The sequence below is a fragment of the Klebsiella planticola genome (assembly GCF_000783935.2).
Taxonomy (GTDB): Bacteria; Pseudomonadota; Gammaproteobacteria; order Enterobacterales; family Enterobacteriaceae; genus Klebsiella; species Klebsiella planticola.
Window position 1 is genome coordinate 1,666,108 of the sequence record NZ_CP026047.1, and the last position, 230,686, is coordinate 1,896,793.

The following is a 230,686-nucleotide window of genomic DNA, read 5'->3' on the forward strand; positions in this document are numbered from 1 at the left end:
GGCGGCTCTGGCAGCCGGTGCCGCCCTGCCGCACGTGTATCTGCAAGGTTTCTGGGACCACTATCTGCTGATTGGCGGCGTGGGTTCAACCTTACCGCTGGCCTTCCTGCTGCTGCGTAGCCGCGTGACGCACCTGCGTACCATCGGCAAAATGGGTATCGTGCCCAGTTTCTTTAATATTAATGAGCCGATCCTGTTTGGGGCGCCGATAATTATGAACCCGATGATGTTTATCCCGTTCGTTTTCGTCCCGATGATCAACGCTATCCTGGCCTATGGCGCAACCCGCCTCGGCTGGCTGACGCAGGTCGTGTCGCTGACGCCGTGGACGACCCCAGCACCGATAGGCGCCTCCTGGGCGGCTAACTGGACCTTAAGTCCGGTCATCATGTGCCTCATTTGCATGGTGATGTCAGCGGTTATCTACCTGCCGTTCCTGCGCGCCTATGAACGCTCTTTAATGAAAACTGAAGAAGAAAAAGCAAAAAATAGCGTACCGGTTGCCGAAACCGTCAGCCAGTAATCAGCGGCAATACCGCTGGCGGAATGTTTTCCGTAAAATTTAAATAATAAAATACCATCATCTCCGAATAATGCGAAAAAGGAATTTTCGCTATATTCTTTAAATAATAAAATTAATCATCTCAGGTAATATTATGATTGATCTAGAAGAAGCGGTAATGGAAATTATCGTGAATGCGGGACAGTCACGCTCATTATGTTTTGAAGCGTTACATGCCGCCCGTAGTGGAAATATTAATGAAGCCAAATTACTCCTGAATGAAGCCGACGGCTACGCCCGCCGCGCGCACCTGATGCAGACCCGGCTCATCGAGCAGGATGCCGGTGAGGCGCGCCAGCCAATGACGTTAATTATGGTGCATGCTCAGGATCATTTAATGAATTCACTGCTAGCGCGTGAATTTTCAGAAGAATTAATTCATTTATACCAGCGTTAATTTATATAAATATTTAACAACTGTACCCAAAATAAATAAACCAGCTTATCCTGGCGGGATGGCTATTATCTGAATATATGAATTATTAAAAGCGAGATAATTATGAAAACTGTAAAAATGCTGCCATTAGCAATGGCGGTCGTCGCCGCGCTGTGCCCAATTTCCGTACTCGCCCAAGATTTTACTCAGGAACAAATTGACGCCATTGTGGCGAAAGCCGTCGATAAGGCGCTGGCGGATCGTCAGGCTAAAATTGATGCCGCCGCCAATAAGAAAGTGGACGTCATTACCAACCCGCAAACCACCGCCGCTTCGCCGGATATGGCGATTCCGTTCGGCCTCAAGTTTAGCGGCTACGCCCGCTACGGCGCCCAGTTCCAGACGGGCGATCAGAAGTTCGTTGGCGTCGATGGCTCCTATAACGGCGCGTCGGCCATCGGCCGTCTGGGCAACGAAGGCAACGGCGGCGAGTTCCAGATTACCAAAGCCTTTAAGAGCAGCCAGGGCGCCATCTGGGACATCAACGTCATGTTCGATCACTGGAGCGACGAAGTTAACCTCAAGAAGGCCTACGTTGGCGTCACCAACGTGCTGGAATCGAATCCCGGCGCTTATATCTGGGCCGGTCGTGATTTCCACCAGCGTCCACAGCAGGGCATCAACGACTACTTCTGGATGAACCACGACGGCCAGGGCGCCGGGGTGAAAAACTTCGATATCGGCGGCGTGCAGTTTGATGTCGCGGCGGTTTCGCAGGTAGAGTCCTGTAGTCCGGAAGTCATGGCCGACGAAGCTAACCCATCGCGCATTACCTGTACCGGCGGCTCCGGCACCGGCGACGACGGTCACTATGCGCTGACCTCGAAAATTCACAATATGAAAGCGGGCCCGATCGACGTTGAGGTCTATGCCAACTACGGTTTTGATTCCAAAGCCGTGGATGACGATGCCCGACTTGACGCCTGGCAGGGCGGCCTGGTGCTGAGCCATACTAACGACAGCGGCGTCAATAAGGTGATTCTGCGCTACTCGGATAACTCGGATAACAGCGTCTATAACAAGACAGACGACCTGACGGCGATTTACGCCAGCTTCGAGGGGCTCCACAAGTTTACTCAGCAGGCGCAGGTGGAATACCTGCTGGCCTTCCACGATTACGATAACGGCAAAGATGATAGCGATAATCGTAAAAACTACGGGGCGATCGTGCGTCCGATGTACTTCTGGAATGACGTGCATTCGACCTGGCTGGAAGCGGGCTATCAACGCGTAGATTACGATCAGGGCGGAGATAACCACGGCTGGAAACTGACGTTGTCGCAGAATATCGCCATCGGGATGGGGCCGGAATTCCGTCCGATGCTGCGTTTCTACGTCACCGGTGGCCAGGTAGATAATAAACGTACCGCGAAGGTGAACGGCACCAAAGACAGCCAGCTGGATTCGCTGAACGTCGGCGGTATGTTTGAGGCGTGGTTCTGATGCCATAGCTTTCCCCGGAGGCAGCGCGTGACGCGCCAGTCCGGTTAACAAAGTGTCCCCCCGGTAAGCGTCACGCTACCGGGGAAATCTTATCTCTGACTCAATCGGCGGGCGATGCGCTCAAGCTTGATCATCAGCAGCAGCGTCACCCCCGCCAGCACGATGGTCAGCGCCGAGCCATCGGCAATATTGCCGCGGTCGGTAAGACTGAAGATGGTGACCGGCAGCGTCGTCCAGCCCGGCGGATAAATCATCACCGTGGCCCCCAGCTCCCCCATCGACAGCGACAGACTTAGCGCCAGCGCGGAGATCATCCACGGCGTCATCAGCGGTAAGGTGACATAACGCAGACGATACCACGGCGAGGCGCCAAGGCTGGAGGCGACGTTTTCAATATCCGGCGAAATACGCGCCAGCCCGGTGGAGACGTTGCTGAAGGTAAATGCCGAAATCAGCACGAAGTGCGCCGCCAGTACAATCCAGAAGGTGCCATTCATTCGCAGCGGCCCCTGGCTGAAAGCCACCAGAATCCCTAGCCCCACTGAAACGGAAGGAATCGCACTGGGCAGATAGAACGCCAGCCCGAGATATTTTTGCAGCCGGGCGCTGAACTGACGCAGAGACAGCGCCGCCCACATGCCGCATAACAGGGCGAACAGACTGGCGCAAAAGCCCACCACCAGGCTTGAGAACAGCGAATCCCAGGCCGCGCCGCGAAACGCATTCACGAAGTGTCCGAAGGTAAACCCCGACGGCAGCAGACCGTTCCACTGCTGGCTGAGGCTGGACATCAAAATCACCGCCAGCGGCAGGAAGAAGAACGCGGCAAATAACACTACCGCCAGGGTTCCCGCCGCCGCGCGGCCTTTATGCGACCAAATTAACATCGTTAGCTCCTCACGCCGGTACGCGCAGCCGCCAGCCGGTAGAGCATAAACAGCCCCAGCGACAGCAGAATATTAATCAGCGCAATCATGCAGGCCACGCTGTAATCGGACTCCAGAATGGCCTTGCTGTAGACCATCATCGGCAGGGTATTTACCCCTTTCGCGCCGATAAACAGTACGATGCCGAACTCATTCGTCGTTAACAGCAGACACAGACTGCCCCCCGCCATCAGCGCCGGCAGCGCCGCCGGGAAGATAACCTGAGCAATCACCCGCAGCGGATGAGCCCCGAGAATGCTCGCCGCCTCCAGCTGGCTTTTATCAATCTGCCGCAGTCCGGCCATCAGCGGACGCATGACCAGCGGCGTAAATACGGTAATTTCCGCCAGAATCACGCCCTGAATCGAATAGAGAAAATCCACCGGCGGCAGCGCAAAATCGAACAGCGACATCAGCGTGCCGTTCAGCAGGCCAGCCGAGCCATAAATAAAGGTGAAGGCGAGGGTGATAAGAAAGGTCGGCAGGGCGATAAAAGTATCAATCACCCGGCTAATCAGCTGGCTACCAGGGAACGGGATAAATACCAGAATCACCGCCATCAGGCTGCCCAGCACCAGACAGCCAAGCGTAGCAAAAACCGCAATTTGCAAAGTATTTAGCAAGGCGCCGATAAAGCGGCGGGACTCCATTACCTGCCAGAACGTCCCGAGGCTCAAATGGCCGCTGGTATCGCGCAACGCCTGTTCGGCGATCAGCAGCAGCGGGTAGAAAAACAGAGTCGCCAGCACCAACAGCGGCAACAGGAGCCACAGGAAGGGACGCAGGTTCGGCAGCGGGCGCGACAGCGTTAACGTCTGCGACATCATGACACCTCAATCAGGACCGCGTCGTCCGGTTCAAAGTAGAGCGCCAGCTTATCGCCCGCGCGCGGCAGCGGATTAACATGCGTCATGACAATACGCACCGATTCGCCGGCCACGTCGCACAGTAGATGGGTCAGATCCCCCTGCCAGTGCACTGACGTCAGCGTGGCATGAAGCCGGTTGCTGGCCGCCGAGCGCGGCGCCAGACTCATATGTTGTGGGCGAATGCACAGCAGCTTGTTATTACCATGCTGTCCGCCCTGGCTGAAAGCCTGGAGTAACCCGCCGCCGCAACTGACGCTGACCAGCCCTGGGCCCGCGCTATCGGTCAGCGCCGTGGCCTGCAGAATATTGGCGCGGCCGAGGAATTCGGCACTGAAGCGGTTAGGCGGATAATGGTAAAGCCGATGCGTTTCTCCATGCGCAATCATTGACCCGTCTTTCATAATGCCAATCTTGTCCGCCAGGGTCAGGGCTTCGGTCTGATCGTGGGTGACGTAGAGAATGGTCAGCTCCGGTAGCTCACGGTGAAGACGGGCAATCTCCTCCACCATGTTATGACGTATTTGCGCATCCAGCGCCGAGAGCGGCTCGTCGAGCAGCAGCACCCGCGGACGCACGGCAATCGCCCGGGCGATGGCGACGCGCTGCTGCTGGCCGCCGGAAAGCTGGTGCGGATAGCGCGTGGCGTAGTCCGCCATCCCGACAATCTTCAGCGCCTCTTGCACTCTGTCGGCAATCAGCGCTTTCGGCTGCTTTTGCGCGCGCAGGCCAAAAGCGACGTTATCTTCCACCTTCATATGCGGGAACAGCGCATAGTTTTGCACCACCATGGCAAGACCGCGCTTGTACGGCGGCAGCCCGGTCACCTCCGTATCACCAATCAAAATGCGTCCACCCGCCGGCTGTACAAACCCGGCAATGGCCCGCAGTACCGTGGTTTTCCCGGACCCAGAGGGGCCAATCAGCGCCAGCACTTCGCCTGGCTCAATGGTCAGCGACAGCGGTTTCAGTACCACGTTGCCGTGGTACGAAACGCGCAGAGAATCGAGGGTTATCCCCGAAGTCCCCGTCATTGACGGGGAGTGGGCAGCAGTCGTTTTCATCAACATCAGGCTTACTCGCTGTCGGTCACTTTATGCCAGCGGGCAATATCCGCCGATAGCGATACGGCCACATCGTCCCAGTTCGGTTGCCAGCTTTTCACGCCGTCGAGCGCCGCTTTTGCCGCCCGATAGTTACTGTCGGTTGGCGTCACATCGCTACGTACCGGCAGGCCCCAGGAGAGCGCGCTGACGCTGCTTTGCGCCTGCTTATCAAGCAGGAAGTTAATCAGCTTTTTACCGTTTTCACTCTGCGGCCCGTTCTGGACCAGACCCACGGTATACGGCAGGGCCAGCGCGCTGCGCTCGCCCTTATCGTCCGCCGGCCAGAAGATTTTCACATTCGGGTTTCGCGCAATTTGCGACAGGTTCATCTGCAGATCGCCGTTCGCCACCAACAGTTCACCTTTATTCACCAACGCAGTCAGCTTGCCGGTAGAGGCGGACGGGCCGACGTTATTGGCCTGCAGTTTCCCGAGATAGGCAAACCCGGCATCTTTGCCACCGAGGCTGTGAAAGGCTTGTAGCATTACCGCAGTACCGTCACCGGCCTGGCCCGGCGTCGAGTACTGCAGCTTGTTTTTGTAGCGACTGTCCAGCAGTTCCTGCCAGCTGGCCGGGGCGGTTTTCAGCAGTTGGCTGTTGTAGATAAAAGTCAGGTAGTTGTTCACCAGCGGCGAGTAACGGGCATTGGCGCCGGGAATTTGTTCGCTGCCCTGCGGGGTAAATTCAGCCAACAGATTTTCTTTGCTGGCACGCTGGATAAACGGCGGAACGGTTACCAGCACGTCGGCCTGCGGGTTGGTACGCTCCTTCGCCAGCCGCTCAACGATTGCGCCAGAGCCGCCTTCCACATACTGCACTTTGATGCCCGTCGCTTTGGTAAAGGCGTCGAACTGGTTCTGATACCAGCTGTTATCGCCGTCATGCAGGCCATCAGCGGAATAAACGGTGACCACCCCATCGGCCCAAACCGGGGAACTGGTCAGCGCGAAAACGGACAGCAGAGCAAGTCGGGAAAGTTTCATCGTGTAAGCCTCATCGGATGGTGATTTTAAATGGTCTATACCAGATTGATTGTCACGCTACCGGGGATTTATGACAAAACGATGAATGAACGGTGTCGAAAGGATGAAAAGCGCAAGGGGGTAGTCAGGGTAAAAGTCGTGCAGGAATTTCCCCTGGAGGCGGCGCCATACGCGCTTTGTCAGGGTGACAAGAGGGTGCTGAACGGGGCCCCGGTCAGCATAATGCCCACCTCACAGGGCCAACAAAATCAGTGGGTATCGACTTCGATGCGCAGGCTATCGTGGCGCCAGTACTCAATATCGTAATCCAGGATACGCCCATGCTGATCGTAATTCAGACGGCGCAGCAGCAGGGCCGGACGCCCTTCCATCACCCCCAGCGCCTCCGCCGCCTGCGGTGGCATGGAGGTTGGATAGAACGACAAATGCATACTGGTATATATCAGGTCGTAATGGGCCTGATAAATCTCGGTCAGGCTGCCGTTCAGATCGTGGCGCAGCAGCTCCGGCACCCGCGCCGGCAGGCAGTGGTTTTCGCTGTAGCAAATAGCCCGTCCGTCGGCATAGCGCAGGCGCGTCAGGAGATAAACCTGATCGAACGGCTGCAGCGCCAGCGGCGCCATCACATCAAGCGGCACCGCGGCCAACCGACCGTTTAGCAAAACCGTTTTCGGCTCCCGCCCCTGCTCCAGGCACAGCTTATGGAAGTTGGTATTTTGTGTCGGGTCCAGCCACAGACGCTCCGGGGTCACAAACCAACCGCGGCGATCCGCACGATAAATCACGCCGCTGGCTTCCAGCTGCGCCAGGCTCTCGCGCACCGTAATTCGCGTGGTATTGAAAATAGTGCACAGCTCGCGTTCTGACGGCAGTTTATCGCCGCTTTTTAACGCCCCGTTTTCGATACGAGCCTGCAGTTGCGCCTTTATCAGCAGGTATTGCGGCGTTTCGCCAGAGGGTGATTTCATGTTGACTCGCAAGCAGATTTGATAGCGCCATTATACCCATGGAGATGAATTTTTTGTTGCAGCACGATCTTTTCTTTGACCTTTGGCGTCCCTTATCAGCATCATAAAGCCAATCTGGTATAGACCAATGGTGAGATAAATGACTTCACGCAACTACCTGCTGCTGACCCCTGGCCCGCTGACCACCTCCCGTACGGTAAAAGAGGCCATGCTGTTCGATAGCTGTACCTGGGATGATGATTACAATCTCGGCGTCGTACAAACCATTCGCCAGCAGCTGGTACAGCTGGCAACCCCGGCCGAAGGCTACACCTCGGTTCTGCTGCAGGGTAGCGGCAGTTACGCGGTCGAAGCGGTACTCGGTAGCGCAATCGGTCCGCAGAGCAAAGTGCTGATTATCAGCAACGGGGCCTACGGGGCGCGGATGATTGAAATGGCAGAAATGATGGGCGTTGCCTGTCACCCGTATGACTGCGGGGAAGTCGCCCGTCCAGACGTCGCAGCGATCGAACAGATCCTGCAGACGGACCCGGCGATCACTCATATTGCCATGGTCCATAGCGAAACCACCACCGGGATGCTTAACCCCATCGAAGAGGTAGCGGTACTGGCGCAGCGCTATGGTAAACGCTACATCGTTGATGCAATGAGCAGCTTCGGTGGTATTCCGATGGATATCGCCGCGCTGAATATCGATTACCTGATTAGCTCCGCCAATAAATGCATTCAGGGTGTACCGGGTTTCGCCTTTGTGATTGCCCGCGTGAGCGAACTGCAAACCTGTAAAGGCCGCTCGCGATCGCTGTCTCTGGATCTGTATGCCCAGTGGCGATGCATGGAAGATAACCATGGAAAATGGCGCTTTACCTCCCCCACCCACACCGTGCTGGCTTTTGCCCAGGCGCTGAAAGAGCTGGCCGAAGAGGGCGGTGTAGTCGCACGCCACCAGCGCTATAGCGCCAACCAGCGCCGTCTGGTCGCCGGGATGCGTGCGCTGGGCTTCCAGCCGCTGCTGGACGATAGCCTGCATTCACCGATCATTACCGCGTTTTACTCTCCGGACGCGCCGCAGTACCACTTCAAGGCGTTCTACCAGAAGCTGAAAGAGCAGGGCTTTGTTATCTATCCGGGCAAAGTCTCGCAGAGCGACTGTTTCCGTATTGGCAATATTGGCGAGGTTTATGACGCCGACATTACCGCCCTGCTGACCGCTATCGACAACGCCATGTACTGGACTCACTGAGGAACCGCCATGAACCGTATTACCGCACTGATCCTTGACTGGGCTGGCACCACCGTGGATTTCGGCTCATTTGCGCCAACGCAAATTTTCGTCGAGGCCTTTCATCAGGCATTTGATGTCGATATCACCCTGGCTGAAGCCCGTGTCCCGATGGGGCTTGGCAAGTGGCAGCATATTGAAGCGCTGGGTAAATTACCCTCCGTGGACGCGCGCTGGCAGGCAAAATTCGGCCGGGCGATGAGCGCTGCCGATATTGACGCGATTTACGCCGCTTTTATGCCGCTGCAAATTGCCAAAGTTGTCGACTTTTCTGCACCGATTGCCGGTGTTGTCGACACAATTTCCGCATTTCGCGCCGAAGGACTGAAGATTGGTTCCTGTTCGGGATACCCGCGCCCGGTAATGGAGAAGCTGGTGCCCGCCGCCACCGCCCTTGGCTATGCGCCGGACTACTGGGTCGCCACCGACGACCTCGCGGCCGGCGGCCGTCCAGGCCCGTGGATGGCGCTGCAAAACGTCGTTGTTCTGGGCATTGATGCCGTCGCTCACTGTGTGAAGGTGGACGATGCCGCCCCCGGGATCACCGAAGGGCTCAACGCCGGCATGTGGAGCGTCGGCCTGGCGGTTTCCGGCAACGAGTTTGGCGCCACCTGGGAAGAATATCAGGCCATGACGACGGAAGAGATAGCCACCCGCCGCGAGATTGCAGCAAGCAAGCTGTATGCCGCAGGGGCGCATTATGTGGTTGATACGCTGGCGGACCTGCCGGGAGTGATTGCCGAGATTAACGCCCGCCTGGCAAAAGGCGAACGCCCATAGATTTCACTGCCTTTTCCCGGGCGGGGTCATACGCACCTTGCCCGGGTTGCCCTGCCCGTGAAACGTAGTCCCGACTACACCCGGACTTTGCCAGCCACCAGCAGGCCGGTCAACAGCATCAACGCGCCGGAAATCACCAGCGGCGATAGCAGGCCAAGATGGTCCAGCGCCACGCCCCCCACCGCCGCACCACAGGTATTGGCCAGCTGAATGACCGCCACCTGGATTGAGCCGGCCTTCTCAGCCTGGTCGGAGAGCGAGCGGGTGATCCACGTTGACCACCCCACCGGAATCAATGCAAATGCAAAGCCCCAGATAACCGCCACCGCCGACGCTATCACCTGGCTTTCTCCCCACAGCACCAGCGTCGTCGCACAAATCGCCAGCAGCAGCGGCGCAACCGTCAGGGCCATTTTCACCGAATGCTTAAGGATCATCGATGACAGCGAGGTACCGATAAAGCTGGCAATACCGAAGCTCAGCAACACCAGCGTCAGGCCATCAACATCAAAACCGGCGAGGGTCATATAGACCGGACGAATATAGGTAAAGAAGGCAAATTGCCCGGCAAAGGCCATAAAAATGGCGCACATCCCGGCCATCACGCCGGGGCGTTTCAGCAGGCCGAACATATTTTGCTGTTGATGCGGCGCTTCGCCGGGTAAAGAGGGCAGCACCTTCAGCACCCAAAGCGTACAGAGTACGCCCATCACCGCCGCCGCATTAAAGACGTTACGCCAGCCGATAACGCCGCCCAGAAAGCTCCCCAACGGCGCGGCAATCACCAGCGCAATCGACACCGCGCCAAAGATAACCGACAGCGCTTTTGGCACCACCCGCATCGGGACAAGGCGCATCGTCAGCGAGGCGGACATCGCCCAGAAGCCGCCCAGCGCCAGCCCGAGACAGGCTCGGCCCACCAGCAGCAGCGCAAAGCTATTGGCGAAAGAGACCAGCAGACAGGATACCGTTAGCAGAACCGAGAAGAGAATCACCACATAGCGGCGATCGGTACTGCGAATCATGGAGGTGATAAACAGGCTGGCGAACATCGCCACAAACGCCGTGGTGGTGACCGACTGGCCGGCCAGCCCTTCAGAAATCCCCAGATCCTGGGCCATCGGCGTCAGCAAACTCACCGGTAAAAACTCAACGGTAATCAGGCAGGCCACGCAGAAGGCCACCGCGAATACCGCCGACCAGTTTGGCCGCGCATGTTCGCTGGCATGTTGTTTGGCTTCATTCAGAGGAGTCATCAGTTACCTGCAAGGTTGAATGGCGGAAAAGCTGCGCAGTGTAACATTTTGTGTGTGACTAATTTAACGTTTTGACAACTTCAGGCTTGATTATTGTGCGTGAATAAACCCAAGCCCGCCAGTAACGGGCCGCAGCGCGATCAGATATCCGGTGGCCGACAAGGTAATCAGTGCAGCCAGTGCACGCCGTCTTCAGGTAAAAACAGCGCGTTATAGCGCTGCTGCAGGGCGACAATCTCGCTCAGCTCCGGGTCCAGCTCGCGCAGAAATCCTTGTGCCAGACGGATCTGCGCATCGGTAATCGGTGCAGCCAGGCGGGCTTTTTGCATCTGGCGGAACCAGTAGTGCAGGTTCTGTTCACTGCTATCCACAATCCCCACCTGCCAGATCAGCAGGACCTGGGCGGCGTTTTGCAGATGCGCCTCATTGGGGCGCTCAAGGTAATGAAGGTACTCATTTCCGGCGGTTTTTCCCAGCTGATCGATCATCGATTCCAGCGGCACCGGGGTAATGGCTAACCGTTCGCTCAGGCGGCGAATAGCACGGCGTGAATCAGAGGTAAGTACCCGAAATCCGACAACAAAAACTACCACCAGCGTGGCCAATCCTAACCAGATCATGCTTCCTCTCATTCTACCGCAGCCCCACTATCATAATGGGAATTTGCCCGCTGTCGACTCCCGGGCATAGCATAATGTGACTTATCGCGGCTGGGGCCAGCCATGATGAGAGCCGGCTGTCTTAAACAGTCGAAAATAGCGGATGTGTATCACGGAAGTCGGTACGAGAAACGGCTCCGCGAGGTGCGACGAATTAAACCAGTTTTGCCGAGAGAGCCTGGCATGCCTCGCGAACCAGAACGGAGTATCGGGGAATACGGTCTTTGGGCATTTGCAGCTCCACGCCGCTGATGCTGACCGCAGCAATTACTTCCCGAGAGCGGTTAAAGACCGGAGCCGCAATACAATAAATGCCCGGCGAATCTTCCGCGTTGTCAAATGCCCACCCTTGCTCACGAATCCTGGCAAACTCCTGCATCAGAAGGGTTTTACTGGTGATAGTCGTAGCGGTAAAGCTCGGAAGCCTCTCTTCCGGTAACAGCTGGTCTATTTTTTCTGCAGGTAGCCAGGCACATAGCGCTTTCCCCACCCCAGAACTGTGCAGAGGCAGCTTTTTACCCACCCAGGTACGAATTCCGATTGGCTGTGTATTCTCAAGTTTCAGTACATAGATCGGCGCAACTTCATCAAGAATACCCAGATGACAGGTCAGATCGGTTTGTTCTCTCAGCTTTTCCAGCACAGGCAGTGCGACGTTGCGAATATCAAACTGCTCCAGCGAGCGGTTTCCCCACTCATAAAGCTTTAGCCCGAGGAAAAAACGACCTTTTTCCAGGCGCAATAGATGGTGATCAACCAACGCATTGAGCAACGAGGACGTGCTGCTTTTCGGTAAGCCCAAATCCTGCTGAATCTGGCTGAATGTAGCGCCGGGCGAATTGAACAGGTAATCACAGATTTTGACTGTCTTATCGAGGGCGGGTACCGGTGTTGTTATATCCTTGTTCATACGCAAATTGATCTTTTGATTCATACACTCCCATCAGTATACCCCATTCTATTCTCTCCGCGATGAGGCTTTTTTGCACAAATCCGTGACCTCCCTGGCTCTACCGGGCATTCCGTTTTAAATACGACACGAGTCACAATTGTTCATTAGTTCTACAAAAACCGTTGACGAAATGCGCGATGTTTTGCTGTACTTGATTCAACATACAGAACACTAGTTCCATATATAGAACAAAGGAGTTAAAATGACAGCCGCATTTAAGGGTGTATTTCCACCGGTACCGACCATTGTCAATGAACAAGGTGAACTCGATCGCCCAGGCATGGCCCGTATGCTGGATCATGTAATAGCTAATGGCGCTGACGGGGTGCTGATTCTTGGCAGCGGCGGGGAGTTTTCCCATTTATCGAACTGCCAACGTAAAGAGATTGCTGAATTTTGTCTCCAGCATATAAAAGGCAGGGTCCCGGTGCTAATGGGTATCGCCTGTGCCGGTACGGCGGAAACCATTGAACTGGGTTTACATGCCCAGCAGCATGGTGCGGATGGCGTACTCGTCGTCAATCCCTATTATGCCAAATTAAGTGACGAAGCGCGTTATACCCATTATAAGCGGGTCGCAGACGCATTAAACACCCCCGTATTTCTCTATAATTTTCCCGAACTGACCGGTCAGGATATTGGCATTGAGGTTATTACGCGTCTGGCCCAGGACGTGCCCAACATCGTTGGTATTAAAGACACCATTGATAACATCAGCCATACCCGCGAAATCATCAATCGGGTACATGCTTTTCGCCCGGATTTCATCATATTTAGCGGTTATGACGAATACATGCTGGATACCCTGCTGTTGGGTGGTCACGGCGGCATTCCCGCGACGTTTAATTTCGCGCCGCAGATTACGCGAGGGATTTACCAGGCGTTCCTTGATGGCGATATGACTGCTGCCCGTCTTTACCAAAAGCAGCTGGCCAGGCTTTCCCCGCTGTATGCCCTTGAACAACCGTTTTTTGGCGTGATTAAAGCGGCAATAAATTTAAGTGGCCTGGATATTTCTACTGCCGTTGTACCTCCAGCCCTGCCGCTCAATGCTGAGAAAACGGAGTACGTTAAAAACGTTCTGGCCCGCATTAGCCAATAAATTCTAAGAGAGCAATGTCAATGAACACAAACCCTGTACTCAAACTAAATGATAAAGATGATGTCGTCATCGCCAGACAACCGGTCGCCGCCGGTACCTGGCTTCCTGAAGAACAATTGAAAACCCTCAGCGATATCCCCGCCGGTCATAAAATTGCCATTCGTGATATTGCCGCAGGTGAAGCGGTAAAACGCTACGGACAGATTATCGGGTTTGCTACCCAGTCTATTCGTCGTGGTGAGCATATTCATATGCAAAACCTCGGCATGGGCGATTTTGAGCGCGAGTATGGTTGGGGGGAAGACTGTCATACCCTGCCGCCTGCCGGGCACCAGGATACATTTATGGGCATACGCCGGGCCGATGGACGGGCAGCAACCCGCAACTACATTGGCGTACTGAGTTCAGTTAACTGCAGCGCTACCGTTGTCAAAGCCATTGAAGATCACTTTCGGCTTCATGGTCTCGGCGACTATCCCAACGTGGATGGCGTTGTCGCGCTACCGCAAAGTTTTGGTTGCGCCATTGGTTCAAAAAGCGAATCGATGGAGGTCATGCGTCGAACCATGGCGGGTTATGCCACTCATGTCAATTTTGCTGGCGTGATCATCATTGGTCTCGGATGTGAATCCAGCCAAATCAAAGACATGATGAACACCCATGGCTTAAGCGATGGGCCCATGCTGCACAGCTTCACGATTCAGGAGATCGGCGGTACCCGCCATGCTATTGCCAGGGGCATTGAGCTCATCAACGAAATGCTGCCGCAGGCAAACCAGGTACAACGGGAGCCGATTCCAGCGGCAGAAATCATTCTGGCCCTTGAATGTGGGGGGTCAGATAGCTATTCCGGTATCTCTGCCAATCCCGCACTCGGTTACGCGGTTGATAAACTGGTGCAGCAAGGGGGTACCGCAATCCTCTCGGAAACGTCAGAGATCTATGGTGCTGAACATCTCCTGACCCGCCGCGCCGTCAGTCGTGAAGTCGGTGAAAAACTCATCGCTCGTATTCATTGGTGGGAAGATTATTGTCGCCGTACCGGGAGCGAGATGAACAATAACCCCTCAGCGGGTAATAAAGTTGGTGGACTGACCACCATCCTGGAAAAATCGCTTGGGGGAATTGCTAAGGCAGGAACCACAAATTTAACCGCTGTTTATGAATATGCCGAACCGGTAACGGAAAAAGGATTCGTATTTATGGATACTCCCGGGTATGACCCCATTGCGGTCACCGGGCAAATTGCCGGAGGCGCAAACCTGCTGTGCTTCACGACTGGCCGCGGTTCTGCGTTTGGCTCTAAACCCACCCCAAGCCTGAAACTCGCCACCAACAATGCCTTATGGCAACGCCAGCAGGAAGATATGGATATTAATTGTGGCACCATTGTTGAAGGTGAAGAGACAATTGCACAGGTCGGTGAACGTTTATATCAAATGATCCTTGAAATGGCGTCCGGGAAAAAAACAAAAAGCGAAGAGTTTGGTTATGGTAGCCAGGAGTTTGTTCCCTGGACTATCGGTTCCATTATGTAAGTTACCCTGATAATTATAATACCTCGTATCGCCATGCTCATTATTGGGCATGGCAAGGAGCATCTATGTCTCATGTCAATGTCCATACTGAAGAAGAAAAGCTCAAAGCGACAACGGTAAGATGGCGAATATTTATTGTCATGCTTATTCTGGGAGCAATTAACTATATTGACCGCACCTCTTTATCCATTGCCATGCCCTATATTACCGATGAATTCGGTATTACCGACACGCGTGTGGTTGGTGTTATTCACAGTGCATTCTTCTGGGCCTATGCGCTCATGCAAATACCCAGCGGGGTCATTGCTGATAAATTTAAAGCCCGAAATATTATTGCTATCGCCACAATTTTATGGGGTGCATTTCAGGCTATCGCCGCCCTCTGTCATTCTATTTTTACCCTCTCAATTTCACGCATTGGGCTGGGTATCGCCGAGTCCCCCATTATGCCCGCGGGCGCAAAGCTGATGGGGACCTGGCTGACCCCGACTGAACGCGGCCGCGGTTCAATGCTGCTGGATGGCGGTGCGCCGTTAGGTACCGCACTGGGTGCCGTAATCATTGCCGGACTTATTGCTCAGTTTGATTCCTGGCGGATGGCCTTCATCATTGCCGGGGTGGGGACTATCGCTATAGGTTTTCTTGCCTGGTGGTATATTCGTACCTATCCTTCTGAACACCCTGGGATTAACAAAGCTGAACTGGATCATATTACTGAAGCCAATGGAGATTCCACCTCTGGTAAAAAATATCGTCTCGCTGATATCAAACCTTATTTAAAACAACGTAATGTTATTGCGTTAATTTGTGGATGGGTTTGCTATAGCTTTGTCTTCTATGGTCTCATGACCTGGCTCCCGTTATATTTCCAGGCTACCTACGGCTTCGATATTAAGTCTATGGGTGGTGCCATGGCGATTATTTTCCTGCTGTGTTTTGTCGGCCAACTAACCGGGGGCTACATCATGGATAAATGGCGCAGTAAAGGCGGTAAAACCAGCCGCGTTATGCATACCATGCTGTCGATTTCAGCCATTACTGCTGGCATAGGAATATTTCTTTGCGCGCAAAGCAGTACGCCAGGCATCGCGATTACGCTTCTCACTATCGCCCTGTTCCCCCTGCGCTGGGCAAGCGTTTACTGGTCTATTCCGGGCCTTCTCGGCGCTCAATCCGTAGCAGGGACTATCTGCGGCACCATGAACTTTACCAGCAATCTGTTCGCCGCCATCCTGCCGATTTTTATCGGTTTCCTTGTGCAATTCACCGGTAATTATTACGCCGCAATGATGTTCTTCGCCCTCGCAGCGGTGGGGTATCTGGTTTGCTCTTTGTGCATCAATTTCGATAAGAAAATGGAAATTTCAGAGCAGTAACTCTCTCATCCACGGCCTGGCAACAGGCCGTTTTATCCATCAGGAATGCTTGATGTTCAATCTACAAAACTATATTGCCGTGGACTGGGGTAGCAGCAATCTGCGCCTGTGGCTATTTCAGCAAGGTGAAGCGATCTGGACTTATCATAGTCGCGAAGGGGTAACCCACCAACAACCGGGAGCGTTTAAAGAGCTCTGGCTCACCATCCTCTCACGGTGTCCGCATCCCCTGGCCCCTGACACCATTGTCATCATGAGCGGCATGATCGGTAGTAATCTCGGCTGGCTTGCCGTGCCCTATATTCCCTGTCCGACATCCGTTTCAGCGCTCTCCTCAAACCTGACGCCGGTCGAAAATGCCGGGCCTCTACCGGTGTGGATTGTCCCCGGGCTCCAGCTCAACGGCCCGGAACATTTCAACGTGATGCGTGGAGAGGAAACGCAACTCCTGGGCGCACTGAATGTAGAGGAGTGGTATGTCTTTCCCGGCACCCACAGCAAATGGGTACGCATGGAGAGGGAGCGCATCGGTGATTTTCAAACCATCATGACCGGGGAGTTCTTTCACTTGCTAAGCCACTACTCCGTGCTGTCCCAGCCACAAGACGGGCATCGGGAAGATCACCAGGCATTTCTTGATGGCGCACGACTGGGAGCACAAGAGTGCTGCCTGTCGCGAGGAACCTTTGCGCTGCGCGCACGTATGCTCTGCGGCGCCCTGCCTTCTGACGCTCTGCATAGCGCCCTCTCTGGACTGCTGATTGGTCACGAAGTCGCCCGGATGTACGAGCAATACGCCATTTCATCCACGGAAAGCGTAGTTCTGGTCGGTAACGATGCGCTACTGGCGCGATACCAAAGCGTTTTTACCCTTTTTGGCCTCACCTGTCGCCCCTTCAGCGGTGAAGCGGCCTTTCTTAACGGCATCAGGAGACTTCTTCATGACCACATCTGACTCTCTTCCTCTGGTCGCCATCCTGCGCGGGGTAACCCCAGATGATGTACTGGTGCACATGGCGGAACTGTATCGTGCGGGTTTTACGCAGGTAGAGATCCCGCTTAATTCCCCCAACTGGCAACAAAGTATTGTGCTTGCCGTAAAACATTACGGCGACCGGATGCGAATCGGCGCCGGTACGGTAACCACCCCGCGAGAGGTCGCCATACTAAAAGAGGCGGGCTGCGAATTTATCCTTACACCCAATACCGATATCTCCGTCATCAAGGCCGCGACATCTGCGGGAATGGCTACCTGTATCGGCTGTCTGACGGCCAGCGAGGCGTTGACCGCCCTCAGGCATGGCGCCAGCATGCTGAAGATCTTCCCTGCAGGTGATGTCGGGCCTGGCTACATTCGCTCGCTTCGGGCAATACTGCCGTCGAACACCCGACTGTACGCTGTGGGTGGCATCACCGCGACAAATCTCGCAGATTATCTCCGGGCCGGTTGCGAAGGGGCGGGATTAGGGAGCGATCTGTATCGTGCTGAACAGTCCCAGGCGGAAACCGCGGAAAAAGCGCAACGCTTCATCCACGCCTGGCGCGCCTGGCAGGCCTGAAATAAAAAAGCCCGGCATAAATGCCGGGCAACGTTACCCATACTCATCACTCAGGCATTCTGCAGGATGGGTTTCTTTTTCTCGCGACGAATTTTACGTTCTTCAAAGACCGCGACGATGGCCATCAGGCAGATACAGCCGATAGCTGCCGCATCCAGCGCCGCAAAGGTACCCGCCCAGCCAGTCAGGCCAAAGACCGGCGTGCCGTCGGCAATCATCCCCAGTCCCAGTTTGGCAAAGCTGTCGCCTATCAGATAAGCGAAGGTGCCTTTGATACCGTCCGCCGCGCCGATGGCTTTTTTCGGGACGAAGCCCACCGCCGCCACGCCGATCAGCAGCTGCGGGCCAAAGACCAGGAAGCCTAAGGCAAACAGCGACATCAGATAGACATACTGGTTGCTGGCATGCTGGTAAACACCCAGGGTGGCGATGATTAACGCCAGCGCGATACAGGCCACCAGCGCACGACGGCCGTTCGCCAGATCCGACAGCCAACCCCACAGCAGCGTGCCGACCAGCGCCCCGACTTCAAACAGGGTAAAGCCCTGAATCGCCACCTCTTTGGAAAGCTTCAGCTCCTGGAAGGCATAGACCGTCGACCACTGATCGATACCGATGCGCACCACATAGAGGAAGATGTTGGAGAAGCACAGCAGCCAGATGACTTTGTTTTTCAGGACATACTCGACGAAAATCTGCCATTTGGTCATGGCGTTCTCTTCCGTCTCTTTATCCTCTTCGCTGATCTCTTCGCCAAACAGCTCTTCCGCGTTACCGAGGCCGTAAGATTCCGGAGAGTCGCTACCAAAACGCAGACCGATAAAGCCGACAATCAGCGCAATAATCGACGGGAAGATGAACATGCCGATGACGTGGCCGTCGAACAAATAGTTCGCGCCAAACAGCGCCACGCCCGCAGCGCCCGCGCCGCCGAGGTTGTGAGAGATATTCCAGAAGCCGAGGAAGGTGCCGCGCTTACGACGTGGCGTCCATTTGGTAATGGTCGAATAGCTACACGAACCGCCGGTGCTCTGGAAGAAACCGCTCAGCGCATAGAAGGCGATCATCAGGAACAGACTGGTTGAACCGGCCCCCATACTGGCGCTAAAGCCGAGCATACAGATGGCGGAGAGGATCAGCATAAACGGCAGGAACTGCTTGGTGTTTTTACCGTCTGCGTAGTAAGACACCAGCGTTTTACCCACGCCGTAGGTGATCGAGAAGCCAAGGCCAATCATCCCCAGCTGGGTCATGCTCAACCCGTAGGTGGAGATCATATCGTTCTGGGCAATGTTAAAGTTTTTGCGGATCAGATACATCGTCAGGTAGCCAATAAAGACCACCAGATAGGACTGCATGAACGGTTTGAACCACATTTTACGCCGCACATCGAGCGGCAGATCCAGGGTCGGCTTGCGCACCTGGTTTAGAAAGGCCAGCATAGGACACTCCGGGCTAATTTTTATACCTGCGAATGGCAGGCATTGTAAAAAGCCGCGCTGCGACTGGCCTGAGACAGTGTCCAGGCGGAACCGGGAAAATTTCTTAGTTTTGCCTCGCTCGGGGTAAAAAGGAGAGACAGGTCACGCTTCGCTGGCGGTTCTGGGTGCCTGAGCGTTTAAAAATGGCAGCAGCAGCAACGCGGAAATGCCGGCGGCAATAGCGATGACCACGAAAAAACCGCTCCAGTGCCAGATTTCCATAATCTGCGCCAGCGGCCAGCCGGACAGCGACGCCCCGAGATAGGCAAACAGCCCGACAAACCCGGTTGCCGCGCCCGCCGCTTCTTTGTGGGAACACTCCGCCGCCGCCATGCCAATCAGCATCTGGGGGCCAAACACAAAGAAACCGGTGGTAAAGAAGCAGGCCGCCTGCATCACATAGCTGGCGAAAGGCATCAGCCACAAACCGCCGACCGAGAGCAAAATACCGGCGGCGAAAATCAGGTTCATCGGTCCACGGTTGCCGTTAAACAGCTTATCCGAGCCCCATCCCGCCACCAGCGCGCCAATAAAACCACCCAGTTCGAACATCGTTACCGCCGAATTAGCGGTCACCAGATCGACGCCCAGCGTCTCCGACATATACAGGTTGCCCCAGTCGTTAATCGCCGCCCGCACCACGTATACCAGCACGTAGCACAACGACAGCAGCCAGATATAGGGATTGAGCAGTACGTATTTGGTAAGAATCTCTTTGCGCGTCAGACCCGCCCCCTCCTGCTGCTGGGCAATCTCCAGCTCGTCATGCCGCCAGTCGCCCACCGCAGGCAGCCCGACGACCTGCGGCCGGTCGCGCAGTCGCCAGCAGAGGAACAGCCCGGCGAGAATCGCCAGCATCCCGGCAATCATCATCCCGGTACGCCAGCCGTAGTGTAGCGCCGCCGCGCCGACCACCATCGGAATCAGCGCCCCGCCGACGTTATGCGCGGTATTCCACAATGCCCACCAGCCGCCGCGCTCGGTTCGCGAATACCAGGCCGTCAGCAGACGGGCGCACACCGGCGACCCCCAGCCCTGGAAAAAGGCGTTCAGCGCCCACAGCAGGGCGAACGCCCATAGCGAGGTGGAGAAGCCAAACAGAATATTGACCACGCCGGTGGCGATAAGGCCCAGCCCCATAAAATAACGGGCGTTGGAACGGTCGCTGACGATGCCGGAGAAAAACTTCGACAGCCCGTAGGTGATGTAAAACAGCGTCGCCAGCAGGCCAATATCGCTGCGGGTCAGGACGTTGCTGGCGAGAATTTCCGGCACCGCGGCGTTAAAGCTTTTGCGCGTGAAATAAAACAGGGCATAGCCCAGCCAGATGGTCAGCAGAATATGACGCCGCCAGTAGCGATAACGCTCATCCAGCGCCTGCTTATCGGTAACCGGCGCGGCATCGGGCGGGGATTTCAGAAAGCTCAGCATCATGACTCCTCAAACATAACGGCGCGGCAGGCTGACGCAGACACGGGTGCCGTGCGTGCAGGAGATAGTGAGCGTACCGCCCAGCGCCGTCACGCGTTCGCGCATACCGGTCAGACCAAAGCCCTGCTGCCCGGTACCCGGCGGCAGCCCGCAGCCATCATCCTCAAGTACCAGCATCAGCCGTTGATCCTGCTGCCAGCCCTGCAGCGTCACCGCGCTGGCGCTGGCATGTTTGACGATATTATTCAGCCCTTCCTGACAGACGCGGAACAGCGTCACGCGCTGGTTTTCGCTCAAGGCGGCCTCATCAATGCGCCAGTCGAGATGGCTGATGATCCCGCGATCTTCCAGCTCCATTTCGCGCATCAGCGAACGTACCGCCTGTTCAAGGGTCAGATCGTCGAGCTGACGCGGGCGCAGCCGACCCAGCAGCCGACGAACCGAGTCGTAAACCCCTAGCGAAAGCTGCTCAATCAGCTGACCGCTCTGTTTCACGCCGCCGTTTTCCGGCGCCAGACGCTGCACAATCCCGGCCTGGGTGCGAATCGCGGTGATGGTCTGGCCAATATCATCATGCAGCTCGCGCGCCACGTCCCGGCGCACGCTCTCTTCCGTTTCCAGCAGCCGCTCCGCCAGCCGCCGGTTACGCGCCAGCTCGCTTTGCAGCGACTGGTTCAGCTCGCGCAGACGCTGAATTCCGGCGCCAAGCAGCAGCCCGGTCAGGCTCTGCGCCAGCAGTGAGAGCAGCAAATCCACCGGATGATCGTGCCAGGTCTGGCTGGCGATTAACGCGATAGCGTTCATCAGCGCGGCGATCAGCGCCCCCTGCCAGCCGTAATGCCAGGCTAAAGCGATGATCGGCAGCGCCAGGCAGAAAGGGGTAAAACGCGAGAGCTCGGCGGGCAGTCCCAGCTGTAGCCAGAGGCTGACGGTAAACAGCAGCAGATACCAGATAAGATGCCGCCCTCGCCAGTTGACCGGCTGTGAAACCAGCGATGGCCCCAGCGGTCGCCAGACGGTGCTGGTGAGATAGTGCCAGATAACCAGGCAGGTCGGGGCCAGCGTCAGGCCGCCGGTTAACGTCAACAGCAGCGCGTTCAGTCCGTCGCTCCCTTCGCTCATCCACGGCAGTGATTGCAGCAGCGCGGCGGCAATCAGCGCCCCGCCCTGACGCAGCAATGTGAGCCAGTCGCGCTGGTGACGATAGCGTGAAATGAGCGCCACCGGCAGCAGCGCCAGCACGCTACCGATCATCAATATTATCGGATGCGCCAGCGCCACTTCCTGCGCCAGCCAGAAGATCAACAGCCATTCAGCGCCCAGTAACACCGGCCAGTAGCCGCGCGGACACTGCAGCATCAAACCCAGCCGCAGGCCAAAGGGGAACAGCAGGACGGCAAGATCCGGTCGTTCGACCAGGTGCAGGCTGATGCTCCACAGGCAGAACCACGCGGCGGAGAAAATACAGAAGCAGCCAGCCACCGAAAGCAGCCGGGAGAGGAACGGTCTCATTGCCAGCTATCGAACATACGCCGCGCCAGCTCAACATCGTTGCTGACGCCCAGCTTTTCCAGCAGATTGGCGCGATGCACGTGTACGGTTTTTGGCGACAATGCCAGCTCAGCGGCGATCTCTTTCACCGCCATCCCCTGCGCCAGCTTTTCTGCGACCTGCCGCTCGCGGCGGGTGAGCGGATCCTGGCGGCCTGCCGCCAGCTTCATGGCGATGTCCGGCGTCAGGTAACAACCGCCGGCCGCCACCGTTCTGACCGCGGCGATCAGCTCATCCGGGCTACAGCGTTTGGAGAGAAAACCGCGGGCGCCGGCATTCAGCGCCTGTTCCACCAGCGCCGGACTGTCGTGAACAGAGAGCATGATGGTCGCCATGCCTTTAGGCAACTGGCTGAGCAGCTCAAGTCCTGACATATCCGGCATCGAAATATCACAAATACAGACCTGTACGCCGCGCCCGGGCAGCCCCGCCAGCGCTTCGCGGGCGGAACCAAATTCGGCAACCACCTGAAAGTCGGCTTCCAGCCCCAGCAGCTGCGCAAAACCGGAGCGGACGATAAGATGATCGTCGATAAGGGCAATGGTGGTCATGGCGTTTCCTGGCGGGTTAAAAAACGCGCTTACCTTAACGATATAAACGGCATCCTTCAAGCGGCGTCTGCGCTGGTGACATCTGCTTCCCCCAGCCACTGACTTAAGTCAGTAACCGGGGATTCTCAGACTTGCCGCCTTGATGCCACTTGAATGATTTTGTTTATCGCGCGTTGTTGTTCAATCCTTGAGCAGGATTATCCGCCTCAGGCGATACCGGTGGTCACCGTGAAAGTCCGGGTTTGCTGCGGCGCCAGTGAAATCAGGCTGCCATTACGCTGAGCCGCCAGGAATCCCTCGGGCCGACAGGTGGCGGGCAGCGCGAAAGCAGCAACCTGCTGATCGCCGTTATAGAGGATCCAGCGGGTAACATAATTGAACTCGGTGCTAGAGAACCGCGTGACAAACGTGGTGCCATCCGGCGCTATCATGCGAAATTCCGGGCTATCGGTGTAGCGATCCAGCTGATCGGCAAAAAAGACGATTTCCGGGTCGTAATATTGAGGCTCGCACAACGCGGTCAGGGACGCTTCGCCTTGCAGGAGACGCTGATTGAACGCCAGCCACGATTCCGTCGGCTGCACGTGGGCAGGTACCGATTCGCGCAGCGAGAGCGCTTCGTCAGGGATATTCTGGCTGAAGGTCGCCTGCGCCACATAGGCATAGTTCATATGGCACATGTACTGCAGCGGCATGGCGACAGAGGCAAGATTGGTCACCGCCATCTGGATATCAAACAGCGCGCTGGCTCGCCGTAAGGCCACCGTCGGCCGCGCCTCATAGTGATGACCAAAGCCCATCACGTATTCATAGCGCCCCGCCACGCGCAGGCAGTCTGCCTCCAGTTCAAGCCAGGCTTCATCCATGGCCGCACAGGCCATTTCACCATGCAGCGGGTGAGTATCCTGCGGCGACGGACAGCCGTTCGCCAACAGCCCTGAGTGGAAAGCGAAACAGCCATAGGTGGCCACCACCTCCGCTGCCGGCTTCGGCTCGCTGAACATATTGCGCATGGTCAGATCGCGGCCATCAAACTCAGCATCCCAGATCATTTGCCCCAGCCAGGGCAAAATCACCAGATAACCGCGCGCGTTTTCCACCCGCAGCCCCTCTACGCCGCTGGCATAGCGGAAAGCCGTCACCGTGAAGTCATCATTCGCCAGCAGCGTGCGCGGTTGCTCGCTAAAGAGCTGGCGCCATAAAGGTAAGCGTGTCGTCATGATCGTTCTCCTCAGGATGCCGTCGCTTCAGTCAGCGCCCGGCGAACTTTGCATTCGCGCCAGAAATAGATGCCGACATAGATGAAGCACAGCATCGGTACCAGGAAAGAGACCTGCAGCGAGTGGAACATATCGGCGACAAAGCCCTGAATCGCAGGGACGACGGCGGCGCCAATAATCGCCATCACAATGACCGCACCGGCCATTTCAGTGTGTTCGTTATCCACCGTATCGAGCGTACCGGCATAGATGGTTGCCCAGCACGGTCCGAACAGCACGCTCACCAGCACCGCCACGTAGACCGCGCTAAAGCTCGGCGCCAGCGCCACATACGCAAGGAACAGTGCGCCGATAACCGAGTAGAGAATCAGCACCTTTTCCGGCGTGAAGCGGGTCATTAAAATGTTGGCGATAAACTTGCCAATAAAGAAGCAGGCAAAGCTGTAGACCATAAACGTTGAGGCATCACGCTCGTTGATATCACCCAACTCCAGCGCAAGGCGAATGGTGAACGACCAGACGGTAACCTGCATACCGACATACAGGAACTGGGCGGCAATTCCGCGACGAAAACGTGCGTTGGTAGCCAGGTAGCGCAGCGTGTCGGCCGCCGACGGGCGTTTATGGTTCGCCGTCTGCGCAACTTTACAGGTCGGGAAGCGCGTCAGCAGGAACAGCACCATGACCACCACCAGCACCATGATCATGTACTTGTAAGGCTCAAGGGTGTTTTCCAGCATCAGGACTTTAAAGTTATGGATCTGCTCGGCATTCATGCCAGCCATCTGTTTTTCCAGACTTTCGCCATCGGAAAAGACCAGATATTTACCCAGCAAAATACCGGCTGCCGCGCCAATCGGATAAAAGGTCTGGCTGATGTTCAGGCGCAGCGTGGCATGGCTTTTCGGGCCGATCATCGAACTGTAGGTGTTCGCTGCCGTCTCAAGAAAGCTCAGGCCGATGGCAATCGCGAAAATCGCGGCCAGGAACATGGTGTAGGTTGCCATGTGCGAAGCCGGGAAAAAGAGCGTGCAGCCGACGATATACAGCGTCAGTCCGGTGAGAATAGCGACCTTATAGCTGGTTTTTTTAATCACTAACGACGCCGGGATCGCAATTAAAAAATAACCGCCATAAAATGCGCTCTGGACCAGCGCGGAGGCAAAGTTACTTAATGCAAACACGCTTTTAAACTGCGTAATTAAAATATCATTTAAGGCCGCAGCACATCCCCATAAAGGGAATAAGCAGGATAACAAAATAAACTGGAACAGAGGTGTTTTGTTCAGATAGCCGTCAGGCATCTGAATGATGTTTTTATCGTTCATAGTGCTACCTTTTACAGTGCAGAGTGATTATTCGTTTAACGACAGATATTCATTAAACTGCTCGATACTGGGATAAGACGATTGCGTGCCTTTCCCCGTGACGCTAAAGGCGGCAAAGAGAGCGGCTTTTTTCATGGCGGATTCAACATCTCCGCTCTGGACGTAATAGTGAGCAAAACAACCGATAAAGGCATCGCCTGCGCCGCTGGTATCTACCGCGCTGACTTTAAATGCCGGGACATGCACTTCCTGAGTGCGCGTCATCCACAGCGCGCCCTTCTCACCCATGGTCACAATAATATTGTTGAGGCCTTTTTCAACGAGGCTGCGGGCGGCGGCACGAATATTGTCGTAAGTATCAACAGGCAGGCCGGTTAATATTTCCAGCTCGGTCTCATTGGGAACAAAGAAATCACATTTACAGGCATAAGACATATCTAATTCGCGCAACGCGGGCGCCGGATTTAATAACACTTCAATGCCGTGCTTTTTACCAAATTCGATAGCGTGGTAAACCGTTTCCAGTTGAACCTCAAGCTGCAACACAATCAGCTGGCATTTTTTTAAATCCTCGGCGGCGCGATCGATATCTTCAGGAGAGAGGAACTTGTTGGCGCCTTTAATAATAAGAATGCTGTTGCTGGAGTTGGCATTCACAAAGATCGGCGCCACGCCGCTGCTGGTACAAGGGACTTTCTCAACATAAGTGGTATTGATGCCCCAGGACTCAAGATTGCGAATCGTGTTATCCGCAAAGATGTCATCTCCCACCTTGGTCAACATCAGCACTTTCGAATTAAGCTTAGCGGCGGCAACGGCCTGGTTGGCCCCTTTCCCGCCGCAGCCAATTTTGAACGCCGGCGCCTCAAGGGTTTCCCCCTCTTTCGGCATCTGGTTGGTGTAGGTGATGAGGTCCACCATGTTGGAGCCAATAACCGCGATATCCATTTTACTACCTCTCAGAAACAATCACACAACAATGATATTATCGTAACATTATCATGTTACTTTAGTACCATTTGTGACCATGATCGCGATTGCAGTATCATTTCTTGTTTATTTATCATCCAGGAAAATGTGGGCAATCGAGAGGGAAAGAAAAATAAAAATCAAAAACAACAAGATAAGAAACTGAAAATAAAGAGATTATATTAATAAAAACGAGATCGGTCAGACTTTTAATTCTCAAGGGGCCGCAGTATAGTAATGTGAATGCATAATGTTTCAGCAGGGACAAAAATGTTACCAAAGGAACATTTGCCAAATGAATTGCGGAGAGTGTGAATGGAGACCAAGCAAAAAGAACGTATACGTCGTCTGATGGAACTGCTGAAGAAAACCGACCGAATCCATCTTAAAGACGCCGCGCGTATGCTGGAGGTCTCTGTGATGACGATTCGTCGGGATCTCAGCCAGGAAAACGACGAACCGCTGCCGCTCACGCTATTAGGCGGCTACGTGGTGATGGTCAACAAACCCTCATCGCCTTCCGTCACGCCAGCGCTGGCGACAAAACCGGCCCATCATCGCGACGAACTGCCCATTGCCATCCTCGCCGCCGGCCTGGTCAGCGAAAACGACCTGGTCTTTTTTGATAACGGCAGCGAAATGCCGCTGGTCATCAATATGATCCCCGATGACATTACCTTTACCGGTATTTGCTATTCACATCGGGTGTTTATGGCCTTAAATGAAAAGCCCAATGCCACCGCCATCTTATGCGGTGGCACCTATCGGGCGAAGAGCGATGCCTTCTACGATACCGGCAACCCTTCGGCGCTGGATTCACTCAATCCGCGTAAAGTGTTTATCTCCGCCAGCGGCGTTCACGAACATTTTGGCGTCAGCTGGTTTAACCCCGACGACCTCGCCACGAAACGTAAAGCGATGGATCGCGGCCTGCGGAAAATCCTGCTCGCGCGCTACGCGCTGTTCGACGATGTTGCGCCTGCCAGTATAGCGCCGCTGCCGGCATTTGATGTGCTGATCAGCGATCGCCCGTTACCGGCAGACTATGCCACGCACTGCCGGAACGGGTCGGTAAAAGTCATCACGCCGGACTCTGAAAGCGAATAACTGAGCGTCATCCCACCAGGCGTAGATTGTTGCAGCCAGTCTGGACGCGAGCAGCGCGGAAAAACCAGAGCGTACCGCAGTACGTGCACTGCCCATGGCCAAAATGGCAAATAAAATAGCCTGATGGGGCAGGCTCTTACTCAAAGAAGACGGCAATTTTATTAAACATGGAAGGATCGGACTGATTACGCGCCACCTTCTCCACATCTTCCAGTTTTTCAATCTGACTGATCATCTGCCCCAGCCGCTGGTCATCGTTCACCAGCAGCCAGATGCGGCTGTGGTTGCTGTTCTGAATCGGCAAACAGAGAATGCCTTCCACGTTGAACGCGCGGCGGGCAAACAGGCCACAAACGTGGGTCATCACTCCCGGATGGTTGCGAACGGTGAGTTCCAGAATAACGTTGTCATGAGTCTGCTGTTGCATGGTTTATTCCCCCACCATTTCTGTATTTGCCGCTCCCGGCGGAACCATCGGATAGACTTTTTCTTCCGCATCAATACGCACATGAATCAGCGCCGGACCGGGACGATCGATGATCGCCTGCAGCGCCGCCTGCGGGTCAGCTTCGTGATTTAAATCGCAGGTTTGCAGACCAAATCCGGCGGCGATCTGCATAAAGTTAATCATTCCGGGATAGGTGGCAGCAAATACCCCCTGCTGATAGAACAGGCTCTGTTGCTGATAGACCAGCCCCAACGCTTCGTTATTCATCAGGATGATTTTCACATCCAGCTGGTTTTCTGCCGCGGTGGCCATCTCCTGAATGTTCATCATCAGGCTGCCGTCACCGGAGAAGCAGATGACTTTGCGCTGTGGATTAGCCAGCGCCGCTCCGACCGCTGCCGGCAGACCGAATCCCATGGTTCCCAGCCCGCCGGAAGTCAGCCATTGACGCGGGCGATTCAGCGGATAAGCCTGCGCGACCCACATCTGATGCTGACCGACATCGGTGGTGACGATCGCCTCATCATTGACGCAGGCGGCAACGGCGTTGATCAGGCCGTAATGGGTGAGCGGGTCGCTCTCCTGCGGAATCGGGGACGGAAACTCACGCTGCAGATCCGCCACCATCTGGCGCCACTCGTCGCGCGGCTGGGCGGCGACCTGCGGCGTCAGCTGCGCCAGAACGTCGGCCACATCCCCTTGAATCGCCACGTGCGGCTGCTTGATTTTACCCAGTTCGGAACGGTCGATATCAACGTGAATAATTTTCGCGTTCGGGCAGAACTGCTCGGTTTTACCAATCGCCCGGTCATCAAAACGCGCGCCTAAAACAACCAGTAAATCCGCTTCTTGCAGAATAAAGTTGGTGCTGCGCGCGCCGTGCATACCCAGCATGCCCAGCGACAGCGGATGCGCCTTCGGCAGCATCCCCAGCGCCATCAGGGTCATGGTGGTAGGCAGGTTCGCTTTTTCCGCCAGCGCACGCACCTGCTCAGGGGCGTTAATCACGCCGCCGCCCAGATAAAGTACCGGGCGCTTAGCCGCATTGATCATGGCGGCCGCGTCGTGGACGCTGGCGCTGTCAAATGTCGGCGGTGTGGTGCGCGCACCCGGCTCCGGTAACGCCTCCAGCTCGATGGTCGCCGTCTGCACATCCTTAGGAATATCTATCCACACCGGACCCGGGCGGCCGGACTGAGCGATGCGAAAAGCATCGCTCATCACCTGCGGCAGTTCAGCAATATCGCGGACCAGGTAGTTATGTTTGGTGATGGGGATAGAGATACCGTAGGTGTCGACTTCCTGGAACGCATCGGTCCCGATCATCGATGCCGGAACCTGGCCGGTAATGCACACCAGCGGAATCGAGTCCAGACGCGCATCGGCGATGGCGGTGATCAGGTTGGTGGCGCCCGGGCCGCTACAGGCCATACAGACCGCCGGTTTGCCCTCGGTACGCGCCATCCCCTGAGCGATAAAGCCCGCGCCCTGCTCGTGACGCGCCAGAACGTGGCGAATCTGCGTGCTTTGGCTTAATGCGTCATAGATGGGAAGGATAGAGCCGCCCGGGATGCCCGCAACGGTCGTGATCCCCTGGCGTTCCAGTAAATGAATAACTAACTGTGCGCCGGTAAAGCGCATTTTTTCTGATGTTGTGCCCGAACTTGCCATGCTCCAGTCCTTTTATTTTGAGCCGACTTACCGGGCGAGTGTCGAAAAAAAACCCCGCTCGGTTTGCGCCGGCGGGGTTTGGAATCGTGTTGTTCCGGACCCTACGGCGCATTGCCGACGACGACCACCACACGCACGACGACCACCGCGGCAGGCGCGGTTTTTAGTAGAGTCGAAGTCAGAATGGAAGCGTTCATTAGGGACCTGTTGTGTCGAAAATTTAACTGAATTTATACAAACACAGCCGCCGCCATTAAACAACGGATTTATTTTCATCCACGAGGATTTGTGTGAAGGATCACAATTTCTTACCGGTCGAAAAAAACAAAAAACCCCGCCGGAGCGAGGTTTTTCTCAGCATGTTTACGGCTGGTAACCGCAAGTACACTGTATTACGTCAACGCTGAAAGTATACGCGCGCGCAGGCGTTCACGCAATTTTCACCCCGGTTTTTGCCAAAGTAGAGTATGGATGGCGAGCGCAATTTTGTCGAGAAAATACTGTTTATATATACAGTATTTGTTTATACTGAAAACGTTCACGTTGTGTCATTCGGGGCCGCATGTATCACCGGCGCAATAAAGTCCTGGCTGAAACGGGTGGTGCCGTCAGCGCCTTAACCCCGAGAGAGCACACTGTGTTACGTCAACAAATACGCTAATGTCTTCTGGGCACGGCAACGTGTCCCGGTAGTCGGCGTATACCCTGGCTGGCAACAGGCGGCGGAAAGGTACGCCAGCCGGTCGTGCTCCTGTACCAGAGGAGACGCGTATGGGTGCCATGGATATTATTGTTCTTATCCTGAAACTCATGGTTGCCGTGTTGCAACTGCTTGATGCTGTCCTGAAACAGCTGCGCTGATTCAGGTTCAAGTCGCACCTGAGAGGGGCGGGAAACCGCCCCTCTACAGGCGGTTCCCATTAACCTTATGCTGACTTGCTGGAGAAAATCATGCCACCGCTGTTGATTGCCGCCACGACCCCCGACGACCCCGGGTTTCTGGCTTTGCGCAGTGAAAGCCTCGCCCAACATTTCAATATGCTGCGCCGCCTGGCGGAGAACTGGCAAAGCGGGAAAAACCGCTTTAGTGCGCCGGGTGAAAAACTGCTGGGTGCCTTTGTCGGCGGGCAGCTGGTGGGAATTTGCGGGCTGAATGTTGACCCCTTCAGCCCGCAGCTGCGAACCGGGCGCATCCGCCATTTATACATCAGCGATGCCTTTCGTCGGCGGAATATTGGTCAGCAGCTGCTGGTGGCCGTCATCACCCACTCCGGCACCTGGTTTGATTTTCTCAACACTCACGCGCCGTCGTCGGCGTGGCCATTTTATGAATCGCTTGGATTTCGTCCGGTTTATGATGAGCCGCGGGTCACTCATCGCCTGTTCTGCTCACTTTAAGCGCGGCTGGCCGGGTGAAAATGCCCGTGTTACAGTTCCAGGACCCGGCCACTCACCAACACACCTGCCATGACGATAACCGTTTTCTGCGTTCTGCTGTTCGCCGCCCTGCTGCATGCCAGCTGGAATGCTATCGTCAAAGCAAGTGGAGATAAGCTGTACGCGGCGATCGGCGTGAGCGGCTCCGCCGCGCTGACCGCCCTGGTTGCATTGCCTTTCGCGCCGCAGCCCTCCCTGGCCAGCGTGCCGTATCTGGTGCTTTCCAGCGCACTGCAGGTGGTGTACACCGTTCTGGTCGCCAAAACCTACCAGGTCTCCGACATGAGTCAGACCTATCCACTGATGCGCGGCACCGCGCCGCTGCTGGTGGCGGTGATTAGCGTCGCATTCCTCGGCGATACGCTGTCGCCGCTGGCATGGACAGGGATTGGCGTAATTTGTCTGGCGATCCTCGCCATGGCCTGCAACGGCCGGACCCGCTCCGGCTACGGCATCACCCTCGCGCTGATCAACGCCTGTTTTATCGCCGGCTATACGTTGGTTGATGGTACCGGCGTGCGGTTGTCGGATACAGCGCTGGGCTACACGCTATGGTCCTTTTTTATGAACGGCTGCTGTCTGCTGAGCTGGTCGATGATCTACCGGCGCCAGGAAGCCAGCCGCTATCTGCGCCAGCACTGGAAAAAAGGCGCCATCGGCGGCCTGAGTACGATGGGATCATACGGCCTGGCACTGTGGGCGATGACCCAGGCACCGCTGGCAGTGGTAGCCGCGCTGCGAGAAACCTCGATTTTATTCGGCGCCGTCATCGCGTTGGTGCTGCTCAAAGAGAAGCTTATCGCCCTGCGAATCGTCGCCGCCTGCGGCATTGCGGCGGGGGCTATTCTGCTGCGTCTGTCCTAACGCAGAATGGCAACATTTGTTGCCGATTATTGTTTACAAAACCTGCCTGAAATCCCTCTCCAATCATCGTCATATAGTTGTACTGTCATTTTTATGTGGTAGATTCCTCCAGCATTTAAGGGATGTGCCAGTCACATATTCTTCATTTACCCATACTCACAAAGTATTCATCGACATGAAACGGCATAAGAACTTCACTTTGTTGTTGATGCTGGTACTGCTGGTGGCCGTTGGCCAGATGGCGCAGACCATTTATATCCCGGCGATCGCCGACATGGCTATCTCGCTGAACGCCCGTGAAGGGGCCGTGCAGAGCGTAATGGCGGCCTATTTGCTGACCTATGGCGTCTCTCAGCTCTTTTATGGCCCGCTGTCTGACCGCGTAGGAAGACGTCCGGTGATCCTCATCGGGATGTCTATCTTTATGCTGGCGACGCTGGTTGCTATCACCACCCACAGCCTGACGGTGCTGATTATCGCCAGCGCCATCCAGGGTATGGGAACCGGCGTCGGCGGGGTCATGGCGCGCACGCTGCCGCGCGATCTGTATGAAGGTGCCCAGCTCAGGCATGCCAACAGCCTGTTAAATATGGGCATTTTGGTCAGCCCGCTGCTGGCGCCGCTGATTGGCGGTATCCTCAATACGCTGTGGAGCTGGCGCGCCTGCTACGCTTTCCTGCTGATTTTGTGCGCGGGCGTAACCTTCAGCATGGCGCGCTGGATGCCTGAAACCCGTCCGGCTGGCGCACCGCGCTCCCGGCTGGCGACCAGTTACAAAACGCTGTTCGGCAATACCGCGTTCAACTGCTATCTGCTGATGCTGATTGGCGGCCTCGCCGGCATCGCCGTGTTCGAAGCCTGTTCCGGCGTGCTGATGGGCGCCGTGCTGGGCTTAAGCAGCATGGCGGTGAGTATTCTGTTTATTCTGCCCATCCCGGCGGCTTTTTTCGGTGCCTGGTTTGCCGGACGCCCGCATAAACGCTTCCCGACCCTGATGTGGCAATCGGTGATTTGCTGCCTGCTGGCGGGCATTATGATGTGGATCCCTGGCCTGATGGGCATCATGACCGTCTGGACGCTGCTGGTGCCCGCGGCGCTGTTTTTCTTTGGCGCCGGCATGCTGTTTCCGCTGGCGACCAGCGGCGCGATGGAACCCTTCCCGTTCCTCGCCGGGACGGCAGGCGCGCTGGTGGGCGGCCTGCAAAACATCGGCTCCGGCGTCCTGGCCTGGCTCTCGGCGATGATGCCGCAGACCGGTCAAAGCAGCCTGGGGTTATTGATGATGCTCATGGGGCTGCTGATTCTGCTGTGCTGGCTGCCGCTGGCTTCGCGCTTCAGCCGCCACCAGCAGCCGGTTTAAGCACCGGAGTCTCCCCGGATAGCGGCCTGCGCCTTATCCCGCGTCCGGGGAAAATCATTGCGCCAGACTTTGTAGCCAGTGAATAAAGGCGTCTATTTTCGGCCACTGGCGCCCCGCTAACGTGGTCACATAGTAGTGCTGGTGGCATTTCAGCGTCATCTCGCCAAAGGGCGCAATCAGCTCTCCGCTCGCCAGACGCTTTTGAACCAGCCGCTTACGCCCCATCGCCACGCCAACATGATTCATGGCAGCAATCACCGCCAAATCTGAGCGATCGAAACCAATACCCGACGATTGCGGCAAGTTAACCCCAAAGTGCTGCGCCCAGCTAAACCATTCGTCGGTGCCAGAATCATTGCTCCAGGCCTGGCGATCGTGCAGCAGGGTGCAATGTTGCAGATTGTCGGGATGTTGCTGGAGCTGATGCTGCCGGGCATAGTCCGCCGTGCAAACCGGGACGATGGCTTCATCCATCAGATAATGGTGGGTTAATTGCGATGAAGGCAGATCGTCGAAATAGAGCGCCAGATCGATACCCGCTCGCTGCATATTCACGTTATCGTTACCGGTCAGAACAGTCAGCGATATCGACGGATAACGGCGGGTAAAGTCCCCGAGCGCCGGTACCAGCCAGCACTGGGCGATCGACGGACGTGAGTAGACGGTCAGCGTACCTGACAGCTCCTGGTTTTTGATATCCAGAATCTCCTGGTTCAGACTGTCCAGCGAGGATTTCAGCGCCCAGAACACCCGCCTCCCCTCATGGGTTAACTCCACTTTCCGATGAGAGCGTACAAAAAGCTGAATACCCAGCTCTTCCTCCAGCTGATTCATCCGGTGGCTCACTGCGCTGGGGGTCAGCGACAGCTCTTCCGCCGCCAGCGCGAAAGATTCATGCCGTGCGGCGACCTCAAAGGTATACAGCTTTGACAACTGCCAGCCGTTGAGCAGCCGGTTGCCTATCTCTTTAGCGACATCCATCGTTCGGTTCCCCTGATTTTTTACCGCTGATTGTAAGAAAAATGGTCACCCGACATGGATTTAAAGATGAAAAAAAGTGACTCATAACGCAAATAAAAGCCATTTTTAGACTTTAATCACCATTTTGATTCAATCTAATTCACCTTAAGCGCCATTTATATCGTTTGTCAGCCGGTGTCGTTTTTCTGTTCAATAACCCCATCTTATTCACGGGCGAGGTGGGGTATGGAATCTCAGATTTGGGTTGTGAGCACGTTATTAATCAGCATTGTGTTGATTGTTTTGACTATCGTAAAACTGAAATTTCACCCCTTTCTGGCGCTGCTGTTAGCCAGTTTCTTCGTCGGCGCAATGATGGGGATGAGCCCACTGGACATGGTCAACGCCATTGAAAATGGGATCGGTGGAACCCTCGGTTTCCTGGCGGCAGTGATCGGCCTCGGCACCATTCTGGGCAAAATGATGGAGATTTCAGGCGCCGCCGAACGTATCGGCCTGACGCTTCAGCGCTGTCGCTGGCTGTCGGTCGATGTGATCATGGTACTGGTTGGCCTGATTTGCGGGATTACGCTGTTTGTCGAAGTCGGCGTCGTGCTGCTGATTCCGCTGGCCTTTTCTATTGCCAAAAAGACCCACACCTCTCTGCTGAAGCTGGCGATTCCGCTGTGTACCGCGCTAATGGCCGTGCACTGCGTGGTACCGCCGCACCCGGCGGCGCTGTTCGTCGCCAATAAGCTGGGCGCCGATATCGGTACCGTGATTGTCTATGGTTTGCTGGTCGGGTTGATGGCCTCACTGGTTGGCGGCCCGCTGTTCCTGAAGCTGCTGGGCAACCGCCTGCCGTTCAAAGCGGTTCCTGCCGAGTTCGCCAATCTGGACGTTCGTCAAGAAGAGACGCTGCCGTCGCTCGCCGCCACGCTGTTGACCATTTTGCTGCCGATCGCTCTGATGCTGGTGAAAACCGTCGCCGAGCTGAATATGGCCAAAACCGGCACGCTGTATATGCTGCTGGAGTTTATCGGTAATCCGATTACCGCCATGTTTATCGCCGTCTTCGTGGCTTACTACGTCCTCGGCATCCGTCAGAATATGGGCATGGCCACGCTGCTGACCCATACCGAAAAGGGCTTTGGTTCTATTGCCAATATCCTGCTGATTATCGGCGCAGGCGGCGCGTTCAACGCGGTCCTGAAAACCAGCGGCCTGGCTGATTCGCTGGCGGTTATTCTCTCCGGTCTGCATATGCACCCGATTCTGCTGGCCTGGCTGGTGGCGCTGATTCTGCACGCGGCGGTGGGTTCTGCCACCGTTGCCATGATGGGGGCCACGGCCATCGTGGCACCGATGCTGCCGCTCTACCCTGGCGTTAGCCCGGAGATCATCGCCATTGCCATTGGTTCCGGCGCAATTGGCTGCACGATCGTTACTGATTCCCTGTTCTGGCTGGTTAAACAATACTGTGGTGCGAGCCTGAGTGAGACGTTCAAATACTATACAACGGCAACATTTATCGCATCCTTACTTGCACTAGCCTGCACGTTCCTGCTTTCTTTCATCATCTGAGCGCAAAGAGACGTAATATGAAAAACGCTGACATGACCACTTTACTTGCCCGGTTTCCTCTGCTGAAGGATCTGGTTGACCTGAAAGAAACCACCTGGTTTAACCCGGCAACCACTTCGCTGGCGGAAGGTTTACCGTACGTTGGCCTGACGGCTGACGATGTTCAGGACGCCCGTGCCCGCCTTGAGCGCTTTGCGCCGTATCTGGCGCAGGCATTCCCGGAAACCGCCGCCACCGGTGGGATTATTGAATCCGAACTGGTCGCTATCCCGGAAATGAAAGCACGGCTGGAGCAGGCGTTTGCCCGGCCCGTCAGCGGCGATCTGCTGCTGAAAAAAGACAGTCATCTGCCGATTTCCGGCTCCATCAAGGCCCGCGGCGGTATTTACGAGGTGCTGACCCACGCCGAAAAGCTGGCGCTGGAAGCGGGGTTACTGACTACCGAAGATGACTATCGCAAGCTGCTGACCCCGGAATTTAAGCAGTTCTTTAGCCAGTACAGCATCGCCGTCGGCTCCACCGGCAACCTGGGGATGTCGATTGGCATCATGAGCGCATGTATCGGTTTTAACGTCACCGTGCATATGTCTGCCGATGCCCGGGCATGGAAAAAAGCGAAGCTGCGCAGCCACGGCGTAACGGTGGTTGAATACGAACAGGATTACGGCGTCGCGGTCGAGCAGGGGCGTAAAGCCGCCGAAGGGGACCCCAACTGCTTCTTTATCGATGATGAGAACTCGCGCACGCTGTTCCTCGGCTATGCCGTCGCAGGCGAGCGCCTGAAAGCGCAGTTTGCCCGCCAGGGACGTGTGGTCGATGCCGATCATCCGCTGTTTGTCTATCTGCCGTGTGGCGTCGGCGGCGGCCCTGGCGGGGTTGCGTTTGGTCTCAAGCTGGCTTTCGGCGACCATGTACACTGTTTCTTTGCTGAACCCACGCACTCTCCTTGTATGTTGCTCGGCGTCCATACCGGCCTGCATGATGAAATTTCGGTCCAGGACCTGGGTATTGATAACCTGACTGCCGCCGATGGCCTGGCCGTGGGTCGGGCTTCCGGATTTGTCGGCAGGGCCATGGAGCGTCTGCTGGATGGCTTCTATACCCTCAGCGACCAGACGATGTACGACATGCTGGGCTGGCTGGCGAAAGCTGAAAATATCCGCCTGGAGCCGTCCGCGCTGGCCGGTATGGCCGGACCGCAGCGCGTTTGCGCCAGCGAGGCATATCAGCAGATGCACGGCTTCACGGCCGGCCAAATGGACAACGCCACGCATCTGGTCTGGGCGACCGGCGGCGGCATGGTGCCAGAGGAAGAGATGGCGCAGTATCTGGCGAAAGGGCGTTAATACCACGGGCTCAACGGCGAATGATAAGCCGTTGGGCCCGCTTTCCGCTATGTCACATTCTGCAGAAATAACGCGATCTGCCGCAGGTGCGTAGCCGCAAACATAAGCGATAGCGAAAGGACGGCGACGGCAATGAAAAACTTGTCACGTATCGCCTGCGGCTGAACAAAATCACTTGCGTCAACATCCATCAGATTACGGCGCCGCGTATAGCCCCAGAGCACAATAGCCGCTATCGCCAGTACGCCAATCGATAGCCAGAACAGCACCCCCGCGCTATGCCAGTTATGTTTGATCGCCAGCGCCATCAGCGCCGCGTAGCCCAGCAACGTTCGAAACCAGGCCAGCGATGTCCGCTCCGGCTGCAGCCCCGGATCGCTTTCCCGCCGCGCCCGGCGCCTATCCGCCATAGAGCACCAGCGCCATCACCACCCCCACCACGATCATCAATAAGACGCTAATGACCAGCAGCGTTCTGGTATAAGGCAGATCCTGCTTCAGGCGCATCGCTTTTTCGTTACTCAGCCAGCGCAGGTAGCCATAAATTGCCAGGCCGCCGGCAAACAGACATAGCAACAGCGCCAGCACTTCGCGAATCAGCGGCGTGGCAAAATCCGGCGCCAGCTGATCTAAGCCAACCCCGGCGGCAAGAAAACCTAATGCCGTGCGGATCCACGCCAGAAAAGTACGTTCGTTGGCCAGCGAGAAGCGGTAATCCGGCGCTTCGCCGACGCGAGAAATTTTCATCAGGGTTCCTTGTTCGTAGCGCGAGCAGGCTTCAGCATAGCGTAATTTGTTACGAACAGGGGAGCAGCGAAAGAACCGGCACCCGATGGATGCCGGTTGAGGCGAGGATTAATGCAGTTCCGGCCAGTAGTCTTTGTTGGCCTCAATCAGGTCGTCGAGAATCGCTTTCGCGACGGATGCGCTCGGCACGGTTTTCGACAGCGTAATCGCCTGCCACAGCTTGTGATAAGAGCGATGTTCCCAGGCATCCACCACCAGTTTCTCCACCGCCACCTGCTGGCTCATCATCCCTTTCTGGAAGTTCGGAATATCGCCGACCGTCAGCGGTTCCGGCCCGTTATGGCCAACCAGGCACGGAATTTCCACCATCGCATCAGCGTCAAAATTATGGATAGCGCCATTGTTCGGTACGATCAGCAGCATGCGCTCCTGGGTGTTGAAGGCAATGGCGGTGGCCAGATCCACGATGTATGAAGCGTGCTCATCGATCTCCAGATCGCCGGCAGAAGATTTACCCGCGGCAATAATTGCCCGACAGGCGCTAAAGACATTTTTCTCGCGGTGATCCATGACCTCGTTAGCGCGGGTACGCGCCGGGTTGGAGTGCTCGACGACGTAATCCGGGAACAGGTAATACTTCAGGTAGGTGTTCGGCATGGTATCCGGATCCAGCGCCTGCACATCTTTCGCCTTGGCAAAGGTATCGTTCCAGCTGGCTTCAGTATGCGGATCGTTAGAAGGCGGCACATAACCATATTTCGCTACATGTTCGCGCAGTTTCGGCATCAGATCATTACCCTGCAGATCCTCAATCGACGTCCACCAGCCGAAGTGGTTCAGCCCGTAGTAACGCACCCGCATCTGTTTACGATCTTTGAGGCCGACAATTTGCGCCATGCGCCCTTCAATGCCGATCGGCATATCGCAGATATTGAGGATTTTCGCATTCGGACGCAGGCGGCGCGTGGCTTCTGCGACGATTGCCGCCGGGTTGGAGTAGTTCAGCATCCAGGCGTTCGGCGAATATTTTTCCATATAGTCCACCAGTTCCAGCACGCCACCGATAGAGCGCATGCCGTAGGCGATACCGCCAGGTCCGCAGGTTTCCTGACCCAGCACGCCGTGGCGCAGCGGGATTTTTTCATCTTTTTCACGCATCGGATATTTGCCAACGCGGATATGCGCCATAACAAAATCCACGTCGGTAAAGGCCGCCTGCGGGTCGGTGGTATAGCTGAACTCAATTTCCGGCGCCTGCTCTTTAAGAATCACTTTACACGCTTCGGCGATGGTCTCCTGACGCGCGCCGTCGTTGTCATAAAATTTCAGTGCCCGCAGCGGGAAACGGTCCTGGTTTGCTAACAACATCAATACGATACCTGGTGTGAATGTACTGCCGCCGCCTGCGATAACAACTGAGAATTTTTTCATGATACTGCCTCCGTCATGGTGGTTTGTTCGGTCTGTAGAGAATTTTTCATCAGGGATTCCAGCTGGTCGCGAACCTGGGGAACATGCAGGCCCACGATGACCTGAATCCCGTTACCGCGACGCACCACCCCGTGAGCGCCCAGCGCTTTAAAGACGTCGTCGCTTTGTGTTTTCGCCATATCGACCAGCGTGATGCGAAGCCGTGTGGCGCAGTTGTTGACGCATTCGATATTGCTTGCGCCGCCCAGCGCCTGCAGAAAGCCTGCGGCCTGGCCTAATTTCGACTCTGTGGCACCCGCGGCGCTGGTTTTACCACGCGCCGCCTGATAATCCGCTTTGCTGTAGAGCTTGATTTCACTCTCTTCGCGGCCCGGAGTTTTCAGATTCAGACGCAGGATCAGGGCGCGGAAGATAACGAAGTAGATAGCGGTAAAGCACACCCCGATACCTATCTGGATGAACATCATCGAGGCGTGATTGTGAAACATGGGGATCCAGTTTTGCGGCAGGAACTGGTCAAGCAGGCCACCGCCGAAGTTGCCGACGACCCCGCACATATACATCACCGTCGCCATCGTCGCCGCCAGTACCGCGTGCACGGCAAACAGCAGCGGGGAGATAAACAGGAAGGTGAATTCCAGCGGTTCGGTAATCCCCACCAGCATGGCGGTCAGCGTCGCCGGGATCAGCAACCCGGCCACTTTGACGCGGTTTTCCGGCGCGGCGGTGAAATAGAGCGCCAGCGCAATCCCGACCGAACCAAAGACCTTGGAGTTGCCGTGCAGGGCGAAACCGCCTTCCGGGAACAGGGCTTTCAGCGGTTCCGTACTCTGGCTGAACTCCTGCAGATGCTGTGCCCAGTAGACCTGGATACCGCCTTCCACCACCGCCGGGCCAAAAATAAACGGTCCGTAGACAAAGTGATGCAGGCCAGTGGGAATCAGAATGCGCTCAAGGAAAATATAAACCCAGACCCCTAGCGCTCCGGCAGAGCGTAAAAAAGCCTGCAGCGATTCAATGCCCATCTGCACCTTTGGCCACCCCAGCAGCGTTAACCAGGCGCAGGGGATCATCGCCAGGAAGGCAACGATAACGACAAATGAAGAGCCCTGGAAAATACCGAGGAATACCGGCAGCGGTTTATCAAAATAGCGGTTATGTAGCGCGGTGACGATCCCGGAAATCACGATCGCACCGATGATACTGGTATCCAGCGTTTTAATGCCGGCAATCATCGTCAGGCCACTACCGGCGGTGGGGTCGGCAGAAAAATCGACGCCGAAAAAGTGGCCCCAGGTCATGCCCATGGCGTTGATGAAGTAGTTCCACGTCAGGAAACTCACCAGCACGGCAAGGCAAGCTCGTCCCTGCGCCTGTTTCGCGAGGCCAATCGGTAAGCCGACGGCAAAAATCAGCGGCATGTTACGAAATACCGTCCAGCCGCCTTCTTCAATAATGTGAACAATCTGGGCAAATAAACTATCAGGTGCTGTCAGCGCTTCGCCGACAAACATCGGGTTGCGCAGCATAATGGCAATACCCACCACGATCCCGGCGAAAGGAAACAGTAAAACCGGGGTAAACATGGCACCGCCAAAACGTTGTATTTGACTGAGCATTTTAAAATCCTCATTTAACAACCAGTAGGGTAAGAGGCCTTATTTGTCTTGAGTATCGGCCTAAAGCGAGAATAGGAATTTACCCGTCCGACAACATGCGATGGCGTTGCGATTCGTGATCGCTTTCATGGTTTTAATTTCCACAATGTTGTCTACTTTTTTAAGTAAAAATAGACATCATGAATTACGCTGATTAAAACATCAGGGTGAATTAATCATATCTTTATGTATTTAAAGTAATTATTAATAACACCCATTGGTAACAATGCCTTTTGAAAAGTGGAACAGAGGTCTACTGGTGATCTATAAATCTATCGCAGACAGATTGCGCCTTCGGCTGAATTCCTCCGATTTCAATGTCGGCAGCCCGCTGCCGGGAGAGAAAAAACTGGCAGAAGAGTTCGGCGTGGCGCGGATGACAATCCGCAAAGCTATCGAACTGCTGATTAGCTGGGGGCTGGTCGTTCGCCGCCACGGATCCGGCACCTTTGTCGCCCGTAAAGATGTGCATCACGAGACCACTAATCTCACCGGTCTGGCGGAAGTGTTACGCAAGCAAGGTAAAGAGGTGGTCAGCGAGGTGCTGATCTTCGAAGTCATGCCGGCGCCGCCGGCAATTGCCAGCCAGCTACGGATACAAATCAATGAACGGATCTACTTTTCACGCCGGGTGCGTTACGTGGACGGCAAACCTCTGATGCTGGAAGACAGCTATATGCCGGTCAAACTGTTCCGTAACCTGTCGCTGGTGCATCTGGAAGGGTCAAAATTCGATTACATTGAGAAAGAGTGCGGGATAACCATTAGCGGTAACTATGAAAGCCTGACGCCGGTGCTGGCGGACAAGCAGCTGGCCCGGTCAATGAATGTGCCGGAACAGACGCCGCTGCTGCGGATTACCTCGCTTTCCTACAGCGACAGCGGTGAGTTTCTGAACTATTCGGTGATGTTCCGCAACGCCAGTGAATACCAGGTGGACTACCATCTGCGGCGCGTCCACCTGGAGACGCCGTTAACTCATCCCCCAGAACAACACGGCCAGTAGCTGCGGCGTAATGATGCGCAAAAACATCACCAGCGGATAGACCGTGGCATACGAGAGCGCCGCGGCTCCGCTGGTGGCATGCAGATTGTTGGCGAACGCCAGTGCCGGTGGGTCGGTCATCGACCCGGCCAGCATGCCGCACAGGGTCAGGTAGTTCATCTTCAGCAGCAGCCGCGCCAGAATGCCTACCGTTAGCAGCGGAATCGCGGTAATAAAAATGCCGTAGGCAATCCAGCTCAGCCCGTCGCCTGCGGTCAGCGTTTCGACAAAATCACCGCCGGACTTCAGCCCGACGACCGCCAGAAAGAGCACAATCCCCAGCTCACGCAGCGCGAGGTTGGCGCTCGGCGGCATAAACCAGTAGAGCTTCCCGATACTGCCGATTCGCCCGAGGATCAGCGCCATAATCAGCGGGCCACCGGCCAGCCCCAGCTTCAACGCCACCGGGAAGCCGGGAACAAACAGCGGGACAGAACCCAGCAAAACCCCCAGGCCAATGCCGATAAACACCGGCAGCATCTGAACCTGCTGCAATTTTTGCTGTGCGTTACCCAGCTCGGCGGCAACCGCATCAATGGCTTCCGGACGGCCAACCAGGTTAAGAATATCACCGAATTGCAGGCTGGCATGGCTGCTGGCCACCAGCTCAACCCCGGCGCGATTAAGCCGCGAAATTACCACGTCATAACGCTGTTTAAAATGCAGGTCGCGGATCCGCTTACCTAATACCTTCTCATTGGTGACCACCACCCGCTCAACTTTCAAATCGGTGCCGCGGGTTGAAAGCGAGGTGGAAACTTCCTTACCGATAACCAGCTGCGCGTTGTGCAAATCCTCCGGGCGCCCGACCAGGTGCAGGAGGTCGCCGGTTTGAATTAAGGTCCCCGGAGCCGGCACCATCAGCAGATCATCACGTTTAAGACGGGAGCAAATCAGCTTATCGCTGTTGAGCATCGGCACGTCCTGAATCGCCATATTGTTCAGGTTCGGGTTTTCAACCCGGACGTTAATCGTTTGCAGAACCGCGTGTCCGTTCCCGCTGCTCTCATCAAACTGCTGAGCCTCTTTTTCGACGTTAACGCGAAAGAACAGACGCACCAGCCACATGGTCAGCAAAATGCCGCAAATACCAAACGGATAGGCCATGGCATAGCTCATCCCCATCTGATCGACAACGTCAAACGGTACGCCAAGATCGCGCAGAATTTGCTGCCCGGCCCCCAGCGCTGGCGTATTAGTGACTGCGCCGGAGAAAATACCGAGCACCACCGGCAGCGGGATATCAAAGAGCTTATGCAGCACTGCGGTCACCAGCCCCCCAAGGATGACAATCAGGATGGCAAAGAGATTGAGCCGTAGCCCGGAGACGCGCAGCGAGGCGAAGAAACCCGGCCCCACCTGGATGCCGATGGTATAGACGAAGAGAATCAGGCCAAATTCCTGAATAAAGTGCAGCATCGGGCTGCTAAGCGCGATACCCGCCTGGTCCACAAAGTGGCCAACGATAATGCCGCCAAACAGCACGCCGCCAATGCCAAACCCGACGCCGCGAATTTTGACATTGCCGATCCACAATCCGACTACCGCCACCAGCGCCAGAACGCTAACGGTCAATGCTATATCACTCATCGTCTGTTCCCTGTGAATAACATTATCAATATCATGGATTATGGCTTAAGCCTCCGGGCCTGTATGCAGCCTGGCGCACAATAATCGGCGGGTCATCTGAACGGTGTAGATCGGCGGGAAACGACGGGCTGCCCTTTATAACGGCCAAAAAAAAAGCCCCGATCATCGGGGCTTTCTCTGTCGTTTCGACTTAGCTGTCGAGCGCCGGACGCTCGCTAATCGCGATACGCTGCGGGATAACCACTTCCGGCTCGTTACGGGTTAAATCAATGTGCAGCAACCCGTTATTGAATGTGGCCCCGGAGACTTCCATATTTTCAGCCAGGGTAAAGCTCAGGCTAAAGGCCTGACTGACTAACCCCTGGTGCAGCCATTTCGTTTCTTTGTCAGCCTGCTGCGGCGTACCTTTCACGCTCAGGCGCGTCCCTTCCAGCTGAATATCCAGATCTTCCTGACGGAAACCGGCCAGCGCAAGGGTAATGCGATAGTGGTTATCGTCGCTTTTTTCAATGTTATACGGCGGGAAGCTCTGGCTTTCGCTGGTGGTTTGCAGTGCATTGGCCAGTTTGTCAAAACCGATCCATTGACGCAGCAGTGGGGATAAATCGTAGTTACGCATAATGTATTTCTCCTTCTATGAAGCGAGTTAATCTCTGCAAATCCTGTGGATTCGCATTTGCCCCCTGACGGCGAGCAAGTTGGCAGTATCGGGCCGCACGGCGACCCGGATAAAATTAGTTAATTTCGATACGGCGCGGTTTGTCCGCTTCCGGAATCACGCGTTCCAGATCGATATACAGCAAGCCGTTCACCAGGTTTGCACCGCGGATATGGATATTTTCCGCCAACTGGAATTTGCGCTCAAAGTTGCGTTCCGCAATGCCCTGATAAAGATAGGTACGTTCTTTCTGCTCGGTTGCATGGGCGCCTTTGACGACCAACAAATTATCCTGCGCGGTGATCTCCAGTTCGCTCTCGGCAAAACCGGCCACGGCAATAGCGATGCGATAATGGTTTTCATCTACCAGCTCGACGTTATACGGAGGGTAGCCGCCATTACTCTGACTCTGATTGTTTTCTAACAGATTAAAAAGGCGGTCAAAACCAATAGCAGAACGATACAGCGGAGAGAGATCGAAATTACGCATAATAAAAAGCTCCTGAAATCAGCGAGAATTTATGACCTTCCATCATGGACAGGTCGTCATTACCCGGAATACCCCGCAGGCGTATCCTCATCGGGTCACATTTCTAAAATGTGGCTCATTCCGCCGTTTTCAAGCGCGAAAAACCATTTTTTTTTGCAGTTTCCTGTCGATTGCTTAGACTGGGTGGAAAGCACAAAAGGCAAAATGCGATGCCTGCCACAGTGCGGTGCAATAACGCTAGGCATTCATGGAATGGCTCGATATAACCGATATGAAGGTTACCTCAATGCCCGAAACAACGATGGAAGAATGATGAAAAGCGGTCTGTTAAAGCTGGTCCTGTTCAGCGGGATGGTGGGTTTGAGCGGTTGCTCCAGCGTGATGTCACATACCGGTGGAAAGGAAGGAACCTATCCGGGAACTCGCGCCAGCGCTCAAATGCTGGGAAACAGTGATGCCAACTGGGGAACAAAATCCCTGGTCGCACTCGATATGCCCTTCACGGCGGTGATGGACACGCTGCTGCTGCCGTGGGATATGTTCCGTACCGACAGCTCGATAAAATCACGCGTCGAGAAAAGTGAGAAGAGCTCGCTGGCGACCAACGCCGTGATTCCACCAGCGGCCATGCCAGCGCCTTGATTTAAAACTCGACGTCGGTTATCCACAGCTGGCGATAGCCATTCACATCTTGCATCCAGGCAAGGTGTTTCCCGTCCGGTGAAAACACCACAGCATCCGCTGAAGGCGGGTTTTCATGATCGGCAGTCAAAAATGTAATTTCACCGCTCCGGGCATGACAGATAGCCATGCGGTTATCCAGCACAAATCCCAGCCACTCCCCTGACGGGTGCCAGTTAAAAGCCGATTGAATATCATTAACATTGTGGGTTAACTGCCGCAGATCGCGCCCCTGGGGGGAGATCAGCCAGAGTTGCACCACTCCCGCCTCGTCGCGCATCAGGAAGGCAATCTGCGTTGCCTGCGGGTTGGCCCGCACCCAGTGCCGCGGCGTATTGACCAGCCCCGGATAGCGTCGATGGTGAGTAAACGTTAAACGTCGCTGCATCACTCCGGCCGGCGGTGCAGGCATGGTGGTCTCCGTACCGGCCAGCGGCGTATCGCCCTGTTGCTTCCAGCCCCGCTCGCTCTCCGGGAGCGTCACAATAAACAGCTCAGGGATTCTGGCGCCATTGGTCGACAGCGTATCGCCGATAAATGCCAGCGCATGGTTCCCCACCCAGCCTTCTTCATAGGCGCGGTTAATCTCATCGCTGCCCGGCACCGGCGTCGGCGTTGTCCGGCTGACCAGCACGCTCCAGTGGCTGCCGCTATATTCACGCGGATGCTGCCCGTGCGGTGTGACCGGGCCATAAGGGGTCGCGACGCCGACGTTTCGCAGGTCAAGGGAGGCCGAACGTTGGTGCAGGACATGATCGTTATAAGTAAAGCTGACGAACTGCCCGTTTGGGCTATAGACATGGACATGGCTGCCGCCGCGCAGCGCGCCCGGCGTATACGGTGCGGTGATATCCATCGCCTCAAGGTTGTGCGTCGCGCCCTGATACGTCACCACGCCGCGGCGATGGTGAAAATCATACTGCCAGTTTTCATCCGGGTGTTCCGGACCATGTATAAAGACGTATTTATCCATCGCAGGATGAACGGTCACCACACCAACATGCGCCCCGTGTTCCGCACCATAGAGGATCTCTACGGCCCCGGTTTGCACATTAACCCGTTCAATCGTCTTTCCGGTAAAGGAGGCTCCCGACGGACGAACGTCAAAGGCCAGCCACTGGCTGTCCGCAGTCCAGGTGCGCGTGTTGGTTAGCTGATGATGGCGGGGAGCAAAGGTGACTTGTTTCATAGAGATACCCTGATGCACAACGTTCATATCAGGGTATAGCATCGGACAGAATTAACCTACACGTTTAACATCGCCCGCCGGCAGGATACAGGAGTTGCCCCCGGCAACGCGATTGCGGCACTACAGACCAGAACCGGGCCGGGATAACGCGCACAAACCAGGCAAGCGCAGGAAAACGTTGCTTATTCCCGCTTTAGTGGTGTCGAATCGCGCCTGAATATGAGCGGATGTTCCAGCCCGAATGCAGCGACCGACGTCGACTATGGCGATGTAAACCACGAGAGTAAACCGCGACACCACGGTACTTCTGCAGGTGGATTCACAAGGACAGAACCCGACATCAGAAGGCTTCACCGACCTGGAAGTAAAAGCCGCTGCTGCCTTTGCCGATACCATAGTCGAGGCGAATATTCACCCGCGGTTTAAATTCAAAGCGATAGCCAACGCCCGCCGTCGGTAGCCAACGGCCGTCATTCAGAGAATCAACGGAAGGTCCCATCGTCCCTGCGCCAACCCAGGCAACAATGCCATGGCGCCAGGTAAGCTGGCGACGATACTCCAGCTGGGTGCTCAGCACATTTTTATCGCGATAGCGCCCCTGATAATAGCCGCGCATGCGTTCATCGCTGCCGAGAAGCGGCAGCATGCTCCACGGTACATCGCCGTGGGTAAATACTCCGTCGCTCTCCCACGCCAGGACGCTTTTGTCGCTGAGCGCGGTGTAGCGGCTGTAGTGAAGATGCCATTCATCAAATCGGGTATCGCTCCCCAGCCCCGGAGCATAGTGGGTATAGCGGAGGTCCGCATACTGGCCCTGGCGAGGGTTCGGAACAAAATCCCGATCGTCCCAGTTCACATCGATGCTGAAGCCAGAACTGAATACCGAGGGCCCCTGAGGAGTGCTTTCAATTTTGGGCAAATCGTCGCGGTCCGTCTCATCGGCATTCTGGGCGGCCAGTGACCAGCCCACGCCAAGATACATATTGTCCACCAGCTGTCGATATACGGTGGGCCGCAGCGTCAGTACCTGCGCGGTATATTTCTCTTTGCCACCGTCGTTATCGGCGGCAGTGAAACCTTGTCCCCAGTAATACGTTGGCGTATTGGCCAGCGAACCTTCGACAAAGATGCGCCAGAGATCGTCGGCAAAAAAGGCGTAGTTTTTTACGCTAATACCAAATGCGCCGGTGGAACTGGCGTAGCCGCTGAGCGTTAACGTCGAATTTTGACTGACGGTATCGCCGGGATCGGGGCGATACATGCCAACCATTGCGGTGCCGATTCCCAGACCTAGCTCCGGCGTGTAGAACGGCCCGGGCATCACGCCCCAGTCGATCCCTTTCGAAGCATCAAACTGGTCGCTGGCCCCCAGGTTTTTCAGCCAGTCATCAATATGTTCCTGGCTCAACGCCTGCGCCTGCGCCTGCGCCTGCCCGATAAAAGAGCATGCGGTACAACACAGAATGACGCTACGCAGCGTGCTCAAAAACGTTTCTCTCCGAGATAAAGGTGATGACGGCCGGCAATACGAAATCGCGTCGGGTTTGATTATAGTTGGCATCCGGCGTGGCTTTTTCGAGGGCGGTACGGGTTCATCGATATAAGAAGGAAAGCTTATCGAATTTGCAGCAATGAAGGGGAGACTTCTGTGCGGACAGGCGTGCGATGAGGTAAAAATGTCCTAAGCGGTTAATTTAATGCATCATCAAGGCAGAATCAGGCCCGAAAACGCCGGGCCTGAAGATCGGGTCAGGATAAAACGTACTTCTCAATCGCCCAGGCTACACCATCTTCAAGGTTCGATTTGGTGATGAAGTTGGCGGCTTCCTTCACGCTCGGAATCGCGTTATCCATCGCCACGCCGACGCCGGCAAACTCAATCATCGCAATGTCGTTTTCCTGATCGCCAATCGCCATGATCTCTTCCTGCTTGATATTCAGCGCATCGGCCAGAGACTTCACGCCGGTTCCTTTATTGACGCGCTTATCGAGGATTTCGAGGAAGTACGGCGCGCTTTTCAGCACGGTATACTTCTCTTTGACTTCCGCCGGGATGCGGGCGATAGCCTGGTCAAGGATTGCCGGCTCATCGATCATCATCACCTTCAGCAGCTGGATATTCGGGTCCATATTTTCTGCTTCGCAGAAGACCAGTGGAATCGTCGCCACGTAGGATTCATGCACCGTGTAGTAGCTCACATCGCGGTTCGCGGTGTATAGCGTATTGCGATCGAGAGCATGGAAGTGAGAGCCAACATCGCGGGAAAGCTGTTCAAGATAGCGGTAGTCATCATAGCTCAGCGCTGTTTGCGCCACGGTACTGCCGTCGCTTGCCTTCTGTACTAATGCGCCGTTGTAGGTGATGCAGTAGTCTCCCGGCTGCTCCATGTGCAGCTCTTTCAGATAGCTATGCACACCGGCATACGGCCGGCCGGTGGTGAGCACAACGTTGACACCACGCGCGCGCGCCGCGGCAATCGCGGTTTTAACAGCAGGAGAGATGGTATGGTCAGGCAGCAGCAGCGTACCGTCCATATCAATTGCAATCAGTTTAATAGCCATGAGATCCCCAGGTAAGATGAGTCCTGGGCCATGCTAACGCGATTCCGCTCAAAAAACAGCAACAGAAGAAGGGGAAAACGAGGATAGGATCGAAACGAGGAATTCCTCTTTTAGGCCGGAGGAACGCCCGGATAGTGGCGCGAGGCACCCTGTCCGGGCAACATATTCCGCAACCCCGGCCGGCATCGCGCCACCGGGGATCAGAAGATGAGCTTAGATATCGATGTTCGCCGCTTTCAGGGCGTTTTCTTCGATAAAGGCGCGGCGCGGTTCTACGGCATCGCCCATCAGGGTGGTGAACAGCTGATCGGCAGCAATCGCATCCTTCACGGTTACGCGCAGCATACGACGGCTATCCGGATCCATCGTGGTTTCCCACAGCTGATCCGGGTTCATCTCGCCCAGCCCTTTATAGCGCTGGATAGACAGACCACGACGGGACTCTTTCACCAGCCAGTCCAGCGCCTGCTCGAAGCTGGCTACCGGTTGACGGCGTTCGCCACGTTCGATAAACGCGTCGTCTTCGATAAGCCCACGCAGTTTCTCGCCCAGCGTGCAAATACGACGATACTCACCGCCGGTGATAAACTCGTGATCCAGCGGATAGTCGGTGTCCACGCCGTGGGTACGCACGCGGATAACCGGTTCGAACAGATGCAGCTCGGCATTTTCGTGAACATCGAATTTCCACAGGCTGCCGTGCTGCTCTTTCTCATTCAGATCGGTCACCAGCGAATTCACCCAACGGGTTACGGTCTGCTCATCGGACAGATCGGCTTCGTTCAACGTCGGCTGATAAATCAGCTCTTTCAGCAGCGCTTTCGGGAAGCGGCGCTCCATGCGAACAATCATTTTCTGCGTCGCATTGAACTCGGCAACCAGTTTCTCTAATGGTTCACCCGCCAGGGCCGGGGCGCTGGCATTGGTGTGCAGGGTTGCGCCATCAAGGGCGATAGAGATCTGGTATTGATCCATCGCTTCATCGTCTTTGATGTACTGTTCCTGTTTGCCTTTCTTCACTTTGTACAGCGGCGGCTGGGCAATGTAGACATGGCCACGTTCAACAATTTCAGGCATCTGACGGTAGAAGAAGGTCAACAGCAGAGTACGAATGTGCGAGCCGTCGACGTCCGCATCGGTCATGATGATGATGCTGTGATAACGCAGTTTATCCGGGTTGTACTCATCGCGACCGATGCCGCAGCCCAGCGCGGTAATCAGCGTCGCCACTTCCTGAGAAGAGAGCATTTTATCGAAGCGGGCTTTCTCGACGTTGAGGATTTTACCCTTCAGCGGCAGGATTGCCTGGTTCTTACGGTTACGACCCTGCTTCGCAGAACCGCCCGCTGAGTCCCCTTCCACGAGGTACAGTTCGGAGAGCGCCGGGTCGCGTTCCTGGCAATCTGCCAGTTTACCCGGCAGGCCTGCCAGGTCCAGCGCGCCTTTACGGCGGGTCATTTCACGTGCACGACGCGCGGCTTCACGCGCGCGGGCCGCATCAATAATTTTGCCGACCACGATTTTGGCGTCAGACGGGTTTTCCAGCAGATATTCATTCAGCAGTTCGTTCATCTGCTGCTCTACCGCCGTTTTCACCTCGGAGGAAACCAGTTTGTCTTTGGTCTGTGAGGAGAACTTCGGATCCGGAACCTTCACGGAAACCACGGCAATCAGGCCTTCACGCGCATCGTCGCCGGTGGCACTGACCTTCGCTTTTTTGCTGTAGCCTTCTTTATCCATGTAGGCGTTCAGGGTACGGGTCATCGCCGCACGGAAGCCCGCCAGGTGCGTACCGCCGTCGCGCTGTGGAATGTTGTTGGTAAAGCAGTAGATGTTCTCCTGGAAACCGTCGTTCCACTGCAGCGCGACTTCAACGCCAATACCGTCTTTTTCGGTGGAGAAATAGAAGATATTCGGATGGATCGGCGTTTTGTTCTTGTTGAGATACTCAACGAACGCCTTGATGCCGCCTTCGTAGTGGAAATGGTCTTCTTTGCCGTCACGCTTGTCGCGCAGGCGGATAGACACCCCTGAGTTCAGGAATGACAGCTCACGCAGGCGTTTTGCCAGGATTTCGTATTCGAATTCGATGACGTTGGTGAAGGTTTCATAGCTCGGCCAGAAACGCACCATGGTACCGGTTTTTTCGGTATCACCGGTTACGGCCAGCGGTGCCTGCGGTACGCCGTGGGCGTAGATCTGGCGGTGAATCTTGTTGTCGCGCTGAATCACCAGCTCCAGTTTCTGTGACAGGGCGTTAACTACAGAGACGCCCACGCCGTGCAGACCACCGGAGACTTTATAGGAGTTATCATCAAATTTACCGCCTGCGTGCAGTACGGTCATGATGACTTCAGCTGCCGACACACCCTCTTCCGGGTGAATACCGGTCGGAATACCGCGGCCATCGTCCTGTACGGAGACAGAGTTATCGCTATGGATAGTGACAACGATGTCTTTACAGTAACCTGCGAGCGCTTCGTCGATAGCGTTATCCACAACCTCGAATACCATGTGGTGCAGACCGGTGCCGTCATCCGTGTCGCCGATATACATACCCGGGCGCTTACGCACCGCATCCAGCCCTTTCAGGACTTTGATACTGGAGGAGTCATAAGAATTCGACATCAACGTTTCTCGCTCATTTAAACTTAGGTTAATCCGTTATTTTACCCTTTTCCACGGTGAACATCTTCGAATTTTTGTCCGACATGTCCATTACGTGTTCAGCGCCGATCGCGCTGACGAAAACCTGCGACTGCGTGGCTTTTAAGCGGCTGGCAAGCAGTCCGCGCCGCGCGTCATCAAGTTCCGAGGCAAAATCATCTATCAGATACAGACAGCGTCTCCCGCTTTCGCGGGTTAAAAACTCGCCCTGCGCCAGTCGTAGCGCGCACATCAGGAGTTTAAGCTGCCCACGTGACAAAGTATCTTCGACCGGCGCACCATCGGCACGAATGCGGAAATCCGCTTTGTGCGGGCCGTGGGCGGTGTAGGTCAGCATGCGGTCACGCTCGAAGTTTCTCTCCAGCACTTCGGAATAATCCGTTTCTTTCTCCCAGCCGCGCTGGAATGAGAAGGTCAGAGAGAATTCAGGTAAAAACTGTTTACAGGTATCCGCCATGTCTTCGACGATCGCGGCGCTATATTCGGCACGCCAGCGGCTGATTTGTTCCGCCAGCGGAATCAGTTCCAGATCCCAGGGACGTATCTGCGCATAGCGGCTGACCTGGCGCAGCGCGGCATTACGCTGCTTCAACAAGCGCTTCAGATTGCTCCAGGCGGTAAAGAATCCGGCTTCGTTGTGAAAGCATCCCCAGTCGAGGAACGCTCTTCTGTATTTGGGGCCGCCGTTGAGTAATGTAAACCCCTCCGGCGTAATCAGCTGCATCGGCATCAGGTGCGCCAGTTCCGCCACTTTGTGGCCGTCGCTACCGTCAATACGGACCTTGCTATCGCCCTGTTTATCTTTAGTCAGGCCGATGGAGATTTCACGCTCTTCGCCCTGCAGTCGTCCGTGCAGCACGAACGACTCCTGCTCATGGCGAATCACCCGGCCAATTTGCAAGCTGCGAAACGCCCGACCGTGGCCGAGCGTATAGATGGCCTCGAGCACACTGGTTTTGCCGCTGCCGTTGGCGCCAACCAGAAAGTTAAAGCCGGGAGATAAGGCGAGATCCGCATTTTCAATGTTGCGGAAATCTTTGATCAGGAGTCGGGATAGCGACATAGTCAGCTCATAACCAGGGCATTATCGTCGCAGTTAGTCTGGTTACGGCCAGCGCGCAGCAACCGGAGCGTACTAAAGTACGTGAGGATTGCGAGCACTGCCCGGAGCCAGAATAACAAGTCAGATAGCCCGATATTCTTTACAAGCGCATAGGCATGACAACGTAAGCTGCGGATTGTGATGCCGCATCCTCAATCTGCACGCTCGATACCGAGTCGGTCAGCAAAATACGCACATTTTCGCACTTCAGCGCATTAAGCACATCCAGCACATAGCTGACGTTAAAGCCGATTTCCATCTCGCTGCCGGAGTAGGAAACGTCGAGAATCTCTTCCGCTTCTTCCTGTTCCGGGTTATTGGCGGTGATTTTCAGCTGATTTTCGCTGACATAGAGACGCACGCCGCGGAATTTTTCGTTCGACAGAATCGCGGCACGGGCAAAGGCCTGCTTAAGAATATCGCAGCCGGCATCCAGATGTTTATCGGGATTCTTCGGCAATACCCGGCGATAATCAGGGAAACGACCGTCAACCAGCTTCGATGTGAAGATAAAATCACCGACGTGGGCGCGAATATTGTTGCTGCCAATCTGCACGCGCAGCGGCGTATCGCCGCCATCAAGCATGCGCATCAGCTCAATCACCCCTTTACGCGGCACGATCACCGAATGGTTCGGCAACGATTCACCCAGCGGCATTGAACAGACCGCCAGACGGTGTCCGTCGGTGGCAACGGTACGCAGTTCGTCACCTTCGGTTTCAAACAGCATGCCGTTTAAGTAATAACGCACATCCTGATGCGCCATCGAAAACTGCGTGGCTTCAATCAGGCGCTTCATCGTCGCCTGCGGCAGGGTAAATTCGACTTCACTCTGCCAGTCATCAAGATTCGGGAAATCGGCAGCGGGCAGGGTCGACAGCGAAAAACGGCTGCGTCCGGAACGCACCAGCATCCGATCGCCTTCCAGCTGAACGGCAATCTCCGCGCCTTCGGGCAGGCCGCGGCAAATATCAAAGAATTTTCGCGCCGGAACGGTCGTTGCACCCGCCTCATGCGGTTGAATCAGCGCAACGCGCGCCACCATTTCCATTTCGAGGTCCGTACCGGTCAGCGACAGCGCGCCATCCGAGACCTGAAGCAGCAGGTTACCGAGAATTGGCAGCGTCGGACGACCCCCTAAGGGACCGCTCACCTGTTGCAGCGGTTTTAATAAATGTTCACGTTCTACGGTAAATTTCATAGCGTCACGAGGATAATGTTCTGATTAAATTGGAAAAGTCTTCTTTGATATCGTGGCTTTCTTCACGCAGCTGCTCAATCTTACGGCAGGCGTGTAGCACGGTGGTATGGTCGCGACCGCCAAACGCATCGCCGATTTCCGGCAAACTGTGGTTGGTCAGTTCTTTCGCCAGCGCCATCGCCATCTGGCGTGGACGCGCCACCGAACGGGAGCGGCGTTTCGACAACAGGTCCGCTACCTTAATCTTGTAATATTCCGCCACCGTCTTCTGAATATTGTCGATGGTGACCAGTTTTTCCTGCAGCGCCAGCAGATCGCGCAGCGCTTCACGCACGAAATCGATGGTGATCGCCCGGCCGGTAAAGTTGGCATTGGCGATAACGCGGTTCAGCGCCCCTTCCAGCTCACGTACGTTAGAGCGTAGACGCTTGGCAATAAAGAAGGCCACTTCTCCCGGCAGACGAATGTCGTTTTCGTCGGCCTTTTTCATCAGGATCGCCACGCGGGTTTCCAGCTCAGGCGGCTCGATCGCCACCGTCAGCCCCCAGCCAAAGCGGGATTTCAGACGATCCTCAACACCATTGATCTCTTTCGGATAACGATCCGAAGTGAGAATGATCTGCTGATTACCCTCCAGCAGAGCATTAAAGGTGTGGAAAAACTCTTCCTGAGAGCGCTCTTTATTGGCAAAGAACTGAATATCATCGATCAACAGGGCGTCGACGGAGCGGTAGTAGCGTTTAAACTCTTCAATGGCGTTGTTCTGTAACGCTTTAACCATGTCCTGAACAAAACGCTCCGAGTGCATATAGACCACTTTGGCGTTGGGTTTGCGCGCAACAATGCCGTTACCGACCGCGTGCAACAGGTGGGTTTTACCCAGACCGGTACCGCCATAAAGGAATAAAGGGTTATATGCGCCACCCGGGTTATCGGCGACCTGACGCGCCGCCGCACGAGCCAGCTGGTTAGATTTACCTTCCACAAAATTGTCGAAGGTGTGCTTAACGTTAACGTTAGAGCGGTAGGTAGGCTCCGCCGGTGCCGGGACGTTATCCCAGCCGGGACGCACGATCGTTGGCGCGACGCGCGCCGTCTGAACCTGCGCTGCCGGTACGGCGGTCGCAACATGCGTATTTACCGCGCCGCGTTGCGCCTGCACCGCCGGGCGAGTCCCGACTTCAAATCGCAGTTGTGGGGCATCAGCACCGCAAAAATCATTGAGGAGTCCATTGATATTATTGAGGTATTTATCCCTTACCCAATCGAGCACAAAACGGTTTGGCGCATACAGTGCCAACGTGTTATCGCTCAATTCCGCCTGCAACGGGCGTATCCACATACTGAATTCTGTGGCTGGTAACTCATCCTGCAATCGGGCAAGACACTGCTGCCAAAGCGAAAGTGACACGGCGGACTCCACTCGAACATAAAATCGATATAAAGAAAAAAAGAAACAATCGTGATTGTTGGCACACGTCGACAAGACCCAGCATTGGCCGAAAAGCCCCTGCACAAAAGGGGTGACGCGCGAACCGCTATCTGCGGTATTTATCCGATGCGGATCGGTGGATCGCGATCAGGACCGGGGATCATAGCCTAAACTGAGAAAGATATCTTGTGTTTCTCAACAGATTCTTCCCGATTTATCCACAGGAAGGATCAAAGCCGGGTAAGTGTAATCGATCCGGAGAGGAGTGAGGCACGATTTCGCCCACATATTGGAAAATTTAATGAGCTATGCTGGTTTAGGGCCTAAACGATCTAACAAAGATCCTTTACGATCCTTGCGCTTTACCCGTCAGGCCGTATAATCCTCCACCCGGCGCGTAATGCCCGTTTTCCGTTGCCTGTCGCAGGTCATTTTTTGTGCGACAAGGTGCGAGAAATAAGGAAAGAGAATTGACTCCGGAGTGTACAATTATTACAATCCGGCCTCTTTAATCACCATCGCTGCCGCGTAAGTCGTTCGAAGTTCGTTCGGGTATACGCAAAAGTCAGTGAAATTATTCAAGTTTAGGTAGAAACCGCCATGAAACGCACTTTTCAACCGTCTGTACTGAAGCGCAACCGTTCTCACGGCTTCCGTGCACGTATGGCTACTAAAAATGGTCGTCAGGTTCTGGCACGTCGTCGTGCTAAAAGCCGTGCTCGTCTGACCGTTTCCAAGTAATAAAGCTAACCCTGCGTGGTTAAGCTCGCATTTCCCAGGGAGTTACGTTTGTTAACTCCCAGTCATTTCACTTTCGTCTTCCAGCAGCCACAACGGGCTGGCACGCCGCAAATCACCATCCTCGGCCGCCTGAATTCGCTGGGGCATCCCCGCATCGGTCTTACCGTCGCCAAGAAAAACGTCAAACGCGCACATGAACGCAATCGGATTAAACGTCTGACGCGTGAAAGTTTTCGTTTGCGTCAACATGAACTCCCGCCAATGGATTTCGTGGTGGTGGCAAAGAAAGGGGTTGCTGACCTCGATAACCGTGCTCTCTCGGAAGCGTTGGAAAAATTATGGCGCCGCCATTGTCGCCTGGCTCCCGGGTCCTGATAGGCCTTATTCGGGTCTATCAGCGCCTGATTAGTCCGCTACTCGGGCCGCATTGTCGTTTCACGCCAACCTGTTCAAGCTACGGAATTGAGGCATTGCGCAGGTTTGGAGTGATAAAAGGCAGTTGGTTGACAGTGAAACGCGTATTAAAATGCCACCCTTTACACCCTGGTGGTGACGATCCCGTCCCGCCTGGACCATTTGATACCAGAGAACACTAACGATGGATTCGCAACGCAATCTTCTTATCATCGCTTTGTTGTTCGTGTCTTTCATGATCTGGCAAGCCTGGGAGCAGGATAACAATCCTCAGGCTCAGCAACAGACCACGCAGACAACGACCACAGCAGCGGGTAGCGCCGCCGACCAGGGCGTACCGGCCAGTGGCCAGGGGAAACTGATTACGGTAAAAACCGATGTGCTTGAGCTGACCATCAACACCCGCGGTGGTGATGTGGAGCAAGCGCTGCTTCCGGCTTATCCGAAAGCACTGAAGTCGACTGAACCGTTCCAGTTACTGGAAACCACGCCACAGTTTATCTATCAGGCTCAAAGCGGCTTAACCGGTCGTGATGGCCCGGATAACCCGGCTAATGGAGCCCGCCCGCTGTATAACGTCGATAAAGATGCGTTTGTGCTGGCGGAAGGCCAGAACGAAATCGTCATTCCGCTGACGTATACCGATAAAGCAGGCAACGTCTTCACCAAAACCTTCACGCTGAAACGCGGTGATTATGCGGTGAACGTGGGTTATAACGTGCAGAACGTTGGTGAAAAACCGCTGGAGATTTCTACCTTCGGTCAGTTGAAACAGACTGCCAACCTGCCAACCAGCCGCGATACCCAAACCGGTGGCCTGTCTACGATGCACACCTTCCGTGGTGCCGCGTACTCAACGTCGGAATCGAAATACGAAAAATATAAATTCGATACCATCGTCGATAACGAAAACCTGAACGTCAGCACCAAAGACGGTTGGGTGGCGATGCTGCAGCAGTACTTCACCACCGCATGGGTTCCGCATAACGCTGGTACCAACAGCTTCTACACCGCCAACCTCGGCAACGGCGTTGTCGCAATCGGCTATAAATCGCAGCCGGTACTGGTACAGCCGGGTCAAACCGACAAGCTGGAAAGCATTCTGTGGGTCGGTCCGGCCATTCAGGACAAAATGGCTGCCGTCGCGCCGCACCTGGATCTGACCGTCGACTACGGCTGGCTGTGGTTCATCTCCCAACCGCTGTTTAAGCTGCTGAAATTCATCCACAGCTTCCTCGGTAACTGGGGCTTCTCGATTATCGTTATCACCTTTATCGTTCGTGGCATCATGTACCCGCTGACCAAAGCGCAGTACACCTCCATGGCGAAGATGCGCATGCTGCAGCCGAAGATTCAGGCAATGCGTGAGCGTCTGGGCGATGACAAACAGCGCCAAAGCCAGGAAATGATGGCCCTGTATAAAGCAGAAAAGGTCAACCCGCTGGGTGGCTGCTTCCCGCTGATTATTCAGATGCCAATCTTCCTTGCGCTGTACTACATGCTGAGCGCCTCGGTTGAACTGCGTCATGCGCCGTTTATCCTGTGGATCCACGACCTGTCAGCGCAAGACCCGTACTACATCCTGCCGATCATCATGGGCGCGACGATGTTCTTCATTCAGAAGATGTCTCCGACCACCGTGACCGACCCGATGCAGCAGAAGATCATGACCTTTATGCCGGTCATCTTTACGGTGTTCTTCCTGTGGTTCCCGTCAGGTCTGGTGGTTTACTATATCGTCAGCAACCTGGTGACCATTATTCAGCAGCAGCTGATTTACCGTGGTCTCGAGAAACGTGGTCTGCATAGCCGCGAGAAGAAAAAGAGCTGATACTCTGCTTAAGCCGCAGTAGAATCAATGCCAGAGAAGGCGGTCAATAGACCGCCTTTTTTACATTTACATAGAGAGTCATCATGAGCCATAACGACACTATCGTCGCCCAGGCAACCCCACCGGGACGCGGTGGTGTGGGCATCCTGCGCATCTCCGGCCTCAAAGCGCGCGACGTCGCGCAAGCGGTTCTCGGCAAGCTGCCAAAACCGCGCTACGCCGATTATCTGCCCTTTAAAGATACCGACGGCACGCCGCTGGATCAGGGTATTGCGCTATGGTTCCCCGGCCCGAACTCCTTTACCGGTGAAGATGTCCTGGAACTCCAGGGCCACGGCGGCCCGGTGATTCTGGATCTGCTACTGAAACGAATCCTGACGCTGCCGGGCGTGCGTATCGCCAGGCCCGGGGAGTTCTCTGAACGCGCATTTCTTAACGATAAGCTCGATCTTGCCCAGGCTGAAGCGATTGCTGACCTGATTGACGCCAGCTCCGAGCAGGCAGCACGCTCGGCGCTCAACTCGCTGCAGGGCGCCTTCTCTGCCCGGGTGAATCATCTGGTGGAAGCGCTGACCCATCTGCGTATCTATGTTGAAGCCGCTATCGACTTCCCGGATGAAGAGATAGATTTCCTCTCCGACGGTAAAATTGAAGCCCAGCTCAACGGCGTGATTGCCGATCTTGATGCCGTTCGCGCCGAGGCCCGCCAGGGCAGCCTGCTGCGAGAAGGGATGAAAGTGGTGATAGCCGGCCGCCCGAACGCCGGGAAGTCGAGCCTGCTGAACGCGCTGGCCGGGCGCGAAGCGGCTATCGTGACCGATATTGCCGGAACCACCCGCGATGTGCTGCGCGAGCATATCCATATCGACGGCATGCCGCTGCATATCATTGATACCGCAGGACTCCGCGATGCCAATGATGAGGTTGAACGCATTGGTATTGAACGAGCCTGGCAGGAAATCGAGCAGGCCGATCGGGTACTGTTCATGGTGGACGGTACGACCACCCGCGCCGTCGACCCGGCGGAGATCTGGCCAGACTTTATCGAGCGTTTACCGGCGAAACTGCCGATTACCGTGGTGCGAAATAAAGCCGATGTCACCGGCGAAACGCTGGGTATCAGTGAAGTGAATGGCCACTCGCTGATTCGGCTGTCGGCGCGAACCGGAGAGGGCATAGATGTCCTGCGCAACCATCTCAAGCAGAGCATGGGCTTCGATACCAATATGGAAGGCGGTTTCCTCGCCCGCCGTCGCCACCTGCAGGCGCTGTCAGAAGCCGCCAGCCATCTACAGCAGGGCAAAGCGCAGCTGCTTGGCGCCTGGGCCGGCGAGCTGCTGGCGGAAGAGCTGCGGCTCGCGCAGCAGGCGCTGAGCGAAATCACCGGCGAGTTTACCTCTGATGACCTGCTGGGGCGCATTTTCTCCAGCTTCTGTATCGGGAAATAACGCGGCATCACTGCGCATTGGTGAGCATGAACTAACCTGCATCAACATAATGTTTATGCAGGTTTTTTTATTTCCCTGGCAGGGGGTTTTCCCTTTAATCTCACGATCCCACCGACGCAAGGTTGCTTCCTGTAACGTGGCATCATTAAATGTCATGACCCTCCCACAGCAGGATAGCGCCATGACTTCTGATTACACCGTTATCGAGACCGTCCCGTCGGCAGAGGATTTTTGCCGTTTACGCCTTATTGCCGGTATGTCCCCGCGCCCGCTGGAGGGCGTGAAGGCCGGGTTGCCGCGCAGCTGCTATGGCGTGCATATCCTCTGGCAAGGCGTTCCCGTGGGCATGGGGCGCATCGTCGGTGATGGCGCGGTGAATTTCGACATCGTCGATGTGGCGGTCGATCCGGCGCACCAGGGGAAAGGGCTGGGAAGAGTCATCATGGAAAAGATCGTCAGCTGGCTGGACGCTAACGCCTGCCAGGGCGCCTATGTCACGCTGGTCGCCGACGTCCCCGGGCTGTACGCGAAGTTTGGGTTTACCCCGGTGCGCCCGGCCAGCGAAGGAATGGCCAGAGTCTGGTAGTTTATCGCAGAACGCAACGAGGGTTTTTCCTCTCAGGAAATCATTGTTGTCCAAATGGCAACTCGTACTGCCGCGCAATAGCCATTACTCTGTACGCCTCTATTCTCGCGGGGGTCTTATGGCACGCTTTCTTATCTGCAGTTTTGCGCTGGTTTTACTCTATCCATCCGGCATCGATATGTATCTGGTGGGTTTGCCGCGTATTGCGCAGGACCTCGGCGCCAGCGAAGCACAGCTGCATATTGCGTTCTCGGTTTACCTTGCGGGCATGGCCGCCGCGATGCTGTTTGCCGGCAGAGCAGCCGATAAATCCGGGCGTAAACCGGTCGCCATTTTCGGTTCGACGACATTTATTCTGGCTTCGCTGCTCTGTGCGCAGGCGCAGACCAGCGATCTCTTCCTCGTCGGGCGTTTTATCCAGGGCATCGGGGCGGGGAGCTGTTATGTCGTCGCTTTCGCCGTGCTGCGCGATACGCTCGACGATCGTCGTCGCGCCAGGGTGCTGTCGCTGTTAAATGGCATCACCTGCATTATCCCGGTCCTGGCTCCCGTTCTGGGTCACCTGATTATGCTGAAATACCCGTGGCAGAGCCTGTTCTACACCATGACCGGCATGGGAGTGATGGTCGGCCTGCTCTCGGTCTTTATGCTGCGGGAAACGCGGCCGGCAGTCCCTTCGCATACTCTCGCCGGGCAGAAAAATGCCACGGAATCCCTGCTGAACCGCTTTTTCCTCAGCCGTATCGTCATTACGACCCTCAGCGTAACAGCGATCCTCACCTACGTTAACGTCTCCCCGGTATTGATGATGGAAGAGATGGGGTTCGATCGCGGACAATATTCAATGGCGATGGCCTTAATGGCGCTGGTCAGCATGACGGTGTCGTTCTCAACGCCCTTTGCGCTCACCCTGTTTAAACCGCGGACGTTGATGCTGACGTCACAGGTCATGTTCTTTACGGCCGGGACTTTGCTCAGCCTTGCCACCAGCCAGACGGTAACTATGCTGGGTCTGGCGCTGATTTGCGCTGGCTTCTCAGTGGGCTTTGGCGTTGCTATGAGCCAGGCCCTGGGGCCCTTTACCCTGCGTGCCGGGGTTGCCAGCTCGGTACTGGGCATTGCTCAGGTTTGCGGCTCTTCGCTGTGGATTTGGCTGGCCGCCATCATCGGGTTAAGTGCCATGAATATGCTGATCGGGATTCTCATTGGCTGTAGCATAGTGAGTATTGTTCTGATTCTGGCCGCTTCCTCTGTTCGGGCTGCGCAACATAATGAAGAAATCCCTGTCGAGTCTCGATCTTAATTTATTACTCTGTCTGCAGCTTCTGACCCAGGAGCTCAGCGTCACCCGCACGGCGAAACGCATGAACGTTTCGCCGTCGGCGGTGAGTAAATCATTAGCTAAACTGCGTACCTGGTTTGACGATCCGCTATTCGTCAAAACGCCGCTCGGTCTGTCGCCGACGCCATTGATGACCAGCATGGAGCAGGATCTGGCGGACTGGATGCAGATGGGCAACCAGATCCTCGATAAACCCCACCACATCATGCCGAGCGGTCTGAAGTTTGAACTGGCGGCGGAAACACCGCTGCTGATGATCCTGTTTAATTCGCTGTCGCAGCAAATCTACCAGCGCTATCCCCAGGCGCTAATTCGCCTGCGCAACTGGGACTACGACTCGCTGGACGCGATCATTCGCGGTGAGGTCGATATCGGCTTTTGCGGGCGTGAAACGCATCCGCGTTCACGGGAGCAGCTCAGCCAGCTGCCGTGGTATATCGATTTTGAAGTCCTGTTTACCGACCTGCCTCAGGTCTGGCTGCGCGCGGATCACCCGGCACTCGACGAAGAGTGGAATCTGGAGACCTTTTTACGCTATCCGCATATCAATATTAGCTGGGAACAGAGTGATACCTGGGCGCTGGATGACGTTCTCCACGAGCAGGGGCATAAACGTACCGTTGCGTTAACGCTGCCGGGATTTGAACAATCGCTGTTTATGGCCGCCCAGCCGAATCACACGATGCTGGCCACCGCGCCACGTTATTGCCATCACTATAACCGGCAGCACCATCTGCCGCTGGTGTCGCGGCCGCTTCCGCTGGAGCCGCTATTGCTGGAAAAAACGCGGGTGCCCTTTACCCTGCTATGGCACAAACGCAACAGCGACAACCCGAAGATAGTCTGGCTCAGAGAAACGTTTAAGCGGCTCTATGCGGACCCCCTCTGACGTGATTTCTCCTGCCATCCCCGCCTGACTGCGCAAGAAATTGTAAAAATCGCGCAAATCCCTTTTCAAGGGGGGATTTCCGCATTAAAACCTATCAATACCAGGTGATAATAGATCCCCACAACTTTTTCTCTGACCATTAATCACGGAGCGACGAATGGCAACGCATTTTGCAAGAGGGATACTCAGCACCAGGGAGCCGCTATCGACACGACTGTCCGCGGCCTGTCATCAATCCGCACAGCGCCTGCCAGAATACCGACAGGCCCGCTATCGCGCATCACGTTCACTGCTCGCCGAACTGTTGTTTATGCTGTATGGCATTAGTGAGCTCCCCGAAATCATCAGAGAAGATAACGGCAGGCCCGTTTTTCGCGATCCCCACCTGCCCCGATTTTCCATTTCCTATGCCGGAAACATTGTCGGCGTGAGCTTGACGACGGAAGGTGATTGCGGACTGGATATGGAGCTTCAGCACGCCTCACGCGGCGTCCACCCGCTGCACGATGCCAACCGCTACGTGTTCAACAGCAATGAGAATTTATGGATTAACATCCAGCACGACCCTGACGAAGCGCGCGCCCAGCTGGTGGCGCTGCGCCGGAGCGTGCTGAAGTTAACCGCTGAAGCGCCCGTTCGTCTGCAGCTGCTACCCGGCGCGGGCCGACTGCGAACCACCAACATGCAGCCTGTTGAAGCCCTGTGCGATGCGGAAACGATACTGGTCTGGTCGATTGCCGCCACGCCGGCCATCGGCCCGCTTAAAGTCTGGGAATACAATTGTCAGGAAGGCTGGCGTAGTCTGCCGGACGCACAGATGCGAGCAAAGGAGTCCTCTGCCCGTCTGATGCGCTTTACCAGCCTGCCCATAGAAAAAGCACTCTCCCTCAACTGACCGGTCTGTCCGGCCATCATGATGCAAAGGAGCAATCATGTCTGATACGTTGAAAGTTGTTACGCTACTCGGAAGTCTGCGCAAGGGGTCTTTTAATGGCATGGTTGCACGCACCCTGCCTGGCATTGCGCCGGCGGGCATGGAGATCGTCGCGCTGCCATCGATTGGCGACATTCCGTTATATGACGCGGATATCCAGCAGGAAGACGGGTTTCCGCAAAGCGTGCAGGATATTGCACAACAGATTCGCGAAGCCGACGGCGTTGTTATCGTCACGCCTGAATATAACTATTCCGTTCCAGGTGGCCTGAAAAATGCCATTGACTGGCTGTCGCGCCTGCCTGAACAACCGCTGTCCGGCAAACCGGTCCTGATTCAAACCAGCTCCATGGGCGCAATTGGCGGCGCGCGCTGCCAGTATCACCTGCGTCAAATTCTGGTGTTCCTCGATGCGATGGTGATGAACAAGCCTGAGTTTATGGGCGGCGTGATTCAGAACAAGGTCGATCCGCAGTCGGGAGAGGTGGTCGATCAGAGCACGCTCGACCATTTGAGTGGGCAGCTGAGCGCCTTTGCCGAGTATATTCAGCGAGTCAAAGCGTAAAAAAGAGCCCGGCATCGCTGCCGGGCTTTTTCATTATGCACGACATGCACGACGCTTAGTGCGCATCGATAAACACAATTTTCAGTACGAACAGCAGCGAGACGATAATCACGCACGGGCTGAGATCGCGCAGGCGACCGGTACCAATCTTCATCACGCAGTAAGAGATAAAGCCTAACGCAATCCCCTCGGTAATCGAGAAGCTGAACGGCATCATCACCGCGGTCACAAAGGCCGGCACCGCTTCCGTCAGGTCGTCCCACTTCACGCGCGACAGGCTGGATGTCATCAGTACGCCCACATAGATCAGCGCACCTGCTGCGGCATACGCCGGCACCATGCCGGCCAGCGGCGACAGGAAGATCACCAGCAGGAACAGAATCCCCACCACCACCGCCGTCAGACCGGTACGTCCGCCCACGGAAACACCGGAAGAGGATTCGATATAGGCGGTCACAGACGAGGTGCCGATAAAGGACCCTGCCACCGATGAGATACTGTCAACAAACAGCGCCTGCTTCATCCGCGGGAATTTGCCTTTTTCATCGGCCAGGCCGGCTTTGTCGGTCACGCCGATCAGAGTTCCGGAGGAGTCGAACAGGTTGACCAGCATAAAGGAGAAGATGATACCCGCCAGACCGAGATTAAAGGAGCCGGCCAAATCAACATGGCCAATCACCGATGTAATGCTCGGCGGAGCGGAAACAATACCGGTGTAGTGAACATCACCCAGAATCCAGCCCAGCAGCGTCGTAACGATGATGGAGACCAGTACCGCAGCATGAATGTTACGGGAAGCGAGAATAGCGATAATAAAGAAGCCGAGAATCCCCAGCAGCACGCTGTGGGAGGTCAGGTTGCCGATGCTCACCAGGGTGTCTTTATTTGCGACAATCACGCCGGCATTTTTCAGCCCCATCATGCCGATAAACAACCCAATACCGCTGGTGATCCCCACGCGCAGGCTGACGGGAATATTGGCGATCATCCAGTAGCGTACGCGGAAAATAGTCAGCAGCAGCAGACCAACGGCGCCCCAGAAAATAGCCCCCATCCCCACCTGCCACGGCAGCCCCATCGCCTGGACGACGACAAAGGCGAAGAAGGCATTCAGCCCCATTGCCGGCGCCAGCGCAACCGGCAGGTTAGCAAACAGCCCCATCAAAATACTACCGAAGGCGGCGATCAGACAGGTCGTCACAAAGACAGCGCTGGTATCCATACCCGCTACGCCAAGAATTTGTGGGTTAACGAAAACAATGTAGACCATTGTCAAAAAGGTGGTGAAACCTGCTATCGCTTCGGTACGTGCCGTCGTGCCGTGTTCACGTAGTTTGAATACGCGCTCCAGCAGACCCTGGCCAGAAGACTGGCTGGTTTGTTGTTGACTCATTATCGGTTTCCGAACAAAAGGAGGGAAAATTCGTCGCTATCCTATACCAAAATGCGACACCGGGGGCAGTTGTATGGTAATTTTTTTCATTGAATTTGCTTATACGGCAACGATTGCGTCTTGTGAATAGGCAGGACGAAAACGTTAACTTGTTAAAATGGAAACGGCATGTCCCAAATAGAAGCCCTGTTTTTCGACTGCGACGGCACGCTGGTCGACAGCGAAGTGATCTGTTCCCGCGCCTATGTTCATATGTTCAAAGCGTTCGGCATTACCCTGGATTTAGACGAGATTTTTAAGCGTTTCAAAGGCGTAAAGCTCTACGAGATCATTGATACCATCAACGAAGAGCACGGCGTTAATCTACAAAAACCAGAGCTCGAACCCCTCTACCGCGCCGAAGTCGCGCGCCTGTTTGATTCTGAACTGGAAGCGATTGCAGGAGCGGAAACGCTGCTGGATGCGGTCAGCGTGCCAATGTGCGTGGTCTCTAACGGCCCGGTCAGTAAAATGCAGCACTCGCTGGGAAGAACCGGCATGTTGCGCCATTTTCCCGACCGACTGTACAGCGGTTACGATATTCAGCGCTGGAAACCCGATCCGGCACTGATGTTCCATGCAGCAAAGGCCATGAACGTTAACGTCGAAAACTGCATTCTGGTGGATGATTCCAGCGCAGGCGCTCAGTCCGGGATTGAAGCAGGAATGGAAGTCTTTTACTTCTGTGCCGACTCGCACAACAAACCGATCGATCATCCAAAAGTGACGACCTTTACTGATTTGGCACAGCTGCCCGCGCTGTGGAAAGCCCGTGGATGGAATATTACGCGTTAATGAAAAAAGCCGGATAGCGCTAGCGCTTATCCGGCCTACAGGATCCGTGGTGTTAAAGGCCCGGTAAGCATAGCGCCTCCGGGCATTTTACGGCGGATCACTCTTTCGGGTCTTTACCCGCCAGCAGCTTATCCAGCTCATCGCCACCAACGTGGCGGAAATCCTGGCCTTTGACGAAGTAGAAAATATATTCGCAAATATTCTGGCAGCGGTCGCCGATACGCTCGATAGAACGGGCGCAGAACAGCGCGGTCAGCACGCTTGGAATCGTACGTGAATCTTCCATCATATAGGTCATCAGCTGACGCACGATGCCCTCATATTCCTGATCCACCTTCTTATCTTCGCGATAGATACGCACCGCCTCATCGAGATCCATGCGAGCAAAGGCATCCAGCACGTCATGCAGCATCTGCACGGTATGACGCCCCAGCGATTCCAGGCTCACCAGCAGCGGCTGGTGCTGCTGGGAGAACTTCTCCAGCGCGGTACGGCAAATTTTATCCGCCACGTCACCGATACGTTCCAGCTCGGCGATAGTCTTGATAATTGCCATGACTAAACGCAGATCGCTGGCGGTTGGCTGACGCTTGGCGATGATACGCACGCAGGCTTCATCAATGGCCACTTCCATCATGTTGACCTGCTTATCGCCGTCAATCACGCGTTTTGCCAGATCGCTGTCCTGATTGTGCATCGCGGTGATGGCATCAGACAGCTGCTGTTCCACCAGCCCACCCATGGTCAACACCTGAGTGCGGATATACTCCAGTTCTGCATTGAACTGGCCAGAAATATGTTTGTTAAGATTTAGGTTGTCCATGGTGTCTCCTGAATGCCCAACGGGTTAGATCCTGTGAAAGCAGAAGGGCAATCAACCGTAGCGGCCAGTAATATAATCTTCAGTTTGTTTCTTCGCGGGCTTGGTAAACAGATCGTCCGTGTTACTGAATTCAATCAGCTCGCCAAGATACATAAATGCCGTATGGTCTGAACAACGCGCAGCCTGCTGCATGTTGTGGGTAACGATAACGACGGTGTAGTCCTGTTTCAGTTCGGTGATCAGCTCTTCAATACGCCCGGTGGAGATCGGGTCCAGCGCTGAACACGGTTCATCCAGTAACAGCACTTCCGGACGAATCGCGATACCGCGCGCGATGCACAGACGCTGCTGCTGACCGCCGGAGAGAGAATATCCGCTCTGATGCAGTTTATCTTTGGTTTCGTTCCATAATGCGGCTTTGGTCAAGGCCCACTGCACGCGCTCGTCCATATCGGCACGCGACAGCTTTTCAAACAGGCGAACGCCAAAGGCGATATTGTCATAAATCGACATCGGGAACGGCGTCGGCTTCTGGAAAACCATACCGACTTTGGCACGCAGCAGAGCGATATCCTGAGTATTGGTCAGAATATTATCGCCATCCAGCAGGATTTCGCCTTCCGCACGCTGCTCCGGGTAGAGCTCGAACATCTTGTTGAATGTCCGCAGCAGGGTCGATTTACCGCAGCCTGACGGGCCGATAAACGCCGTAACCTGGTTTTTGGTGATATCCAGGTTGATATTTTTCAGGGCATGGAATTTTCCGTAGTAGAAGTTCAGGTTACGAACTGAAAGTTTACCCGGGGTCGCATTCGCCATACTCATCAATCTCTTCCTCATTCGGCGCCGCATTTCGCCGCGCCGCAAAAATTAACCGTGTTTATTCTTCGCGAAAACCACGCGCGCCAGAATGTTCAGCAGCAATACGCACAGGGTGATAAGCAGTACCCCGGCCCATGCCAGTTGCTGCCACTCCGCGAACGGACTCATGGCAAATTTGAAAATGGTCACCGGCAGGTTGGCAATCGGCTGCATCATATCGGTGCTCCAGAACTGGTTGGAGAGCGCAGTGAACAGCAGCGGCGCCGTTTCACCGGCGATACGCGCGATAGCCAGCAGGATCCCCGTCATGATGCCGGACACCGAGGCCTTCAGGGTGATGGCAGAAATCATTTTCCACTTCGGCGTACCCAGCGCATAGGCCGCTTCACGCAGGCTGTCCGGCACCAGTTTCAGCATATTCTCGGTGGTACGAATCACGATAGGCACCTGCAGCAACGCCAGGGCGATAACCCCAGCCCAGCCGGAGAAGTGCTGCATCTGCGCAACCACGATGGTGTAGACGAACAGACCCACGACGATGGACGGCGCGGAAAGCAGGATATCGTTAATAAACCGGATCACTTCCGCCAGCACAGACTTACGCCCGTATTCCGCCAGATAGATACCCGCCATAATGCCTAGCGGCGTACCGAAAACCGTCGACCACAGGATCAGCAGGCCGCTGCCCGCCAGGGCATTCGCCAGACCACCGCCCGCGGTGTTCGGCGGCGGCGTCATTTCGGTAAACAGCGCCAGACTCATGCCATCAATACCGCGGGTCACGGTGGACATCAGGATCCAGATAAGCCAGAACAGCCCGAAGACCATGGTTCCCATTGACAGGGTCAGGGCGATACGGTTTTTCAGCCGGCGTTTAGCCTGCATCTTACGACGCGATTCAGCCAGCTCTGTGCTGGTTTGCAATTCAATCGTTGCCATTAGCGCGCCCCCTCACTCTTCGCCAGACGCATCACCATAAACTTCGATGCGGCCAGAACAATAAAGGTAATCACAAACAGAATCAGCCCCAGCTCCATCAGCGCCGCCACATGCAGCCCGGTTTCCGCTTCGGCAAACTCATTCGCCAGGGCGGAAGTAATACTGTTCCCCGGCATATACAGTGAAACGCTATCCAGCTGGTAGGTGTTGCCGATAATGAAGGTCACCGCCATGGTTTCCCCCAGCGCGCGCCCCAGACCGAGCATCACGCCGCCGATAACCCCGTTCTTGGTAAATGGCAGGACGATACGCCAGATAACCTCCCAGGTCGTACAGCCGATACCGTAGGCCGACTCTTTCATCATCACCGGCGTTTGTTCAAACACATCGCGCATGACGGCGGCGATGTACGGAATAATCATGATGGCCAGAATAACGCCCGCCGCCAGAATACCGATACCAAATGCCGGACCGGCAAATAGCGCCCCGACAAACGGAATCGTCGACAGGACGTTGCCCACCGGCTCCTGAAAGTAGGTAGCAAACAGCGGAGCAAAGATAAACAGGCCCCACATGCCGTAAACGATACTTGGGATGGCCGCCAACAGTTCAATGGCGATACCAAGAGGGCGTTTCAGCCAGGCAGGGGAGAGCTCCGTCAGGAACAGCGCGATACCAAAGCTCACCGGAACGGCGATCAGCAACGCAATAAATGAGGTCACCAGCGTGCCATAGATAGGCACCAGCGCACCGAAAATTTCGTTGGGCGCATCCCACTCTTTGGTCCACAAAAAGGAAAAACCAAACTTCTGAATGCTTGGCCATGAAGAGATGATGAGGGAAACGATGATGCCGCCCAGCATCAATAGCACAATCAGCGCCGCCAGTTTGACCAGCACGCCGAAAATTATGTCACCCTTTTTCCCCGGAGGGTTAAATGCCGGCTTGGTTGCAGCCATAGATTACTCTTTAAGTTCGGGCCCGAAAGGCCAGTATTTTACTGACCTTTCGGGCAAAGGTAATGCTATACACATCATCCTTTAAGCTGCCACTGGCGGACAGCTTAAAGTCTGGCGGTATTTAGTACAGCGCTTTACCGCTGCTGTCTTTCACGTTGGTTTTCCATGCAGCGCGAACCTGCTCAACCACGCTTTCCGGCAGCGTTGCGTAATCCAGTGCGTTGGCTTCTTTACTGCCATTTTTGTACGCCCAATCGAAGAACTTCAGCACTTCAGCAGTCTGTTCTGGTTTGGTCGTGGCTTTGTGTACCAGGATAAAGGTGGTTGAGGTGATCGGCCATGCATTCTCACCTTTCTGGTTAGTCAGATCCTGTGCGAAGGATTTGCTCCAGTCGATACCTTTAGCCGCGTTAGCGAAGTTATCTTCCGTCGGGCTGACCGGCTTGCCATCTGCGGAAAGCAGTTTGGTGTAGGCCAGGTTGTTCTGCTTCGCATACGCGTATTCTACGTAGCCAATGGAGCCCGGCAGACGTTGAACGAAAGCGGCGATGCCGTCGTTACCTTTACCGCCCAGACCGGTCGGCCAGTTAACGGTAGAACCCGCGCCAATCTTAGATTTCCACTCTTCGTTCACTTTCGCCAGGTAGCTGGTGAACACGAAGGAAGTACCGGAACCATCGGCGCGACGAACCACGGCGATGTTCTGAGACGGCAGCTTCATACCCGGGTTGAGTTTAGCGATCGCTTCGTCATCCCACTTTTTAATTTTGCCCAGGTAGATATCACCCAGAGTTTTACCGTCCAGAACCAGCTCACCCGACTTCACGCCAGGCAGGTTGATTGCCAGAACCACGCCACCGATCACGGTCGGGAACTGGAACAGGCCTTCCTGAGCCAGTTTGTCATCGGCCAGAGGAGCATCAGAAGCACCGAAATCGACGGTGTTAGCAATAATTTGTTTTACACCACCGGAAGAGCCAATGCCCTGGTAGTTCACTTTATTGCCGGTTTCTTTCTGATAGGTATCAGCCCATTTGGCATACACCGGTGCAGGGAAAGTTGCGCCCGCGCCAGTCAGGCTTGCAGCTGCAAATGCAGAGAAAGCGCTCATCGATAAGGTCGCGGCGACAACTGTTGCGACGGTGGTACGCATAACGTTCATAATGTCTCCTGCTGGATTCGTAAATCGTTGTTTCGAGGCTATGGTGAGCAAAATAGGACAAAGAGGTGACAGTAAAATGTACGAATTATTACAGTTTTATGACACTCAAAAAGACAGCCGACTGGTGAAAATAAAAACAATATAAATCATACTGTTAATTATTTAAGTGACCGTAAGATTGCAGAAAAATTTTCTTTTTATGACACTTAAAATCGTAGTCGAAGATGACGGTTTGTCATAAACCCGCGCAGCGGCATTTTTCACCAGAGCACTGAAAAACGATCGCCGGAAATAAAAAAAGGGCCGCCGGATGGCAGCCCTTTGTCTGATGCGTGTTGGCTTACTCTACGGTGACCGATTTCGCCAGGTTACGCGGCTGGTCGACGTCAGTGCCTTTAATCAGCGCAACGTGATAGGCCAGCAGCTGCAGTGGCACGGTGTAGAAGATCGGCGCAATCACCTCTTCAACATGCGGCATTTCAATAATGTGCATATTGTCGCTGCTGTTGAAACCCGCCTCGCCATCGGCGAAGACATACAGCTGGCCGCCACGCGCGCGAACTTCTTCAATGTTGGATTTCAGCTTCTCCAGCAATTCGTTATTCGGCGCAACGACGATCACCGGCATTTCGGCGTCAATCAGGGCCAGAGGACCGTGCTTCAACTCACCGGCCGCATAGGCTTCCGCGTGGATATAAGAGATCTCTTTCAGCTTCAGCGCCCCTTCCAGCGCGATCGGATACTGATCGCCACGGCCAAGGAACAGCGCATGGTGCTTATCGGAGAAGTTCTCGGCCAGCGCTTCAATACGCTTATCCTGCGACAGCATCTGCTCAATACGGTTCGGCAACGCCTGCAGCCCATGAACGATATCATGCTCAACGGCGGCATCCAGACCTTTAAGGCGCGCCAGTTTTGCCACCAGCAGCAGCAATACGGTCAGCTGAGTGGTAAAGGCTTTGGTCGAGGCCACGCCGATCTCAGTGCCCGCTTTGGTCATCAGCGACAAATCGGACTCGCGGACCAGAGAAGAACTCGCCACGTTACAAATAGCCAGCGATCCGAGGTAGCCCAGCTCTTTTGACAGACGCAGCGCGGCCAGCGTATCCGCGGTTTCACCGGACTGGGAAAGCGTGATCATCAGGCTGTTGCGACGCACCGCCGATTTGCGATAGCGGAATTCAGAGGCGATTTCCACATCGCACGGCACGCCCGCCAGCGCTTCAAACCAGTAGCGAGAAACCATGCCGGAGTTATACGAGGTGCCGCAGGCTACGATCTGGATATGTTCAACCTGAGACAACATTTCATTCGCATGCGTGCCCAGCTCGCTGAGATCCACTTCGCCATGGCTGATGCGCCCGGTGAGGGTGTTTTTGATCGCATTCGGCTGTTCGTAAATCTCTTTTTGCATGTAGTGACGGTAGGTGCCTTTGTCGCCTGCGTCGTACTGCAGATTAGATTCGATCTCCTGACGTTTCACCTGCACGCCTTTGGTATCGAATACGGTCACGCTGCGGCGAGTCACTTCCGCGATATCGCCTTCTTCGAGGAAGATAAAGCGACGGGTAACCGGCAGCAGAGCCAGCTGATCGGAGGCAATAAAGTTTTCCCCCATACCCAGACCGATAACCATCGGGCTACCGGAACGCGCTGCCAGCAGCGTTGACGGGTCACGGGAATCCATGATCACCGTACCGTAGGCGCCGCGAAGCTGAGGAATGGCTCGCAGTACCGCTTCACGCAGCGTGCCGCCCTGCTCCAGCTCCCAGTGCACCAGGTGAGCAATCACTTCGGTGTCAGTTTCAGAGACGAAGGTGTAACCACGCGCTTTCAGCTCTTCGCGCAGCGGTTCGTGGTTTTCGATGATACCGTTATGGACCACCACAATGTGTTCAGAAACATGCGGATGCGCGTTACCTTCAGACGGCTCACCGTGCGTTGCCCAGCGGGTATGGGCAATCCCCGTACCACCGTGTAACGGGTGCTCTTCTACCGCCTGAGCCAGCATCTGGACTTTACCGAGACGACGAACGCGGGACATATGCCCTGCGTTATCAACCACTGCCAGACCGGCAGAGTCATATCCACGGTATTCCAGACGACGTAAACCTTCGAGAAGGATTTCAGCAATATCACGCTGCGCGACTGCGCCAACAATTCCACACATAGTTAAATTTCCTGATAATGGCGTTATGCCATGCGTTGTCGCTGACCTGTATTTGCCCGCGTTACGGGCGCCCCGAGCCTTGTAGAGAGTGGGGTTATTTTTATGGTACTGCCTGCGGACGGGGACCTATATTGATCCTCTCATCCTGGTTCGCCGGGCGGTTTCCCCCCCGGCGACAATCCAAACATTACGTCTTCTTCACCGGACGCTGCCAGCCCTGTTTATGGACCTGCGGCACACGGCTTAAAACCAGTTCGTTGTCGGCAATATCGCGCGTGACCGTCGTACCGGCGGCAATCGTGACGCCGTTACCCACGGTCACCGGCGCCACCAGCTGAGTGTCGGAACCGACAAACACATCGTCGCCGATAATGGTTTTGAATTTATTTGCACCATCGTAGTTACAGGTAATGGTACCGGCGCCGATATTCACGTTGTCGCCGATTTCCGCGTCGCCGAGGTAGGAAAGATGACCTGCCTTCGAGCCTTTACCCAGTCGCGCTTTTTTCATTTCTACGAAGTTGCCAACATGCGCGCCTTCCAGCAGTTCGGCGCCAGGACGCAGGCGCGCGAACGGACCGATGGTGCAGGCAGCCTGCAGATGAGCATCTTCCACAACCGAATACGGGCTGATCTCACAGTCATCGCCAATGGTGCTGTTTTTGATCACGCAGCCTGCGCCGATCTTCACGCGTTCACCCAGAACCACGTTGCCTTCGAGGATAACGTTAGTATCAATCTCCACATCGCGCCCATGTTTCAGGGTACCGCGGAGATCAAAACGCGCCGGATCGCGCAGCATCACGCCTGCCAGCAGCAGTTTTTCCGCCTGTTCGGATTGATAAACGCGCTCCAGACGCGACAGCTGCAGGCGGTTGTTTACCCCTTCAACTTCGCTTAAGCGCTGCGGATGAACGGCAACGATTTCACGCCCTTCCTGATACGCCATGGCGATAATATCGGTGATGTAGTATTCACCCTGCACATTGTTGTTCGTCAGCTTCGCCAGCCAGCGTTTTAAATCCGCCCCACCAGCGATCAAAATACCGGTGTTAATTTCCTGAATCTGACGCTGCGTATCGCTGGCATCTTTATGCTCCACGATGCCGGTAACCTGACCGTTTTCACGCGTAATGCGACCATATCCGCTCGGATCGTCCAGCTTCACCGTCAGCAGGCCAATGCCGCCCTGTGGCTTCGCCGCGCGCAGGCGTTGTAGCGTATCAACGGAAATCAGCGGAACATCGCCGTACAGCATCATGATGTCTTCATCATCATGGAAGAACGGTGCCGCCTGTTGCATGGCATGGCCGGTACCGAGCTGTTCAGCTTGCAAGACCCAGTTAAGATTATCTTCATGCAGCGTCTGGCGCAGTAGATCGCCACCGTGCCCGTACACCAGATGTACGGCCGAAGCACCGAGATCTTTAGTCGCATCAATAACATGCTGCACCATTGGCTTCCCGGCCAGGGAGTGCAGCACCTTAGGAAGATCGGAATACATGCGGGTCCCTTTGCCTGCGGCAAGGATAACCACGCTCATCGCACTGTTTGACATACGCATCCTGACAACAATTAGAACGAAAAGTAAAAGCCTTTCACGTTGAAATATCTACATATTTTTCATCATGAAACGAGACGAGGATAAAACGCCCTGGCTCAACGATATACACCATTTTATGGTGCTCTTTTTCACCGCTGCAAATAAGTTTATCTCCTAAAAACGCGCATAAGGGAGATAAATCCCTGCTATCTCACTGCTTTTCCTGTTTTTTTGACACCTGAATAAAGCAAGGTAATAAAATAAAACACAGTTTCAATATTCGTTAATTGTGACGCAACAAATAGAAACACCATTTCATTATTATGATAATGCTGCTCAATAATTACCCAGGAGACAAAAATGAATAAAAAAATACCTTTGGCATTAGCCCTTTGCAGCACAATTATCGCATTACCGCTGCAGGCTGACGAGCAGCATGTCTGGCGAGGCATCGCTTTTGGTCAATCAACAGACGTGAATTTTTCCTCCAACGTACTGCCGGAAAAAATCGGCGTTAACGATGTAACGATAGCAGGAAAAAAACTGGCTCCGCAGGCTGTTGCCAATCTCCAGGCTCCTGTCACCATTGAGAGTCGGGGCGGAAAAATAGCCAACTCGCACGACGGTCTGACCTTCTTTTATACTGAACTACCGGCCCGACAGAATTTCATCCTGCAGGCCACGGTGACGGTGGATCAATTTGGTCCGGAAAATGGCGCCCTTCCGGCAGCACAGGAGGGCGCAGGGCTGCTGGTTCGCGATGTTATCGGCCATCCGCGGCAGCAGCCTTTAGTGGTTGGCTACGAAGAGTTTCCGGCAGCATCCAATATGGTCATGAACGCGATTATGACCCAGGATAAAAAAGATCGCTCGCGCGTCAAACTCCAGGCCATTACCCGGGAAGGGATCGCGCAACCGTGGGGAAACGCAGGTTCGACTATCAACCGGCTGAGTTATAAAGAGAATATCGATCTTAAGCAGACACCGGACTTCCAGCTCAGACTCGAACGTACCAACGAGGGATTTGTCACATCATGGGCGCCCGTCGGCAGCGATAAGTGGGTGAGTCAAAAAGTGCCTCATGCCGATCTGATCACGCAACAGGATAAAGACAATTACTACGTTGGCTTTTTTGCTTCTCGTAACGCCAAAATCACCGTCAGCCATGCATCTCTGGTGACATCCCCGGCAAATATCGTTGCTTCGCAGCCCTATGTTGCCAAAACCTGGCCGGTGGTGATGCAAATCGCCTCAGGCGTACAAAGCCAGAGCGCAGATTACGTATTGCAGGCCCGGGCCAGTGACGACGGCGATTTCACTGTTCGTCAGGATGAGGTGACGATTGGGATGAATAAAAAGGTCAAAGCCGGTGAGATGTTTACTCAACCCGCGACGCTCAAAGAGAACAGTACCTTTGAAATTGTTTTTACCCCCGCCAGCGGCCAAAAACCCATTACGCAAAGCCTGACGGTTGAACGCAACCAGCGTGTTGAAGGGAACACGCTGCATGTCTCCCCTGAGGGGCAGTCTGACGCGAAAGGGACGCTGGATTCTCCGCTCGATCTCTCCACCGCGGTCGATTTGTTGCCTCCGGGCGGAAAGATTATCTTAGCCGCCGGGGATTATCCGCAAACGATGATTCCGCTTCAGGCCAGCGGGCTCAGAGAAAAGGTAAAAACGCTGCAGGCCAACGGCAAGGCGGTTATTCATGGCCTGCTGCTGGATGCCAACTACTGGCATATCAATGGCATCTCGATAACAGACAAAAGCCTGCGCATACAGGGTAGCCATAACCTGATCGAGAACGTCACGGCCTACAAAAACGAGGATACCGGGATCCAGATATCCTCCCCGGACAAAACAGGTCGCCCACTATGGGCCAGCTACAATCGGGTCGTGAACTCTGAATCCTACGGCAATGAGGATCCCGGTAAGATTAACGCCGATGGTTTCGCGGTAAAAATGCGGGTAGGGGAAGGTAATCGTCTGGAAGGTTGCTACTCACACGACAATATCGATGACGGATTCGACCTGTTTAACAAAATCGAAGACGGCGCCAATGGCGTTGTGGTGATCGAGAATTCAATTGCCCGCAATAACACCAGTAACGGTTTTAAACTCGGCGGGGAAGGGCAGCCGGTTGCCCACGAAATACGTAACAGCATTGCTATCGGTAACCATCTGGATGGGTTTACCGATAATTTCAATCCCGGCAAGCTGGTAGTGGTCAATAACGTCGCGGTAGATAACCAGCGCTTTAACTATCTCTTCCGCCCCAGCCCATACGGTAAGCCAGAGACTCAAGGCGATTTCAGCGACAACCTGTCACTGCGCAGCCAGCCCGGAAAATATGATGATGCCGTTGTCGGGAATATTAAAGATAACAACTACTTTATTCGCGGCGGGAAAAGCGTCAATGCAGAGGGGAAGACCATTCTGAGCGCCGATTATCAAACCCTGGCGCTACCGGATCCGCTGCTGCGTCATGCCGATGGCAGTTTTGCTACCGGAGACTTTCTCAACCGTCGATAGCAAGGGCGTCTTGCGCTTTATCCGGCTGAGAAAACACAAAGGCCGCCCTCGGGCGACCTTTTTCGTTCTGCTTCACACCGCATGTGTTGTCGTTTTCGTTAGCGGTACAGCGCAAATGCAGAGAGGTTGGCGACTTAGTGATTGAAGGTACCGAAAGTGACGTTCATAGCACTGAAGAAAGCGATGATTTTGTTAAGCAGTTTCATGATGACTTCCTGGATAAAGAATGTGTTCTGGTAGATTTGTTTTGTGACTCACATCACAAAAACAAGTCTACGCTTCATTTTTTAACCGATCAACATAAATGAGATGCTCGTCACAAAAAATTAAAATGCCATTTTAGTTTTGATAAATATGAAACGAAGCCATAAAAAAAGCCAGCCTGGAAACCAGACTGGCTTTTTAACTTTCAAGCCGGTGTTACATCGCTTTTTTGGTCAACTCGATAACGCGCAGTTTGGCGATCGCTTTGGCCAGTTCCGCGGACGCCTGAGCGTAATCCACGTCGCCGTGAGAGCTGTTAATGTGCTCTTCCGCTTTACGCTTCGATTCCAGGGCTCGCGCTTCGTCGAGATCCTGGCCACGAATTGCCGTATCAGCCAGAACGGTCACGCTACCAGGCTGCACTTCAAGAATGCCGCCGGACAGATAGATAAACTCTTCATGACCGTGCTGTTTAACGATGCGAATCATACCAGGCTTAATGGCGGTGAGCAGCGGTGCGTGACCCGGGTAAATACCCAGTTCACCTTCACTACCCGTTACCTGGATTTTCTCGACCAGACCGGAGAACATTTGTTGCTCCGCGCTGACGACGTCCAGGTGGTAAGTCATTGCCATATCACCCTCCGATTAAGGCGTTAAAGTTTTTTGGCTTTTTCCACGGCTTCGTCGATAGAACCGACCATGTAGAACGCCTGCTCTGGCAGGTGATCGTATTCGCCTTCCATGATGCCTTTAAAGCCACGGATGGTGTCTTTCAGGGAGACGTACTTGCCCGGAGAACCGGTAAATACTTCTGCCACGAAGAACGGCTGGGACAGGAAGCGCTGAATCTTACGTGCGCGAGCTACCACCAGTTTGTCTTCTTCAGACAGTTCATCCATACCGAGGATGGCGATGATGTCTTTCAGTTCCTGATAACGTTGCAGCAGGGACTGTACGCCACGTGCGGTGTCGTAGTGTTCCTGACCCACAACCAGCGGATCCAGCTGACGGCTGGTGGAGTCCAGCGGGTCAACGGCCGGGTAGATACCCAGAGACGCAATCTGACGGCTCAGTACCACGGTTGCATCAAGGTGAGCAAAGGTGGTGGCTGGTGACGGGTCAGTCAAGTCATCCGCAGGGACGTATACGGCCTGTACGGAAGTGATAGAACCGGTTTTGGTGGAGGTGATACGTTCCTGCAGAACACCCATCTCTTCCGCCAGGGTCGGCTGATAACCTACCGCTGAAGGCATACGACCCAGCAGTGCGGATACTTCAGTACCGGCCAGGGTATAACGATAGATGTTATCGACGAACAGCAGAACGTCACGACCTTCGTCACGGAATTTCTCAGCCATGGTCAGGCCGGTCAGAGCAACGCGCAGACGGTTTCCCGGCGGCTCGTTCATCTGGCCATAAACCAGGGATACTTTATCCAGAACGTTGGAGTCGGTCATTTCGTGGTAGAAGTCGTTACCCTCACGAGTACGTTCACCGACGCCCGCAAACACGGAGTAACCGGAGTGCTCGATCGCGATGTTACGGATCAGCTCCATCATGTTTACGGTTTTACCTACGCCCGCACCACCGAACAGACCTACTTTACCGCCCTTAGCGAACGGACACATCAGGTCGATAACTTTGATGCCGGTTTCCAGCAGTTCCTGAGAACTGGACAGCTCTTCATAAGACGGAGCTGCGCGGTGAATAGCCCAACGCTCTTCTTCGCCGATGTCGCCTTTCATATCGATCGGCTGACCCAGCACGTTCATGATACGACCCAGCGTTGCTTTACCAACCGGGACTTCGATCGGGTGCTCAAGGTCTTTAACTTCCAGACCACGACGCAGACCGTCAGAAGAACCCATGGCGATAGCACGTACGATACCACCGCCGAGCTGCTGCTGAACTTCCAGCACCAGGCTCTCATTACCATTCTGTACCTCAAGAGCATCGTACACGCGCGGTACGGCATCCTGAGGGAATTCGACGTCAACCACGGCGCCGATTACCTGGACAATTTTTCCAGTAGCCATCTTGAATCCTCTACGAATTAACCTGGTTATACCGCGGATGCACCACCGACGATCTCGGTGAGTTCCTGAGTAATGCTGGCCTGACGAGCTTTGTTGTATACCAACTGCAGCTCTTTAATCAGGCTGCCGCCATTATCGGTTGCGGCTTTCATCGCCACCATACGTGCGGCCTGCTCGCTGGCCAGGTTTTCTACCACGCCCTGATAAACCTGGGACTCGACATAACGACGCAGGAGGGTATCCAGCAGCGCTTTCGGGTCTGGCTCATACAGATAATCCCAGGATTTACGCTTCAGCTCAGCATCTTCTGATGCCGGTAACGGCAGCAGCTGAGTGATGGTCGGAGTCTGGGACATGGTATTAATAAATTTGTTGCTGACAACGTACAGCTTGTCCAGACGGCCTTCATCATAGGCCTGCAACATCACTTTTACCGGGCCGATCAGTTCGGACAGCGATGGGTTATCTCCCATGCCAGTCACCTGGGCGACAATATTGCCACCGACGGAACTAAAGAAAGATACGCCTTTAGAGCCGATCATTGCGATGTCGCACTGAACGCCTTTATCGGACCATACTTTCATATCTGCCAGCACTTTCTTGAACAGGTTAATGTTCAAGCCGCCGCACAGACCACGGTCGGTCGACACCACCAGGTAGCCCACGCGTTTAACGTCGCGTTCTTCCAGGTACGGGTGCTTATATTCCAGATTACCGTTTGCAAGGTGACCAATCACTTTGCGCATGGTATCTGCATAAGGACGGCTGGCCGCCATGCGCTCCTGCGATTTACGCATTTTGGAAGCGGCGACCATTTCCATCGCTTTAGTGATCTTTTGCGTGTTCTGGACGCTTGCGATCTTACTACGTATCTCTTTTGCGCCGGCCATGAACTTCTCCTCAATGCCTTGCGGCCTGCCCTAAGGCAAGCCGCCAGACTTTACCAGGACTGGGTTGCTTTAAAGGAGTCGAGGATGCTTTTCAGCTTGCCTTCGATCTCGTCGTTATAGCCACCGGTCTGGTTAATCTCTTGCATCAGCGGAGCGTGGTCACGGTCAACGTAAGCCAGCAGAGCGGCTTCGAAGCTACCGATTTTCGCCAGTTCCACATCTTCGAGGTAACCGCGTTCAGCAGCAAACAGGACCAGACCCTGCTGTGCTACAGACATCGGTGCATACTGTTTCTGTTTCAGCAGCTCGGTTACTTTCTGACCATGGCTCAGCTGTTTACGGGTTGCTTCATCCAGATCGGATGCGAACTGAGAGAACGCAGCCAGTTCACGATACTGTGCCAGCGCGGTACGGATACCACCGGACAGTTTCTTGATGATCTTGGTCTGAGCAGCACCACCAACACGGGATACGGAGATACCCGGGTTAACCGCAGGACGAATACCAGAGTTAAACAGGTTGGTTTCCAGGAAGATCTGACCATCGGTAATGGAAATTACGTTGGTCGGAACGAACGCAGAAACGTCACCCGCCTGGGTTTCGATAATCGGCAGTGCGGTCAGGGAGCCGGTTTTACCTTTGACTTCACCTTTGGTGAATTTCTCAACGTATTCCGCGTTAACGCGGGATGCGCGCTCCAGCAGACGGGAGTGGAGGTAGAACACGTCGCCCGGGAATGCTTCACGTCCTGGCGGACGACGGAGCAGCAGGGAAACCTGACGGTAAGCAACGGCCTGTTTAGACAGGTCATCGTAAACGATCAGCGCATCTTCACCGCGGTCACGGAAGTATTCGCCCATTGCGCAACCGGCATATGGTGCCAGGTATTGCAGTGCAGCAGATTCAGAAGCGGTCGCCACGACAACGATTGTGTTGGACAGCGCGCCGTGCTCTTCCAGTTTACGTACCACGTTAGAAATGGTGGACGCTTTCTGGCCAATAGCTACGTACACGCACTTGATGCCGGAATCACGTTGGTTGATGATCGCATCGATTGCCATCGCGGTTTTACCGGTCTGACGGTCACCGATGATCAGCTCACGCTGGCCACGGCCGATTGGAATCATGGCATCGACGGATTTGTAACCGGTCTGTACCGGCTGATCGACGGACTGACGTTCGATAACGCCCGGAGCGATAACTTCGATTGGCGAGAAGCCATCGTGCTCAACCGGACCTTTACCGTCGATAGGTGCACCCAGGGTGTTCACCACGCGACCCAGCAGGCCACGGCCAACCGGAACTTCAAGGATACGGCCAGTACATTTAACCTTCATGCCTTCGGCGAGGTCAGCGTACGGACCCATTACTACTGCACCTACGGAGTCGCGCTCCAGGTTCAGTGCGATAGCGTAACGGTTACCCGGCAGGGAAATCATCTCACCCTGCATACAATCGGCCAGGCCGTGGATGCGGATAACACCGTCACTGACGGAAACAATAGTACCTTCGTTGTGAGCTTCGCTCACCACATTGAACTGAGCAATGCGCTGCTTGATCAGTTCGCTGATTTCGGTGGAATTCAGTTGCATGCTCCAGTCCCCTTAAGACTGCAAGACGTCTGCAAGGCGATCAAGACGGCCGCGTACGCTACCATCAATGACCATATCACCCGCACGGATGATAACACCTGCCATAACAGACTTATCGATTTTGCAATTCAGCTTAACTTTGCGTGACAGACGTTTTTCCATCGCGCCGACGATCTTCTCAAGCTGTGCTTCACTCAACTGGGAGGCAGAAATAACATCGACCTCTGCGGTTGCCTCACTGGCAGCGCGCAGGTGAATGAATTGCTCAAGAACATCCGGGAGCACTTGCAGACGACCATTTTCAGCCATAACCCGAATCAGGTTCTGGCCATTTTCGTCCAGTTGCTCACCGCATACCGCAATGAACGCGTCAGAGAGCGTTTCCGGCGCCAGAGCACCGGACAGAAGCTCTGCCATTTGTTCGTTTTTGGTCACTTCAGCGGCAAACGCCAGCATATCCTGCCAGCGTTCAACACTTTTGTGTTCGACGGCAAAGTCAAAAGCTGCTTTGGCGTAGGGGCGAGCTACCGTTACAAATTCAGACATCAGCCCCTCCCTCCTTACAGTTCAGCGACAAGTTTGTCCACGATGTCGCTGTTAGCAGCTTCATCCACGGAACGTTCGATGATCTTCTCGGCGCCAGCAACAGCCAGGATTGCGACCTGCTTACGCAGCTCCTCGCGAGCACGTTTACGTTCGGCATCGATTTCAGCCTGCGCCTGTGCGACGATTTTGGTGCGTTCCTGTTCTGCTTCAGCTTTAGCTTCGTCCAGCATCTGAGAGCGACGCTTGTTCGCCTGCTCGATGATGACCTGAGCTTCCGCTTTCGCTTTTTTCAGCTGGTCGGTCGCGTTGGCCTGTGCAAGGTCCAAATCTTTCTTAGCGCGTTCTGCAGAAGCCAAACCGTCAGAAATCTCTTTCTGACGTTTTTCGATGGCAGCCATTAACGGCGGCCATACGTACTTCATGCAGAACCATACGAAAAGAACAAACGCGATGGCCTGGCCGAGGATTGTTGCGTTCATGTTCACAGCACAATACCTCTTAAATTAACTCTGTGGCTTAGGTTTCTTTCGAACAACTTACTACGCGACAGCAAACATCACGTACAGACCCAGACCTACAGCGATCATCGGGATAGCATCCACCAGACCCATAACGATAAAGAACTGAGTACGCAGCAGAGGAATCAGATCCGGTTGACGCGCTGCGCCTTCCAGGAATTTGCCCCCGAGGATGCCGATACCGATCGCAGCACCGATCGCCGCCAGACCCATCATCACAGCGGCAGCCATGTACAGCAGATCCATATTCAGGTTTTCCATGACAGTCTCCAGTTTGTTTCAGTAAAAACGTAGTATGTTGGTAAAAATCAATGCTCTTCAGATGCCATCGACAGATAGACGATCGTCAGAACCATGAAGATGAAGGCTTGCAGCGTAATAATCAGGATGTGGAAAATGGCCCATGGCACATTCAGAACCCACTGTGACCACCACGGCAGCAGACCAGCAATCAGAATGAAAATCAGCTCACCGGCATACATGTTGCCGAACAGTCGCAGACCAAGTGAAACCGGTTTGGACAGCAGGCTTACCCCTTCAAGGATTAAGTTGACAGGAATGAATGCCCAGTGATTGAACGGCTGCAGCGTCAGTTCTTTAACGAACCCACCCACGCCTTTCATTTTGATGCTGTAGAAAAGAATCAGGATAAACACGCCAAGCGCCATCGACAGGGTGATGTTCACGTCAGCAGACGGAACCACGCGCAGTGCAGGCAGGCCGAAAATGTGTTCGCCGATGTAAGGAATCAGGTCGATTGGCAGCAGGTCCATCAGGTTCATCAGGAATACCCAGACAAACACGGTGAGGGCCAGCGGAGCAATCAGCTTGCTCTTGCCATGATACATGTCTTTGACGCTGCCATGGACGAAGCCAATGGTCATCTCGATAGCCGTCTGGAGTTTACCAGGAACACCGCTGGTCGCTTTTTTCGCAACGCTACGGAAAATGGTAAGGAACAACAGACCGAGCACCACTGAGAAGAACATGGAGTCAATGTTGAGCGTCCAGAAGGTGGCCGGGGGGTTGTGCGGATCCACCAGCGAGAAAGTACGCAGGTCCAGCTGAAGGTTATTCAGATGGTGGCCTATGTATTCCTGCGGCGTCATATTTTCTGCAGCCATGATGCCTTTTACCCTTTGTTGTTAATTACAGCTGGTGCCAGAATTTGTACCACCAGCACCAAAACCCACGTCACTATCAGCGGCATGAATACCACTTTGAATACAGCCAGCGCCACCGCGAGGAGGGCAAAGGTCAGCAACACCTTGAAAGCTTCGCCGAAGGCGAAGGTCCAGGCCACTCGGCCTTTAGATGGTGTATGCGCCTGATGACGCCAGGCAAAAATCATAAACAACATGTTTGGCAAAACAACCGCCAAACCTCCACATACAGCGGAGACGCCCCAGAAGGGGTCTTTTAGGCTGAACAGCAGTCCACTTGCTATTACTGCCAGTAACTGAATAAACAGAAGCTTACGAGCAACGTTTCGACTCAAGAGCGACACAGACATCACGTTTTTACTCCTGCTCCCTTCGAGGTATGTCGCGTGTCGTATAAAACGTCCTTTAAGACGAAGAGTCAAGCATCAAAAAGCGGACAAATTATACGGTGACGCCCCGTGATTTCAAACAATAAGTAGCAAAATAGTGAATAAATGTTTAATTATTTTCCAGCTGGCAACTTTTCCTGCATTTTGCCAATCTGTGAGCCGTCATACGAAACTGCAAATACTGAGAAAACACAGAGATTAAAGCGTGCACCAGATCACATATTAAACATTTTAGAGGAATGCGAATTAATTCCGTTCATAAATTGTCTGTTTTCATCTTTTTGATATTAAAGATAAAAAATGAGCAGTTTTTATAAAACAACCACGCATACAATGAAAACCTTTTATTGACATTTATAATAAATATTTAACATCTGTATGCTCTGTCAGGCGCTCGATTTTTAGCGTACTGATATTTTCAATGTTGACTATTTTATGGGTTAACCAACCGTCAAAGTTAACTTCGAGATAACCCATAGTAAAAACATGGTTAAAATGCTCCGGGAATAGCTCGCAGTCACATTTATTTTTGTAACATGCTACGGTCTCATTTTTTTCACATTTTTTGATAAAAACTAAATCATTTTTGGCTTAATAACCACCAGGTGACGCTCCCCTTCCAGCTCAGGAACATGCAGCCTGATGATCTCGCTGACGGTATATCCGTTGGGAAGATTTGCCATTTCATCTTCCTGGGCCACCCCTTTCAACGCATAGAAGCAGCCGGTTTCTGACGGCAGATGATGACACCAGCTGACCATGTCATTCAGAGAGGCAAATGCGCGGCTGATGACGCCATCGAACGGCGGCTCAGCGGGGAAATCTTCCACGCGGCTCTGTACCGGAGCAATATTATCCAGTTTTAACTCATGCTGGACCTGACGAAGAAAACGCACGCGCTTACCAAGGCTGTCCAGCAGCGTGAAATGTGCTTGCGGAAGAACTATCGCCAGCGGGATTCCCGGTAGCCCTGGCCCTGTTCCGACGTCGATAAAACGCGTTCCCTGCAGATACGGCGCAACAACAATGCTATCGAGGATATGGCGAATCAGCATCTCATTCGGATCGCGAACGGAAGTCAGATTGTAGGCTTTGTTCCACTTATCCAGCATTCCAACATAGGCCACCAGCTGGTTTTTCTGGTGATCGGTGAGCGAAATACCGGCTTCAGCCAGCAGACGAGAAAGTTTGTTGAGCACGTTCAATACCTGTCCAGAAATAATGAGCCCGGAGGCGATGACGCTTACCGGGCCGGTGAATCAAAAGGGCGGAGGCGCAGTCTGCTATCCGCCAAATTCCGCCTCTCAGGGCAATCAGGCGCTACGGCGCAGCATCCCCTGCTTTTTCAACCAGACCAGCAAAATAGAAATCGCCGCTGGCGTGATGCCGGAAATACGCGAAGCCTGACCGATTGAAGACGGTTTGTGATCGTTGAGCTTGGCAATCACTTCATTCGACAACCCGATCACCTGACGATAATCAAGCGTTGCCGGCAGGATCGTATTCTCATTACGCTGCTGTCTTTCGATCTCTTCCTGCTGACGAGCAATATACCCTTCGTACTTCACCTGGATTTCGACCTGTTCTGCGGCCTGCACATCTTCGAGGCCCGGTGCGAACGGTGACAGCTGAACCAGCTGCTCATAGGTCATTTCCGGACGACGGAGTAAATCTTCTCCGCTCGCTTCGCGAGAAAGTGGTGCAGTCAGGTGAGCATTCACTTCTTCTGCGCTGTCTGCCGCCGGATAAACCCAGGTGGTTTTCAGACGCTGACGCTCCAGCTCAATGCTTTCCAGCTTCTCATTGAAACGCGCCCAGCGTTCATCATCGACCAGACCCAGTTCACGTCCCTGTTCCGTCAGACGCAGATCGGCGTTATCTTCGCGCAGCATCAGACGATATTCGGCGCGTGAAGTAAACATCCGGTACGGTTCTTTCGTTCCCAGAGTACACAGATCGTCGACCAGCACGCCGAGGTAGGCTTCTGAACGCGCCGGCGCCCAACCCTCTTTTTCCGCAGAGAAACGACCGGCGTTCAGGCCGGCAAGCAGCCCCTGAGCGGCAGCTTCTTCGTAACCGGTGGTGCCGTTAATTTGTCCGGCAAAGAACAGACCGTGGATATATTTACTTTCCAACGTCGGCTTCAGATCGCGCGGGTCGAAAAAGTCGTACTCAATAGCGTAGCCTGGACGAACGATTCTGGCGTTCTCCATGCCTTGCATAGAGCGAACAATTTGCATTTGTACGTCAAACGGCAGGCTGGTGGAGATACCGTTTGGATAAATTTCGTTAGATGTCAGCCCTTCAGGCTCGAGGAAGATCTGATGCTGGTTACGATCGGCAAAACGCATCACTTTATCTTCGATCGACGGGCAATAACGCGGGCCGATCCCTTCAATCACCCCGGCATACATTGGGCTACGATCGAGGTTATTACGGATCACGTCGTGGGTTTTTTCGTTGGTATACGTGATATAGCACGGTACCTGCTGCGGATGCTGAGCCACATTGCCCATGAACGAGAAGACCGGCATGGGGTTATCACCATGCTGCGGCGCCAGAACGCTAAAGTCGATGGTACGGGCATCAATACGCGGCGGCGTACCGGTTTTCAGGCGGCTGACGCGCAGCGGCAGCTCACGTAAGCGGCGAGAAAGCGGGATGGACGGCGGATCGCCTGCGCGGCCACCGCTGTAGTTATCCAGTCCGATATGGATCTTGCCATCAAGGAAGGTGCCGACGGTCAGGACCACCGCTTTGGCGCGGAATTTCAGTCCCATCTGGGTAACGGCTCCGACAACCCGATCGTTTTCAACAATCAGATCCTCAACCGCCTGCTGGAAGATCATCAGGTTGGGCTGGTTTTCCAGCGCAGTGCGTACCGCCTGACGATAGAGTACGCGGTCTGCCTGAGCTCGTGTCGCTCGTACCGCCGGTCCTTTGCTGGCGTTTAGTATCCTAAACTGAATGCCTGCCTGGTCGATCGCTTTCGCCATCAGTCCGCCAAGCGCATCCACTTCTTTTACCAGGTGTCCTTTCCCAATGCCGCCAATCGCCGGGTTGCAGCTCATCTGCCCCAACGTGTCGATATTGTGTGTCAAAAGCAGGGTCTGCTGACCCATTCGCGCTGCGGCCATCGCGGCCTCAGTGCCTGCATGACCCCCGCCAATGATGATGACGTCAAAAGGATCCTGATAAAACATGGTGGTATGCCTCGCATAAAGCGGTTTGAAAATGGATTGAAGCCCGGGCCGTGGATTCTACTCAACTTTAGTCGATCGAGAAAGCTCCGGGATCTTGAGTATTAAAAAGAAGATCTTTTATTTAGAGATCTGTTTTATTGTGATCTCTTATTAGGATCGAACCTTTCTGTGGATAAGCCAGATCCGCGTTTTAAGATCAAACGCTTAAGAAGGATCACTATCTGTGAATGATCGGTGATCCTGTTCCGTATAAGCTGGGATCAAAATGAAGGGTTATACACAGGTCAAAAAGCAGCCACTGGTTATACGTTGGATAACTACCGGTTGATCAGAGCTTTTAAGTGTAGTTATCCACAGAAGATCGGACGATCTTTACAAAACTTAGAGCAAATCTTTCCAGGATCCGACCCAAATCTCAGCCGGATCCTCCGGAATTTCATGTTCCAGGACATTTATCTTCAGCGTTTCGCCGATCTGTTGTGCGCCACATGCCTTCAATGCGCTGTCGATTTTGTCGATGGCGCCGCAGAAGGTGTCGTATTCGCGGCTGCCGATGCCCACGGCGCCAAAACGAACGGCGGACAGGTCTGCCTGCTTTTCCTGAAGCGCTTCATAGAACGGCAGCAGATTATCAGGGATATCACCCGCACCATGTGTAGAGGAGATAACTAACCAGATCCCCTCAGCCTGCAGATCCTCGATCAACGGACCGTGCTGGATTTCGGTGCTGTAGCCCGCCTCTTCCAGCTTTTCAGCCAGATGCTCCGCTACATATTCCGCACTGCCCAGGGTACTGCCGCTGATAAGCGTAATGTCTGCCATGATCGTCTGCTCAATTATTCAGAGTGGCACATTGTACGCTGTGTGAGAGCTGGGATCTACCTGTGGAAAATGTGGGATTAAAAAAGCCCGATCACGGGCGGATGGTCCGCATGATCGGGTTCTGCAGGGAGATCAGGGTCTCGGTGGACTGAATTTCATCGATTGTTTGGATCTTGTTGATAAGTACCTGCTGCAGGGCATCGATCGAGCGGCACATCACCTTAATAAAGATGCTGTAGTGCCCGGTGGTGTAGTAGGCCTCGGTGACCTCGTCGAGACTTTCGAGTTTGGCCAGCGCGGAGGGATAGTCTTTGGCGCTTTTCAAAATGATGCCGATAAAGCAGCAGACGTCGTAACCGAGCTGTTTGGGGTTCACGTCGATACGGGCGCCGGTAATGATCCCTGCCTGTTTCATCTTCTCTACGCGAACATGAATCGTCCCCGGGCTGACGCCAAACTGTTTGGCCAGTTCGGCATAGGCGGTACGGGCATTGGCCATTAAGGCTTCCAGGATGCCGCGGTCCAGATTGTCGATCTGATAATTTTCCATAGGTTTTTCTTATGATGTTTGAAGATTCTTTCTATATTAGCCGTATATTTTAATGAATCAAAAGTGAACATGGCTTTTTGTTGTTTGATTATTGTATTGGTGGCCATTTTTGTTGCTTAATCAATATCAACAGGACGCAGGAGTAATAAAAAATGAAAACCGCATACATCGCAAAACAACGCCAGATTAGTTTCGTTAAGTCTCACTTTTCCCGCCAGCTGGAAGAGAAGCTTGGTCTGATTGAAGTCCAGGCACCTATCTTAAGCCGCGTAGGAGACGGGACTCAGGACAACCTGTCTGGTTGCGAGAAAGCGGTTCAGGTGAAAGTGAAAACGCTGCCAGACGCCCAGTTCGAAGTGGTTCATTCACTGGCGAAGTGGAAACGTCAAACCCTGGGACAACACGACTTCAGCGCGGGCGAAGGGCTGTACACGCACATGAAGGCCCTTCGCCCCGATGAAGACCGACTGACCGCCATCCACTCTGTTTACGTCGACCAGTGGGACTGGGAACGCGTGATGGGTGATGATGAACGCCATGCCGGCACATTAAAATCAACCGTAGAGGCTATCTACGCCGGGATTAAAGCGACCGAAGCCGCTGTATGTAAAGAGTTTGGCCTGACGCCGTTCCTGCCGGAACAGATTCAGTTTGTCCATAGCCAGACGCTGCTGAGCCGTTATCCGGGTCTCGATGCTAAAGGCCGCGAGCGGGCGATTGCGAAAGAGCTGGGAGCCGTATTCCTGATGGGGATTGGCGGTAAGCTTTCTGATGGCCAGCGTCACGACGTTCGTGCGCCGGATTATGATGACTGGAGTACATCGGTTGAGGAAGGCTTTAGCGGCCTGAACGGCGATATTCTGGTGTGGAACCCGGTGCTGGAAGACGCTTTCGAGCTCTCCTCTATGGGGATCCGCGTGGATGCCGAGGCCCTGAAGCGCCAGCTGGCGATCACCGGTGATGAGGATCGTCTGAAGCTGGAGTGGCACCAGGCGCTGCTGCGCGGTGAAATGCCGCAGACCATCGGCGGCGGCATTGGTCAATCCCGTCTTACCATGCTGCTGCTGCAGCTGGATCATATCGGCCAGGTACAGTGCGGCGTATGGCCGGCGCAGGTTCGTGAGAGCGTGGCTTCGCTCCTTTAATCGCCCCGAGAGATCCGTTAACGCCGCCAGCGTCGCAGCAGGCGGCTACGTAACCCGGTATCAAAGCGCCAGATATGATCGAAGATGCGCATGATGCCGGGTTTGCCATGGACAGACATCGCTACCGCATGAAAGCGATGATGATGCTTACGCTGTAGCTCCCCCACCTTATTGATCACCTCATCCGGCAGCCGCTGGGCAATAAAATCAGAAATCACCACCGCATCGGCATCGACCCACTGCGGGTTTTGCATTCGCTCAATGATGGAACGGAAACAGCTGGCTAAATCCGTACCGCCGCGAAAACGCTGGCTCAGGAAGCGGATCGCCTGCTCCAGACCCTGCGGGCCCGTCAGCTCGTAATGCACGACCTCACTGGAGAAAAGCATAATAAAGCAGCGGCGATTGTCCGCCAGCGCCACCCGCATTAATGCCAGGCAAAACGCCTTGGCGCACTGTTCGTTGAAACCGCCCATCGAGCCGGAAGTATCGACGCAGACGATAAAAGGTCCGCGTGGCTGTTCGTCAACATCTTGTCGGGTCACCGGCCTCTCGGTGATTTTTTCCCGCCAGGCGTCGCCATGTAGCCGATAGGTCAGCAGCTGCTTTTCTACCAGCTTGCGATAGAACTCGAATTCCAGTTCAGTGATCCCCAGCGTCGCCAGCTCCGGCGGCAGCAGGCGCAGGATATCGTCGCTCTGTTGTAGGCCATCAACCTGTTCCGGTACCGTTGCCGGCTCACGAACCAGGCTGCGAAAGGCTTCCATCGGCGCATCCTTTTTCGGTACCGATTTGGCTTCCCGCGAGCGGCCTAACTGCTCAGCCAGCTGCATCAGCTCCGGCTGCTGGCTGAGAAAGTCACCGTAGCGAACGATCAGCTGATAGTCGCCGCGCTTCAGCTCGCCTGCGCTCATATCCCACAGCCGGCCCGCGGCGTTATCGTTTTCCACCAGCACCGGTTCCAGCTGTCCGCTCAGGGTCATCCTCTCCTGGACTTCACTCAGTAGCTGATCGCGTTCTTCATCCAGCAGCTGCTGGTTGAGTGTGGTTGCCTGCACCACCAGACTCAGACGCCAGCGCTGTAAAAACAGGGTATGTAGTGCGGGCGTGAAGGTCGTATTGTCATCCACCAGCTGTTGCGCCTGGGCGGCAAACGGCGAGTGCAGCTGATGCAGCTGGCCAAGGATCTGCGGGAGCTGCACGATGAACTGCGAGGTGGAGAGCAGCTGCGATCGCTGATAGTTCTGGACTTCAACATCCAGCTCCGGCGGGATCGGCGTCTCTTTGAGTCGTGCTCTGACGGCTTCCCGCCAGCGCGGAATATCGGCGGCGATAATATTCTTCAGGCGCGGAAATTTTTCGAAGAACACGGCAAGCTGAGGAGAGGCCAGCAGCGCCAGCAGCATCTCTTCGATCATCCCCTCTTCGCTGACTGCCAGCATGACATTCAGCATATCCAGCGTCATGGCTGTCGCGCCTGTTTAATCTGCGTGCCGACGTCCTGCAGGCTGGCTTCAATACGTCCTAGCCAGTCACCGGGAATAAACAGACATTTTTGCTGTTCGCTAAAGCGGTTATGTTGCTGGTGCCATTCGTCATCCAGCGCTTCCAGCTGCTGGCGGATTTCGGCCGGCATGTTTTCTTGCGATTCGCTGCCGGGCAGCGAAAGGCGGGAGCCTTGCAGGCTGACGTCGCGAACGACCAGATGCTGGCTGGCATCGACATCGATATTCAGCTGCTGGGCGAAACCAATGCCGTTAAGCTTGCCGCGGATTTCACCGCCTTTTTCCAGCCAGTGCGAGAGCTCTTCGCGGACGAAGGTTATATGAATAACTTCCATATCGTGCAGCTTAAGCGGCTGCTGGAGCAGCAGGGTCAGCGTGGTATCCTTGAGTTCAGACGGTAATTCATAATGCGGTTTACGGCTGAACATCCCGCCGAGGCGCGTGACCTTCAGCGCGGTTTTGTCGCTGTGCTGCTGTTGGATTTGGATGCGTCTTTGGGTTATGGCGCCCAGTTTGGTCAGCATTGCCTGCTGTTGCCAGGCATGGCTGGTCATCAAGGTTTCCAGCTGCTGTGACATCAGATTCATGCTTTCGATATCGTGCCACAGGCAATCTTTCAGCAAAATCAGATCGATAGGGGCAATGGTATCCCGGCCGCTGAAGAAGGCGCTGGCCTGCAGCAGACGAATGGCCTTTTTCCAGCGCCGATCCGAGACATAAGGCGAACCCGATAACGTATCCAGCTGCTGGCGGAGCTGGAAGATAAGCTCAAACACGCTGTCCGGTAGCTTCACGGCGCTGATATCCTGCTGCCACTGCCGGAACTCTTCGTCGCTGACCTGCAGGCTGGCAGGGACCGGGTTACTGTTTTCATCCTGCTGGCTTATCAGCATCGAGCGGAAGTTCGTTTTATCCTGGACCTTATCCAGCCATAAACGGATGAGCATGCGATCGTACAGCGCTTCAAGGCTGCTGTCCGCTTCCGGTAATTCGTTTGAGGCAGCCACCAGCAGGCGCATGGGGATTTTTTCTTCTTTCGCCCCGTTGCGGAACTGACGTTCGTTGATTGCCGTCAGTAAGGTGTTGAGGATAGCCGGGCCGGCTTTCCAGATTTCATCGAGGAAGACGATTTCGGCTTCCGGAAGATAGCCTGTCGTCAGGCGCTCGTAGCGTCCTTCATCCTTCAGCGCCTGGATGGAGAGGGGGCCAAAAACCTCTTCCGGAGTAGAAAAGCGGGTCATCAGGTATTCAAAAGCGCGGGCTTGCTGAAAGGCGAATTTGAGGCGGCGGGCGATCAGGCTTTTAGCGATGCCCGGCGGACCGAGTAAAAAAACGCTTTCGCCGCTGAGTGCGGCAAGCAGGCAGAGTCGTATCGCGTGACTGCGTTCGAACAAACCTTTTTCGAGGGAGGCGCTGAGCCGGGAAATTCTTTCTGCCAGTAAATGTGATTGAGCCATAATTGAGTTGCGTGCTTTTTCATGTGTCGTTATTGATTCGAGTATAGATGTTTGATTAGGGATGGTAATAGCCTGAAGAATCGATTTATTTTCTTTGAGCCAGGTTAATATGATGTTTGTTAGGGGTACGATTCAGCAAATAATCGTGCATACTGTGCGCTTTTTGTGGGCCAAGGGACTAGGCACACATTTGTTTTATAAACGAAAAGACTAGTCTATGAGCACTGATAATAAGCAATCGTTGCCGGCAATAACGCTGGCGGCTATCGGCGTGGTATACGGAGATATCGGTACCAGTCCGCTGTATACACTTCGGGAATGTCTGTCTGGTCAGTTTGGGTTTGGCGTTGAACGTGATGCTGTTTTTGGCTTTCTGTCGCTAATATTCTGGCTGTTGATCTTTACCGTATCACTCAAATATATCACCTTCGTAATGCGCGCAGATAACGCCGGTGAAGGGGGGATCCTGACGCTGATGTCGCTGGCGGGGCGTAATACGTCTGCGCGAATGACGTCGGTTCTGGTTATTCTTGGTCTGATCGGCGGCAGCTTCTTCTATGGTGAAGTGGTGATTACGCCAGCGATTTCGGTCATGTCGGCGATTGAAGGGCTGGAAATTATCGCCCCTAATCTGGATACCTGGATTGTCCCCATCTCCATTATCGTGTTGACGCTGCTGTTTGCTATCCAGAAGCACGGGACCAGTATGGTCGGCAAGCTGTTCGCGCCGATTATGCTGATTTGGTTCCTGCTGCTGGCGGTGCTGGGCGCGCGCAGCATTATCGCCAACCCGGAAGTGCTGCAGGCGCTAAACCCTTACTGGGCGGTTCATTTCTTCCTTGAATATAAAACCGTCTCTTTTGTTGCGCTGGGCGCGGTGGTGCTGTCCATTACCGGTGTCGAAGCGCTGTATGCGGATATGGGGCACTTTGGCAAACTACCGATTCGCCTGGCCTGGTTTTCGGTGGTGCTGCCCTCGCTGGTGCTGAACTACTTCGGCCAGGGAGCGCTGCTGTTGCAGCACCCGGAAGCGATCAAAAACCCCTTCTTCCTGCTGGCTCCTGAATGGGCGCTGATTCCGATGCTGATCATTGCGGCGCTGGCGACGGTTATCGCCTCGCAGGCGGTAATTTCCGGAGTCTTCTCGCTGACTCGTCAGGCGGTTCGTCTGGGATATCTGTCGCCGATGCGGATTATTCATACCTCGGAAATGGAGTCCGGACAGATCTATATTCCGTTCATCAACTGGCTGCTGTATGTCTCGGTGGTCATCGTGATTATCAACTTCGAGCACTCTTCGAACCTCGCGGCGGCGTACGGGATCGCGGTAACGGGAACCATGGTATTGACCACGATTCTCTTCACTACGGTCGCGCGTAAAAACTGGCGCTGGAATAAGTTCGTTGTCGCGCTGCTCCTTATCGCCTTTATGAGCATTGATTTTCCGCTGTTCTCGGCCAACCTCGATAAGATTGTTTCCGGCGGCTGGCTGCCGTTAACGCTGGGTCTGGTGATGTTCACCGTGATGACGACCTGGAAAAGCGAGCGTTTCCGTCTGCTGCGTCGGATGCATGAACACGGTAACTCTCTGGAAGCGATGATCTCTTCCCTCGAGAAATCACCGCCGGTTCGCGTACCGGGGACTGCCGTATATATGTCCCGTGCGCTGAACGTGATTCCGTTTGCCCTGCTGCATAACCTTAAGCACAACAAGGTGCTGCATGAACGCGTGATTCTGCTGACGCTGCGTACTGAAGATGCGCCTTATGTGCATAACGTCCGCCGGGTGCAGATCGAGCAGATTTCGCCGTCGTTCTGGCGTGTGGTGGCCAGCTACGGCTGGCGCGAAACGCCAAACGTGGAAGAGGTGTTCCACCGCTGCGGGCTGGAAGGTCTGAGCTGCCGGATGATGGAAACCTCGTTCTTTATGTCGCATGAATCGCTGATTATCGGCAAACGGCCATGGTATTTGCGTCTGCGTGGAAAACTGTACCTCCTGCTCCAGCGTAACGCCCTGAGGGCGCCGGATCAGTTTGAAATCCCGCCAAACCGGGTGATTGAACTCGGTACCCAGGTCGAAATCTGATGCTCTGAAGCCCTTCCGCGTGAAGGGCTTTTTTTGGTTTTTTGCCCCGCTTCACTTTTCCTTCCCGGCGTTTGCGAAACGTTTCGATGGCGATCACATTTCTCTCTTCTGGTGATGGTTTTTCATGCGTGTATTGACAATACTTGCGACAGCGAAACGTTTCGCTAATGGAGCAAAAGAGAAAAATGAAAAAAGGCACCGTACTTAACGCTGATATTTCTTCGGTTATCTCCCGCCTGGGTCATACCGATACGCTGGTGGTCTGCGATGCCGGTTTACCGGTTCCCCGCAGCAGCACGCGCATCGATATGGCATTAACCCAGGGCGTTCCCTCCTTTATGCAGGTTCTGGAGGTGGTGACGGCGGAAATGCAGGTTGAGGCGGCGATCCTGGCGGAAGAGATAAAGACACACAATCCGCAGCTCCATGCGACGTTGCTCACTCACCTTGAGCTGCTGCAGCAACACCAGGGAAATACCATTGAAATTCGTTACACCAGTCATGAGCAGTTTAAAAAACAAACCGCAGATAGTCAGGCGGTGATTCGCAGCGGGGAGTGTTCCCCGTATGCGAACGTTATTCTCTGTGCCGGCGTGACGTTCTGAGGTCGCCGATATGGAAGCCTTATTGCAATTAAAAGGGATCGATAAAGCGTTCCCTGGCGTTAAGGCGCTCTCCGGCGCCTCGCTCAATGTCTATGCTGGCCGCGTGATGGCGCTGGTCGGCGAAAACGGTGCCGGCAAATCCACCATGATGAAGGTGCTGACCGGTATCTATACCCGCGATGCCGGCTCGCTGTTGTGGCTCGGCAAAGAGGTCACCTTCAACGGACCGAAATCCTCCCAGGAAGCCGGTATCGGCATTATTCACCAGGAACTCAACCTGATCCCACAACTGACGATCGCGGAAAACATTTTCCTCGGTCGTGAGTTCGTCAACCGGTTTGGCAAAATCGACTGGAAAACGATGTATGCCGAAGCCGACAAACTGCTGGCAAAGCTGAATTTACGCTTTAACAGCCAGAAGCTGGTGGGCGATCTGTCGATTGGCGATCAGCAGATGGTTGAAATCGCCAAGGTGCTGAGCTTTGAGTCGAAGGTCATCATTATGGATGAGCCAACGGACGCATTGACCGATACCGAAACGGAATCTCTGTTCCGCGTCATCCGCGAGCTGAAAGCGCAGGGGCGCGGGATTGTTTATATCTCCCACCGTATGAAAGAGATCTTCGAGATTTGCGATGATGTGACGGTCTTTCGCGACGGGCAGTTTATCGCCGAGCGCGAGGTCGCCAGTCTGAATGAAGATCTGCTGATCGAAATGATGGTTGGCCGCAAGCTGGAAGATCAGTATCCGCACCTGGATAAAGCGCCCGGTACGGTTCGTCTGAAGGTGAACAACCTGTGCGGGCCGGGCGTTGAAAATGTGACTTTTTCCCTCCGTCAGGGCGAAATTCTCGGCGTCGCCGGGCTGATGGGGGCCGGGCGAACGGAGTTGATGAAGGTGCTGTACGGCGCGCTGCCGCGCACCAGCGGTTCCGTCACGCTCGACGGCCATGAAGTGGTGACCCGTTCCCCTCAGGATGGTCTGGCAAACGGGATTGTCTATATCTCCGAAGACCGCAAGCGCGATGGCTTAGTGCTCGGTATGTCGGTGAAAGAAAACATGTCGTTAACGGCGCTGCGCTATTTCAGCCATGCTGGTGGCCGCCTGAAGCACAAAGATGAGCAGCAGGCGGTGAGCGATTTTATCCGCCTGTTCAATGTGAAAACGCCGTCGATGGAACAGGCAATAGGCCTGCTCTCCGGTGGTAACCAGCAAAAAGTGGCCATCGCCCGCGGGCTGATGACGCGGCCGAAGGTGCTGATCCTTGATGAACCGACCCGCGGCGTGGACGTTGGTGCGAAGAAAGAGATCTATCAGCTGATCAACCAGTTTAAAGCCGATGGTCTGAGCATCATTCTGGTCTCTTCGGAGATGCCGGAAGTGCTGGGCATGAGCGATCGCATCATGGTGATGCATGAAGGGCATCTCGGCGGTGAGTTCACACGCGAGCAGGCCACCCAGGAAGTATTGATGGCTGCCGCTGTGGGCAAGCTTAACCGTGTGAATCAGGAGTAAAAAAGATGACAACCCAGGCTGTTACTGGTCGCCGCTATTTCACAAAAGCATGGCTGATGGAGCAAAAGTCGTTGATTGCCCTGCTGGTGCTGATAGCGATTGTTTCGACCATGAGCCCCAACTTTTTTACCGTTAATAACCTCTTCAATATCCTGCAGCAGACGTCGGTCAACGCCATTATGGCCGTCGGAATGACGCTGGTCATTCTGACCTCGGGGATCGACCTGTCCGTCGGCTCCCTGCTGGCGCTGACCGGTGCGGTTGCGGCATCGATTGTGGGGCTGGAGGTGAATGCGCTGGTAGCGATTGCCGCAGCGCTTGCTTTAGGCGCGGCAATTGGCGCGGTGACCGGCGTGATTGTGGCGAAAGGGCGTGTTCAGGCCTTTATCGCCACCCTGGTGATGATGCTGCTCCTGCGCGGGGTGACGATGGTGTACACCAACGGCAGTCCGGTGAACACCGGGTTTACCGATAACGCCGACCTGTTTGGCTGGTTTGGTATCGGGCGCCCGTTAGGGGTTCCGACGCCGGTATGGATTATGGCAATCGTCTTTCTGGCGGCCTGGTACATGCTGCACCATACGCGGCTGGGTCGTTATATCTATGCGCTGGGCGGTAACGAGGCGGCGACCCGCTTATCCGGCATCAGCGTCAATAAAGTGAAAATCATCGTCTATTCGTTATGCGGCCTGCTGGCTTCGCTGGCGGGGATTATCGAAGTGGCGCGTCTCTCTTCCGCGCAGCCGACGGCGGGTACCGGTTATGAACTGGATGCTATCGCGGCGGTTGTGCTCGGCGGCACCAGTCTGGCGGGGGGGAAAGGGCGTATTGTCGGTACCTTGATTGGCGCGTTGATCCTTGGCTTCCTGAACAACGGTTTGAATCTATTAGGCGTTTCTTCCTATTACCAGATGATCGTGAAAGCGGTGGTAATTTTGCTGGCGGTGCTGGTAGACAACAAAAAGCAGTAACTCAGAACTCTACAGGACATCTTAACTATGAATATGAAAAAACTGGCGACCCTGGTCTCTGCTGTGGCTCTCAGTGCAACCGTCAGCGCCAACGCGATGGCGAAAGATACTATCGCCCTGGTTATCTCTACCCTGAATAACCCGTTCTTTGTTTCCCTGAAAGAGGGGGCGCAGAAAGAAGCGGACAAACTGGGCTACAACCTTGTCGTACTGGATTCGCAGAACAACCCGGCGAAAGAGCTGGCGAACGTACAGGATTTAACGGTCCGTGGCGCGAAGCTGCTGCTGATTAACCCTACCGATTCTGATGCGGTAGGTAACGCCGTGAAGATGGCTAACCAGGCGAAGATCCCGGTGATTACCCTCGACCGTCAGGCTTCGAAAGGCGATGTCGTCAGCCATATCGCGTCTGATAACGTGCTGGGCGGTAAGATGGCCGGCGACTACATTGCGAAGAAAGCCGGTGAAGGCGCGAAAGTGATTGAACTGCAGGGTATTGCAGGGACTTCCGCGGCTCGTGAACGTGGTGAGGGCTTTAAGCAGGCCGTTGCCGCGCACAAATTCAATGTTCTGGCCAGCCAGCCGGCGGACTTCGACCGTACCAAAGGTCTGAACGTCATGCAGAACCTGCTGACCGCCCATCCTGATGTGAAAGCGGTATTTGCGCAGAACGATGAAATGGCGCTGGGTGCGCTGCGTGCATTACAAACGGCAGGCAAATCCGATGTGATGGTGGTTGGATTTGACGGTACTCCGGATGGCGAAAAAGCCGTAAATAGTGGCAAACTGGCAGCGACCATCGCTCAGTTGCCAGAGCAGATCGGCGTGAAAGGCGTCGAAACTGCTGATAAAGTGCTGAAGGGTGAGAAAGTGGATGCCAGCTATCCGGTTGAGCTGAAGCTGGTCATTAAGCAGTAATATGCGATTCGGGTCGGAAACGGTCCGAGGGACAATATAAAAAAGAAAAGCAGGGCATGCGCCACCGGAATCCGGTGGCGCGCTTTCCCGGGAACAGAAATAATGAAAACCGCAGGCAAACTTGTCGTCCTTGGCAGCATCAATGCCGATCACATTCTTAACCTTGAATCTTTCCCGACGCCGGGCGAAACCGTCACCGGTCATCATTATCAGGTGGCTTTCGGCGGTAAAGGGGCTAACCAGGCCGTCGCCGCCGGGCGAAGCGGCGCGGATATTGCGTTTATTGCCTGTACCGGCGATGACGATATCGGCGAACGCGTTCGTCACCAGCTCCAGAGCGATGGTATCGATGTTGCGCCGGTGCGGGCAGTCAAAGATCAATCGACCGGCGTGGCGCTGATTTTTGTTAACGCCGAAGGTGAGAATGTCATCGGTATTCATGCCGGAGCTAACGCCGCGCTCTCTGTCGAGCAGGTTGAGGCGGAAAAAGCGCGTATTGCGGGTGCTCAGGCGCTGCTGATGCAGCTGGAGTCACCGCTGGAAAGCGTGCTGGCGGCAGCAAAAATCGCGCATCAGCATCAAACCACCGTGGTGCTTAACCCGGCACCGGCGCGTGAGTTGTCAGATGAACTGCTCGCGCTGGTGGATATCATTACGCCTAACGAAACCGAAGCCGAGAAGCTGACCGGCATCCGCGTGGAAAACGATGACGATGCGGCTAACGCGGCCCGTGTGCTGCATGACAAAGGCATTGGTATCGTGATGATTACGCTTGGCAGCCGGGGCGTATGGGTCAGCCATGAAGGTCAAGGCCGTCGGGTTCCCGGTTTTAAAGTTCAGGCCATCGATACCATTGCCGCTGGTGATACCTTTAATGGCGCTTTTGTGACGGCCTTACTGGAAGGAATCGCGCTGGACGAAGCGATCCGTTTTGCCCATGCCGCGGCGGCGATTGCCGTTACCCGTAAAGGCGCACAGCCTTCCGTACCATGGCGCGAAGAAATCGACGAGTTTTTACGTCAACAGGGGTAACGTTTGGCTACCATGAAGGATGTAGCCCGCGAGGCGGGCGTTTCCACTTCAACAGTTTCTCACGTCATTAATAAAGATCGCTTCGTCAGCGAGGCGATTACCGCCAAAGTTGATGCGGCGATTAAAAACCTTAACTATGCGCCGTCTGCCCTGGCGCGTAGCCTCAAATTAAACCAGACCCGGACCATTGGCATGCTGATCACCGCCAGTACCAATCCGTTTTATTCGGAACTGGTGCGCGGCGTGGAGCGCAGCTGTTTTGAGCGAGGCTATAGTCTGGTGCTGTGTAATACCGAAGGCGATGAGCAGCGCATGAACCGCAATCTTGAGACGCTGATGCAAAAACGCGTCGATGGTCTGCTGCTGCTGTGTACCGAAACGCATCAGCCTTCACCGGAAATTATGCAGCGCTACCCGTCAGTCCCTACGGTGATGATGGACTGGGCGCCGTTCGACGGCGATAGCGATCTGATTCAGGACAACTCGCTGCTGGGCGGCGATATGGCAACCCAGTATCTGATTGATAAAGGATATACCCGCGTGGCCTGTATTGCAGGGCCGCTGGATAAAACGCCGTCGCGCCTGCGCCTGGAGGGGTATCACGCGGCGATGGCGCGCGCCGGGCTTCCGGTGATGGACGGTTATGTCATTACCAGTGATTTCGAATTTGGCGGCGGATTTAGCGCCATGCAAAAGCTGCTCGCCTTACCCGAGCGGCCGCAGGCGGTCTTCGTCGGCAACGACGCGATGGCCGTTGGGGCATATCAATCGCTGTATCAGGCCGGGTTACGAATTCCGCAGGATATGGCGCTGGTGGGGTATGACGATATCGAACTGGCGCGCTATATGACGCCACCACTGACTACTATCCATCAGCCGAAAGATGAACTGGGCGAACTGGCCATCGACGTGCTGATTCATCGCATGGCCGATCCGGGTCAGAAGCAGCAACGCGTTCAGCTCACCCCGGAGCTGGTCGTTCGCGGCTCCGTTTAACGCTTATGCCGCTCTTTAATCAGGTTGCGGCCGTCTTTCGCTCTTAACAGCATAAATGTCAGCGCCGAAACCACGGTAATCGCCCCCATCGTAATAAAGGTGTAGTGGAACTGCTCAACGGTACTGGCGCTGTCGAACCCTTCATAAAAACGTAGCACTGCGGCACTAATGGCGACCCCGAGGCTAATGGATAGCTGTTGCGTCACGGCCAGCAGGCTATTGCCGCTGCTGGCGTTATCATCGGTCAAATCGGCCAGCGTGATGGTATTCATCGATGTGAACTGGGTGGACATCGCCATCCCCAGCACAAACAGCGGTAGCAAGAGCATCCAGACAGGCATTGCCGGAGACTGGAAGGAGAACTGGGCAATCATCAGTCCGATAAAAATGGTGATGCCGACCAGGGTTTTCCGATAGCCGAGCCAGCGTAAAATCTGAGTCACGGTTGATTTCGCGATAATCGAGCCGATTGCGGTGGGAGCTATCATGCAGCCTGCGACGATCGCTGGATAGCCAAAACCGACCTGCAACATCAAGGGCATCAGAAACGGCACACAGCCGGTGCCCAGACGGGTGGCCAGATTACCGGCAATACCGACCGAAAAGGTGCGCGTCTTAAATAAAGAAAGCGAGATCAGCGGAGTCGGGTGGCGACGCGCGTGGCGGATATAGGCCAGCAGCAGTATAACGCTAAAGGCAATGACCGAAAGAGCTATCCAGGTTGCGACGATTTTCTCGCCAAACAGTTCGATGCCGCTGGAAAACAGTACCAGGCTCAATCCAAACAACAGAAAACCGCTGGTATCGAAACGGCGGCGCGGCGTGGTGAAATCCGGCATATATTTGCGCGCGTACAGTATCCCGATAATGCCGATAGGAATATTAATGAGGAAAATCCAGTGCCAGCTGGCCCAGGTGACCAGCACGCCGCCGAGCACCGGCCCAAGAATCGGGCCAACAAGTCCGGGCATAGTGACGAAGTTCAGTACGGGGAGTAGTTCGCTGCGCGGGTAGGCTCTTAATAATGCCAGACGCGCCACCGGCATCATCATGGCGCCGCCTATCCCCTGAATTACGCGAAAGATAACCAGCTCCATTAATGAACTAGAGAGGGCGCAGGCCAGTGAACCGAGCGTAAACAGGCCGACGGCAATGATAAACACCTTACGGGTGCCGAAGCGGTCAGCTAACCAGCCGCTGACCGGGATAAGCATAGCGACCGTTAATGTGTAGCTGATAATGGCAGACTGCATGGCCAGCGGTGAACGGTTTAGGCTATGCGCAATGGCGGGAAGGGCGGTGTTGAGAATCGTGGCATCCAGCGCCTGCATAAAAAAAGCCATGGCTGCAATCCACGGCAGTCCGGCCATACTGCGCCCTTTTTTTTCACTCATGCGGAACCCTTGTTACTTGCCTGAATGGTTTGGTGCGTTCAATAACGTCTGGCAGGCGTTAAGCGCTCGCGGGCCATCGCTATCCTGGATAGCGTCGACAATGGCCTGGTGGAGATCCAGCTTTACCACTTCGTTCTGAGTAATCGAAGTGAAGTAGGTGTGGTAGACCGAATGAAACAGAGAAGCGAAAGCGATCAGGAACGGATTTCCGCTCATTTCATAGATGTGCTCATGCCAGGCCATATCGACTTCTATCCAGCGTTCGCGCAGAAAGCGTTTTTTTAACTGGCCCATCTCTTCCATTAAGGTATTGAGCTGGGCCTTTTGTTCTGCGTTGCCAAAGGTGGCCGCCAGAAAACAGGCCTGAGGCTCAAGGCTGCTGCGCATAACCAGGAAATGGCTCACCACCTCTTCAAAGTTATCTTCCGTTAACCACCATGAGAGCAGCTCCTTGTCGAGGAAGTTCCAGCTACTGCGTGGCATGACTCGGGTACCGATACGCGGGCGCGGCAACAGCATCCCTTTGGCGGTAAGCGTCTTAACCGCTTCGCGTACCGCGGTGCGACTCACGCCAAACTGTTCGCCCAATTCCATTTCGCCAGGAAGAATACTTTCCGGCGGGTATTCGCCGGTCAGGATTTTTTGAGCCAGTTTCTCTGCTAATACCCAGGAGATGTTCTTTTGTGCCGCCAGTTGCTGTGCGCTTAAAGACATATATGCCGTTCCTTTCTCTTTTTATCTGTATCAGTATGCCATCTGGTGGACTATTTCGTTGGTTAAAACAGCAAAACGCTGGTTTTTTGCCACGTTACGAGCTGGTTTGGTGAAAAAAGAGACGGTTGAAAAGTTTTTTTAAAACAGGGCTTGTCAACGTCTCAGAACTCCCTATAATGCGCCTCCACTGACACGGAACAACGGCACGCAAGCCGCCGGGTCAGCGGGGTTCAGAGATGAACGCCAACAGAGAAAAGCGAAATAAACGCTTGACTCTGAATGAGGAAAACGTATTATACGGGACCTCGCGACAGAGCGCTCAGCGCCGTCGCACTGCTCTTTAACAATTTATCAGACAATCTGTGTGGGCACTCAAAGTGACATGGATTCTTAACGTCCTCGGACGAAAAATGAATACCAAGTCTCTGAGTGAACACGTAATTCATTACGAAGTTTAATTCACGAGCATCAAACTTAAATTGAAGAGTTTGATCATGGCTCAGATTGAACGCTGGCGGCAGGCCTAACACATGCAAGTCGAGCGGTAGCACAGAGAGCTTGCTCTCGGGTGACGAGCGGCGGACGGGTGAGTAATGTCTGGGAAACTGCCTGATGGAGGGGGATAACTACTGGAAACGGTAGCTAATACCGCATAACGTCGCAAGACCAAAGTGGGGGACCTTCGGGCCTCATGCCATCAGATGTGCCCAGATGGGATTAGCTAGTAGGTGGGGTAATGGCTCACCTAGGCGACGATCCCTAGCTGGTCTGAGAGGATGACCAGCCACACTGGAACTGAGACACGGTCCAGACTCCTACGGGAGGCAGCAGTGGGGAATATTGCACAATGGGCGCAAGCCTGATGCAGCCATGCCGCGTGTATGAAGAAGGCCTTCGGGTTGTAAAGTACTTTCAGCGAGGAGGAAGGCATTAAGGTTAATAACCTTAGTGATTGACGTTACTCGCAGAAGAAGCACCGGCTAACTCCGTGCCAGCAGCCGCGGTAATACGGAGGGTGCAAGCGTTAATCGGAATTACTGGGCGTAAAGCGCACGCAGGCGGTTTGTTAAGTCAGATGTGAAATCCCCGGGCTCAACCTGGGAACTGCATTTGAAACTGGCAAGCTTGAGTCTTGTAGAGGGGGGTAGAATTCCAGGTGTAGCGGTGAAATGCGTAGAGATCTGGAGGAATACCGGTGGCGAAGGCGGCCCCCTGGACAAAGACTGACGCTCAGGTGCGAAAGCGTGGGGAGCAAACAGGATTAGATACCCTGGTAGTCCACGCTGTAAACGATGTCGACTTGGAGGTTGTTCCCTTGAGGAGTGGCTTCCGGAGCTAACGCGTTAAGTCGACCGCCTGGGGAGTACGGCCGCAAGGTTAAAACTCAAATGAATTGACGGGGGCCCGCACAAGCGGTGGAGCATGTGGTTTAATTCGATGCAACGCGAAGAACCTTACCTACTCTTGACATCCAGAGAACTTAGCAGAGATGCTTTGGTGCCTTCGGGAACTCTGAGACAGGTGCTGCATGGCTGTCGTCAGCTCGTGTTGTGAAATGTTGGGTTAAGTCCCGCAACGAGCGCAACCCTTATCCTTTGTTGCCAGCGGTCCGGCCGGGAACTCAAAGGAGACTGCCAGTGATAAACTGGAGGAAGGTGGGGATGACGTCAAGTCATCATGGCCCTTACGAGTAGGGCTACACACGTGCTACAATGGCATATACAAAGAGAAGCGACCTCGCGAGAGCAAGCGGACCTCATAAAGTATGTCGTAGTCCGGATTGGAGTCTGCAACTCGACTCCATGAAGTCGGAATCGCTAGTAATCGTAGATCAGAATGCTACGGTGAATACGTTCCCGGGCCTTGTACACACCGCCCGTCACACCATGGGAGTGGGTTGCAAAAGAAGTAGGTAGCTTAACCTTCGGGAGGGCGCTTACCACTTTGTGATTCATGACTGGGGTGAAGTCGTAACAAGGTAACCGTAGGGGAACCTGCGGTTGGATCACCTCCTTACCTGAAAGAACCTGCCTTTGTAGTGTCCACACAGATTGTCTGATGAAAAGTAAATAGCAAGGCGTCTTGCGATTGAGACTTCAGTGTCCCCTTCGTCTAGAGGCCCAGGACACCGCCCTTTCACGGCGGTAACAGGGGTTCGAATCCCCTAGGGGACGCCACTTGCTGGTTCGTGAGTGAAAGTCACCGGCCTTAATATCTCAAAACTGATTCTCAGGAATCACGTTTGAGATATTTGCTCTTTAAAAATCTGGATCAAGCTGAAAATTGAAACGACACACTGTTTCCTTTCTCCGTAATAAGAGAGGAAAAATGGTGTGTTCGAGTCTCTCAAATTTTCGCAATGCGGACTGTTTTACGAAACAGTTTCGGGTTGTGAGGTTAAGCGACTAAGCGTACACGGTGGATGCCCTGGCAGTCAGAGGCGATGAAGGACGTGCTAATCTGCGATAAGCGTCGGTAAGGTGATATGAACCGTTATAACCGGCGATTTCCGAATGGGGAAACCCAGTGTGATTCGTCACACTATCGTTAAGTGAATACATAGCTTAACGAAGCGAACCGGGGGAACTGAAACATCTAAGTACCCCGAGGAAAAGAAATCAACCGAGATTCCCCCAGTAGCGGCGAGCGAACGGGGAGGAGCCCAGAGTCTGAATCAGCGCGTGTGTTAGTGGAACGGTCTGGAAAGTCCGGCGGTACAGGGTGATAGCCCCGTACACTAAAATGCACACGTTGTGAACTCGAAGAGTAGGGCGGGACACGTGGTATCCTGTCTGAATATGGGGGGACCATCCTCCAAGGCTAAATACTCCTGACTGACCGATAGTGAACCAGTACCGTGAGGGAAAGGCGAAAAGAACCCCGGCGAGGGGAGTGAAAAAGAACCTGAAACCGTGTACGTACAAGCAGTGGGAGCCTACTTGTTAGGTGACTGCGTACCTTTTGTATAATGGGTCAGCGACTTATATTCTGTAGCAAGGTTAACCGTATAGGGGAGCCGCAGGGAAACCGAGTCTTAACTGGGCGTTAAGTTGCAGGGTATAGACCCGAAACCCGGTGATCTAGCCATGGGCAGGTTGAAGGTTGGGTAACACTAACTGGAGGACCGAACCGACTAATGTTGAAAAATTAGCGGATGACTTGTGGCTGGGGGTGAAAGGCCAATCAAACCGGGAGATAGCTGGTTCTCCCCGAAAGCTATTTAGGTAGCGCCTCGTGAACTCATCTTCGGGGGTAGAGCACTGTTTCGGCTAGGGGGTCATCCCGACTTACCAACCCGATGCAAACTACGAATACCGAAGAATGTTATCACGGGAGACACACGGCGGGTGCTAACGTCCGTCGTGAAGAGGGAAACAACCCAGACCGCCAGCTAAGGTCCCAAAGTCATGGTTAAGTGGGAAACGATGTGGGAAGGCACAGACAGCCAGGATGTTGGCTTAGAAGCAGCCATCATTTAAAGAAAGCGTAATAGCTCACTGGTCGAGTCGGCCTGCGCGGAAGATGTAACGGGGCTAAACCATGCACCGAAGCTGCGGCAGCGACGCTTATGCGTTGTTGGGTAGGGGAGCGTTCTGTAAGCCGTTGAAGGTGGCCTGTGAGGGTTGCTGGAGGTATCAGAAGTGCGAATGCTGACATAAGTAACGATAAAGCGGGTGAAAAGCCCGCTCGCCGGAAGACCAAGGGTTCCTGTCCAACGTTAATCGGGGCAGGGTGAGTCGACCCCTAAGGCGAGGCCGAAAGGCGTAGTCGATGGGAAACAGGTTAATATTCCTGTACTCGGTGTTACTGCGAAGGGGGGACGGAGAAGGCTATGTTAGCCGGGCGACGGTTGTCCCGGTTTAAGCATGTAGGCGGGAAGTTTAGGTAAATCCGGACTTCTTTTAACGCTGAGGTGTGATGACGAGGCACTACGGTGCTGAAGTAACAAATGCCCTGCTTCCAGGAAAAGCCTCTAAGCATCAGGTAACAACGAATCGTACCCCAAACCGACACAGGTGGTCAGGTAGAGAATACCAAGGCGCTTGAGAGAACTCGGGTGAAGGAACTAGGCAAAATGGTGCCGTAACTTCGGGAGAAGGCACGCTGATGGTAGGTGAAGTGACTTGCTCATGGAGCTGAAATCAGTCGAAGATACCAGCTGGCTGCAACTGTTTATTAAAAACACAGCACTGTGCAAACACGAAAGTGGACGTATACGGTGTGACGCCTGCCCGGTGCCGGAAGGTTAATTGATGGGGTTATCCGTAAGGAGAAGCTCTTGATCGAAGCCCCGGTAAACGGCGGCCGTAACTATAACGGTCCTAAGGTAGCGAAATTCCTTGTCGGGTAAGTTCCGACCTGCACGAATGGCGTAATGATGGCCAGGCTGTCTCCACCCGAGACTCAGTGAAATTGAACTCGCTGTGAAGATGCAGTGTACCCGCGGCAAGACGGAAAGACCCCGTGAACCTTTACTATAGCTTGACACTGAACATTGAGCCTTGATGTGTAGGATAGGTGGGAGGCTTTGAAGTGTGGACGCCAGTCTGCATGGAGCCAACCTTGAAATACCACCCTTTAATGTTTGATGTTCTAACGTAGACCCGTGATCCGGGTTGCGGACAGTGTCTGGTGGGTAGTTTGACTGGGGCGGTCTCCTCCCAAAGAGTAACGGAGGAGCACGAAGGTTAGCTAATCCTGGTCGGACATCAGGAGGTTAGTGCAATGGCATAAGCTAGCTTGACTGCGAGCGTGACGGCGCGAGCAGGTGCGAAAGCAGGTCATAGTGATCCGGTGGTTCTGAATGGAAGGGCCATCGCTCAACGGATAAAAGGTACTCCGGGGATAACAGGCTGATACCGCCCAAGAGTTCATATCGACGGCGGTGTTTGGCACCTCGATGTCGGCTCATCACATCCTGGGGCTGAAGTAGGTCCCAAGGGTATGGCTGTTCGCCATTTAAAGTGGTACGCGAGCTGGGTTTAGAACGTCGTGAGACAGTTCGGTCCCTATCTGCCGTGGGCGCTGGAGAATTGAGGGGGGCTGCTCCTAGTACGAGAGGACCGGAGTGGACGCATCACTGGTGTTCGGGTTGTCATGCCAATGGCATTGCCCGGTAGCTAAACGCGGAAAAGATAAGTGCTGAAAGCATCTAAGCACGAAACTTGCCCCGAGATGAGTTCTCCCTGACTCCTTGAGAGTCCTGAAGGAACGTTGAAGACGACGACGTTGATAGGTCGGGTGTGTAAGCGTAGCGATACGTTGAGCTAACCGATACTAATGAACCGTGAGGCTTAACCTTACAACGCCGAAGCTGTTTTGGCGAAGAGAGAAGATTTTCAGCCTGATACAGATTAATCACTGCGCAGGAATGCGGGGTGATAACAGAATTTGCCTGGCGGCGATAGCGCGGTGGTCCCACCTGACCCCATGCCGAACTCAGAAGTGAAACGCCGTAGCGCCGATGGTAGTGTGGGGTCTCCCCATGTGAGAGTAGGGAACTGCCAGGCATCAAATCAGTAAAAAGCCCATCCTGACGGATGGGCTTTTTGCGTTTTTGTCGTTGCTATGTTTAATCTCGCAGGAATAACGCAAACGGGCGTAATCTTACGCCCATTGCTGAAATACTCACTGCCATTAAGCTTCTGCCAACCATCGTAGAATAAACGCCGCGATCTGCGGAATATCGTTTAAATCTAACTGTGGGAGTGATGTCTCTAATGGGGTGTCGCTGACCACCGCAATCACATGCTCGTCCAGGACGAGTTCCTCGATACGATGTCCACCCTGTTGCCGAAAAAGCAGGAGCTTTGCCACCGGCTCATGCTTAAACCCTTCAACCAGAACTAAATCCAGCTTTGATGCATCCATCCTGCTAACCAGCCAGGCCAAATCCACCTCTTCTTGATCCGGCGTTTCCGTCATTAGCGCCCAGCGTTGTGAACTGGCGACAATCGTTTGAGCTGCCCCGGCTTTACGCAATTCATAGCTGTCTTTACCCGGCCGATCGACATCCATATTGTGATGGGTATGCTTGATCAAACCTGGACGCAGGCCAGCAGCGCACAATGCGGGGATTAATTTCTTTAACAGCGTTGTTTTACCGGTACCACTCCAGGCTGAAATGGCGAGAACGGGGATCATGATTGCTCCTGTATGCGCTGCAAGTCATCAAGGGTATTGACGTTAATAAATGCCGAGCGGACATCGCTGAAATCAACGCGATGTCCGCCGCTGTCGCGCATAAAAGCCATCACGCGTCGTTCTCCTGCAGCAAGATATGCCGCCAGATCGGGCATTAAACATCGATGCATCAGGGTAATAGCGGGATGATCGCGTTCGCCATCGTAAACCCAGACTACGGGGGCGGTCTTTTTCTGCTGTATAAAGCGCTCAGCCAGGAATGGGGGGATAAAGGGAGTATCGCAGGGACAGAAGAGAAACCATTCGCTCTGTGTCTGCTGCATCACGGATAGCATACCGGCTAATGGCCCCGGGAAGTCAGCGAGACTGTCGGAATACACCGGATACCCGCTTTCATACCAGCGTTCCAGATTACGGTTGGCGCTGATAGCCAGGTTGGCCACCTGAGGAGACAGCGCATCTGCAACATGGCGCCATAATGGCTTACCATCGAGTAGCTGCAATCCCTTATCCGCTCCTTCCATCCGCGTGGCCCTTCCGCCTGCTAATACAACGCCGGTTATGACCTCGCCTTGCATATCAATATCGCCTCTTTCATTGTGGGATTGACCCTGTTAAGTTGTCGCTATCAAGAGTAAGGAGCATGACCATGAAATGTAAACGTCTGAATGAAGTAATTGAACTCCTCCAGCCAGCCTGGCAGAAAGAGCCGGAGCTGAACCTGATGCAATTTTTGCAGAAACTCGCAAAAGAAGCCGGTTACGACGGTGAGCTGGTCGATCTTTCCGACGATATCCTGATTTATCATCTGAAAATGCGTGATTCAGCAAAAGAAGCTGTTATTCCTGGTATTCAGAAGGATTACGAAGAGGATTTCAAAACGGCCTTATTGCGCGCACGCGGCGTGATTAAAGAGTAAAAGGTTGTAAGTGCTGCCGCGGAACGAGTTATGAGATGATATCCTGAACTATTCCTAAGATTATCGGATGTCAGGATGCACGATAAGGCTTTTAATTTTCAGACGCTAAACCCGGATACCATCATCGATGGGCTATTCGATCTGGGGATGCGAGTGGACTCCGGGCTCACTCCGCTTAACAGCTATGAAAACCGCGTTTACCAGTTTCAGGACGAAGACCGCCATCGCTATGTGGTGAAGTTCTATCGTCCTGAACGTTGGTCTGCCGAACAGATCCTCGAAGAACACCAGTTTACCCTCCAGCTCAAGCAGGATGATGTTCCTGTTGCTGCGCCATTATTTTTCAATGACAGCACCCTTCATCAGCATCAGGGCTTCTTTTTTGCCGTGTTCCCCAGCTTAGGTGGGCGCCAGTTTGAATCTGATAACCTCGATCAAATGGAGTCCGTCGGCCGTTATCTGGGGCGCTTGCACCAGACCGGGCGTAAAGCGCGTTTTGTCGCGCGCCCTGAGATAGGAGTGAATGAGTATTTGCTCGCGCCGCGAGACGTTTTTGAACACTCAACGCTGATCCCCTCAGGTCTGAAGAAGGACTTCCTCTGCGCCGCAGATAAGCTGATTGCTGCCGTTATCGCTCAATGGCACGGCAACGCGGACATTCTGCGTCTGCACGGCGATTGTCATGCCGGTAATATTCTCTGGCGCGATGGTCCGCTTTTTGTCGATTTAGATGATGCCCGCAACGGTCCGGCCATCCAGGATCTCTGGATGCTGTTGAACGGTGATAAAGCCGAGCAGCGTATGCAGCTGGAGATGATCGTTGAAGCTTATGAAGAATTCAGTCCGTTCAATTCGGACGAAATCGCCCTTATCGAACCTTTACGCGCCATGCGGTTAGTTTATTATCTGGCATGGTTGCTCAGGCGCTGGGACGATCCTGCTTTCCCTATTAATTTCCCCTGGCTTACCGGGGAAGATTACTGGCGGGGGCAGACAGCAACTTTTCTTGAGCAGGTGAAGGTTCTGCAAGAACCCCCTCTTCAGTTAACGCCAATGTATTAATCAGATATTTCCAGGAGAGACGTAAACATGAAAAAAATTTGGCTGGCGCTGGCTGGTATGATTCTGGCTTTTAGTGCTTCTGCTGCCCAGATCACCGACGGTAAGCAGTACATCACCCTTGATAAGCCCGTAGCCGGCGCGCCTCAGGTTCTTGAGTTCTTCTCGTTCTACTGCCCGCACTGCTATCAGTTTGAAGAAGTGCTGCACGTTTCTGATAACGTGAAGAAAAAGCTGCCGGAAGGCGTCAAAATGACCAAGTACCACGTTGAATTCCTCGGGCCTTTGGGTAAAGACTTAACCCAGGCATGGGCCGTAGCGATGGCGCTGGGCGTTGAAGATAAGATCACTGTGCCGATGTTTGAAGCGGTACAGAAAACCCAGACCGTGCAGACCGTGGCTGATATTCGTAAAGTCTTCGTTGATGCTGGCGTGAAAGGTGAAGACTACGATGCGGCATGGAACAGCTTTGTCGTGAAATCCCTGGTTGCTCAGCAGGAAAAAGCGGCCGCTGACTTCCAGCTGCAGGGCGTACCGGCAATGTACGTCGACGGCAAATATCAGCTGAACCCGCAGGGGATGGATACCAGCAATATGGACGCCTTTGTCGCCCAGTATGCGGATACCGTTAAGCAGCTGGTTGAGAAGAAGTAAAAAAAAAGCCGGTCACTGACCGGCTTTTTTAATATCCCTGTTAAACCCCCTGTCGAGGTGGCATCATTATCAGGTTCAACGCTCCTCGCGTCCTTTTGTCCGCATGATTTCCGTCAGCTGACGATCTTTCTCTTCCCACAGTTCATTCAACCAACGCTGGAAACGGCGCTTAAAGTTTTTGTCATTCACGTAGTCGCCGTGCAGATCTTCCGCCACGGGAACGAGATTAACGCGAACCACAATACGCGTCAGCCGGCCGCTTAACATATTGTAAAATGGCCTCTGGTTGTTCTCCGGATAGCAAAGCGTGACGTTCAACAGCTTATCGAACTGAGCACCGAGCACGTTCAACGCCATCGCGATACCAGCGGCCTTCGGTGGTAATAAATTGCGATAAGGTGAACGGGTTTGCCGCTGCTTGTCTTCGGTAAAACGTGAACCCTCTACAAAATTGACGATGGTCGTCGGATGTGAGCGAAATTTCTCGCAGGAGCGGCGAGTGGTTTCAACATCTTTACCGCGACGCTCAGGATGGCGAATTAAATAACCTCGCGAGTAGCGACGCATAAAGGGCATATCCAGCGCCCAGCAGGCAAGCCCGATAAAAGGCACCCACGCCAGCTGTTGCTTAAGGAAGTACTTATTCATAGGGATATGCTTGCGGAACAACACGCAGAGCACCACGATATCCGCCCAGCTGTGATGATTACTGATAAGCAGATACCAGTTTTTCTTATTCAGCCCTTCAAGACCTTGCACGTCCCACGTCAGTCTGGGATTCAGGTAGAGCAGCAGTGCCAACCCTTCGCACCAGCAATACATCATGAAATTGCAGAAACGGGAAATCGCACGCCATACCGCAGGGATGGGTACAAGAAGTTTAATCAGCCCGGCGATGATTATCGGTACGGAACAGATAATGGTGACTAAGATGGTAAGGGCGATACTCAGCGGAAGTGTTATTGCAGCGAGTAATCTCGACATAGTTAGTTTATTCAGAAAGTTAGGCTGATAAAGAGCGCAGTTAAACCGTGCAAGAGGCTGATTTTACCAGAAAACGCAGCAAATGACGGGTCTTACCAGAACAGAAAAAAAGGCGGATCTTATATCCACATGGAACATTGAGTCATTAGAAAGGTATTAAAAGCAAGGATCAATAATTAACTTTATGATAAATAAACTTAAATTATGTTTTTCGTTATTTTATTTCAGAGCAGACAGCTATCCTTATAAAACTATGCACAAAGTTATCCACAGATATTGCCGCCGCACGATCGACCGGATCAACGAATCTTTTTGGTGAAATGCGGGAAAAATTCAGGTTTTCAGGCCTGTCTGTGGCATCCTTTACCCATAATCTGATAAACAGGCACGGAAATTATGGTTCAGATCCCAGAAAACCCACTTATCCTCGTTGACGGCTCCTCTTACCTCTACCGGGCGTATCACGCTTTCCCGCCGCTGACTAACAGCTCCGGAGAACCGACAGGCGCTATGTATGGCGTGCTGAATATGCTGCGAAGCCTGATCCTCCAGTATCAACCCACGCATGCCGTGGTGGTATTTGATGCCAAAGGGAAAACTTTCCGTGACGAACTGTTTGAGCATTACAAATCCCATCGTCCGCCGATGCCGGACGATCTGCGGGCGCAGATCGAACCGCTGCATACCATGGTGAAGGCGATGGGGCTGCCGCTGATGGCTGTGCCTGGCGTCGAAGCGGACGATGTGATCGGAACTCTGGCGCGCGAAGCAGAAAAAGCGGGCCGTCCGGTGCTCATCAGTACCGGTGATAAAGATATGGCGCAGTTGGTCACGCCGGGAATTACCCTGATTAATACCATGACCAATACCATTCTTGGCCCGGAAGAAGTGGTGACGAAGTACGGCGTTCCGCCAGAGCTGATTATTGACTTCCTGGCGTTGATGGGCGACTCCTCCGATAACATTCCCGGCGTACCCGGCGTGGGCGAGAAAACGGCTCAGGCGCTGCTGCAGGGGTTGGGAGGGCTGGATACGTTGTACGCTGAGCCAGAAAAAATTGCCGGTTTGACCTTCCGTGGTGCCAAAACGATGGCGGCGAAGCTGGAACAGAATAAAGAGGTGGCCTACCTCTCGTATCAGCTGGCCACGATTAAAACCGACGTCGAGCTGGATCTGAGCTGTGAAGAGCTGCACGTGCTGCCGCCGGCGGCGGATGATCTGTTGGCTCTGTTCAAAAAATATGAATTTAAGCGCTGGATCACCGATGTTGAATCCGGCAAATGGATGCAGTCAAAAGGCGTTAAGCCAGCCGTAAAACCGACAGAAGCGGTGGCAGTAGCGGAAGAAGAAGCCGAGGTGGTGGCGACGCTGTCTGCGGAAAACTACGTCACTATTCTTGATGAGCAGACGCTGATCGAATGGATCGACAAGCTGAAACAAGCGCCGCTGTTTGCGTTTGATACGGAAACGGACAGCCTGGATAATATTTCTGCCAATATGGTGGGGCTGTCGTTTGCCATCGAGCCCGGCGTTGCCGCCTATGTACCGGTTGCGCATGATTATCTCGATGCACCGGATCAGATCTCCCGAGAACGCGTACTGACGTTGCTGAAACCCCTGCTGGAAGACGAGAATCTGCTGAAGGTCGGGCAAAACCTGAAATATGACCGCGGAATTCTGGCGAACTATGACATTGAGTTACGCGGTATCGCTTTTGACACCATGCTGGAATCCTACATTCTTGATAGCGTGGCGGGCCGTCATGATATGGACAGCCTTGCCGACCGCTGGCTGAAGCATAAAACGATTAGCTTTGAAGAGATTGCGGGTAAAGGTAAAAATCAGCTCACCTTTAACCAGATCGCGCTGGAAGAAGCCGGCCGCTACGCGGCGGAAGATGCCGATGTCACCCTGCAGCTGCACCTGAAGATGTGGCCGAAGCTGCAGCAGCATGAAGGTCCGCTGAATATTTTTAAAAATATTGAGATGCCGCTGGTACCGGTGCTCTCCCGCGTAGAACGTAACGGGGTCAACATTGATCCGGCCGTACTGCATGCCCATTCACAGGAGATTGCCAAACGCCTGATCGAGCTGGAGCAGAAAGCCTACGAGATCGCGGGTGAAGAGTTCAATCTCTCTTCACCCAAGCAGCTTCAAACTATTTTGTTTGAAAAACAAGGTATTAAACCACTGAAGAAAACACCGGGCGGCGCGCCTTCAACTTCCGAGGAAGTGCTCGAAGAACTGGCGCTGGATTATCCGTTACCGAAAGTTATTCTGGAATATCGCGGACTGGCGAAGCTGAAGTCGACATATACCGACAAGCTGCCGCTGATGATTAACCCTAAAACCGGCCGCGTGCATACCTCTTATCATCAGGCGGTAACGGCGACGGGGCGTCTCTCCTCCACCGATCCTAACCTGCAGAACATTCCGGTGCGTAACGAAGAGGGGCGTCGTATTCGTCAGGCATTTATCGCGCCGCCGGATTACCTCATCGTCTCTGCCGACTATTCACAAATTGAGTTGCGCATTATGGCGCATCTGTCGCGTGACAAAGGCCTGCTGACCGCCTTTGCGGAAGGTAAAGATATCCACCGCGCAACGGCGGCAGAGGTCTTTGGCCTGCCGCTGGAGAGCGTAAGCAGCGAGCAGCGTCGAAGTGCCAAGGCGATTAACTTTGGTCTGATTTATGGCATGAGCGCATTTGGCCTTGCCCGGCAGCTCAATATTCCGCGTAAAGAGGCGCAGAAATATATGGACCTCTATTTTGAGCGCTATCCTGGCGTCCTCGATTACATGGAGCGTACCCGGGCACAGGCAAAAGAGCAGGGCTATGTCGAAACCCTGGATGGCCGTCGCCTCTACCTTCCGGACATCAAATCCAGCAACGGCGCCCGTCGTGCCGGCGCCGAACGTGCGGCGATCAACGCCCCGATGCAGGGGACGGCGGCTGACATTATCAAGCGCGCGATGATCGCCGTTGATGAATGGCTGCTGACCGAGAAGCCGCGGGTGCGGATGATCATGCAGGTGCACGATGAACTGGTCTTTGAAGTGCACAAAGATGACCTTGATGCCGTGGCGAAAAAGGTGCACGAACTGATGGAAAATAGCACCACGCTGGCGGTACCGCTGCTGGTGGAAGTGGGAAGCGGAGAAAACTGGGATCAAGCGCACTAAGTATTCAGTGGATAAGGTGATTTCCTGTAAGTAAGCAACATAACTTATAGCGTTTTGTGATGATCATTTGAATTTGCTATGTAAAGAGTGAAAAAAAACTACAAAAAGTGCTTTCTCCGTAACCAAAAGAAGAGTAGAGTTAATGACGTAGGGTACAGAGGTAAGATGTTCTATCTTTCAGACCTTTTACTTCACGTAATCGGATTTGGCTGAATATTTTAGCCGCCCCGGTCATTTATGACCGGGGCGTTTTTTATTGCGCGAAAGAAAATTCTGGCGGACTGCGGTGGGCTGATGACGCAGCCCGGATAAGACGTCAGGCGCCGCTATCCGGGAAAACAACGGCGATTACTCTCCGTCGGCGATCTCTTCCTGAGGAGGGATCTCATTAAACCAGCTGTCGAGCTTCTGACGCAGCTTATCCACGCCTGATTTTTTCAGCGAAGAGAAGGGTTCAACCTGCACATCGCCGTTAAAGGCAAGAACCGCCTCACGCACCATATTGACCTGCGCTTTACGTGCGCCGCTGGCCAGCTTATCGGCTTTGGTGAGCAGAACCAGTACCTGGATATCGCTTTCTACGGCCCATTCGATCATTTGCTGATCGAGGTCTTTCAGCGGATGACGGATATCCATCAGCACCACCAGTCCTTTCAGGCACAGACGCTTCTCCAGGTATTCACCCAGAGCGCGCTGCCATTTGATCTTCATCTCCTCCGGGACCTGAGCGTAGCCGTAACCCGGCAGGTCGACCAGGCGTTTGCCTTCGGCGACTTCAAACAGGTTGATTAGCTGGGTGCGGCCAGGGGTCTTTGAAGTACGCGCCAGGCTTTTCTGGTTGGTGAGCGTATTCAGGGCGCTGGATTTCCCCGCATTTGAGCGACCAGCAAAGGCAACTTCGATACCCGTATCGGATGGAAGGTGGCGGATATCGGGTGCGCTGGTGACAAAATGCGTCTGTTGATAGTTCCAGTTAGTCAAGACTGTCGTCTCCGTTAAATAAGGCTATGGCGAGGATTATACCTGAACAGCAGAAAAAGGCTGTTTTTACCGCATCCTCTGCCGTAAGTAAAAACCCTTCACTTTGTGAGACATTGTCCATTCAATGTCGAGGTAATCGATGAGAAACGACGGTGTGGATAGTGTTAAGGCATTAAAATTCATACAATTAACTGTATAGAACAATCTTAAATAGCCATTTTTACTTTGTGGTTGGTTGTAGGATTTGATTAAAACGGTAAAGTAATGGGCACAGGCGAGGAAGCCGGCAGGAAAGTGACTCAGGATGAGTAGTCAGGAGCGCCAGGGAGGCGAAGACCCGGGATTAATGTCAGGATGACAAACGTCTGGAGACGTTTTAACAAGGAAAGGGAGATAACAGGGACTGTTATTTGCTAAAGGAAAGACAGGGTGCGTCGTGAGCTAACAGGGAAAGTGGAAACCCGCTAAGGGTTGTCAGTGAGGAAAAAGGCGGCAGAGTAATCTGTCGCCTTTTTTCTTTGCTTGCTTTCTGCTAGATTCCGCCTCAATTCTATACTGAAGAAAACGAATCTGAAGATTACCTATATGAAAAAACCGACATCCGTACCCCGTGGCAAAACGCATCGCAAGACACGTGAAGAAATGAATCAGGAATCCCGCGATCGCAAACGCCAGAAGAAACATCGTGGTCACGCGGCAGGAAGTCGCGCAACCGGCGGTGATGCCGCATCATCCGGCAAAAAACAGAGCCAGCAGCAAGATCCGCGTATTGGGAGTAAAAAACCGATTCCGCTGGGCGTGACTGAAAGCACCCCGGCTCCTAAGCAGCACAAACCGAAGAGCGAGAAACCTATGCTTTCACCACAGGCTGAGCTGGATTTGCTGGAAAACGATGAGCGCCTGGACGCGCTGCTGGAACGTCTGGAAGAGGGCGGCACCCTGAATGCTGAAGAGCAGTCGTGGGTCGATGCCAAACTCGATCGTATTGATGAGCTGATGCAGCAGCTTGGCCTGTCCTACGATGATGACGAGGATGAGGAAGAAGAAGAGCGTCAGGAAGATATGATGCGTCTGCTGAAGGGTGGAAACTAACGTTTGCACTCAATCGGATTCCCGGTCCTGCTTATAACCCTTTTGGTTGTATGTTATCTGCTGTGGTTATTCGTTAAACTACGACGGTTGTCGCGGCGTCAGAAATGGCTGCGCAACCGGCTCATTACCCGAGGTGCGGTTGGGCCGGGGCGGCGTACCCGCCGACGGCACCATCGGAAGGAGTGAGCATGTCTGTGCAGTTAATCGACTGGGATCTGGCCCTGATCCAGAAATATAACTATTCGGGGCCACGTTATACCTCATACCCCACCGCACTGGAGTTTTCGCCTGAGTTCGGTGCGGCAGAATTTGACGCGGCGGTAGCTCGCTACCCGCAGCGTCCGCTATCGCTGTATGTGCATATTCCGTTTTGTCACAAGCTCTGCTATTTCTGTGGCTGCAACAAAATTGTGACTCGCCAGCAGCATAAAGCCGACCAGTACCTGGATGTGCTGGAGCAAGAAATTATTCATCGCGCGCCGCTCTTTGCCGGGCGTCAGGTGCACCAGCTGCACTGGGGCGGCGGTACCCCCACTTACCTGAATAAAGCGCAAATCAGCCGCTTAATGCGTTTGTTGCGCAGCCATTTCAATTTTAACGCCGATGCAGAGATCTCGATTGAAGTCGATCCGCGTGAAATTGAACTGGATGTTCTGGATCATCTCCGATCGGAAGGCTTTAACCGGTTGAGCATGGGCGTGCAGGATTTCAATAAAGAGGTTCAGCGGCTGGTGAACCGCGAGCAGGATGAGGCGTTTATCTTTGCCCTGCTCAACCATGCGCGTGAAATTGGTTTTACCTCGACGAATATCGATCTGATTTACGGCCTGCCGAAACAAACGCCGGAGAGTTTTGCCTTTACGCTGCAAAAAGTGGCCGAGCTCAACCCCGATCGTCTGAGCGTATTCAACTATGCGCATCTGCCGACGCTCTTCGCCGCTCAGCGTAAAATCAAAGATGCCGACCTGCCTTCGGCGGAACAGAAGCTGGATATTCTGCAGGAGACCATTGCCTCACTCACCGACGCCGGCTATCAGTTTATCGGCATGGATCACTTTGCCCGTCCGGATGACGAGCTGGCCATTGCTCAGCGCGACGGCGTCCTGCACCGTAATTTCCAGGGGTACACCACTCAGGGCGATACCGACCTGCTGGGGATGGGGGTGTCGGCGATCAGCATGATTGGCGACTGCTACGCGCAGAACCAGAAAGAGCTGAAGCTCTATTATCAACAGGTTGATGAAACCGGAGATGCGCTCTGGCGCGGTATCGCGTTGACCCGCGATGACTGTATTCGTCGTGACGTTATTAAGGCATTGATTTGCCAGTTCCATCTCGATTTCTCTGCGGTGGAAACGCGGTGGAAACTGGATTTTCAGCGTTATTTTGCAGACGATCTGGCGCTGCTGGCACCGCTGGCAAAAGATGGGCTGGTGGATGTGGATGACAAGGGCATTCAGGTGACGGCAAAAGGCCGTCTGCTGATTCGCAACATCTGCATGTGCTTTGACGCCTATCTGCGTCAGAAAGCGCGGATGCAGCAGTTCTCCCGGGTAATTTAAACACTATCCCGGCGGGCGACAGGCCTGCCGGGACAGCGAAGCATTACTCCATTCCTAACTCTTTCAGCTTGCGCGTTAGCGTATTACGTCCCCATCCTAGCAGTCGCGCGGCTTCCTGCTTATGCCCTTGCGTATGACGCAGGGCAGTAGTAAGCAGCGTCCGCTCCATCTCCGGCTGCGCTTCAGAAAGCAGGTTTTGATGACCGGAACGTAGAGCGCGATCGGCCCACTGTCCCAGTAAGGTTGCCCAGCTGTCCGGTTGCATATGCGTCGGGCTATCGGGAATCGCGGTTTCAAACAGTTCGCTGGGAAGATCCTGCGTCAGAACCTCCTGGCCTGCTGCCATCACCGTCAGCCAGCGGCAGGTGTTCTCCAGCTGGCGGACGTTACCAGGCCAGGCTAAACGGGTGAGCGCGGTTTCCGTCTCCGGATGAAGCAGCTTGGCTTCGACCCCCAGTTCGCGGGCGGCAATTTGCAGGAAGTGCCGCGCCAGGCGGGGAATATCTTCGCGGCGCTCGCGCAGCGGCGGCAGATGAACGCGAATCACGTTCAGGCGGTGGAACAGGTCCTCACGGAACTTTCCTTCCTGCACGCGCTGCTCAAGGTTCTGGTGGGTTGCCGCAATAATTCGCACGTCTACCTTCACCGGCGCATAGCCGCCAACGCGATAGAACTGGCCATCGGCCAGCACGCGCAGCAGGCGCGTCTGTACATCAAGCGGCATATCGCCGATCTCATCGAGGAACAAAGTCCCACCGTCAGCCTGCTCAAAACGTCCCTGACGTACGGTATTGGCGCCGGTAAATGCCCCTTTTTCGTGACCGAAAAGTTCAGATTCGATCAGGTCTTTTGGGATTGCAGCCATATTCAGTGCGATAAACGGCGCTTTTGCCCGCGGGCTATGGCGGTGCAGGGCGTGCGCAACCAGCTCTTTACCGGTACCGGATTCGCCGTTGATCAATACGCTGATTGATGAACGCGACAGGCGCCCGATGATGCGAAAGACGTCCTGCATTGCCGGCGCTTCGCCGATGATATCGGCCGTCGGGCTATTAATCGGCGCATTACGCGGCTGCTGCTGTTCCTGGTAATGGCTAATCGCCCGATCAACCAGCGCCACCGCTTCATCGATATCAAAAGGTTTGGGCAGATAGTCAAAGGCACCTTGCTGATAGGCGCTGACCGCCGCGTCCAGATCCGAATGCGCGGTCATTATGATGACCGGAAGCATTGGGTGACGCTGTTTGATTTGTTTCAGTAACGCCAACCCATCCATTCCCGGCATCCGGATATCAGATAACAGTACATCCGGGGTTTTGGTGGTGAGTGCATCAAGCACCTCGTTGCCGCTTTCAAACGTTGTACAACTTAAGCCTGCTCCGGTGAGCGCGCGTTCAAGCACCCAACGGATGGAGCTATCGTCATCAACGATCCAGGCTATCCCTCGTTGCATAAACACCTCTACTTCCGAATAGGCAGGTACACCGAGAATTCGGTATGTCCTGGCCAACTGGTAAATTCAATTTTGCCGGAGTGCTGATCGATAAGACTGCGGGCAATGGAGAGCCCCAGACCGGTACCGCCTTCGCGACCGCTAACCATGGGGTAGAACAGCGTATCCTGTAAGTGGGACGGAATTCCCGGGCCGTTGTCCTCGACGTCAATACGCGCGGTGAGGCGGTAACGTACGCCGTGCAGCGTCAGCTGAAAGGCGGTACGGGTGCGCAGGATGATCTCGCCACCTTCTGGCCCCAGCGCCTGCAGCGCGTTGCGTACGACATTCAGCAGAACCTGTTCGATCTGGTCCGGGTCATGAGGAAGCTCCGGCAGGCTCGGGTCGTAATCGCGGACCAGTTTGACGTTATCCGGCAGTTCCATCGAGACCAGCTTCACAACCCGTTCGGCGACCTTATGGATGCTTTCGGTAACGTGCATCCCTGGATGCTGCGGCCCCAGCAGGCGGTCGACCAGATTTCTTAAGCGATCGGCCTGTTCAATAATCACGTTGGTGTATTCCATCAACGCCGGGTCAGGCAGCGCTTTACTCAACAATTGCGCAGCGCCTCTCAGGCCGCCTAAAGGATTTTTGATCTCATGGGCCAACCCGCGAACCAAATCCCGCGCCGCGATTTGCTGGGCGTGCTGCAGCTGCTCCTGGCTCAGGCGTCGCTGGTTATCCATCGGTGCCATCTCCAGCAGGATATAGCCTTCAGGCAGGCGCTGTGCGGTCAGAGACAGGATATGCGAGCGGCCATCGATAACCAGCGTCACTTCGTTGTCGGTAAAGCCCTGGCCCGCCAGCAGGCTTTCCTGCATCAGGCCGATATTCAGTGAAAAGTAGCTCAACAGTTCCGGAAGCGGCGTGCCAAAGAGCTTACGTGAACTTTGCGCCAGCAGCTGCTGCGCGGCCGGGTTCGCGTAATGCACCGCCAGGTCGTCATCGACCAGTAAGATACTGTTGATTAAAGAGTTAAGGATCTGCCCAGCATCGGGCTGAGTGCCTGTTGCCATCTGACAGTCTCCTGAAAAGAGTGCACCATTTTAGTGCAGTATAGCTTTTTATAGATAAAAAGCGCATGAGATCAGAGTGTTGGTGGAGAAAAAAGCCCATCCTGAGATGGGCTGAAAGTTTCCACGGCAACAAAATATCCACGGTACCCCACGCCACAACACGGAATACCGGGGATTTACAGCAAAATCAGACGCTGTAGTACAGTTCGAATTCAACCGGGTGCGGAGTCATGCGTACGCGGTCGTTTTCTTCAATACGCAGGGCGATGTAAGCATCGATAGCGTCGTTGGTGAACACGCCGCCAGCCGTCAGGAACTCACGGTCAGCGTCCAGCGCGTTCAGTGCTTCTTCCAGAGAGCCTGCAACCTGTGGGATCTCTTTCGCTTCTTCCGGCGGCAGGTCGTACAGGTTTTTGTCCATCGCTTCGCCCGGATGGATTTTGTTCTTGATACCGTCAAGGCCAGCCATCAGCAGTGCTGCGAAGCACAGGTACGGGTTAGCCGCCGGGTCCGGGAAGCGCACTTCGATACGGCGTGCTTTCGGCGAGGTGACTACCGGGATACGGATGGAAGCGGAACGGTTACGGGCAGAGTAAGCCAGCATGACCGGTGCTTCGTAACCCGGGACCAGACGCTTGTAGGAGTTGGTGGTCGGGTTTGCCAGGGCGTTGATCGCTTTAGCGTGCTTGATAACGCCGCCGATGTAGTACAGCGCTTGTTCAGACAGGCCTGCATACTTGTCACCAGAGAACAGGTTAACGCCGTTCTTGGACAGAGACATGTGGCAGTGCATACCGGAACCGTTGTCGCCGAACATAGGCTTCGGCATGAAGGTCGCGGTTTTACCAAAACGGTGCGCCACGTTGTGCACAACGTATTTGTAGATCTGAATTTCGTCCGCTTTTTTGGTCATGGTGTTGAAACGGGTAGCGATTTCGTTCTGACCCGCGGTAGCCACTTCGTGGTGGTGAGCTTCAACAACCAGGCCCATCTCTTCCATGATCATACACATGGTGGAACGGATGTCCTGAGAGGAGTCAACCGGCGGAACCGGGAAATAACCGCCTTTCACGCCTGGGCGGTGACCTTTGTTACCACCTTCGTATTTGGTGGAGGAGTTCCATGCGCCTTCGATGTCGTCGATAGCAACGTGGGAGCCGGAGATAGAGGCGCCGAAACGGATATCGTCGAACAGGAAGAACTCAGGTTCTGGCCCGAACAGAACGGTGTCCGCCAGACCGGTAGAGCGCAGGTATTCTTCCGCGCGTTTGGCGATGGAGCGCGGGTCACGGTCGTAGCCCTGCAGCGTACCTGGTTCCAGGATATCGCAGCGGATGATCAGCGTCGGTTCTTCATAGAACGGGTCGATCAGCGCAGTGGTCGCATCCGGCATCAGAACCATGTCAGATTCGTTAATACCTTTCCAGCCACCAATCGAGGAGCCATCAAACATTTTGCCTTCTTCGAAGAATTCGGCATTTACCTGATGAGAAGGAATTGTGACGTGCTGTTCTTTACCTTTGGTATCGGTGAAGCGCAGATCGACAAACTTCACTTCGTGCTCGTTCAGCATCGTCAAAACGTGTTCAGCGGACATACTTAAACTCTCCCGGATTGGTCATTGTCGTCGTGGTAACGAAAACTTTTTAACTGCTTAATGTGGCGTTGTTGCCTTAAAAAATATAAAGCGAAATCTGTGCCAACTTTTAAATTGCCCCCAAAAGGCGTTATCATGCACTCCATCGTGCAAAAGGGCTGCACCATTATGAATGCATTGCACCAATATAGTGCAATTGTGTGAACATTGGGCACTATTTTGGTGCAATTGACCTTGAATAACCCTTTTAACGCTCCGTGAAAGCGATCACAAAGAAACTCTGCAATACTTGTTTGTGGAGGATGTTTGTGATCCTGTTTTGTACTGCGATTAATCCGTGTACAATAACGCGCTATTTCTAATGCCTGAGGCAAAGTTGTGATCGAAAATTTGCGTAATATCGCCATCATCGCGCACGTTGACCATGGTAAAACTACCCTGGTTGATAAGCTGCTGCAGCAATCCGGTACGTTCGACGCGCGTGCCGAAACTCAAGAGCGAGTGATGGACTCCAACGATTTGGAGAAAGAGCGTGGGATTACCATCCTCGCGAAAAACACCGCCATTAAATGGAATGACTACCGTATCAACATCGTTGATACCCCTGGGCACGCCGACTTCGGTGGTGAAGTTGAGCGTGTAATGTCCATGGTTGATTCCGTTCTACTGGTTGTTGACGCAATGGATGGCCCAATGCCGCAGACGCGCTTCGTAACCAAGAAGGCATTTGCTCATGGCCTGAAGCCCATTGTTGTCATCAACAAAGTTGACCGTCCTGGCGCGCGTCCTGACTGGGTTGTCGATCAGGTATTCGACCTGTTCGTTAACCTCGACGCTACCGACGAACAGCTGGACTTCCCGATCGTTTATGCTTCTGCGCTGAACGGTATTGCGGGTCTGGATCACGAAGATATGGCTGAAGATATGACTCCGCTGTATCAGACTATCGTCGATCGTGTTCCGGCACCGAACGTTGACCTTGATGGTCCGCTGCAGATGCAAATCTCCCAGCTGGATTACAACAACTACGTTGGCGTCATTGGCATCGGCCGCATCAAACGCGGTAAAGTGAAGCCAAACCAGCAGGTCACTATCGTTGATAGCGAAGGCAAAACCCGTAACGGTAAAGTGGGTAAAGTTCTGACCCACCTGGGCCTGGAGCGTATCGACAGCGATATTGCTGAAGCGGGCGATATCATCGCGATCACCGGTCTGGGCGAACTGAACATCTCTGACACCATCTGTGATCCGCAGAATGTTGAAGCGCTGCCGGCGCTGTCAGTCGATGAGCCAACCGTCTCCATGTTCTTCTGCGTTAACACCTCTCCGTTCTGTGGTAAAGAAGGTAAGTACGTTACCTCTCGTCAGATTCTTGACCGTCTGAACAAAGAGCTGGTGCATAACGTGGCGCTGCGCGTTGAAGAAACTCCGGATGCTGATGCATTCCGCGTTTCCGGTCGTGGTGAACTGCACCTGTCGGTTCTGATCGAAAATATGCGTCGTGAAGGTTTCGAAATGGCGGTTTCCCGTCCGAAAGTTATCTTCCGCGAAATCGACGGCCGTAAACAAGAGCCGTTCGAAAACGTAACGCTGGACGTTGAAGAGCAGCATCAGGGTTCTGTCATGCAGGCTCTGGGTGAGCGTAAAGGCGACCTGAAAAACATGAATCCAGATGGCAAAGGCCGCGTACGTCTCGACTACGTGATCCCAAGCCGTGGCCTGATCGGTTTCCGTTCTGAGTTCATGACCATGACTTCCGGTACTGGTCTGCTGTACTCCACCTTCAGCCACTACGATGACATTCGTGCGGGCGATGTGGGCCAGCGTCAGAACGGCGTACTGATCTCCAACGGTCAGGGTAAAGCGGTTGCGTTTGCCCTGTTCAGCCTGCAGGACCGCGGTAAGCTGTTCCTGGGGCACGGTGCTGAAGTTTACGAAGGCCAGATCATCGGTATTCACAGTCGTTCTAACGACCTGACTGTAAACTGCCTGACCGGTAAGAAACTGACCAACATGCGTGCTTCCGGTACTGACGAAGCAACGGTCCTGGTTCCGCCAGTGAAGATGACCCTGGAGCAGGCTCTGGAGTTCATCGATGACGACGAACTGGTAGAAGTGACCCCAACTTCCGTTCGTATCCGTAAACGTCATCTGACCGAGAACGACCGTAAACGCGCAATGCGCGGTGCGAAAGAAGATTAATTCCCGCTTCTTGTCGATGCCAGAACCCCGCCTTGATGGCGGGGTTTTTTTTTGCCCTGGCGCGATAGCCGCGCGTCAGTCAGCAGAGAGCCACTCGCTTTCCGAAGAGAGGCCGGTCACATTTATCCCCAAAGAATAACGGAGATATTGTTTTTTTTTTGCACGTCGGAGTAAGATTCATGAACTGGTTTAAACCAATTGGGTTAAACAATGACAACAAATCTGTCTACCGTCGAAAATGCGAAGGAAAAATTAGATCACTGGCTGAGGGAAGGGCTCACCGCGCCTGGCGGTAAACTCCCCTCCGAACGAGAATTAGGCGAACTGCTGGGGATTAAGCGGATGACCCTGCGGCAGGCGCTCCTCAGCCTGGAGGCGGAATCGAGAATCTTCCGTAAAGACCGGAAGGGCTGGTTCGTGACCCAGCCCCGTTTTAATTATAGTCCGGAGCTCTCCGCCAGCTTTCAGCGCGCCGCGCTTGAACAAGGTCGGGAACCCTCCTGGGGATTTATTGAAAAAAGCCGCACGGCAAATTACCCCGAGGCCGCACGACCGCTTCTTGCGACAGCGGCATCTGATGAACTGTACCTCATCACCGGTTGGGGGGCGCTGGAAGGGCATAAAGTGTTTTATCACGAAACCTTTATTAACCCGAATGTCGCTCCAGGGTTTATTGAACAGCTTGAAAACCAATCCTTCTCCTCGGTCTGGAAAAATGAGTACCAAAAGGACGTCGTAACCAAAAAGCTCGTATTTAAACCGGTCAGAATGTCCGGCGATATCAGTAAATTCATTGGCGGCTCTTCAGGTATGCCGGCCATTCTTATTGAAAAACACCGGGCTGACAGCGATGGAAATATCATTCAGATAGATATTGAATATTGGCGGTTTGAGGCGGTAGACCTCTTTATTAACTTGTAGGTACGTTATGTTAACTCAATACGATGCAGAAAAAATCCTCTCCCGTGTCGATAACCTTCCTCTTTATCTTCACGCCTATGCATATCATCTTAATATGCGGCTTGAGCGTATATTACCCGGCGATTTATTAGATATCGCCCATGAAAATAATCTACGCGGGGTGAAAATTCATGTTCTCGATGGTGAAACGCGCTCCTTAGGTAAAATGAGTGATGCTGAACTTGCCGCTTTTTCTGAAAAAGCACAGAGATTGCAGCTTGATGTCCATATAGAGACCAGTTCTTCAGATAAACAAGCGATCGACCATGTAACGCATATAGCATTAAAAACTGGCGCCAGCTCCGTCAGATTTTACCCTCGCTATGAGGGGCATTTACAAGATGTTCTGTCAAAAATCGCTCTTGATATCCAGTATCTGAAGGCACGTTATCAGGATAGCGGGCTGACTTTTACTCTTGAGCAGCATGAGGATCTAAAAAGCCACGAGCTGACCGCATTAATAGAGCAAAGCGGTATGTCTTCGCTCTCTCTGCTTTTTGATTTTGCGAATATGATTAATGCCAACGAACATCCGCTGCATGCATTAGAGGCGATGTCTCCGTTTATTACTCAGGTTCATATTAAAGATGCGTTAATTATGCCGCAGGATAACGGTCTCGGACATCAGGCCTGCGTCTCCGGCCAAGGGGATATGCCGTTTAAGGCGTTGCTCACCAGACTGATTTGCCTGGGCGACGAACAACCCCAGGTGGTCGCCTACGGCCTGGAAGAAGAAGTGGACTATTATGCCCCGGCATTCCGCTTTGCCGATGAAGGCGACAACCCGTGGATCCCGTGGCGGGAAATGAGCGAAACACCGTTACCCGATGCCTCACAGCTGGAAACCCGGTTATTGAAAGAAAAAGCGGATGCTCTTCAACAGTTAGCATTTGTCAGAACAACGCTGCAGGAAATAAAAAGTGAGGCCAGCTGCATTATTAACTCTTAATTTCAATCTCTGATTTTTAATTTTTTTGATATGCCACCCGTCAGGCGTGGTCAGGGTTCTTTTTCCTTTTAAAACTAAATGATTGTAAAATCATTAAGGAATTATATGCTCACAAAAAAGAAATGGGCACTCTTTAGCTTATTGACACTGTGTGGTGGTACGATTTATAAACTGCCTTCGCTAAAGGATGCTTTCTATATACCGATGCAAGAGTATTTTCATTTGACCAATGGTCAAATTGGCAATGCTATGTCTGTGAACTCGTTTGTCACGACAATTGGTTTCTTTCTTTCAATCTATTTTGCCGATAAATTACCGCGCAAATATACCATGTCCCTCTCGCTTATCGCCACCGGACTGTTAGGTATCTATCTGACAACCATGCCGGGATACTGGGGGATTCTCTTTGTCTGGGCACTATTTGGTGTCACCTGCGATATGATGAACTGGCCGGTATTATTAAAGTCGGTTAGTCGTCTGGGGAATAGCGAACAGCAGGGGCGGTTGTTTGGTTTCTTTGAAACCGGACGGGGTATTGTCGATACCATCGTAGCGTTTTCTGCGCTGGCGGTTTTTGCCTGGTTTGGCAGTGGCCTGTTAGGGTTTAAAGCAGGGATCTGGTTTTATTCTGTTATCGTTATTAGCGTCGGGATCATTATCTTCTTCGTGCTGAATCGGGATGATGATGAGGTGAAAACGACAGCCGTTGATCGCCCACAGGAAGAAAAGAAAAACACCAGTATGTCCTCCGTATTGAAAGATAAGACAATATGGCTGATTGCGGTCAACGTCTTTTTTGTCTATGCCGTCTATTGCGGGTTAACATTCTTTATTCCGTTCCTGAAAAATATTTATCTGCTGCCTGTCGCGCTGGTGGGGGCTTACGGCATTATTAACCAGTATTGCCTGAAGATGATCGGGGGCCCCGTTGGCGGGATTATCTCGGATAAGATACTGAAATCACCGAGCAAATATTTGTGCTACACCTTTTTTATCAGTACGGCTGCGCTGGTGGTCTTAATTCTGCTGCCTCATGAAAGTATGCCGGTTTATCTGGGAATGGCCTGCACATTGGGCTTTGGGGCGATCGTCTTTACTCAGCGCGCGGTCTTCTTTGCCCCCATCGGCGAGGCAAAGATTGCGGAAAGCCAGACCGGTGCCGCCATGGCTCTCGGTAGCTTTATCGGCTATGCCCCTGCGATGTTCTGTTTCAGCCTCTACGGCTATATCCTGGATCTTAATCCGGGCATTCTGGGGTACAAAATTGTCTTTGGTATCATGGCCTGCTTTGCGTTCTGTGGCGCCGTCGCCTCAGTATTGCTGGTGAAGCGGATTAGCCAAAGAAAGCGGGCGTTAGAGATCGCCAAGGCATAGAGCCGATTACATACCCTTACCTCGTTCGCTCAAAGCCGCAGATTTCTGCGGCTTTCTTACCATATCTCCCCGGCAGAAGAGGTTTTTTTACTCGCTGATATCCCGGGGGATATCCTTCTCGGCAATGACCAGTTCAACATTTTCCTCACTCATCAGCTGCTTAAATGAGTTTGGCGGCGGAGCATCGGTGAAAAATGCCCGAACTTTACGTGCGTTGCCGATGGAGACGGCTGCGGAGGCAGAGAATTTAGTATGGTCGGCAACTAATAGCGTATTACGCGCATGTTCAATCATAGTTTTGGCGACCTGAGCTTCATTGACATCGAATTCCAGCAGTGTCCCATCATGCTCAATAGCTCCAATGCTGGTGATTAAATAGTCCGCTCTGAACCCTTCAATAAAGCTCACCGCTCCAGGACCCACGATGCCGCCATTATGTGCACGTAGCGTTCCTCCTGGCACCATGACTTCAATATCCTGGTTTTTATACAAGATTTGTGCGACACGAAGACTGTTCGTGATGATGCGTAAATCATGGCGATTGAGCAACGCCCTTGCAACGGCTTCTACGGTTGTTCCTATCGTAATAAAAACGGTGCAACGTTCTGGAAGATAATCAGCAACGGCTTCCGCAATAGCTTGCTTTTCCTGAGTGAGCGACAGTTCGCGCTGCTCAAAGGCCGTATTCATGACGCTTGATACTCTTCCGGCTCCGCCATGATGACGGGTAATCAACCCTTGCTCACTCAGTTTACGAATATCCCGGCGGACAGTTTGCGTGGATACATCCAGCAGCTGCGCCAGTTCTTCGATATTCATGTAGCCTCGCTCCGCAATATAGTGAACGAGCTGATCGTGTCGTGGGTTACCGGTAATCTCGGTGATGCTCATGAATACTCCTGTACTCTGCCCCTGTAAATGTTCACTATTTTACGCATAAAGTGACAAAAATGATTCAGTTTGCTCACGATTAGGAATGCCTGCTCGACCTCCTGCGCGTGTGCATTTCATCGCTGCTACCGCGCTGGCAAAACGAATAGCTTGAATTGTAGGCATTTTTTCCGCTAACGCGAGGGCCATAGCTCCGTGAAAAACATCGCCAGCGCCGGTAGTATCGACCACATCCACAGAGAATCCGGGCTGTTGACACAGATGATCATCTGCAATCCATAAAGACCCTTCACTACCCAGAGTGACATATACCTGGCCATCAGTGTGTTTAGCGGCCAGATGCAAACCCAGTTCGGCGTTGCTTTGCCCAGTCATTCGTTCCAGACCTGGCGTAGAGAAAACGGCATGATCGGCAAGTGCAACCAGTGGGGTGATGTCCTGCGGCGTCATATCCGCATCCAGCAGCGTTGTGACGCCTGCCGCACGTGCCAGCGTAAAGGCTTTCTCTGTCCCCTCGTGCCAACGGACATCGGCCAGGACGATGTCGTAACGTGAAAAATCGATTGATTCCAGCCATTGTGCATCGGTCTTCAGATCCGGGCTCGGGTAGTTAACGATGATTCGCTCTCCTTGATGATCAACAAGAATTGCGGATTGTGAAGAGCGTGCATGGGTATATTGGCGACAAAGTGAAGTATTGACCCCCCAGTTTTGCAGCTCGGTAAGTAAGGTATTTCCACAACTGTCGTCACCTACGCGGCCAATGAAGTCAACTTCAGCTCCGAGCCTGGCAATAGCAACAGCCGCTGTTGCCGCCGGACCCCCTCCCGTTTCCAGATACTGGCTTGCCTGATATTTGCCACCACCCTCAGGAAGGTTCCCCAGAGAGTAAATGCGATCCTGAACGGTGATTCCAACGCATGCAATTCTGATCATATCTGACTTGTCCTGTGTGATTTTGTCTTCTTTTGTTCATTCTAATGACATAAATGATCAAATTAGTGATGCTGGTCGTGTTTTTAATCATAAATTACAAATATGCTCAAAAACAGACGGAATTTTCTTTTTTTGTTGTAATTTTTTGTCAACCTAAGACAGGAGATCGTTCATGACGACCATCGCATTTTTGGGATTGGGCCAGATGGGTAGCCCAATGGCCAACAATTTGTTGCAAAAAGGGCATGCTTTGCGTGTTTTCGACGTAAATCAGCAAGCCGTTAAAACGTTAGTTCAGAAGGGGGCCATCGCAGCCGGAACCCCGGCCGAAGCAGCACAGGGCGCTGAGTTTGTCATCACAATGCTGCCAAATGGCGACATTGTTCGCCAGGTATTGCTAGGCGAATCTGGCGTCTGTGAATCGGTATCTCATGATGCACTGGTAATCGATATGTCCACGATTCACCCGCTACAAACCGATGCACTCCTCGACGCGATGAAAGAAAAAGGCATCAGCATGATGGATGCCCCCGTGGGCAGAACTTCCGTTAATGCTATCGATGGCACTTTGCTGATACTGGCAGGAGGAACGTCAGATCAGGTGGAGCGTGCGCGCCCAATTCTGTTGTGCATGGGATCTGAGATGATCGAAGCGGGGGGTCCGGGTATGGGGATCCGCGTCAAGTTGATCAACAACTACATGAGCATCGCGCTAAACGCACTGTCTGCGGAAGCTGCCGTGCTTTGCGAATCATTAGGCTTAAGTCTGGATGTGGCTATCAAAGTCATGAGCGGTACGGCAGCAGGCAAAGGCCACTTCACCACAACCTGGCCTGGAAAAGTGCTGAAAGGGGATCTTTCTCCCGCATTTATGGTGGACCTGGCGTTGAAAGATTTGCGTATCGCCGTTGATGTCGCCGGACAGACCGGAGCGCCGCTCAGCATGGGGATTGCGGCAGAAACGTATTATGCCAGCGCCAGCGAGAATGGCCGAGGTCGCCAGGACTGGAGCGCGCTGTTATCTCAGGTTCGTCAGCAGGCTGGCCGTCCGGACTCATTTTAAATTCTAAACGTTCACAGGAGTTACTATGTCTTCCCACAATAACCCGTACACCCTGAAAGATATCTCTCGCCCTGGCGGCGGATTTGCCATGTTGGCCGTCGATCAGCGTGAAGCAATGCGTTTGATGTTTGCGGCTTCCGGGCATGCTAAGCCGATAGCGGATAGCGTTTTAACTGATTTTAAAGTTTCTGCGACGCGCATCTTGTCCCCCTATGCTTCTGCGGTCCTTGCCGATAAGCAATTTTGCCTGGATCAGATCGTGTCACAGGGTGCGGTGGCTGATTCATGTGGTCTGATTGTCGCTGCCGATCGTTTTATCCCCGGTAATGGCATCCCGGTTGACAGCGTTGAAATTGATAAAGCTATTGACCCTCATCAGGCGCGGCAGATGGGCGCAAAGGCAATGAAACTGTTGGTGTTGTGGCGTGAAGATGAACCTGCGCAAGCGCGCCTGTCGATGGTGAATGAGTTCGTTGAACGTTGTCGTAGCGCCGGGCTGGTCAGCATTATTGAACCGGTGGTGCGTCCTCCTCGTTGTGGTTGGGAGTTTGACCGCGAAGGCGCCATTGTTGCTGCTGCAGCAGAACTTGGGAACACAGGCGCCGACCTCTATAAAGCAGAAATGCCGTTAGGCGGTAAGGGCGATCAACAGACGTTACTCGCCGCGTGCCAGAAACTTAATGATCAAATGAAGATGCCCTGGGTCATTCTCTCCTCGGGCGTTGATGCGGATATTTTTGGACGTGCGGTGCGCATTGCAATGAAAGCGGGGGCTTCAGGATTCCTGGCCGGTCGAGCCGTGTGGGCTTCGGTTATCGGTGCTCAGGATCCGCAAACGATGCTGCGTGATGTTTCCGTTCCACGCCTGCAGCGTTTAGCTGAAATCGTTGATGAAGGTATTGCTCAACGCTAATCACCGGTTCATAACGAATTTGGAGAATGACAATGGATAAAATTACCCAGGTTTTATTTTCTGATATTGGGAGCGTCACTACCCAGTATGTTGAAGTGCCACACCAGGAACTCAAACCCCATGAAGTTCGTATTGCTCCGGTATTCTATGGAATTTGCGGATCTGACCTGCATGTATTGAAGGGGGGGCATCCGTTTGCTAAGCCCCCTGTTGTCCCAGGACATGAAATTGCTGCACGCGTAACGGAAGTCGGTAGTGAGGTAAAAGAGGTTAAACCGGGTGACCATGTTGTCGTCGACCCCATTATGGCGTGTATGGAATGTCGTGCCTGTAAAGCAGGCCGCTTTAATCTGTGCGAGCCTCCGCAGGTTGCGGGTTTCCGTGCACCAGGGTTTGCTCGTTCGCAGCATATTGTACCGGCGAGAAACTGCCATGTTGCACCTGCTTCCCTGCCTCTGAAAGTACTGGCTTTTGCTGAGCCGGCCGCCTGTGCGCGCCACTGTGTTAACCGTATGCCGAAAGCCTCACTTGAGAGCGTGTTGGTGATTGGTGCAGGAACCATTGGCTTATCCATTGTTCAGGCACTCCGCATTATGGGGGCGGGGAAAATTACCGTTATCGAGCCCGATGCCGCTAAACGAGCGCTGTCATTAAAGCTTGGTGCTGCTGAAGTCTGGGCTCCCGGCGAGCTTGATCCGCAGGTTCGCTTTACGGGAGCGATAGATGTGGTTGCTGCTCAGGCAACGCTAAATGATGCCTGCACTCGTGTCTATGCCGGCGGAACGGTGGTATGCATGGGGGTGCCAGGCGGCCCTCGTGAAATCCCTCTCCCTATGATGCAGCGTTTTGAACGGGATTTGCTGAATTCCGGCATGTACATCCCGGAGGATTTTGACGTGGTGATTGGGTGGCTCTCCGATGGCCAGTTTGACACTCGTGAACTGGTGACAGATCTGTTCCCGGTCGAAGATGCGGCGAAGGCGTTTGAACGTGCACAACAGAATGATTCCATAAAAGTCATGCTGCAATTTGCTGAGGTTTAATGATGTAACCCTCTGTCTGGCGCTGCAAAACAGCCGCGCCACCTACATACAACAATGAAAAAGGATACTGCGATGAGTCAAATCACCAGTCCTGTAACTTATTCAATCAGTCGTCCACAAGACGTGATTGATATTGTTAATAAAAACTCAGCTGTTAATACCAGTATCGGCGTTATTTTTATCGCTCTGGGTGGCATTCTCATTGATGCTTATCAGGCGGCGATGGTGGGATTCGGCAACAAATACATTGCTGCGCAATTCGGTATTTCACCGGGTCTTGCGGCAACGGTGAACGCTTCTGTTTTAGTGGCGGCCTTGATTGGCGGGTTATTAGCAAACCGGGTGATTAACCGTTTTGGTCAAAAGCGTGCGTTTATCATCGGGATGGGGCTATGCACGATAGGTGCCGCCGCTGTCGCTATTGCTCCCAATATCTGGTGGGTGCTGGTATGTCGTGTGGTTATGGGATTTGGCCTGGGCATTGATTTTCCTCTGGCAACAAATGCCGTGGCGGAGCTGCGGGGTTCAACATCTAAGAAAACAGGGTCGTCAGTTAACCTTTGGCAAATGGCATGGTACGTCTCAACAACCGTTGTCTATCTTGTATTGCTTCCGTTACTTCTGTCCGGTGTTGCTGAAGAACAATTATGGCGTTATGGGATTTTCGTGGGGGCGATTTTTGCTGTCAGCATTATGATCCTGCGCTATTTCTTCATCGGTGAGTCCGCTATGTGGGCTGCGCGTGTTGGGCGTTATGAAGAAGCCTGTGGCATTCTGGCAACCCGCTATGGCGTTCACGCTCGCGTGGCTTCTCCATCACCATTAGAAAGTTTGTCATCTGAGAAGCCAGAAGGTAAGTTCCGCGGCGGGTACGGCATCCTGTTTAACGCGCGCTATCGTAAACGCACTATTTTAGGCTGCGTTGTGGCGACCATGCAGGCCTGGCAATATAACGCCGTCGGTGTTTATCTGCCTCTGACGCTAGCGGGGATATTGAGTGGAGGATTGACCGGAGCGCTAACCGGTTCTGCGGCTGTGAACGCACTCTGCGGGATTACCGGTGGTTTGATTGGTTCACTCATCCTTCAGCGATTAGGTACACGTCTGCAGTCTATGTATGGATTCGCATTAGTGACTGTTGCCTTGCTGGCGTTAGGCGCGTTAGCGACGACCAATCCATGGCTTTCTTTAGGCTTGTTGGGTGCCATCATTTTCTTCCATTCTGCAGGGCCAGGCGGTTTAGGGATGACTATCGCAACCCTTTCCTATCCTCCCAGCATTCGTCCGACTGGCGTGGGATTCGCACGAGCGATTATGCGTACCGGAGCAATTGCCGGGCTTATCTTCTGGCCTATGCTGTGGGGCGCATTAAAAACAGAGGCGTTTTATTGGCTGGCAATTGTTCCTTTCCTGGGATTCCTGACTTGTGTGTTGATTAACTGGGAACCCCTTGGCGCGAATGTGGACGCTGAGGATGCTCAGGTGCTGGCCGAACTGGAGAAGTGATCGTACGCGTCGATTGATATCGACGCGTTTACTACGAAGGGTCTCCATCTTTTGAAGCCATTTTGTTGTGTGCATCTCTCGTCGACCTGGAGAGGAAAAATGATGTCTGAAAGATTACCGATACCGAGAGAAGGGCTATCCGGCAAAGCCATGAGACGGGTTGTCATGGGGAGCTTCGCTGGTGCTCTGATGGAATGGTACGATTTCTTTATCTTCGGCACGGCTGCGGGACTGGTGTTTGCTCCTCTGTTTTTTCCTGACAGCGATCCTTTTATTGGTTTGATTGCCGCATTCGCAACCTTTGGCGTGGGGTTTTTAACCCGCCCATTAGGAGGGATTGTTTTTGGTCATTTCGGTGACAAAGTTGGGCGAAAAATCACGCTGATCTGGACGCTGGGTATCGTAGGTACTTCAACCTTTTTAATAGGTTTTATTCCTACCTATCAGGATATTGGGATTTGGGCACCCGTCACGCTGATGGTTCTTCGTCTGATTCAGGGATTTGGCCTTGGCGGAGAATATGGCGGAGCGGCATTAATGACGATTGAGTCGGCCCCTGAGGCAAAGCGCGGATTCTTAGGCGCTCTACCGCAAACCGCTGCCTCTGTTGGAATTATGCTGGCAACCGGTGTGTTTGCGCTTTGTAATCATTTTCTGACCCAGGAGCAGTTTCTTTCCTGGGGATGGCGCATCCCATTTTGGCTTTCTGCCGTAATGCTGATTGTCGGGATGTTTATACGCCTTCATACCGAAGAGACTCTGGATTTTAAAAAGCAGAAGCCGCCGGTATCACATGAAAAAGTCGCGCCGCCGTTGATTGAGCTCTTTCGTAAACATCCGCGCAATATTCTTCTCGCACTTGGGGCCCGGCTGGCAGAGAGCGTTTCGTCAAACATCATTAATGCTTTTGGTATTGTCTATATTTCCAGCCAGCTGGCGCTATCAAGGGATATTCCATTAACCGGTATGCTGATCGCGTCGGCTATTGGCATTGTGTGTTGCCCTTTGGTGGGTTGGATCTCCGACCGTATCGGGCAGAGGAAAATGTACTTATTTGGCGCGGGTTTCTGCGTCCTCTTTGCGTTTCCTTTCTTCTTTTTGCTGGACACGAAAAGTACCCCGATCATCTGGTGCAGTATGATCCTGGGTTATAACCTTGGGCCAACCATGATGTTTGCTGTGCAGCCCACTCTATTTACCCGCATGTTTGGCATTCGGGTCCGTTACACCGGTCTTTCCTTTGCCTACCAATTTTCTGCCATTCTCGGGGGGTTAAGTCCCCTGATTGCATCCAGCCTGCTGGCTTTAGGTGGGGGGAGACCGTGGTATGTCGCACTGTTCCTGTTTGTTATTTCAACCCTTTCATTTATCTGTGTCTGGCTTATCGAGCCACATTCAAACAATAAAAAAGACGCGAAGAAACCATTAACTTCTTACTGCTATATCCGAGAACAATCACATGAAAACCGAAGATAATAATCAGCATCAGCTTGCGCTACAGCGCGCTTTTGACGCCCCCTGGCCAGGGCCAGAAGGTAAGGCTGTGTCACTGGAACACGGTCATATTCGTCTCAAGGTCTATCCGCATGACGGCGCCAGGATTACATCATTACAGGCGTTTGGTTTTGAGGTGTTGCGGCAGTGGGCCCCACAGCGAAAAGCGTTTCAGTATGGCTGTTTTCCGATGGTGCCCTGGGCTGGACGGCTTGGCTATGCGACGCTTAATGTAGGAGATAAACGCTATACTTTGCCAGCGAATAAACCCCCGCATGCCTTGCACGGGATGGCCTGTTATTCATCATGGGAAGTTGTCGAGCATAAAGTGGAGGCGTTGACGCTGCGTATGCCACTGGATTCACCCTGGCCTTGGCGAGGGGAAGTGTTACAAACGCTAAAAATTGAAGAAGATAGTGTCATTCTGCGTCTTGAAATCCGTTCGGAATCGGAAACATTTCCTGCGTCTGCTGGCTGGCACCCGTGGTTTGCTAAACGGCTTGATTTGAATACGGATGACGAGTTGCAGGTCATCTTTAACGCCGACTGGCAAGAAGAGGCGGGGAGCAATGAGTTACCGACGGGCAATCGGATATCCCCTCTGCCGGGCCCATGGGACGATTGTTTTGGATTTTCTTCCGGGATTAATGTCCGATTACAGTGGCCTGGTAAGCTGAATATGGTGATGACATCGGCCGCACAAAGTCTGGTTGTGTTTGATAAACAGCCTGATGCAACATGTGTTAACCCAATCACTCAGGCGCCGAATGCGATTAACCATTTACCGCAGTTTGTCTATCCAGGCGCTCCGCAGATCATTGAAACACGCTGGTCTTTTAAAGAAATTTTATGATCCTCGATAAACACCCGACTCAGGGCGGGTGTTTTCTGCTTTTAACTCCATAGTCAAACCCCGCCTTTCCCGCTACAGTTAATCTTTCATGGCGCGCAAGGAGACAAAAATGCTCTATATCTTTGATTTAGGTAATGTGATTGTCGACATCGACTTCAACCGGGTACTCGGGACATGGAGCGATTTGAGCCGTATCCCGCTCGCGACGCTCAAGCAGCATTTCACCATGGGCGAGGCGTTCCATCAGCACGAACGCGGTGAAATTAGCGATGAGGCCTTTGCGCAGGCGATGTGCCATGAAATGAATATGCCGCTGAGCTATGAGCAGTTTTCCCACGGCTGGCAGGCCGTTTTTGTCTCTCTGCGCCCTGATGTCATCGCGATTATGCAAAAACTGCGTGAGCAGGGGCATCGCGTGGTTGTCCTGTCGAATACTAATCGCCTGCATACCACTTTCTGGCCGGATGAATATCCGCAGGTGCGGGCCGCCGCCGATCGTATCTATCTTTCCCAGGAAATGGGGATGCGCAAACCCGAGGCGCGAATCTATCAAAGCGTCCTGCAGTCGGAAGGTTTCTCTGCGGAGGATACGGTCTTTTTTGACGATAACGCCGATAATATCGCGGGGGCTAACCAGTTGGGGATCACCAGTATTCTGGTGACCGGAAAGGAGACCATCCCCGCCTACTTTGCGAAATAACTATGCTCAAAACCGTTCATCAAAAAGCAAAGCACCGCGTCCGGCCCCTGATGGCCTGGATAAAACTGCTGTGGCGGCGCATTGATGAAGACCATATGACCACGCTGGCGGGGAATCTCGCCTACGTGTCGTTACTCTCCCTGGTGCCGCTGATCGCCGTGGTCTTTGCGCTGTTCTCGGCATTTCCGATGTTTTCCGAGGTCAGCGGGCAGATTCGCCATTTTATCTTCGCTAACTTCATCCCGGCGACGGGGGATGTCATCCAGGGATACATCGAACAGTTTGTCGCGAACTCCAGCCGGATGACGGCCGTCGGCGCCTTCGGGCTGATCGTGACGTCACTGCTGCTGATGTATTCTATTGATAGCGCGCTGAACACTATCTGGCGCAGCACGCGCACCCGGTCCAAAATTTACTCGTTTGCCGTTTACTGGATGATTCTGACGCTGGGGCCGCTGCTGGCGGGGGCGAGCCTGGCCATCAGCTCTTATCTGCTGTCTCTGCGCTGGGCAAGCGAACTGAACGGCGTGATTGATGATGTGCTGCGTCTCTTCCCGCTGATTTTATCGTGGACGGCGTTTTGGCTGCTTTACAGCATTGTACCGACGACCCAGGTACGCAATCGCGATGCGATTATCGGATCGCTGGTGGCGGCGCTGTTATTTGAGGCGGGTAAAAAAGCGTTTGCCTTATATATCACGGCGTTCCCGTCGTACCAGCTGATTTACGGCGTGATAGCCGTGGTGCCTATTTTGTTTGTCTGGGTGTACTGGACGTGGTGTATCGTCTTGCTTGGGGCAGAAATTACTGTCACTCTCGAGGAATACCGCAAACTTAAAAAAGAAGAAACAGAATAACTATGATTGCATTAATTCAGCGCGTATCCCGTGCAAGCGTAACCGTGGAGGGCGAAGTGACGGGTGAAATCGGCCCGGGGCTTCTGGTGTTGTTGGGCGTCGAGAAAGACGATGATGAGCAAAAAGCGAATCGCCTGTGCGAGCGCGTGCTTGGCTATCGTATCTTCAGCGATGCCGAAGGAAAAATGAATCTGAATGTGCAGCAGTCCGGCGGCAGCGTGCTGGTGGTCTCACAGTTCACGCTGGCAGCGGATACCGAACGGGGTATGCGCCCGGGTTTTTCCAAAGGGGCCGCCCCTGACAGAGCAGAAGCGCTGTATGACTATTTTGTCGCGCGCTGTCGCCAGCAGGAGATGAACACACAAACCGGGAGATTCGCTGCGGATATGCAGGTATCACTGGTGAATGATGGTCCTGTGACCTTTTGGTTGCAGGTATGAGCCAGCTTCCGGGCCGGCTGCGGGTAACAAAAGAGAGTACAGCTATGTATCACCTTCGTGTACCGCAAACAGAAGACGAACTCGAGAGCTACTATCAGTTCCGCTGGGAGATGTTGCGTAAGCCGCTTCATCAGCCCAAAGGATCGGAGCGTGACGCCTGGGATGCGATGGCGCATCACCAGATGGTAGTGGATGAAGAAGGCAACCTGGTTGCCGTCGGGCGGCTATATATCAATGCGGAGAACGAAGCCTCTATTCGTTTTATGGCCGTACACCCGTCGGTGCAGGATAAAGGCTTGGGTACGCTGATGGCGATGACGCTGGAGTCCGTCGCCCGTCAGGAGGGCGTTAAACGCGTGACCTGTAGCGCTCGCGAAGACGCGGTGGATTTTTTTGCCAAGCTCGGTTTTGTTAACCAGGGCGAGATTACCACGCCAACCACCACGCCTATCCGCCACTTCCTGATGATTAAACCGATCGCCTCGCTGGACGATATTCTGCATCGCGGCGACTGGTGCGGGCAGCTGCAGCAGGCCTGGTATCAGCACATTCCGCTCAGCGAAAAAATGGGTGTGCGCATTCAGCAGTACACCGGCAAAAATTTCATCACCACCATGCCCGAAGCCGGTAACCAGAATCCGCACCATACGCTGTTTGCCGGAAGTCTGTTTTCCCTGGCGACGCTGACCGGCTGGGGGCTGATCTGGCTGATGCTGCGCGAACGGCATTTGGGCGGTACGATTATTCTCGCCGATGCCCATATCCGTTACAGCCAGCCGATTAGCGGCCGCCCGAGCGCAGTGGCCGATCTGGGTTCGCTCAGCGGCGATCTCGACCGTCTGGCGCGTGGACGTAAAGCCCGCGTGCAGCTGCAGGTTGAGTTGTTTGGCGGCGAGAGTCTGGGCGCCATTTTTGAAGGCATTTACATCGTTCTGCCCGCGAAGCCGTTTGGTTCGTATGAAGAGGGCGGGAACGAAGAAGAGTAATTCCCGCCGCAGCGATTATAGCGACCGACCTGGCGAACGGATTCGCCAGGCGATATCTCCCATGGCATGGCGCGCCGCCAGACTGATGCCACCCAGCTGAAAGAAACCGTGAATCACGCCAGCATAGCGCTGGCAGGTACAGGCCACATTTTGCTCAACCATCCGTTGGTACAGCGCTTCGCCTTCATCGCGCAGCGGGTCATATTCGGCGGTGAGGATATGCACGGGCGGCAGACCGCTGAAGTCGTCACGCCAGAGCGGGCTGGCCTCCGGGTGTGCAGATTCCGTGGCGGGCAGGTACATTTCGTAGCCGCTCAGCAGCGTATCCCGGGTGATGATGTAATCCTCTCCGTTGCTGATGTAGCTTGCCGAAGCCGCGGTAGCGTCCAGCATGGGATAAATCAGAATCAGCTGCGCGGGCAGCCAGGTCCCCGCAGCTTTCAGTCGTAGCGCGGTGACGAGAGCCAGATTCCCCCCCGCGCTATCGCCCGCAAGGGTGATTCGCGAGGTATCCACCCCAAGCGACTCTGCGTGGCGCCGGATAATCTGCGCTCCCCGTTCCGCGTCATCGTGCGCGGCAGGAAACGTCTGCTCGGGCGCCAGCCGGTATTGCACGGCAATCACCCGGCAGCCGCTTTCATACGCCAGCTGGCGCAATTGTTTATCGTGGGTGGCGAAGCCGCCGCTGACAAAACAGCCGCCGTGATAGTAGATAACGGTAGGTAGAGGGCCGGCAGCATTCTGCGGTGATACCACGCGAAAATTGATTCCTTCCAGCGTGATGTCGTCCACCTGCACACGCGTTTCGCTTTCTCCGGCCAGCACCGTACTGGCTACATAACCCGCCCTCCGGTCATCAATATTCTGCTGTCGTGAAGAGGGGCGCCCTGCGGCGATAAACTCCTCAACCAGCCGGGCGATACCTTGTTCCAGTGCCATCATTATATTCTTTTAATCTGTATGGATATACAGCGTTATAGCCTGGATTGCAGCCGATAGAAAAGGGTTTTTTTGTGAGAAATGAGCGCTGGGGCCGGGAGTGGGGCGTACTAAAGCGAAGGCGTTCCTCGGCTGAGGTGCTTGCGCATCGGGGTGGAGTGCCGGGTAACCTGGATTACCCGGCACTATGAGGGGATTTACTCCCCTTCACCCGGGAACATAAACGGGTTAATCGAACTTCTGGCGAAGCCTTCCTGCTCCATGCGGGCATCCAGCACCAGCGAGGCGAGATCGTCGGCCACGGCTTCCACTTTCGGATCTTTTTCCTGATATAGAATCTTCAGGTACGTTCCGCAGTCACCGCAGCTTTCGGCTTTCACCGCCGCATCTTCATTTTCCAGCGACCAATAGTTGAGATCGCGGGTCTGTTCGCAGTTGCTGCATTTGATGCGCACCACGTGCCATTCAGTTTCACACAGGTTGCAGTGCAGGTAGCGCAGCCCCTGAGTGGTCCCAATCTGCACCATGCTGGAAACAGGCATTGAACCGCATACCGGGCAGAACTGGCGTGCTTCACCGTATTCGGCGCGGGCTTTACCTGGGATCAGGCTGGCCATTTGCGCCCAGTAGAGCGACAGGGCGGCCCAGATAAACGGCGCTTTATCACTGCTCACCAGCGAGAAGTCGGAAGCGAACAGCGCGCTTGCCATCTCTTCCAGCTCCAGATCGGAGGATTTTTCCAGATTCTCGATAACCGCCAGCGCGGTACCGCTCATCTCCGGCTTCAGCTCGGCAATGAGCGAATGCAGCAGCTTGTGCCAGTGCTTATCGCGCGGCAGGAGGTGAATATCCAGCGGCGGTTTGCCCTGCGCGTTGGCTTCTTTGATGCGCGCGGTCAGGTCCATTTGCAGCGGGTGGTCGTAGAGCACCACTTCCTGCGCGTGGGCGACCAGCGCGGCAAAACGCAGAAAATCGCCCAGCGGGTTGTTCTCTGCCAGCTCGCGCAGACGCTCTGCGCGGCGGTTGTAGAGGTTCTTGAGTCTGGGGAATAACAACGGCGGAATATAATCCGCCGTGCGTTTCTCGCTCGAACCCAGCTCATCTTGCGGGATTATGCGAATACTCATTCAGTCTTATTTTCCTGTTTCTGGCGAACTTCTCGGTACCAGCGGGGGTGATGTTTCTTCGCCCATGTTTTGGTAACCCAGCCTTCCACCATCGCGGTAATGGTGCCTTTCACCCACAGGGCGGCGTAAATATGCACCATGATAACCACAATTAGGGCAACGGCGGCAAATGAATGCAGCATGAGCGCTAACCGAATTACCGGGATTGAGAACGCAGGCGCAAAATACGGACGCCAGATGATCACACCGCTGACCAGCAGCAGAACCAGCAAAATAATCGCCGCCCAGAATACGCATTTCTGGCCGAAGTTATAGCGCCCGGTGTCACCCACTTCCTCGTTGACGACGATCTTACGAATATTCTTCGCCCAAAAGATATCATCCCGATTGATTAGGTTATGGTGCCAGTAGCGGAAAAACATGATGATGAATGAGGCAAACATAATGACCCCAACAAACGGGTGCAGAATGCGCGCCAGCTGCGGAGTGCCCATGATTTGCATCAGCCAGTTGAAGGACGGGAAAAAGAATCCCAGTCCGCTTATCGCCGCCAGCATGAAGCAGAAGGCGGTGACCCAGTGGTTGATGCGTTCCGGCGCCGTGTAGCGCACGATGGTGTCACGTCTTTTCATTTGCGCACCTCGTCATTCTCTTCATGCAGGTTGTCCTCTTCCTCTTCCGCACGGTTCGGACCGACCCCGACATAGTGGAAGACGCTGGCTGCAAAGGTCGCGGCAAACCCTACCGCCGCGAGCGGTTTCCAGATACCTTTCCAGAACTTCACGGTGGCGCTGATTTCCGGATTTTCCGGCAGGCCGTGATACAGATTCGGCTTGTCGGCGTGGTGCAGTACGTACATCACGTGCGTTCCGCCTACGCCAGCCGGATCGTACAGGCCCGCATTGTCATATCCACGAGTTTTCAGCTCGGCGACGCGTTCGCCGGCCAGCACCTTCATGTCCTCTTTGGAGCCAAAGTGAATCGCCCCGGTCGGACAGGTTTTCACGCATGCCGGTTCCTGCCCCACGGTGACGCGGTCTACGCACAGCGTACATTTGTAGACGCGGTTGTCTTCCGGGTTGAGTCGGGGGACGTCAAACGGACAGCCGGCGATGCAGTAGCCGCAGCCAATACACTGTTCGGACTGGAAGTCGACGATGCCGTTGGCATACTGAATGATTGCCCCTTCCGACGGACAGGCCTTCAGGCAGCCCGGATCGGCGCAGTGCATACAGCCATCCTTACGGATCAGCCACTCCAGTTTGTCGTTCTGTTCCACTTCCGAGAAGCGCATTACCGTCCAGGATTTGGCGGTCAGATCCGCGGGGTTATCGTACACCCCGACGTTGCTGCCGACTTCATCACGGATGTCATTCCATTCTGAACAGGCGACCTGACAGGCTTTACAGCCAATACAGGTGGTGACGTCGATTAGCTTCGCGACTTCCTGCTGGTGGTCCCGCGCCTGAGGCGCGGGAGTGAAACCGTTAGTCGCGGAACGACGAATGATGTCTTGCGATTGATAAGCCATAAGTCGTCTCCGTTACACCTTTTCCACGTTCACGAGGAAGGCTTTAAACTCCGGCGTTTGCGTGTTCGCATCGCCGACGAACGGCGTCAGCGTGTTGGCGATAAAGCCTTTCTTCGCCACCCCTTCATAGCCCCAGTGGATAGGAATACCGATCGTATCGATATCCTTACCGTCCACTTTCAGCGTGCGAATACGCTTGGTCACCACCGCCTTGGCTTTGATATAGCCGCGGTTGGAGGAGACGCGAACGGTATCGCCATGCGCGATGCCGAGCTTATTCGCCAGCTTCTCGCCGATTTCCACGAACTGTTCCGGCTGGGCGATGGCGTTGAGCAGCGCATGCTTGGTCCAGTAGTGGAAATGCTCGGTGAGACGGTAGGTGGTACCGACGTACGGGAACTTATCCGCTTTACCCATCTGTTCCAGGTCACCGCTAAAGACGCGGGCGGCCGGGTTAGAGACGACATTCGGGTGTAGCGGGTTGGTGCCCAGCGGCGTTTCAAACGGCTCATAGTGTTCCGGGAACGGACCTTCCGCCATCTTATCGAGAGCAAACAGGCGACCCATGCCTTCGGGCTGCATGATGAACGGCCCGACATCGCTGCCCGGTGCGGCGGCGCTGTAGTCCGGAATATCCATACCGGCCCATTTGGCGCCGTCCCATTTCAGAATCTGACGCTTCGGATCCCACGGTTTACCCTGCGGGTCCGCCGAGGCGCGGTTATACAGGATGCGGCGGTTGAGCGGCCATGCCCAGGCCCAGCCCAGCGTATTACCCAGCCCTGACGGATCGGCGTTATCGCGGCGGGCCATCTGGTTGCCTTCCGGCGTCCAGCTCCCGGCGAAGATCCAGCAGCCGCTGGAGGTGGTGCCGTCATCGCGCAGCTGCGCAAAGGAGCTGAGCTGCTGGCCTTTCTTCACCACTACCGCGCCGGTGACCGGGTCGGTCAGATCCGCCAGCGCCTTACCGTTGCTCTCCATCGCCACTTCTTCCGAAGCCGGTTCGTGCGGCGTGGAGTAGTTCCACGTCATATTCAGCACCGGTTCTGGCGTCGGGCCGCCTTCTTCGGCGTACATTTTCCGCAGGCGTAAGAAGATACCGGCCAGAATTTCACCGTCGGTGGTCGCAATCCCCGGGGCGTCCGCGCCTTTCCAGTGCCACTGCAGCCAACGCCCGGAGTTGACGATAGACCCGTTCTCTTCGGCGAAGCAGGTGGAGGGCAGACGGAACACTTCGGTCTGGATTTTCGCCGGATCGACATCGTTCGACTCACCGTGGTTTTGCCAGAAGGTGGACGTTTCGGTATTGAGCGGATCGATGGTCACCAGGAACTTCAGTTTCGACAGCGATTCGACCACCTTGTTTTTATTCGGGAATGAGGCCACCGGGTTAAAGCCCTGGCACAGATAGCCGTTCACTTTGCCCTGGTGCATCATCTCGAAGTATTGCAGGACGTCGTAGCCCTTATCCCACTTCGGCAGCCAGTCGAAGCCCCAGCTGTTTTCCGCCGTCGCTTTATCGCCAAAGAAGGCCTTCATCATTGAGACGAAGAATTTCGGGTAGTTGCCCCAGTAGTTCACCTGATCTTTCAACAGTGGCTTCGGCGTGTTGGCGGTCAGGTAGGTTTGCAGGTCGGTCTGTTTCTCACTCGGAAGCGTCATATAACCCGGTAGGCTCTGCGACAGCAGCCCCAGATCGGTCAGCCCCTGGATGTTGGAGTGACCGCGCAGGGCGTTCACGCCGCCACCGGCCATCCCCATGTTGCCGAGCAGCAGCTGGATCATCGCCATGGTACGGATGTTCTGCGCGCCGATAGAGTGCTGCGTCCAGCCGAGCGCGTAGAGGAATGACGCGGTTTTATCCGGTGCGCTGGTTTCGGCGATGTACTCGCAGACTTTCAGGAAGTCGGCCTTCGGCGTACCGCAGATGTTTTCCACGACATCCGGGGTATAGCGGGAAACGTGTTGTTTCAGCAGGTTCCATACGCAGCGCGGATGTTGCAGGGAGGTATCGCGTTTGGCGAAGCCGTTTTCGTCCAGCTCATAGTTCCAGCTGGTCTTATCGTAGCTGCGTTTTTCCGCGTTATAGCCGCTGAACAACCCGTCGTCGAAGCTGTAATCCTCACGCACAATCAGGCTGGCGTTGGTATAGGCTTCGGTGTACTCGCGGTTGAATTTTTCGTTATTCAGCAGGTACAGGATGACGCCTGACAGGAAGGTAATGTCAGTCCCGGAACGAATCGGGGTATAGAAGTCGGCTACCGACGCGGTACGCGTAAAGCGTGGGTCGATAACAATCAGCTTCGCGCCGTTGTGAATTTTGGCTTCCATCGCCCAGCGGAACCCTACCGGGTGCGCTTCAGCGGCATTACCGCCCATCACCACGATCAGGTTGGCGTTTTTGATGTCAACCCAGTGGTTGGTCATCGCACCGCGACCAAATGTTGGAGCAAGACTTGCTACCGTTGGTCCGTGTCAGACGCGCGCCTGGTTGTCGACCGCGAGCATACCGAGCGCGCGGGTGAATTTCTGCGTTAAATAGCCGGTTTCGTTACTGGAGGCTGAAGCGCACAGCATCCCGGTGGTCAACCAACGGTTGACGGTAGTGCCGGCGTCGTTTTTGGCGATAAAGTTGGCATCGCGGTCTTCTTTCATCAGCTTCGCGATGCGATCGAACGCTTCATCCCAGCTGATTTGCTGCCACTTGTCGGAGCCTGGCGCACGATATTCCGGGAATTTCAGACGACTTTCGGAATGGATAAAGTCGACCAGACCCGCCCCTTTCGGGCAGAGCGCACCACGGTTGACCGGATGGTCAGGGTCACCTTCGATATGAAAGATGGATGCTTTGGCGTTTTTCGCACCGTCGCCGAGGCTATACATTAACAGCCCACAACCGACAGAACAGTACGTACAGGTGTTACGGGTTTCACGGGTACGCAGCAGCTTATATTGCCGGGTTTCCGCGAGCGCGGCGCCTGGGGCAAAACCCAGCGCTGCAGCCGTTGTGCCTGCCATACCGCCAGCGCAGATCTTAAAGAACTGCCTTCTGCTGACCTGCATGGTTCACTCCTTGTATCGACATTGTCACATGTAGTTATTTACTTTGCGGTAAGCGCCGCAAAGGTTCAGAATTGGGGGGTGATCACCCTTTCACTTGAAGGGGTATGCAAAGAATACCACATTGTGTGTATGCCTGTTCCAATACGGTTAAGACAAAGTGAATAAGAACCCTCCCGAACAAATTGAAAATGTGACAAGCATCACAGGATGTCGTCAGGTCGCGCTCTGGAAGCGCGATGATTTGCAACATCCGCAGTCTGACGAATTAGCCGAAGAGGTTCCTGTGGCGCTGGTCTATAACGGTATCTCACACGTTGTCATGATGGCCTCTCCCAAGGATCTGCAACGATTTGCCGTCGGTTTCTCATTATCCGAAGGGATTATTGAAAACCGGCGCGAGATCTACGGGATGGAGGTGGTGCAGGCCTGCAACGGTCTGGAAGTGCAGATTGAACTTTCCAGCCGTCGTTTTATGGGGCTGAAAGAGCGCCGTCGCGCGCTGGCCGGGCGTACCGGCTGCGGCGTTTGCGGCGTTGAGCAACTCAACGATATCGGCAAGCCGGTGCAACCTTTACCTTTCACGCAAACCTTTAGCCTGGGGAATCTCGATCGCGCGCTGGAACAGCTTCGTGATGTTCAGCCGATTGGCCATATCACCGGCTGCACCCATGCGGCAGCGTGGCTGCGTCCGTCTGGTGAGCTGGCGGGCGGACACGAGGATGTCGGGCGTCACGTCGCGCTGGACAAACTGCTGGGGCGGCGCGTAGAAGAGGGCGATGACTGGCAATGCGGGGCGGCGTTAGTCTCCAGCCGCGCCAGCTACGAGATGGTGCAGAAGGCGGCAATGTGCGGGGTGGAAATTCTGTTTGCGGTTTCCGCCGCCACTGCGCTGGCGGTGGAGGTCGCGGAACGTTGCAACCTGACGCTGGTGGGCTTTTGCCGCCCGGGCAGGGCGACGGTTTACACCCATCCGCAGCGGCTGATCGCAGGTTAAAAATAAGTCAATTTTTTTGAATGATGAGAGCAAATCCTTCCGCTTTTAGTTGTGGGTTGTGAGGTCTACTATTTATCACATCAAGGCAAAACGCCTTACCCAAACAACTTAATGAAGGATTTACATCATGAAAAGCATCAAAACTTTTGCTGCAGTTATCGCTCTTACCGCTTCCTTCGGTTCTTTCGCTGCACAGTCAGTGAGCGCAACCTCCTCTACAATGGACGGCGCGGAAGCGAAAATCGCCGCTCAGGCTCAGGCCGCCGGTGCTTCTTCTTACACCATCACCGAAGCCTTCACCGGTAACCGCGTGCATATGACGGCAGAACTGAACAAATAAAACCGGCACCACCGTCGAAAGAGCGCCTGCGGGCGCTTTTTTTGTTTTTGTGCTTTCATCATCGTGAAATCCCTCCACCCAACGCCTCCACTTCTCCTCAAAAAAATGTGGTGTTTATCACGTTTCTCTTCTTTGCTTTTGGCAACGAGGTTAAGCCTCTGGCAAGCAAAATGACGCGCTCTCCTCTCAATATTTAACCTAATGAATAATAAAGTTATTTAAAAATAACTGTTAAGACGATCTCATCTTTTAAGTGAGATGTTCATCACAAAAAACACTCCATATTTATATCTGTCAATCGTTACAACGGATAAATTAATCATAATTATGTGATCTTGATTGCAAATCCAGGTCTTGAACTTAGGGATAAATGTGGGCAAGCAAATATGACGGTGGTGACCATGAAAATCGGTATTGTTATTAGCGGTGGCGATGTGTCTGGAATTAATAATTTCATTTTTCAGGTTGCGAAACTCGCGAGGGCGGAGATCACCATTTTTAATGGTGGAATACCTGGGCTGCTCGATAAAAATCATCAGGACATCGCCTGGCGGGATCTTGTCGATTTCTCTATTTGTTCACTGCCTGTTATTACGTCCGGCCGAACCACTCGCAAATTGCTGAGGAATGAGTATGAAACTATAGCCAGGAAAATTAAGTCACTGCGCCTTGATGTACTTATTATGGCCGGTGGTGATGGTAGCCTACAGTTCCTTAATACGCTTAGCGAATTTGATATTAACTGTTTCGGTGTCGGGATGACTATCGATAACGATGTATACGGTAGTGATTATACTATCGGATTTTCTACAGCCTGCGAACAAATTATCAAGGAGGTTTCTCGTTTAAGAAATACCGGCAGGGCATTACCTGGGCGGGTGTTTATGGTTGAAATATTAGGAGGGTATTGTGGAGAGCTAACGCTGCAGTCAGCGATTAAAAGTAATGCCGATATTGCGCTGATCCCGGAAGCACAGATGCCATTAGAGGATCTGGCTGAGCGCGTCAGAGGCAAGCTTCGCGAGCAAAACAGCGTGGTGATACTTTGCTCTGAAGGTTACACCAGGGAGTATTCACCTGGGTTTCAAGGGGCTATCGATACGATGATCAAGCAGCTTGAGCCACGCATCGGTGTCCGCATCCGTAAAACCATCATCGGCTATGGACTGCGCAGCGGCGACCCGACCTGCGAAGAAATTTACCAGGGCACGATCATGGCGAATGAAGTTGTTCGCTGTATTCAGTCAGGAATGAAAAATAAAGCCATTATTATAAATTCAAGCAATAAACCTATTCCAATTGACTTAGTCAGTATGAAAAAACGTCTGGTAGATATCGAAGGACATCATTATAAACTTGCCAAACAACTCAATATTATTTGAGGAGACCCTACATGCTGAAAATTCTTTGCGTATGTGGCTGCGGCCTCGGTTCAAGCTTTGCCATCGAAATGACGGCGAAAGCAGTATTAAAGAAGCTGGAAATTCCTGCACATATTGAACATACCACCGTATCTGAAGCTGGAGCATTTAAATCTGACATTATTCTGACGCAAAAAACATTCGCCGACATATTAACCGCCGACGCTACTGAAGAGGAAATAAAACGAGTGGTGGTCCTCAACAAGCTGACGGATAAAGATGAAATTGAGCGAAAAATCGTCTCATTCCTGAAGGAGCGTAATCTGAAGGTGGCCGATCATGAATAGCTTTATCGAGTTTATTGTAAAAGATTTGCTCGGCCAGGCTTCGATATTAATCGCGTTTATTGCCATGCTGGGTCTGATCTTACAGAAGAAGTCAGTGGGTAAAACAGTAGAGGGGACATTTAAAACGCTGCTCGGGTTCTTAATTATGATGGCCGGCATTAATATTATTGTCGCCACCCTGAGCTTCCTTAACGATATCTTCACCCACGGTTTCGGGATGAAAGGATACATCACCGATGTCGCCGCTATCGCCGGTCTGGCGAATCGGGAGCTGGGTTCTGAAGTGGCGCTGACGCTGATGGTGATCTTTGCCGTTAACATTATTATCGCCCGCCTGACGCCGCTGAAATATATCTTCCTCACCGGGCAGGCGCTGCTGTGGATGGCGACGATTGGCACGGTGATTGGCTACAAAGCCGGGCTGACCGGGCTGCCGCTGATCCTGACCGGCGGTATCTTTGGCGGCGTCATGGCGGTACTGATGCCGGCATTAGCGCAGCCGGTGGTCAGACGCATTACCGATTCTGACGATGTGGCCCTCGGCCATTTTTGCACCATCGGATATTTAGTCCAGGCAGCGGTGGCCAAAGTGGTGGGTAAAGGCTCCCGTTCCACTGAAGATCTTGAACTGCCTGATAACTTCAAGTTTCTGCAGGATACCTATCTCGCCATGGCGGTGGTGATGGTCCCCATGTACCTGATTCCGGCGCTGGCGGCCGGACCAGAGTATATCGCCCAGTTTTCCGGCGGCGTGAACTACATGATGTATGCCTTTATGCAGTCTGTTCAGTTTGTGGCAGGGGTCTTTGTCCTCTACAGCGGCGTGCGCTTATTACTGAATGAACTGGTCCCGGCTTTTCGCGGTATTGCCATGCGTATTGTTCCGGATGCGAAACCAGCGCTGGACTGCCCCGTACTGTTCCCTTATGCCCCGAACGCGGTCATCGTGGGATTCCTGGCGACTACCGTGGGTTCGATCATCGGCATGTTGGTCTTCCCGATGTTTGGTCTGGCGATGATCCTCCCGGGACTGTTAACCAACTTCTTTGCCGGCGGTACGGCGGGCGTCTTTGGTAATGCGCTGGGGGGGCGTCGCGGGGCAATGATTGGCGGCGTGGTTCACGGTCTGTTTATTACTTTCCTGCCTGCCATTCTGGTACCGATGCTTGAAAGCTACGGTTTTACCGGCGTCACATTCAGTGATTCAGATGTCATTAGTTCAGGGCTGGTATTAGGCCATGCCTTGCAGAATAACTGGTTATTTGTCGCCTTGTTTATTGTTTTTGTCGCCGCACTGGCATGGTTCGTAAACGGTACATCATCTAAGCCTAAAGGGGAAAATATTCATGAGTCTGTATAATTTCAACGATATTCTGAAAGTCGCCCAGCAAAGAAATTACAAAGCTATTGGCTCATTTAATTTGCACTGTATTGAAATGCTACCGGCTTTTTTTAAAGCTGCGCAAAAGAGCAATAGCCCTTTAATGATTCAAATCTCGACCGGTACGGCGGAATATCTTGGCTATCGTTTACTGGTGGATGCCGTTCGCTCACTGGCGGAAAGTGAAAATGTGCCAACCTGTCTGCATCTGGATCACTGTTCTGATATTAGCGCGATTGAAACGGCCATGAATGCCGGATTTTCATCGGTTATGTATGACGGTTCACACCTGGGGCTAGAAGAAAATATCGGCAATACGCGGATTGTGGTGGAAATGGCGCGGCCGCGGAATATCACCGTGGAAGGGGAGCTGGGCGCCATCGGGGGTTCAGAAGATGGTAAAGCCGTTGCCGCAGAGGATATCTGTTTTACCACCGTCGAAGACGCCACGCGCTTTGTAAATGAGACCCAGGTTGACATGCTGGCTGTATCCGTCGGCACGGTGCACGGCCTTTATACCGGAAAGGCGCAGATCCAGCATCAGCGCCTGAAGGAGATTAGCCTGGCTACGGGCGTTCCGCTGGTGCTGCACGGCGGTACCGGCGTCAGTGATGAGGATATGCGTAAAGCGGTGACTGAAGGGATTAATAAGGTCAATGTGGGCACAGAAATGAACGTGCAGTGGGTTGACCAATGTAAAACCACTTTTGAAAAAGGCAAGGTTAATGACAGCGTGCGTAAGTTTTTAATTCCCGCCAATAATGCGGTCACGCAGGTGCTGATGGAAAAAATGGAATTATTTAAATAGTCCAACCGCAATAATAGATTGTTATTACCAGGTTAGCCCTGCACCCGTCAGGGCGGGAGAAGATTATGTTTCAATCACTGAAAGCGTTGTGGAAAAAAGAGAATCATCCGCCGCAGGATTATGATCGGCTGTCCCGTGAGCTGGCTGAGGAAATAAAGACGCTGGAAAATGAACTGCAGGGCGAGCCTGGCAATGGTGAAATCCAGAAGGCATTGATGCTGAAGTATAACAGGGCGCTATCGGTGTATGCTAAAAGCAAAATACATCGTCAGGATATCGACGCACTATTTATTCGTATTGATGAGTTACGCAATATTATTCGCCGTAATATCTAGGGAGGCGTAATGACCATAAAAGATTTGCTGATTGAGGCCGATGCGATTCAGGTCGGCGTGATGGAGTCTGACTGGCGCAAGGTGATTGAGCTTGCCGCCAGTCCCCTGGTGGCGAACGGGTATATCTCTGAGAGTTATAGTAAAGCGGTTATTGATAATACTCTCAATCATGGAGCTTATTACGTATTCGAAGAGGGGATTGCCATTCCCCATGCCAGACCGGAGTGCGGGGTGAAGCGAAACTGCTTCAGTCTGGTGGTATTAGATAAACCGATTCAATTTGCCGGAAGCGACAGGGCGGATATCGTCATTATGTTCGGCGCTCAGGATAGTAATGCGCATATTGAAGAGGGAATTCGGGCGATTGTTGCGCTGCTGGACAATAACGAAACCATGGCCAGGCTTCGCGCCGCCAGTACCAGAGAAGAGGTGATTGCGTTGTTATGAACAGACATCTCACTGCAGGCTGTAAAACCGTGATCTTAATTAACGGCATCCCCGCTTCGGGAAAGAGCACGATAACCCAGGCGCTATCGCAAACCTTTGGCCTGCCGCTCCTGACCATCGATGAGATTAAAGAGCCGTTTATGGCGTGCTTTACCGACATCGATCGGCCTTTTAACCGTCAGTTGGGATGCGCGGCCTACGAGGTTATCTGGTCGATCATCGGGAATTCGCCAGCCAACGTTATCTGGTTAATCGACGCCTGGTTCGGTTTCCAGCCCCGGGAAACTCTGCAGCGGTTGCTGCATCAGGCGGGGGTTGAGAAAGTGGTTGAGATCTGGAATCAAATCTCCCCTGAGCTTGCCGTGTCACGCTATGCCACGCGCCTGCAGGAGCGCCGCGCGGGCCACCCCGGAGAAGAATATCTGCCGGAACTTGCCCTGCTGGCTGAACGGGCTGAGCCGATGCGATTTGGCCCGGTCTTCACGGTGGATCAACAGCAACCGCTGGATATTGTCAGGCTATCGGCGTGGATTAAGCAGACGCTAGGTTGACGGAGCGTCTGATTGCCGGATAGCGCTTACGCCTGTCCGGCCTACGAAAGTCCGGCCAGACGCAGCAGCGCCGTGACCACCGCCGCCGAAATAATCACCACGATCAGCGGCATCTTGCGCCAGGCAAGAAAAACGGCGAAACCGACGCCCAGCACTCGTGCCATGCCAGCAAAATGTTCACCTTCATAAAAGGTGGTCGCCAGGGCCACAGAAAACAGCAACACCGTTGCCGCATCGGAAAGCAGCGCCTGAGATCGTTCAGAAAGCGCTAAACGACTGCCGAGCTTCGCCCCGCCCAGGCGCATCAAATAGGTTCCTGCCGATAAAATCGCCATGCCGACGATGAACAGCGTGATATCAGCCATTATTTTTTCCTCGTCATCAAACCAAACAGAGAGAGCAGCACCGGCAAACCCACCGGAGCGAAGGGAACGGTGGCAAGGGATAGCGCCGCGCCGCTGCAGGCGCGAATTAAGGTGGTGCGATTCTTAAACGCCGGAATGACCAGCGCCAGCAAAATAGCCGGGAATACCGCATCCAGACCAATGGTTTCCGGGTCGGGTAACAGCTTGCCGACCATGGCGCCGAGCAGTGCCCCGGCGGGCCAGATCATCGCCACGCCGAGGCCACACAGCCAGTAGGCGGCTTTACGCTGTTCCGGCGTTTTTTGCGAGAGCCCGAACACCACGCTCTCATCATTCATAATATGGCAACCCAGCAGGCTGACGCCGCGTTTGCCGACCAGGTCGCGCACCGTGACGCCGAACGGAATATGACGGGCGTTGACCAGCAGGCCTGCCGCCGCAGCGGCTAGCGGGTTCCCGCCGCTGGCGATAATGCCGATAAACATAAATTCTGAGGCGCCTGCCAGTACCGAAAGGGAGAGCGCAAACGGAACCCAGACCGGGAAGCCATAGGCTATCGCCAGCGAACCGTAGGACATGCCGACGATGCCGACTGCCAGGCACACTAACGCTATCGCTTTGATAGTGTCTGCTTTGAGACAGGAGAGGTGCTGCTTCATACTATTTAGCCATATCGAACGAATTTCCATTATAATGAACGCATCAGTATCGATTTTCAAGACGAACGAATCGTTCGATATAAAAAACGTGGAGCCGTGTATGACACAGCCAATTAGCCTGATTGCCAAAAGTCTGGTACGTGAACGTGCACGTACCGGGCTGTCGCTGGCGGAAGTGGCGCGCCGGGCGGGTATTGCTAAATCAACGTTATCGCAGCTGGAATCGGGCAACGGTAATCCGAGCCTGGAGACCCTGTGGGCCCTCTGCGTCGCGCTGGATATCCCTTTTGCGCAGCTGCTGGAGCCGCAGGCGCAAAAGACACAGGTATTGCGTCGCGGAGAAGGAACCAAAGTGGTGGCCGAACAGGCCCATTACCAGGCTATTTTGCTGGCGAGTTGTCCGCCGGGTGCCCGCCGCGATATCTATTTATTACTGACGCAGCCAGGCGCTGACCGAATTTCTCACCCCCATCCACCGGGTTCGGTTGAGCATATTATTATTACTCAGGGGCGCGCGCGGGTCGGGTTGACCGAAGCACCGGAAGAGCTGGGTGAAGGAGATTACATCTGCTATCCGGCGGATCAGGAACATGTTTTCCAGGCGCTGGAACCGGATACTCAGGCGCTGTTGGTGGCTGAGCATAATTAATTTCAATAACATTCTGCGTATATATTCGTAATATGCAGAATGTTATGTCGCTAAATATATTAATGACAGATATATTGTTTAATATCCTATAGCATCAGGAATATCTCTTTCTACTCACTCCTTTTGTCATTTTTGTTTGCTTCCGTTTCATCTGGAAACATGGGATTGATATCACTCTTCCGCCCTTAGGTGGTTCGTATACTGCAATGGTGATATCGGGGTTAATTATGTTTCTTGAAGAACGTAGAAAGTCTATTTTGCAATATTTAGATGAGCACGAGCGGGGTTATGTAAATTATTTTTCTGCTCATTTTAATGTCACAAAAGAAACTATACGCAGCGACTTAAATACTCTTTCAGAGATGGGGTTGGTGCAGCGTTGTTATGGCGGAGCAATTATTTCACGGCGTAGTTTGCAGGCTGAACTTATTTCTGAAACCGGAGATAGTTTTGAGGTGCTGCTGCAACCTGTTAATCACCGCAAATCACCAGGCGATGAGCGACAAAAAGGAAAATTTATGCAGGGTAAGGTATGTGTATTTGGCTCGTTCAATGTTGACATTGTGGCTAAGGTCGAACGCTTCCCGAGAGGAGGGGAGTCGCTAATGGCACAGGGCAGCAGCCTGGGGCCGGGTGGGAAAGGTGCGAACCAGGCAACGGCTGCCAGTAAAGCCGGTGCTCAGGTACATTTTGTTGCCAAGGTGGGTAAAGATCAGTTTAGTAATTTAGCGGCAGATCATTTAACTCGCTCTGCAATCCACTCTTACACGCTATATCAGTCAGAGAGTGAACCAACCGGCAATGCGATTATTTACGTTTCTCAAGAGAATGGCGAAAATATGATTGCTATTTATTCTGGAGCGAACACGACTGTTACCTATAATGAAATTCAGACCATTATTCCGGAATTGTCTTCATCTGACGTTTTATTAGTTCAGCTGGAAAATAATTTCGATGCCACTCATTCGCTAATCAAGATCGCTCATGATCTGGGTAAGCGAGTTATTCTTAATCCTGCTCCCTATTCGGCTGAAATTATCCCCAGCATTCCCTTTGTAGATGTCATTACGCCGAATGAAACGGAAGCGTCATTATTATCGGGAATCGAAATTAACGATCTTGATTCGGCAAAAGAAGCAGCGCTACGTATTGCCGGACTAGGCGCTAAAAAAGTGCTGATTACGATGGGGTCGCGCGGTGCACTGCTGCTGGATAACCGGCAGTTCAGCCATATTCGCGCTTTCCCAGCCGTCACCGTAGATACCACCGGTGCCGGCGATGCTTTTAACGGTGCGCTGGCAGCCTCGCTTGCCGCCGGAAACAGTCTGGTGCAGGCCGCAACCTGGGCCTCCGCCTTCGCCTCTCTGGCTGTTGAACTAGAAGGGGCATCCAACATGCCTGATTTTGAACAGGCAAACGCACGACTGCGTACCCTCTGAACTCGGGAAAAAATAATATGAAAACGATCAACGGTATTGTTCCAGTAATGTTGACGCCATTTACAGTTGACGATCGGATTGATTATCCGGCGCTGGCGAAATTAATCGACTGGTATCTGGAGAAGGGAGTTGATGCGCTGTTTGCCGTCTGCCAGTCAAGCGAAATGCAGTTCCTTTCTTTAGAAGAACGCGTTGAGCTGGCGCATTTTGTGGTACAGCACGTGAATGGCCGTATTCCGGTTATCGCTTCTGGCCATATCAGTGATGATATTGAAGCGCAAAAATCCGAGCTGCTGGCGATGGCGCAGACCGGCATTGATGCTCTGGTACTGGTGACTAACCACCTCGATCCGCGTGATGAGGGCAGCGAAGTCTTCTACGCAACGCTGAACACGCTGTTAGAAACGTTGCCGGCCTCGCTACCACTCGGCCTTTACGAGTGCCCGGCGCCCTATCGCCGCTTGCTTAGTGATGATGAATTTACCTGGTGCGCTAAGAGCGGCCGCTTCGTTGTGCTGAAGGACGTGAGCTGCGATCTGGCGACCGTTGAACGTCGCGTACGCCTGGCGCAGGGTACGCCGCTTAACGTCATTAACGCTAACGCGGCGATTGCCTGGCCTGCGATTCTGGCGGGGTCACTGGGCTTTAGCGGCGTGTTTACCAACTTCCACCCTGAACTATACAGCTGGCTGTGGCGCGAGGGGAAAAACCAACGCGTATTAGCCGATGAACTGGCGATTTTCCTCTCTCTGGGGGCTGTAACTGAAACGCTGGGCTATCCGAAAAACGCCAAAATCTATCATCAGCGCCTGGGGACTTTTGACAGTATCACCTGTCGGGTTAACAAGGACGATGTGCTGAAAAAGTTCTGGGGGCTGACGGTGATTCTCGACCAGATTCGTGCCGGAACCGAACAGTGGCGTCAGCGTATCGTGGGCTAAGCAGAGGATGCCATTATGATCGTAACCAGTCTTAAGGCATGGCCAGAGCAGGCATCAGCCTACCATCCGGTAATTCGTCAGGCGCTGGCTTTCCTCGCTAAGAACGATTTTCAGGATTTCGCGCCGGGTAAAATCGACCTGATCCCCGGCCAGCTATTCTGTCTGTTGCAGGAGATGGACAGCGTACCTTTTGCAGAGGCGCGCCCGGAGTCGCACCGTCAATTTATCGATATTCAATATCTGATCTCCGGCCATGAGCGCATGGGGGTCAGTCGCGTAGAAAGCGGACTGCATTGCGTTGTGGATGACCGTACGCCGCAACAGGACATTATGTTCTGGCAGGTTGAAGAAGAAGAGACGCAGGTAACGTTAACGCCCGGTATGTTCGTGATTTTCTTCCCGGAAGATATCCATCGACCGTGTTGCCATCCGCAGGATGGCGGGATAACCCCTCTGCGTAAAGCGGTCATCAAAATCGATCGTGCGTTACTTGAGGAGGTGGTATGAGCATAGTAAATTCGACTGCCGCCACGGCAGTTGCACCTCCGAAACTCTCCCGTCGCCGCTGGGGGATTATTTTAATTCTTTTGCTGGCTGCGGTAGTGAACTATCTTGACCGCGCCAACCTGAGTATCGCCAATACCACGATTTCGAAGGAGTTTGGTTTTTCCGGTACCGAAATGGGTCTGCTACTATCGGCGTTTCTCTGGCCCTATGCGCTGGCGAACCTACCAGCGGGCTGGTTGGTCGACCGCTTCGGTCCTAAGAAGATGTTCACCGGTGCGCTGACTCTGTGGTCCGCCGTGACTTTTTTGATGGGGTTTGTAAATACTTACAGTTTTTTCTATGGTCTACGGGTGCTGTTGGGGGTCGCTGAATCGCCGTTCTTTACCTCGGGTATCAAGATTACTCAGAGCTGGTTTTCCGATAAAGAACGCGGACTACCGACATCGATCATCAATACCGGTTCGCAAATCGCTAACGCTATTGCACCTCCGCTGCTGACCATTCTGCTGTTGTGGGTAGGCTGGCGCGGGATGTTTATCGCCGTTGGTCTGCTGGGGATTCCGTTAGTGCTGGCATGGCTGAAGTTTTATCGCGACCCGGACGCGCGGGAAGCTATGCTGATCCATACCGGTAAAGTCGCTGTGACTACGGCGGATAAACCGCAGGTAAGCTGGGGCGCGCTGTTTCGCAACAAAACAACCTGGTTCATGATCTCTGGCAACTTCTGCATCATGTTTACTATCTGGGTTTATCTGACGTGGCTGCCTGGCTATCTGGAAACGTCCCTGGGCTTCAGCCTGAAGCAAACGGGTTTCATTGCATCAATTCCGTTCTTCGCCGGTATTCTTGGTGTCCTGTGTGGTGGGATGCTCTCTGACCGCCTGGTGCGTAAAGGCGTTCAGGCGGTAACGGCGCGGAAGGTGCCGATTGTGCTGGGTGCGGCAATGGCGGCCTGTTTTGTGATGCCTATTCCGTTTGTCAGCAACAGCGGTACCGCGATTACGTTGCTGACGCTGGGCTATTTCTGCTCGCAAATGCCGTCCGGGGTTATCTGGGCGCTGGCGGCGGATATGGCGCCAAAAGAGCAGGTTGCTTCTCTCGGTGCGATCCAGAACTTTGGCGGTTTCCTCGGTGCCGCGCTGGCACCCGTGATCACCGGGATTATCCTTGATGCTACCGGCCAGTTCACCAATGTCTTTATTCTCGGCGGCTGCCTGCTGTTCCTTGGTGCCTGTCTCTATGGCTTCTTTGTGCGCAAACCTCTGGCGCAGTAGTTCTTGACTCAAACAAAGCGCCGGTCGGCGCTTTGTCGCTGTTGCTGGACGCCATCTCCGTATTGCGGGAAACTAGCCGCATTCTACGCGAAGACAGGGATACATATGTCGCTGAAAGCCATTGCTAAAGAACTTGGGATCTCGGTCACCACCGTCAGCCGGGCATTAAACGGCTATGATGACGTGTCGCAGGAGACGCGAGCCCGCGTCGAGGCAGAAGCGAAACGCCGCGGCTATCGGCCCAATACCTTTGCCAGGCGTCTTAAAATGGGCAAAATCGATGCCGTGGGCCTGGTGTTCCCCGTACGTCCGGCTCCGCTGAATAACACGGTGTTTCTCGAGATGGTCGGAGAGATTAGCCATGAGCTGGCGCGTTATGAAATTGATTTGCTGCTGATCGCGGATGATGAGCAGGCGGATAAACATGGCTATATGCGCATGGTGCAAAGCCGGCGAGTCGATGCGCTGATCGTGGCGCACACGCTCGATGACGATCCGCGTCTGACGCAGTTGCTCTCCTCCGGGTTCCCGTTCCTCGCTCTTGGTCGCAGCCGCCTGCCGCAGCCCTACGCCTGGTTTGATTTCGATAATTATGCCGGGACGTATCGCGCGACCCGCCACTTAATCAGCCAGGGCCATCGGCGCATCGCCCTGCTGGGGGAAAACAACAGCCAGGCGTTTATCATTCAGCGGCGTAACGGCTACCTGGACGCCTTGCGTGAAGCGGGTCTGTCCGATAGCTGGCTGCGTAGCGTGTCGCCCACCCGACGCGGCGGATACCAGGCTACGCTGGAGCTATTGCGCCTGCCGGAGCCGCCGACGGCGATCGTCACTGACTGTAATACCCACGGCGACGGCGCGGCGATGGCGCTCTCGCAGCTGGGTCGCCTGACCGGCGATAGCCGCGTGTCATTAGTGGTTTATGACGGATTGCCGCAGGACAGCATTATCGATACTCCGGTCGCTGCGGTGGTTCAGTCCACCCGTCAGGGCGTCGGCCGGCAGATTGCAGAGATGGTCCGGCGGCTGATCGCCGGTGACGATCTCTCCTCTTTACAGGTGCTCTGGCAACCTGAATTCATCCCTGGCGAAACCGCCTGATCGTCTTTCTACAACGCTAATTTCTGCACTCGATCACGGATCCGAAACGTTTTGGTTGTTACCCGAAACGTTTCGGATCAACAGTAAGACATTCCTTGTTGTGGAGATGTCTGATGTCTGATTCGATTTTACGTCTGCAAAGCGCCACGGTTGATGTGGTGATCAAAACCCAGCCGTTCGCCGAAATTATCTACTGGGGGCCGCATTTAGCTCACTTTTCGCCGCAGGATGCTGCCACGCTTGCTCGCCCAATCGCCAACGGTCGCCTTGATGTTGACTCGCCGGTCACCTTGATGGCCGAGCTGGGCCACGGGTTGTTCGGCACGCCGGGAATTGAAGGGCATCGTCAGGGCCTGGATGGTTCGCCGGTCTTTGTGACTACCGGGATTTTCCACGAGGGGCAGCGCTTAACGCTGACCAGCGAAGACAAGCAGGCCAGTCTGCGTCTGGATAGCGAGATTGAGCTCGATAGCAGCGGCGTCCTGCGCGTCCGACATGGCTTAACCAATCTTCGCTCGCAGCCCTGGCAGGTCGATCGCCTGGCCGTGACGCTCCCGGTTGCCGAACGTGCCCGCGAAGTTATGGCGTTCCACGGCCGCTGGATTCGCGAATTTCAGCCGCATCGTCTGACCCTTGAGCACGACAGTTTTGTGCTGGAAAATCGCCGCGGACGCACCTCCCATGAACATTTTCCGGCGTTGATTACCGGTAGCCCGGCGTTTTGCGAAATGGAGGGAGAGGTCTGGGGCGTGCATCTGGGCTGGAGCGGTAACCACCGTCTGCGGGCGGAGGTGAAAACCGACGGCCGCCGCTACCTGCAGGCGGAAGCCTTGTATCTGCCGGGCGAAATGGCGCTCGCGGAAGGGGAAACGCTGTGGACACCCAGCCTCTATGCCAGCTATTCCGCTCAGGGGCTGAACGGTATGAGCCAGCAGTTCCACCGCTATCTGCGTGAGCAGATCATTCGTTTTCCGGACAATAAGCCGCGACCGGTGCATCTCAATACCTGGGAAGGGATTTACTTCGACCATGATCCGCAATACATCATGCGCATGGCGGATGAGGCGGCGGCGCTGGGCGTCGAGCGATTTATCATTGACGACGGCTGGTTTAAAGGGCGCAACGACGACTGGGCGGCGCTCGGCGACTGGTATCTCGATGAGAAGAAGTATCCCAATGGTCTGACGCCGGTGATTGAGCATGTGAAGTCGCTGGGCATGGAGTTTGGCATCTGGGTTGAACCGGAAATGATTAACCCGAACTCCGATTTATATCGCGCGCATCCTGACTGGGTGCTGGCGCTGCCGGGCTATAAGGCGCCGACCGGACGTCATCAGTATGTTCTGAACCTGAATATCCCTCAGGCGTTCGATTATCTGCTGGAGCGGATGAGCTGGCTGCTGGGCGAACATGCGGTTGATTACGTGAAGTGGGATATGAACCGCGAGCTGGTGCAGCCGGCGCATAACGGCAAAGCGGCGGCCGACGCGCAAACCCGTCAGTTTTATCGCCTGCTGGATACCTTAGTGGCCCGCTTCCCGCAGATCGAGTTTGAATCCTGTTCTTCCGGCGGCGGACGCATTGATTACGAGGTGCTTAAACGCAGCCACCGCTTCTGGGCTTCAGACAATAACGATGCGCTGGAGCGTAATACCATCCAGCGCGGCATGAGCTATTTCTTCCCGCCGGAAGTGATGGGGGCCCATATCGGCAACCGTCACTGTCACGCCACCTTCCGCCAGCACAGTATCGCTTTTCGCGGCCTGACCGCGTTGTTTGGTCATATGGGGCTGGAGCTGGATCCGGTGAGCGCCGATGAACAGGAGCGTGCCGGCTACCGCAAGTATGCGGCGCTGCATAAGCAGTGGCGCGACGTGATTCACCATGGCGTGCAGTGGCGGCTGGATATGCCGGACACTACTACCCTCGCACACGGCGTGGTCAGCGAAGATAAGGGGCAGGCGCTGTTTCTGGTGAGCCAACTGGCGATGCCGGATTACAGCCTGATGGCGCCGCTGCGCATCGCGGGCCTGGAGGCGGGGGCGCGGTATCACATTACGCTCCTTGATCACCCGAATATTCAGATAACGGGGGAGGGCGGTCACACCATGCGCAAGCTGCCGGCGTGGATGACCTCACCGCAGACGGTAAGCGGCGAGTGGTTGCAACAGGCGGGACTGGCGCTGCCGATTCTCGACCCGGAAAGCGCCATTTTGATTGGTCTGCAACGCGTGTGATGGCAATGGGCCGCCCGGCGGCCCTTATTGAGGAATATAAAAATGAACCCGACCGCCTGTACCCATAAAAACAACCCTAACTTCTGGATTTTCGGGCTGTTCTTCTTTCTCTACTTTTTCATCATGGCCACCTGTTTTCCGTTTCTGCCGATCTGGCTATCGGACGTTATCGGACTGAACAAAACCGAGACCGGTATTGTGTTTTCCAGCCTGTCTCTGTTTGCGATCTGTTTTCAGCCGGTGCTGGGCGTTATCTCGGATAAGCTGGGGCTAAAGAAGCATCTGATGTGGGTCGTCTCCGTCCTGCTGGTGCTGATTGCGCCGTTCTTCCTCTACGTGTTTGCTCCGTTATTGAAAACCAATATCTGGGTCGGCGCGTTAAGCGGCGGTGCCTATATCGGCTTTGTGTTTTCCGCGGGCGCCGGGGCGATGGAGGCGTACATCGAGCGCGTCAGCCGGAATAGCGGGTTTGAGTATGGCAAAGCGCGTACCTTCGGTTGCCTGGGATGGGCGCTGTGCGCGACCACGGCAGGCATGTTGTTTAGCGTCAACCCGGAATGGGTTTTCTGGATGGGATCGGTCGCGGCCTTGCTGCTGCTGGTACTGGTGGCGATAGCTAAGCCGCAGGCCAGTCAGGCGACCCAGGTGCTGGGCTCCCTGGGGGCCAATCGTTCCGCTGTGGATTTGAAAACCGCGGTGCGCATGTTCCGCCAGCGCAAAATGTGGATGTTTATTTTGTATGTGGTTGGCGTGGCCTGTGTCTATGACGTGTTCGATCAGCAGTTCGCCACCTTCTTTAAATCCTTCTTTACCACCCCGGAGGCAGGCACGAGGGCGTTTGGTTTTGCCACCACTGCCGGGGAGATCTGCAATGCTATTATCATGTTCTGCTCACCATGGATTATTAACCGTATCGGCGCCAAAAATACCTTGTTGATTGCCGGGATGGTGATGGCGGCAAGGATGATCGGTTCATCGTTTGCCACGACGGCCGCTGAAGTGGTGGCGCTGAAAATGCTCCATGCGCTCGAGGTTCCGTTCCTGCTGGTGGGGGCATTTAAATACATCACCGGCGTCTTCGATACTCGCCTGTCGGCGACGATCTACCTGGTCGGTTTTCAGTTTGCCAAACAGGTGGCGGCGATTTTCCTCTCCGCGTTTGCCGGCAACATGTATGACCGGATTGGCTTCCAGGACACCTATATGATCCTTGGCGGAATAGCGCTGGTGGTCACGCTTATCTCGGCTATCACATTATCAGGTAAAGCCCCCCAGGGTAGCGTAGAGGGCAAGGCGATGACGACCTGATCGTGCAGTTAGCCATAACCCGGCGTGGCCGAGCGCCAGGCACGACGCCGCAGTGACCCGCGGCGTCGTTTTTTATACCCGGTTTCCGGGCGATTCAAGCGAGATAAAACACCTCTTTGAGCTCCGCGCTCACCGGGCTGTTGTCCGGATTGGCAGGCATCACATCGCGCATATGTTGCCACCAGCGCTGGCAGACATCGGTACTGGCGACCGCATTCCACCGCTCCTCAGATTCAATTTCCACCGTGGCGAACAGCAGATTGCGCTCTTTATCGAGATAAATCGCGTAGCGATGCGCGCCCTGTGCTTTGAGTACCGCCTCCAGCTCCGGCCAAATGGGATTATGGCGACGCTGGTACTCCTCATGCGCGTCGGGATTGACCTGCATGACAAAGGCTTTGCGGATCATAAGGCCTCCAGATAGAGCTCACGGACCTCATCGCGGCTGGCGCTGCGCGGGTTGCATGGCGCGCAGGGGTCAGCCAGCGCCTTATCCAGCCAGCCTTCGATATCGGCTTTGGTGACGCCAAGCTGGCTGAAGCCTTGCGGGATTCCGACCCGTTTGCTCAGTGCGCGAATCGCGTTGATGGCGTCTGTGCTGGCGGCTTCATCGCTCAAACCGTGGGTGTCCACGCCCATGGCCTGCGCCACGCGGGCAAAGCGAGCGATGGCGTTCGGGCGGTTAAAATTTTCGATGATCGGCAGCAGGATAGCATTGCATACGCCATGCGGCAGATTGTGGGTGGCGCCTGGCTGATGCGCCAGCGCATGGACCAACCCCAGTCCGGCGCTGTTAAATGCCATGCCCGCCAGATACTGGCCGAATGCCATTTGTTCGCGCGCCTCGAGGTTATGCCCGTCCTCAACGGCCTTCGGTAGCCACCGGGATATCAGGCGAATGGCCTCCAGCGCGTTGGCGTCGGTAAGCGGATGGGCGCCGACGGAAACAAACGCTTCGATGGCGTGGGTCAGAGCGTCCATCCCGGTTGCGGCGGTGATGGATGGCGGAATATCCAGCATTACGCTGGCGTCATCCACCGCAATATCCGGAATAATATTCGGATCGATAATCACCTCTTTGACCTGACGCCCGGAGTCGATAATCACCGCGTTGCTGGTCATCTCTGCCGCGGTACCGGCCGTCGTGTTAATCGCCACCAGCGGTACGCCGGCATTTTTCACCTTGCCGACGCCGGAGTAAGCGGTGGAAGGCGCCGGGTTAGCGGTGAGGATTTTTACCGCTTTGGCGGTATCGATTGGGCTGCCGCCGCCAAAGGCGATGAGGTAATCGCACCCGGCCTCCCGATACGCCGCATAGCCTTGTTGTACCAGCGCCTCGGTGGGATTGGGAAAGACCTCGTCAAACAGATGATAAGACAGCTGCTGCTCATCCAGCGCGGCGAACAGGCTGTCCAGCAACCCGAGCTTGACCAACTGGCCATCGGTGACGATCAGCGCTTTGCCCCACTGTTTATTCGCTACCAGCTTGACCATATCACCGATAGCGCCCGCGCCGTGGAGGCTGATTTTGGGAAGTGCCAACATAAAACTCATCATAATTCTCCTTAATTACCGTGATTTTTATGCCCGGCGGCGCTGCGCTTGCGTGGGCCTGTTCTCTCGTAGGCGCAGCGCCGTCCGGCATTAGATCCGTCTTCACTGCATCACTCGCCGCGTAATAATTGGCAGCGAGATCACCACAATCAGCATCGCGCCGATGATGATTGACATAACAATGCCCGGCACGTTGAGCAGGCTCAGGCCAAAGGTCACCAGCCCCATCAGGAAGGCGGCGATAATCACCCCCACCATGCTGCCGGAACCACCGAGAATATTGATGCCGCCGAGTACCGCCATCGTCACGACCGCCAGCTCCCAGCCCATCGCCAGGGTCGGACGGGTGCTGCCAAGTCGGGAGGTCAGCAGCACGGCGGCTAACCCGGACATCAGCCCGACCAGCGCAAACAGCACCAGGTTGTGGCGCTTCACGTTGATACCGGAAAACCAGGCGCCGGTCGGGTTATTGCCAATGGCGTAGGTACGGCGGCCAAAGTTGGTTTTGTGCAGCAGGAAAGCAAAGGCGATGGCGAGAAGAATAAACAGCGCGAACTCGAACGAGAGCGCGCCCCACACATAGCCCTGGCCGAACCAGGCGAAACTGTCCGGATAGTGGTTCAGCGCTTTGTCGCCCAGCAGAATGTAGGTCATACCGCGATACAGGCTCATGGTGCCGATGGTAATGACGATCGACGACAGATTCAGGCGCGTGACCAGCAGGCCGTTAAACAGACCGCACAGCAGACCCACCCCCAGCCCGACGACCACCAGCAGCGGCGTATCGATCCCCGCCGCCGCGCAGAAGCCCATCACCGTTGAGCTCAGCGCCATGGTGGAGGCGACCGAGAGGTCGATTTCCCGGGCAATAATCAACATCGCCATCGGCAGGACCACAATCGCCTTCTCGGTAAAGTTGAAGGTGGCGTCCGACAGATTCCAGATATTGAGGAAGTAGGGCGAGGCCAGCGCGCAGACCACGAAAACCACCACCGTGACCGCGAGTAAAAATCCTTCCCAGCACAGCAGGCGGCGCAGCGGTGACGGCGCAGGTGCGACGTTGATCATCTCTTCCGGGGTCATTATTTTACTCATGATTTCACCGTCTGTTTTTGCGCGGCAACCACCGCACTGCGCAGAATTAACCGCCCGTGTCGCTTGTTGCCGCGCTCATTGAGCACCACCGCGATAACGATGACCGCGCCGGAGATCGCCATTTGCCAGAACGGTGAGATACCAATTACCGGCAGCGCATTATTGATGATGCCGAGGAACAGCGCGCCGCAAAGGCAGCCGATGACGCGCCCGGTTCCCCCCATCGTACTGATGCCGCCAATCACGCAGGCGGCCACGACCTGTAATTCAAAACCGTTGGCAACGTCAACGTAGGCGACGGCAAAGCGCGAGATCCACAGGTAGCCACAAAAGCCCGCCAGCGCGCCGGAGAGGCAGAAGCTGATGAACTGCATTTTCCCCGCATTAATCCCGGTGTAATACGCCGCGGTAGCGTTGCCGCCTGCGGTATACAGTGCCCGGCCGGTACGGCTGTAACGCAGAAAGTAGCCCACCAGCAGCAGCGCGGCGATGGCGCACCAGCTCAGCAGCGGTAGCCCAAGCAGCGAGGCGCGCGGCAGGCTGAGAAAATCGGCGCTCATCTGGTGCGAGTTGACCCAGCCGCCGTCGGAAAGCAGGAAGATAATGCCGCGGTAGATGCTCATGGTACCGAGGGTGACCACAATGGCCGGGATGCCGAGCCGCCATACCAGCAGGCCGTTGATCATCCCCATCAGCAGGCCCAGCAGGGTTGCCAGAACCAACAGCGCCCAAACCGGTACCTCGGGATAGTGGGCGTTGAGCAGCGCGACAATCATCCCGGTCAGCGCCAGATTGGCGGCCATCGACAGATCGATGCCTTTGGTCAGCAGCACCATCATCTGACCGAGGGCAAGGATGATCAAAATGGCGGTGTCGTTAAACATCTCCACCAGATTACCGGGAGTGATAAATGACGGCGCCCGGCTGCCGATAGCGCCGATCATCATAATGATGACGACAGCCAGCAGCGCTTCACGGTGTTTAAGCAGTTGTCGCCCCATTATGCTGCCTCCCGACCGAGGCCGCTGGCGGCGCTGACGATGGTTTCCGCCGTTGCCTCCCCGGCGCGATATTCGGCCACCATCAGCCCTTCATGCATCACGATGATGCGGTCTGCCATCCCCATGACTTCCGGCAGCTCCGACGACACCATGATCACCGCCAGCCCCTGGCCTACCAGTTCGGACATAAACTGATGCACCGCCGCTTTTGAACCGATGTCGATCCCCTTGGTTGGCTCATCGAGAATGATCACCTCCGGGTGCGTGGCCAGCCATTTGCCGATCACCACTTTCTGTTGATTGCCACCGGAGAGTGTTTCTACCGTCTGCTGCCAGTTAAACGCTTTGACCTGCAGACGTGAGGCATACTTATTCGCCAGCTGCCATTCGCGGGTGGCGTTCAATACGCCATTGGGGTTGAGTTGACTTAGCTGCGGCAGGCTAATGTTCTGGGAGATTGGCAGGGCAATAATCGCCCCCTGCTTCTGCCGCTCTTCCGGCACGCAGACAATACCCGCCCGGATGGCGTCCGCTGGCTGGCGGAAGTGCATGGTTTTACCGTTCAGCACGATCTCTCCGCTCGCGGGACGAGATACCCCGGAGAGCGCCTGCATCAGCTCGGTTCGCCCGGCGCCGACCAGGCCGTAGAAGCCCAGAATTTCACCTTTACGCAGCGAAAAATGGATGTTGGCAAACTCGGTGGGATGACAGAGGTTTTTCACCTCCAGGACCGTTTCGCCCGGCGTGCACTCGACTTTCGGGTAGGTCTGGGTGATGGCGCGACCAACCATCATCGCCACCATCCGTTCTTCGGTAATGTCATTCATCGCGCCGGAGCTGACGAAGACGCCGTCGCGCAAAATGGTGTAGTAATCAGCCAGTTCGAAAATTTCGTCAAACTTATGCGAGATAAACAAAATCGCTTTCCCGTCTTGCTTCAGACGTTCAACGATTTGATAGAACTCCAGAATCTCATGCTGCGAGAGGGCGGCGGTGGGTTCATCGAGAATCACCACCTGGGCGTCGAAGGAGAGCGCCCTGGCAATCGCCACCATATGACGCTGGGCGATGCTGAGGGTTTTCAGCGTCGCGCGTGGGTCAATCTGCACCTCAAGGCGGGTGAGAATTTCGCGGGCTTTGCGGTGCATTGCGGGCCAGTCGAGTTTCTTCAGCAGGCCGGTATGCAGATACTGGCCGACGAAAATATTTTCGGTGACCGACAGCTCGTCGAACAGCACGGTTTCCTGATGAATCGCGGTGATCCCCACCTTATGCGCCGACTCCGGGTTCGGCAGCTGGATAGGGATCGCTTTATAGAGAATCTCGCCCTCTTCGGGCTGATAAATACCGGTCATGACTTTGACCAGCGTGGATTTGCCGGCGCCGTTTTCACCGATTAAGGCGGTCACTTTGCCGGGCCAGAGATCGAGCTGTACGTTCTCAAGGGCATGCACACCGGGGAAAACCTTGGTGATGCCCTTAAGCGACAGCAGAGGAGTGGATGCCGTCATGATAATTCTCCAGTTTTTCCCCTCCCTGAATCGGTGAGGGGAACGGGGTCAAAAGATTTTTGAGAATTTATCGATGTTGCTGGCATCGTAAACGAACGGCTCGGCCATCGCGCCGTTGCCGTCGGCATCCAGCTGTACTTTACCCAGCTTGCCCATACTGGCTTCGGTTTTACTCGCTGTCCCTTTAACCAGATCGTCGGCCAGATATGTGGCGGCGTAGCCCAGATCAATAGGGTTCCAGATAGCGAAGCTTTTGCTGGCGCCGGATTTAATCGCCCCGGCCATTTCAGACGGCAGCCCGAGCCCGGTCACGTAGACCTTGCCAATCTTGCCCTGATCCTTGACCGCCTGCGCGGCGGCAACGATCCCGACCGAAGAAGGCGAGACGATCACTTTCAGATCGGGATACGACTTCAGCAGGCCCACCGCTTCGCGGTAGCTCTTATCCGACAGATCGTCACCGTAGGCCACGGTGACCAGATTGACGGACGGGTACTTTGGCAGCACCTTTTTCATCTCCTCGATCCAGATATTCTGGTTGGTCGAGGTCGGCGTGGCGCTTAACACGGCCACATCGCCTTTATCGACATTCAGCGTTTTTAACGCTTCGGCGGCGAGCCGGACGTTGGTTTCGCCGATCAGGGCATTATTGGAGGGGTTGAGATGGATTTGCCGACCCGCCGGCGCTACGCCGGAATCCCAGGAGACGACTTTGATACCGCGCTGCATGGCTTTTTTCAGTACCGGGACCACGGCATCAGGATCGTTGGCGGAGATAGCGATCGCATCCACTCCCTGGGCGATCAATCCGTTCAGCACTTCGATCTGCGCTTCTGCCGTGGTGGTGGTTGGGCCGGTATAAATCACTTTCACATCGCCTAACTCTTTGGCCGCTTCCTGGGCGCCGACGTTCGCGGCTTCGAAGAATCCATTTCCCAACGATTTCGCCACGAGGGCGATTTTCACTTCCGCGGAAGCAGAACCGGACAACGCCATAATGGCAACGGTGAGGATCAAGCTTGTCTTTGTTTTCATTGCTTTTACTCCACATGATTGAGTTAGATTCCCGTTGTCATGCACATGACAGATGCGTTGGCTTGTACGACCCGTCCATCCGTGGACTCCGCCCCCTTCCTGCAGTGCGACTTACTCGGGGAATGATTTGCAGGTGACAGAGTTCGCCCCGTCTCGGTGAGCGGGGCGCGATGTTGTTATTGATACAGGTCTAACGCGGACTGCATGGGCTGTACCGCAAAGCGTTTGCCCAGGGCGATGAGCTCTTCGCGGGTGATGGTCTGTTTCATGCCCCCCATCGAATAAACTTTCACCAGCACTTCGGCTGACTTCTCGGCGGTATCGATGAGACCGAAGGTTTCGTCCAGCGTCGGGCCGCTACCGAAGACGCCGTGGAACGGCCACAGCACCAGCGAATGTTTGCGCATTTCCAGCGCGGTGGCCTGGCCAATTTCATCGGTACCCGGCACCATCCACGGCAGAATGCCGACCCCGTCCGGGAAGACCACCAGACATTCGGTGCTGCCTTCCCACAGTTTACGGGTGAACAGATCGCTGTTGTTCTCCAGTACATAGGTCAGGGCAATCAGGTTGGTGGCGTGGCAGTGCATGATCACGCGGTCTTTGCCGTTGGTCAGCTTGATGCGTTCGCTGTGGGAGAGAAAATGCGCCGGTAATTCAGAGGTCGGCACCGCATCGTCCGTCAGTCCCCATAGCACGTGGTATCCCGCACCATCGCTGTCTACCTTCACCACGCCGAGATTGGCCGCAGGATCGAGCTGGACGTTGCGGAAAAATTTGCCGGAGCCGGTGACGATAAACGGCTGGTTCGCCAGCGTGGGCATCGGCTGACTGAGGGCGATGTAGCGCGGCTTAGCGTGAAAATCGGCCGCGAACGGTTCGATATCCGCTTCGTCGAGGCGCAGCGTCAGGTTACCGCCGTTACGCTCGTCCCAGCCCTTCAGCCAGGCATCGGAGGTGGCTTTAATCATGCCCTGGACGAACCAGGCGTTGATGATGTTCTGCATAGTCTTGTATTCCTGTTCATTTGGTGCGGGAATTGCCCTCACCGTAAATAGGGTGTTTATCTGCCGTAGGTCCTGTGATGGCGTCGTAAACGGCTTATCCGGATGAGCAGAATTCGCCGATCCGTAGCCCGGGTAAGGCGTCAGCCGCGACCCGGGGAAAATCCGGCATTATCTGCGCTGGTTCAGAACCGCTTTTTCGTAAGCCCGCACGCTATCCAGCCACTGGCTACCGGCCGGGGTATCATGACGCTGGCAGTACATCTCCCAGGCGGCCTGCCATGGCAGGCACTTCTGCTCTTCCAGCAGAGCCAGACGGGCGGTGTAGTCACCGTCAGCTTCCAGCTGGCGCAGCTGTTCCGTCGGTTCCAGCAGGGCGCGCAGCAGCGCTTTCTTCATGTTGCGGGTGCCAATCACCCACGCCGCGATGCGGTTAATCGAGGCGTCGAAGAAATCGAGACCGATGTGCACGCGGTCGAACAGGTTGTGACGGATGATTTCGCTGGCGATCGCCTGGGTTTCGTCATCCAGCAGCACGACGTGGTCACTGTCCCAGCGCACCGGACGGCTGACGTGCAGCAGCAGCCGAGGGATATACAGCATGGCGGCGGAGATTTTGTCGGAGATGACTTCCGTCGGGTGGAAGTGGCCGGCATCGAGGCACAGCGCGGTCTGGCGGCTGGTGGCGTATCCCATGTAGAACTCGTTGGAGCCGACGGTGTAGCTTTCCGCGCCGATACCGAACAGTTTGCTCTCTACGGCATCGATATGATGCGCCGGGTCGAGTTTTTCGCTGATGACCTCATCGAGCGCATTGAGCAGACGCTGGCGCGGGGCAAAGCGGTCAACGGTAATATCTTTCATGCCGTCCGGGATCCAGATATTCATCACCGACGGGGTGCCCAGCTGCTCGCCGAACCAGGCCGAGATACGGCGGCTGGCTTTACAGTGATCGATCCAGAACTGGCGGATTTCGTCGTTGGCGTGCGACAGAGTAAAACCATCGGCGCTCAGCGGGTGGGAGAAACAGGAGGGGTTAAAATCCAGCCCCAGCTTATTGGTTTTGGCCCACTCAACCCAGTTGCGGAAGTGTTGTGGTTTGATTTCATTGCGCGCCACCGGCGTGTCTGATTCCAGATAGAGCGCGTGCAGATTCAGGCGTTTCGGCCCCGGAATCAGGCTCAGCGCCTGCTCAAGGTCGGCGCGCAGCTCGCCAGCGTTCCGGGCTTTGCCCGGATAGTTCCCCGTGGCCTGAATCCCGCCCGTTAAGCTCCCTTCCGGGTTTTCGAAGCCGGCGACGTCATCGCCCTGCCAGCAGTGCATCGAAACGGGTAGCCGGTCCAGTTGACGCAGGGCCTCCTCGACATCCACGCCAACGGCAGCGTAGCGCTGTTTAGCAATATCCCAGGCTTGTTCAAGTTGAGTGGTCATGCGCAAAGCTCCTTAGTCTGTTGTGGCTGAAACTGCGCCACGAAACGGGCAATTTCATGTTCAGGATTGGGGGTAAAGGTGGTAAGCGCGGCATTGCGGCATACCACCTGACGGAAATCGTCGACGTTATTCAATTCGTCCAGGGTCATCAGTTGGATGCCGATATTGCCCAGCGTAGAGGCCTCTACGGGCCCGGCAACCACCGTGATGCCGCAGGCGTCGGCGCACAGCTGATTAAGCAGCGCGTTCTGGCAGCCGCCGCCGACAATATGCAGCTGGCTGAACGGCTGGCCGCGGAGTTGGGCCAGTTCGCGGAGTACGCGGGCGTAGAGCAGGGCCAGGCTGTCGAAAATACAGCGCGCCAGTTCGGCGTCATCGCCGGGAACCGGCTGCCCGGACTCGCGACAGGCGGACTGAATTTCGGCGCTCATATTGGCCGGATTGATAAAGCGTTCGTCGTTGCAGTCAATGACGAAACGGCAGGCCGGAAGAGGAGCGGTACGGGCGATCAGCGCCGACAGGTCGCTGATGTTTTGTTCTTTCAGCACCCGCTGTAGCAGCCAGAGGCCCATGATATTTTTCAGCACCCGATAGCGCCCTTCGGCGCCACCTTCATTGGTGATATTCGCCTGCAGCGCGTCGCTGCCGGTGTAGGGAGTTTTGCTTTCAAAGCCCATCAGCGACCAGGTGCCGGAAGAGAGATACGCGGCGTTTTTGCTGGCCAACGGCGCGGCGATCACCGCGCTGGCGGTATCGTGGCTGGCGACGGCCACCACCGGAATGGCGTTGCCCTGCGGGCATATCCAGTGACCGATCACGTTACCGGGATGCGTCGGCGTACCGAACCATTCGCGCGGCGCTCCGCTCCAGTTCAACAGCTCTTCATCCCAGCTATCGCTGTTAATATTGATCAACTGGGTGGTGGTGGCGTTGGTGTATTCCCAGTTCAGATTGCCGGTGAGGCGAAAGCTGAAATAGTCAGGGATCAGCAGCGCATGCGAAACCTGGCTGACCAGCTCCGGCTGCTGTTCAACCAGCGCGCGGAGCTGGTAAAGGGTATTGAAGGACATAAACTGAATGCCGCTACGGTGGTAGATCTCGGCGCGGCCTATCTGCTCTTCGGCATGGTGCATCAGGCCATGGGTACGTGAGTCACGATAGGAGACCGGCAGGCCCACGCGTTCGCCGTGCTTATCCAGCAGGACATAATCCACGCCCCAGGTATCAATACCGATACTGTCGATGAGGATACCCTGCTCGCAGACCTTCACCAGCCCGCGGCGAATTTCGCCTTCCAGACGGTCGACATCCCAGCAGTCGTAGCCATCCACCTTTTGCAGGCTATTGGTAAAGCGGTGTATTTCGCGCAGCGTTAGCGTACGCGGCCCGCATTCATAGCTGGCAAGCATCACCCGCCCGCTGGAGGCGCCTAAATCAACGGCTACACAATGACGAAAGCTCATGGGGAGATCCTTGTAAAAATCATTGTCAGCAGTCTAAAAAAGTCGTGAATCGCGCACCTTCTTGCCACTGACAGGGAAAACAGGCGGCTGGCAAGAAAGCAAAGATGACCGTGAGGGAGGTCACAGTTTCTCTTCATGAGCGTCAGGGAAGAGGATGTGATGTTGTCCGCAGTTCCCGATCTTTCCGGCTGTTTCTTGAAAAAGCGGCAGGTTTTACGAATTTTGCGGTCAAAAATTGAAGGCCGGATTGCGGACCCTTAATTACTATTTGTGACACTGATTGATAACATTTCTCATTTCGAGGGCGCCGTTATGACCATCTTGCACAGCGTGGATTTCTTTAAGTCCGGGACTTCTGCTGTGGCCATTGAGCCACGTCTCCCTCAGGCGGCGTTCCCGGAACATCATCACGATTTCCATGAAATCGTCATCGTTGAGCACGGTACGGGGATTCATGTGTTTAACGGCCAGCCCTATACCATCAGCGGCGGTTCGGTGTGCTTTATTCGCGATCACGATCGTCATCTCTATGAACATACGGACAATTTATGCCTGACGAACGTGCTCTACCGCGCGCCGGATGCCTTTCGCTTTCTGAATGGCGTCAATCAGCTGTTACCGCAGGAGCAAGAGGGAAATTACCTTTCTCACTGGCGGGTGAACCAGACCGTGCTGCAGCAGGTACGGCAGATCGTCGGACAAATGGAAGATATCGGTCTCGAACCGGATATGCATACGCTCGCCGGACGGGAGATTCTCTTTATGCAACTGCTGGTCCTGCTGCGTAAAAGCAGCCTCGCGGAAGGGGCGGTCGGCAACGAAGCGCGGCTGAATCAGCTGATGGCCTGGCTGGAAGATCACTTCGCCGAGGAGGTCTGTTGGGAGGAGGTGGCGGCTAAGTTTTCCCTGTCGCTGAGAACGTTACATCGCCAGTTGAAGCAACAGACCGGCCTGACGCCACAGCGCTACCTCAATCGGGTGCGACTGATGAAGGCGCGTCACCTGCTACGCCATAGCGATGAGAGCATCACGGATATCGCCTATCGCTGCGGTTTCGGCGACAGTAACCACTTTTCGACGCTTTTTCGCCGCGAGTTTTCCTGGTCGCCGCGCGATATTCGCCAGGGACGGGACGCCATTCTTCAGTAACGCGAGAGCAGTCAACGTTTTAGCGAGCAAAAACGCGAATAATAAACCGTTATTGGCGGTGGAGTTCTGGTAGTGGCTGGTCAGCTGATTCTGCGCAAAGATGAGTTTTTTGCCTCTCCTTCTCAGGCGGTAGCGGTTGCCGACCGTTATCCGCAAAATGTCTTCGCCGAGCATACCCACGAGTTCTGCGAACTGGTGCTGGTATGGCGGGGAAATGGCCTGCATGTCCTGAACGATCGCCCATGGCGCATTACCCGTGGCGATCTGTTTTATATTCGCGCCGAAGACAAACACTCCTACGCCTCGGTGAATGATTTAGTTCTGCAAAACGTCATCTATTGCCCGGATCGTCTGCGGCTTAACTTTGACTGGGCGACCCATATTCCCGGTTTGTTTGGGACGTCGTGGATGCCGCACTGGCGGATCGGCAGTTCTGGTATGGCCCAGGTTCGCCAGGTGATTACTCAGCTGGAGCAGGAGAGCGCCCGCGGCGATGCGCAGGCTAATAACATGGCCGAGCTGCTGTTTGCGCAGCTGGTATTGATTCTTCATCGCCACCGCTATGCGACCGATAACCGGGCGGCGACCCAAAGCGAAACGCTCCTCGACAAGCTGCTGACCGAACTGGCCGGCAGCCTGAACCGACCTTTTATTCTCGAGCTGTTTTGCGAGCGGGAAGGGTGCGGCGAGCGTGCGCTGCGTCAGCAGTTTCGCCAGCAGACCGGGATGACGATCAACCATTACCTGCGTCAGCTGCGTATCTGCCACGCGCAGTATTTATTGCAGCACACCGAACGCTTGATTGGTGACATTGCGATGCAGTGCGGATTTGAAGACAGCAACTACTTTTCCGTCGTCTTTAATCGTGAAATTGGCATGACCCCTGGGCAGTGGCGGCAACGCAGTCGCGTTGCCGCATAGGGCGTTAGCTGGCCATTCCGAGGCCAACGATATTGGCGGCGATGATAATCACCACGCAGCCCAGACTTAACACGCTGACCGGACGACGCCCGGCGTTGTTCCACTCTTTCAGCACCAGCCCGACCAGCCCGCCGCACAGCACATAGAAGCTCATATGCAGCATCCAGCTCATGTAGTCATACTGCGCGGGAATACTGGCGTGGCCCCAGGCATAGAAGAAAAACTGGAGATACCACATCAGACCGCCCAGCGCCGACAGCAGCACGTTGGCGACGATCAGCGGTTTTGCCCGCGAGAAGTCGGCTTTGATCGACAGGTGTTTGACTTTAGCCAGACGAATAAAGCAGAAGCCAAGGTTGACCAGCGCGCCGCCGCCCATAATCACCACATAGCTGGGCAACGCGGTATACAGCGGGTCAACCCCCAGCGCCGCCGCGGCATCATGCATGGGTCTGGCGGCGTTCATCGCAAAGGACATCCCGGCAGAAAAAATGCCGCACATCACCGCCAGCATCAGCCCTTTTTTCAGATTGAAGTCTTCGGCTTTAATGCCCATCTTGCGCTCTTTCAGCTGGCCGGCGCGGGTGACTATCGCCACGCCAATCACCGCAACCAGCACGCCGAGCAGCGTCATCTGGCCACCCTGGGTATGCAGCAGCACATCGATCTGCCCGTTGATAATCGGGGTCATCAGCGTACCGACAATCAGGGTGATCCCGATGGCAATACCGATCCCCATCGACATGCCGAGGTAGCGCATGGTCAGGCCGTAGTTAATATTGCCGATCCCCCACATCGCGCCAAACAGAAACACCGGCAGCAGCGTGGAGGCGTTGAAGGAACGGTAATAGGCCCAGAAATCAGGCAGCAGCATCGCGCTGATAGCCCAGGGAAGAATCAGCCAGGAGACAATCCCGCCGATTGACCACATGGTTTCCCATGACCACTGTTTAACTTGTTTGAACGGGGCATAGAAACAGGCTGCACTGGCCGCACCTATCAGATGCCAAAAAATACCCATCGTAATCGCGTGATTCATTGATTTTATCCTCATCTATTTTTTTATCGGATAAATCTTCTTCCGACACGATGAGTGTAAAAATCGGTCAGTTTTCTCGCCTTCAGGCTGTTGCCATGTGACGCTGAACTCTGGCAGCCAAAAACTTAATTACTTGTTCCAGCTCACAAAAATGCAGGTATACCCTGTGGTTATAACCTTATTAAAAATACGGCATTGATAAGCGTTTTCAATATCATTTAATTAACTATAATGAACCAACTGCTTACTCGGCATTAACACTTCCTGCCGCTTAACAATAATGGAGATGATTATGAGTTATACACTGCCAGCCCTGCCGTACGCTTATGACGCCCTGGAACCGCACTTTGATAAGCAGACGATGGAAATCCATCACACTAAACATCACCAGGCCTACGTTAACAACGCCAACGCTGCGCTGGAAAGCCTGCCGGAATTTGCTGACCTGTCTGCTGAAGAACTGATCGCTAAACTGGATCAGCTGCCGGCTGACAAAAAAACCGTACTGCGTAACAACGCGGGCGGCCACGCTAACCACAGCCTGTTCTGGAAAGGCCTGAAAACCGGTACTACCCTGCAGGGCGACCTGAAAGCCGCTATCGAACGTGATTTCGGTTCCGTTGATAACTTCAAAGCTGAGTTTGAAAAAGCAGCTGCGACCCGTTTCGGTTCTGGCTGGGCATGGCTGGTGCTGAAGGGCGACAAACTGGCCGTGGTTTCTACCGCTAACCAGGACTCCCCGCTGATGGGCGAAGCTATCTCCGGCGCTTCCGGCTTCCCGATTCTGGGCCTGGACGTTTGGGAACACGCTTACTACCTGAAATTCCAGAACCGTCGTCCGGACTACATCAAAGAGTTCTGGAACGTGGTTAACTGGGACGAAGCAGCAGCGCGTTTTGCCGCCAAAAAATAAGGTTGCATTGTGCTGAACGAGAAGCGAGTCTGATGACTCGCTTTTTTTATATCCGCAGCAAAGGAGCAGCGATGCACTATCCGGTGAATGTCTTTGTGGGCAAGGTAAAGGATTACGACGGCAGCCGTCCAAGCGCCATCGGTAAAATTCAGGTCGACGGTGAACTGACCCTCGGTGAACTGGGGCTGGAGGGCGATGAACAGGCGGAGAAGAAAATACATGGCGGGCCGGACCGCGCGCTGTGCCACTATCCCCGTGAACACTACGCCCATTGGGCTCTTGAACTTCCGCAGCAGGCGGATCTTTTCTGCGCCCCGGCGTTTGGCGAGAATCTCTCGACCGAAGGGCTAACGGAAAACGACGTCTGTATCGGCGACATCTTCCGCTGGGGAGAGGCGCTGATTCAGGTGACGCAGCCGCGTTCACCGTGCTTCAAGCTTAACTATCATTTTGCTGTCAGCGATATGGCGCAGCTCATGCAGAACAGCGGTAAAACCGGCTGGCTGTATCGGGTCGTGGCGGGCGGGCTGGTATCCGGCGATGCGCCGCTGGAGCTGGTTTCCCGACTCAGCGACGTGAGCGTCCATGAGGCGGGCGCCATTGCCTGGCATATGCCGTTCGATGACGAACAATACCATCGCCTGCTCTCGGCGGCCGGGCTGTCGGTGAGCTGGAGCCGTACCCTGCAGAAACGGCGTCTGAGCGGGCAGATCGAAGACAATTCGCGGAGATTGTGGGGGAAATAGTTCGCCGATATCGCCGGAGGCGCTGGCTGCGAATTATCCCGGAAGCGGCGCGCTGCGTCTGTCCGGGCTACCCGTCTGTGGACGGTTGTTGTAGCCCGGCTAAGCGCAGCATAAGCCGGAGAAGAGCGATCAGGTGCGCTTATACAGCGGCAGCCAGATGGTCAGCCGCAAACCGCCTAACGGGCTGTCATCGGCTTTGACCCAGCCGCGATGCTGCTGAATCGCGGCCTCGACAATCGCCAGCCCCAGACCGGTGCCGCCGGACTCGCGATCGCGCGCCTCGTCGGTACGGTAGAACGGACGGAAAATCTGCTCGCGATCCTCCGGACTGACGCCCGGACCATCATCATCGACGTTGACCGTGATGCCGTCTTTATCCACCGAAAAACTGACCGAAATTTTGGTGTGCGAGTAGCGCAGCGCGTTACGGACGATATTTTCCAGCGCGCTTTCCAGCGCATTAGGATTGCCGTACAGCGGCCAGGGGCCCGGCGGATACTCGACGGTGAAGGATTTTCCAACCTGCTCGGCTTCAAACGCCGCGTTATCCAGTACTTCGCCCCACAGCTGATTGGCTTTCACCGTTTCACTGACCAGCGCGTTATTCGCCTGATTGCGCGACATCACCAGCAGGTCGTTAATCATGCTGTCCAGTCGGTGGGCCTCGGTCTCAATACGCTCAAGCTCTTTGCTCTCGCCGCTGCGACGGCGCAGTAAGGCCGTGCCCAGCTGCAGGCGCGTGAGCGGCGTACGCAGCTCGTGGGAAATATCGGACAGCAGACGCTGCTGACCGGTCATCATGCGCTCCAGCGCCGTGACCATCTGGTTAAAACTGGCCCCGGCGGCTAAAAACTCCTGCGGGCCGGCTTCCAGTTCCGGATGTTGACGCAGGTTGCCTTGCGCGACCTCATCGGCGGCGTTTTTCAACTTGCGCGCCGGTTTGGCCAGACTCCAGGCCAGCCACAGCAGCAGCGGCGAACTGACCAGCATCGTGACGATAAGCAGGAGCAGCGGGCGGTCGAACAGCAGGTTGATAAAATCGGACTGGGAGGTGCTGGCAGGGCGGATCAGATAGAGCTGGTAATTATCTTCCCCATCCCTGACGGAAAACGGCCCGACCATTTCCAGACGGCCGTAGCGTTTTTTCTGCGGATGATCGGCATTATCGGCCTGGCCGATAAAGTTACGAATGATCTGCATTTCGTTGCGTTCTGCACCGATCACGCGGCCTTCGCTGGTGACCAGCAGTAAACGCTGTCCCGGCGGAGCCCACTTATCGATAGCGCGAAACAGCCGACGCCACCACATCAGGTCATTGGGGGGATCGGTCGCCAGTTCGGCCTCGACGTGCTGTTCAATCATGGTGCCCTGACGCTGTTCGCTCTCCAGCAGTTCGGTCATCTGGCGCGAGTCCAGCTTGGGCAACATCAGAACCAGCATCAACACCAGCGCCAGCGTGAGCCAGAAAATAGCGAAGATGCGTGCGGTTAAACTTCCTATCATGAAGCCGAAACCATCAGGTAGCCGCGTCCACGCAGGGTTTTAAACCACGGATGGCCGTCTTTGCGTTCCGGCAGCTTACGACGCAGATTGGAAATATGCATGTCGATGGCGCGATCGAACGGCGTCAGGCGTTTTCCCAATACTTCCTGGCTCAGATGTTCACGAGAAACAACCTGGCCAAGATGCTGCGCCAGCAGGTAGAGCAGGGTGAACTCCGTGCCGGTCAGCTCCAGGGTCTGACCATCGAAATTGGCTTCCTGGCGGCCGGGGTTGAGGCTCAAGGCGTCAACTTCCAGCGTCGGGGAACCGACTTCGGTGGTTTGCTGCTGCTCACTCCAGTGAGAACGGCGCAGAATCGCGCGTATACGCGCCACCAGCTCACGATCGTTGAAGGGCTTAGGCAAGTAATCATCGGCGCCCAGCTCGAGGCCGAGAACGCGATCCAGCTCGCTGCCGCGGGCAGTTAGCATGATAACCGGGGTCTGGTGTGTCTGACGTAACTCTTTAAGCGTATCGATACCGTTTTTCTTCGGCATCATCACATCAAGCAAAAGTAAATCGATGCTGTCGTCCAGAAGGGCCAGCGCCTGTTCCCCGTCATGGGCCACGAGCACGTTAAATCCTTCCATATCGAGCAGCTCTTTTAACAGGGAGGTGAGCTCCCGGTCATCATCAACTAACAGGATTTTATTCATTGTTTAAATACCTCCGAGGCAGAAATTACGTCATCAAGGCTCGCTAATCCATGACTTTACGTTGTTTTACACCCCCTGACGCATGTTTGCAGCCCGAATCGTAGACTGTATCTCGTTGAATCGCTACACAGACACAAACGTATTGGGAGTATGTGATGCGCAATGTTATTGCTGCCGTCATGGCCTCAACGCTGGCGCTAAGTGCATATAGCCAAGCCGCTGAAGTCGTTACCAGCGTTAACTGGCTCCCTGGAGACGACGGGGCGCAGCGCACCAGCCAGAGTCATATGTTTGACGGCATAAGTTTAACCGAACAGCAACGCCAGCAGTTACGAGATCTTATGCAACGGGCACGCCATGACAGGCAACCCATTAATGTTAGCGAAATGGAGACAATGCATCGTCTTGTCACCGCAGAAAATTTTGATGAAAACGCTGTGCGCGCTCAGGCTAATAAAATGGCGCAGGAACAGGTTACCCGCCAGATTGAAATGGCGAAGGTTCGCAACCAGATGTACCACCTGTTAACGCCGGAGCAGCAAGCGGTTCTTAATGCTAAACACCAGCAACGAATGGATCAGTTGCGTGAGGTTGCAAGGATGCAAAAAGGTTCAGCAACCATGCTGTCGAGTAGTAGCAATACCGTGCAACCCCAGTAGTAGACCCTGTTTTCCTTGCCATAGACACCATCCCTGTCTTCCCCCACATGATGTGGGGGTTTTTTTTGCCTGTCATTCAGCGAAACGACTCCCGCCTTGCTCCTCGTGGCGACAAAAGTTCAGGTTATACTAAGCGCATCGCCGAAAAGGAGCATGTATGAATCAATCTTATGGGCGGCTGGTGAGCCGTGCGGCTATTGCGGCGACGGTGATGGCGTCCGCGTTACTTTTGATCAAGATTTTTGCGTGGTGGTACACCGGGTCTGTGAGTATTCTGGCTGCGCTTGTGGACTCGCTGGTGGATATTGCCGCCTCGTTAACGAATCTGCTGGTCGTGCGTTATTCGCTTCAACCCGCTGATGAGGAACATACTTTTGGCCACGGTAAGGCAGAATCGTTGGCCGCGCTGGCACAAAGTATGTTTATCTCCGGGTCGGCTCTGTTTCTGTTTTTGACCGGTATTCAGCACCTGGCGCGTCCGGAGCCGATGCAGGCGGCGGGTGTCGGTATTGCCGTGACGCTGATCGCACTGGTCAGCACGCTGGTGCTGGTAACGTTCCAGCGTTGGGTGGTGAGAAAAACGCAAAGTCAGGCGGTGCGAGCAGATATGCTTCATTATCAGTCTGATGTTATGATGAACGGCGCAATTCTGGTGGCGCTGGGTCTCTCCTGGTATGGTTGGCATCGTGCCGACGCGCTGTTTGCTCTCGGGATTGGCATCTATATTTTATATAGCGCTCTGCGTATGGGTTATGACGCCATTCAGTCGTTATTAGACCGCGCGCTTCCTGACGAGGAACGTCAGGAAATTATCAATATCGTGACCGAATGGCCAGGCGTCAGCGGGGCACACGATCTACGGACGCGGCAGTCAGGGCCGACTCGCTTTATTCAAATACATTTGGAAATGGAAGATAACCTCCCGCTGGTTCAGGCACACGTTATTGCCGATCAGGTCGAGCAGGCGATTCTGCACCGTTTCCCGGGTTCTGATGTCATTATCCATCAGGACCCCTGTTCTGTGGTGCCGCTGGCGCGGCAGGGCGTTTTTTGAGCTTTGGGTTATAGTCTGTAAACTCGATGTAAAAGTGTGGGGCAGATCGGCATTTTTTGTATAAATTACCGCCATTTGGTCTGACCTGAATCAATTCAGCCAGAAGCGTTTGATATACTATTGCAATTATCGTCGTGCACTCCTGGTGAAGGAGCGCTTCAGGCAACAGGATTATTTTTTGCTTCCTAAGTTCAGAGGTAGTCATGATTAAGAAAATCGGTGTATTGACAAGTGGCGGTGATGCTCCGGGCATGAACGCAGCAATTCGCGGCGTTGTGCGCGCAGCATTAACGGAAGGTCTGGAAGTTTTTGGAATCTATGACGGTTACCTCGGCCTGTATGAAGATCGCATGGTTCAGCTCGACCGCTATAGCGTTTCTGACATGATCAACCGCGGCGGCACTTTCCTCGGGTCAGCACGCTTCCCGGAGTTCCGCGAAGAGCATATTCGCGCCGTGGCGCTCGAGAACATGAAAAAACGTGGCCTGGATGCGCTGGTCGTTATCGGCGGCGATGGCTCTTACATGGGGGCGATGCGCCTGACTGAGATGGGCTTCCCGTGCATCGGCCTGCCTGGCACCATCGATAACGATATCAAAGGCACTGACTACACCATCGGATTCTTTACCGCGCTGAGCACCGTGGTGGAAGCCATTGACCGCCTTCGCGATACCTCTTCTTCCCACCAGCGTATTTCGGTTGTTGAAGTGATGGGACGTTACTGCGGCGACCTGACTCTGGCTGCGGCGATTGCCGGCGGCTGTGAATTCATCATGGTGCCGGAAGTGGAATACACGCGTGACGATCTGGTTGCTGAAATCAAAGCGGGCATCGCCAAAGGTAAGAAACACGCTATCGTGGCCATTACCGAACATATGTGCGACGTGGACGAGCTGGCGCACTACATTGAGAAAGAAACCGGCCGTGAAACCCGTGCGACCGTTCTGGGCCACATTCAGCGCGGCGGTTCCCCGGTTCCTTATGACCGTATTCTGGCCTCGCGCATGGGCGCCTACGCCATTGAACTGCTGCAGCAGGGATTTGGTGGCCGCTGCGTCGGTATTCAGAACGAGAAGCTGGTGCACCACGACATCATCGACGCTATCGAGAACATGAAGCGTCCGTTCAAAAATGACTGGCTGGATTGCGCGAAGAAACTGTACTAATTCTGGCGTGACACAAACAAAAAGGCCTTCTCAGAGAGAAGGCCTTTTTTATTAGTGGGCAGACTATTCGATATCCAGTGCATCCTCGGACAGGATGATCCCGGTATTATCGGCATACAGATGGTCACCGGAGAAGAAGGTCACACCGCCGAAATTGACGCGTACATCGCTTTCGCCGATACCTTCACCAGCGGCCCCCACGGGAATGGCGGCCAGCGCCTGGATGCCAATATCCAGGTCTTCAAGGTCGTCAACCTGACGCACCGCGCCATAGACGACAATCCCTTCCCACTCATTTTGTACGGCAAGACGCGCCAGGTCAGCGTCAATCAACGCGCGTCGGACGGAACCCCCGCCATCGATCAGCAAGATGTGACCACGGCCGTTCTGTTCGAGCATATCGTATAGCAACCCGTTATCCTCGAAACATTTCACCGTGATGATTTGTCCACCAAACGACGACCGCCCCCCAAAGTTGGAGAACAGAGGTTCCACTACGTTGACATCCTCCTGGTAGATGTCACAAAGCTCGGAAGTATCGTATTTCATAGGCTTAACGTTCAGTTGCTGCGAGAGATTTTAGTATATCTCGCGAATCGTATTGTTGGCAAAATCATCAATTGTTAATTGATATTTGTCAGTTAACCCACCAGCTTGCTGCAAATAATCCCAATGACAAACAGCAGGTTGGTCAACAGCGCGGCTTTCACCGTGCGTTCCAGCATCGGGCGCATCGCCATCGGCTCGCGCTCGCGCATCACAAATCGCGCCTGCTTCACCAGCAGCGGCGTGGCGAGCAGGAACAGCCAACCCCATGGGCTATGCAGAGAAATCAGAGTAAACAGCGCCAGGCACAGCGGCGCGCCGATGAGCAGGCAAGTGTGATAGCGGCGGGCGTTGAGCGGACCCAGACGTACTGCCAGCGTGTTTTTGCCGTTCTCTCTGTCGCTGTCGATATCGCGCAGATTATTGATATTCAGCACCGCGGCGGCTAACAGACCACAGGCGGTGGCGGGGAGGAAAATGGTTGCTTCAATCGTGTGGGCCTGGAGATACCAGCTCCCTGCGACGCTAAGCCAGCCAAAGAACACCAGCACCGAGATATCGCCAAGGCCGATATAGCCATAGGGCCGGGTGCCGACGGTGTAGGTGATCGCGGCGATAATCGCTAAACTCCCCAGCACCATGAAACCAATAAAATCGGCCATCGTCTGCCAGGCGCAGAACAACAGCGCCAGCCCGGAGAGGCAAATCAGCACCACGGTAACGATCAGCGCGCGTTTCATCTGCGCCTGGGTAATGGCCCCTTTTTGCATGCCGCGTAGCGGCCCGATACGGTCGGGTTTATCGCTGCCCTTAACGGCATCGCCATAATCGTTGGCCAGGTTGGATAAGATTTGCAGCAGGCCGGCGGTGATCAGCGCCAGCAGCGCGACCCAGGGATCGAAGTACCCCTGCTGCCACGCGAGCGTCGTACCGACAACAATGGCGGAAAAGGCCAGCGGTAGCGTTTTTGGCCGCAGGCTTTCCAGCCAGGCCTGGGTTCGGTTTATCGGTTGTTCAGTCATAATTCCTGGCCAAAAAAATGGGGCTATATATAGCCCCATCGATTGTGATGAAAATACATTGAACCGGATTATAGGATAAAACGGCTCAGATCTTCATCCGCCACCAGCACATCCAGATGCTTACCGACATACTCGGCATCAATAATGATGCTCTGACCACCCATTTCACTGGCGTCAAAGGAGATGTCTTCAATCAGACGCTCCAGTACGGTGTGCAGGCGACGTGCACCGATGTTTTCGGTGGTTTCGTTAACCTGCCATGCCGCCTGCGCAATACGCTTGATGCCGTCTTCCGTAAACTCGATGTTGACGCCTTCGGTCGCCATCAGGGCTTTGTACTGGACGGTGATGGAGGCGTTCGGCTCGGTCAGGATGCGCTCGAAATCTTCCGTCGTCAGCGCTTTCAGCTCGACGCGAATCGGCAGACGGCCCTGCAGTTCAGGGATCAGGTCAGACGGACTGGCCACCTGGAATGCGCCAGAGGCGATAAACAGAATGTGGTCGGTTTTCACCATCCCGTGCTTAGTCGACACGGTGCAGCCTTCGACCAGCGGCAGCAGGTCGCGCTGTACGCCTTCGCGAGAGACATCCGGGCCGGAGCTGTTGCCGCCGCGCTTACAGATTTTGTCGATTTCGTCGATAAACACGATACCGTGCTGTTCAACGGCATCGATGGCGTCCTGCTTAAGCTCTTCCGGGTTGACCAGCTTCGCCGCTTCTTCTTCGATCAGCAGCTTCATTGCGTCTTTGATTTTCAGCTTGCGCGGTTTTTGCTTCTGGCCGCCGAGGTTCTGGAACATCGACTGCAGCTGGCTGGTCATCTCTTCCATGCCCGGAGGGGACATGATTTCTACGCCCATCGGTGCGGCGGCGAGATCGATCTCGATTTCTTTATCGTCGAGCTGGCCTTCACGCAGTTTTTTGCGGAATGCCTGACGTGCAGCAGACGGTTCCTGAGGCTGTTCAGCCTGGCCCCAGTTGTTTTTTGCCGGCGGGATCAGCACATCAAGAATGCGCTCTTCCGCCAGCTCTTCCGCGCGATAGCGGTTTTTATCGATGGACTGCATGCGGACCATTTTGATCGCCGCATCGGTCAGGTCGCGGATAATCGAATCCACTTCTTTCCCGACATAGCCCACTTCGGTGAATTTTGTGGCTTCAACTTTGATGAACGGCGCGTTGGCCAGTTTCGCCAGACGACGGGCAATTTCCGTTTTACCCACACCGGTCGGACCGATCATCAGAATGTTTTTCGGCGTGACTTCGTGACGCAGCTCTTCGTTCAGCTGCATACGGCGCCAGCGGTTACGCAGTGCGATAGCGACAGAACGCTTCGCCGCGTCCTGACCGATAATATGTTTGTCCAGTTCGCTGACAATTTCGCGTGGGGTCATTTCAGACATGGGAGATCCTTACGCTTTAGAGGCTAATTCTTCGATGGTGTGGAAATGGTTGGTATAAATGCAGATATCACCTGCAATACTCAACGCCTTCTCTGCGATATCGCGTGCGCTCATATCGGTATTTTCCAGCAGAGCGCGGGCAGCGGCCTGAGCGTAGGGACCACCGGAGCCGATAGCAATCAGGTCGTTTTCTGGCTGCACCACGTCACCGTTACCGGTGATGATGAGCGAAGCGTTTTCATCCGCCACGGCCAGCAGAGCTTCCAGTTTGCGCAGCATACGATCGGTACGCCAGTCTTTCGCCAGTTCCACGGCGGCTTTGACCAGGTGGCCCTGATGCATTTCCAGTTTACGTTCAAACAGTTCAAACAGCGTGAAGGCGTCGGCGGTGCCGCCGGCGAAGCCCGCGATCACTTTGTCGTTGTAGAGACGACGCACTTTTTTCACGTTACCTTTCATGACGGTATTGCCAAGCGTGGCCTGGCCATCACCGGCAATAACCACATGGCCGTTACGGCGAACACTAACTATTGTTGTCACGAGCAGACCCCTTGGTTACAAAAGCGGAATAGGGGCCCCGCGCTTCACGCGGGGCAGAATGCAATTATAGATGGGGGGGATTTTTAGGGTTTCAACCCCTGGCGGCGAGACGAATGCAGTTTGCGTGTCCGGCCATCTTCAGGCGAGTGATCATATCGTTGGCGCTCTCCTTGCCTTTCAGCGGCCCAATGACCACGCGATTCCAGCCATTGTTGGTGGTAATGCGTGAGGAGAACCCTTCAAACGCCAGCTGCGCCCGAACGGTTTCCGCCTGTTCTGCGCCTTTAAAGGAGCCGCACTGAATCATCCAGCTACGATCGTCTTTCTTCTCCGCCGCTGCTTTCGGCGCCTCTTCAACGCGAGCGACCGGCGCAGCCGCCTGGGTTTTAGGCTGTGCGGTGGTATGCGCAGGCGTCTGCAGCAGATCCTGATACGGCTGCTGCGTCGAGGCGGTTTGTTTCGGCTGCTGTACCGGCTTTGGCTGCTGCTCTGCCACGCGCTGCTGCACGCGCGGCTGTTGCTGCACCGGCGCCTGCTGCTGGGTTTGCGCCCATTGTTGTTGAGCCTGCTGCTGCTGTTGTTGTACCTGTTGCTGCGCGAGACGCTGACGCTGCAGCGTTTGCTGGCGCTGAGCCGGGGTTTGTTCGTTCCACGGCACCTCGGTCAGTTGGGTCGGCTGCTGGCGCATATCCGCCTGCATTTGTGCCAGCAGCTGGCGCTGTTCGTTGGTCAACTGCTCGGGTTTCATGACTTCCCCGCCGGCCGTCGGTTCAGTAGGCGCACGGACGCCTGGCTGGCGACTTTCCAGCTCTTTAATATAGCGCCAGCGCTCTTCCGGTTTCGGCGGGAGGCCATTACCTGCCACCTGACGGTTTTGCAGCGCTTCCGCTTCTTCTTTTTTATGGTGCGTGATGAAGTACAGCCCACCGATAAAGGCCACCAGCACTGCCGCCGCGATCGCAACCATAGTGGGTGAAACCGCCGGAAGGCTGCTCTGTTTATTCCTTGAGCTTCGGGTATTACCCTTTTTGCGCCGCGAAGGAGCCGGTTGGCTGCGGCGTACATAATCTCGTTGTGCCACTATCGTTTCGCTGTTTTATTCGTTCGTCAGTCCGCCATGTTACTTAAGCGGCGGGCCTTTGACCAGAAGAGCAGGCCCGAAAACCTGATGGTTATGCTCTGATTTTGCGTGTACTGCCGCGAACGATCAGTTCGCAGTCCAGCAATCGTGAACCGCTATTCACATTGTGACCATGTAGCTGATCCAGTAACAGGAGCATTGCTTCGCGGCCAATATCAAAGCGCGGTTGCGCAACGGTCGTCAATGGCGGATCGCAAAATTCGGATAAAGAGATATTATCGAAACCGACAATCGACAGGTCGTCAGGTACCTTCAGGCCCCGACGTTTTGCCAGCGACAGCGCCCCCAGCGCCATAATATCGCTATGGCAGAAGACCGCGGTTGGTGGCACCGGCAGCGCCAGAAGCTGTTCCAGCGCGCTGGCCCCTGCTTCATAGGTAAAGTTGCCGCGAGCGATATAGTGCGGATCGATGGTGATCCCGCTACGACGCAACGCCTGCACATAGCCCTGGAGACGATAGTGGCAGAGCGGCATCTCTTCCGGGCCGGCGATACAGCCAATACGCTGGTGACCCAGTTCGTGCAGATAATTCACGGCATTAAATGCGGCGGTGAGGTTATCGATGTGCACCGTGGGCAGCTCCAGCTCCGGCGCAAATTCATTCGCCATCACCATTGGCGGTAGATTGCGCTGCTCTTCCACGCCTGCGTCAAACGGCAGGCGGGAGCCTAGCAACAACATACCGTCGATCTGCTTGGTAATGATCAGGTCGATAAAGGTCTTTTCCTGCCGGTTCTGGTGGGCGCAGTCGCCGATCAGCACCAGATACCCCTGTTCCGCCGCGGTAATCTCAATGCCGCGGATAATCTCGCTGAAAAAGGGATCGCAAATATCCGGTACGATGACCAGAATCGTACGCGATTCGTTACGTTTCATATTGCGTCCGAGCGACTGCGGCAAATAGCCGACTTCAAGCGCCGCCTGCTCCACCCGGTTACGGGTAGTCTGAGAAACCTTATCCGGATTCATTAACGCTCGGGACACGGTTGCCGTTGAAACGTTTGCCTTCAGGGCGACGTCTTTCATTGTGGCGGCAACCACCTGTTTTTTGGGCTTCACCTGTTTTCTCCTCGCTGACTGGCGCAGACACATCCCTTGCGATCTGACATCAGCAACATTTTTAGCAGATAGTCGATGTAGAGAGTTACAGAATTTTCATGAAAAACGTGATGGCCGTTGAATTTTTTCGATCCGTCTCGCAAGAGAAGGCTTAACCTTCAATAGGATCGACGTCGAGAACCCATTTTACCTTGCGCGCTTCCGGCAGCGTATTGATCAAGGCGAGCGTACCGCTGACGATATGCTGCAAGCGAACGCGGGAAGGATGCTGGAGCAGAATTTGCCAGCGCCAGCGGCCCCCGCGTTTGGGTGCCAGTGCCGGAACCGGGCCCAGCACCCACAGTTTGTCATCGGCCAGCGGACTGGCCTGCAGTAAATTACGCAACTGCTGCAGGAACAACGGCGCCTGCTGGTTGTTATGGTCTTCGGCACGAATCAGGACATGGCTGGTCCACGGCGGTAGCTGCATGGTCTGCCTTTCGGCCAGCGCCTGTTCGGCAAAGGCGTCGTAGCCTTTATACAACAGCGTTTGCAGCAGCGGATGTTCCGGGTGGTGGGTTTGCAAAATCACCTCGCCCTGTTTACCCGCGCGTCCTGCGCGGCCAGAGACCTGGGTATAGAGCTGAGCGAAGCGTTCTGCCGAGCGGAAATCGGCGGAAAACAGCGCGCCATCGACATCCAGCAGCGACACCAGGGTAACGTCCGGGAAATGATGACCTTTAGCCAGCATCTGTGTGCCGATCAGAATACGCGCCCCGCCGCGATGGATATCGCTGAGGTGCTGTTCGAGTGCGCCTTTACGGCTGGTGGTATCCCGGTCGACGCGTGAGATCGGCACGCCGGGGAACAGCGGCGCCAGCGCCTGCTCCAGCTGCTCGGTCCCCAGCCCGACCGGCACCAGATGCGTCGAACCGCAGGAGGGGCACTGACGCGGAATCGGGCGCTGGCTGTCGCAGTGGTGGCAGCGCAGATGATGCTGCGCCTGATGCAGGGTGTAGTAGCTGTCGCAGCGCGGGCATTCGGCGATCCAGCCGCAGTCATGGCACAGCAGCGCCGGAGCGAAGCCGCGGCGGTTCAAAAACAGAATCACCTGATTATCGGCCTGCAAGTGCTGACGCATGCGGGCAATCAGCGCCGGGGAGAGTCCTGCCTGCAATTGCTGTCCTTTCAGGTCCAGCACGTGCTGTTGCGCCGGACGGGCGTTACCCGCACGCTTTGTCAGCTTCAGCTGGCGATATTTTCCCTGACGAACGTTGTATAAGGTCTCCAGCGCCGGGGTTGCCGAGCCAAGAATAATCGGGATTTGTTCGCTATGGGCGCGCCAGACCGCCAGATCGCGGGCGTGATAGCGCCAGCCTTCCTGCTGCTTATAGGAGCTGTCGTGCTCTTCATCGATAACGATCACGCCCAGGTTTTTAAATGGCGTGAACAGCGAGGAACGCGTGCCGATGACGATGGCCGCCTCGCCATTTTTGGCCTTCAGCCACGCGGAAAGACGTTCGCTGTCGTTAAGGCCGGAGTGCAGAACTTCAACCGGGGCGTTAAATCGCTGACGGAAACGGGCGATGGTTTGCGGCGTCAGGCCAATTTCCGGCACCATCACCAGCGCCTGTCGGCCTTGCGCCAGCACATTTTCCAGTACGCTGAGGTAAACTTCCGTTTTCCCGGAGCCGGTAATCCCCGCCAGCAGCCAGGTTGAAAAACGGTCCGATGCGCTGTGAATCGCCCCGACGGCAGTGGCCTGCTCGGTGTTGAGGCGCAGCCGTTCGCCGGGTACCGCAAAGTGGGTTCGCCAGTCGGTGAGGGCGGGCGCTTCGCTTGCCAGCTCGCAAAGTCCTTTCCCGCGCAGAGCCTGCAACGCCGCATCGTTAAACTCCAGCTCCGCAACCTGGTGACGCCAGATCCTCCCCTGACGCAGTGCGGCCAGAGCCTGCTGCTGTTTCGGGGAGCGTTTGAGGCTGTTGATATCGACAGCCTGGCCCTGTTCGGTAGCGAACCAGTACCACTGCGGCGCCGCGCTGGCCGGTTTCCCCTGGCGAAGCATGATCGGCAGGGCGTGGAACAGCACATCGCCGATAGGATGATGATAGTAGTCGGCCGCCCACAGCAGCAGTCGCCAGACGGCAGAAGAAAATACCGGTTCGGCATCCAGCATGTCGATAACTGGCTTGAGCTCATCCAGCGGCAGTTCGCTGCGTTCGCTGACGGCGGTCACAATCCCAATACGCTCTTGCTTACCGAACGGCACGCGCACGCGGCAGCCTGCTTTGACCGGCATTCCCTCAGGTAGCAGGTAGTCAAAGGTACGGGGCAGCGGGACGGGCAGGGCAACGTGGGCGACGGGCATGTCATCTTCCTGACTTGAAATCTGGCCGGTTAGTATACACATTGTGATAAGGGCTCGCGGATCAGTTTGCATATGCTGGTCAAATTCTGTATGATTCGCCGCCTTTGGTGCGCTTCGTGCAGCATCAGAATCTATTACCCGGGGATTGCGTTTAGCGGAATTGCGCCGGGAAATTATTAACATCGCGTGGTGTCTGGCGTTAGGGCTGGAAGAGCGACGCGGCCTTAACTGAGGTTCTCCCATGAAAAAAGATATTCATCCGAAATACGAAGAAATTACTGCTTCTTGCTCTTGCGGTAATGTCATGAAAATCCGTTCTACCGTAGGTCACGACCTGAACCTCGACGTGTGCGGTAAATGCCACCCGTTCTACACTGGCAAGCAGCGTGATGTTGCGACCGGTGGCCGCGTTGACCGCTTCAACAAGCGCTTCAGCGTTCCAGGCACCAGCAAGTAAGTTGCCGGAAGAAAAAGCCGCCCACGGGCGGCTTTTTTTGTTTCTGTCGCTATGCCCTGGATGCAAATTCAGGGTGGGCGGGAAGAGACGTAAAAAGGGCGGAAGGTCACTTCCGCCCTTTTTTATTAACTCAGTATTCCCACGTATCCGGGTCGATACCCATCTCGCGCATAATCTGTTTCGCCGCTTCCGGGATCTCATCGCTGCGCTCTTTACGCAGGTCTTCATCGTTGGGTAACGGTTGACCGGTAAATGCATGCAGGAACGCTTCACACAGCAGTTCGCTATTGGTGGCGTGGCGCAGGTTGTTGACCTGACGACGCGTGCGTTCATCGGTGAGGATCTTCAACACCTTCAGAGGAATGGATACCGTAATTTTTTTTACTTGCTCACTCTTCTTACCGTGCTCAGCGTATGGGCTGATATATTCGCCGCTCCATTCAGCCATGAGATACCTTTAATCCTCTAGTCATTAGTTAAGGGCCAGAACCCAGGGTCCGGGCCATAATTGCGCGTAGTTTACCGTAGAGGGGGCGTTCTGACACCCGATAAGCCCCTGCAGAGATGCGCTAATGCATATAATTTTAACGGCTATTCTCTATTTGCTCAATCTATACGCAAAGAAGTTTAGATGTCCAGATGTATTGACGTCTATTGTGACAATGATTACTCTGGTGCCTGACTTTTCACCGATTCAGCCCAGGAACTGCCCAACATGACGCGTAAACAGGCCACCATCGCAGTGCGTAGCGGTTTAAATGACGACGAACAATACGGTTGCGTTGTCCCGCCGATTCACCTTTCCAGTACCTACAACTTCACCGGCTTTAATGAACCTCGTGCCCATGACTACTCCCGCCGCGGTAATCCTACCCGCGATGTGGTACAGCGCGCGCTGGCGGAGCTGGAAGGGGGAGCGGGCGCCGTTCTGACCAATACCGGCATGTCGGCGATTCTGCTGGTGACAACCGTATTCCTGAAGCCCGGCGATCTGTTGGTGGCGCCTCACGACTGCTACGGCGGCAGCTATCGTCTGTTTGATAGCCTGGCGAAGCGCGGCTGCTATCGGGTTCTGTTTGTCGATCAGAACGATGAACAGGCGCTGAGTGCGGCATTGTCTGAAAAACCGAAGCTGGTATTGGTCGAAAGCCCAAGTAATCCATTGCTGCGGGTGGTGGATATTGCGAAAATCTGCACGCTGGCTCGTGAAGCGGGGGCGGTGAGCGTGGTGGATAACACTTTCCTGAGTCCGGCGTTGCAAAATCCGCTGGCGCTGGGAGCCGATCTGGTGCTGCATTCGTGCACCAAATACCTGAACGGGCATTCTGACGTGGTGGCCGGGGTGGTGATTGCGAAAGATCCGGCGGTTGTCACCGAACTGGCATGGTGGGCGAATAATATCGGCGTGACCGGCGGCGCATTTGACAGCTACCTGCTGCTGCGCGGTTTACGTACGCTCTCTCCGCGTATGGAAGTCGCACAGCGCAATGCGCTGGCGATTGTCGACTATCTGAAAACCCAGCCGCTGGTGAAAAAACTGTATCATCCGTCTCTGCCGCAAAATCAGGGGCATGAGATTGCTGCCCGTCAGCAAAAAGGTTTTGGCGCGATGTTAAGCTTTGAGCTGAAGGGCGATGAGCAGACGCTGCGTCGTTTTCTGAGCGGATTATCGCTGTTTACGCTGGCCGAATCGCTGGGGGGCGTAGAAAGTCTGATTTCGCACGCTGCGACGATGACCCATGCAGGTATGGCACCTGAGGCGCGCGCGGCGGCGGGGATTTCAGAAACGCTTCTGCGTATTTCGACCGGTATTGAAGATGGTGAAGATTTAATTGCCGACCTGGAAAATGGCTTCCGGGCAGCAAACGAGGAATAAACATGAGTGTGAATGCGCAGGCAGGGGCGAAGGGTCGTCAGCTGCACAAATTTGGTGGGAGTAGTTTAGCGGATGCGAAATGTTACCTGCGCGTCGCGGGGATCATGACGGAATACTCGCAGGCCGGGGACATGATGGTTGTCTCCGCCGCGGGCAGCACCACCAATCAGCTGATTAGCTGGCTGAAGCTCAGCCAGACCGATCGCCTTTCTGCGCATCAGGTACAGCAGTCGCTGCGCCGTTACCATATGGAGCTGATCGCCAGCCTGCTGTCGGCAGAAGCGGCGGATACGCTGATCGCATCGTTTATTCACGACCTCGAGCGTCTCGCCGGCTTGCTGGATAGCGGCGTGACCGATGCGGTATATGCCGAAGTGGTCGGCCACGGCGAAGTGTGGTCTGCACGTCTGATGGCAGCGGTGCTCAACCAGCTGGGACTGGAAGCGGCATGGCTTGACGCACGTAGCTTCCTGCGCGCCGAACGTGCTGCGCAGCCGCAGGTGGATGAAGGTCTGTCTTATCCGCTGCTGCAACAGCTGATGGCGCAACATCCTAACAAACGTCTGGTGGTGACCGGCTTCATCTCGCGCAACAGCGCCGGGGAAACCGTGCTGCTGGGGCGTAATGGTTCTGACTATTCCGCTACCCAAATTGGCGCCCTGGCCGGAGCTTCGCGCGTCACTATCTGGAGCGACGTGGCCGGGGTTTACAGCGCGGATCCGCGTAAAGTGAAGGATGCGTGCCTGCTGCCGCTGCTGCGCCTGGATGAAGCCAGCGAACTGGCGCGTCTGGCGGCTCCGGTCCTGCACGCACGCACCCTTCAACCGGTCTCCGGTAGCGATATCGATCTGCAGCTGCGCTGTAGCTACACGCCTGAGCAAGGCTCCACGCGCATTGAGCGCGTGCTGGCGTCTGGCACCGGCGCGCGTATTGTCACCAGCCATGATGATGTCTGCCTGATTGAGTTCCAGGTGCCCGCCGGTCAGGATTTCAAGCTGGCGCACAAGGAGCTGGATCTTATCTTTAAACGCGCCCAACTGCGCCCGCTGGCGGTTGGCGTACATGCCGACCGTAAGCTGCTGCAGTTCTGCTATACCTCGGAAGTGGCCGACAGCGCGCTGCGCCTGCTCGATGAAGCCGGTCTGCCGGGCGAGCTGCGTCTGCGTCAGAAACTGGCGCTGGTGGCAATGGTCGGGGCTGGTGTCAGCCGTAACCCGCTGCACTGCCACCGTTTCTGGCAGCAGCTGAAAGGGCAGCCTGTCGAGTTTACCTGGCAGTCTGAAGAGGGGATTAGCCTGGTGGCGGTGCTGCGCGCAGGCCCGACGGAAAGCCTGATTCAGGGCCTGCATCAGTCTCTTTTCCGGGCAGAAAAACGTATTGGCCTGGTCCTGTTTGGTAAAGGCAATATCGGCTCGCGCTGGCTGGAGCTGTTTGCCCGTGAACAGAGCACGCTCTCAGCCCGCACCGGCTTTGAGTTTGTCCTCGCTGGCGTGGTGGACAGCCGCCGCAGCCTGCTTAACTACGACGGTCTGGATGCCAGCCGCGCGTTGGCCTTTTTCAACGATGAAGCCGTTGAGCAGGACGAAGAGTCGCTGTTCCTGTGGATGCGCGCTCATCCGTATGATGATTTAGTGGTGCTGGACGTAACCGCCAGCGAGCAGTTGGCCGATCAGTACCTCGATTTTGCCAGCCATGGTTTCCACGTCATCAGTGCGAATAAGCTGGCCGGTGCCAGCAGCAGCGACAAATATCGTCAGATTCACGATGCGTTCGAGAAAACGGGCCGTCACTGGCTGTACAACGCTACCGTCGGCGCGGGTCTGCCGGTGAACCATACCGTGCGCGACCTGATTGACAGCGGCGATACCATTCTGGCGCTGAGCGGTATTTTCTCCGGCACGCTCTCCTGGCTGTTCCTGCAGTTTGACGGCACCGTGCCGTTTACCGATCTGGTCGATCAGGCCTGGCAGCAGGGGCTGACGGAGCCGGACCCGCGCGTTGACCTGGCGGGGAAAGACGTGATGCGTAAGCTGGTTATCCTTGCGCGCGAAGCCGGTTATGACATCGAGCCCGATCAGGTGCGGGTGGAATCGCTGGTGCCTGCGCACTGTGAAGAGGGCTCTGTGGATCACTTCTTTGAGAATGGCGAAGAGCTGAACGAACAGATGCTGCAACGTCTGGAGGCCGCTCGTGAACTGGGGCTGGTTCTGCGCTACGTGGCGCGTTTCGATGCCAACGGAAAAGCGCGGGTTGGCGTTGAAGCCGTCCGCGAGGAGCATCCGCTGGCGGCGCTGCTGCCGTGCGATAACGTCTTTGCCATCGAGAGCCGCTGGTACCGCGATAATCCGCTGGTCATCCGCGGCCCGGGTGCCGGCCGCGACGTGACCGCTGGTGCCATTCAGTCGGATATTAACCGCCTGGCGCAGCTGCTCTAATCCTGCCTCTGCCCGAGACCAGACCGGCGTCTGGTCTCGGAGTATCAATGCGCCGCAAAGACCTCTTTGGCGGCGAACAGGCCATTTAAGGCCGCCGGGAATCCGGCATACACCGCCATCTGCATGATGACTTCGATAATCTCCTCCTGCGACAAACCGACGTGCAACCCGGCGGCAATATGCACTTTTAGCTGCGGTGCGGCATTGCCCAGCGCGGTTAAGGCGGCAATGGTGGCGATTTCACGGCTGCGTAAATCGAGCCCCGGGCGGGCGTAAATATCGCCAAACGGGAATTCAATCAGGTAGCGGGCAAAGTCCGGGGCGATGGCCTGTAGGCTTTTGACGACGGCATCGCCGCCTTTACCGTCAACGCGCTGCAACATGTCCAGGCCGGTGGTATAACGCTCTGATGTCATGATCTTTCCTCATAATGATGGTGGGTTGGGAAGAAGGTTAGAGGCGTTGATCGGACTTGAGTAATACCCTTTTCGTGATACCTTTCAGGTATGACAAGTTCACGTTTACAGACTCTTGATATTCGCCTGCTGCGCTATTTTGCCGTGGTGGCGGAAGAGAATAATATCAGCCGGGCGGCGCAGCGGTTGTTCATCTCACAGCCGCCGCTGAGCCGCCATATCCGTCATCTGGAAACGCTGTTGGGCGTGACGCTCTTTGTCCGCCATACCAAAGGGCTGATTCTTACCGCAGAGGGTGAGCGGGTGCTGGAGCTTATTCGTCCGCTTCTGGCGCTGCAGGAGACGACGCTGAGTGCGCTAGGCCAGCTGTCCGATGACCGGCAGCAGCCCTTACGTCTGGGGCTGACGACCGCCTTTGAGCAGGGTATTTTTGCGTCTCTGGAATCGGCGTTGGGTCGCCAGGCCCGTGCGCTTTCCCTCCTTCGCCACTCGTCGCCTGCCCTTGCCCGGCAAGTGCGCAAAGGCAAGCTGAACGCTGCGCTGGTTGCGCTGCCGCTGGACGCCGATGGGTTAACGCTTTCTCCTTTGCCCTATCATGAAGCGCTGATTGCGGCGCTACCCGCGTCATGGCCGGAATCCGCAATCCCCCGGCTGGTCTTAAAACACCTGAATCATCGGCCGCTGTTTTGGTTCAGGCGCGAACGTAATCCGGCCTTTTTTGACGCAACCCGGCGTATTTTTGACCGTATTGGCTACGTGCCGGCGTATGTGGAGGAGCCTGCTGAGCATGACGTCCTGTTGGCGCGCATCGCACGCGGAGAAGGGATGATTTTGCTGCCGGCGTCATTTGCCGCGATACAGCGTCAGGGGGTGGTATTTCATCCTCTGGAGGAGACTCGCTTGCGTTTGTCGCTGGGATTACTGACGCGACCGGAAGATGAAGCTTTGCGCGCGTGGTTGCTGCCGTTTATTGAGGAATCATTATCTTAGCGTTGAGCGACATGAGTTAATCTCATCTTCACTGAATATTCCTCACTCTTTACGCTGATTTTTCTATTGACGCCCGCTCTCTTTTCCGTCATTTTTACATCTGGACGTCTAAACGTATAGAAGTTCGCAACACAACAAACAATAAAATGCGATTGATGAGGTAAGGTATGAGCTTTTTTCACGCCAATCAGCGGGAAGCCCTGAATCAGAGCCTGGCAGAAGTGCAGGGCCAGATTAACGTGTCCTTTGAATTCTTTCCGCCGCGCACCAGTGAAATGGAGCAAACCTTGTGGAAGTCCATCGATCGCTTAAGCAGCCTGAAGCCAAAGTTTGTCTCGGTGACCTATGGCGCCAACTCCGGCGAGCGCGATCGTACCCATAGTATCATTAAGGGTATTAAAGAACGTACCGGTCTGGAAGCGGCACCGCATCTGACCTGTATTGACGCCAGCCGCGATGAACTGCGCGCGATCGCCGAAGACTACTGGAACAACGGTATTCGCCACATCGTTGCCCTGCGCGGCGACCTGCCGCCGGGTAGCGGTAAGCCTGATATGTATGCGGCGGACCTGGTGACGCTGTTGAAAGAGGTCGGAGATTTTGATATTTCCGTTGCGGCCTATCCTGAAGTTCACCCGGAAGCCAAAAGCGCGCAGGCCGATCTGCTGAACCTGAAGCGGAAAGTCGAAGCCGGCGCGAACCGCGCGATTACCCAGTTTTTCTTTGACGTTGAAAGCTATCTACGCTTTCGCGATCGCTGCGTGTCTGCCGGGATCGATGTCGAAATTATCCCGGGCATCCTGCCGGTTTCTAACTTCAAACAGGCGAAAAAGTTTGCCGACATGACCAACGTGCGTATTCCAACGTGGATGTCAAAAATGTTCGAGGGTCTGGATAACGATGCGGAAACTCGCCAGCTGGTCGGTGCCAACATTGCGATGGACATGGTGAAAATTTTAAGCCGTGAAGGGGTGAAGGATTTCCACTTCTACACGCTGAACCGTGCCGAGATGAGCTACGCCATCTGTCACACCCTGGGCGTGCGTCCGGCGGTATAAAAAATGGCCCTCATCGAGGGCCATTATGCTTATTCCCATTCATGCAGAAAACGCTGCCCGTACTGATCGGCGACCAGCAGCGCGGCGTAGACTTCATCAGCGGTCGCGCCGCCGGGCATATTGTGGATAGTTTCTCCCTCTGCGCAGGCTGCTTCCGCGACGGTACGCATTTTGCCGGGAATATCTCCTTTAATATCCAGCTGTGCCAGGGTGACAGGCAGCCCGACGCTGTGACACAGCGCGGCGACGGTTTCAATCTCTTCCAGCGGGGCATTTTCCAGCACCAGCTGCGTCAGCGTCCCGAAGGCGACCTTTTCACCGTGATAGTAGTGATGCGCGTCCGGAATGGCGGTAAGGCCGTTATGGATCGCATGCGCTGCTGCCAGCCCGCCGCTTTCAAAACCCACCCCGCTCAGATAGGTGTTGGCTTCGATAACTTTTTCCAGCGCCGGCGTGACGACATGCTGCTCCGCCGCCAGCATCGCTTTTTCACCTTCTGCAATCAGCGTGTTGTAGCACAGCTCAGCCAGCGCCAGCGCCGCCTGAGTGCATTTGCCTCCGGCCATTGTCGTGGCGCCGCTGCGTGAACAGGCGCGGGCTTCAAACCAGGTAGCCAACGCATCGCCGATACCCGCTGCCAGCAAGCGCGGCGGAGCGCCTGCGACGATTTGCGTATCGACAATCACCATGTTCGGGTTGCGCGGCAGCATCAGATAGCTGTCAAACTCGCCTTCGTCGGTATAGATAACGGAGAGGGCGCTGCAGGGGGCGTCCGTTGAGGCAATGGTCGGGGCAATCACTACCGGAAGATTCATAAAGTAGGCTAATGCTTTCGCGGTATCCAGCGTTTTTCCGCCGCCGATTCCCAACACGGCATTGCAGCGGGCAGCGCCGGCGATTTCGCGTAAGCGATTGATTTCATTATGCGAGCATTCACCGCCAAACGGCACGATTTCAGCAGCCAGACCCGCATCGGTCAGGCTTTTTCGCAGCTTTTCTTCGGCAAAACCCAGTACAAACTTGTCGCCAACAATGAGCCAGCGTTCGGCCAGCGGTTTGAGATAGTTGCCAAGGCGGGTGATAGCATTCGCGCCCTGAATATATTTGCCTGGGGATTGAATAATGCGATCCATTTCTATTCCTCCTGGTTGATCGTGGCGCCGCCCTCTGGCGACGCGACAATCGGGTTACAGGTTCAGATTGCCAAAAGCGTTATTCCAGTCTTGCTCAAACTTCTCTATGGCTGACTCTACCGCGGGGGTGCCGAGCATTTGTTGCGCTACGTCTAAGGGAAGGGTGATAGCTTCACAGCCGGTCAGCAGGCAATCCAGCGCCTGACGTGGAGTTTTAAAGCTGGCGGCCAGCACTTTGCTCCCCGGCGCGTGCTGCTCCAGCAGGGATTGCAGCTCCTGCACCATGCGAATACCGTCACCCCCCTGGGCATCGACGCGGTTGACGTAAGGGGCAACATATTTTGCGCCCGCCAGCGCTGCCAGCAGCCCCTGCGCGGCGCTATAGACCGCGGTACCCAGCGTCGGGATGCCTTCTTTCTTCAGTAATTTGATAGCGGCGAGGCCTTCAGCGGTGACCGGGATTTTAACCACGATGCCCGGAACGGCGTTGCTCAGCCGTTTGGCTTCCGCCACCATGCCTTCAGCATCGCGGCTCATCGTCTGGGCAAACAGCGTGCCATCAGGTCCGATGGCCTTTTGCAGACGCGGGAGAACATCCCAGATCGGCGTTTTGCCTGCGGCGATAATGCTCGGGTTGGTGGTCACTCCGGCCAGCGGATAGATTCGTGCCAGACGTTCAACTTCTGCTACGTTCGCGGTGTCCAGATAGAGTTCCATAGCCTTTCCTCAATTCTCAATTCAGTGATGTTGAGGTAAGGATACGGCTTCTCCTCGGCGGGTCGCCAGATGACAAATTTGCCAAAAACTGGATAAATGTACGCATTGCGGGTAAGGATGATTTAGATCACATTTTCCAGCTATATCTGGCGAGCCTGGGCAGGAGGATCGTAAAAACGCGATGGCTTACTTACAAAAATCTAGTTTCTGCTTAGCGCGGTTTCTCCGTCAGCTGGCTGTGATACTGGCGGCGATACTCGGAGGGGGAACGCTCGGTATTCTTGCGAAACAGACGGCAGAAATAGTTGCTGTCGACAAAACCGCAGGCGTGAGCGACATCTTTGATTTTCATGTCGTGGCCTTTTAACAGCATTCGGGCCTGCTCAAGTCGGATGTGATTCAGATACTCGTTAAACCCCATGGTCCCGCATTTCTGGAACAGATGGGAGAGATAGTTTGGCGAGAGATAAAATTCCTGTGCCACCGATTCGCGGGTTAACGGTTCGGCAAAGCGAGCGTCGATATATTTGCGGATCGCTTCAAAGAGCGCCTGACTTCGGGAGGCGGTTTGCACCTGGCTACCAAGCAGATCGGCGCAGTGGCTCAGCAGGCTGATAACGATGTATCTCGCGGTGTGCTGTTCCTGCGGTTGCATCTGCATCTCATTGAGCGCCTGGAGCAGGAAGGAGCCTGTCCGGGGGCCGCGGCGTGGTACCTGAAGCTTATCCTCAACATTCAACATACTGCCGTTCCAGCGCGTCAGGGCGAGCTCTAACTGCTGCTTGCCAAACACAATGCTCAGGACGGTACAGGGCGACTGCCAACGGGGAGAATGCCATCCGCCGGCGTGAATAAACAGCACGTCGTGCCGGGACAGCACGGGCGGATCGGCTTTGATGCCGGGATCGTGAAGCTGGCCATCAAGCATGATTTCGAGGCGTGGGAAATCCGCCCTCTGCACGTTACCGGATGCCGGGCGGCCGTCGGTGGCAAATCGGATCTGCCGGATCGTCGCCGGGCTTTTGATTAACGCGTCGATGTGTTGATTGAGATCGGTATCCATTCTTGCTCCGTAGAAGGCGCCACATTTTTATCATACCGGACAGCGCGAAAAGGGTAAAAGTCAGTGGGGCAATGAGGGGAAATCATATTGCAGCTTATATATGATATGTTATATCGTAACATATCATTGCAAATGTTAACTCAGGAGAGAGTGATGACCAAAATGATTTCTGCCCTTGCGCTGGGTGTTGGCATGCTGTTAGCCAGCGCTCAGACCTTTGCCCACGGCCACCATAGCCATGGCCCCGCGTTAACGGAGGCGGAGGTTAAGGCCAGCGAAGGTATTTTTGCCGATGCGGACGTTAAGGATCGGGCGCTTAGCGACTGGGATGGGATCTGGCAGTCGGTGAATCCGTATCTGCTGAATGGGGATTTGGATCCGGTGCTGGAGCAAAAAGCCAAAAAAGCGGGCGGCAAGAGCGTGGCGGAATATCGGGAATATTATAAGAAAGGCTATGCCACTGATGTGGACCAGATTGGGATCGAAGATAACGTGATGGAGTTTCACGTTGGCAAAACCGTTAATGCCTGTAAATACACCTATTCCGGCTATAAGATCCTGACCTATGCTTCCGGCAAGAAAGGCGTGCGCTATCTGTTCGAATGCCAGCAGGCGGAATCAAAAGCGCCGAAATTTGTTCAGTTCAGCGATCATATTATCGGACCGCGCAAATCACAGCATTTCCATATCTTTATGGGCAATGACTCGCAGGAGGCGTTACTGAAAGAAATGGACAACTGGCCGACCTATTATCCTTATGCTCTGCATAAAGAGCAGATTGTCGACGAAATGCTGCACCATTAATAAAAATCCCCGGTCGCGTGAGGCTGACCGGGGAAAGCGTAACCGGATCAGGCGCGATCCGGTTTTTCCCGGTAAATATCGTCTTACCGGGAACGGCTGATAGATTAGCCCGTGTTGCGCATACCTGCGGCAACGCCCGCAATCGTGACCATCAGCGCTTGTTCAACGCGCGGATCCGGCTCTTTACCTTCTTCTTCCGCCAGACGTGAACGGTGCAGCAGTTCTGCCTGCAGGACGTTCAGCGGGTCGGTATAGATGTTACGCAGCTGGATAGACTCGGCGATCCACGGCAGGTCGGCCATCAGGTGGGAGTCGTTTGCAATATCGAGCACCACTTTGATCCCGTTGGATAGCAGCTCACGCAGCTCCGCGCCCAGTTCCCATAGCTCCGGTTTCACCAGACGCTGATCGTAGTATTCCGCCAGCCACAGGTCAGCCTTCGAGAACACCATTTCCAGCATGCCCAGACGGGTAGAGAAGAACGGCCAGTCGCGACACATGGTTTCCAGCTCGCTCTGCTTGCCATCTTCCACCACTTTTTGCAGCGCGGTACCTGCGCCCAGCCAGGCCGGCAACATCAGACGGTTCTGGGTCCAGGCGAAAATCCATGGAATGGCGCGCAGGGACTCGACGCCACCGGTAGCGCGACGTTTTGCCGGACGCGAGCCGAGCGGCAGTTTACCCAGTTCCTGCTCCGGCGTCGCGGAGCGGAAATAAGGGACAAAGTCTTTATTTTCACGCACGTAGCCGCGGTACATTTCACAGGAAATGTCGGAGAGCTCGGCCATGATGTGACGCCATTCCGGTTTGGGTTCCGGCGGCGGCAGCAGGTTGGCCTCCAGCACGGCGCTGGTGTACAGCGACAGACTGCTGATGGTGACTTCCGGCAGACCGTACTTAAAGCGAATCATCTCGCCTTGTTCCGTCACGCGCAGGCCGCCTTTCAGGCTTCCCGGGGGCTGAGAAAGCAGCGCCGCGTGCGCCGGGGCGCCGCCGCGACCGATGGAACCCCCACGACCGTGGAACAGCGTCAGTTCAATACCGGCTTTTTCGCAGGTCTTGATCAGCGCGTCCTGTGCCTGATACTGCGCCCAGGAGGCGGCCATCACGCCGGCGTCTTTCGCTGAGTCGGAATAGCCAATCATGACCATCTGTTTGCCCTGAATAAAGCCGCGGTACCAGTCGATGTTCAGCAGCTGGGTCATGACGTCATTGGCGTTGTTCAGATCGTCCAGGGTTTCAAACAGCGGCGCAACCGGCAGGGCGAAGCCAATACCGGACTCTTTCAGCAGCAGGTGAACTGCCAGCACGTCGGATGGAGTCTTCGCCATGGAGATCACGTAAGCGGCGATGGATCCGTGCGGCGCTTCGGCGATCACTCGGCAGGTGTCGAGCACTTCGCGGGTTTCATTGCTCGGCTCCCACTGACGTGGCAGCAGCGGGCGTTTGGAGTTCAGTTCGCGGATCAGGAAAGCCTGTTTGTCGGCTTCTGACCAGCTTTCGTAATCGCCGATACCGAGATAACGGGTCATCTCTCCCAGTGCTTCGGTATGGCGGGTGCTTTCCTGACGAATATCGATACGCACGAGCGGTACGCCGAACGATTTCACGCGGCGCAGGGTATCGAGCAGTTCGCCGTTGGCAATAATGCCCATGCCGCAGGACTGCAGCGACTTATAGCAGGCATAAAGTGGTTCCCACAGCTGTTCGTTCTGGGTAATCAGGCCGGCAGGTTTCGGCAGCTTCTGTCCTTTCAGGCGAGCTTCCAGCCAGGCCTGCGTTTCCATCAGCTGGGTACGCAGTTTTTTCATCAGATAACGATACGGTTCCTGCGCGCCTTCCGCGCCGGCCAGCTCCCGCAGTTCGTCGGTACATTCGACCATCGACAGTTCGGAAATCAACAGCTGAATATCTTTCAGGAACAGGTCGGTGGCTTTCCAGCGGCTCAGCAGCAGCACCTGACGGGTGATATCGGCGGTCACATTCGGGTTACCGTCGCGGTCACCGCCCATCCAGGAGGTAAAGCGCACCGGTACAAAGTCAACCGGCAGCTGATAGTTGAGGTTCTCTTCCAGCTGTTCGTTCAGCTCACGCAGGTAGTTTGGTACCCCTTCCCACAGGCTGTTTTCAACTACGGCAAACCCCCATTTCGCTTCATCAACTGGGGTCGGGCGGTACTTACGGATTTCATCCGTATGCCATGACTGGGCGATCAGCTGGCGCAGACGGCGCATCAGCTGATGGTGTTCGTAATCCGCGATATCTTTATTATCAAGCTGCTTCAGGCAGTTGTTCACTTCCACCATTTTGTGGATCAGCGTACGGCGGGTGATCTCGGTGGGGTGAGCGGTTAATACCAGCTCCAGAGACAGGGACTCCACCGCTTTTTTAATGGTATCTTCGTTGAGATGGGGTTGGTCTTTGAGTTTTCTCAGGGTGCGGGCAATCACTTCCGGATTGCTGGCCGCTTCGCCGTTTGGCGAAATACTGTGGTACTGCTCCGCCGTATTCGCCAGGTTCAGGAACTGGCTGAAGGCGCGAGCGACCGGCAGCAGCTCGTCGTTGGACAAGTTTTGCAGCGTGGTGAGCAATTCCTGGCGATTGGCTTCATTGCCGGCGCGAGAAGACTTGGACAATTTACGGATAGTTTCGACACGATCAAGAATGTTCTCTCCCAGTGCATCCTTGATGGTATCGCCTAGCACCTTACCGAGCATACTGACATTACTACGCAAAGCGGAATATTGTTCGTTCATGTTACCCCAGACACCCCATCTCATTTTATTTTGTTATACCCGGCACTCTGCAACGTTGAGCGGCGGATAAGCAGCCGTCTTTTATAAAGCCACGTAAAAACCCCCACGTCAATTGTTGCGAAATCGCTTCAGCAAACGAATAAATGGCGGCAATTTGCGAAATTTAACTCAGACGTCGCTTGATAAGCGTTGCTTATGGAAATGTGACCAGAATCACCGTCCCGCCCCAGGAAAAGAGGCGGGATCCGCAGGCTTTAGTGCCAGCAGAAATGGTGGACAACCTGCGTAATCAGCTCACGGGTCGGCTTGATAAAGCGGGTTTCCAGATATTCATCCGGCTGGTGGGCCTGGTTAATGGAGCCAGGACCTAAAACCAGCGTCGGGCAGAGCGTCTGGATAAACGGCGCTTCGGTGCAGTAGTTCACGACTTCAGTTTGTGCGCCGAGGAGCTTTTCAACAACCTGAACCAGCCGGTGGTCCGGCGGGCATTCGTAGCCCGGAATCGGCGGATGCAGCTCGGAGACGGTCAGGCGACCCGGCCAGCGCTCGCTAACCGGTGCCAGCGCTTCATCCAGCAGTCCGTTGAGATCGTTGAGCGTCATGCCCGGAAGTGGGCGAATATCCATATGCAGCTCGCAGCAGGCGCAGATGCGGTTTGAGGCGTCGCCGCCATGGATAGCCCCGAGGTTGAGCGTCGGATACGGTACGGTGAAGGCATCGTAGTGATAGCGCTCTTTCAGCGAGTCGCGCAGCTGCATGATGCGACCAATGGCATCGTGCATCAGCTCAATGGCGTTGACGCCGCGCGCCGGATCGCTGGAGTGGCCGGACTGCCCCTGGATACGGATGGCGTTGGACATATGGCCTTTGTGCGCGCGTACCGGCTGCAGAGAGGTGGGTTCACCGATGATGGCGCAATCCGGGCGCAACAGGGTCGTTTCGGCAAAGTAACGGGCGCCGGCCATGCTGGTCTCTTCATCGGCGGTAGCCAGGATGTAGAGCGGTTTTTTCAGCTGACTGACATCGACATCGCGCAGGGCATCAAGAATAAAGGCAAAAAAGCCTTTCATGTCGGCGGTGCCGAGGCCGTACAGCTTGTTTTCGTGCTCGGTGAGGGTGAAAGGATCGCGGGTCCAGCGGCCGTCATCAAAAGGAACGGTATCCGTATGTCCGGCGAGGAGCAGGCCGCCAGCGCCGTGGCCGGTGCTGGCCAGCATATTGAATTTGTTGCGCGTATCCGGCACCGGCTGCACTTCGACATTGAAGCCAATTTCGCGGAACCAGCCGGCGAGTAAATTGATTAAAGTCTCATTACTTTGATCCAGCGCCTCTTCGGTTGCGCTGATAGAAGGTGTGGCGATCAATGCGCGGTAAATCTCGATAAAGGGTGGTAAATTGTTTTTCATTGTTGACACACCTCGGGTCATGATAGTATCAATATTCATGCAGTATTAGTGAATAAAAATACATTATCGTTGAGCGTAAGAAAACCCATAAAGTGTAGGGAAAGTGCTTACGGCTTAACAGGGTGAGGAAGAGAAATGCTTCCTGGACAAATATGACGTAAGAAGGTGAAGAGCCCCGATGTTGAAGACGCTGATTGTGGGTGCCAGCGGTTATGCCGGCGCAGAGCTAGTGACCTATGTAAATCGCCATCCTCATATGACCATAACCGCTTTGACGGTCTCCGCGCAAAGTAATGATGCAGGGAAATTCATTTCCGATTTGCATCCGCAGCTGAAAGGCATTGTGGATTTACCGCTGCAGCCGATGTCAGATATCAGCGAATTTAGCGCCGGGGTGGATGTCGTCTTCCTCGCTACCGCCCATGAAGTGAGCCACGATCTGGCGCCGCAGTTCCTTGCCGCAGGCTGCGTGGTATTCGACTTATCCGGCGCCTTCCGCGTAAACGACGCTGCGTTCTACGAAAAATATTACGGCTTTACTCATCAGCATCCGGCCCTGCTTGAGCAGGCGGTGTATGGCCTGGCAGAGTGGAGCGTCGACAAACTGAAAGAGGCGAATCTGGTCGCCGTACCGGGCTGCTATCCGACGGCGGCTCAGCTGTCGCTGAAGCCACTGATCGATGCGGACCTGCTGGATCTTAGCCAGTGGCCGGTGATCAACGCGACCAGCGGCGTCAGCGGTGCGGGTCGTAAAGCGGCCATCGGCAATAGCTTCTGTGAAGTCAGCCTGCAGCCGTATGGTGTGTTCAACCATCGCCATCACCCGGAAATCTCGACCCATCTTGGCGCAGAGGTGATTTTTACGCCTCATCTCGGCAACTTTAAACGTGGGATTCTGGAAACCATTACCTGCCGCCTGAAGCCAGGCGTCAGCAAAGAGCAGGTTGCCGGAGTGTTCCAGCAGGCGTATGCCGATAAGCCATTGGTACGTTTATACGATAAAGGCGTGCCCGCATTGAAAAACGTCGTAGGTCTGCCATTCTGTGATATCGGTTTTGCGGTTCAGGACCAGCATATTATCGTGGTGGCGGCGGAAGATAACCTGCTGAAAGGCGCGGCGGCGCAGGCAGTCCAGTGCGCGAATATTCGTTTCGGCTTCGCTGAAACGCAGTCTCTTATTTAAGGTGTGATGATGAACCCATTAATTATCAAACTCGGCGGCGTTTTACTCGACAGCGAAGAAGCGCTGGAGCGTCTGTTTACCGCGCTGGTCAATTATCGTGAAACGCATCATCGCCCGCTGGTTATTGTGCACGGCGGCGGCTGTGTGGTGGATGAGCTGATGAAGCAACTCAACCTGCCGGTGAACAAGAAAAACGGTCTGCGGGTGACGCCTGCGGATCAGATCGACATTATTACCGGTGCGCTGGCGGGAACTGCGAATAAGACGCTGCTGGCATGGGCGAAGAAACACCATATTGCGTCCGTTGGCCTGTTCCTTGGCGATGGTGACAGCGTGAAGGTCACTCAGCTTGATGAAGAGCTGGGCCACGTTGGCCTGGCGCAGCCGGGATCGCCAGCGCTGATTAACACGCTGCTGGCGGGCGGCTACCTGCCGGTGGTCAGTTCGATCGGCGTGACCGATGAAGGGCAACTGATGAACGTGAACGCTGACCAGGCGGCCACTGCGCTGGCGGCGACCCTTGGCGCGGATCTGATTCTGCTTTCCGATGTCAGCGGTATTCTTGATGGTAAAGGCCAGCGCATCGCGGAAATGACCGCGGCGAAGGCGGAGCAGCTGATCGAACAAGGCATTATCACTGATGGCATGATCGTCAAGGTGAATGCCGCGCTGGATGCGGCGCGGACGCTGGGCCGTCCGGTGGATATCGCCTCCTGGCGCCACGCGGAACAGCTGCCGGCATTGTTTAATGGCACGCCTATCGGCACGCGTATTCTGGCTTAATATTTCATGCCCGGCGGCGTATTGTTTGCCGGGCCTACAAGACTGTAGGTCGGGTTAGCGAAGCGTCACCCGGCAGAACTAAACGAATTTAAGGAAATGGTTATGGCACTTTGGGGCGGGCGTTTTACTCAGGCAGCAGATCAGCGGTTCAAGCAGTTCAACGACTCTTTGCGCTTTGACTATCGTCTGGCGGAGCAGGATATCGTTGGCTCTGTCGCCTGGTCTAAAGCGCTGGTGACGGTGGGCGTTCTGAGTGCCGCTGAGCAGCAGCAGCTGGAAGAGGCATTAAGCGTGCTGCTGGAAGAGGTGCGGGCAAATCCGCAGCAAATTCTTGCAAGCGATGCGGAAGATATCCACAGTTGGGTGGAAGGTAAACTGATCGACAAAGTGGGCCAACTGGGTAAAAAATTGCATACCGGTCGTAGCCGTAACGATCAGGTCGCAACCGACCTGAAGCTGTGGTGTAAAGATACCGTCGCGGAGCTGCTTTCTGCGAACCGCCAGCTGCAAAGCGCGCTGGTGGATACGGCGCAGAACAACCAGGATGCCGTTATGCCGGGTTATACCCACCTGCAGCGTGCGCAGCCGGTGACGTTCGCCCACTGGTGCCTGGCCTACGTTGAGATGCTGGCGCGCGATGAAAGCCGCCTGCAGGATACCCTCAAGCGTCTGGACGTCAGTCCTCTGGGCTGCGGTGCGCTGGCGGGTACCGCCTATGATATCGATCGCGAGCAGCTGGCCGACTGGCTGGGCTTTGCGTCGGCGACCCGCAATAGCCTGGACAGCGTTTCTGACCGTGACCACGTACTGGAGCTGCTCTCCGATGCGTCGATTGGCATGGTTCACCTGTCACGTTTCGCCGAAGATCTGATTTTCTTTAATACGGGCGAAGCCGGTTTTATTGAGTTATCCGATCGCGTCACCTCCGGTTCCTCGCTGATGCCGCAGAAAAAGAACCCGGATGCGCTCGAACTTATCCGCGGAAAATGTGGCCGCGTTCAGGGCGCCCTGACCGGGATGATGATGACTCTGAAAGGTCTGCCGCTGGCCTACAATAAAGATATGCAGGAAGATAAAGAAGGGCTGTTCGACGCGCTCGATACCTGGCTTGATTGCCTGCATATGGCGGCGCTGGTGCTGGATGGCATTCAGGTCAAGCGTCCGCGTTGCGAAGAGGCGGCGCAGCAGGGCTACGCGAATGCGACCGAACTGGCGGATTATCTGGTTGCGAAAGGGGTGCCGTTCCGTGAAGCGCACCATATTGTCGGGGAAGCGGTTGTTGAAGCGATTGCCCAGGGCAAACCGCTGGAAGATCTGGCGCTGGCCGACCTGCAGAAGTTTAGCGGCGTGATTGCCGACGATGTCTATCCGATTCTGTCGCTGCAATCTTGTCTGGATAAGCGCTCGGCAAAAGGCGGCGTTTCGCCGAAGCAGGTTGCCCAGGCGATTGCTGACGCGAAACAGCGTCTGGTGTAAATCCTCGCCGCCCCTGGATGATTCCAGCGGGATGAGTGAGAAAAGAGGCTCGGGCTATGTCCGGGCTTTTTTATGCAAAAAAAAAGCGGACACAAGGTCCGCAAAAGTTCACGTTGGCTTTAGTTATCTGGTCAGGGAATATGCTGAGGCAATGTCGTGATTTTCTGACTTTCGCCTCGTTTCTGGGTTTATTATTGAACAGAAAACTTGATAGGGATAATCGTTCGTTGCTATGCTATCTATCGCCATGAACTATCATGGCGACGGAGGATGAATAATGAATATTCGCGATCTTGAATACCTGGTTGCGCTAGCCGAGCACCGCCACTTCCGGCGCGCGGCGGACTCCTGCCACGTCAGCCAACCCACGCTTAGCGGACAAATCCGTAAGCTGGAGGATGAACTTGGGGTCATGTTGCTGGAGCGCACCAGCCGTAAGGTGCTGTTTACCCAGGCCGGACTGTTGCTGGTGGATCAGGCGCGTACCGTGTTACGCGAAGTCAAAGTGCTCAAGGAAATGGCAAGTCAACAGGGTGAGACCATGTCCGGGCCGCTGCATATTGGCCTGATTCCGACCATTGGCCCTTACCTGTTGCCACAAATCATACCGATGCTACACCAGACGTTTCCAAAGCTGGAAATGTACCTGCATGAAGCCCAAACGCATCAGCTGCTGGCTCAACTGGACAGCGGCAAGCTTGACTGCGCGATCCTCGCGCTGGTGAAAGAGAGCGAGGCCTTTATCGAGGTACCGCTGTTTGACGAGCCGATGATGCTGGCAATCTACGAAGATCATCCGTGGGCTAATCGCGATCGCGTGCCGATGTCCGATTTGGCCGGGGAAAAACTGCTGATGCTGGAAGATGGCCACTGCCTGCGCGATCAGGCGATGGGGTTCTGTTTTGAGGCCGGTGCGGATGAAGATACGCATTTCCGCGCGACCAGCCTCGAAACGCTGCGCAACATGGTGGCCGCAGGTAGCGGTATTACGCTGCTGCCGGCGTTAGCGGTGCCGCAGGAGAGAAAACGCGATGGCGTGGTCTATATTCCGTGCATTAAGCCGGAACCGAGACGAACCATCGGGTTAGTTTACCGCCCCGGCTCCCCGCTGCGCAGCCGCTACGAACATCTGGCGGAGGCCATCCGCAGCACCATGGATGGCCATTTCGACAAAGCGTTAAAACAGGCGGTTTAAGCCATTTAACGCAGCAACCCGATAGGCTTCCGCCATGGTTGGGTAGTTAAAGGTGGTGTTGACGAAGTACTCAATGGTGTTGCCACCACCTTTTTGCTCCATAATCGCCTGGCCGATATGAATAATCTCGGCCGCGCGCTCGCCAAAGCAATGAATCCCAAGGATCTCTTTCGTTTCCCGATGGAACAGGATCTTCAGCGTGCCCACGCTCATGCCGACGATTTGCGCCCGTGCCAGATGTTTAAACTGCGCGCGACCCACTTCGTACGGTACCTTCATGGCAGTCAGCTGCTGCTCCGTTTTACCGACGGAGCTGATTTCCGGGATGGTGTAGATGCCGGTGGGGATATCCTCAATCAGATGGGCAGAAGCCTCACCTTTAATCAGCGCCTGCGCGGCGATGCGACCCTGATCGTAAGCGGCTGATGCCAGACTTGGATAACCGATGACGTCGCCTACGGCATAGATATGCGGCAGCGCGGTCTGATACATGCTGTTGACCTTGAGCTGGCCGCGGCTATCGGTTTTCAGACCAATATTTTCCAGCGCCAGCGAATCGGTGTTACCGGTACGCCCGTTGGCGTACAGCAGGCAATCTGCTTTCAGTTTTTTACCCGATTTCAAATGCATGATCACGCCGTCATCAACGCCTTCAATCTTCTCGTACTCTTCGTTGTGGCGAATAACCACACCGCTGTTCCAGAAGTGATAGGAGAGGGAGTCGGACATCTCTTGATCGAGGAATGCCAGCAGACGATCGCGGGTATTTATCAGGTCCACTTTGACTTCCATACCGCGGAAAATGGACGCGTACTCACAGCCAATCACCCCGGCGCCGTAGATAATGACGTGGCGGGGCTCGTGCTGCAGACTGAGAATAGAATCGCTGTCGTACAGGCGCGGGTGGGAAAAGTCGACATCAGCCGGATGATACGGACGGGAGCCGCAGGCGATGACGAATTTCTCGGCGCTGATCGTCTCGACGGTACCGTCGTGACATTCCAGGGCGAGCGTGTGTTCATCAACAAAGTGCGCGTTGCCCTGCAATATTTCGCAGTGGTTGCGCTCATAGAAACCCTGACGCATATGGGTCTGCTGGTTAATGACGCTGTCGGCATGGTTAAGAATGTCGGCGAAGGAAGAACGAAGAAGACGGGAATGGTCGCTGTAGAGGGGGTTTTGGTTAAACTCGATAATACGACTGACGGCATGGCGGAGGGCTTTCGACGGGATGGTACCCCAGTGGGTACAGCCGCCGCCGACGTTATGATAGCGCTCAATAACGGCGACGCGCGCTCCTTGCTTAACCAGTCCCATCGCAGCACCTTCACCGCCAGGACCGGAACCAATCACTATTGCATCATAATCCCAAGAGTGTGACATGGCATTACTCACCTGTTTTATACATAAAATAAACACGATGATAACATTCGCCGGGCTTTAACCCAATTATCGTTGTGCTTTTTTGCGGCATAAAAGCAGATTCGGCTCGTAAACAATCATTCACAAACCTGGCTAAACCGATTAGTTTTAATCTCTGGTATAGTGCCAACAGGTCTATTGGAAGGATTCAGACATCGTGATGGGCGTAAGAGCACTACAAAAAGAGAAAACCCGACGTTCGCTGGTCGAAGCCGCATTCAGCCAGCTGAGTGCTGAGCGGAGTTTCGCCAGCTTGAGTTTGCGCGAAGTAGCGCGCGAGGCGGGGATTGCACCAACGTCCTTTTATCGCCATTTTCGCGATGTTGACGAACTCGGTCTGACGATGGTCGACGAGAGCGGGCTCATGCTACGCCAGCTGATGCGCCAGGCGCGGCAGCGTATCGCCAAAGGCGGCAGCGTGATTCGCACCTCGGTTTCCACGTTCATGGAATTTATAGGTAATAACCCAAACGCTTTCCGTCTGTTGTTACGGGAACGTTCTGGCACATCCGCGGCGTTTCGTGCCGCCGTGGCGCGTGAAATTCAACATTTCATCGCGGAACTTGCCGATTATTTAGAAATCGAAAACCATATGCCGCGCGCCTTTACCGAAGCGCAGGCTGAAGCTATGGTCACTATCGTTTTCAGCGCCGGCGCTGAGGCGCTGGACGTCAGTCCTGAACAGCGCCGGCAGCTGGAAGAGCGACTGGTACTGCAGCTCAGAATGATCTCGAAAGGCGCGTATTACTGGTATCGCCGCGAACAAGAAAAAATGTCACATCATTCCGAATAACGTGAAGGACGAGCAATGAAACACTCAGTTCAAGATAAAGGTACGCTGCTACTGGCGCTGATCGCTGGTTTATCCATTAATGGAACCTTCGCCGCGCTGTTCAGCTCGATTGTTCCCTTTTCCATCTTCCCGGTGCTGTCTCTGCTGCTGACAGTTTACTGTCTGCATCAGCGCTACCAGAACCGCAGTATGCCCGTGGGCTTGCCTGGCCTGGCGGCGGCCTGCTTTATTCTCGGCGTTCTGCTGTATAGCACCGTGGTACGTGCGGAATATCCGGATATCGGCTCCAATTTCTTCCCGGCCGTGCTGTCGGTGATTACCGTGTTCTGGATCGGCTACCGGATTCGTAACCGTAAGGATACGGCGGCAGAGTAAGCCTCGTTACCCGGCAAACATTGCGTTGCCGGGTGTTTGGTGCTTACTTTTTCGTGAGCAGTACGCCACATTCCATATGATGGGTGTACGGGAACTGATCGAACAGCGCCAGACGCGTGACGTCATGAGTCTGGCTTAAGGTTTCCAGATTCTGGCACAGGGTCTCCGGATTACAGGAGATGTACAGAATACGCGGGTACGCCTGCACCATCTTCTCCGTTTCATTATCCAGCCCGCTGCGCGGCGGATCGACAAAAATCGTCTCACACTGATAGCTTTTCAGGTCAATACCCTGCAGGCGATTAAACTCTCGTACACCGTTCATGGCCTGCGTAAACTCTTCCGCCGCCATACGGATAATCTGCACGTTATCAATATGGTTAGCCGCAATGTTGTACTGCGCCGCCGCGACCGACGGTTTGGCGATTTCCGTTGCCAGTACGCGATCGAAGTTGCGCGCCAGGGCCAGCGAGAAGTTACCATTGCCGCAGTACAGCTCCAGTAAATCTCCCGTCGCCTCTTTGGTGGCGTCCAGCGCCCACTCCAGCATCTGGATATTCATGGCGGCATTCGGCTGAGTGAAGCTGTTTTCTACCTGGCGATAGATCATTTCGCGGCCGGCAACCGGCAGACGCTCATCGATGTAATCTTGATCGAGCTCGATTTTGGTTTTGGTGGCCCGGCCAATCAGATGCACGTTGAGGTTTTTCGCGCGCAGCGCATCGCGCAGAATCTCGGCCTGCTGACGCCACTCATCGTCGAGTTTTTTGTGGTACAGCAGCGATACCACGGCCTGGTTGCTCATGGTCGTCAGATAATCGACCTGGAATAGTTTGTGGCGCAGAACCGGGTTATCGCGCACGCCGTCAAGAATCTCGACCATCAGTTGATTGATGAGCTCACTTGCCGCCGGGAAGCTATCGACGCGAATCCGGGATTTCGTCTGCTGATCGAACATGATGTGGTACAGGTCGTCACCGTCATGCCACAGGCGGAATTCAGCACGCATACGATAATGACTCACCGGCGAACGAAACACCTCCGGAACCGGCGCGGCAAAAGGCACCATCATTTTTTGCAGACGGACGACTTTTTCTGCCAGCTGCGCTTCATATTGTTCGGTCGGAAGGTGTTCTGGGGTCATGATGCATCCTGAATAAAATAAGTACGCGGGGATTGTAGGGAAAGCGCAGGGGATGTCCAGCCCGGATAAGGGATCAAATATAATTATAGAAGTCTGGACATCTATATGTTTCTAATTATAGCATTGTGTAACCGGTCCTGTGAGTTAAAAGGGAACCCAGTGTAAATCTGGGGCTGACGCGCAGCGGTAAGGAAGGTGGGATGAACGCATTATGCAGACACTGCCGATATCAGGTGGGAAGTCCTCATCCATAACACGCCCCAAGCCCGAAGACCTGCCGGAATACGTCGCATTTGGTTTCTATCATCGCGTGCTACTGATGAAACCAGCGGCATCCTTTATATGTTACGGATGCTTTTACAATGATTAAAAAAGCTTCGCTGATGACGGCTCTCTCCGTCACGGCATTTTCTGGCTGGGCGCAAGACAGCAATTCAGATACGTTAGTGGTGACAGCAAATCGTTTTCAACAGCCGGTCAATACGGTTCTTGCACCGACCGATGTGGTCACCCGCGAAGATATCGATCGCTGGCAGGCGAAGGATTTGAATGACGTTATGCGTCGACTGCCGGGGGTGGATATTGCCCAGAACGGGGGAATGGGACAGAGCTCTTCTTTATTTGTCCGCGGTACCGAGGCCAAGCAGGTTCTGGTGCTGATCGATGGCGTTCCCATGCCGCGCCCCGGTATTACAAACAATCCTGACCTCAATCAAATACCGCTTTCTCTGGTACAACGCGTGGAATACATCCGCGGCCCGCGTTCGGCTATTTATGGTTCCGGCGCGATGGGCGGCGTAATTAACGTCATCACCCACTCTGATAAAGAAGAATCTAAGATTACCGCAGGCGTCGGTTCTGAAGGCTATCAGCAATACGACGGCACGCTTCGCCATCGCTTCGGTGATACGGTGGCGACGGTCGCCGGTTCCTATGAGGGCAATAAGGGCTTTAACGTTCAGCCTGACTCGAGCTGGTCTCACGATCAGGATCGCGATGGTTTCCGCAGCAAAGCGTTCTGGGGCGGTCTTGAACATAAATTTAACGATAACCTGAACGGTTTCTTCCGCGGGCGTAGCTATACCAATAATAGCGATTACGATCTGGGCAGCCCGCCATACAGCCCTGCCTACAGTGCAGATGAAGAGCAGCTCTATAACCAGAGCTGGGACGCGGGCCTGACATTCAGCTCCGGGATCTACTCTTCACAACTGATTGCCAGCTATCAGAAGGTCAAAGACTACAACTACAGCAGCATATACGGTCGTTACAATGATGGTACGACGCTCGATCGGATGACTCAGCGTAACCTGCAGTGGGGAAATAACGTTATTGTTGGCCACGGTTCGGTGAGCGCCGGCGTCGACTGGCAACAGCAGCGCCTGACCTCGTCGGATACGGTCATATCGGATACCTACAAGCGTGATAACACCGGCCTGTATTTGACCGGTCAGCAGCAGTTTGGCGATGTTACGCTGGAAGCGTCCGGTCGCGAAGACCATGACGAGCAGTTTGGCTGGCACGGGACCTGGCAGACCACCGCCGGTTGGGAATTCGTGGAAAACTATCGCGTGACCCTCGGCTATGGTACCGGCTTCCTCGCGCCTTCGCTGGGACAGCAGTTTGGTTCGACCCGTTTTGGTATCAGTTCAAACCCGAACCTGAAGCCTGAAGAGTCCCAACAATGGGAAGCCGGGCTTGACGGTCTCACCGGGCCGCTGGACTGGCGCCTGTCTGCGTATCATTACAAGATCACCAATCTGATTACCTATTACTCGGATCCTGTCACCTATGAAGGTGAGTATGACAATATCAATGCCGCAACCATTAAAGGCGTTGAGTGGACCGGTAATATCGACACCGGCATTTTCAGCCACCGCGTCACGTTGCAGTACGTCGACCCGCGTAATGATGACAATGGTGAAGTCCTGGCCAGACGTTCTAAGCGACAGGCGAAGTACCAGCTGGACTGGACAATGTTCAACGTCGATATGGATGTATCGTGGCAGTATTACGGTAAGCGCTACGATAACAACACGTCTCAGTACAATAATACGCAGCGCATTTTGCCAAGCTACAGCACTGTTGATGTTTCTGCCGCGTATCCGATCACCGATCACCTGACAGTTCGTGGTAAAATAGCTAACCTGTTCGATAAAGATTACGAGACAGCTTATGGCTACCAAACTGCAGGACGAGAATACTACTTGTCTGGCAGCTACACCTTCTGATCCACGTCCCACCGTGCTGGTGTTTGACTCCGGCGTCGGTGGGTTGTCGGTTTATCATGAGATTCGGCAGCTTCTGCCGAATCTGCATTATATCTACGCTTTCGATAACGTCGCTTTTCCTTACGGGGAGAAGAGTGAAGAATTTATCGTTGAACGCGTGCTCGAAATTGTCACTGCCGTTCAACAACGTTATCCGCTGGCGCTGGCCGTCATTGCCTGCAACACCGCCAGCACAGTCTCTCTTCCCGCCCTTCGTGAAAAATTCGCTTTTCCTGTCGTGGGAGTCGTCCCGGCGATTAAACCCGCGGCGCGTTTAACGGCGAACGGTATTGTTGGTCTGCTGGCGACGCGTGGAACGGTCAAGCGTCCTTACACCCGCGAGCTGATAAGCCGTTTCGCGAATGAATGTAAGATAGAGATGCTGGGTTCCGCTGAACTCGTTGAGCTGGCGGAAGCGAAGCTGCACGGCGAACCGGTCCCGCTGGAGGAGTTGCGGCGTATTCTGCGCCCGTGGCTGCGAATGGCGGAGCCGCCTGATACGGTTGTGCTGGGCTGCACACATTTCCCTCTCTTACAGGAAGAGCTGCAGCAGGTGCTGCCGGAAGGGACGCGGATGATCGATTCAGGTGCTGCGATTGCGCGTCGTACCGTCTGGCTGCTGGAACATGAAGCGCCAGATGCGAAATCCAGTGATCCGAATATGGCTTATTGCATGGCGCTGACGGCCGAAACTGAACAACTTTTGCCCGTTTTACAGCGTTATGGCTTTGAGACGCTGGAAAAACTGCCACTTTAATCGCGTTTTGCACAAAAAAGAGACGGTTGAAAAGTTTTTTTAAAACAGGGCTTGTCAACGTCTCAGAACTCCCTATAATGCGCCTCCACTGACACGGAACAACGGCACGCAAGCCGCCGGGTCAGCGGGGTTCAGAGATGAACGCCAACGGAGAAAAGCGAAAATAAACGCTTGACTCTGAATGAGGAAAACGTATTATACGGGACCTCGCGACAGAGCGCTCAGCGCCGTCGCACTGCTCTTTAACAATTTATCAGACAATCTGTGTGGGCACTCAAAGTGACATGGATTCTTAACGTCCTCGGACGAAAAATGAATACCAAGTCTCTGAGTGAACACGTAATTCATTACGAAGTTTAATTCACGAGCATCAAACTTAAATTGAAGAGTTTGATCATGGCTCAGATTGAACGCTGGCGGCAGGCCTAACACATGCAAGTCGAGCGGTAGCACAGAGAGCTTGCTCTCGGGTGACGAGCGGCGGACGGGTGAGTAATGTCTGGGAAACTGCCTGATGGAGGGGGATAACTACTGGAAACGGTAGCTAATACCGCATAACGTCGCAAGACCAAAGTGGGGGACCTTCGGGCCTCATGCCATCAGATGTGCCCAGATGGGATTAGCTAGTAGGTGGGGTAATGGCTCACCTAGGCGACGATCCCTAGCTGGTCTGAGAGGATGACCAGCCACACTGGAACTGAGACACGGTCCAGACTCCTACGGGAGGCAGCAGTGGGGAATATTGCACAATGGGCGCAAGCCTGATGCAGCCATGCCGCGTGTATGAAGAAGGCCTTCGGGTTGTAAAGTACTTTCAGCGAGGAGGAAGGCGTTAAGGTTAATAACCTTAGCGATTGACGTTACTCGCAGAAGAAGCACCGGCTAACTCCGTGCCAGCAGCCGCGGTAATACGGAGGGTGCAAGCGTTAATCGGAATTACTGGGCGTAAAGCGCACGCAGGCGGTTTGTTAAGTCAGATGTGAAATCCCCGGGCTCAACCTGGGAACTGCATTTGAAACTGGCAAGCTTGAGTCTTGTAGAGGGGGGTAGAATTCCAGGTGTAGCGGTGAAATGCGTAGAGATCTGGAGGAATACCGGTGGCGAAGGCGGCCCCCTGGACAAAGACTGACGCTCAGGTGCGAAAGCGTGGGGAGCAAACAGGATTAGATACCCTGGTAGTCCACGCTGTAAACGATGTCGACTTGGAGGTTGTTCCCTTGAGGAGTGGCTTCCGGAGCTAACGCGTTAAGTCGACCGCCTGGGGAGTACGGCCGCAAGGTTAAAACTCAAATGAATTGACGGGGGCCCGCACAAGCGGTGGAGCATGTGGTTTAATTCGATGCAACGCGAAGAACCTTACCTACTCTTGACATCCAGAGAACTTAGCAGAGATGCTTTGGTGCCTTCGGGAACTCTGAGACAGGTGCTGCATGGCTGTCGTCAGCTCGTGTTGTGAAATGTTGGGTTAAGTCCCGCAACGAGCGCAACCCTTATCCTTTGTTGCCAGCGATTCGGTCGGGAACTCAAAGGAGACTGCCAGTGATAAACTGGAGGAAGGTGGGGATGACGTCAAGTCATCATGGCCCTTACGAGTAGGGCTACACACGTGCTACAATGGCATATACAAAGAGAAGCGACCTCGCGAGAGCAAGCGGACCTCATAAAGTATGTCGTAGTCCGGATTGGAGTCTGCAACTCGACTCCATGAAGTCGGAATCGCTAGTAATCGTAGATCAGAATGCTACGGTGAATACGTTCCCGGGCCTTGTACACACCGCCCGTCACACCATGGGAGTGGGTTGCAAAAGAAGTAGGTAGCTTAACCTTCGGGAGGGCGCTTACCACTTTGTGATTCATGACTGGGGTGAAGTCGTAACAAGGTAACCGTAGGGGAACCTGCGGTTGGATCACCTCCTTACCTGAAAGAACCTGCCTTTGTAGTGTCCACACAGATTGTCTGATGAAAAATAAGCAGTAAAAAATCTCTGCAGGCTTGTAGCTCAGGTGGTTAGAGCGCACCCCTGATAAGGGTGAGGTCGGTGGTTCAAGTCCACTCAGGCCTACCAAATTCGCTACCGTGCTGCGTTATGGCGATACTCACATACTTCAGTATGCTTCGTATCACCACGCCTTGCCCGATATCGAATTACGGTAAACAGAGAGAGAAATTACGATGGGGTTATAGCTCAGCTGGGAGAGCGCCTGCCTTGCACGCAGGAGGTCTGCGGTTCGATCCCGCATAGCTCCACCATCCTTTACTGCTGCAAAACAAGAAAACTTCAGAGTGTACCTGAAAAGGTATGCTGCGAAGTTTTGCTCTTTAAAAATCTGGATCAAGCTGAAAATTGAAACGACGCACTGTTTCCTTTCTCCGTAATAGGAAAGGAAAAATGGTGTGTTCGAGTCTCTCAAATTTTCGCAACGCGGACTGTTTTACGAAACAGTTTCGGGTTGTGAGGTTAAGCGACTAAGCGTACACGGTGGATGCCCTGGCAGTCAGAGGCGATGAAGGACGTGCTAATCTGCGATAAGCGTCGGTAAGGTGATATGAACCGTTATAACCGGCGATTTCCGAATGGGGAAACCCAGTGTGTTTCGACACACTATCGTTAAGTGAATACATAGCTTAACGAAGCGAACCGGGGGAACTGAAACATCTAAGTACCCCGAGGAAAAGAAATCAACCGAGATTCCCCCAGTAGCGGCGAGCGAACGGGGAGGAGCCCAGAGTCTGAATCAGCGCGTGTGTTAGTGGAACGGTCTGGAAAGTCCGGCGGTACAGGGTGATAGCCCCGTACACTAAAATGCACACGTTGTGAACTCGAAGAGTAGGGCGGGACACGTGGTATCCTGTCTGAATATGGGGGGACCATCCTCCAAGGCTAAATACTCCTGACTGACCGATAGTGAACCAGTACCGTGAGGGAAAGGCGAAAAGAACCCCGGCGAGGGGAGTGAAAAAGAACCTGAAACCGTGTACGTACAAGCAGTGGGAGCCTCTTTATGGGGTGACTGCGTACCTTTTGTATAATGGGTCAGCGACTTATATTCTGTAGCAAGGTTAACCGTATAGGGGAGCCGCAGGGAAACCGAGTCTTAACTGGGCGTTAAGTTGCAGGGTATAGACCCGAAACCCGGTGATCTAGCCATGGGCAGGTTGAAGGTTGGGTAACACTAACTGGAGGACCGAACCGACTAATGTTGAAAAATTAGCGGATGACTTGTGGCTGGGGGTGAAAGGCCAATCAAACCGGGAGATAGCTGGTTCTCCCCGAAAGCTATTTAGGTAGCGCCTCGTGAACTCATCTTCGGGGGTAGAGCACTGTTTCGGCTAGGGGGTCATCCCGACTTACCAACCCGATGCAAACTACGAATACCGAAGAATGTTATCACGGGAGACACACGGCGGGTGCTAACGTCCGTCGTGAAGAGGGAAACAACCCAGACCGCCAGCTAAGGTCCCAAAGTCATGGTTAAGTGGGAAACGATGTGGGAAGGCACAGACAGCCAGGATGTTGGCTTAGAAGCAGCCATCATTTAAAGAAAGCGTAATAGCTCACTGGTCGAGTCGGCCTGCGCGGAAGATGTAACGGGGCTAAACCATGCACCGAAGCTGCGGCAGCGACGCTTATGCGTTGTTGGGTAGGGGAGCGTTCTGTAAGCCGTTGAAGGTGGCCTGTGAGGGTTGCTGGAGGTATCAGAAGTGCGAATGCTGACATAAGTAACGATAAAGCGGGTGAAAAGCCCGCTCGCCGGAAGACCAAGGGTTCCTGTCCAACGTTAATCGGGGCAGGGTGAGTCGACCCCTAAGGCGAGGCCGAAAGGCGTAGTCGATGGGAAACAGGTTAATATTCCTGTACTCGGTGTTACTGCGAAGGGGGGACGGAGAAGGCTATGTTAGCCGGGCGACGGTTGTCCCGGTTTAAGCATGTAGGCGGGAAGTTTAGGTAAATCCGGACTTCTTTTAACGCTGAGGTGTGATGACGAGGCACTACGGTGCTGAAGTAACAAATGCCCTGCTTCCAGGAAAAGCCTCTAAGCATCAGGTAACAACGAATCGTACCCCAAACCGACACAGGTGGTCAGGTAGAGAATACCAAGGCGCTTGAGAGAACTCGGGTGAAGGAACTAGGCAAAATGGTGCCGTAACTTCGGGAGAAGGCACGCTGATGGTAGGTGAAGTGACTTGCTCATGGAGCTGAAATCAGTCGAAGATACCAGCTGGCTGCAACTGTTTATTAAAAACACAGCACTGTGCAAACACGAAAGTGGACGTATACGGTGTGACGCCTGCCCGGTGCCGGAAGGTTAATTGATGGGGTTATCCGTAAGGAGAAGCTCTTGATCGAAGCCCCGGTAAACGGCGGCCGTAACTATAACGGTCCTAAGGTAGCGAAATTCCTTGTCGGGTAAGTTCCGACCTGCACGAATGGCGTAATGATGGCCAGGCTGTCTCCACCCGAGACTCAGTGAAATTGAACTCGCTGTGAAGATGCAGTGTACCCGCGGCAAGACGGAAAGACCCCGTGAACCTTTACTATAGCTTGACACTGAACATTGAGCCTTGATGTGTAGGATAGGTGGGAGGCTTTGAAGTGTGGACGCCAGTCTGCGTGGAGCCAACCTTGAAATACCACCCTTTAATGTTTGATGTTCTAACGTAGACCCGTGATCCGGGTTGCGGACAGTGTCTGGTGGGTAGTTTGACTGGGGCGGTCTCCTCCCAAAGAGTAACGGAGGAGCACGAAGGTTAGCTAATCCTGGTCGGACATCAGGAGGTTAGTGCAATGGCATAAGCTAGCTTGACTGCGAGCGTGACGGCGCGAGCAGGTGCGAAAGCAGGTCATAGTGATCCGGTGGTTCTGAATGGAAGGGCCATCGCTCAACGGATAAAAGGTACTCCGGGGATAACAGGCTGATACCGCCCAAGAGTTCATATCGACGGCGGTGTTTGGCACCTCGATGTCGGCTCATCACATCCTGGGGCTGAAGTAGGTCCCAAGGGTATGGCTGTTCGCCATTTAAAGTGGTACGCGAGCTGGGTTTAGAACGTCGTGAGACAGTTCGGTCCCTATCTGCCGTGGGCGCTGGAGAATTGAGGGGGGCTGCTCCTAGTACGAGAGGACCGGAGTGGACGCATCACTGGTGTTCGGGTTGTCATGCCAATGGCATTGCCCGGTAGCTAAATGCGGAAAAGATAAGTGCTGAAAGCATCTAAGCACGAAACTTGCCCCGAGATGAGTTCTCCCTGACTCCTTGAGAGTCCTGAAGGAACGTTGAAGACGACGACGTTGATAGGTCGGGTGTGTAAGCGTAGCGATACGTTGAGCTAACCGATACTAATGAACCGTGAGGCTTAACCTTACAACGCCGAAGCTGTTTTGGCGAAGAGAGAAGATTTTCAGCCTGATACAGATTATGTCACTGCGCAGGAATGCGGGGTGATGACAGAATTTGCCTGGCGGCGATAGCGCGGTGGTCCCACCTGACCCCATGCCGAACTCAGAAGTGAAACGCCGTAGCGCCGATGGTAGTGTGGGGTCTCCCCATGTGAGAGTAGGGAACTGCCAGGCATCAAATTACGCAGTAAGCTGATGTAAAAATCAGTAGTTGTAGAAAAATTCGGTGGAGCGGTAGTTCAGTCGGTTAGAATACCTGCCTGTCACGCAGGGGGTCGCGGGTTCGAGTCCCGTCCGTTCCGCCACTTATTAAAAGTTAAGCCTGCTAAATTAATTAGCGGGCTTAATAGTAAGAGATTTAGGGGCGTAGCTCAGTTGGTAGAGCACCGGTCTCCAAAACCGGGTGTCGCGAGTTCGAGTCTCTCCGCCCCTGCCATATATAATCCTTTGCTCAGGCAAAGGATTTTTTTTGTCTGTTATTTTCCATCCCCAAAATCTTCCAGCATCCTCCGTCCCTGGAGGTACGCATTATTCCAGTATGTTTGTCTTCAGTATTTCGCGGATCTGTACCTGTTTATCGCTGTTTTGTAGCCAGATAGCGTACAGGGGCCGGGATAGCGTTGTACTGTCCGTCACCGTATGCAGGCCGCTTTTATCCTTTGCCCAGCGTGTCGGTAGCCATGTGCAACCGTTGAGCGCAGCAAGTTGCTGATAGGCCAGTTCAGCGGAACTGGTTGTCAGCAGAGGAACATCATCACTGCCAATTAGTCCGACCTCATTTTGTTGGAAGTCCGGACCCCATTCCAGGCGCAGATAATTCAATTCATTCTTAGTTTTAAATGGCGAGGCGCAGTAGAGTGCCAGGGTGAAATTACCGAGTAACTGGCTGCTTAATTCGTCCATTTTCGGGGATTCTGTCGTGATCAGTAGATCAAGCTGTCGTTCATGTAACTGTTTAACAAGCGATTGTCGCTGTGCAATCCGCGCTTCAAACTGCAGGTTACAGGGCTCTTTGTAGAGCTTCCCCAGCCATCCGTTAAGCATGCATTCCCACAAAGATGCGCTGCCGCCAATTGAAAATTCATTGTGCCGGGAAGCATTCGCAACCTCTTTTCGCGCCGCCTGCCAGGTGTTCATCAGGGTTTCGGCATAAGGAAGGAGTTTATCGCCGGCTGACGTCAGGCGGATGTTATTGCGATGGCGGGTAAAAAGGTTCACGCCAAGCTGGTTTTCCAGCTGACGAATACGAAAGCTGACGGCCGACTGCGTCAGATAAAGCGCCTCTGCTGCTCGTCCAAAGTGGCGAGTTCTGCTCACCTCAAGGAAAGTTTTGAGCAATTCCGTATCCACACTCTTCTCCGCAAAATTATTTGTCGTAATGATTTAAATCTTTTGTTTTACACTCTGTCAAGCGTAACTAATACTCCGCGCCATAAATAGCTCGGCCAAAGAATCAGGAGCGTGTAGGATGGCGGAAAGCTTTATGACGACTAATCGTTTTTTCGATAATAAACATTATCCGCGCGGGTTCTCCCGTCATGGTGATTTCACCATCAAAGAGGCACAACTGCTGGAACAGCATGGTTATGCTCTTAACGAACTGGAACTGGGTAAACGCGAACCTGTCACCGAAGATGAAAAACAGTTTGTTTCGGTATGTCGTGGTGAACGTGAGCCAGCCACGGAAATGGAACGCGTCTGGATTAAGTATATGGCGCGTATTAAGCGGCCTAAGCGTTTTCATACGCTGTCCGGCGGGAAACCGCAGGTTGAAGGCGCTGAAGATTACACCGAAAGCGATGATTAACAAAAAAGGGCGTAAGCCCTTTTTTTATGCCATGAGTTTTTGCAAATGGTTCAGCATCCTGTCTATCGCCCGATAACCTAGGGCCTCCTGCAGGTGGTAGCGCTCAATACAGGGTTCCCCCCCTATGTCGGCGATGGTCCGGGCGACTTTCAGCAGACGCTGCCAGGCGCGGATAGAAAGCCCCAGCTGCGATAGTACCTGTTCCAGCCAGATAGCATCCTCTTTACTGAGCGGACACCAGATTTTCATTTCGTTACTCTCCAGATGGGCATTGAGTTTCTCCTGCCGGGCCAGCTGTTTGTCTCGGGCGGCGAGAACCCGCTTCCTCACGCTGGCGCTATTTTCCACGCCAGAGACTGCCTGGCTGAGCACGCCTGGAGGCGGTAGAGGAATTTCCAGCGAGAGGTCGAACCGGTCGAGGAACGGCCCGGACAGGCGACCCAGATAGCGTAAGGTTTGTTCCGGTGATGCGCGATTATGATGACCCTGGTAATGCCCGGTGGGGCTGGGATTCATAGCCGCAATAAGCTGAAAATGTGCCGGATAGTCAATTTTCGCACGCGTTCGTGAAATATGTATTTTCCCTGACTCTATCGGCTCCCGCAAAGCATCCAACACCCGGCGTTCAAACTCCGGTAGTTCATCGAGAAATAGCACCCCGTTGTGTGCCAGCGAGATCTCTCCGGGTATCGGGATTGAACCACCCCCTACCATTGCCGCGAGAGAAGCGCTGTGATGCGGACTGCGAAACGGCCGCCGGCGCCACTGTTTTGTTGCGCGATGGCGACTCAACAGACTAAGAATGGCGGCGCTTTCGAGCGCCTCTTGATTGCTTAACGGTGGCAGAAGACCTGGCAACCGGCTGGCAAGCATGGTTTTTCCTGTTCCAGGAGGGCCAATTAACAGCAGGTTATGACCCCCTGCGGCAACGATTTCCAACGCCCGTTTTCCTTGCTGCTGGCCAATAACATCGCTCAGATCAGGTAGAGGGTCATCAGGAAGTTCTTCCTCCGGTATGGAAGGATTGAGCGCATGGCGTCCCTCGAGAAAAGCACACACTTCCTGCAGATGCCCGGCGACAAGACACTCGTGGCCCTCAATGAGTCCCACTTCTGCAGCGTTATCCTCGGCGACGATAATTTGTCGCCCGGCTTTTATTGCCTCCATTGCACTGGAGATAGCGCCAGGAACGCCGCGTAGCGCCCCTGTGAGCGCGAGCTCGCCGATAAACTCATATTGATTCAACCTGGACGCATCTAGCTGCTCCGACGCGACCAGAAGCGCGAGAGCGATGGGGAGATCGTATCGCCCGCCTTCTTTTGGCAAATCAGCAGGGGCCAGATTGATGGTGATCTTTTTGGCCGGAAACGTATAGCCGCTGTTAATTATCGCGCTGCGTACCCGGTCGCGAGCCTCTCTTACCGTGGTTTCAGGAAGCCCTACCATGGTTAACCCGGGAAGCCCGTTGCTGATATGTATTTCGATCGTAATAAGTGGGGCACTGATACCGAAAGCAGCCCGTGTGTAAATAATCGCGAGTGACATAATGCCTCCTGAGTACGGGCATTATGTCGGCAGAAAAAGGGGCAGTAATGAGTAAGAAATGTATTTTACACGCCATGTTCCAGCGAATATCACCGGTTATTGTGACATTTCACTCATGATGGAAGCAGCATCGCAGACGGCCATCATGGTGAAATAGCGTATTGCCGGAAACCGCCGCATCGTCATAGAAAAGGGTGATAAATTGAATTTTTTTCATTTTATATTTTTTCTATTAAAAACAATTGTTTTACAAAAAACTGTTAGCGCGATCAGTAAGTGATGTATAAAAAAATCTTGTGTTTATTGTGATGTCTGTGGTAACTCTTTAGGTATTCCTTCGAACAAGAAGCCAGAAAGTACAGAAAATGACAGCCCTTCTACGAGTGATTAGCCTGGTCGTGATTAGCGTGGTGGTGATTATTATCCCACCGTGCGGGGCTGCACTTGGACGAGGAAAGGCTTAGAAATCAAGCCTTAACGAACTAAGACCCCCGCACCGAAAGGTCCGGGGGTTTTTTTATAACTTAAAAATGATAAGCGAGGAGCAGACAATGACGAAAAGCATAAAATTCTGTTTCTCCCGATCTATGACGGGGAACTAACTATGAATGGGGCACAGTGGGTAGTACATGCTTTGCGGGCACAGGGGGTCGACACGGTTTTTGGCTATCCTGGTGGCGCGATTATGCCGGTTTACGATGCATTGTATGACGGCGGCGTGGAACACCTGTTGTGCCGCCACGAGCAAGGAGCGGCCATGGCAGCTATCGGCTATGCTCGCGCCACCGGCAAAACCGGCGTGTGCATCGCCACATCAGGTCCAGGTGCGACGAACCTGATCACCGGCCTGGCTGATGCGTTACTGGACTCTGTCCCTGTTGTCGCCATCACTGGTCAGGTCGCGGCGCCGTTTATCGGCACCGATGCTTTCCAGGAAGTGGACGTCCTTGGTTTATCACTGGCCTGTACGAAACATAGTTTTCTCGTGCAGTCGCTGGAAGAACTGCCGCGAGTGATCGCTGAAGCTTTCCAGGTCGCAAACTCTGGCCGCCCAGGCCCGGTTCTGGTTGATATCCCGAAAGATATCCAGCTGGCGAAGGGTGAGCTTGAACCGTATTTCTCGACGGTTGATAACGACATTGCCTTCCCCCATGCAGAAGTTGAGCAGGCGCTGCAGATGTTAGCTGCCGCGCAAAAACCGATGCTGTACGTCGGCGGTGGCGTGGGCATGGCGCAGGCGGTGCCTGCGTTGCGCGAATTTATCGCCATTACGCAAATGCCGGCCACCTGCACGCTGAAAGGTCTGGGGGCCGTTGATGCGGCCTATCCGTACTATCTGGGCATGCTGGGGATGCACGGCACCAAAGCGGCCAATCTGGCGGTACAGGAATGTGACCTGCTGATCGCCGTTGGCGCCCGCTTCGATGACCGTGTTACCGGGAAGCTGAATACCTTTGCTCCGCACGCCAAAGTTATCCATCTGGATATCGATCCGGCGGAGCTGAACAAGCTGCGTCAGGCACATGTTGCCCTGGCGGGCGATCTGAATACATTGCTGCCAGCGTTGCAGAAGCCGCTGACTATCGACGCCTGGCGCCAGCATAATCAGGCGCTGCGTGACGAGCACGCATGGCGCTACGACCATCCGGGTGAGGGTATTTACGCACCACTGTTGCTCAAACAGCTCTCCGACCGTAAGCCGGCCGATAGCGTTGTGACAACCGACGTGGGTCAACATCAAATGTGGTCAGCGCAGCATATGACCTATACACGCCCTGAGAATTTTATTACCTCCAGCGGTCTGGGCACGATGGGCTTTGGCCTGCCGGCTGCGGTTGGCGCTCAAGTTGCACGTCCGAACGATACCGTTATCTGCGTCTCCGGCGATGGTTCGTTCATGATGAACGTGCAGGAGTTGGGTACCGTGAAGCGTAAACAGCTGCCGTTGAAGATCCTGTTACTGGATAACCAGCGTTTAGGCATGGTGCGTCAGTGGCAGCAGCTGTTTTTCGAGGAGCGCTATAGCGAAACCACCCTCACCGATAATCCCGATTTTGTCACGCTGGCCAGCGCTTTCGGCATTCCTGGACAGCACATCACCCGTAAAGACCAGGTTGAAGCGGCTCTCGACACC

General features: G+C 54.5%; 205 protein-coding genes, 5 tRNA genes, 6 rRNA genes, 1 pseudogene, 1 riboswitch and 1 other annotated feature (2 of these 219 running past the window's edge). Of the genes and pseudogenes, 113 read left to right on the plus strand and 104 right to left on the minus strand.

The annotated features are described in order from the left end of the window. The 3 genes from MC50_RS08060 to MC50_RS08070 form a co-directional block, all read left to right on the plus strand. On the plus strand, positions 1-523 hold the 3' end of the coding sequence (locus tag MC50_RS08060) for a PTS sugar transporter subunit IIC (RefSeq protein ID WP_046853315.1). Its footprint begins 803 nt before the window's first position; the window shows 523 of its 1,326 coding nt (coding positions 804-1,326); its start codon lies off the left edge, out of view; it ends in the stop codon at positions 521-523. A gap of 133 nt (positions 524-656) precedes the next feature. Beyond that, positions 657-959 (plus strand): PTS lactose/cellobiose transporter subunit IIA, encoded by a 303-nt coding sequence (locus tag MC50_RS08065; protein WP_015585486.1) that lies wholly within the window; start codon positions 657-659, stop codon positions 957-959. Between the two features lie 102 nt (positions 960-1,061). Then, complete coding sequence (locus MC50_RS08070; protein WP_047663613.1) at positions 1,062-2,441, plus strand: carbohydrate porin; 1,380 nt, start codon at positions 1,062-1,064, stop codon at positions 2,439-2,441. An 89-nt stretch (positions 2,442-2,530) separates the two neighbouring features. On the opposite strand, the gene phnV is transcribed toward MC50_RS08070, so the two are convergent. The 5 genes from phnV to phnR form a co-directional block, all read right to left on the minus strand. Beyond that, the gene (gene phnV, locus MC50_RS08075; protein WP_032697045.1) at positions 2,531-3,328 is read right to left on the minus strand and encodes a 2-aminoethylphosphonate ABC transport system, membrane component PhnV; all 798 of its coding nucleotides are present in this window, start codon (positions 3,326-3,328) and stop codon (positions 2,531-2,533) included. Positions 3,329-3,330: 2 nt separating this feature from the next. Continuing rightward, positions 3,331-4,191 carry a 2-aminoethylphosphonate ABC transporter permease subunit gene (phnU, locus tag MC50_RS08080; RefSeq protein ID WP_032690203.1) on the minus strand — a complete coding sequence of 287 codons (861 nt, stop codon included), beginning with the start codon at positions 4,189-4,191 and terminating at the stop codon, positions 3,331-3,333. Then, positions 4,191-5,303: a 2-aminoethylphosphonate ABC transport system ATP-binding subunit PhnT gene (gene phnT / locus MC50_RS08085; RefSeq protein WP_032690202.1), complete on the minus strand. Its 1,113-nt coding sequence runs from the start codon at positions 5,301-5,303 to the stop codon at positions 4,191-4,193. The genes phnU and phnT overlap by 1 nt, the downstream gene beginning before the upstream one ends. Before the next feature lie 5 nt (positions 5,304-5,308). Then, positions 5,309-6,322: a 2-aminoethylphosphonate ABC transporter substrate-binding protein gene (gene phnS, locus MC50_RS08090; RefSeq protein ID WP_032697047.1), complete on the minus strand. Its 1,014-nt coding sequence runs from the start codon at positions 6,320-6,322 to the stop codon at positions 5,309-5,311. Between the two features lie 248 nt (positions 6,323-6,570). Then, positions 6,571-7,290 carry a phosphonate utilization transcriptional regulator PhnR gene (phnR, locus tag MC50_RS08095; protein ID WP_032690200.1) on the minus strand — a complete coding sequence of 240 codons (720 nt, stop codon included), beginning with the start codon at positions 7,288-7,290 and terminating at the stop codon, positions 6,571-6,573. Between the two features lie 139 nt (positions 7,291-7,429). Between phnR and phnW the strand changes: the two genes are divergently transcribed. Beyond that, positions 7,430-8,533: a 2-aminoethylphosphonate--pyruvate transaminase gene (gene phnW, locus MC50_RS08100; protein ID WP_047663615.1), complete on the plus strand. Its 1,104-nt coding sequence runs from the start codon at positions 7,430-7,432 to the stop codon at positions 8,531-8,533. A gap of 9 nt (positions 8,534-8,542) precedes the next feature. Beyond that, positions 8,543-9,352 (plus strand): phosphonoacetaldehyde hydrolase, encoded by an 810-nt coding sequence (phnX, locus tag MC50_RS08105; RefSeq protein WP_047663617.1) that lies wholly within the window; start codon positions 8,543-8,545, stop codon positions 9,350-9,352. Positions 9,353-9,426: 74 nt separating this feature from the next. Here phnX and nepI read toward each other — a convergent pair whose 3' ends face one another. The 3 genes from nepI to MC50_RS08120 form a co-directional block, all read right to left on the minus strand. After that, positions 9,427-10,608, minus strand: coding sequence for a purine ribonucleoside efflux pump NepI (gene nepI / locus MC50_RS08110; protein WP_032690197.1), 1,182 nt, complete (start codon positions 10,606-10,608; stop codon positions 9,427-9,429). 167 nt (positions 10,609-10,775) lie between these two features. Next, a complete protein-coding gene (locus tag MC50_RS08115; protein WP_032690196.1) occupies positions 10,776-11,228 on the minus strand; it encodes a DUF1198 family protein in 453 nt (150 codons plus the stop codon). A 193-nt stretch (positions 11,229-11,421) separates the two neighbouring features. Further along, positions 11,422-12,177, minus strand: a complete 756-nt coding sequence (locus tag MC50_RS08120) for an IclR family transcriptional regulator (RefSeq protein ID WP_032690495.1) — start codon at positions 12,175-12,177, stop codon at positions 11,422-11,424. Positions 12,178-12,421: 244 nt separating this feature from the next. Between MC50_RS08120 and MC50_RS08125 the strand changes: the two genes are divergently transcribed. The 5 genes from MC50_RS08125 to MC50_RS08145 all read left to right on the plus strand — a co-directional run bounded on the left by MC50_RS08125 (position 12,422) and on the right by MC50_RS08145 (position 17,794). Further along, positions 12,422-13,321, plus strand: coding sequence for a dihydrodipicolinate synthase family protein (locus tag MC50_RS08125; RefSeq protein WP_032690195.1), 900 nt, complete (start codon positions 12,422-12,424; stop codon positions 13,319-13,321). A gap of 20 nt (positions 13,322-13,341) precedes the next feature. Beyond that, positions 13,342-14,859, plus strand: coding sequence for a UxaA family hydrolase (locus MC50_RS08130; RefSeq protein ID WP_047663620.1), 1,518 nt, complete (start codon positions 13,342-13,344; stop codon positions 14,857-14,859). Positions 14,860-14,924: 65 nt separating this feature from the next. After that, the gene (locus MC50_RS08135; protein WP_047663621.1) at positions 14,925-16,235 is read left to right on the plus strand and encodes an MFS transporter; all 1,311 of its coding nucleotides are present in this window, start codon (positions 14,925-14,927) and stop codon (positions 16,233-16,235) included. Positions 16,236-16,287: 52 nt separating this feature from the next. Then, positions 16,288-17,190 carry a 2-dehydro-3-deoxygalactonokinase gene (locus MC50_RS08140; RefSeq protein ID WP_047663623.1) on the plus strand — a complete coding sequence of 301 codons (903 nt, stop codon included), beginning with the start codon at positions 16,288-16,290 and terminating at the stop codon, positions 17,188-17,190. After that, on the plus strand, positions 17,177-17,794 hold the full coding sequence (locus MC50_RS08145; protein WP_032690191.1) for a 2-dehydro-3-deoxy-6-phosphogalactonate aldolase: 618 nt from the start codon (positions 17,177-17,179) through the stop codon (positions 17,792-17,794). Before MC50_RS08140 ends, MC50_RS08145 begins: the two co-directional genes overlap by 14 nt. Positions 17,795-17,844: 50 nt before the next feature. On the opposite strand, the gene uhpT is transcribed toward MC50_RS08145, so the two are convergent. The 7 genes from uhpT to rbsK (MC50_RS08180) form a co-directional block, all read right to left on the minus strand. Further along, positions 17,845-19,236: a hexose-6-phosphate:phosphate antiporter gene (gene uhpT / locus MC50_RS08150; RefSeq protein WP_032690190.1), complete on the minus strand. Its 1,392-nt coding sequence runs from the start codon at positions 19,234-19,236 to the stop codon at positions 17,845-17,847. Positions 19,237-19,377: 141 nt separating this feature from the next. Beyond that, entirely contained in the window at positions 19,378-20,706 is a 1,329-nt protein-coding gene (gene uhpC / locus MC50_RS08155) for an MFS transporter (protein ID WP_047663625.1), read from the minus strand. Between the two features lie 9 nt (positions 20,707-20,715). Further along, positions 20,716-22,197 (minus strand): signal transduction histidine-protein kinase/phosphatase UhpB, encoded by a 1,482-nt coding sequence (uhpB, locus tag MC50_RS08160; protein WP_162180058.1) that lies wholly within the window; start codon positions 22,195-22,197, stop codon positions 20,716-20,718. Between the two features lie 17 nt (positions 22,198-22,214). Next, on the minus strand, positions 22,215-22,808 hold the full coding sequence (uhpA, locus tag MC50_RS08165) for a transcriptional regulator UhpA (protein ID WP_032690187.1): 594 nt from the start codon (positions 22,806-22,808) through the stop codon (positions 22,215-22,217). Positions 22,809-23,014: 206 nt separating this feature from the next. Next, positions 23,015-24,028, minus strand: coding sequence for an aldose 1-epimerase family protein (locus MC50_RS08170; RefSeq protein ID WP_032690186.1), 1,014 nt, complete (start codon positions 24,026-24,028; stop codon positions 23,015-23,017). Between the two features lie 11 nt (positions 24,029-24,039). Further along, positions 24,040-25,356, minus strand: a complete 1,317-nt coding sequence (gene fucP / locus MC50_RS08175) for an L-fucose:H+ symporter permease (protein ID WP_047663628.1) — start codon at positions 25,354-25,356, stop codon at positions 24,040-24,042. 27 nt (positions 25,357-25,383) lie between these two features. Continuing rightward, on the minus strand, positions 25,384-26,304 hold the full coding sequence (gene rbsK, locus MC50_RS08180) for a ribokinase (protein ID WP_004869105.1): 921 nt from the start codon (positions 26,302-26,304) through the stop codon (positions 25,384-25,386). A gap of 336 nt (positions 26,305-26,640) precedes the next feature. Here rbsK (MC50_RS08180) and MC50_RS08185 point away from each other — a divergent pair, with 336 nt between their 5' ends. After that, positions 26,641-27,432, plus strand: coding sequence for a DeoR family transcriptional regulator (locus MC50_RS08185; protein ID WP_032690184.1), 792 nt, complete (start codon positions 26,641-26,643; stop codon positions 27,430-27,432). A gap of 136 nt (positions 27,433-27,568) precedes the next feature. Here MC50_RS08185 and ilvN read toward each other — a convergent pair whose 3' ends face one another. The 3 genes from ilvN to ivbL all read right to left on the minus strand — a co-directional run bounded on the left by ilvN (position 27,569) and on the right by ivbL (position 29,748). Then, positions 27,569-27,859, minus strand: coding sequence for an acetolactate synthase small subunit (ilvN, locus tag MC50_RS08190; protein WP_004869110.1), 291 nt, complete (start codon positions 27,857-27,859; stop codon positions 27,569-27,571). 3 nt (positions 27,860-27,862) lie between these two features. Further along, positions 27,863-29,551, minus strand: a complete 1,689-nt coding sequence (ilvB, locus tag MC50_RS08195) for an acetolactate synthase large subunit (RefSeq protein WP_047663631.1) — start codon at positions 29,549-29,551, stop codon at positions 27,863-27,865. Positions 29,552-29,652: 101 nt separating this feature from the next. After that, on the minus strand, positions 29,653-29,748 hold the full coding sequence (gene ivbL / locus MC50_RS08200; RefSeq protein ID WP_004869113.1) for an ilvB operon leader peptide IvbL: 96 nt from the start codon (positions 29,746-29,748) through the stop codon (positions 29,653-29,655). Between the two features lie 549 nt (positions 29,749-30,297). Between ivbL and tisB the strand changes: the two are divergent. From tisB to emrD, 4 genes and pseudogenes are all read left to right on the plus strand, one after another. Continuing rightward, positions 30,298-30,412: pseudogene (tisB, locus tag MC50_RS08205) on the plus strand (type I toxin-antitoxin system toxin TisB); the annotation flags it as partial. Between the two features lie 90 nt (positions 30,413-30,502). Beyond that, on the plus strand, positions 30,503-30,949 hold the full coding sequence (locus MC50_RS08210; protein ID WP_047663633.1) for a GNAT family N-acetyltransferase: 447 nt from the start codon (positions 30,503-30,505) through the stop codon (positions 30,947-30,949). Between the two features lie 69 nt (positions 30,950-31,018). Then, positions 31,019-31,852 (plus strand): DMT family transporter, encoded by an 834-nt coding sequence (locus tag MC50_RS08215; protein ID WP_032690181.1) that lies wholly within the window; start codon positions 31,019-31,021, stop codon positions 31,850-31,852. A 175-nt stretch (positions 31,853-32,027) separates the two neighbouring features. Beyond that, positions 32,028-33,212 (plus strand): multidrug efflux MFS transporter EmrD, encoded by a 1,185-nt coding sequence (emrD, locus tag MC50_RS08220; RefSeq protein ID WP_004869124.1) that lies wholly within the window; start codon positions 32,028-32,030, stop codon positions 33,210-33,212. Between the two features lie 54 nt (positions 33,213-33,266). Here the strand turns inward: emrD and dsdC are convergent, their stop codons facing one another. Continuing rightward, a complete protein-coding gene (gene dsdC / locus MC50_RS08225) occupies positions 33,267-34,193 on the minus strand; it encodes a DNA-binding transcriptional regulator DsdC (RefSeq protein ID WP_015585471.1) in 927 nt (308 codons plus the stop codon). Positions 34,194-34,418: 225 nt separating this feature from the next. Between dsdC and dsdX the strand changes: the two genes are divergently transcribed. Continuing rightward, the gene (gene dsdX, locus MC50_RS08230; protein ID WP_032690180.1) at positions 34,419-35,756 is read left to right on the plus strand and encodes a D-serine transporter DsdX; all 1,338 of its coding nucleotides are present in this window, start codon (positions 34,419-34,421) and stop codon (positions 35,754-35,756) included. 17 nt (positions 35,757-35,773) lie between these two features. After that, on the plus strand, positions 35,774-37,102 hold the full coding sequence (gene dsdA, locus MC50_RS08235; protein ID WP_047663636.1) for a D-serine ammonia-lyase: 1,329 nt from the start codon (positions 35,774-35,776) through the stop codon (positions 37,100-37,102). A 47-nt stretch (positions 37,103-37,149) separates the two neighbouring features. Here the strand turns inward: dsdA and MC50_RS08240 are convergent, their stop codons facing one another. The 4 genes from MC50_RS08240 to MC50_RS08255 form a co-directional block, all read right to left on the minus strand. Further along, the gene (locus tag MC50_RS08240) at positions 37,150-37,512 is read right to left on the minus strand and encodes a DUF202 domain-containing protein (RefSeq protein ID WP_032690178.1); all 363 of its coding nucleotides are present in this window, start codon (positions 37,510-37,512) and stop codon (positions 37,150-37,152) included. After that, the gene (locus MC50_RS08245) at positions 37,502-37,849 is read right to left on the minus strand and encodes a YidH family protein (RefSeq protein WP_032690177.1); all 348 of its coding nucleotides are present in this window, start codon (positions 37,847-37,849) and stop codon (positions 37,502-37,504) included. The genes MC50_RS08240 and MC50_RS08245 overlap by 11 nt, the downstream gene beginning before the upstream one ends. 108 nt (positions 37,850-37,957) lie before the next feature. Next, positions 37,958-39,280, minus strand: coding sequence for a 6-phospho-alpha-glucosidase (locus tag MC50_RS08250; protein WP_004869142.1), 1,323 nt, complete (start codon positions 39,278-39,280; stop codon positions 37,958-37,960). Further along, entirely contained in the window at positions 39,277-40,899 is a 1,623-nt protein-coding gene (locus MC50_RS08255; protein WP_004869143.1) for an alpha-glucoside-specific PTS transporter subunit IIBC, read from the minus strand. The genes MC50_RS08250 and MC50_RS08255 overlap by 4 nt, the downstream gene beginning before the upstream one ends. A gap of 298 nt (positions 40,900-41,197) precedes the next feature. Between MC50_RS08255 and MC50_RS08260 the strand changes: the two genes are divergently transcribed. Continuing rightward, positions 41,198-41,944, plus strand: a complete 747-nt coding sequence (locus MC50_RS08260; protein WP_032698487.1) for a GntR family transcriptional regulator — start codon at positions 41,198-41,200, stop codon at positions 41,942-41,944. Here MC50_RS08260 and MC50_RS08265 read toward each other — a convergent pair. The 3 genes from MC50_RS08265 to ibpA all read right to left on the minus strand — a co-directional run bounded on the left by MC50_RS08265 (position 41,912) and on the right by ibpA (position 44,721). Beyond that, complete coding sequence (locus tag MC50_RS08265; RefSeq protein ID WP_032690176.1) at positions 41,912-43,573, minus strand: putative transporter; 1,662 nt, start codon at positions 43,571-43,573, stop codon at positions 41,912-41,914. The genes MC50_RS08260 and MC50_RS08265 overlap by 33 nt on opposite strands. A 190-nt stretch (positions 43,574-43,763) precedes the next feature. Further along, positions 43,764-44,192, minus strand: a complete 429-nt coding sequence (gene ibpB, locus MC50_RS08270; protein ID WP_015585468.1) for a small heat shock chaperone IbpB — start codon at positions 44,190-44,192, stop codon at positions 43,764-43,766. A gap of 115 nt (positions 44,193-44,307) precedes the next feature. After that, a complete protein-coding gene (ibpA, locus tag MC50_RS08275; RefSeq protein ID WP_004869150.1) occupies positions 44,308-44,721 on the minus strand; it encodes a small heat shock chaperone IbpA in 414 nt (137 codons plus the stop codon). After that, positions 44,715-44,788 (minus strand) — a sequence feature (ROSE (Repression Of Heat Shock gene Expression) occurs in the 5'-region of heat shock genes and acts as an RNA thermometer to modulate expression.). (Overlaps the previous gene by 7 nt.) A 242-nt stretch (positions 44,789-45,030) precedes the next feature. Between ibpA and MC50_RS08280 the strand changes: the two genes are divergently transcribed. Then, positions 45,031-45,363 carry a YceK/YidQ family lipoprotein gene (locus MC50_RS08280; RefSeq protein WP_032690175.1) on the plus strand — a complete coding sequence of 111 codons (333 nt, stop codon included), beginning with the start codon at positions 45,031-45,033 and terminating at the stop codon, positions 45,361-45,363. A gap of 1 nt (position 45,364) precedes the next feature. Here MC50_RS08280 and MC50_RS08285 read toward each other — a convergent pair whose 3' ends face one another. The 7 genes from MC50_RS08285 to dnaA form a co-directional block, all read right to left on the minus strand. Further along, the gene (locus MC50_RS08285) at positions 45,365-46,591 is read right to left on the minus strand and encodes a DUF3748 domain-containing protein (RefSeq protein WP_047663638.1); all 1,227 of its coding nucleotides are present in this window, start codon (positions 46,589-46,591) and stop codon (positions 45,365-45,367) included. A 340-nt stretch (positions 46,592-46,931) separates the two neighbouring features. Further along, complete coding sequence (locus tag MC50_RS08290) at positions 46,932-48,056, minus strand: BamA/TamA family outer membrane protein (RefSeq protein WP_047665432.1); 1,125 nt, start codon at positions 48,054-48,056, stop codon at positions 46,932-46,934. Between the two features lie 284 nt (positions 48,057-48,340). Next, entirely contained in the window at positions 48,341-49,153 is an 813-nt protein-coding gene (gene yidA / locus MC50_RS08295) for a sugar-phosphatase (protein WP_032690173.1), read from the minus strand. A 213-nt stretch (positions 49,154-49,366) separates the two neighbouring features. Next, positions 49,367-51,781 (minus strand): DNA topoisomerase (ATP-hydrolyzing) subunit B, encoded by a 2,415-nt coding sequence (gene gyrB / locus MC50_RS08300; RefSeq protein WP_004869170.1) that lies wholly within the window; start codon positions 51,779-51,781, stop codon positions 49,367-49,369. A gap of 28 nt (positions 51,782-51,809) precedes the next feature. Continuing rightward, entirely contained in the window at positions 51,810-52,883 is a 1,074-nt protein-coding gene (gene recF / locus MC50_RS08305) for a DNA replication/repair protein RecF (RefSeq protein ID WP_032690172.1), read from the minus strand. Between the two features lie 139 nt (positions 52,884-53,022). Beyond that, positions 53,023-54,123, minus strand: a complete 1,101-nt coding sequence (gene dnaN / locus MC50_RS08310) for a DNA polymerase III subunit beta (RefSeq protein ID WP_004869173.1) — start codon at positions 54,121-54,123, stop codon at positions 53,023-53,025. A gap of 4 nt (positions 54,124-54,127) precedes the next feature. Next, on the minus strand, positions 54,128-55,534 hold the full coding sequence (gene dnaA, locus MC50_RS08315) for a chromosomal replication initiator protein DnaA (RefSeq protein WP_032690170.1): 1,407 nt from the start codon (positions 55,532-55,534) through the stop codon (positions 54,128-54,130). Between the two features lie 322 nt (positions 55,535-55,856). On the opposite strand from dnaA, the gene MC50_RS29365 reads away from it, so the two are divergent. The 11 genes from MC50_RS29365 (at position 55,857) to MC50_RS08365 (ending at position 64,305) form a co-directional block, all read left to right on the plus strand. Beyond that, the gene (locus tag MC50_RS29365) at positions 55,857-55,937 is read left to right on the plus strand and encodes a hypothetical protein (RefSeq protein ID WP_418325380.1); all 81 of its coding nucleotides are present in this window, start codon (positions 55,857-55,859) and stop codon (positions 55,935-55,937) included. Between the two features lie 218 nt (positions 55,938-56,155). Next, positions 56,156-56,296, plus strand: coding sequence for a 50S ribosomal protein L34 (gene rpmH, locus MC50_RS08320; protein ID WP_004871828.1), 141 nt, complete (start codon positions 56,156-56,158; stop codon positions 56,294-56,296). Between the two features lie 15 nt (positions 56,297-56,311). Then, positions 56,312-56,671, plus strand: coding sequence for a ribonuclease P protein component (gene rnpA, locus MC50_RS08325; RefSeq protein WP_049264554.1), 360 nt, complete (start codon positions 56,312-56,314; stop codon positions 56,669-56,671). After that, complete coding sequence (yidD, locus tag MC50_RS08330) at positions 56,635-56,892, plus strand: membrane protein insertion efficiency factor YidD (protein WP_015585463.1); 258 nt, start codon at positions 56,635-56,637, stop codon at positions 56,890-56,892. Before rnpA ends, yidD begins: the two co-directional genes overlap by 37 nt. Before the next feature lie 2 nt (positions 56,893-56,894). Beyond that, on the plus strand, positions 56,895-58,541 hold the full coding sequence (yidC, locus tag MC50_RS08335) for a membrane protein insertase YidC (protein WP_032690168.1): 1,647 nt from the start codon (positions 56,895-56,897) through the stop codon (positions 58,539-58,541). Positions 58,542-58,624: 83 nt separating this feature from the next. Further along, positions 58,625-59,989, plus strand: coding sequence for a tRNA uridine-5-carboxymethylaminomethyl(34) synthesis GTPase MnmE (mnmE, locus tag MC50_RS08340; protein WP_032690167.1), 1,365 nt, complete (start codon positions 58,625-58,627; stop codon positions 59,987-59,989). A 181-nt stretch (positions 59,990-60,170) separates the two neighbouring features. Next, entirely contained in the window at positions 60,171-60,575 is a 405-nt protein-coding gene (locus MC50_RS08345) for a GNAT family N-acetyltransferase (RefSeq protein ID WP_032690166.1), read from the plus strand. A gap of 118 nt (positions 60,576-60,693) precedes the next feature. Then, entirely contained in the window at positions 60,694-61,878 is a 1,185-nt protein-coding gene (locus MC50_RS08350; protein WP_047663639.1) for an MFS transporter, read from the plus strand. Next, positions 61,847-62,806, plus strand: a complete 960-nt coding sequence (gene yidZ, locus MC50_RS08355) for an HTH-type transcriptional regulator YidZ (protein WP_032690164.1) — start codon at positions 61,847-61,849, stop codon at positions 62,804-62,806. Before MC50_RS08350 ends, yidZ begins: the two co-directional genes overlap by 32 nt. A gap of 157 nt (positions 62,807-62,963) precedes the next feature. Next, a complete protein-coding gene (locus MC50_RS08360) occupies positions 62,964-63,701 on the plus strand; it encodes a 4'-phosphopantetheinyl transferase family protein (protein ID WP_032697065.1) in 738 nt (245 codons plus the stop codon). A 37-nt stretch (positions 63,702-63,738) separates the two neighbouring features. Further along, positions 63,739-64,305, plus strand: a complete 567-nt coding sequence (locus MC50_RS08365) for an NADPH-dependent FMN reductase (RefSeq protein ID WP_032690162.1) — start codon at positions 63,739-63,741, stop codon at positions 64,303-64,305. 55 nt (positions 64,306-64,360) lie between these two features. On the opposite strand, the gene MC50_RS08370 is transcribed toward MC50_RS08365, so the two are convergent. Further along, a complete protein-coding gene (locus tag MC50_RS08370; RefSeq protein ID WP_004869195.1) occupies positions 64,361-65,698 on the minus strand; it encodes an NCS2 family permease in 1,338 nt (445 codons plus the stop codon). Between the two features lie 168 nt (positions 65,699-65,866). On the opposite strand from MC50_RS08370, the gene yieH reads away from it, so the two are divergent. Beyond that, entirely contained in the window at positions 65,867-66,532 is a 666-nt protein-coding gene (gene yieH / locus MC50_RS08380) for a 6-phosphogluconate phosphatase (protein WP_032697067.1), read from the plus strand. A 97-nt stretch (positions 66,533-66,629) separates the two neighbouring features. Here the strand turns inward: yieH and phoU are convergent, their stop codons facing one another. The 7 genes from phoU to glmU all read right to left on the minus strand — a co-directional run bounded on the left by phoU (position 66,630) and on the right by glmU (position 74,965). Continuing rightward, on the minus strand, positions 66,630-67,355 hold the full coding sequence (phoU, locus tag MC50_RS08385) for a phosphate signaling complex protein PhoU (protein WP_004869199.1): 726 nt from the start codon (positions 67,353-67,355) through the stop codon (positions 66,630-66,632). 51 nt (positions 67,356-67,406) lie between these two features. Further along, a complete protein-coding gene (gene pstB, locus MC50_RS08390) occupies positions 67,407-68,180 on the minus strand; it encodes a phosphate ABC transporter ATP-binding protein PstB (protein ID WP_004869200.1) in 774 nt (257 codons plus the stop codon). Between the two features lie 45 nt (positions 68,181-68,225). After that, the gene (pstA, locus tag MC50_RS08395) at positions 68,226-69,116 is read right to left on the minus strand and encodes a phosphate ABC transporter permease PstA (RefSeq protein WP_032690160.1); all 891 of its coding nucleotides are present in this window, start codon (positions 69,114-69,116) and stop codon (positions 68,226-68,228) included. Next, the gene (gene pstC / locus MC50_RS08400; protein ID WP_004869204.1) at positions 69,116-70,075 is read right to left on the minus strand and encodes a phosphate ABC transporter permease PstC; all 960 of its coding nucleotides are present in this window, start codon (positions 70,073-70,075) and stop codon (positions 69,116-69,118) included. Before pstC ends, pstA begins: the two co-directional genes overlap by 1 nt. 121 nt (positions 70,076-70,196) lie before the next feature. Continuing rightward, positions 70,197-71,237, minus strand: coding sequence for a phosphate ABC transporter substrate-binding protein PstS (pstS, locus tag MC50_RS08405; RefSeq protein ID WP_032690159.1), 1,041 nt, complete (start codon positions 71,235-71,237; stop codon positions 70,197-70,199). A 340-nt stretch (positions 71,238-71,577) separates the two neighbouring features. After that, complete coding sequence (gene glmS, locus MC50_RS08410) at positions 71,578-73,407, minus strand: glutamine--fructose-6-phosphate transaminase (isomerizing) (RefSeq protein ID WP_032690158.1); 1,830 nt, start codon at positions 73,405-73,407, stop codon at positions 71,578-71,580. 187 nt (positions 73,408-73,594) lie between these two features. Next, a complete protein-coding gene (gene glmU, locus MC50_RS08415; RefSeq protein WP_032690157.1) occupies positions 73,595-74,965 on the minus strand; it encodes a bifunctional UDP-N-acetylglucosamine diphosphorylase/glucosamine-1-phosphate N-acetyltransferase GlmU in 1,371 nt (456 codons plus the stop codon). 345 nt (positions 74,966-75,310) lie between these two features. Here glmU and MC50_RS08425 point away from each other — a divergent pair, with 345 nt between their 5' ends. Beyond that, positions 75,311-77,482: a right-handed parallel beta-helix repeat-containing protein gene (locus MC50_RS08425; RefSeq protein WP_047663643.1), complete on the plus strand. Its 2,172-nt coding sequence runs from the start codon at positions 75,311-75,313 to the stop codon at positions 77,480-77,482. A 420-nt stretch (positions 77,483-77,902) separates the two neighbouring features. Here MC50_RS08425 and MC50_RS08430 read toward each other — a convergent pair whose 3' ends face one another. The 13 genes from MC50_RS08430 to asnC all read right to left on the minus strand — a co-directional run bounded on the left by MC50_RS08430 (position 77,903) and on the right by asnC (position 89,398). Continuing rightward, a complete protein-coding gene (locus tag MC50_RS08430; protein WP_004869216.1) occupies positions 77,903-78,322 on the minus strand; it encodes a F0F1 ATP synthase subunit epsilon in 420 nt (139 codons plus the stop codon). A gap of 20 nt (positions 78,323-78,342) precedes the next feature. Next, complete coding sequence (gene atpD, locus MC50_RS08435; protein ID WP_004869217.1) at positions 78,343-79,725, minus strand: F0F1 ATP synthase subunit beta; 1,383 nt, start codon at positions 79,723-79,725, stop codon at positions 78,343-78,345. 26 nt (positions 79,726-79,751) lie between these two features. Continuing rightward, the gene (atpG, locus tag MC50_RS08440) at positions 79,752-80,615 is read right to left on the minus strand and encodes a F0F1 ATP synthase subunit gamma (RefSeq protein ID WP_004869218.1); all 864 of its coding nucleotides are present in this window, start codon (positions 80,613-80,615) and stop codon (positions 79,752-79,754) included. A gap of 50 nt (positions 80,616-80,665) precedes the next feature. Beyond that, positions 80,666-82,207 carry a F0F1 ATP synthase subunit alpha gene (gene atpA / locus MC50_RS08445; protein WP_004869219.1) on the minus strand — a complete coding sequence of 514 codons (1,542 nt, stop codon included), beginning with the start codon at positions 82,205-82,207 and terminating at the stop codon, positions 80,666-80,668. 12 nt (positions 82,208-82,219) lie between these two features. Beyond that, positions 82,220-82,753 carry a F0F1 ATP synthase subunit delta gene (atpH, locus tag MC50_RS08450; protein ID WP_004869220.1) on the minus strand — a complete coding sequence of 178 codons (534 nt, stop codon included), beginning with the start codon at positions 82,751-82,753 and terminating at the stop codon, positions 82,220-82,222. A 14-nt stretch (positions 82,754-82,767) separates the two neighbouring features. Continuing rightward, a complete protein-coding gene (gene atpF, locus MC50_RS08455; RefSeq protein WP_004869221.1) occupies positions 82,768-83,238 on the minus strand; it encodes a F0F1 ATP synthase subunit B in 471 nt (156 codons plus the stop codon). A 54-nt stretch (positions 83,239-83,292) separates the two neighbouring features. Then, positions 83,293-83,532 (minus strand): F0F1 ATP synthase subunit C, encoded by a 240-nt coding sequence (gene atpE / locus MC50_RS08460; RefSeq protein WP_000429386.1) that lies wholly within the window; start codon positions 83,530-83,532, stop codon positions 83,293-83,295. Positions 83,533-83,579: 47 nt separating this feature from the next. Beyond that, positions 83,580-84,395, minus strand: a complete 816-nt coding sequence (gene atpB, locus MC50_RS08465; RefSeq protein WP_004869223.1) for a F0F1 ATP synthase subunit A — start codon at positions 84,393-84,395, stop codon at positions 83,580-83,582. A gap of 8 nt (positions 84,396-84,403) precedes the next feature. Then, on the minus strand, positions 84,404-84,784 hold the full coding sequence (gene atpI / locus MC50_RS08470) for a F0F1 ATP synthase subunit I (RefSeq protein ID WP_004869225.1): 381 nt from the start codon (positions 84,782-84,784) through the stop codon (positions 84,404-84,406). 614 nt (positions 84,785-85,398) lie between these two features. After that, complete coding sequence (rsmG, locus tag MC50_RS08475; RefSeq protein ID WP_032690155.1) at positions 85,399-86,022, minus strand: 16S rRNA (guanine(527)-N(7))-methyltransferase RsmG; 624 nt, start codon at positions 86,020-86,022, stop codon at positions 85,399-85,401. Positions 86,023-86,136: 114 nt separating this feature from the next. Then, entirely contained in the window at positions 86,137-88,026 is a 1,890-nt protein-coding gene (mnmG, locus tag MC50_RS08480; protein ID WP_032697069.1) for a tRNA uridine-5-carboxymethylaminomethyl(34) synthesis enzyme MnmG, read from the minus strand. Positions 88,027-88,407: 381 nt separating this feature from the next. Further along, on the minus strand, positions 88,408-88,848 hold the full coding sequence (gene mioC / locus MC50_RS08485; protein ID WP_004869231.1) for an FMN-binding protein MioC: 441 nt from the start codon (positions 88,846-88,848) through the stop codon (positions 88,408-88,410). A gap of 91 nt (positions 88,849-88,939) precedes the next feature. Next, the gene (asnC, locus tag MC50_RS08490; RefSeq protein ID WP_004869233.1) at positions 88,940-89,398 is read right to left on the minus strand and encodes a transcriptional regulator AsnC; all 459 of its coding nucleotides are present in this window, start codon (positions 89,396-89,398) and stop codon (positions 88,940-88,942) included. 152 nt (positions 89,399-89,550) lie between these two features. Here asnC and asnA point away from each other — a divergent pair, with 152 nt between their 5' ends. Then, a complete protein-coding gene (gene asnA / locus MC50_RS08495) occupies positions 89,551-90,543 on the plus strand; it encodes an aspartate--ammonia ligase (protein ID WP_032690153.1) in 993 nt (330 codons plus the stop codon). A gap of 17 nt (positions 90,544-90,560) precedes the next feature. Here the strand turns inward: asnA and viaA are convergent, their stop codons facing one another. Beyond that, entirely contained in the window at positions 90,561-92,009 is a 1,449-nt protein-coding gene (viaA, locus tag MC50_RS08500; protein ID WP_047663646.1) for an ATPase RavA stimulator ViaA, read from the minus strand. Further along, the gene (gene ravA / locus MC50_RS08505) at positions 92,006-93,505 is read right to left on the minus strand and encodes an ATPase RavA (protein WP_032690151.1); all 1,500 of its coding nucleotides are present in this window, start codon (positions 93,503-93,505) and stop codon (positions 92,006-92,008) included. Before ravA ends, viaA begins: the two co-directional genes overlap by 4 nt. Before the next feature lie 217 nt (positions 93,506-93,722). Between ravA and kup the strand changes: the two genes are divergently transcribed. The 7 genes from kup (at position 93,723) to rbsR (ending at position 101,629) form a co-directional block, all read left to right on the plus strand. Beyond that, on the plus strand, positions 93,723-95,591 hold the full coding sequence (gene kup, locus MC50_RS08510) for a low affinity potassium transporter Kup (protein WP_004869240.1): 1,869 nt from the start codon (positions 93,723-93,725) through the stop codon (positions 95,589-95,591). Positions 95,592-95,776: 185 nt separating this feature from the next. Further along, positions 95,777-96,196, plus strand: a complete 420-nt coding sequence (rbsD, locus tag MC50_RS08515) for a D-ribose pyranase (protein WP_032690150.1) — start codon at positions 95,777-95,779, stop codon at positions 96,194-96,196. Between the two features lie 10 nt (positions 96,197-96,206). Continuing rightward, positions 96,207-97,712 (plus strand): ribose ABC transporter ATP-binding protein RbsA, encoded by a 1,506-nt coding sequence (gene rbsA, locus MC50_RS08520; protein WP_047663647.1) that lies wholly within the window; start codon positions 96,207-96,209, stop codon positions 97,710-97,712. 5 nt (positions 97,713-97,717) lie between these two features. After that, on the plus strand, positions 97,718-98,683 hold the full coding sequence (gene rbsC / locus MC50_RS08525; protein WP_004869245.1) for a ribose ABC transporter permease: 966 nt from the start codon (positions 97,718-97,720) through the stop codon (positions 98,681-98,683). Between the two features lie 27 nt (positions 98,684-98,710). After that, positions 98,711-99,601: a ribose ABC transporter substrate-binding protein RbsB gene (gene rbsB, locus MC50_RS08530; protein WP_004869247.1), complete on the plus strand. Its 891-nt coding sequence runs from the start codon at positions 98,711-98,713 to the stop codon at positions 99,599-99,601. Between the two features lie 99 nt (positions 99,602-99,700). Then, complete coding sequence (gene rbsK / locus MC50_RS08535; protein WP_163921356.1) at positions 99,701-100,633, plus strand: ribokinase; 933 nt, start codon at positions 99,701-99,703, stop codon at positions 100,631-100,633. A 12-nt stretch (positions 100,634-100,645) separates the two neighbouring features. Further along, positions 100,646-101,629: a ribose operon transcriptional repressor RbsR gene (rbsR, locus tag MC50_RS08540; protein ID WP_032690147.1), complete on the plus strand. Its 984-nt coding sequence runs from the start codon at positions 100,646-100,648 to the stop codon at positions 101,627-101,629. On the opposite strand, the gene mdtD is transcribed toward rbsR, so the two are convergent. Further along, positions 101,626-103,023, minus strand: a complete 1,398-nt coding sequence (mdtD, locus tag MC50_RS08545; protein ID WP_047663649.1) for a multidrug transporter subunit MdtD — start codon at positions 103,021-103,023, stop codon at positions 101,626-101,628. The genes rbsR and mdtD overlap by 4 nt on opposite strands. Positions 103,024-103,035: 12 nt before the next feature. Further along, positions 103,036-103,737: a FadR/GntR family transcriptional regulator gene (locus MC50_RS08550; RefSeq protein WP_032690145.1), complete on the minus strand. Its 702-nt coding sequence runs from the start codon at positions 103,735-103,737 to the stop codon at positions 103,036-103,038. 476 nt (positions 103,738-104,213) lie between these two features. Here MC50_RS08550 and MC50_RS08555 point away from each other — a divergent pair. The 4 genes from MC50_RS08555 to rrf (MC50_RS08570) all read left to right on the plus strand — a co-directional run bounded on the left by MC50_RS08555 (position 104,214) and on the right by rrf (MC50_RS08570) (position 109,247). After that, a 16S ribosomal RNA gene (locus MC50_RS08555) occupies positions 104,214-105,753 on the plus strand. An 85-nt stretch (positions 105,754-105,838) separates the two neighbouring features. After that, positions 105,839-105,914, plus strand: a tRNA-Glu gene (locus MC50_RS08560). A 218-nt stretch (positions 105,915-106,132) separates the two neighbouring features. Then, positions 106,133-109,039 (plus strand): 23S ribosomal RNA (locus tag MC50_RS08565). A 92-nt stretch (positions 109,040-109,131) separates the two neighbouring features. Further along, positions 109,132-109,247, plus strand: a 5S ribosomal RNA gene (gene rrf, locus MC50_RS08570). The 16S, 23S and 5S rRNA genes sit together here with 1 tRNA gene alongside, the layout of an rRNA operon. 127 nt (positions 109,248-109,374) lie before the next feature. On the opposite strand, the gene mobB is transcribed toward rrf (MC50_RS08570), so the two are convergent. Together mobB and mobA are read right to left on the minus strand one after the other, a co-directional pair. Then, on the minus strand, positions 109,375-109,881 hold the full coding sequence (gene mobB / locus MC50_RS08575) for a molybdopterin-guanine dinucleotide biosynthesis protein MobB (RefSeq protein WP_032698473.1): 507 nt from the start codon (positions 109,879-109,881) through the stop codon (positions 109,375-109,377). Further along, entirely contained in the window at positions 109,878-110,459 is a 582-nt protein-coding gene (mobA, locus tag MC50_RS08580) for a molybdenum cofactor guanylyltransferase MobA (protein WP_032690141.1), read from the minus strand. The genes mobB and mobA overlap by 4 nt, the downstream gene beginning before the upstream one ends. 71 nt (positions 110,460-110,530) lie before the next feature. On the opposite strand from mobA, the gene MC50_RS08585 reads away from it, so the two are divergent. From MC50_RS08585 to dsbA, 3 genes are all read left to right on the plus strand, one after another. Beyond that, a complete protein-coding gene (locus MC50_RS08585) occupies positions 110,531-110,800 on the plus strand; it encodes a YihD family protein (protein ID WP_004869260.1) in 270 nt (89 codons plus the stop codon). 75 nt (positions 110,801-110,875) lie between these two features. Next, positions 110,876-111,862, plus strand: a complete 987-nt coding sequence (locus MC50_RS08590; protein ID WP_032698470.1) for a serine/threonine protein kinase — start codon at positions 110,876-110,878, stop codon at positions 111,860-111,862. A 27-nt stretch (positions 111,863-111,889) separates the two neighbouring features. Beyond that, a complete protein-coding gene (dsbA, locus tag MC50_RS08595; RefSeq protein ID WP_032690139.1) occupies positions 111,890-112,513 on the plus strand; it encodes a thiol:disulfide interchange protein DsbA in 624 nt (207 codons plus the stop codon). A gap of 75 nt (positions 112,514-112,588) precedes the next feature. Here the strand turns inward: dsbA and MC50_RS08600 are convergent, their stop codons facing one another. Next, a complete protein-coding gene (locus MC50_RS08600; RefSeq protein WP_047663657.1) occupies positions 112,589-113,497 on the minus strand; it encodes an acyltransferase in 909 nt (302 codons plus the stop codon). Between the two features lie 396 nt (positions 113,498-113,893). Here MC50_RS08600 and polA point away from each other — a divergent pair, with 396 nt between their 5' ends. Next, positions 113,894-116,680, plus strand: coding sequence for a DNA polymerase I (polA, locus tag MC50_RS08610; protein ID WP_047663658.1), 2,787 nt, complete (start codon positions 113,894-113,896; stop codon positions 116,678-116,680). Positions 116,681-116,845: 165 nt separating this feature from the next. Next, positions 116,846-116,893, plus strand: coding sequence for a spot 42 RNA, inhibition of DNA synthesis (locus tag MC50_RS29370; RefSeq protein WP_071892919.1), 48 nt, complete (start codon positions 116,846-116,848; stop codon positions 116,891-116,893). Between the two features lie 135 nt (positions 116,894-117,028). Here the strand turns inward: MC50_RS29370 and yihA are convergent, their stop codons facing one another. Beyond that, positions 117,029-117,661 carry a ribosome biogenesis GTP-binding protein YihA/YsxC gene (yihA, locus tag MC50_RS08615; protein ID WP_032690136.1) on the minus strand — a complete coding sequence of 211 codons (633 nt, stop codon included), beginning with the start codon at positions 117,659-117,661 and terminating at the stop codon, positions 117,029-117,031. Positions 117,662-118,246: 585 nt separating this feature from the next. On the opposite strand from yihA, the gene yihI reads away from it, so the two are divergent. Together yihI and hemN are read left to right on the plus strand one after the other, a co-directional pair. Continuing rightward, positions 118,247-118,753, plus strand: coding sequence for a Der GTPase-activating protein YihI (yihI, locus tag MC50_RS08620; protein WP_032690135.1), 507 nt, complete (start codon positions 118,247-118,249; stop codon positions 118,751-118,753). Between the two features lie 188 nt (positions 118,754-118,941). Beyond that, entirely contained in the window at positions 118,942-120,315 is a 1,374-nt protein-coding gene (gene hemN, locus MC50_RS08630; protein WP_047663660.1) for an oxygen-independent coproporphyrinogen III oxidase, read from the plus strand. Positions 120,316-120,358: 43 nt separating this feature from the next. Here the strand turns inward: hemN and glnG are convergent, their stop codons facing one another. The 3 genes from glnG to glnA all read right to left on the minus strand — a co-directional run bounded on the left by glnG (position 120,359) and on the right by glnA (position 124,423). Further along, positions 120,359-121,768, minus strand: coding sequence for a nitrogen regulation protein NR(I) (glnG, locus tag MC50_RS08635; RefSeq protein ID WP_032690144.1), 1,410 nt, complete (start codon positions 121,766-121,768; stop codon positions 120,359-120,361). A gap of 8 nt (positions 121,769-121,776) precedes the next feature. Then, positions 121,777-122,826, minus strand: a complete 1,050-nt coding sequence (gene glnL / locus MC50_RS08640) for a nitrogen regulation protein NR(II) (RefSeq protein ID WP_004869278.1) — start codon at positions 122,824-122,826, stop codon at positions 121,777-121,779. A gap of 187 nt (positions 122,827-123,013) precedes the next feature. Then, a complete protein-coding gene (gene glnA / locus MC50_RS08645) occupies positions 123,014-124,423 on the minus strand; it encodes a glutamate--ammonia ligase (RefSeq protein WP_004127100.1) in 1,410 nt (469 codons plus the stop codon). Between the two features lie 378 nt (positions 124,424-124,801). On the opposite strand from glnA, the gene typA reads away from it, so the two are divergent. The 4 genes from typA (at position 124,802) to MC50_RS08675 (ending at position 129,908) form a co-directional block, all read left to right on the plus strand. Beyond that, entirely contained in the window at positions 124,802-126,625 is a 1,824-nt protein-coding gene (gene typA, locus MC50_RS08660; protein ID WP_032690133.1) for a ribosome-dependent GTPase TypA, read from the plus strand. A gap of 210 nt (positions 126,626-126,835) precedes the next feature. Next, positions 126,836-127,546, plus strand: coding sequence for a GntR family transcriptional regulator (locus tag MC50_RS08665; RefSeq protein WP_004869280.1), 711 nt, complete (start codon positions 126,836-126,838; stop codon positions 127,544-127,546). Between the two features lie 7 nt (positions 127,547-127,553). Continuing rightward, positions 127,554-128,534: a sugar phosphate isomerase/epimerase family protein gene (locus tag MC50_RS08670; RefSeq protein ID WP_047663663.1), complete on the plus strand. Its 981-nt coding sequence runs from the start codon at positions 127,554-127,556 to the stop codon at positions 128,532-128,534. A gap of 105 nt (positions 128,535-128,639) precedes the next feature. Further along, the gene (locus MC50_RS08675; protein ID WP_032690131.1) at positions 128,640-129,908 is read left to right on the plus strand and encodes an MFS transporter; all 1,269 of its coding nucleotides are present in this window, start codon (positions 128,640-128,642) and stop codon (positions 129,906-129,908) included. 87 nt (positions 129,909-129,995) lie between these two features. On the opposite strand, the gene MC50_RS08680 is transcribed toward MC50_RS08675, so the two are convergent. Together MC50_RS08680 and MC50_RS08685 are read right to left on the minus strand one after the other, a co-directional pair. Next, the gene (locus MC50_RS08680; RefSeq protein WP_047663665.1) at positions 129,996-130,799 is read right to left on the minus strand and encodes a DeoR/GlpR family DNA-binding transcription regulator; all 804 of its coding nucleotides are present in this window, start codon (positions 130,797-130,799) and stop codon (positions 129,996-129,998) included. Between the two features lie 39 nt (positions 130,800-130,838). Then, positions 130,839-131,735: a sugar kinase gene (locus MC50_RS08685; RefSeq protein ID WP_047663667.1), complete on the minus strand. Its 897-nt coding sequence runs from the start codon at positions 131,733-131,735 to the stop codon at positions 130,839-130,841. Positions 131,736-131,907: 172 nt separating this feature from the next. On the opposite strand from MC50_RS08685, the gene yihU reads away from it, so the two are divergent. The 10 genes from yihU to fabY all read left to right on the plus strand — a co-directional run bounded on the left by yihU (position 131,908) and on the right by fabY (position 141,590). Further along, positions 131,908-132,798: a sulfolactaldehyde 3-reductase gene (yihU, locus tag MC50_RS08690; RefSeq protein WP_047663668.1), complete on the plus strand. Its 891-nt coding sequence runs from the start codon at positions 131,908-131,910 to the stop codon at positions 132,796-132,798. Positions 132,799-132,823: 25 nt separating this feature from the next. Continuing rightward, positions 132,824-133,711 carry an aldolase gene (locus tag MC50_RS08695; RefSeq protein ID WP_047663669.1) on the plus strand — a complete coding sequence of 296 codons (888 nt, stop codon included), beginning with the start codon at positions 132,824-132,826 and terminating at the stop codon, positions 133,709-133,711. A 32-nt stretch (positions 133,712-133,743) separates the two neighbouring features. Beyond that, positions 133,744-134,754 carry a zinc-dependent alcohol dehydrogenase gene (locus MC50_RS08700; protein WP_102990863.1) on the plus strand — a complete coding sequence of 337 codons (1,011 nt, stop codon included), beginning with the start codon at positions 133,744-133,746 and terminating at the stop codon, positions 134,752-134,754. A gap of 72 nt (positions 134,755-134,826) precedes the next feature. Further along, positions 134,827-136,260, plus strand: a complete 1,434-nt coding sequence (locus tag MC50_RS08705) for an MFS transporter (protein WP_047663672.1) — start codon at positions 134,827-134,829, stop codon at positions 136,258-136,260. Positions 136,261-136,362: 102 nt separating this feature from the next. Then, a complete protein-coding gene (locus MC50_RS08710) occupies positions 136,363-137,736 on the plus strand; it encodes an MFS transporter (RefSeq protein WP_047665435.1) in 1,374 nt (457 codons plus the stop codon). Next, on the plus strand, positions 137,720-138,607 hold the full coding sequence (locus tag MC50_RS08715) for an aldose epimerase family protein (RefSeq protein WP_102990862.1): 888 nt from the start codon (positions 137,720-137,722) through the stop codon (positions 138,605-138,607). The genes MC50_RS08710 and MC50_RS08715 overlap by 17 nt, the downstream gene beginning before the upstream one ends. 109 nt (positions 138,608-138,716) lie before the next feature. Then, a complete protein-coding gene (yihX, locus tag MC50_RS08720) occupies positions 138,717-139,307 on the plus strand; it encodes a glucose-1-phosphatase (RefSeq protein ID WP_032696664.1) in 591 nt (196 codons plus the stop codon). 2 nt (positions 139,308-139,309) lie between these two features. Then, positions 139,310-140,164, plus strand: a complete 855-nt coding sequence (locus tag MC50_RS08725; protein WP_032690129.1) for a virulence factor BrkB family protein — start codon at positions 139,310-139,312, stop codon at positions 140,162-140,164. Positions 140,165-140,166: 2 nt separating this feature from the next. After that, positions 140,167-140,604: a D-aminoacyl-tRNA deacylase gene (gene dtd / locus MC50_RS08730; protein WP_004869291.1), complete on the plus strand. Its 438-nt coding sequence runs from the start codon at positions 140,167-140,169 to the stop codon at positions 140,602-140,604. Between the two features lie 44 nt (positions 140,605-140,648). Further along, the gene (fabY, locus tag MC50_RS08735; protein WP_032690128.1) at positions 140,649-141,590 is read left to right on the plus strand and encodes a fatty acid biosynthesis protein FabY; all 942 of its coding nucleotides are present in this window, start codon (positions 140,649-140,651) and stop codon (positions 141,588-141,590) included. A gap of 15 nt (positions 141,591-141,605) precedes the next feature. Here the strand turns inward: fabY and MC50_RS08740 are convergent, their stop codons facing one another. From MC50_RS08740 to fdnG, 5 genes are all read right to left on the minus strand, one after another. After that, a complete protein-coding gene (locus tag MC50_RS08740; RefSeq protein ID WP_047663677.1) occupies positions 141,606-142,529 on the minus strand; it encodes an alpha/beta hydrolase in 924 nt (307 codons plus the stop codon). A 197-nt stretch (positions 142,530-142,726) separates the two neighbouring features. Then, positions 142,727-143,656 carry a formate dehydrogenase accessory protein FdhE gene (fdhE, locus tag MC50_RS08745; RefSeq protein WP_032690126.1) on the minus strand — a complete coding sequence of 310 codons (930 nt, stop codon included), beginning with the start codon at positions 143,654-143,656 and terminating at the stop codon, positions 142,727-142,729. After that, positions 143,653-144,288 (minus strand): formate dehydrogenase cytochrome b556 subunit, encoded by a 636-nt coding sequence (fdoI, locus tag MC50_RS08750; RefSeq protein WP_032690125.1) that lies wholly within the window; start codon positions 144,286-144,288, stop codon positions 143,653-143,655. The genes fdhE and fdoI overlap by 4 nt, the downstream gene beginning before the upstream one ends. Next, positions 144,285-145,187 carry a formate dehydrogenase subunit beta gene (gene fdxH / locus MC50_RS08755; RefSeq protein ID WP_004869304.1) on the minus strand — a complete coding sequence of 301 codons (903 nt, stop codon included), beginning with the start codon at positions 145,185-145,187 and terminating at the stop codon, positions 144,285-144,287. The genes fdoI and fdxH overlap by 4 nt, the downstream gene beginning before the upstream one ends. A 12-nt stretch (positions 145,188-145,199) precedes the next feature. Continuing rightward, positions 145,200-148,250: a formate dehydrogenase-N subunit alpha gene (fdnG, locus tag MC50_RS08760; protein WP_102047536.1), complete on the minus strand. Its 3,051-nt coding sequence runs from the start codon at positions 148,248-148,250 to the stop codon at positions 145,200-145,202. Positions 148,251-148,407: 157 nt separating this feature from the next. Between fdnG and fdhD the strand changes: the two genes are divergently transcribed. From fdhD to MC50_RS08805, 9 genes are all read left to right on the plus strand, one after another. Continuing rightward, entirely contained in the window at positions 148,408-149,244 is an 837-nt protein-coding gene (gene fdhD / locus MC50_RS08765) for a formate dehydrogenase accessory sulfurtransferase FdhD (RefSeq protein ID WP_032690122.1), read from the plus strand. A gap of 127 nt (positions 149,245-149,371) precedes the next feature. Beyond that, complete coding sequence (locus MC50_RS08770; protein ID WP_032690121.1) at positions 149,372-149,584, plus strand: YdgH/BhsA/McbA-like domain containing protein; 213 nt, start codon at positions 149,372-149,374, stop codon at positions 149,582-149,584. Positions 149,585-149,985: 401 nt separating this feature from the next. Beyond that, positions 149,986-150,966, plus strand: coding sequence for a 6-phosphofructokinase (locus tag MC50_RS08775; protein WP_032690120.1), 981 nt, complete (start codon positions 149,986-149,988; stop codon positions 150,964-150,966). Positions 150,967-150,977: 11 nt separating this feature from the next. After that, positions 150,978-151,292: a PTS sugar transporter subunit IIB gene (locus tag MC50_RS08780; protein ID WP_032690119.1), complete on the plus strand. Its 315-nt coding sequence runs from the start codon at positions 150,978-150,980 to the stop codon at positions 151,290-151,292. Beyond that, the gene (locus tag MC50_RS08785; RefSeq protein ID WP_032690118.1) at positions 151,285-152,652 is read left to right on the plus strand and encodes a PTS sugar transporter subunit IIC; all 1,368 of its coding nucleotides are present in this window, start codon (positions 151,285-151,287) and stop codon (positions 152,650-152,652) included. Before MC50_RS08780 ends, MC50_RS08785 begins: the two co-directional genes overlap by 8 nt. Further along, positions 152,639-153,481 (plus strand): class II fructose-bisphosphate aldolase, encoded by an 843-nt coding sequence (locus MC50_RS08790; protein ID WP_047663683.1) that lies wholly within the window; start codon positions 152,639-152,641, stop codon positions 153,479-153,481. The genes MC50_RS08785 and MC50_RS08790 overlap by 14 nt, the downstream gene beginning before the upstream one ends. Positions 153,482-153,546: 65 nt before the next feature. Beyond that, on the plus strand, positions 153,547-153,816 hold the full coding sequence (locus MC50_RS08795) for a hypothetical protein (RefSeq protein WP_004869323.1): 270 nt from the start codon (positions 153,547-153,549) through the stop codon (positions 153,814-153,816). Positions 153,817-153,825: 9 nt separating this feature from the next. Continuing rightward, entirely contained in the window at positions 153,826-154,263 is a 438-nt protein-coding gene (locus MC50_RS08800) for a PTS sugar transporter subunit IIA (RefSeq protein ID WP_032690117.1), read from the plus strand. Beyond that, entirely contained in the window at positions 154,260-154,814 is a 555-nt protein-coding gene (locus tag MC50_RS08805) for an AAA family ATPase (protein ID WP_032690116.1), read from the plus strand. Before MC50_RS08800 ends, MC50_RS08805 begins: the two co-directional genes overlap by 4 nt. A gap of 41 nt (positions 154,815-154,855) precedes the next feature. On the opposite strand, the gene MC50_RS08810 is transcribed toward MC50_RS08805, so the two are convergent. After that, the gene (locus MC50_RS08810) at positions 154,856-155,179 is read right to left on the minus strand and encodes an AzlD domain-containing protein (protein WP_032690115.1); all 324 of its coding nucleotides are present in this window, start codon (positions 155,177-155,179) and stop codon (positions 154,856-154,858) included. Continuing rightward, on the minus strand, positions 155,179-155,838 hold the full coding sequence (locus tag MC50_RS08815) for an AzlC family ABC transporter permease (RefSeq protein WP_032690114.1): 660 nt from the start codon (positions 155,836-155,838) through the stop codon (positions 155,179-155,181). The genes MC50_RS08810 and MC50_RS08815 overlap by 1 nt, the downstream gene beginning before the upstream one ends. A gap of 100 nt (positions 155,839-155,938) precedes the next feature. Here MC50_RS08815 and MC50_RS08820 point away from each other — a divergent pair, with 100 nt between their 5' ends. The 8 genes from MC50_RS08820 to MC50_RS08855 all read left to right on the plus strand — a co-directional run bounded on the left by MC50_RS08820 (position 155,939) and on the right by MC50_RS08855 (position 165,294). Further along, positions 155,939-156,487: a helix-turn-helix domain-containing protein gene (locus MC50_RS08820; RefSeq protein WP_032696657.1), complete on the plus strand. Its 549-nt coding sequence runs from the start codon at positions 155,939-155,941 to the stop codon at positions 156,485-156,487. A 227-nt stretch (positions 156,488-156,714) separates the two neighbouring features. Then, positions 156,715-157,926 (plus strand): PfkB family carbohydrate kinase, encoded by a 1,212-nt coding sequence (locus tag MC50_RS08825; protein ID WP_032696656.1) that lies wholly within the window; start codon positions 156,715-156,717, stop codon positions 157,924-157,926. A gap of 17 nt (positions 157,927-157,943) precedes the next feature. Next, positions 157,944-158,867, plus strand: coding sequence for a dihydrodipicolinate synthase family protein (locus tag MC50_RS08830; protein ID WP_047663685.1), 924 nt, complete (start codon positions 157,944-157,946; stop codon positions 158,865-158,867). A gap of 15 nt (positions 158,868-158,882) precedes the next feature. Next, the gene (locus MC50_RS08835; protein WP_032696654.1) at positions 158,883-159,374 is read left to right on the plus strand and encodes a YhcH/YjgK/YiaL family protein; all 492 of its coding nucleotides are present in this window, start codon (positions 158,883-158,885) and stop codon (positions 159,372-159,374) included. After that, a complete protein-coding gene (locus MC50_RS08840) occupies positions 159,371-160,648 on the plus strand; it encodes an MFS transporter (protein ID WP_032696653.1) in 1,278 nt (425 codons plus the stop codon). The genes MC50_RS08835 and MC50_RS08840 overlap by 4 nt, the downstream gene beginning before the upstream one ends. Before the next feature lie 105 nt (positions 160,649-160,753). Further along, positions 160,754-161,749, plus strand: a complete 996-nt coding sequence (locus MC50_RS08845; protein ID WP_032690112.1) for a substrate-binding domain-containing protein — start codon at positions 160,754-160,756, stop codon at positions 161,747-161,749. Between the two features lie 113 nt (positions 161,750-161,862). Further along, positions 161,863-163,986 (plus strand): alpha-galactosidase, encoded by a 2,124-nt coding sequence (locus MC50_RS08850; RefSeq protein WP_047663688.1) that lies wholly within the window; start codon positions 161,863-161,865, stop codon positions 163,984-163,986. A gap of 42 nt (positions 163,987-164,028) precedes the next feature. After that, positions 164,029-165,294: an MFS transporter gene (locus MC50_RS08855; RefSeq protein ID WP_032696650.1), complete on the plus strand. Its 1,266-nt coding sequence runs from the start codon at positions 164,029-164,031 to the stop codon at positions 165,292-165,294. 94 nt (positions 165,295-165,388) lie between these two features. Here MC50_RS08855 and rhaM read toward each other — a convergent pair whose 3' ends face one another. The 9 genes from rhaM to rhaB all read right to left on the minus strand — a co-directional run bounded on the left by rhaM (position 165,389) and on the right by rhaB (position 175,388). Continuing rightward, positions 165,389-165,703, minus strand: coding sequence for an L-rhamnose mutarotase (rhaM, locus tag MC50_RS08860; protein WP_032690106.1), 315 nt, complete (start codon positions 165,701-165,703; stop codon positions 165,389-165,391). Continuing rightward, positions 165,700-166,848: a lactaldehyde reductase gene (gene fucO / locus MC50_RS08865; RefSeq protein WP_032690105.1), complete on the minus strand. Its 1,149-nt coding sequence runs from the start codon at positions 166,846-166,848 to the stop codon at positions 165,700-165,702. Before fucO ends, rhaM begins: the two co-directional genes overlap by 4 nt. Before the next feature lie 102 nt (positions 166,849-166,950). Beyond that, complete coding sequence (locus MC50_RS08870; protein WP_047663691.1) at positions 166,951-167,943, minus strand: ABC transporter permease; 993 nt, start codon at positions 167,941-167,943, stop codon at positions 166,951-166,953. Beyond that, complete coding sequence (locus MC50_RS08875; RefSeq protein WP_164887114.1) at positions 167,940-168,947, minus strand: ABC transporter permease; 1,008 nt, start codon at positions 168,945-168,947, stop codon at positions 167,940-167,942. The genes MC50_RS08870 and MC50_RS08875 overlap by 4 nt, the downstream gene beginning before the upstream one ends. Then, a complete protein-coding gene (locus MC50_RS08880) occupies positions 168,944-170,455 on the minus strand; it encodes a sugar ABC transporter ATP-binding protein (protein ID WP_047663696.1) in 1,512 nt (503 codons plus the stop codon). The genes MC50_RS08875 and MC50_RS08880 overlap by 4 nt, the downstream gene beginning before the upstream one ends. A 48-nt stretch (positions 170,456-170,503) precedes the next feature. Then, positions 170,504-171,490 (minus strand): rhamnose ABC transporter substrate-binding protein, encoded by a 987-nt coding sequence (gene rhaS / locus MC50_RS08885; RefSeq protein WP_032690100.1) that lies wholly within the window; start codon positions 171,488-171,490, stop codon positions 170,504-170,506. Between the two features lie 176 nt (positions 171,491-171,666). Then, a complete protein-coding gene (gene rhaD, locus MC50_RS08890) occupies positions 171,667-172,497 on the minus strand; it encodes a rhamnulose-1-phosphate aldolase (RefSeq protein WP_047663697.1) in 831 nt (276 codons plus the stop codon). A 168-nt stretch (positions 172,498-172,665) separates the two neighbouring features. Next, positions 172,666-173,925: an L-rhamnose isomerase gene (gene rhaA / locus MC50_RS08895; RefSeq protein WP_032690098.1), complete on the minus strand. Its 1,260-nt coding sequence runs from the start codon at positions 173,923-173,925 to the stop codon at positions 172,666-172,668. Beyond that, positions 173,922-175,388, minus strand: coding sequence for a rhamnulokinase (rhaB, locus tag MC50_RS08900; protein ID WP_047663699.1), 1,467 nt, complete (start codon positions 175,386-175,388; stop codon positions 173,922-173,924). Before rhaB ends, rhaA begins: the two co-directional genes overlap by 4 nt. A gap of 312 nt (positions 175,389-175,700) precedes the next feature. On the opposite strand from rhaB, the gene rhaS (MC50_RS08910) reads away from it, so the two are divergent. Both rhaS (MC50_RS08910) and rhaR read left to right on the plus strand, forming a co-directional pair. Beyond that, positions 175,701-176,537, plus strand: a complete 837-nt coding sequence (gene rhaS / locus MC50_RS08910; RefSeq protein WP_032690143.1) for an HTH-type transcriptional activator RhaS — start codon at positions 175,701-175,703, stop codon at positions 176,535-176,537. A 72-nt stretch (positions 176,538-176,609) separates the two neighbouring features. Further along, on the plus strand, positions 176,610-177,458 hold the full coding sequence (gene rhaR / locus MC50_RS08915; RefSeq protein WP_032690096.1) for an HTH-type transcriptional activator RhaR: 849 nt from the start codon (positions 176,610-176,612) through the stop codon (positions 177,456-177,458). Positions 177,459-177,462: 4 nt separating this feature from the next. Here the strand turns inward: rhaR and rhaT are convergent, their stop codons facing one another. Next, positions 177,463-178,497, minus strand: a complete 1,035-nt coding sequence (rhaT, locus tag MC50_RS08920; RefSeq protein ID WP_032690095.1) for an L-rhamnose/proton symporter RhaT — start codon at positions 178,495-178,497, stop codon at positions 177,463-177,465. Positions 178,498-178,789: 292 nt separating this feature from the next. Here rhaT and sodA point away from each other — a divergent pair, with 292 nt between their 5' ends. Continuing rightward, positions 178,790-179,410, plus strand: coding sequence for a superoxide dismutase [Mn] (sodA, locus tag MC50_RS08925; protein ID WP_004869361.1), 621 nt, complete (start codon positions 178,790-178,792; stop codon positions 179,408-179,410). Positions 179,411-179,481: 71 nt separating this feature from the next. After that, the gene (yiiM, locus tag MC50_RS08930) at positions 179,482-180,156 is read left to right on the plus strand and encodes a 6-hydroxyaminopurine reductase (protein ID WP_047663701.1); all 675 of its coding nucleotides are present in this window, start codon (positions 179,482-179,484) and stop codon (positions 180,154-180,156) included. A gap of 129 nt (positions 180,157-180,285) precedes the next feature. Here yiiM and cpxA read toward each other — a convergent pair whose 3' ends face one another. Together cpxA and cpxR are read right to left on the minus strand one after the other, a co-directional pair. Then, positions 180,286-181,659, minus strand: a complete 1,374-nt coding sequence (gene cpxA, locus MC50_RS08935) for an envelope stress sensor histidine kinase CpxA (RefSeq protein WP_004869367.1) — start codon at positions 181,657-181,659, stop codon at positions 180,286-180,288. Continuing rightward, on the minus strand, positions 181,656-182,354 hold the full coding sequence (cpxR, locus tag MC50_RS08940) for an envelope stress response regulator transcription factor CpxR (RefSeq protein ID WP_004869370.1): 699 nt from the start codon (positions 182,352-182,354) through the stop codon (positions 181,656-181,658). Before cpxR ends, cpxA begins: the two co-directional genes overlap by 4 nt. A gap of 155 nt (positions 182,355-182,509) precedes the next feature. Between cpxR and cpxP the strand changes: the two genes are divergently transcribed. The 3 genes from cpxP to pfkA all read left to right on the plus strand — a co-directional run bounded on the left by cpxP (position 182,510) and on the right by pfkA (position 185,233). Beyond that, on the plus strand, positions 182,510-183,013 hold the full coding sequence (cpxP, locus tag MC50_RS08945; protein ID WP_004869373.1) for a cell-envelope stress modulator CpxP: 504 nt from the start codon (positions 182,510-182,512) through the stop codon (positions 183,011-183,013). 157 nt (positions 183,014-183,170) lie between these two features. Further along, complete coding sequence (gene fieF / locus MC50_RS08950) at positions 183,171-184,067, plus strand: CDF family cation-efflux transporter FieF (protein ID WP_004869375.1); 897 nt, start codon at positions 183,171-183,173, stop codon at positions 184,065-184,067. Between the two features lie 203 nt (positions 184,068-184,270). Continuing rightward, on the plus strand, positions 184,271-185,233 hold the full coding sequence (pfkA, locus tag MC50_RS08955; protein WP_004869378.1) for a 6-phosphofructokinase: 963 nt from the start codon (positions 184,271-184,273) through the stop codon (positions 185,231-185,233). Between the two features lie 63 nt (positions 185,234-185,296). Here pfkA and rraA read toward each other — a convergent pair whose 3' ends face one another. From rraA to priA, 7 genes are all read right to left on the minus strand, one after another. Then, the gene (rraA, locus tag MC50_RS08960) at positions 185,297-185,782 is read right to left on the minus strand and encodes a ribonuclease E activity regulator RraA (protein WP_004869382.1); all 486 of its coding nucleotides are present in this window, start codon (positions 185,780-185,782) and stop codon (positions 185,297-185,299) included. Positions 185,783-185,874: 92 nt separating this feature from the next. Beyond that, complete coding sequence (gene menA / locus MC50_RS08965) at positions 185,875-186,801, minus strand: 1,4-dihydroxy-2-naphthoate polyprenyltransferase (RefSeq protein ID WP_032696641.1); 927 nt, start codon at positions 186,799-186,801, stop codon at positions 185,875-185,877. 68 nt (positions 186,802-186,869) lie between these two features. Continuing rightward, positions 186,870-188,204: an HslU--HslV peptidase ATPase subunit gene (hslU, locus tag MC50_RS08970; protein WP_004869389.1), complete on the minus strand. Its 1,335-nt coding sequence runs from the start codon at positions 188,202-188,204 to the stop codon at positions 186,870-186,872. Between the two features lie 9 nt (positions 188,205-188,213). After that, positions 188,214-188,744, minus strand: coding sequence for an ATP-dependent protease subunit HslV (gene hslV / locus MC50_RS08975; protein ID WP_032690088.1), 531 nt, complete (start codon positions 188,742-188,744; stop codon positions 188,214-188,216). A 91-nt stretch (positions 188,745-188,835) separates the two neighbouring features. Next, positions 188,836-189,825 (minus strand): cell division protein FtsN, encoded by a 990-nt coding sequence (gene ftsN / locus MC50_RS08980; RefSeq protein WP_072000057.1) that lies wholly within the window; start codon positions 189,823-189,825, stop codon positions 188,836-188,838. Positions 189,826-189,916: 91 nt separating this feature from the next. Next, the gene (gene cytR / locus MC50_RS08985; RefSeq protein WP_004869399.1) at positions 189,917-190,945 is read right to left on the minus strand and encodes a DNA-binding transcriptional regulator CytR; all 1,029 of its coding nucleotides are present in this window, start codon (positions 190,943-190,945) and stop codon (positions 189,917-189,919) included. 151 nt (positions 190,946-191,096) lie between these two features. Further along, on the minus strand, positions 191,097-193,292 hold the full coding sequence (gene priA / locus MC50_RS08990; protein ID WP_047663703.1) for a primosomal protein N': 2,196 nt from the start codon (positions 193,290-193,292) through the stop codon (positions 191,097-191,099). A gap of 241 nt (positions 193,293-193,533) precedes the next feature. Here priA and rpmE point away from each other — a divergent pair, with 241 nt between their 5' ends. After that, the gene (gene rpmE, locus MC50_RS08995) at positions 193,534-193,749 is read left to right on the plus strand and encodes a 50S ribosomal protein L31 (RefSeq protein ID WP_004869403.1); all 216 of its coding nucleotides are present in this window, start codon (positions 193,534-193,536) and stop codon (positions 193,747-193,749) included. A 130-nt stretch (positions 193,750-193,879) separates the two neighbouring features. On the opposite strand, the gene metJ is transcribed toward rpmE, so the two are convergent. Continuing rightward, on the minus strand, positions 193,880-194,197 hold the full coding sequence (gene metJ / locus MC50_RS09000; RefSeq protein ID WP_004869405.1) for a met regulon transcriptional regulator MetJ: 318 nt from the start codon (positions 194,195-194,197) through the stop codon (positions 193,880-193,882). 267 nt (positions 194,198-194,464) lie between these two features. Between metJ and metB the strand changes: the two genes are divergently transcribed. Together metB and MC50_RS09010 are read left to right on the plus strand one after the other, a co-directional pair. Then, entirely contained in the window at positions 194,465-195,625 is a 1,161-nt protein-coding gene (metB, locus tag MC50_RS09005; RefSeq protein WP_032690084.1) for a cystathionine gamma-synthase, read from the plus strand. A gap of 2 nt (positions 195,626-195,627) precedes the next feature. Then, a complete protein-coding gene (locus tag MC50_RS09010) occupies positions 195,628-198,060 on the plus strand; it encodes a bifunctional aspartate kinase/homoserine dehydrogenase II (protein ID WP_004869409.1) in 2,433 nt (810 codons plus the stop codon). Between the two features lie 44 nt (positions 198,061-198,104). On the opposite strand, the gene MC50_RS09015 is transcribed toward MC50_RS09010, so the two are convergent. Then, entirely contained in the window at positions 198,105-198,476 is a 372-nt protein-coding gene (locus tag MC50_RS09015) for a carboxymuconolactone decarboxylase family protein (protein ID WP_004869411.1), read from the minus strand. A 90-nt stretch (positions 198,477-198,566) separates the two neighbouring features. Here MC50_RS09015 and MC50_RS09020 point away from each other — a divergent pair, with 90 nt between their 5' ends. Both MC50_RS09020 and metF read left to right on the plus strand, forming a co-directional pair. Further along, positions 198,567-199,466, plus strand: coding sequence for a LysR family transcriptional regulator (locus tag MC50_RS09020; RefSeq protein ID WP_047663705.1), 900 nt, complete (start codon positions 198,567-198,569; stop codon positions 199,464-199,466). Between the two features lie 167 nt (positions 199,467-199,633). Continuing rightward, positions 199,634-200,524 (plus strand): methylenetetrahydrofolate reductase, encoded by an 891-nt coding sequence (gene metF / locus MC50_RS09025; RefSeq protein ID WP_032690080.1) that lies wholly within the window; start codon positions 199,634-199,636, stop codon positions 200,522-200,524. Between the two features lie 29 nt (positions 200,525-200,553). Here the strand turns inward: metF and gldA are convergent, their stop codons facing one another. From gldA to MC50_RS09040, 3 genes are all read right to left on the minus strand, one after another. Next, positions 200,554-201,657, minus strand: coding sequence for a bifunctional L-1,2-propanediol dehydrogenase/glycerol dehydrogenase (gene gldA, locus MC50_RS09030; protein ID WP_032690079.1), 1,104 nt, complete (start codon positions 201,655-201,657; stop codon positions 200,554-200,556). 54 nt (positions 201,658-201,711) lie between these two features. Then, positions 201,712-202,374 carry a fructose-6-phosphate aldolase gene (gene fsa, locus MC50_RS09035; protein WP_046853285.1) on the minus strand — a complete coding sequence of 221 codons (663 nt, stop codon included), beginning with the start codon at positions 202,372-202,374 and terminating at the stop codon, positions 201,712-201,714. Positions 202,375-202,585: 211 nt separating this feature from the next. Then, positions 202,586-203,437: a helix-turn-helix domain-containing protein gene (locus tag MC50_RS09040; protein ID WP_032696636.1), complete on the minus strand. Its 852-nt coding sequence runs from the start codon at positions 203,435-203,437 to the stop codon at positions 202,586-202,588. Between the two features lie 153 nt (positions 203,438-203,590). Between MC50_RS09040 and zinT the strand changes: the two genes are divergently transcribed. After that, positions 203,591-204,241 (plus strand): metal-binding protein ZinT, encoded by a 651-nt coding sequence (zinT, locus tag MC50_RS09045; RefSeq protein ID WP_046853284.1) that lies wholly within the window; start codon positions 203,591-203,593, stop codon positions 204,239-204,241. Positions 204,242-204,345: 104 nt separating this feature from the next. Here the strand turns inward: zinT and ppc are convergent, their stop codons facing one another. Then, the gene (gene ppc / locus MC50_RS09050) at positions 204,346-206,997 is read right to left on the minus strand and encodes a phosphoenolpyruvate carboxylase (protein ID WP_032690075.1); all 2,652 of its coding nucleotides are present in this window, start codon (positions 206,995-206,997) and stop codon (positions 204,346-204,348) included. A gap of 254 nt (positions 206,998-207,251) precedes the next feature. Continuing rightward, positions 207,252-208,403, minus strand: a complete 1,152-nt coding sequence (argE, locus tag MC50_RS09055) for an acetylornithine deacetylase (RefSeq protein WP_032690073.1) — start codon at positions 208,401-208,403, stop codon at positions 207,252-207,254. Positions 208,404-208,581: 178 nt separating this feature from the next. Between argE and argC the strand changes: the two genes are divergently transcribed. The 4 genes from argC to oxyR all read left to right on the plus strand — a co-directional run bounded on the left by argC (position 208,582) and on the right by oxyR (position 213,040). Continuing rightward, positions 208,582-209,586 (plus strand): N-acetyl-gamma-glutamyl-phosphate reductase, encoded by a 1,005-nt coding sequence (argC, locus tag MC50_RS09060; RefSeq protein ID WP_032690072.1) that lies wholly within the window; start codon positions 208,582-208,584, stop codon positions 209,584-209,586. Between the two features lie 6 nt (positions 209,587-209,592). Beyond that, on the plus strand, positions 209,593-210,369 hold the full coding sequence (gene argB, locus MC50_RS09065) for an acetylglutamate kinase (protein WP_094898572.1): 777 nt from the start codon (positions 209,593-209,595) through the stop codon (positions 210,367-210,369). Between the two features lie 102 nt (positions 210,370-210,471). Beyond that, complete coding sequence (gene argH, locus MC50_RS09075) at positions 210,472-211,845, plus strand: argininosuccinate lyase (protein ID WP_032696633.1); 1,374 nt, start codon at positions 210,472-210,474, stop codon at positions 211,843-211,845. Positions 211,846-212,122: 277 nt separating this feature from the next. Beyond that, the gene (gene oxyR, locus MC50_RS09085; RefSeq protein WP_004869452.1) at positions 212,123-213,040 is read left to right on the plus strand and encodes a DNA-binding transcriptional regulator OxyR; all 918 of its coding nucleotides are present in this window, start codon (positions 212,123-212,125) and stop codon (positions 213,038-213,040) included. Here the strand turns inward: oxyR and sthA are convergent. Beyond that, positions 213,023-214,423, minus strand: coding sequence for a Si-specific NAD(P)(+) transhydrogenase (gene sthA / locus MC50_RS09090; protein WP_047663706.1), 1,401 nt, complete (start codon positions 214,421-214,423; stop codon positions 213,023-213,025). The two genes, oxyR and sthA, sit on opposite strands and share 18 nt — an antisense overlap. A gap of 196 nt (positions 214,424-214,619) precedes the next feature. On the opposite strand from sthA, the gene fabR reads away from it, so the two are divergent. Next, on the plus strand, positions 214,620-215,255 hold the full coding sequence (gene fabR, locus MC50_RS09095; protein ID WP_032690068.1) for an HTH-type transcriptional repressor FabR: 636 nt from the start codon (positions 214,620-214,622) through the stop codon (positions 215,253-215,255). A gap of 15 nt (positions 215,256-215,270) precedes the next feature. Then, positions 215,271-215,630 carry a YijD family membrane protein gene (locus tag MC50_RS09100; RefSeq protein WP_032690067.1) on the plus strand — a complete coding sequence of 120 codons (360 nt, stop codon included), beginning with the start codon at positions 215,271-215,273 and terminating at the stop codon, positions 215,628-215,630. Between the two features lie 43 nt (positions 215,631-215,673). On the opposite strand, the gene trmA is transcribed toward MC50_RS09100, so the two are convergent. Further along, positions 215,674-216,774 (minus strand): tRNA (uridine(54)-C5)-methyltransferase TrmA, encoded by a 1,101-nt coding sequence (gene trmA / locus MC50_RS09105; RefSeq protein ID WP_032698440.1) that lies wholly within the window; start codon positions 216,772-216,774, stop codon positions 215,674-215,676. A 115-nt stretch (positions 216,775-216,889) separates the two neighbouring features. Continuing rightward, a riboswitch (cobalamin riboswitch) is annotated at positions 216,890-217,069 on the plus strand. Positions 217,070-217,136: 67 nt separating this feature from the next. Here trmA and btuB point away from each other — a divergent pair. From btuB to MC50_RS09150, 9 genes are all read left to right on the plus strand, one after another. Beyond that, positions 217,137-219,005 carry a TonB-dependent vitamin B12 receptor BtuB gene (gene btuB / locus MC50_RS09110; protein ID WP_032690065.1) on the plus strand — a complete coding sequence of 623 codons (1,869 nt, stop codon included), beginning with the start codon at positions 217,137-217,139 and terminating at the stop codon, positions 219,003-219,005. Beyond that, a complete protein-coding gene (gene murI, locus MC50_RS09115) occupies positions 218,950-219,801 on the plus strand; it encodes a glutamate racemase (RefSeq protein ID WP_032690064.1) in 852 nt (283 codons plus the stop codon). The genes btuB and murI overlap by 56 nt, the downstream gene beginning before the upstream one ends. A 378-nt stretch (positions 219,802-220,179) precedes the next feature. Continuing rightward, positions 220,180-221,719 (plus strand): 16S ribosomal RNA (locus tag MC50_RS09120). Between the two features lie 71 nt (positions 221,720-221,790). Continuing rightward, positions 221,791-221,867: transfer RNA gene (locus tag MC50_RS09125), tRNA-Ile, on the plus strand. A gap of 109 nt (positions 221,868-221,976) precedes the next feature. Further along, a tRNA-Ala gene (locus MC50_RS09130) sits at positions 221,977-222,052 on the plus strand. 206 nt (positions 222,053-222,258) lie between these two features. Continuing rightward, positions 222,259-225,165, plus strand: a 23S ribosomal RNA gene (locus MC50_RS09135). Between the two features lie 93 nt (positions 225,166-225,258). Then, a 5S ribosomal RNA gene (gene rrf / locus MC50_RS09140) occupies positions 225,259-225,374 on the plus strand. A 54-nt stretch (positions 225,375-225,428) separates the two neighbouring features. After that, positions 225,429-225,505, plus strand: a tRNA-Asp gene (locus tag MC50_RS09145). 55 nt (positions 225,506-225,560) lie between these two features. Then, a tRNA-Trp gene (locus MC50_RS09150) sits at positions 225,561-225,636 on the plus strand. Positions 225,637-225,728: 92 nt separating this feature from the next. Here the strand turns inward: MC50_RS09150 and hdfR are convergent. Further along, entirely contained in the window at positions 225,729-226,550 is an 822-nt protein-coding gene (gene hdfR / locus MC50_RS09155; protein WP_032690060.1) for an HTH-type transcriptional regulator HdfR, read from the minus strand. Between the two features lie 118 nt (positions 226,551-226,668). On the opposite strand from hdfR, the gene MC50_RS09160 reads away from it, so the two are divergent. Beyond that, positions 226,669-227,007 carry a DUF413 domain-containing protein gene (locus tag MC50_RS09160; RefSeq protein ID WP_004869479.1) on the plus strand — a complete coding sequence of 113 codons (339 nt, stop codon included), beginning with the start codon at positions 226,669-226,671 and terminating at the stop codon, positions 227,005-227,007. A gap of 24 nt (positions 227,008-227,031) precedes the next feature. On the opposite strand, the gene MC50_RS09165 is transcribed toward MC50_RS09160, so the two are convergent. Then, complete coding sequence (locus MC50_RS09165) at positions 227,032-228,552, minus strand: YifB family Mg chelatase-like AAA ATPase (protein WP_046853280.1); 1,521 nt, start codon at positions 228,550-228,552, stop codon at positions 227,032-227,034. A gap of 365 nt (positions 228,553-228,917) precedes the next feature. On the opposite strand from MC50_RS09165, the gene ilvL reads away from it, so the two are divergent. Then, on the plus strand, positions 228,918-229,016 hold the full coding sequence (ilvL, locus tag MC50_RS09170) for an ilv operon leader peptide (protein ID WP_001311244.1): 99 nt from the start codon (positions 228,918-228,920) through the stop codon (positions 229,014-229,016). 140 nt (positions 229,017-229,156) lie between these two features. Then, positions 229,157-230,686 carry the 5' portion of an acetolactate synthase 2 catalytic subunit gene (gene ilvG, locus MC50_RS09175; protein ID WP_032690057.1) on the plus strand. The gene runs 117 nt beyond the window's last position, so the window shows 1,530 of its 1,647 coding nt (coding positions 1-1,530); it begins with the start codon at positions 229,157-229,159; the stop codon falls past the right edge of the window.

What these genes read in the sequence shown, in the direction of transcription:
- argB (WP_094898572.1), top strand. Translation starts at nt 209,593, where the DNA reads ATGATGAACCCATTAATTATCAAACTCGGCGGCGTTTTACTCGACAGC.
- MC50_RS08855 (WP_032696650.1), top strand. Translation starts at nt 164,029, where the DNA reads ATGAACCCGACCGCCTGTACCCATAAAAACAACCCTAACTTCTGGATT.
- rpmH (WP_004871828.1), top strand. Translation starts at nt 56,156, where the DNA reads ATGAAACGCACTTTTCAACCGTCTGTACTGAAGCGCAACCGTTCTCAC.
- glmU (WP_032690157.1), bottom strand. Translation starts at nt 74,965, where the DNA reads ATGTCAAACAGTGCGATGAGCGTGGTTATCCTTGCCGCAGGCAAAGGG.
- fabY (WP_032690128.1), top strand. Translation starts at nt 140,649, where the DNA reads ATGTATCACCTTCGTGTACCGCAAACAGAAGACGAACTCGAGAGCTAC.
- MC50_RS08360 (WP_032697065.1), top strand. Translation starts at nt 62,964, where the DNA reads ATGGCAACGCATTTTGCAAGAGGGATACTCAGCACCAGGGAGCCGCTA.
- fsa (WP_046853285.1), bottom strand. Translation starts at nt 202,374, where the DNA reads ATGGAACTCTATCTGGACACCGCGAACGTAGCAGAAGTTGAACGTCTG.
- fdoI (WP_032690125.1), bottom strand. Translation starts at nt 144,288, where the DNA reads ATGAAAAGACGTGACACCATCGTGCGCTACACGGCGCCGGAACGCATC.
- rraA (WP_004869382.1), bottom strand. Translation starts at nt 185,782, where the DNA reads ATGAAATACGATACTTCCGAGCTTTGTGACATCTACCAGGAGGATGTC.
- yihU (WP_047663668.1), top strand. Translation starts at nt 131,908, where the DNA reads ATGACGACCATCGCATTTTTGGGATTGGGCCAGATGGGTAGCCCAATG.
- dtd (WP_004869291.1), top strand. Translation starts at nt 140,167, where the DNA reads ATGATTGCATTAATTCAGCGCGTATCCCGTGCAAGCGTAACCGTGGAG.
- MC50_RS08115 (WP_032690196.1), bottom strand. Translation starts at nt 11,228, where the DNA reads ATGATCTGGTTAGGATTGGCCACGCTGGTGGTAGTTTTTGTTGTCGGA.
- MC50_RS09040 (WP_032696636.1), bottom strand. Translation starts at nt 203,437, where the DNA reads ATGGATACCGATCTCAATCAACACATCGACGCGTTAATCAAAAGCCCG.
- MC50_RS08715 (WP_102990862.1), top strand. Translation starts at nt 137,720, where the DNA reads ATGAAAACCGAAGATAATAATCAGCATCAGCTTGCGCTACAGCGCGCT.
- kup (WP_004869240.1), top strand. Translation starts at nt 93,723, where the DNA reads ATGAGCACTGATAATAAGCAATCGTTGCCGGCAATAACGCTGGCGGCT.
- MC50_RS09100 (WP_032690067.1), top strand. Translation starts at nt 215,271, where the DNA reads ATGAAACACTCAGTTCAAGATAAAGGTACGCTGCTACTGGCGCTGATC.
- MC50_RS08250 (WP_004869142.1), bottom strand. Translation starts at nt 39,280, where the DNA reads ATGAAAAAATTCTCAGTTGTTATCGCAGGCGGCGGCAGTACATTCACA.
- mnmG (WP_032697069.1), bottom strand. Translation starts at nt 88,026, where the DNA reads ATGTTTTATCAGGATCCTTTTGACGTCATCATCATTGGCGGGGGTCAT.
- MC50_RS08255 (WP_004869143.1), bottom strand. Translation starts at nt 40,899, where the DNA reads ATGCTCAGTCAAATACAACGTTTTGGCGGTGCCATGTTTACCCCGGTT.
- MC50_RS08800 (WP_032690117.1), top strand. Translation starts at nt 153,826, where the DNA reads ATGACCATAAAAGATTTGCTGATTGAGGCCGATGCGATTCAGGTCGGC.
- ivbL (WP_004869113.1), bottom strand. Translation starts at nt 29,748, where the DNA reads ATGAACGCTTCCATTCTGACTTCGACTCTACTAAAAACCGCGCCTGCC.
- MC50_RS08795 (WP_004869323.1), top strand. Translation starts at nt 153,547, where the DNA reads ATGTTTCAATCACTGAAAGCGTTGTGGAAAAAAGAGAATCATCCGCCG.
- pfkA (WP_004869378.1), top strand. Translation starts at nt 184,271, where the DNA reads ATGATTAAGAAAATCGGTGTATTGACAAGTGGCGGTGATGCTCCGGGC.
- pstS (WP_032690159.1), bottom strand. Translation starts at nt 71,237, where the DNA reads ATGAACGTTATGCGTACCACCGTCGCAACAGTTGTCGCCGCGACCTTA.
- MC50_RS08215 (WP_032690181.1), top strand. Translation starts at nt 31,019, where the DNA reads ATGACGATAACCGTTTTCTGCGTTCTGCTGTTCGCCGCCCTGCTGCAT.
- fucP (WP_047663628.1), bottom strand. Translation starts at nt 25,356, where the DNA reads ATGAACGATAAAAACATCATTCAGATGCCTGACGGCTATCTGAACAAA.
- MC50_RS08725 (WP_032690129.1), top strand. Translation starts at nt 139,310, where the DNA reads ATGCTCAAAACCGTTCATCAAAAAGCAAAGCACCGCGTCCGGCCCCTG.
- dsdA (WP_047663636.1), top strand. Translation starts at nt 35,774, where the DNA reads ATGAAAAACGCTGACATGACCACTTTACTTGCCCGGTTTCCTCTGCTG.
- phnU (WP_032690203.1), bottom strand. Translation starts at nt 4,191, where the DNA reads ATGTCGCAGACGTTAACGCTGTCGCGCCCGCTGCCGAACCTGCGTCCC.
- MC50_RS08425 (WP_047663643.1), top strand. Translation starts at nt 75,311, where the DNA reads ATGAATAAAAAAATACCTTTGGCATTAGCCCTTTGCAGCACAATTATC.
- rbsA (WP_047663647.1), top strand. Translation starts at nt 96,207, where the DNA reads ATGGAAGCCTTATTGCAATTAAAAGGGATCGATAAAGCGTTCCCTGGC.
- phnV (WP_032697045.1), bottom strand. Translation starts at nt 3,328, where the DNA reads ATGTTAATTTGGTCGCATAAAGGCCGCGCGGCGGCGGGAACCCTGGCG.
- dsdX (WP_032690180.1), top strand. Translation starts at nt 34,419, where the DNA reads ATGGAATCTCAGATTTGGGTTGTGAGCACGTTATTAATCAGCATTGTG.
- fieF (WP_004869375.1), top strand. Translation starts at nt 183,171, where the DNA reads ATGAATCAATCTTATGGGCGGCTGGTGAGCCGTGCGGCTATTGCGGCG.
- MC50_RS08880 (WP_047663696.1), bottom strand. Translation starts at nt 170,455, where the DNA reads ATGACGGCATCCACTCCTCTGCTGTCGCTTAAGGGCATCACCAAGGTT.
- yidC (WP_032690168.1), top strand. Translation starts at nt 56,895, where the DNA reads ATGGATTCGCAACGCAATCTTCTTATCATCGCTTTGTTGTTCGTGTCT.
- MC50_RS08350 (WP_047663639.1), top strand. Translation starts at nt 60,694, where the DNA reads ATGGCACGCTTTCTTATCTGCAGTTTTGCGCTGGTTTTACTCTATCCA.
- MC50_RS09015 (WP_004869411.1), bottom strand. Translation starts at nt 198,476, where the DNA reads ATGACATCAGAGCGTTATACCACCGGCCTGGACATGTTGCAGCGCGTT.
- yihI (WP_032690135.1), top strand. Translation starts at nt 118,247, where the DNA reads ATGAAAAAACCGACATCCGTACCCCGTGGCAAAACGCATCGCAAGACA.
- MC50_RS08145 (WP_032690191.1), top strand. Translation starts at nt 17,177, where the DNA reads ATGACCACATCTGACTCTCTTCCTCTGGTCGCCATCCTGCGCGGGGTA.
- gldA (WP_032690079.1), bottom strand. Translation starts at nt 201,657, where the DNA reads ATGGATCGCATTATTCAATCCCCAGGCAAATATATTCAGGGCGCGAAT.
- metF (WP_032690080.1), top strand. Translation starts at nt 199,634, where the DNA reads ATGAGCTTTTTTCACGCCAATCAGCGGGAAGCCCTGAATCAGAGCCTG.
- ilvN (WP_004869110.1), bottom strand. Translation starts at nt 27,859, where the DNA reads ATGCAACAGCAGACTCATGACAACGTTATTCTGGAACTCACCGTTCGC.
- MC50_RS08845 (WP_032690112.1), top strand. Translation starts at nt 160,754, where the DNA reads ATGTCGCTGAAAGCCATTGCTAAAGAACTTGGGATCTCGGTCACCACC.
- atpG (WP_004869218.1), bottom strand. Translation starts at nt 80,615, where the DNA reads ATGGCCGGCGCAAAAGAGATACGTAGTAAGATCGCAAGCGTCCAGAAC.
- MC50_RS09020 (WP_047663705.1), top strand. Translation starts at nt 198,567, where the DNA reads ATGACAAGTTCACGTTTACAGACTCTTGATATTCGCCTGCTGCGCTAT.
- rhaT (WP_032690095.1), bottom strand. Translation starts at nt 178,497, where the DNA reads ATGAATCACGCGATTACGATGGGTATTTTTTGGCATCTGATAGGTGCG.
- pstB (WP_004869200.1), bottom strand. Translation starts at nt 68,180, where the DNA reads ATGAGTATGGCGAATGCGACCCCGGGTAAACTTTCAGTTCGTAACCTG.
- yidZ (WP_032690164.1), top strand. Translation starts at nt 61,847, where the DNA reads ATGAAGAAATCCCTGTCGAGTCTCGATCTTAATTTATTACTCTGTCTG.
- ppc (WP_032690075.1), bottom strand. Translation starts at nt 206,997, where the DNA reads ATGAACGAACAATATTCCGCTTTGCGTAGTAATGTCAGTATGCTCGGT.
- zinT (WP_046853284.1), top strand. Translation starts at nt 203,591, where the DNA reads ATGACCAAAATGATTTCTGCCCTTGCGCTGGGTGTTGGCATGCTGTTA.
- asnA (WP_032690153.1), top strand. Translation starts at nt 89,551, where the DNA reads ATGAAAACCGCATACATCGCAAAACAACGCCAGATTAGTTTCGTTAAG.
- glnG (WP_032690144.1), bottom strand. Translation starts at nt 121,768, where the DNA reads ATGCAACGAGGGATAGCCTGGATCGTTGATGACGATAGCTCCATCCGT.
- glnL (WP_004869278.1), bottom strand. Translation starts at nt 122,826, where the DNA reads ATGGCAACAGGCACTCAGCCCGATGCTGGGCAGATCCTTAACTCTTTA.
- oxyR (WP_004869452.1), top strand. Translation starts at nt 212,123, where the DNA reads ATGAATATTCGCGATCTTGAATACCTGGTTGCGCTAGCCGAGCACCGC.
- emrD (WP_004869124.1), top strand. Translation starts at nt 32,028, where the DNA reads ATGAAACGGCATAAGAACTTCACTTTGTTGTTGATGCTGGTACTGCTG.
- rhaS (WP_032690143.1), top strand. Translation starts at nt 175,701, where the DNA reads ATGACCATCTTGCACAGCGTGGATTTCTTTAAGTCCGGGACTTCTGCT.
- cpxA (WP_004869367.1), bottom strand. Translation starts at nt 181,659, where the DNA reads ATGATAGGAAGTTTAACCGCACGCATCTTCGCTATTTTCTGGCTCACG.
- trmA (WP_032698440.1), bottom strand. Translation starts at nt 216,774, where the DNA reads ATGACCCCAGAACACCTTCCGACCGAACAATATGAAGCGCAGCTGGCA.
- MC50_RS08710 (WP_047665435.1), top strand. Translation starts at nt 136,363, where the DNA reads ATGTCTGAAAGATTACCGATACCGAGAGAAGGGCTATCCGGCAAAGCC.
- rhaM (WP_032690106.1), bottom strand. Translation starts at nt 165,703, where the DNA reads ATGATCCGCAAAGCCTTTGTCATGCAGGTCAATCCCGACGCGCATGAG.
- rhaD (WP_047663697.1), bottom strand. Translation starts at nt 172,497, where the DNA reads ATGCAGAACATCATCAACGCCTGGTTCGTCCAGGGCATGATTAAAGCC.
- atpD (WP_004869217.1), bottom strand. Translation starts at nt 79,725, where the DNA reads ATGGCTACTGGAAAAATTGTCCAGGTAATCGGCGCCGTGGTTGACGTC.
- glnA (WP_004127100.1), bottom strand. Translation starts at nt 124,423, where the DNA reads ATGTCCGCTGAACACGTTTTGACGATGCTGAACGAGCACGAAGTGAAG.
- MC50_RS09160 (WP_004869479.1), top strand. Translation starts at nt 226,669, where the DNA reads ATGGCGGAAAGCTTTATGACGACTAATCGTTTTTTCGATAATAAACAT.
- viaA (WP_047663646.1), bottom strand. Translation starts at nt 92,009, where the DNA reads ATGACGCTGGATATGCTGAATGTCATGCTGGCAGTCAGCGAAGAGGGG.
- argE (WP_032690073.1), bottom strand. Translation starts at nt 208,403, where the DNA reads ATGAAAAACAATTTACCACCCTTTATCGAGATTTACCGCGCATTGATC.
- rhaB (WP_047663699.1), bottom strand. Translation starts at nt 175,388, where the DNA reads ATGAGCTTTCGTCATTGTGTAGCCGTTGATTTAGGCGCCTCCAGCGGG.
- MC50_RS08700 (WP_102990863.1), top strand. Translation starts at nt 133,744, where the DNA reads ATGGATAAAATTACCCAGGTTTTATTTTCTGATATTGGGAGCGTCACT.
- MC50_RS08805 (WP_032690116.1), top strand. Translation starts at nt 154,260, where the DNA reads ATGAACAGACATCTCACTGCAGGCTGTAAAACCGTGATCTTAATTAAC.
- MC50_RS08810 (WP_032690115.1), bottom strand. Translation starts at nt 155,179, where the DNA reads ATGGCTGATATCACGCTGTTCATCGTCGGCATGGCGATTTTATCGGCA.
- MC50_RS08430 (WP_004869216.1), bottom strand. Translation starts at nt 78,322, where the DNA reads ATGGCAATGACTTACCACCTGGACGTCGTCAGCGCGGAGCAACAAATG.
- argC (WP_032690072.1), top strand. Translation starts at nt 208,582, where the DNA reads ATGTTGAAGACGCTGATTGTGGGTGCCAGCGGTTATGCCGGCGCAGAG.
- atpI (WP_004869225.1), bottom strand. Translation starts at nt 84,784, where the DNA reads ATGTCTGTGTCGCTCTTGAGTCGAAACGTTGCTCGTAAGCTTCTGTTT.
- MC50_RS08870 (WP_047663691.1), bottom strand. Translation starts at nt 167,943, where the DNA reads ATGAGTAAAATAATGACCCCGGAAGAGATGATCAACGTCGCACCTGCG.
- MC50_RS08280 (WP_032690175.1), top strand. Translation starts at nt 45,031, where the DNA reads ATGATGAAAAGCGGTCTGTTAAAGCTGGTCCTGTTCAGCGGGATGGTG.
- btuB (WP_032690065.1), top strand. Translation starts at nt 217,137, where the DNA reads ATGATTAAAAAAGCTTCGCTGATGACGGCTCTCTCCGTCACGGCATTT.
- ibpA (WP_004869150.1), bottom strand. Translation starts at nt 44,721, where the DNA reads ATGCGTAATTTCGATCTCTCTCCGCTGTATCGTTCTGCTATTGGTTTT.
- nepI (WP_032690197.1), bottom strand. Translation starts at nt 10,608, where the DNA reads ATGACTCCTCTGAATGAAGCCAAACAACATGCCAGCGAACATGCGCGG.
- MC50_RS08685 (WP_047663667.1), bottom strand. Translation starts at nt 131,735, where the DNA reads ATGATCAGAATTGCATGCGTTGGAATCACCGTTCAGGATCGCATTTAC.
- dnaN (WP_004869173.1), bottom strand. Translation starts at nt 54,123, where the DNA reads ATGAAATTTACCGTAGAACGTGAACATTTATTAAAACCGCTGCAACAG.
- pstC (WP_004869204.1), bottom strand. Translation starts at nt 70,075, where the DNA reads ATGGCTGCAACCAAGCCGGCATTTAACCCTCCGGGGAAAAAGGGTGAC.
- cpxR (WP_004869370.1), bottom strand. Translation starts at nt 182,354, where the DNA reads ATGAATAAAATCCTGTTAGTTGATGATGACCGGGAGCTCACCTCCCTG.
- ilvB (WP_047663631.1), bottom strand. Translation starts at nt 29,551, where the DNA reads ATGGCAAGTTCGGGCACAACATCAGAAAAAATGCGCTTTACCGGCGCA.
- asnC (WP_004869233.1), bottom strand. Translation starts at nt 89,398, where the DNA reads ATGGAAAATTATCAGATCGACAATCTGGACCGCGGCATCCTGGAAGCC.
- mdtD (WP_047663649.1), bottom strand. Translation starts at nt 103,023, where the DNA reads ATGAGTGAAAAAAAAGGGCGCAGTATGGCCGGACTGCCGTGGATTGCA.
- argH (WP_032696633.1), top strand. Translation starts at nt 210,472, where the DNA reads ATGGCACTTTGGGGCGGGCGTTTTACTCAGGCAGCAGATCAGCGGTTC.
- yieH (WP_032697067.1), top strand. Translation starts at nt 65,867, where the DNA reads ATGTCCCAAATAGAAGCCCTGTTTTTCGACTGCGACGGCACGCTGGTC.
- MC50_RS08830 (WP_047663685.1), top strand. Translation starts at nt 157,944, where the DNA reads ATGAAAACGATCAACGGTATTGTTCCAGTAATGTTGACGCCATTTACA.
- MC50_RS08185 (WP_032690184.1), top strand. Translation starts at nt 26,641, where the DNA reads ATGGAGACCAAGCAAAAAGAACGTATACGTCGTCTGATGGAACTGCTG.
- rbsK (WP_004869105.1), bottom strand. Translation starts at nt 26,304, where the DNA reads ATGGATATCGCGGTTATTGGCTCCAACATGGTGGACCTCATCACCTAC.
- MC50_RS08285 (WP_047663638.1), bottom strand. Translation starts at nt 46,591, where the DNA reads ATGAAACAAGTCACCTTTGCTCCCCGCCATCATCAGCTAACCAACACG.
- dsbA (WP_032690139.1), top strand. Translation starts at nt 111,890, where the DNA reads ATGAAAAAAATTTGGCTGGCGCTGGCTGGTATGATTCTGGCTTTTAGT.
- mobA (WP_032690141.1), bottom strand. Translation starts at nt 110,459, where the DNA reads ATGCAAGGCGAGGTCATAACCGGCGTTGTATTAGCAGGCGGAAGGGCC.
- MC50_RS08770 (WP_032690121.1), top strand. Translation starts at nt 149,372, where the DNA reads ATGAAAAGCATCAAAACTTTTGCTGCAGTTATCGCTCTTACCGCTTCC.
- MC50_RS08665 (WP_004869280.1), top strand. Translation starts at nt 126,836, where the DNA reads ATGACAACAAATCTGTCTACCGTCGAAAATGCGAAGGAAAAATTAGAT.
- phnW (WP_047663615.1), top strand. Translation starts at nt 7,430, where the DNA reads ATGACTTCACGCAACTACCTGCTGCTGACCCCTGGCCCGCTGACCACC.
- metB (WP_032690084.1), top strand. Translation starts at nt 194,465, where the DNA reads ATGACGCGTAAACAGGCCACCATCGCAGTGCGTAGCGGTTTAAATGAC.
- pstA (WP_032690160.1), bottom strand. Translation starts at nt 69,116, where the DNA reads ATGGCAACGATTGAATTGCAAACCAGCACAGAGCTGGCTGAATCGCGT.
- uhpT (WP_032690190.1), bottom strand. Translation starts at nt 19,236, where the DNA reads ATGCTGGCCTTTCTAAACCAGGTGCGCAAGCCGACCCTGGATCTGCCG.
- MC50_RS08850 (WP_047663688.1), top strand. Translation starts at nt 161,863, where the DNA reads ATGTCTGATTCGATTTTACGTCTGCAAAGCGCCACGGTTGATGTGGTG.
- MC50_RS08120 (WP_032690495.1), bottom strand. Translation starts at nt 12,177, where the DNA reads ATGAACAAGGATATAACAACACCGGTACCCGCCCTCGATAAGACAGTC.
- ibpB (WP_015585468.1), bottom strand. Translation starts at nt 44,192, where the DNA reads ATGCGTAACTACGATTTATCCCCACTGCTGCGTCAATGGATCGGTTTT.
- MC50_RS08585 (WP_004869260.1), top strand. Translation starts at nt 110,531, where the DNA reads ATGAAATGTAAACGTCTGAATGAAGTAATTGAACTCCTCCAGCCAGCC.
- rbsC (WP_004869245.1), top strand. Translation starts at nt 97,718, where the DNA reads ATGACAACCCAGGCTGTTACTGGTCGCCGCTATTTCACAAAAGCATGG.
- MC50_RS08065 (WP_015585486.1), top strand. Translation starts at nt 657, where the DNA reads ATGATTGATCTAGAAGAAGCGGTAATGGAAATTATCGTGAATGCGGGA.
- atpB (WP_004869223.1), bottom strand. Translation starts at nt 84,395, where the DNA reads ATGGCTGCAGAAAATATGACGCCGCAGGAATACATAGGCCACCATCTG.
- MC50_RS08170 (WP_032690186.1), bottom strand. Translation starts at nt 24,028, where the DNA reads ATGACGACACGCTTACCTTTATGGCGCCAGCTCTTTAGCGAGCAACCG.
- MC50_RS08785 (WP_032690118.1), top strand. Translation starts at nt 151,285, where the DNA reads ATGAATAGCTTTATCGAGTTTATTGTAAAAGATTTGCTCGGCCAGGCT.
- sodA (WP_004869361.1), top strand. Translation starts at nt 178,790, where the DNA reads ATGAGTTATACACTGCCAGCCCTGCCGTACGCTTATGACGCCCTGGAA.
- rpmE (WP_004869403.1), top strand. Translation starts at nt 193,534, where the DNA reads ATGAAAAAAGATATTCATCCGAAATACGAAGAAATTACTGCTTCTTGC.
- MC50_RS08245 (WP_032690177.1), bottom strand. Translation starts at nt 37,849, where the DNA reads ATGAAAATTTCTCGCGTCGGCGAAGCGCCGGATTACCGCTTCTCGCTG.
- MC50_RS08370 (WP_004869195.1), bottom strand. Translation starts at nt 65,698, where the DNA reads ATGAGTCAACAACAAACCAGCCAGTCTTCTGGCCAGGGTCTGCTGGAG.
- MC50_RS08140 (WP_047663623.1), top strand. Translation starts at nt 16,288, where the DNA reads ATGTTCAATCTACAAAACTATATTGCCGTGGACTGGGGTAGCAGCAAT.
- dsdC (WP_015585471.1), bottom strand. Translation starts at nt 34,193, where the DNA reads ATGGATGTCGCTAAAGAGATAGGCAACCGGCTGCTCAACGGCTGGCAG.
- MC50_RS09010 (WP_004869409.1), top strand. Translation starts at nt 195,628, where the DNA reads ATGAGTGTGAATGCGCAGGCAGGGGCGAAGGGTCGTCAGCTGCACAAA.
- atpE (WP_000429386.1), bottom strand. Translation starts at nt 83,532, where the DNA reads ATGGAAAACCTGAATATGGATCTGCTGTACATGGCTGCCGCTGTGATG.
- MC50_RS08780 (WP_032690119.1), top strand. Translation starts at nt 150,978, where the DNA reads ATGCTGAAAATTCTTTGCGTATGTGGCTGCGGCCTCGGTTCAAGCTTT.
- phnX (WP_047663617.1), top strand. Translation starts at nt 8,543, where the DNA reads ATGAACCGTATTACCGCACTGATCCTTGACTGGGCTGGCACCACCGTG.
- MC50_RS08130 (WP_047663620.1), top strand. Translation starts at nt 13,342, where the DNA reads ATGAACACAAACCCTGTACTCAAACTAAATGATAAAGATGATGTCGTC.
- phnR (WP_032690200.1), bottom strand. Translation starts at nt 7,290, where the DNA reads ATGAAATCACCCTCTGGCGAAACGCCGCAATACCTGCTGATAAAGGCG.
- uhpC (WP_047663625.1), bottom strand. Translation starts at nt 20,706, where the DNA reads ATGCTGAGCTTTCTGAAATCCCCGCCCGATGCCGCGCCGGTTACCGAT.
- MC50_RS08740 (WP_047663677.1), bottom strand. Translation starts at nt 142,529, where the DNA reads ATGGCACTGGAACAAGGTATCGCCCGGCTGGTTGAGGAGTTTATCGCC.
- rbsR (WP_032690147.1), top strand. Translation starts at nt 100,646, where the DNA reads ATGAAGGATGTAGCCCGCGAGGCGGGCGTTTCCACTTCAACAGTTTCT.
- rhaA (WP_032690098.1), bottom strand. Translation starts at nt 173,925, where the DNA reads ATGACCACTCAACTTGAACAAGCCTGGGATATTGCTAAACAGCGCTAC.
- MC50_RS08705 (WP_047663672.1), top strand. Translation starts at nt 134,827, where the DNA reads ATGAGTCAAATCACCAGTCCTGTAACTTATTCAATCAGTCGTCCACAA.
- fdxH (WP_004869304.1), bottom strand. Translation starts at nt 145,187, where the DNA reads ATGGCTTATCAATCGCAAGACATCATTCGTCGTTCCGCGACTAACGGT.
- rbsB (WP_004869247.1), top strand. Translation starts at nt 98,711, where the DNA reads ATGAATATGAAAAAACTGGCGACCCTGGTCTCTGCTGTGGCTCTCAGT.
- MC50_RS08670 (WP_047663663.1), top strand. Translation starts at nt 127,554, where the DNA reads ATGTTAACTCAATACGATGCAGAAAAAATCCTCTCCCGTGTCGATAAC.
- ravA (WP_032690151.1), bottom strand. Translation starts at nt 93,505, where the DNA reads ATGGCTCAATCACATTTACTGGCAGAAAGAATTTCCCGGCTCAGCGCC.
- MC50_RS08240 (WP_032690178.1), bottom strand. Translation starts at nt 37,512, where the DNA reads ATGGCGGATAGGCGCCGGGCGCGGCGGGAAAGCGATCCGGGGCTGCAG.
- yiiM (WP_047663701.1), top strand. Translation starts at nt 179,482, where the DNA reads ATGCACTATCCGGTGAATGTCTTTGTGGGCAAGGTAAAGGATTACGAC.
- MC50_RS08775 (WP_032690120.1), top strand. Translation starts at nt 149,986, where the DNA reads ATGAAAATCGGTATTGTTATTAGCGGTGGCGATGTGTCTGGAATTAAT.
- atpA (WP_004869219.1), bottom strand. Translation starts at nt 82,207, where the DNA reads ATGCAACTGAATTCCACCGAAATCAGCGAACTGATCAAGCAGCGCATT.
- MC50_RS29365 (WP_418325380.1), top strand. Translation starts at nt 55,857, where the DNA reads ATGAGCTATGCTGGTTTAGGGCCTAAACGATCTAACAAAGATCCTTTA.
- priA (WP_047663703.1), bottom strand. Translation starts at nt 193,292, where the DNA reads ATGCCCGTCGCCCACGTTGCCCTGCCCGTCCCGCTGCCCCGTACCTTT.
- MC50_RS08680 (WP_047663665.1), bottom strand. Translation starts at nt 130,799, where the DNA reads ATGAGCATCACCGAGATTACCGGTAACCCACGACACGATCAGCTCGTT.
- cpxP (WP_004869373.1), top strand. Translation starts at nt 182,510, where the DNA reads ATGCGCAATGTTATTGCTGCCGTCATGGCCTCAACGCTGGCGCTAAGT.
- MC50_RS08820 (WP_032696657.1), top strand. Translation starts at nt 155,939, where the DNA reads ATGACACAGCCAATTAGCCTGATTGCCAAAAGTCTGGTACGTGAACGT.
- MC50_RS08600 (WP_047663657.1), bottom strand. Translation starts at nt 113,497, where the DNA reads ATGTCGAGATTACTCGCTGCAATAACACTTCCGCTGAGTATCGCCCTT.
- MC50_RS09165 (WP_046853280.1), bottom strand. Translation starts at nt 228,552, where the DNA reads ATGTCACTCGCGATTATTTACACACGGGCTGCTTTCGGTATCAGTGCC.
- mnmE (WP_032690167.1), top strand. Translation starts at nt 58,625, where the DNA reads ATGAGCCATAACGACACTATCGTCGCCCAGGCAACCCCACCGGGACGC.
- MC50_RS08695 (WP_047663669.1), top strand. Translation starts at nt 132,824, where the DNA reads ATGTCTTCCCACAATAACCCGTACACCCTGAAAGATATCTCTCGCCCT.
- fucO (WP_032690105.1), bottom strand. Translation starts at nt 166,848, where the DNA reads ATGAGTTTTATGTTGGCACTTCCCAAAATCAGCCTCCACGGCGCGGGC.
- glmS (WP_032690158.1), bottom strand. Translation starts at nt 73,407, where the DNA reads ATGTGTGGAATTGTTGGCGCAGTCGCGCAGCGTGATATTGCTGAAATC.
- MC50_RS08675 (WP_032690131.1), top strand. Translation starts at nt 128,640, where the DNA reads ATGCTCACAAAAAAGAAATGGGCACTCTTTAGCTTATTGACACTGTGT.
- MC50_RS08825 (WP_032696656.1), top strand. Translation starts at nt 156,715, where the DNA reads ATGTTTCTTGAAGAACGTAGAAAGTCTATTTTGCAATATTTAGATGAG.
- MC50_RS08790 (WP_047663683.1), top strand. Translation starts at nt 152,639, where the DNA reads ATGAGTCTGTATAATTTCAACGATATTCTGAAAGTCGCCCAGCAAAGA.
- MC50_RS08840 (WP_032696653.1), top strand. Translation starts at nt 159,371, where the DNA reads ATGAGCATAGTAAATTCGACTGCCGCCACGGCAGTTGCACCTCCGAAA.
- MC50_RS08550 (WP_032690145.1), bottom strand. Translation starts at nt 103,737, where the DNA reads ATGTCTTTAAGCGCACAGCAACTGGCGGCACAAAAGAACATCTCCTGG.
- yidA (WP_032690173.1), bottom strand. Translation starts at nt 49,153, where the DNA reads ATGGCTATTAAACTGATTGCAATTGATATGGACGGTACGCTGCTGCTG.
- yihX (WP_032696664.1), top strand. Translation starts at nt 138,717, where the DNA reads ATGCTCTATATCTTTGATTTAGGTAATGTGATTGTCGACATCGACTTC.
- fdhE (WP_032690126.1), bottom strand. Translation starts at nt 143,656, where the DNA reads ATGAGTATTCGCATAATCCCGCAAGATGAGCTGGGTTCGAGCGAGAAA.
- MC50_RS08365 (WP_032690162.1), top strand. Translation starts at nt 63,739, where the DNA reads ATGTCTGATACGTTGAAAGTTGTTACGCTACTCGGAAGTCTGCGCAAG.
- sthA (WP_047663706.1), bottom strand. Translation starts at nt 214,423, where the DNA reads ATGTCACACTCTTGGGATTATGATGCAATAGTGATTGGTTCCGGTCCT.
- mobB (WP_032698473.1), bottom strand. Translation starts at nt 109,881, where the DNA reads ATGATCCCCGTTCTCGCCATTTCAGCCTGGAGTGGTACCGGTAAAACA.
- MC50_RS08815 (WP_032690114.1), bottom strand. Translation starts at nt 155,838, where the DNA reads ATGAAGCAGCACCTCTCCTGTCTCAAAGCAGACACTATCAAAGCGATA.
- mioC (WP_004869231.1), bottom strand. Translation starts at nt 88,848, where the DNA reads ATGGCAGACATTACGCTTATCAGCGGCAGTACCCTGGGCAGTGCGGAA.
- hemN (WP_047663660.1), top strand. Translation starts at nt 118,942, where the DNA reads ATGTCTGTGCAGTTAATCGACTGGGATCTGGCCCTGATCCAGAAATAT.
- MC50_RS08345 (WP_032690166.1), top strand. Translation starts at nt 60,171, where the DNA reads ATGACTTCTGATTACACCGTTATCGAGACCGTCCCGTCGGCAGAGGAT.
- MC50_RS08125 (WP_032690195.1), top strand. Translation starts at nt 12,422, where the DNA reads ATGACAGCCGCATTTAAGGGTGTATTTCCACCGGTACCGACCATTGTC.
- MC50_RS08210 (WP_047663633.1), top strand. Translation starts at nt 30,503, where the DNA reads ATGCCACCGCTGTTGATTGCCGCCACGACCCCCGACGACCCCGGGTTT.
- atpH (WP_004869220.1), bottom strand. Translation starts at nt 82,753, where the DNA reads ATGTCTGAATTTGTAACGGTAGCTCGCCCCTACGCCAAAGCAGCTTTT.
- gyrB (WP_004869170.1), bottom strand. Translation starts at nt 51,781, where the DNA reads ATGTCGAATTCTTATGACTCCTCCAGTATCAAAGTCCTGAAAGGGCTG.
- hslU (WP_004869389.1), bottom strand. Translation starts at nt 188,204, where the DNA reads ATGTCTGAAATGACCCCACGCGAAATTGTCAGCGAACTGGACAAACAT.
- phoU (WP_004869199.1), bottom strand. Translation starts at nt 67,355, where the DNA reads ATGGACAACCTAAATCTTAACAAACATATTTCTGGCCAGTTCAATGCA.
- phnS (WP_032697047.1), bottom strand. Translation starts at nt 6,322, where the DNA reads ATGAAACTTTCCCGACTTGCTCTGCTGTCCGTTTTCGCGCTGACCAGT.
- menA (WP_032696641.1), bottom strand. Translation starts at nt 186,801, where the DNA reads ATGACTGAACAACCGATAAACCGAACCCAGGCCTGGCTGGAAAGCCTG.
- ilvL (WP_001311244.1), top strand. Translation starts at nt 228,918, where the DNA reads ATGACAGCCCTTCTACGAGTGATTAGCCTGGTCGTGATTAGCGTGGTG.
- MC50_RS08265 (WP_032690176.1), bottom strand. Translation starts at nt 43,573, where the DNA reads ATGAGTGATATAGCATTGACCGTTAGCGTTCTGGCGCTGGTGGCGGTA.
- MC50_RS08070 (WP_047663613.1), top strand. Translation starts at nt 1,062, where the DNA reads ATGAAAACTGTAAAAATGCTGCCATTAGCAATGGCGGTCGTCGCCGCG.
- murI (WP_032690064.1), top strand. Translation starts at nt 218,950, where the DNA reads ATGGCTACCAAACTGCAGGACGAGAATACTACTTGTCTGGCAGCTACA.
- yidD (WP_015585463.1), top strand. Translation starts at nt 56,635, where the DNA reads ATGGCGCCGCCATTGTCGCCTGGCTCCCGGGTCCTGATAGGCCTTATT.
- recF (WP_032690172.1), bottom strand. Translation starts at nt 52,883, where the DNA reads ATGTCGCTATCCCGACTCCTGATCAAAGATTTCCGCAACATTGAAAAT.
- rhaS (WP_032690100.1), bottom strand. Translation starts at nt 171,490, where the DNA reads ATGAAAACAAAGACAAGCTTGATCCTCACCGTTGCCATTATGGCGTTG.
- MC50_RS08590 (WP_032698470.1), top strand. Translation starts at nt 110,876, where the DNA reads ATGCACGATAAGGCTTTTAATTTTCAGACGCTAAACCCGGATACCATC.
- rbsD (WP_032690150.1), top strand. Translation starts at nt 95,777, where the DNA reads ATGAAAAAAGGCACCGTACTTAACGCTGATATTTCTTCGGTTATCTCC.
- MC50_RS08135 (WP_047663621.1), top strand. Translation starts at nt 14,925, where the DNA reads ATGTCTCATGTCAATGTCCATACTGAAGAAGAAAAGCTCAAAGCGACA.
- phnT (WP_032690202.1), bottom strand. Translation starts at nt 5,303, where the DNA reads ATGTTGATGAAAACGACTGCTGCCCACTCCCCGTCAATGACGGGGACT.
- metJ (WP_004869405.1), bottom strand. Translation starts at nt 194,197, where the DNA reads ATGGCTGAATGGAGCGGCGAATATATCAGCCCATACGCTGAGCACGGT.
- uhpA (WP_032690187.1), bottom strand. Translation starts at nt 22,808, where the DNA reads ATGACCACCATTGCCCTTATCGACGATCATCTTATCGTCCGCTCCGGT.
- MC50_RS08835 (WP_032696654.1), top strand. Translation starts at nt 158,883, where the DNA reads ATGATCGTAACCAGTCTTAAGGCATGGCCAGAGCAGGCATCAGCCTAC.
- polA (WP_047663658.1), top strand. Translation starts at nt 113,894, where the DNA reads ATGGTTCAGATCCCAGAAAACCCACTTATCCTCGTTGACGGCTCCTCT.